Raw genomic sequence first — 230,686 nt, 5'->3', positions numbered from 1 at the left:
ACCGATATCAGCGGTCTGGAAAACCGGACTATTGTTCAGACGCGACTGGATGCAGTTGATGTCCCCTATCGCCATGACCGGGCGCGCCTGCGCAACGCGCTGGAGGAAGCCATTCAGGCAATGGGTTGATGGACCATAAGATAACAGTGACGCCAGGGCTGCCATCGTTATCTTAAAATCTTAAGGTTGTCTTAAATAAACAGTGGCACCATGGCAACTATCATACTCCCAGGATAGTTGTTATGTCGCTTTTGTCTCTACGCCGGCCGATCATGAGCCGGACGCTGTATCTGATTCTCTTTGCACTGTATATCGGGTTGCTGCTGAACCTCGCGTTCTATCGTCAGGTCTTCACGCTGTTGCCGGTCAACAGCCTGCATAACTGGTTGGTGTTCCTCAGCATGCCGGTGGTCGCGTTCAGCGTGATGAATATCCTCACGACACTGGCCTCTTTCCTTAAGCTCGACCGTCTGGTTATTAGCCTGTTCATTCTGCTCAGCGCTTCGGCACAGTATTTTATCTGGACCTTCGGAGTGGTGATTGACCGCGCCATGATCACCAACATTCTGGATACCACGCCGGCAGAAAGCTTTGCCCTGATGTCCGGCAAGATGGTCCTGACGCTTGGGTTGTCTGGCGTTCTGATGGTCGCGCTGGCCTGGTGGGTAAAAATTGCTAAACCGAAGGCGGTATGGCGCGGCATCCTGATGCGCCTGCTGAATATCGTCGTCTCTGCATTGCTGATTATGCTGGTCGCGGCACTGTTTTATAAAGATTACGCCTCGGTATTTCGCAATAACAAAGAGCTGGTGAAATCACTGAGCCCGTCGAACAGCATCGTGGCAATTAACTCGTGGTACTCCCACAACAAGATGGACAATCTGCCGCTGGTGAAAATTGGCGAAGATGCCACTCAGAAAGCAGAAATGCATCACGGGCCGCGCAAAAATTTAACCATTCTGGTGCTCGGCGAAACCTCACGGGCGCAGAACTTTTCCCTCGGCGGCTACGAACGCGAAACCAACCCACGCCTGAAACAAGACGATGTGGCCTACTTCGCCAACACCACCTCATGCGGTACTGCCACCGCAGTATCAGTACCCTGCATGTTCTCCAATATGCCGCGCGCCCATTATGATGAAGAACTGGCGCACCATCAGGAAGGCGTGCTGGATATCCTGCAACGTGCCGGCGTTCAGGTGCTGTGGAACGACAATGACGGCGGCTGTAAGGGCGCCTGCGACCGCGTACCGCATCAGAATGTCACCGATCTGAATCTGACCGGCCAGTGCATCGATGGCGAATGTTACGATGAAGTGCTGTTCCATAATCTGGAGAGCTACATCGATAATTTGCAACAGGACGGCATTATCGTGCTGCACACTATCGGCAGCCATGGTCCGACGTACTACAATCGCTATCCTGCTGAATTCAAGAAATTTACCCCAACCTGTGAGACCAACGAAATCCAGAGTTGTACCCAGCAGCAGTTGACCAATACTTACGACAACACCATCTTGTATGTCGATTATGTGGTGGATAAAGCCATCAAATTATTGCAGTCAAAGCAGGATAAATTCACCACCAGCCTGGTGTATCTCTCCGATCACGGCGAGTCACTCGGTGAAGATGGGGTCTATTTACACGGACTGCCGTGGTCTATCGCGCCGGAGACGCAAAAACATGTGCCGATGCTGATCTGGCTGTCCCCGGATTACCAGCAGCGCTATGGCGTCTCCAACCAGTGTCTGCAACAGAGAGCTAAAACAGATTCTTATTCTCAGGATAATCTGTTCTCCACCCTGCTCGGGCTGCTGGGGGTCAACACCCACGAGTACCGGGCAACTGACGATATTTTAACGCCATGCAGAAGCGAGGCCGGTTGATGAAAATCTTAGTCATTGAAGACGACGCACTCCTGTTACAAGGGTTGATTCTGGCGATGCAAAGCGAGGGGTACGTCTGCGATGGCGTAGCCACCGCCCATGAGGCCGCGCTGTCTCTTGCCAGCAACCACTACAGCCTGATCGTGCTGGATTTGGGTCTGCCGGATGAAGACGGCCTGCACTTCCTGGCGCGCATGCGTCGGGAAAAATTCACCCAGCCGGTACTGATCCTTACCGCCCGCGACACCGTCGACGATCGGATTAGCGGTCTCGATACCGGGGCAGATGACTATCTGGTGAAACCGTTCGCCCTGGAGGAGCTGAATGCCCGCATCCGCGCCCTGCTCCGCCGCCATAATAACCAGGGCGACAATGAGATGTCCGTCGGCGATCTGCGGCTGAACATCACCCGTCGCCAGGTCTGGTTGGGGGATAATGCGCTGGATCTGACACCGAAAGAGTATGCCCTGCTCTCACGCCTGATGATGAAAGCGGGTAGCCCGGTGCATCGCGAAATCCTCTACAACGATATCTACAGCTGGGACAACGAGCCGGCCACCAACACGCTGGAGGTGCATATCCATAACCTGCGCGATAAAGTCGGCAAGGCCCGTATTCGTACGGTCCGGGGATTTGGCTATATGCTGGTGAAGCAATCAGAGACGGAATAACGCCATGACACTGTTCAATAGTGAAAACTGGACGATGCGTCATCGCCTGCTGCTGACCATTGGCACCATTCTGGTGGTCTGCCAACTGATCAGCGTCTTCTGGCTGTGGCATGAAAGCAAAGAGCAGATCCAGTTGCTGGTGGCTAGCGCCATCGAAGGACATAACAACCAGAAACACGTTGAGCACGAAGTGCGCGAAGCGGTTGCCAGCTTACTGATCCCCAGCCTGCTGATCGTCGGCCTGGCGCTGTACATCAGCATGCTGGCGGTGAGAAAGATCACCCGTCCGCTGTCGACGCTGCAATGTGAACTCGAAAGCCGTACCCCGGACAACCTGCAGCCCATCACCTTGACGGAATCGGTACCGGAAGTGACGGCGGTGACGACGGCCATCAATCAGCTGGTGTCCCGACTAAACCTGACGCTCGACCGTGAACGGCTGTTCACCGCCGATGTCGCCCATGAGCTGCGCACGCCGTTAGCCGGTCTGCGCCTGCACCTGGAGCTGATGGCCAAGGCTCACAACGTCGAGGTGACGCCGCTGATCCAACGTCTGGACCTGATGACCAACAGCATCGCGCAGCTGTTGCAGCTGGCCCGTGTTGGTCAGTCGTTTTCCGCCGGTAGCTATCAGCGTGTTGCGCTGCGCGAAGATGTGATTGAACCGGTTCGTGATGAGCTGGAGACGATGCTCGAACAACGCCAGCAAACGCTGGAAGTCGTCTGCCTGTCTGAGAATGGCTGTGAGGACGTGATTGTCTCCGGCGACGCGACGTTACTGAGGGTGGCGCTGCGTAATCTGGTGGAAAATGCCCATCGCTACAGCCCGACAGAGTCGGTGGTCAGAATCTCAATTCAGGCGGGCGCCACGCCGGTTATCGCGGTGGAAGATCAGGGGCCGGGGATTGATGAAGCGAAAAGCGGTGAGCTGAGCAAAGCCTTTGTTCGCATGGACAGCCGCTATGGCGGAATTGGCCTGGGGTTAAGTATTGTGGCACGCATCGTCCAGCTACATGATGCCCAGTTCTTTTTACATAACCGCCAGCCGGGCCCTGGCGTACGAGGCTGGATTCTGTTTCCAGAAGTCTCACGTCAGAAGGTCAAAACCCACTGATGGAAAAAGGCGACCACCACGATAAACGCACAGGTGACGGCCAGGTATTCACGGAAGTTTGATTTTTGCATGACACTATCCTCAACAGTATGAGGATAGTGTCGCCTGGCAAGATTAAGCTGACATTAAGCCAGCCAGTAAATGCAGCACGAAAGGTAAAAAATCAACGCGCCGTCACACTGTGCTGCCGGTCCAGCGCGATGATTTCCGCAATCCAGGTTACGAAGCGGCAATAAACAGCTCGCGCAGCTGATGCAGCTGGTCACGAATCTGCGCCGCCTCTTCGAACTCGAGGTTCTGCGCGTGCTGCATCATCAACCCTTCCAGTTCGTGAATTTTCTGCTGCAGCGCTTTCGGCGTCAGCACCACTTCCGGGGTATCTGCCTCGACCGGCGAACGTGATTTGCCGCGCCCTTTGGCTTTGGTCTTAGCGATGTTGCTGCCCAGCGCCAGAATATCGACCACTTTTTTATTCAGCCCCTGCGGGGTAATACCGTGCTCTTCGTTATAGCGCTGCTGTTTCTCACGACGACGCTCCGTCTCGCTGATGGCTTTCGCCATTGAAGCGGTGATCTTGTCGCCATACAGAATCGCTTTACCGTTGATATTACGCGCCGCACGGCCAATGGTCTGAATCAACGAGCGTTCGGAACGCAGGAAACCTTCTTTGTCGGCATCGAGGATCGCCACCAGTGAGACTTCCGGCATATCCAGCCCTTCACGCAGCAGGTTGATCCCCACCAGCACGTCAAACTCGCCCAGCCGCAGGTCGCGGATGATTTCCATGCGCTCAACGGTGTCGATATCAGAGTGGAGGTAGCGCACGCGCTCGCCGTGCTCTTCGAGATACTCCGTCAGGTCTTCCGCCATGCGTTTGGTCAGGGTGGTCACCAGTACGCGTTCGTTGATGACCACGCGGGTGCGAATTTCTGACAGCAGGTCATCAACCTGGGTAGCCACCGGACGCACTTCGATAATGGGATCCAACAACCCGGTCGGACGGACCACCTGATCGACCACCTCATCGCCAGATTTTTCCAGCTCATACGGCCCCGGCGTTGCCGACACGTAGATAGTCTGCGGCGCCAGCGCCTCAAACTCTTCAAATTTCATCGGACGGTTATCCAGCGCGGAAGGCAGTCGGAAGCCGTACTCCACGAGGGTCTCTTTACGCGCCCGGTCCCCACGATACATGCCGCCGATTTGCGGGATGGTGACGTGGGATTCATCGATAACCAGCAAACCATCTGCCGGCAGATAATCGAACAGCGTCGGCGGTGGCTCGCCCGGACCACGCCCGGAGAGATAGCGCGAGTAGTTTTCGATGCCGGAGCAGTACCCCAGCTCGTTCATCATCTCGAGGTCAAACTGCGTGCGCTGCGACAGCCGCTGCTCTTCAAGCAGCTTATTGTTGTCCAGCAGCACTTTGCGCCTTTCCGCCAGCTCCACTTTGATCTCTTCCATCGCCTGCACAATACGCTCACGCGGTGTGACGTAGTGCGTTTTCGGGTAGATGGTAAAGCGCGGGATGGTGGATTCAACCTGGCCGGTGAGCGGGTCAAACAGCGACAGTCGTTCGACCTCTTCATCAAACAGTTCGATCCGCAACGCAACGTCGTCTGATTCCGCCGGGAAGACGTCAATTACTTCGCCGCGCACGCGGAAGGTACCGCGCTGGAAGGCCTGATCGTTGCGGGTATACTGCAGCTCCGCCAGCCGGCGCAAAATCGCGCGCTGGTCGATAAGCATCCCGGTAGTCAGGTGCAGCATCATCTTCAGGTAGAGGTCCGGATCGCCCAGGCCGTAGATGGCCGACACCGATGCCACCACCACCACATCGCGCCGCTCAAGCAGCGCCTTGGTCGCCGAGAGGCGCATCTGCTCGATATGTTCGTTCACCGACGCGTCTTTCTCAATGAAGGTGTCAGAGCTCGGCACATAGGCTTCAGGCTGATAATAATCGTAGTAGGAGACGAAATACTCCACCGCGTTGTCCGGGAAGAACTCTTTCATTTCACCGTAGAGCTGTGCCGCCAGCGTTTTGTTCGGCGCCAGCACCATTGTCGGACGCTGGAGATCGGCAATAACGTTAGCGATGGTGAAGGTCTTACCCGACCCGGTCACCCCCAGCAGGGTTTGATGCGCCAGGCCATCTTCCAGCCCTTCTTCCAGACGCCGAATGGCTTCCGGCTGGTCACCAGAGGGACGGAATGGGGAATGCAGCGTGAACGTTTTACTCATATCTCTGACCCTGAAGAAGGATGGTACGCCTGGTGGTATGCGGCAGGTGTTTAATTCTACCCTTCACGCCAGCTTTTGCCAACAAATAATACTGTACATAAAACCAGTGTCGCATTATTGTTTATACTTATCGTGGCGGGAAGATGACTCATTTTGGGGTGAAAGCTGACCATCTTGCAGAATAATCCGCCAGACAGTAGGGTTATCCCCAGAAAAATTTATCATTTAACATTTGTCAAGCAAGGTAATGAATCTTTTATGGCAGCAGGTGACACTTTCCTTACAGCCATTGCTTTTATTCAACTATTTGATATTTAATGATATTAAACAAAAGATGGGTTTCGCGCCAATTCAGCCGCAGGCCGCGTAATCTCTAGCTTACCGCAAGTTCTCTAACTCTAATACACAAGGTTATCCACAGGAATAGTGGATAAGTGTCTGCAGCCCAAGACCACTGCCACCCCGCCGAAATCGACCGGCCGTCAAAAACCAGCGCCTAAAAAAAATTATCGAATTATTTTTGATATTTATCAGCTAAAGACGCCTGCCTTTTTGTTGCTTTCTGCACCATTTTTCATGCGCTTTAGCACCGGGAAAGTGCAACCGTCTCGTTGACCCAGCGCCGTCATGGCCTGTGATACCTGTTCTGACAGAAAAAACCGGAACATCTTTTTCCTGGCAAGAGATTTGCAGAATCTTCATGTCGCTCACTATCCCCGAAAAGGAGAAAACGTCTATGTTGAGTCTACGCGCAGTCAATCAGTACTACGGAAGCCAGCACACACTATGGAATGTCGACCTTGAACTACGGTCCGGCGAGTGCACCTGTGTGATGGGACTTCAGGGAATGGGGAAAACCACGCTCATTAACTGTATCACCGGCCATCTCCCGGTCGCCAGCGGCAGCATGACCTGGCAAGAGATCGGTTCGCCGCCCTGCGATATCACGCCGCTCTCCGCGCAATCCCGGGCGATTATTGGCATCGGCTATGTGCCGCAGGACAAGCGGATTTTTTCACAGCTCAGCGTGGAAGATAATCTGCATATTGCGCTGGCTGCCGGCGGCAACCCCGGGGCGGTGGTGAAAGGTGAGATTTACGATTTATTCCCGGATTTGTACGGTCAGCGCCAGCATAAAGGCGCGATGCTGACCGAGGATGACCAGTACCAGTTGGCGCTGGCCAGAGCGCTGATTGTCCAGCCGCGACTGCTGATTCTCGATGAGCCGTCACGTGGCAGCGGCCATCACTTCATGCATAAACTGGGGGATTTGCTGGTGCGTCTGAACCGCGATATCGGCTTAACGGTGCTGCTCGCTGAACAGCACCTGCCGTTTATTCGTCGGGTGGCGGATCGTTTTTGTCTGCTACACCGTGGGCGTAACGTGGCGCAGGGCAGCGTTATTCAGCTGGATGAACCGCTGCTGGCGCAATGGATGACGCCTGATCCAGCACGTTAAGGTCAATATACTGTCCGAGGTCGTCGCGCTGCGCGGCGTCCGAAAGCCACGGAATCTCCCCCAAAAACGGCGTCGGCAGCAGGCGTTTCAGGGTCGCCAGATACTCGGTATGGCGCCTGCCCGGCGGCTGAATATCGTTGGCGATCCAGCCGACTAACGGCAGCCCCGCCTGGCGTACCGCCTGAGCGGTGAGCAGCGCATGGTTGATGCACCCCAGTTTGATGCCCACCACCAGAATAACCGGCAGGTGCTCATCGCGCACCCAGTCGGCAAAGGTCAGCGTAGGAGATAGCGGCGTGAACCAGCCGCCAGCACCTTCCACCAAGACCCACTCGGCAAGATTTTCCAGCTCGCGCAGACCGGCAGACAGCGCCCCGGCCGTAATCGGCCTCCCCTCGTCGGCGCTCACGATATGCGGTGACGTCGGTTCCTCGAAGGTCAGCGGGTTCACCTGGGCGTAGCTCAGCGCCACGGCGCTGTTGCGCTGCAACGCCAAAGCATCGTCATTGCGCAGCCCCTGCGCCGTCAGCTCGCTTCCGGACGCTACCGGCTTATAGCCCGCGCTTTTCAGCCCCGACAGCTTCGCCGCCTGCAATAACGCGCAGCTGGAGATGGTTTTCCCGACTTCAGTGTCGGTTCCGGTGACAAAAAAACGTTTAGTCACGTTCGATGACTCCTGTAAAAAGATGGTACGTCAGCGGGCACTGGCCCTGCTGTTGTGGCCATGCCAGCTGCAGTTGATGTAATTTTCCCCGGCTCAGCGGTGCGGTATGGCGCCCTTGATGCAGATGCGTGGCGCCGATCCCTTTCAACGAGCGCATCGCGCTCAGGGCATCGGCAAACGGCAGGCTGATCTCATGGACCTGCCCGACGGCCCGCCGCCCACCCAGTGCCTCGCGCACCGCCTGCTCGCTGAGAAAGCGATTGGCATGTGGGTGGTTATCGATGGCGCGCCAGGCCTGATTCAGCTCCGGCAAGGAGCCGGACAGCAACGTGGTAAATGCCACCTTGCCGCCGGGACGCACCACCCGGCACAGCTCGTCAATAGCGCCAACAAGGCTGTCGCACCACTGCACCGCCAGGTTGCTCCACGCCAGATCGACGCAGGCATCAGGCAGCGGCAGCGACTCGATATCGCCCTCCACGTAATGGTCGGCGCACTGGTCATGCCGCGCCTGGGCCAGCATTTCAGCCGAAAGATCCAGTGCGGTGACCTCGCTTCCCGCCTCGCGCCAGTAGCGGCTCATGCTGCCAGGACCGCAGCCGGCATCCAGCACCGCAGTAAAGACCCGACCATTGAGCTGGTTCAGCAGGCGCGCGGCGCTGATGCGCTGGAGCGCGTCGTGTTGCGAATAATGGCTGGCCGCCCGGCCAAAGGCTGCGGCAACCGCGTGTTTATTGACCCTCGCCATGCAGCACCTCCAGCAGTCGGCTGATATCAGTGTCGTCGTGCGCGGCGGTCAGCGTCAGGCGCAGGCGCGCGCTTCCCGCCGGTACCGTCGGCGGACGAATGGCCGTTGCCCAGCAGCCCTGTTCACGCAGACGCGCCGCCAACCGTAAGGCCCGGCCGTTGTCACCGACAATCAGCGGTTGAATCGCGCTGCGTGATGCGCTCAGCATCCCTGGGAATGTGGCCATGCCGTCGCGGAACTGCGCCACATGACGAGCCAGTTTTTCCCGCCGCTGCTGACCATCATCGCTGCGGATCACCGCCAGCGCGGCGCTCAGCGCCACTGCCTGAGCCGGCGGCATCGCGGTGCTGTAAATCAGGTGACGGGCAAACTGCAGCAGATAGTCTGCCAGCGCGTCGTCACACAACACCGCCGCGCCGCTGACGCCAAAAGCTTTACCGAAGGTCACCACCAGCAGCTCAGGGCGGACGTTCTGCACATGGCAACTGCCGCGCCCCTCCTCGCCCACCACGCCAATCCCGTGGGCATCATCCACCAGCAGCCAACCGTCCGCGGCCCGGGTAGCCTGAGCAATGGCGGCGAGCGGAGCGCTGTCGCCATCCATGCTGAATACCCCTTCCGTCACCACCAGCTGTTGTCCCGCCAGTGGCTTGTTCAGTAATTCGCTCAGTTGCTGCACGTCGTTGTGCGCAAAACGCCTGAGCGCTGCCGGACTCAGGCTGGCGGCTTCCAGCAGAGAAGCATGGCTCAGCCGGTCCGCCACCGTGCGGTCGTCCTTGCCGAGCAGCGCGGCAATCAGCGCCTGATTGGCGGCAAATCCGGAGATAAACAGCAGCGCGCGCGGATAGCCCAGCCACTCCGCCAGCGACGCTTCCAGCTGGCGATGCGCCTCGCTGTAGCCGCTGACATGGCCGGAGCCGCCGCTGCCAACACCGTAGCGCATCGCCCCTTGCTGCCAGGCGGCGATAATTTCCGGGTGTTGACTCAGCCCGAGATAATCATTGCTGGAGAAATTGAGCCAACGCTGGCCGTCGCGGGTAAGCCAGCGTCCGGCTCCCTGCTCCACCGGCTGACGGCGGCGAAAGGCATCGGCCTCCCGTCGTTCGCTCAGCGCCTGGTCAATACGTTGCTGCCAGCTCATAGCGCCGCCGCGTTGTAATATTCCTCAGTGTCCGGAGTACGTAATACCTGCTCGAGGCGCTGCTGCTGTTCGTTATCGCCTTCCAGAACCGCCGTCTGTTGCGGATTAAGTCCGAGCTTGCGGAACAGCTGCAGGTCTTTGTCCTCTTCCGGGTTTGGTGTGGTCAGCAGTTTGCAACCGTAGAAAATCGAGTTGGCGCCAGCCATAAAGCACATCGCCTGGGTCTGCTCGCTCATCTGCTCACGTCCAGCGGACAGTCGCACATAGGAGGATGGCATCATGATGCGCGCCACCGCGATGGTGCGAATAAAATCAAAGGCATCGACGTCGTCGTTATCGGCCAGCGGTGTCCCCTTAACCTTGACCAACATGTTGATAGGGACGCTCTCCGGCGGCGTTGGCAGGTTGGCCAGTTGCAACAGCAGCCCGGCGCGGTCTTTCTCCGTTTCGCCGAGGCCGACGATCCCGCCTGAACAGACCTTAATCCCGGCATCGCGCACTTTGTCGAGGGTATCCAGACGCTCCTGGTAGGTACGGGTGGTGATGATGTTGCCGTAGAATTCCGGCGAGGTATCCAGGTTGTGGTTGTAGTAGTCCAGACCGGCTCCCGCCAGACGCTGTGCCTGGTCATCGGTCAGGGTGCCGAGGGTCATACAGGACTCCAGCCCCATCGCCTTGACTCCTTTGACCATCTGCTCGAGATACGGCATATCGCGCTCGTGCGGGTTTTTCCACGCGGCCCCCATGCAAAAACGGGTTGAGCCGGCGTTTTTCGCCTGACGCGCTGATTCCAGCACCTGCTCCACTTCCATCAGGCGCTCAGATTCCAGCCCGGTTTTGTAGCGTGCGCTCTGCGGACAGTATTTGCAGTCTTCCGGGCAGGCGCCGGTTTTAATCGACAGCAGCGTACTGACCTGGACCTGGCGCGGGTCAAAGTGCTGGCGATGGATCTGCTGCGCTTCAAACAGCAGATCCAGGAATGGTTTATTAAATAACTCAGTAACTTGCGACATTGTCCAGCGTGCGTGGTGAGCCATTGGCCTCTCCAAAGGGTTTTGTTAATTGTCGGTTCGGTTTATACTCGTAAACCTAAATGTTTTCAGAATGGTTTACAAGTCGCTTATGACAACGGACGATCTCGCCTTCGATCGGCGCCACATCTGGCACCCCTATACCTCAATGACTTCCCCTTTGCCGGTTTATCCGGTGGTGGCTGCTCACGGCTGCGAGCTGTCCCTCGCCAGCGGTGAGCAGCTGGTTGATGGCATGTCGTCATGGTGGGCGGCGATCCACGGCTATAATCACCCGCGCCTGAACGCGGCGATGAAAACGCAGATTGACCAGATGTCACATGTGATGTTTGGCGGCATCACCCACCCTTCGGCAGTCGCACTGTGCCGTCAGCTGGTGGCGATGACCCCGGCATCGCTGGAGTGCGTGTTCCTCGCCGACTCCGGCTCGGTTGCGGTGGAAGTGGCAATGAAAATGGCCCTGCAGTACTGGCAGGCGAAAGGCCAGCCGCGCCAACGGTTTTTGACGTTCCGCAACGGCTACCACGGCGATACCTTTGGCGCAATGTCGGTCTGCGATCCGGACAACTCCATGCACAGCCTGTGGCAGGGCTATCTGCCGGATAACCTGTTTGCCCCGGCGCCCCAGAGCCGCTTTGACGGGGAATGGGATGAGCGGGATATGGTGGCATTTGCCCGACTGATGGCGGCCCATCGCGAAGAGATTGCCGCGGTGATCCTCGAACCGGTAGTCCAGGGGGCGGGCGGAATGCGGATGTACCACCCGCAGTGGCTGAAGCGCATTCGTCAGATGTGCGACCGTGAAGGCATCCTGCTGATTGCCGATGAGATCGCCACCGGATTTGGCCGTACCGGCAAGCTGTTTGCCTGCGAACACGCGGGAATTGCGGCGGATATTCTGTGTCTCGGTAAAGCGCTGACCGGCGGGACCATGACGCTATCGGCCACTCTGACCACCCGGGACGTTGCGGAGACCATCAGCAATGGTGAAGCAGGCTGCTTTATGCACGGCCCGACGTTTATGGGCAACCCGCTGGCCTGCGCGGTGGCCACTGAAAGCCTGAGCATCCTCCAGACCGGCGAGTGGCAGCAGCAGGTGGCGGCCATTGAAACACAGCTCAACGCCGAGCTGGCCCCGGCGCGGGAATCACCGCTGGTGGCCGATGTCCGGGTGCTGGGCGCCATCGGGGTGGTGGAGACGCGCCGCCCGGTCAACATGGCAGCGCTGCAACGGTTCTTTGTCGAACAAGGGGTGTGGATCCGCCCGTTTGGCCGCCTGATTTACCTGATGCCTCCGTACGTTATCGCCCCGCAGCAGTTGACGCGTCTGACCCAGGCGGTGAACGCCGCGGTGCGGGAAGAAATATTTTTTAGCGAATAAGCAGCGGAAAGTGACCGTCAACGGGACTACACTTCGTTGTTAATCAGTAGATTATCCCGGAGGAGACGGTATGAAATTAATCAGTCACGATCTGCAAGATGGCGGCAAACTGCCTCAACGCCATGTGTTTAACGGCATGGGCTACGAGGGCGGCAATCTGTCGCCGCATCTGGCGTGGGACGAGGTTCCCGCGGGTACCAAGAGTTTTGTGGTGACCTGTTTCGACCCGGACGCGCCAACCGGCTCCGGCTGGTGGCACTGGGTGGTGGTGAATCTGCCCGCCGGGACGCGCGAGCTGGCGCAGGGCGCCGGTTCCGCTCAGCCATCCCTACCTGCAGGTGCCCTTCAGACCCGCACCGATTTCGGCCTGCCGGGCTACGGCGGCGCGGCGCCGCCGAAGGGAGAAAGCCATCGCTATATCTTTACCGTACATGCGCTGGACGTAGAGACGCTGGATGTCGATGAAGGCGCCAGCGGCGCGATGGTTGGCTTTAACGTCCATTTCCATTCATTGGGCAGCGCATCCCTCACCGCCCTGTTTATCTGATACTCGTCATGTAGCCCCGGTAAGCGCTGTGCTACCGGGGAGTCACTCAGGTTGAAGATGATTGCCCTGGCTCCGGCGCAGGCAACGCCGCGCGGTTTTTGACTTTCGCATACCAGATAATCGTCAGCAGCCCCAACCAGACCAGACCGGCGATCAGCGCGATACGCGTCTCTTCGACCATGCCCAGCACCGCAATAACCATCCCCATAAACAGCAGCGTCAGCAGCGGTGCCACCGGCCAGAACGGCACCGGGAACTCAATCTGCTGACGCTCTTGTGCCGACAAACCGCGACGCATGGCGAAATGCGACAGCAGGATCATCAACCATACCCACACCGTGGCAAATGCCGCCAGGGAGGCAATCAGCACGAACACCTGCTCCGGCATCAGGTAGTTCAGCACCACCGCCGCCAGCAGCGCCACGCCCATCACCACCACCGTCATCCACGGCACGCCGTTGCTGGCGATGCGCAGGAAGCTTTTCGGCGCCATCCCCTCTTTGGCCATGCCGTACATCATGCGACCGGCGCCAAAGATATCGCTGTTAATCGCCGAAATACTGGCGCTGATGACGATGATATTCAGGATGGTTGCCGCCGCAGGGATCCCCAGGCCGCTAAAAATCAACACGAAAGGACTGCCCTGCTCACCGAAGCTGTTCCACGGGAAAATCGCCATCAGGATCGCCAGCGTACAGACGTAGAACAGCACGATACGCAGCGGGATGGTATTGATGGCCTGCGGGATCACCTTCTTCGGGTTCTGCGCTTCGGCGGCGGTGACGCCGATAATTTCAACGCCACCAAAGGCGAACATCACGATCCCCAGCGAGGCGATTATCCCCTGCCAGCCGTTCGGGGCAAAACCGCCGTGGCTCCACAGGTTTTCCAGTCCGGTCGCCGGGAAGCTGTTACCAAAGCCAAAGAAGATGATGCTGCCGCCCGCGACGATCATCGCGATAATCGCCACCACTTTCACCAGCGACAGCCAAAACTCCATTTCGCCGAAGATGCGCACGTGGCACAGGTTCATCGCGCCGATGAAGAAGATAATGCTCAGCACCCAAATCCAGCGCGGCACATCGGGGTACCAGAGCCCCATGTAGATACCAAACGCGGTGACGTCCGCCAGAGCGACGATCACCATCTCGAAGGTGTAGGTCCAGCCGGTAATAAACCCGGCCAGCGGCCCAAGATACTGCCGGGCATAGCTACCGAAGGAGCCGGAAACCGGCTGGCGTACCGCCATTTCCCCCAGCGCACGCATGACGATAAATACTGCCAGGCCGCCGATCAGATAGGCCAGCAGTACCGCCGGTCCCGCGGCTTTGATCGCGGCCGAAGAACCATAAAACAGCCCGGTCCCGATAGCGGAACCCAGCGCGATAAAACGAATATGTCGGGCATTCAGCCCGCGCAGCAGGTGTGGCTTTTGTGGCGATGGTTGTTGTTGCATATGCGAGTGTCCTGATAATTTTTGTATGACGACAAATATGCGTGTAGGACGGTCGGGGGGACGTTATCCCCCCGACACGGGTACAGAAATACGAAGGGTCAGATCTGACCAGGCAAGATGGCAGGAAGCAGTCGGGTCAGGTGGCGTGCCGCCAGCAGGGCGATAGCCTGTTCAATATCCGGCGCGAAGAAACGATCCTGGGTGTAATGCGAGACCCGTTCACGCAGCAGATGGCGGGCCTCTTCCAGCAGCGGGCTGCTGGCCAGGCCTTCGCGCATGTCCAGCCCCTGCACCGCGGCCAGCCACTCGACGGCCAGCACGCCGCGGGTGTTTTCAGCCATCGCCCACAGACGACGCCCGGCAGCCGGTGCCATAGAAACGTGATCCTCCTGGTTTGCCGAAGTCGGCAGGCTGTCAACACTGTGCGGATGCGACAACGCTTTGTTCTCGCTGGCCAGCGCTGCGGCGGTAACCTGGGCAATCATAAAGCCGGAGTTCACGCCGCCATTTTTGACGAGGAACGGCGGCAGCTGTGACATATGGCTGTCCATCATCAGCGCAATACGGCGCTCTGACAGCGAACCGATTTCAGCGATCGCCAGCGCAAGATTGTCCGCGGCCATCGCCACCGGCTCGGCGTGGAAGTTGCCGCCAGAGATAACCTCGTTCTCACTGGCAAAGACCAGCGGGTTATCGGAGACCGCGTTGGCTTCAACTAGCAGAACCTCGGCGGCCTGGCGAATCTGGGTCAGGCAGGCGCCCATCACCTGCGGCTGACAGCGCAGAGAGTACGGGTCCTGGACTTTCGTACAGTTATGGTGCGAGCGGGAAATTTCGCTGTCCTCGGTCAGCACGTGGCGATACAGTGCCGCTGCATCAATTTGCCCACGTTGGCCACGCGCATCGTGGATACGCGGGTCAAACGGACGACGGGAGCCCAGCGCGGCTTCGGTGGTTAACGCACCGCACACCACCGCCCCGGCAAACAGATCTTCCGCTTCAAACAGGCCACGAAGGGCAAACGCCGTTGACGCCTGAGTGCCGTTGAGCAACGCCAGCCCCTCTTTTGCTGCAAGGGTAATCGGTGCCAGGCCGACTTTTTCCAGCGCCTGACGAGCGGGCATCCACTCGCCGTCAACGCGTGCTTTGCCTTCGCCTAACAGGGTCAGCGACATGTGAGCCAGCGGCGCCAGGTCACCGGAAGCACCAACCGAGCCTTTCGCCGGGATCCACGGCGTAACGCCTTTGTTCACCAACTGAATCAAGGCCTGAATCACGCTCAGACGAATACCGGAGAAACCGCGGGAGAGGCTGTTGATCTTCAGCACCATAATCAGGCGCGCCATCTCATCATCCAGCGGTTCGCCAATCCCCGCCGCGTGGGACAACACCAGCGAGCGCTGCAGGTTTTCCAGGTCGTCCGTCGAAATCCGCGTTTGCGCCAGCAGGCCAAAGCCGGTGTTAATGCCGTAGGCCGTACGCCCTTCTGCCAGAATCGCGTTGACACAAGCGACGCTCTCATCAATGGCGGCAAACGCGCGTTCATCCAGGGTCAGCGTCAGCGGCTGGAGATACACCTCGCGCAGCTGCGCCAGACTCAGTTGACCAGGAATCAGTGTTAAGTTTTTCATTTCAGCGTTGCCCCTGCGTTGCTGCCACCATAGGAAGATTCAGACCTTGTTCTGCTGCACACTCAATCGCGATGTCATAACCGGCATCGGCATGGCGCATTACCCCGGTCGCCGGGTCGTTATGCAGCACACGGGCGATGCGCGCGGCGGCATCGTCGGTACCGTCACAGACGATAACCATCCCGGAGTGCTGTGAGAAGCCCATTCCTACGCCACCGCCGTGGTGCAGTGACACCCAGGTGGCGCCGCTGGCGGTATTCAACAGCGCATTCAGCAGCGGCCAGTCGGACACGGCGTCCGACCCGTCGCGCATCGATTCGGTTTCACGGTTCGGGCTGGCTACCGAGCCGGAGTCCAGGTGGTCACGACCAATAACAATCGGAGCGGAAACTTCACCACTGCGCACCATTTCGTTAAAGGCCAGCCCCAGTTTCTGCCGCCACTCCAGTCCCACCCAGCAAATACGCGCCGGCAGCCCCTGGAAACTGATGCGCTCACGCGCCATATCCAGCCAGTGGTGCAGATGCTGATCGTCGCTGATGATCTCTTTCACTTTGGCATCGGTTTTATAGATATCCTGCGGATCGCCGGAAAGCGCCACCCAACGGAACGGGCCGATGCCGCGGCAGAACAGCGGGCGAATATAGGCCGGGACGAAGCCTGGGAAATCGAAGGCGTTTGCCACGCCCATCTCCTGGGCCATCTGGCGAATGTTGTTGCCGTAGTCGAAGGTCGGGACGCCCATTTCATGGAAGGCCAGCATCGCCTGAACGTGGTCAGCCATCGCGCGTTTAGCCGCTTCAATGGTGCCCTGCGGATCGGAGACCGCTTTTTCCTGATACTCTTCCCAGCTCCAGCCCTTCGGCAGATAGCCGTGCAGCGGATCGTGGGCGCTGGTCTGGTCGGTGACCATATCCGGGCGCACGCCGCGTTTCACCATTTCCGGCACGATCTCGGCGGCGTTGCCGCACAGCGCGATGGAGATAGCCCGGCCTTCTGCGGTGTATTTCTTGATACGCGCCAGCGCATCATCCAGCGAGGTCGCCTGCTCGTCGACGTAGCGGGTACGCAGACGGAAATCAATGCGGCTCTGCTGGCATTCGATGTTCAGCGAGCAAGCCCCGGCGAGGGTCGCCGCCAGCGGCTGCGCGCCCCCCATGCCGCCCAGACCGGCGGTCAGTACCCAGCGCCCTTTGAGGCTGCCCTGATAATGCTGACGACCCGCTTCGACGAAGGTTTCATAGGTGCCCTGCACGATGCCCTGGCTGCCGATATAGATCCAGCTGCCGGCGGTCATCTGTCCGTACATCGCCAGACCTTTCGCGTCCAGTTCGTTGAAATGTTCCCAGGTGGCCCAGTGCGGTACCAGGTTGGAGTTGGCAATCAGCACGCGCGGTGAATTTTCATGGGTTTTAAAAACGCCAACCGGTTTGCCGGACTGCACCAGCAGTGTCTCATCGCTCTCCAGGTTTTTCAGCGCCTTCACGATAGCGTCATAGCATTCCCAGTTGCGCGCCGCGCGACCAATGCCGCCGTAGACCACCAGCTCATGCGGGTTCTCGGCAACATCGGGATCAAGGTTATTCATTAACATGCGCAGCGGTGCTTCGGTCAACCAGCTCCTGGCATTCAACGTTGTGCCTCGCGGTGCACGTACGTCTTGCTGGCGATATTTGCTTTGCGACATCGGGGGTTCTCCTGACAATGAACGTTGTTGATGTAGATACATATACTTGTCTATACAAGCGTGCGCAAGCCAGGATTTAACAGAAATGATACAATTTTGCTATATTGCGTCAGCAATCACGTTTTACTGACGCCGGGTATTATCAGGAGCCAAAATGACCCTGCAGCCGGTAACGACTGCCTGGGAACAGGAGACGGGCGTGGGAGACGATGTGGGTGGTAGACCAGGTGCGACGACGGATCAACAGGCAGGGATCGTGGGCATGGATATGCAGCAGCTCGCACTCTCGTGCGCTGGCCTGCACCGCTTCGACAATGTGCTCACCTTCAGTTAGCGGCGCAATCAGCGACAGGTAATCATGCGGGGTGGTCAGGGTATAGTCCTGATGGAGATACGCCGGGACTACCGCCGCGTTCACGCAGCGGTCCTCAATTTGCACCGGGATATCATTTTCGAAATGGACCATCAGCGAATGGAAAATCCGCGTCCCCTCGGCGACGTTCAGCGCCGCCGACTGAACCAGATCCGCCTCGGTCTCCTCCAGCAGCAGAACCTCGCAGCGGTGCTGATGGTGACGGGCGGCGATTTCGTCGGCGATGCTGCGGACTTCAAACAGCGCAGACTGCCCCTTCGGCTCCGCCACAAAAGTGCCCACCCCCTGCAAGCGGACCAGTAAACCTTCATCCGTGAGTTCACGCAGCGCCCGATTGATGGTCATACGGCTAAAGCCAAACTGCGCCACCAGTTCCGCCTCAGAGGGAATACGGTCATGAGGACGCCAGACGCCACGTTGGATCTTTTCGCTGATCGCCTGCTTAACCTTTTCATAGAACGGGGCAGGCGCGGTTCGAGGTTGTGGTGAAAACATAGCCTGGCTTTCCTTATTCGCAATGGGCGGCAAAACGATCACAATATACTGAATCGTCAGCGCCACCAATGGGCGATTTGCCATGCCAGCCTCGCCGCCGCGCGGGCGCCCTGGCTGTCGATGTCAAACTGCGGGTTAAATTCCACCAGATCCACCGCCTGTAGCTTCCCGCTGCGACACAGCGGTTCGACAATCCGCAGCAGCGTCGCCAGCGGCACGCCCAGCGCGGCAGGTGCCGACACCGCCGGCATCTCGCACGCCGGGAGCACGTCCAGGTCGATGGTCAGATAGAGTCTGTCGTAGCACGCAATATTGCGCGCGATTTCCGGCATCACACGTGATTCAAAGGCTTCCAGCACCTCGAGGTCTTCAATCACCTGCACCTGACGGCGCGCGGCTTCGTCCCACAGCGCCTGGGTGTTCGCCGCCCGGCTGACGCCTATGCAGGTATAGTGAAAACCACGCTGCTGCGCCTCACAGGCCAGCGCCAACTGGCGGAACGGCGTTCCCGAACTGGCCTGCTCGCTCACGCGCATATCCAGGTGCGCATCGAGGTTGATAATCCCGACTTTTTCGCCCGGAAAAGCATCCAGAACCCCGGCCCCATGAGCGAAGGCGGTTTCATGCCCGCCCCCCAGCACCAACGTGCGCTTACCTGCTTGCTGGCAGGCCGTCACCGCGTCGCGCAACGCCTGCTGGGCCGTCTCCAGCGCGTCACCCACAACGCTGATGGTCCCCATATCCACGCAACGCTCGTGACCGCGATGGCTGGCCATATTCGCCAGCGCCCGACGTAAAGCCTCCGGCCCTTGTTCCGCACCGGTGCGCCCGCGATTACGTCGCACTCCGGCATCGCAAGCGAATCCCAACAGCGCGATATCCCCTGCCAGCGCGGTGGGCGTAAAGGCTTCGGCGCGCACGATGGTCTGAAACAGACGCAGCGCATTAGCGGCTTCCGCGCTGTCGTCTCGTCCTTGCCAGATATCCGCAGGGGTTGGTTGCCATAACATCATTGTATCTCTCCTCGCACGACGCGATGCCAGAGCGGACTGCGCCCAGGTTCATACACCATCTCCACCGGATGTTCGGCGTCCCAGATAGCAAAGTTGGCGACAAACCCCTCAGCCAGCTGGCCGTGGCTGTTGTGCCGCCCCAGCGCCTGCGCCGCATGACGGGTCACCCCGGCCCACGCCTCTTCCGGCGTCAGGCCAAACTTCACGCAGGCCATATTCATCGCCAGATGCAGGCTGGCAAACGGGCTGGTACCCGGGTTGTAGTCGGTCGCCACCGCCATCGGGACCCGATACTGCCGCAGCAGTTCGACCGGCGGTTTACGGGTTTCATTAAGGAAGTAGAACGCGCCGGGCAGCAGCACCGCCACCGTCGCGCTGCGGCTCATCGCCGCGACGCCCTCTTCCGTCAGATACTCAATATGGTCGGCAGAGAGGCCACGATAGCGGCTCACCAGCTGCGCCCCGCCAAGGGAAGAAAGCTGCTCCACGTGACCGCGAACCGGAATACCGTGCGCCTGGGCAGCCTGGAAGACGCGTTCGGTTTGCTGCGGGCTGAAGCCGACGTTTTCACAGAACACGTCCACGCTTTCAAACAGCCCCTCTTGCCACAGCGTCGGCAGCAGAGTGTCGCACACCAGCGTAATGTAGTCGTCCGGGCGGTCTTTATATTCCGGCGGCGTGGCGTGAGCGGATAGCAGCGTTGGCGACAGCTCCAGCCCATTATTTTCGCCGAGCCGGCGCGCGACCCGCAGCATTTTGCGTTCGTTTTCCAGATCCAGCCCGTAGCCGGACTTAATTTCCAGCGTGGTCACCCCTTCGCGCAGCAGGCGATCCAGCCGCTGCTGGGCCAGCGCCAGTAGCTGTTCATCGCTGCTTTCGCGGGTGGCGCGCACCGTGGAGTTAATGCCGCCGCCGTTGGCGCTGATCGTCTGGTAAGAGACGCCGTTCAGCCGCTGCTCCCACTCCTGCGCCCTGCTGCCGCCGAAGACCAGGTGGGTATGGCAGTCAATCAGCCCCGGCGTCAGCAATCTGCCGCCCAGATCGATGCTCCGCCCTGCCGGGGCGTCATGTTCAGGCACAATGGCTTCAATCCGGCCATCACGCACCAACAGTACGTGGTGATCCCGCAAGCCGTAAGGTTGCGAGTCGTGAGGATTCAGGGTGGCGAGGCGGGCATTTCGCCAGATAACGCGTTCGGAAGTGGCTTCAGTCATACCGGTCAGCTTGTCATGGGTTGTATAGACATTTATTTTCATTCCGCGTGGAATGTCAATCAACGAGGGGGGAATTGTTATTTTTTTGTGACCAAACACGAGGGAAGCCCGGTGAATCTCAACGATTTACGCTAACTTTTTAACGCTGCGTCTTCCCGTTTCGCTTAACTTAGTATAAAAAGCAGGTTTTAAAGGACGTTATACGCGTAATTCATTCTTTATCGGTCTGACGCCGTCTGGATGTTTTTTGTATAATGCCTACCCAAATCATTCGGGTTGCTTTAAGGCGGAAATCAACACCTGCGCCGATAGAAAGGCAACCTGAAGAATGACAGGTCTTGTTAATTGATTCTTGCCCGGAGCAACATGAACACATTCTCAGTATCTCGCCTGACGCTGGCACTGGCCTTCGGCGTGACGTTGTCCGCCTGTAGTTCAACCCCTGCCGACCAACAGCCTTCGACGCAGGCTGCGCCGGGTACCGCCTCTCGCCCGGTATTAACCGCCGATGAAGCGAAAAACTTCACCCAGGCCAGCTATTTCCAGTCTCTGGATCCGAATGCGGCGGCGTGGACCCCATCGGCTATCAGCACACCGGCACAGCCTGACTTCGTAGTCGGCCCGGCAGGCGGCCAGGGCGTAACCCATACCACCATCCAGGCCGCGGTAGATGCCGCTATCGCACGCCACTCCGATCGTCGTCAGTATATTGCGATCCTGCCTGGCGAATACGCCGGCACCGTGTATGTTCCGGCAGCCCCTGGCGCGCTGACCCTGTACGGTACCGGCGAAAAACCGCTGGATGTGAAAATCAGCCAGGCTATTGATTCCGAGATGGACCTGAACACCTGGCGCCACCTGGTCAACCCGGCCGGTAAATATATGCCGGGCAAACCGGCGTGGTACATGTTTGACAGCTGCCAGAGCAAACGCGCGGCCACCGTGGGCGTGATGTGCTCAGCGGTATTCTGGTCACAGAACAACGGCCTGCAGTTGCAGAACCTGACCATCGCCAACAACCTGGGCGACAGCGTCGATGCCGGTACTCACCAGGCGGTTGCCCTGCGCAGCGACGGTGATCAGGTGCAGGTTAACAAGGTCAACATCCTCGGTCGTCAGAACACCTTCTTCGTCACCAACAGCGGCGTGCAGAACCGTCTGCAGAACGATCGTCAGACCCGCACGCTGGTGAGCAACAGCTACATTGAAGGCGATGTGGATATCGTGGCCGGCCGCGGCGCCGTGGTGTTTGATAACACCGAGTTCCGCGTCGTCAATTCCCGCACGCAGAAAGAAGCTTACGTCTTTGCGCCAGCAACCCTGAAGAGCGTCACCTATGGATTCCTCGCCGTCAACAGCCGCTTTACCGCTTCCGGTGACGGCGTGGCGCAGCTGGGTCGTTCTCTGGACGTCGACAGCAACACCAATGGTCAGGTTGTTATCCGCGACAGCGCGATCAACGAAGGCTTCAACGTCGCCAGGCCGTGGGCCGATGCGACAGTATCGAACCGCGCATTTAGCGGCAACACTGGTGCAGCCGACGAGAAAGGCGCTGTGCAGCGTAATCTCAACGACAACAGCTTCAACCGCATGTGGGAATACAACAACCGCGGCGTGGGCAGCGTGATTGTCGCCGAGCCAAAACAGTAAATCTTATCAAGGGGGAGCCTCTCCCCCTTTTTCTGCTATCCCGCTGTTCGCCCTCGACTGCACCTCAGGTCTGATAACAAAAAATATCTTTCGAATAAAAATCCCCGCAGCCGCGTTTACTCACTGTAAGAACACACCGCCCTTCGGTATGGCCCATTGCCGTATATGACATGCCGTCTGGCTACCTGCTTCGCCGCTTCTGGAGACGAAAAATGAACGCGCTCACCTCATCAATTCTGCCGACTTCACGCCGCTTAGTGGTGCCGGCACTGCTATGTTTGTTATATGCATCTCCGTCGTTTGCTATGGGTGATAACAGCAATGAAAGCAAAACCCCGGATTGCCCCAGCGGACAGGTTTACGACAGCGTCAGCAAAAAATGCGTACCGGAAAAAACCAGCAGTCTGAGTGACCAGGATAAAACCAACTACGCCTACCACCTGGCCAAAAAAGGGGAATATCAGGCGGCATTGAACCTGCTGGATTCGTTGAAAAACGGCAACACGGCAGAGGCCTGGAACTATCGCGGCTATGCCACCCGTAAGCTCGGACGCACGGATGAAGGGATTGGTTATTATCAGCGTTCGCTGGCGCTTGAGCCCAATTACGCGAAAGCACGCGAGTACCTGGGCGAAGCCTGGATGATAAAAGGCCGCCGGGATCTGGCGCAGGAACAGCTCAACGTCATTGCCGGTATTTGCGGTCAAAGCTGCGAAGAGTATCGCGATTTGCAGGCCGCCATAAACGGGCATCCGGAATCCTGAAGACCGTCGTGAGGGTAAGAAAATTACAACCAGCGAAGTTCGCTCACAGCTTGCTGCCCATCTGGCCCGTCTTTGGCGCTACGGGCTGATTCTGTCGCACAATCGCGATATTGCCGAAGAGCTGGTTCAGTCGACCTGCGTGCGCGCGCTCGAAAAGAGCGCGCAGTTTACGCCAGGCACCCGCATCGACCGATGGCTGTTCACCATTCTCCACTCAATCTGGATTTCCGAGCTGCGGGCGCGTCATGTCCGGATGGGACAAGGCTTCGCGGAAAGTGACCAGTTACTCGCCCCCGATGACCGCGAGATGAATGAAGATCGCCTCCAGTATCAGCAGCTTATGCGCCAGGTTAGCGCCCTTCCGGAAGCCCAGCGCAATGCCGTCTTTTTAGTTTATGTCGAAGGTTTTACCTACCAGGAGGCGGCCGACACGCTATCCATCCCCATCGGCACGGTGATGAGCCGGCTGGCGGCGGCGCGATTGACGCTCGTAAAATCGACAGCGGCCCCGACCTCATCCAGGGAGAAACGCTCATGAAATCATCCGTGTTTACCCCTCCCTATAGCGACGAAGCCATCGTCGCCTGGCTGGATGGCGAAATGAATGCCTCCGACGCCCGCCGGTTTGAGGCGGCCTTCAGAGACGATCGTCAGTTGGCTGCCCGCGCAGACGAATTAATGCGCAGCAATCGAAACTATCAGCAGGCGTTTGCCCCACTGCTCGAACAGGCTCCCGTGCCCAGGATGCAGGACCGGCTTAATACCTGGCTGGCCACGCTGCCTGAGTCGGAAAGTGCCATCCCCCCTCCGACCTTTAGCCGCCGTGCCATGATTGCCGCCTCGCTCACTTTTTTACTACTTGGCAGCGGCTTAGGGTATCTGGCCCAACCGGACACCGGCGAGCCTGACGAGAGCGAGAACATTCGCGATCTTGAAGCTCGTTACATGTCGCTCTACAGCGCGGAAACGCTGCTCGACATGGACAGTTCACCGGCAGTTATCCAGCGCGGCCTGGCGCGTACCGTCGAAGAGATCGGTCTCCCGCTCAACCAACGACAGCTCATACTCCCGGGCGCCGAGTTAAAAATGGTGCGCATGCTGCGCTACGAGCGCACGGCTATCGCACAGATTGCCTGGATTCATGCGGCATATGGTCCGATGGCATTGTGTATTTCACCGGCTGACTCACCGGGCAGTGGGAAGGTGATCAATGAACAACGGCATGGGATGAATCTCGCCTGGTGGTACGCCCGCGGATACCAGTTCGTGCTGATTGGCCGCAATCCTGTCGCGCAATTGCACGATGACGCGCGCGCATTGCGGAGCTTACTGGCATAACTATTTCGCCAGAAAGGTGGTTACGCTATCGACCGCTAATTATTTTTTATCCAGCGAAACTTTCGCTCTCACTCTGGCGAACTGATTAACAGAGTCACCTGACCATAACGCCCTGACATCGCTGGAGCTGATAATGAAACTGATAAAAAACGTTGCTCGTATCCTGACCCTGACCGCCGCGCTGGGCCTGTCCGCCACTGCGTTTAACGCAAGTGCGGCGCTGCCCGTCGGCGCCAAAGCCCCGACCTTTGAACTGCAAGGGGCGTTGGCCGGCAAGCCGATTACCTTCTCCCTGCAGCAGGCCCTGCAAAAAGGCCCGGTGGTGCTCTATTTCTTCCCGGCGGCATTTACTGCAGGCTGCACCATTGAGGCCCACGATTTTGCCGAAGCCACCGATGAGTTCAAAAAGATGGGTGCCACCGTCATTGGCGTGACCGCCGGGAACACTGACCAGGTGAGCGATTTCTCTAAACTTGAGTGCCGAGATAAGTTCGCCGTCGCCGCCGATCCGGGCGCCAAAGTGGCGGCGCAGTATCAAACGCTGATGGAGATGAAAGGCAAGACCGTCTCTGACCGGACATCGTACGTCATTGCGCCAGATAGCACGATTCTGCTCAGCTTTACCGATAGAAACCCGGACAGCCATATCGAGAAAACCCTGGCGGCGGTCAAACAGTACGACACCGCACATCCACAAGCTCACTAAGCCAGGAGGCCAGCCATGCTCACCGCCATGCTGGCCGCCTTTATTGGCGGCATCATACTCAACTTTATGCCCTGCGTTTTTCCGGTGATCTCCCTGAAAGCGCTCGGTCTTCTGCGTCACTCAGACAATGCTGCCAGCGCGCGGCGTGAAGGGCTGGCGTTTTTACTCGGCGTGATCGTCACCATGATGCTGCTGGCCGGTATTCTGCTGGCCGCACGCGCGGGTGGTGCGGCCGTCGGCTGGGGGTTCCAGCTGCAGTCGCCGCTGGTGATTGCCCTGCTTTCACTAGTGATCCTCACCGCGGCACTCAATCTGCTGGGGGTGTTCGAAGTCGGACTCTCGGCGCAGCGGGTCGGCGCGCTGGATATCGGTCGTGGCGCGTTTTTCCGCTCGGCGATGACCGGCGCTCTGGCTATCGTGGTCGCCACCCCCTGCGCTGCGCCGTTTATGGCCAGCGCGATTGGCTACGCGCTGGTACAGCCTCCGGCCACAGCGCTGGTCATTTTCTTCGCGTTGGCACTGGGGTTTTCCGCGCCGTTCACCCTGATCTCACTCTTTCCGGCCCTGGCATCATGGCTGCCACGTCCGGGGGCCTGGATGGACACCCTCAAACGCGCGCTGGCATTTCCGATGTTTGGCGCTTACGCCTGGTTGGTCTGGGTCCTTGCACAGCAGGCCGGTAGCAGTGCGCTGGCGACGCTGCTCGCGGTTTCCGTGGTATTGAGCTTCGCTGCCTGGCTGTACGGCATCGCCCAGCGTCGGCGCTTTCAAGGCAAAGGACACAGGAGCCTGTTCACCGTCACCGCCGTACTCGCCATCGCGGTCATTGCCCCACTGGCCGCGCTGATTCATCCCGGTTCAGCATCATCCGGCGCACAAACAGTGGCGGCCACTGATACCGCCGCGGAGAAATGGACGCCTCAGGCCGTCGCGGCGCAGCGCGGACACGGCAAGGCCATCTTTGTTAACTTCACTGCCTCCTGGTGCATCACCTGCCAGGTGAATGAAAAGACGTCGCTTTCAACTCAGGCGGTCAAAGATGCGCTTGCGAAAACCGGGACGCTGTATATGGTGGCAGATTCGACTAAATTTAATCCGGACGTCGATGATGCACTGAATCAGTTTGGTCAGGGCGGCCTGCCGCTGTACGTGGTCTACCCTGCCGACGGCGGACCGCCGAAAGTGCTGCCGCAGGTGCTAACGCCGGGCATTGTCGTGAACGCGCTGAACCAGGCCATCGGCAAAAAAGCGTAAACGCAACAAGGCGGATTATGGAAACAAATGATAGCGCGCGTGAAAGCTGGCCCGCGCTAATGGAGCAGGCGCAGGCGGGCGATCAGCACGCCTACACCCGGCTGTTAAAAGCGCTGGTGCCGGTGATTCGTTCGCAGGTTCGCAAGCGCATCGCCGATGGGGCATTGGTCGAGGATGTGATTCAGGATGTGCTGCTGACGGTGCATCGGGTGCGCCATACCTACGATCCGGCATTTCCTTTTCTGCCCTGGTTGATGGCTATTATCTCCGCCCGCGCCGTGGATGCGCTGCGCCGCCGCGGCCGCTATCAGCAATGGGAGATCCCCGAAGAGACGCTGCCGGAACCGGTAACCTCTCCGGATCTGCAAAAACGGGATAGCCGGGAGGAGCTGGCAGGCTATCTACGCCAGCTCCCCTCACGCCAAAGAGCCATTGTGGAACATGTCCATTTGCGTGAAATGAGCCTGACGGAAGCGGCCGCGCATAACAATCTGAGTGTCGCAGCAGTGAAATCACTGTTGCATCGGGCGCTGAAAAACCTGCGCCGTTTTGGAGCTCACCATGACCAATCATGACCTGTTAATTGAAAAACTGGGGCGCGATATGCGCCCGGTAAAACGACTGCCTTCAACCGGCTGGCGCGTGTTGCGCTGGCTGGCAGCGGCGCTGCCGTGCGCGGTTGCCGCCAGTTTTCTGGTACAGCGCAGCCCGACCGACTGGTCGCAGCCCGGCGCCCTGATGGCAGTGTTTCAGCTGCTGCTGGCCTTTATGCTCGGCACGCTGGCAATCCGCAGCGCCTTCACTCTTAGCATCGCCGGTCGCCGCACGCTAAGCTGGAAAGCACTGCTGCCGATTGGGTTGCTGTGGCTGGGGTTGAGCCTCAGCAGCATTCCGCATCCGTCGCTGCCGGTGGTGGAAAGCGACAGCGTAACCTGTTTTACCTTTTTACTGGTGGTCAGCCTGCCGATGATGGTGCTGATGATTGCCAGCCTGCGCCGCAGCCGATCGCTGCATCCGGTGCGTAGCCTGGCGACCGCCGGACTGGGGATCGCCTGCATGGCGGTCAGCCTGCTGGCGTTTTGTCATCCGGTGCATCTGCACGCGATGGATTTTGTGATGCACCTGGCGGCGATAGTGACGATTGTGGCGCTGACGGTGCTCGTGGGGAAACGCTGGGTCTCACTGACATAGCGCAATGGGTATGGGATCCTGGAGGTCATTGACTCCGCAATGTTTACTCGATCCCACCGCCGTGCGGGAAATCTTGTTGGCTACAATCTGACAGCGAGGGGGTTGGCGCATAAAGAAAATTGGCGGGAACGCAGGTGCGCATCCAGGACTGGCCACCAGGACGGTGGCCAGAGGGCAGGTCGAGACAGGGATGTCGAGTCCAGCCCGGTCCGCCAGATGAAGCCGGAGTGGAGCACACCGCGAAGCGGCAATTTTCAGCGCAATGCCGGGGGTCCTGGGGGGCGAGCGAAACGCCCCCCAGGCCGTTCACCCGCAACGGCGTTAAGAAAAGATGCCGGACCCATCGTGAACGGAACAGCCCACTGAAGGGTATTCTGTCAACCGCTTAATACGCGTTAACCACCACCCACATTGGGCCCTGACCAACCGCATAACGCCCTTTCTCTGTCAGCAGCCCCTGCTCACCGGCTATCTCATAGACCGCGATATGGTGCGATTTCTGCCCCGCGGCGATCAGATATTTACCGCTGTGATCGAGGTTGAAACCACGCGGTTGCGCTTCGGTCGGCTGGAAGCCTTCAATAGACAACACGCTGCCATCTTCGGACACGCTGAAGACGGTGATAATGCTGGCGGTACGGTCACAGGCATACAGATGACGGCCATCCGGGGTCAGATGAATGTCCGCCGCCCAGCGCACGTCGCTAAAGCTAGCAGGCATCATATCCAGCGTCTGAACACACTCAATCTTGCCGTGCGGATCTTTCAGCTCCCACACATCGACAGAGCTGTTCAGCTCATTCACGCAGTAGCCGTACTGTTGATTCGGGTGGAACACCATATGACGCGGGCCAGCGCCTTCAACGGTCGTGACTTCCGCCGGGTCTTGCGCGGCCAGGAACCCATCGTCGCTGAGGGTAAACAGGCAGATACGATCCTGCTTCAGTGCCGGAACCCACAGAGTGCGGTTATCCGGGGAGATATTGGCCGAATGGCACCCTTCCAGCCCTTCCACCACCGCAACCGTTTCACCCGGCAGGCCGTCAATCAGCGGCGTCACGCTCACGCAGCCGGCGTTGTAGGAGGCGCTGAAGATAAAACGCCCCTGATGATCGGTCGAAATATGCGTCGGGCTACCCGGCAGGGCCGCTTCGCCGGCAAAGGTCAGCGCACCGTTATCAGGCGCAATGCGGTAAGCCAGAACGCGAAACTCCGGACGCACGCCAACATAGAGATATTCTTTATTCGGGCTTACCACCATCGGCTGAACCTGGCCTGGGGCATCCACCACCTGTACAAGCTTCAGGTTACCCTCATGATCCAGACTCCAGACATGAATCTGCTGGCTTTCCGGGCTGGCGGTATAAACGGTTTGTTTCATGACTGCTCCTTTCCTTACTGCACATGGAAAACGTATACATTTTGTTCATCAGCGCATTCATCTGTCTGCTGAATGGATGCAATGTATATACCCTAAATAATTCGAGTTGCAAGAAGGCGGCTACGCAGGGAATCCCCAGGAGCTTACTGAAGTAAGTGACTGGGGTGAACGAGTACAGCCAACGCTCATGCAACTTGAAGTATTACGGGTATAACTCATTTAACGGTCGATGCTGAAAAATTTGCCCCTGAAGCAGAGCGGTGTACCATCATGGCCTGCTTACTTGTCACCATTAACCGGAAACCACACATGACTTCACGCGTGATTGCACTGGATTTAGACGGCACCCTACTCACCTCTCACAAAACTATCCTGCCCGCCTCACTAGAAGCGCTGGCGCGCGCCCGAGTCGCGGGGTACCAGGTGATCGTCGTCACAGGCCGACATCACGTTGCGATTCATCCTTTTTATCAGGCACTGGCTCTGGATACACCTGCAATTTGTTGTAATGGCACTTATTTGTATGATTATCATGCAAAAAAGGTTTTGCAGTCCGATCCGATGCCGGTAGACAAAGCCCTGAGCCTGACCGAAATGCTGGCGACCCACGATATCCATGGCCTGATGTACGTTGACGACGCCATGCTGTATGAACGCCCGACCGGACACGTGATTCGCACCACCAACTGGGCGCAGTCTCTGCCGGTCGAGCAGCGCCCGGTCTTCACTCAGGTTGATTCCCTGGCCCAGGCCGCGCGCGACGTGCAGGCCGTGTGGAAGTTTGCCCTGACCGACGAAGATATTCCGAAACTGCAGCAGTTCGCCCTGGAAGTCGGTAAAACCCTCGGTCTGGAGTGCGAATGGTCGTGGCACGATCAGGTGGATATCGCCCGCGCCGGCAACAGCAAAGGCAAGCGTCTGGCGCAATGGGTCACCGCCCAGGGGCTGTCGATGCAGGACGTCGTGGCCTTTGGCGACAACTATAATGACCTGAGCATGCTGGAAGCCGCCGGCACCGGAGTGGCGATGGGCAATGCGGTCGAAGAGGTAAAAACGCGCGCCAATGTGGTCATTGGCGACAACGAAAACAACAGTATTGCCGACTACATCAACCGCCACCTGCTGTAATCAGGCGGCAATCGACACGCTTTTAATTTGCGCATACAGAGATTGGCCTGGCGTAACGCCCAGGTCATCTCTGGCCCACGGGCTGATGCGCGCCCACAGCGTGCGGCCGCTGATATCGAGCTGAACTTCAATCTGCCCGTGGGCGTCGATGCACTGCACCACCCGTGCCGGCAAAATATTGCGAATGCTGGTCTGCTGCGGTTGTGCCAGCACCAGCGATACATCTGACGCCTGAATACGAATACGCGTCGCTTCACCAAGAGGCCGGTCAAGGTAGTTCACCCATATCCGCTGTTCGCCGAGGGCCAGCGCGGTCATCGCATAGTGTGGATGCTGGGCGGCCACCGCCACGTTGAGGATCGTGCTCTGCTGATCCGCCGGCAGCCAGGGGTGCATCACGCTGCTGCTCCACACCGTTTCCAGATCGCCAAACGCTTTTACGCTCCCGGCTTCCAGCACCAGCACGTTATCCGCCAGATGCTGAATCTCATCGAGCGAGTGGCTGACGTACAGCATCGGGATATGAATTTCACGGGCCAGTCGCTGGAGATAAGGCAGCAGTTCGCGCTTACGCGGAATATCCAGCGACGCCAGCGGCTCATCCAGCAGCAGCAGTTCCGGAGCGGTCAGTAACGCCCGGCCTATCGCCACCCGCTGCTTTTCCCCACCGGACAGGCTGCCCGGCAGGCGATCCAGTAGCGCTTCAATGCCGAGCAGCGCTACCAGCTTATCAAACTGACCGGCCATGCTTTTCGCCATGCCGTACTTCAGATTGCCGCGCACCTTGTAGTGCGGAAACAGCCGCGCATCCTGGAAGACATAGCCAACGCGTCGTTTTTCCGGTGCCAGGCAGATCCGTTTATCGGCATCATTCAGCACCCTGCCGTTAAGTACGATCCGTCCTTTCTGCGGCCGGGTCAGGCCGCTGATGGCGTTTATCAGCGAGGTTTTCCCCGCGCCGGAAACGCCAAAAATAGCGGTGATCCCGCTGGCGGGCAGCGTTTCATTGATGCTCAGGCAGTGCGTCCCCAGCGTCTGGGTAAAATTGAGTTCGAGCATGATTATTTCCCCGTCCGCGCCCGGCTGAGCCGCGCCAGCCATTCAGAGACCAGCAGCGAGATCAGCGCCAGGACGATAGAGATCAGGCACAGGCGCGCCGCGGCGCCTTCGCCGCCCGGCGTTTGGATCAAGGTGTACATCGCGGAAGGAATGGTCCGCGTCTCGCCGGGAATGTTGGAGACAAAAGTAATGGTGGCGCCAAATTCCCCTAGCGAACGAGCAAAGGCCAGCACGGTGCCAACAATAATGCCCGGCAGCGTCAGCGGTAGCGTAATAGTGAAAAAAACCCGCCAGCGTCCAGCGCCCAGGGTCCGCGCCGCCTGTTCCAACTTAACGTCCACCCCTTCCAGCGCCAGGCGAATGGCCCGCACCATCAGCGGAAACGACATCACCGCCGCCGCCAGCACAGCCCCGCGCCAGCTAAAGGCAAAGGTCAGACCGAACCAGTCATACAGCCAGCTGCCGATAAAACCGCGTCGTCCCATGGCAATCAACAACAGGTACCCCACCACCACCGGCGGCAGCACCAGCGGCAGGTGGATAATGCTGTCGAGCAGCGCCTTTCCAGGAAAGTTGCGCCGCACCAGCAGCCAGGAGATAAAGATCCCAAAAGGCAGACTTAACACCACCGCCAGGGATGAGACTTTCAGGCTCAACAGTACCGCCTGCCATTCGGGATCGCTTAAGAACATTAGCGGGTGGTGAATCCGTATTGTTTAAAGATGGCGGCCGCTTGTGGCCCTTTCAGGTAGTCATAAAAGCCGGTAACGGTCGCGTTTTTATGCCCGTCGACGATCGCCAGCGGATATTCAACTTTCTTGTGGGAATCTTCCGGGAACGTCCCGACCACTTTCACCCCTTTGCTCGCCACTGCGTCAGAACCGTAAACGATCCCCAACGGAGCTTCGTTACGTTCCACCAGCGCCAGCGCACCGCGTACGTCTTCAGCCGGTGCCAGTTTCGGGGACAGCGTCTCCCAGGCACCCAGTTTCTGCAGCGCTTCTTTGGCGTAGATACCTGCCGGGACGTGCTCCGGATCGCCAACCGCCAGGCGGCCGCCTTTCAGCAGGCTGGTCCAGTCGGTGCTGCTGTTGATGGTGATATCACCCTGCGCGCTGGCTTTTGGGGCCACTACCACCAGGCTGTTGCCCAGCAACGTTTCACGCGAGGCGGTATCAATCGCTTTTTTCTCAACCGCGTAATCCATCCATTTTTGGTCGGCAGAGATAAACAGGTCCGCAGGCGCGCCCGCTTCAATTTGCCGTGCCAGCGTCGATGAAGAGGCAAACGACGAGACAACATCGACGTTTTTCTCTTTCTTATAGGCCTTCGCAATGTCCTGCATCGCGTTCGTTAACGATGCCGCCGCAAACACCGTAATTTTCCCTTCTTCCGCCAGCGCATGACCAGCAACGGAGAGCGTTAACGTCGCTCCGGCAAACAAGCGTAACCATTGACGTGCCATCTGAAACTCCTTTATGTGCGTTATGTAGGAGCTAATATAGCGATAAGAATGGGGTTTTCCCAGCGCGAATTGGGAGTAGGTAGAGGAGGATCAAAGACAAGAGAAAAAGAGAGGAGAAAATGAAAACGCCCGGAAAACCGGGCGTTGGGAAATCAGTGGTTCTGCTGGCCGCGATCTTTGTGACCGACGCCGGAGAAGATGTTAAACACTTCGCCAAGGCCGTAAATCAGGCCCAGGATGATGGCCATCACCACCGGGACCATCACAACGGCAAAAACCAGACTTTTCAATAGCTCTAACATGGTTGGCTCCAGAAAGTACGAATGCTTTATTGTAACCGCTTCAGCGGGAAAAACACGCCCCATTTGTGCGGTGGCTGGCCGACAGCGATGACAGATGCACCTTGCAAGATGACCGCTATCGGTCACAATACTCTTTTTTGCCAGGATATCATTATGCAGGCCGAAATTCTTCTGACCCTCAAGTTACAGCAGCGCCTGTTCGCCGATCCTCGCCGTATCGCGCTGTTAAAACAAATCGATATCACCGGGTCTATCAGCCAGGGGGCCAAAAACGCCGGCATCAGCTATAAAAGCGCCTGGGATGCCATCAACGAGATGAATCAGCTCAGCGAACAGACGCTGGTCGATAGAGCCACCGGTGGCAAAGGCGGCGGCGGCGCGGTGCTGACGCGCTACGGCCAACGACTGATCCAGCTGTATGACCTGCTGGCGCAGATTCAGCAGAAAGCCTTCGACGTGCTGAGCGATGATGACGCCCTGCCCCTCGACAGCCTGCTGGCCGCTATCTCGCGCTTTTCATTGCAGACCAGCGCCCGTAATCAGTGGTTCGGCACCATTACCGGCCGCGACCACCAGCAGGTGCAGCAGCACGTCGAAGTGCTGCTTGCCGATCGCCAGACCCGCTTTAAAGTTGCGATTACCGCGCAAAGCGCAGAGCGCCTTGGCCTGGATGAAGGTCAGGAAGTGCTGGTACTGCTGAAGGCGCCCTGGGTGGGGATCACGTTGGATCCGGCGGTTGCCAGGGAGGCCGATAACCAGCTCGCCGGGAAAATCAGTCATATAGAATACGGCCCGGAGCAGTGTGAAGTCCTGATGGCGCTGCCGGACGGTCAGAGTTTGTGCGCGACCTTACCGCTGGAACAGACCCGAAAACTGGAAGAAGGTGCTGAGGCAATAGCATATTTTAACGCCGATCGAATCATTCTCGCCACGTTGTGTTGACGGGATTGACATCAGACCCGTGACGTCGTATCCCTGTGACAACTCGCTGCAAAAAATGGGATACACAATGTCATCATTGCAAATTTCGCAAGGCATATTTCGCCTGAGCGATACTAAAACGCTCGCTATCGAACACCTCAGCGTGAACGCGGGTGAAAGCTGGGCTTTCGTCGGCAGCAACGGCAGCGGGAAATCCGCGCTGGCCCGCGCGCTTTCCGGCGAGCTCACCCTGCTCTCCGGCCAGCGTGAAAGCCGTTTCTCCCGCATTACCCGCCTGTCGTTTGAGCAGCTACAGAAACTGGTCAGCGACGAATGGCAGCGCAACAATACCGATTTGCTCAGCCCTGGCGAAGAAGATACCGGCCGCACGACGCAGGAGATCATCCAGGAAGAGGTTAAAGATGCCGAGCGTTGCGCGCACCTTGCCGAGCTGTTTGGTATCTCCGGCCTGCTCCAGCGCCGCTTTAAATACCTCTCCACCGGGGAAACGCGGAAAACGCTGCTGTGCCAGGCCCTGATGGCGCAGCCCGATCTGCTGATCCTCGATGAACCCTTTGATGGCCTCGACGTTGCCTCCCGCCAGCAGCTTGCCGGGCTACTGGAAACGCTGAATGGCGAAGGGATCACCCTGGTGCTGGTGCTCAATCGCTTCGATGAAATTCCGTCGTTTGTTCAGTTTGCCGGCGTGCTGGCGGACTGCACCCTGACCGAAACCGGTGAAAAGCAGCGCCTGCTGCAACAGGCGCTGATTGCCCAGCTGGCGCACAGTGAACAACTGAATGGCATGACCCTGCCTGAGCCGGATGCCCCGGCCGCCCGTCACGCCCTGGATGCCGACACGCCGCTTATCGTACTGAAAGATGGCGTAGTATCGTATAACGATAGGCCGATCATCGACCATCTGAGCTGGACGGTTAACCCCGGCCAACACTGGCAGATCGTCGGCCCTAACGGCGCCGGCAAATCGACCCTGCTGAGCCTGGTCACCGGCGATCACCCGCAGGGCTATAGCAACGATCTCTCCCTGTTTGGTCGCCGCCGTGGCAGCGGTGAAACCATCTGGGATATTAAAAAGCATATTGGCTATGTCAGCAGCAGCCTGCATCTTGAGTACCGCGTCAGTACGACGGTGCGTAATGTGATTCTGTCGGGTTATTTTGACTCTATTGGCATTTACCAGGCGGTTTCAGATAAGCAGCACAAGCTGGTGCAGAACTGGCTGGATATTCTGGGTATCGATAAGCGCACTGCCGATGCGCCGTTCCATAGCCTTTCATGGGGACAGCAACGGCTGGCGCTGATCGTCCGGGCGCTGGTAAAACATCCAACGGTGTTGATTCTTGACGAGCCACTGCAGGGGCTGGATCCGCTCAACCGCCAGCTGGTGCGCCGTTTTGTTGATGTGCTGATTAGCGAAGGCGCTACCCAGTTGCTGTTTGTCTCCCACCACGCCGAAGATGCACCCGAGTGCATTACCCATCGTCTGGCATTTATCCGTAGTGGAGACGGTTACACTTACGAGGTCGGTCCACTCACCGATTAAGGCAATACCGGGGTCTGTGGGCCCCGCTCTATTTTCAGAAAAATATCTAAAAACCACCTCATTACACTGTTTTTAAATAAAAAAAATTCAAATATTGGTATTATGTATTTTAGTGTAAACGATTCCACCAATTTGGCCTGTGTCACACTTTTGACTTCTTTGGTATGCTATCTTCATCACACACGATAAGCCTATTGGAGCGAATCATGAAAGTACTGGTTACAGGTGGTAGCGGTTACATTGGAAGTCATACCTGCGTTCAGCTGCTACTGCAGGGACACGATGTGGTTATTCTCGACAATCTCTGCAACAGCAAGCGCAGCGTCCTGCCGATCATTGAGCGTCTTGGCGGGAAAACGGCCACCTTTGTCGAAGGCGATATTCGTAATGAAGCGCTGATGACCGAAATTCTGCACGATCACGCGATTGAAGCGGTTATCCACTTCGCGGGACTGAAAGCCGTCGGCGAATCCGTCGCGAAGCCGCTGGAATACTACGACAATAACGTCACCGGTACACTCAAATTAGTTTCCGCCATGCGCGCCGCTGGCGTAAAGAACTTCATCTTCAGCTCCTCCGCCACCGTCTACGGCGACCAGCCAAAGATCCCTTATGTCGAAAGTTTCCCGACCGGTACGCCGCAAAGCCCGTACGGCAAGAGCAAACTGATGGTCGAGCAAATTCTGACCGACCTGCAAAAAGCCCAGCCGGAGTGGAGCATTGCGCTGTTGCGTTATTTCAACCCGGTTGGCGCGCATCCGTCAGGCGACATGGGCGAAGACCCGCAGGGTATCCCGAACAACCTGATGCCGTATATCGCCCAGGTGGCGGTCGGTCGTCGCGACTCGCTGGCGGTCTTCGGCAATGATTATCCGACCCCAGATGGTACCGGCGTGCGTGACTATATCCACGTCATGGACCTGGCCGATGGTCACGTTGCCGCCATGGAAAAACTGGCGGATCGTGCAGGCGTACACATTTATAACCTCGGCGCAGGCGTCGGCAGCAGCGTCCTGGACGTGATCAATGCCTTCAGCAAAGCCTGCGGCAAATCTGTTAATTACCACTTCGCGCCGCGCCGCGATGGCGACCTCCCGGCCTACTGGGCGGATGCCGAAAAGGCCGACCGCGAGCTTAACTGGCGCGTTACGCGCAACCTTGACGAGATGGCGCAGGACACCTGGCACTGGCAGTCCCGTCATCCTCAGGGTTACCCAGACTAAGGAACCGTCATGAGCGTATTTAACCCCGTCGACCATCCGCATCGTCGTTATAACCCGTTAACCGGGCAGTGGATTCTGGTATCACCGCATCGCGCCAAGCGTCCCTGGCAAGGGGCTCAGGAAACGCCGGCCAGGCTGACCCTGCCAGCGCACGATCCGGATTGTTTCCTGTGCCCGGGGAATACCCGCGTCACTGGCGACACCAACCCGAATTACGCCGGTACCTACGTGTTTACCAATGACTTTGCGGCATTGATGACCGATACCCCCGATGCACCTGAAAGCGACGATCCGCTGATGCGTTGCCAGAGTGCTCGTGGCACCAGTCGGGTCATCTGCTTCTCGCCAGATCACAGCAAAACGCTGCCTGAGCTGAGCGTAGAGGCGCTGGAAGGCGTGGTTAAAACGTGGCAGGAACAGACCGCCGAGCTGGGTGAACGCTACCCGTGGGTGCAGGTGTTTGAAAATAAAGGCGCGGCGATGGGCTGCTCCAACCCGCACCCGCACGGCCAGGTCTGGGCGAACAGCTTCCTGCCAAATGAGGCCGAACGCGAAGATCGTCTGCAAAAAGCCTACTTCACTGAACAGGGTTCACCGATGCTGGTGGATTACGTGCAGCGTGAATTAGCCGACGGCAGCCGCACGGTGGTGGAAACTGAACACTGGCTGGCGGTGGTGCCTTACTGGGCCGCATGGCCATTCGAGACGCTGCTGCTGCCGAAAGCGCATGTGTTGCGTCTGACCGATTTAACCCCAGCGCAGCGTAGCGATCTTGCGCTGGCGTTGAAAAAGCTGACCAGCCGCTACGATAACCTGTTCCAGTGTTCATTCCCCTATTCCATGGGCTGGCACGGCGCGCCGTTTACTGGCGAAGACAACCATCACTGGCAGCTGCACGCTCACTTTTATCCGCCGCTGTTGCGCTCTGCGACGGTGCGCAAATTTATGGTCGGCTACGAAATGCTGGCCGAAACCCAGCGTGACCTGACGGCAGAACAAGCCGCCGGGAGCCTGCGGGCAGTCAGCGACGTCCATTTTCGCGAATCCGGAGAATAACAATGAGTCTGAAAGAAACCACCCAAGCCCTGTTTGCTGAAAAATTCGGCTACCCTGCCACCCACGTGATTCAGGCACCGGGTCGCGTTAACCTGATCGGCGAGCACACCGACTACAACGACGGCTTCGTGCTGCCCTGCGCCATTGATTACCAGACGGTGATCAGCTGTGCGCCGCGTACGGACCGTATCGTGCGGGTGATTGCGGCCGATTACGATAATCAGACCGACGAATTCTCCCTGGATAAGCCGATCGTCAGCCACGACAGCCAGCAGTGGTCAAACTACGTCCGCGGCGTCGTGAAACATCTGCAACAGCGAAACAACCAGTTCAATGGTGCGGATCTGGTCATCAGCGGCAACGTCCCACAAGGGGCGGGCTTAAGCTCCTCTGCGTCGCTGGAAGTAGCGGTCGGGACCGTGTTCCAGCAGTTGTACCATCTGCCGCTGGACGGCGCGCAAATCGCCCTCAACGGCCAGGAAGCAGAGAACCAGTTCGTGGGCTGTAACTGCGGCATCATGGATCAGCTGATCTCCGCGCTGGGTAAAAAAGATCACGCCCTACTGCTCGACTGCCGTACGTTAGGCACCAAAGCCGTCTCCATGCCGAAAGGCGTCGCGGTAGTGATCATCAACAGTAATTTTAAACGTACCCTGGTAGGTAGCGAATACAACACGCGCCGCGAACAGTGTGAAACCGGCGCGCGTTTCTTCCAGCAGCCGGCACTGCGTGACGTCACCCTTGCCGAATTCAATGCCGTCGCTAGTGAACTGGACCCGGTGGTGGCGAAACGCGTCCGCCACGTACTGACCGAAAACGCCCGGACGCTCGAAGCCGCTACCGCGCTGGAAAAAGGCGATCTGAAACGCATGGGCGAGCTGATGGCCGAATCGCATGCCTCAATGCGCGATGACTTTGAAATCACCGTGCCGCAAATTGACACCCTGGTTGACATCGTCAAAGCCACCATCGGTGATAAAGGTGGCGTACGCATGACCGGCGGCGGTTTTGGCGGTTGCATCGTGGCGCTGGTGCCGGAAGATCTGGTGGCCACCGTTCAGCAGGCCGTGGCGCAGCAGTATGAAGCCAAAACCGGTATTAAAGAGACCTTCTATGTGTGCAAACCATCCCAGGGGGCCGGCCAGTGCTAAACCAGACAACAGAACGGGCGCCCGACGGGCAGCCGTGGAATCTGATCGTCCTGCGTAATACCGGCGGGATGGTCGTTACCCTGATGGACTGGGGCGCTACGTTGCTCTCCGCCCAGGTGCCGTTGGCCGATGGCGAAGTCCGTGAAGCGCTGCTTGGTTGCGCGTCGCCGCAAGATTACACCCGCCAGGCGGCCTATCTTGGTGCCTCCGTGGGCCGCTATGCCAACCGTATCGCCAACAGCCGCTTTAGCCTCGATGGGCAGACCGTCAATCTGCTCCCCTCTAACGAGGCCGGTCATCAGCTGCACGGCGGGCCTGACGGCTTTGATAAACGTCGCTGGCAAATCGTCAGCGCCGATGAGCATCAGGTGCTGTTTGCCATAACGTCCGATGACGGAGACCAGGGGTTCCCGGGCAACCTGACGGCGACGGCGCACTATCGTCTTACGGAAGATAACCGCATTGCTATCGAGTATCGTGCCACGGTTGACAGGCCCTGCCCGGTCAACCTGACCAACCACGTCTACTTCAACCTCGACGGCGGGCAAACGGACGTTCGCAACCACCAGCTGCAAATTTTTGCCGACAGCTATCTGCCGGTTGAGAGCGACGGCATTCCGGGAGGCCCACTGCAGAATGTGACCCTGACCAGCTTTGATTTCCGCACGCCGAAAACGGTGGCGGACGATTTCCTGCGCGATGAAGATCAGCGCAAGGTGAAGGGCTACGATCACGCCTTCCTGCTGCAGGCGAAAGGCGATGCCCGCAACGCAGCGGCCCATGTCTGGTCACAGGATAAAAAGCTGCAGATGACGGTGTATACCTCCGCCCCGGCGCTGCAGTTTTATTCTGGCAACTACCTGGGCGGCACCCCGTCACGAACGGAGCAACCTTACGCTGACTGGCAAGGCCTGGCGCTGGAAAGTGAATTCCTGCCGGACTCGCCCAATCATCCGGAGTGGCCGCAACCCGACTGCGTATTACGCCCGGGCGAGGAGTACGTCAGCCTGACGGAATATCAGTTTATCGCCGGATAATCCCCCGCCCTCCTGTTGGAGGGCTTTTTTTCGCCCTTTCGTTGAAAAATACGCCACTTACAGACAAAAACATAACCGTCGATTTACAAGGATCTTACACTGAGCCACTATTTTCGCTATGGTTAGGGATAAGCATTGCCGAGACGCAAATCACGGCAATATAATGAGAATTGTTATCATTCAAACAAAGCTTGAGGAGTAAGTGTATGGCTGTAACTAAGCTGGTACTGGTTCGTCACGGCGAAAGCCAATGGAACAACGAAAACCGTTTCACCGGTTGGTACGATGTTGATCTGTCTGAGAAAGGCGTTGGTGAAGCAAAAGCCGCTGGTAAACTGCTGAAAGATGAAGGCTTCAGCTTCGATTTTGCTTACACCTCTGTGCTGAAACGTGCCATCCACACCCTGTGGAACGTGCTGGATGAACTGGATCAGGCCTGGCTGCCGGTTGAGAAGTCCTGGAAACTGAACGAACGTCACTACGGTGCGCTGCAGGGTCTGAACAAAGCAGAAACCGCAGAAAAATACGGTGACGAGCAGGTTAAACAGTGGCGTCGTGGCTTTGCCATCACCCCGCCAGAACTGACCAAAGACGATGAGCGTTTCCCGGGCCACGATCCGCGTTACGCGAAACTGACCGATAAAGAGCTGCCGGTCACTGAGAGCCTGGCACTGACCATCGAGCGCGTCGTGCCTTACTGGAACGAAACCATTCTGCCGCGTCTGAAAAGCGGTGAGCGCGTGATTATCGCCGCTCACGGTAACTCCCTGCGTGCCCTGGTGAAATACCTGGACAACATGGGCGAAGACGAAATCCTCGAACTGAACATCCCGACCGGCGTACCGCTGGTTTATGAGTTCGACGAAAACTTCAAACCGATCAAACACTACTATCTGGGTAACGCGGATGAAATCGCCGCTAAAGCTGCGGCAGTAGCAAACCAGGGTAAAGCGAAGTAATCGTCGCTGACCCCCATAAAAAAAGCGTGGATTCGTCCACGCTTTTTTATTTGCCCGCCGTCATTGCCGCCGGGCGATGGTAAGCCGTATTAACCGCGACGGGCTTTTACCGCTTCCGCCAGCTGGCGCAGGATAATATCGGTATCTTCCCAGCCAATACAGGCATCGGTAACGCTCTTGCCATAGGTCAGCGGCTCACCGCTTTCCAGGCTCTGGCTGCCTTCAACCAGGTGGCTTTCAATCATCACACCCATAATCGCCTGTTCGCCGTTGGCAATCTGCTGGCAAACGTCCGCACCCACTTCCATCTGCTTTTTAAACTGCTTGCTGGAGTTGGCATGGCTGAAATCGATCATAATCTGTGATGGCAGGCCAGCTTTTGCCAGCCCGACTTTCACTTCAGCCACATGCTTCGCGCTGTAGTTCGGCTCTTTACCGCCGCGCAGGATGATATGGCAATCGCTGTTCCCGCTGGTGTTCACAATCGCCGAGTGACCCCATTTGGTCACCGACAGGAAGCAGTGCGGCGCACCGGCGGCGTTGATGGCGTCGATAGCAACCTTAATGGTGCCGTCCGTGCCGTTTTTAAAACCAACCGGACAGGAGAGGCCTGAAGAGAGCTCACGATGCACCTGAGATTCGGTGGTACGCGCGCCGATGGCGCCCCAGCTCATCAGGTCGGCAACGTACTGCGGGGTGATCATATCGAGGAACTCACCCGCCGCAGGCAGGCCGCTGTCGTTAATCTCCAGCAGCAGCTTACGGGCAATACGCAGGCCGTCGTTGATGCGGAAGCTGTTATCCATATGCGGATCGTTAATCAGCCCTTTCCAGCCCACCGTGGTACGCGGCTTTTCAAAGTAGACGCGCATCACGACTTCCAGTTCGCCTTTTAGCTCTTCCCGAAGCGCCAGCAGGCGTTCCGCATACTCTTTCGCCGCGGCAGGATCGTGAATAGAACATGGGCCAATCACCACCAGCAAACGATCGTCATTGCCTTTCAGGATCTGATGGATCGCTTTGCGTGCGTGTGCCACGGTGTTAGCAGCATTTTCGGTAGCGGGGAATTTTTCCAGGAGCGCAACGGGAGGTAATAATTCGTTGATCTCTTTAATACGTAAATCGTCGTTCTGATAATTCATTTTATTTCCAGCGTTGCCATACTTAATCAATTGAGTGCAATGCTTTCAATCTAACTCGCCGCCAGAAAAGTGTAAACTGGATTTTACAGTCAGCACATTAATTCACTGATTAAATAGAAAAAAACAATACAAACAGTAATAATTAGCGAAAAACAAAGCGCATAATCAGTAATAAACACTACAAATAACGCGTGAATAAATATTATATGTCGTCTATTTTACGCCATCATACAATCATGCTTCCAGGTTCTCTGTTTTCACTATTTTATCGTGCCATACCGTTATGAAAACCCGGCGCACATCACCGATATACCCAAGCAACTTGAAGAATGAAGGGGATAATACGGGCTGATGGAATCGACGCATAATTACCGCTACTCTGTCAGCAGGTCGGATACTCATTGATAACATAATGACAGGATGCTTCGATGGCCCACGCTCATACCTCTTCGCAGACCACGGATAACGGTAACGAAAAACGTCTGCTTCAGGCTTTCATCGTCACCGCCGGCTTTATGATTATTGAAGCCATTGGCGGCGTCGTTTCTGGTTCTCTGGCGCTGCTGGCCGATGCTGGTCATATGCTGACCGATTCAGCCGCCCTACTGTTTGCGCTGCTGGCAGTACGCTTCGCCAGTCGCCCGCCCAACACCCGCCATACCTTCGGCTGGTTGCGCCTGACCACTCTGGCGGCTTTCGTTAACGCTATTGCGCTGGTCGTAATCACCATCCTGATTGTCTGGGAAGCGATTCAGCGTTTCAACCATCCGCAGCCGGTAGCGGGCACCGCCATGATGGTGATCGCCGTGGCCGGCTTGCTGGCAAATATCCTGGCATTCTGGATCCTCCATCGCGGTAGCGAGGAGCGAAATCTCAACGTGCGCGCCGCCGCATTACACGTCCTGGGAGACCTGCTGGGATCGGTCGGGGCAATCGTCGCCGCCATCGTGATTATCACCACCGGCTGGACGCCGATTGATCCGATCCTGTCGGTGCTGGTGTCATGTCTGGTGCTACGCAGCGCCTGGCGGCTGTTGCAGGAGAGTATGAATGAGCTGCTGGAAGGGGCGCCGCGCTCGCTGGATGTTGAGGGGCTGAAGCGGGATTTGCGCCGCTCCGTTGCGGAAGTCCGCGACGTCCATCATGTGCACGTGTGGCTGGTTGGCGAAAAAACGGTGATGACGCTGCATGTTCAGGTGGTTCCCCCGCACGATCACGACGCCTTGCTGAACCGCATTCAGGAATTTTTACATCACAAATATGCGATTGAACACGTGACCGTGCAGATGGAGTATCAGCCCTGCAGTGGCCCGGAATGCCGTCTCAACATGACGCATGCCGGGCATGAGCATCACCACCATCACTAACGGGAAAACGCGTGAGAACCTCGCTCACGCGCGCTGTTCATCCACATCCGGCTACCGTTGAGAGCAATGAAGGTCAGCAGCAGGTATTCCAGCGACATGGCATAGACGCCCTGAAGCGCAAAAATCACCACGCTGATGATGTTAATGATCACCCACAGTAGCCAGTTCTCGACATATTTACGGGTCATTAAAATCATTGCCGCAATCGACAGCACCATCATGCAGGAGTCCCAGAACGGGAAGGCATCCGGCTGTAGTTCCGGCATCGTGACCTGCAGCCCAAGCCCCTGCATCAGCGTGACCGCAATCCGCGTCAGGAATGCGAACACCGGGTTAATGAACACCGTCATCAAGCCAATGGCCACGACGCAGGCCGTCAGCCAGCCCAGCGCCTTAGGCAGAGGCAGCCAGCGAATCTGCAGCTCAGCTTCATGACTGCTGGTCTGACGGGACCAGGCATACCAGCCGTACACGTTGGCCGCGAAGAAAAACACCTGCAGCAGCAGGCTGGCATACAGCTGAATCTGGAAGAAAATAATGGCAAACAGGGTGACGTTGATCAGCCCGAAAGCATAGTTGCTGATCTTTTCCAGACTCGCCAGCCAGATACACAGCAGCCCGGCAACCGTACCGACCGCTTCAATCCATGATAAGTCGTATCCTCCGGCACCGATGGGTATGTGCACCAGGATGTTCTGTGTACTAAAAAAGTCCATATTTTCCCCGAACCGTATTGATGATGTGATAAACCCCTATCCCCGTAGTGTAGCGGCAAAATCCAACATTCTGTTAAGCGGAATTAATGCACCGGCGCGCAGCGTTTCATCTACATGGATTTCATGCTCTTTGCCCCCACGTTCCAGCCCTTCAGCAATAGCTTTCAGGCCGTTCATTGCCATCCACGGACAGTGAGCGCAGCTGCGACAGGTTGCCCCCTCGCCCGCGGTCGGCGCTTCCAGCAGCTCTTTATCCGGGACAGCCTGCTGCATTTTGTAGAAGATCCCACGATCGGTAGCCACAATGAGCTGGCGCTGTGGCAACGTTTTTGCGGCGTTAATCAACTGACTGGTCGAGCCTACCGCATCCGCCATATCCACGATCGACTGCGGTGACTCCGGGTGCACCAGAATAGCGGCATCGGGATACAGTGCTTTCATCCGCGTCAGCGCCTGGGTTTTAAACTCATCATGCACAATACAGGCGCCCTGCCAGCACAGCACGTCGGCGCCGGTCTGTTTTTGCACATAATTGCCGAGATGGCGGTCCGGCGCCCAAATAATTTTTTCGCCCAGACTATCAAGGTGTTCAATCAGTTCCACCGCAATGCTTGAGGTCACCACCCAATCGGCGCGTGCTTTGACCGCCGCAGAGGTATTGGCGTAGACCACGACGGTGCGGTCAGGGTGCGCATCGCAGAATGCAGAAAACTCCTCGATCGGACAGCCGAGATCCAGCGAGCACTCGGCGTGCAAGGTTGGCATCAGGATCGTTTTTTCCGGACTGAGGATTTTTGCCGTCTCACCCATAAAGCGCACCCCGGCGACCAACAGCGTTGATGCCTGGTGACGGGCACCGAACCGGGCCATTTCCAGTGAGTCAGAGATGCACCCGCCGGTTTCCTCTGCCAGTTGCTGAATTTCTGGGTCGGTATAGTAGTGGGCAACCATGACCGCATCACGTTCACGCAGCAGACGTTTAATCTTTTCACGATAAAAGTGCTTTTCGTCGCGGCTGAGTGGCAACGGTTTGGGCGGAAAAGGATAAATCGCCGTTTCAGGGTCAAACATTACGCTCATCTTGCAATCTCGTTTTACTGGCTTAACGAAAAAACCGTTAATATGCCCGAAGATGGCATAGCGACGGCTGTGGTGTTTTATATGCTAAACAAGATAACGGATTGTACAGAAAATGTCGTGTGGAATTTGCGGTCAGCCAGAGGCTACAGCAGGAGGATAAGCTTGTGACGGGAGAAAACGGCGCATAGCAAAAAGGCGCCTTTTTACATTGGTGGGTCGTGCAGGATGACTCGCTGTCGCTCGCCCTTCGGGCCGTCGCCGTAAACGGCTCCGTTGTCTCGCTACGCTTGACCCGAACCTGCGGCAGGTTCGAATCTTCAAATTCTGCACATAGCAAAAAGGCGCCTTTAGGGCGCCTTTTTACATTGGTGGGTCGTGCAGGATGACTCGCTGTCACTCGCCCTTCGGGCCGTCGCCGTAAACGGCTCCGTTGTCTCGCTACGCTTGACCCGAACCTGCGGCAGGTTCGAATCTTCAAATTCTGTACATAGCAAAAAGGCGCCTTTAGGGCGCCTTTTTACATTGGTGGGTCGTGCAGGATGACTCGCTGTCACTCGCCCTTCGGGCCGTCGCCGTAAACGGCTCCGTTGTCTCGCTACGCTTGACCCGAACCTGCGGCAGGTTCGAATCTTCAAATTCTGTACATAGCAAAAAGGCGCCTTTAGGGCGCCTTTTTACATTGGTGGGTCGTGCAGGATTCGAACCTGCGACCAATTGATTAAAAGTCAACTGCTCTACCAACTGAGCTAACGACCCCTTTCGGGTTTTGATGCTTTAATCATTCAGGATGGTGGGTCGTGCAGGATGACTCGCTTTCGCTCGCCCTACGGGCCGTTGCTGTGCAACGTTATCCTTCACGTTTAACATCAACCTTCGATGTTAAATTGGTGGGTCGTGCAGGATTCGAACCTGCGACCAATTGATTAAAAGTCAACTGCTCTACCAACTGAGCTAACGACCCGCTCGGGTACAACCTGAATTATTCTTCACTCGTCACCAATAAAATTGGTGGGTCGTGCAGGATTCGAACCTGCGACCAATTGATTAAAAGTCAACTGCTCTACCAACTGAGCTAACGACCCGAGTGGTGGGTGATGACGGGATCGAACCGCCGACCCCCTCCTTGTAAGGGAGGTGCTCTCCCAGCTGAGCTAATCACCCGATACTACGCTGGATACTGCTAATTAGTGGTGGGTCGTGCAGGATTCGAACCTGCGACCAATTGATTAAAAGTCAACTGCTCTACCAACTGAGCTAACGACCCACTTTTTTTGCCGCTTCAGGCTTGTTCGATATCCCTTGGCAACGGCGGCATATATTACTGATTTAAGAATTCAGCGCAACAAGTATTTCGATAAAAAACATCTGACTGCTTAGGATTCACGCGACAAGACCAGAAATAATGCGATTTCTGGTCATGCCATAATCATCCCAGCGCGTTAAGACGTTTCTGAGCTTGTTTTGCACCATCGGTGCCGGGAAATTTACTCACGACCTGCTGGTAGACGGCTTTTGCCTTCGCCGTATCCCCTTTGTCCTGCATGATCACGCCAACCTTAAACATCGCATCTGGCGCTTTAGGGGATTTCGGGTAATTTTTCACCACGGAAGCAAAATAGTACGCGGCATCGTCTTTTTTCCCCTTATTGTAATTCAACTGACCGAGCCAGTAGTTGGCGTTCGGCTGATATGTTGAATCCGGGTACTGTTTAACGAAAGTCTGAAATGCCGCCATCGCGTCATCCTGGCGCGAAGGATCCTTCACCAGCGCAATCGCCGCGTTGTAATCAGTATTTGCATCACCGCTCGACGCCGGAGCGCCTGAAGAGGCTGCTGGCGCCGCTGTAGCTGCTGCTGCGCCCTGATCACCCGCAGACGATGAGGTCTGGGCTGCTGCTGCACCGCCGCTACCAAGAGCGTCGATTTGTAGCAGGATTTGTTTCTGGCGTTCAACAACCTGATTCAACTGATACTGGCTTTCCTGAATCTGACCGCGCAGGGAATCAATATCATTTTGGTTATCGGAGAGCTGTTGTTGAAGTTGGGTTAAAAGCTGGCTGTGAGCGTTAGAAATACGCTCGAGCTGAGTGACGCGGTCTTCGACCGAGCCAGAGCCGACACTACTGATTGGCGCCTGAGCAAAAGCGGCCCAGGGGGCCGCTATGCCAACCAGTAACGACAGACTCAACAGATGATGTCTGAAGTTACTGCTCATGCAATTCTCTTAGTAAACCAGTACGGCGCGACGGTTTTTAGCGTAAGCCGCTTCGTCGTGACCCAGTACTGCAGGTTTTTCTTTACCGTAAGAAACGATGGAGATCTGGTCGGCGGAAACACCTTTGCCCTGCAGATACATCTTAACGGCGTTAGCACGACGCTCACCCAGAGCGATGTTGTATTCCGGAGTACCGCGCTCATCCGCGTGACCTTCAACAGTCACTTTGTAGGATGGGTTGCTACGCAGGAAGTTAGCGTGCGCATCCAGCATTGCAGCGAAGTCAGAACGGATATCGTACTTGTCCAGATCGAAGTAAACGATGTTGTTCTGCTGCAGCTGCTGCATTTGCAGACGAGCTTGCTCTTCGGAAGACATGTTGCCACCGTTAGCGTTAGCATCCATACCAGTGCCGGCACCCAACATGCCTTCACCGCTCTGGTCGTTGCTGGCATTCTTGTTAGAAGAACACGCCGCGATTGCCATAACCGGCAGAGCGATCATCAGCCCTTTCAGCACTTTGTTCAGTTGCATTTCTTTGATTCCTTTAATAATCAATTATTTATTATCACAGATACGGAGACCAGGCAGGGAATTTGACCTGTCCATCAGTCGCCGGAAGACGCGCTTTGAAACGCCCATCTGTAGAAACCAGATTCAGCACGGATCCCATCCCCTGAGAAGAGCTGTAGATTACCATAGTGCCGTTAGGTGCCAGACTTGGCGTTTCATCCAGGAACGTTGACGACAAAACTTGTACGCCACCCGCTACCAGATCTTGTTTGGCAATGTGCTGCTGACCGCTGGCCGAGCTCACCATTACCATAAATTTACCGTCGCTGCTGACATCCGCATCCTGGTTCTGAGAACCTTCCCAGGAGATACGCTGCGGAGTACCGCCGCCGACGCTGACTTTGTACACTTGCGGACGACCGGCCTGGTCAGATGTAAAGGCCAGGTTTTGGCTGTCCGGGAACCAGGTTGGTTCGGTGTTGTTGCTGCGACCGGTGGTTACCTGACGAATCTGACCAGAGCCCAGTTCCATCACATACAGCTGCAGGCTACCGGTTTTTGACAGCGCAAAGGCCAGTTTAGAGCCATCCGGCGAGAAGGCCGGTGCACCGTTATGCTGCGGGAAAGAGGCAATCTGACGTACCGCGCCGTTAGCCAGCGTCTGCACAACCAGCGCCGAACGACCGCTTTCGAAGGTGACGTAAGCCAGTTTAGAACCGTCCGGAGACCATGCCGGAGACATCAGCGGCTGTGGTGAACGGTGAACGGTGAACTGGTTGTAGCCATCGTAGTCAGAGACGCGCAGTTCGTACGGGAACTGGCCGCCGTTGGTCTGCACCACGTAAGCAATACGAGTACGGAACGCACCTTTAATAGAAGTCAGCTTCTCAAATACCGCGTCGCTGGCGGTGTGGGCCGCATAGCGCAGGTACTGTTTAGTGACCTTATAAGAGTTTTGCGCCAGAATCGTCCCCGGAGCACCACCGGTATCGACCAGCTGGTACGCAACGTTGTACGAACCATCCGGGTTACCCGTGACCTGACCAACCACGACCGCATCGATACCCAGCGCAGACCATGCCGCCGGCTGCACTTCTTGTGCCGTACCCGGTTGCTGAGGCAGACGCGAGCGATCCAGTGGGTTGAACTTACCGCTGTTACGCAGGTCAGCCGCCACGACACCGCCAATATCTTCAGGTGCAGCACCCGGCCCAGCCCACTGGAACGGCACAACGCCGATCGGGCGTGCCGAGTCCACCCCTTGGGTGATCTCGATACGTACTTCTGCGTGCAGCACTGCCGCCCACAGCATTAAAAAACCAAATGCTACTCGTAATGCCTGCTTCATCATATCTCCCTTATCCGGGCGGAAGGCCCACGATAATTTAGCAGAATGTTAACAAACTCAAATATACAAAACTACCAAAACCCAGTGACTACCATAGATTGTTTTGCCCCGCTTGCACGGGGAAAATCATTACAGTTTAAAGTCTAGTTTGGCATCTTTAATTTTCTCATAAACAGCCTGGCTAGGCGGCTTAGGAATTCGCGCCGTCTTCGCGGCTGTCACCGCAGCCTGACAAAGCGCTGGATCCCCACCTTCTTGTTGAACATCAAGCAGTTGACCATCAGATCCTAGCTTAATATGCAACACGCAAGACTTACCAGCATACAGGTCTGCACCATACAATTTGCTTTGAATAGCATTTCGAATTTGCGATGCATAAGCGCTGATATCAGCCCCAGAAGCCCCACCATTACTGCCCGATGTTCCTGCCGCATTGGCAGGTTGCCCCTGACCTTTTGCACTGCCGCCTTTCGGCGCATTCTTACCTGAACTCAGGTCACCCAGCAGGTCGTCGACGCCGTCAGCATCTTTGGCGGCAGCCGCTTTTTTCGCTGCTGCTGCTTTTGCAGCGGCGGCCTTAGCAGCTTTCTCTGCTTTATCCGCGGCGGCTTTTTCCGCTGCTGCGGCTTTGGCTGCTGCGGCTTTTTCTGCTTTTTCCGCGGCGGCTTTCTCAGAAGCGGCCTTTTGGGCAGCGGCTTTTTCAGCCGCAGCTTTCTCGGCCGCTGCCTGCTTAGCTGCTTCCTGCTGAGCTTGCTTTTCAGCCTGCTGCTGTGCTTTCTTCGCGGCATCGGCGGCGGCTTTCGCTGCTACAGCTTCCGCTTTCTTCTGAGCATCTGCAGCCGCTTTTGCCGCTTCGGCTTCAGCCTGTTTCTTCGCATCAGCAGCGGCTTTGGCTGCCGCAGCTTCCGCTACTTTCGCCTGAGCATCTGCTTTCGCCTTCGCGTCAGCCGCAGCTTTTGCTGCCGCTTCCTGCGCTTCTTTGGCCTGAGAATCTGCTTTGGCTTTCGCGGCAGCAGCCGCTTTCTCCGCCGCTTCTTCAGCCTGCTTCTGCTGTTCTTTTGCTTCTTTAGCGGCTTCCTGCGCCTGCAGACGATCCTGCTCAAGCTGCTTCAGACGATCTTGCTCTGCAGCCTGCTTTTCACGCAATTCTTCCGCCTGCTGCTGAGCCTGCTTTTCGCGCTGCTCAGCGGCACGACGCGAGCTGGCCTGCTGCTGCTGCTGACGGTTGTAGTTATTCACGACCGCACCAGGATCAACCATTACTGCATCAATGGAGGAGCCCCCACCGCCACCGGCTGAGGTATCCAGATGCTCATCGAACGAACTCCAGATCAGCAGCGCGATCAGAATGATGTGCAGCGCGACTGAAACTATGATCGCTCGTTTAAGCTTGTCGTTTTGTTCGGTTGCCTTTGACACTATCGGTTCCCAAAAACTGTTCGCCTGTTCCCGCTATTCTCGCTAGCAGCGAGCCAGTCACTCTCGCCGCCAACGGCCTCACGGGCGCACATATCTGAAGCGATTAAATAGGCTTGGTCATTAAGCCAACCGATTTAACCCCTGCGCTATGCAACAGGTTAAGCGCTTTAATAATTTCATCGTAAGGTACGTCTTTCGCACCGCCGATCAGGAACACCGTTTTCTCGTTCGCGTCGAGTCGGCGTTTCGCTTCAGCAATAACCTGCTCTGGCGGCAGCTGCGACAGCGTCTCCGGGCCCACTTTTACGCTGTACTGCCCGATGCCGGAAACCTCAACGATCACCGGCGGATCATCATTGCTTTTCACCGCTTGTGATTCCGTCGCATCCGGCAGGTCGACCTCTACGCTCTGCGTAATGATCGGCGCGGTCGCCATAAAAATCAGCAACAGCACCAGCAGGACATCCAGCAGCGGAACGATGTTGATCTCGGACTTCAGTTCGCGACGTCCGCGTCCACGTGCTCTGGCCATGGCTTACCCCTTATTGCTTTCGCTGCTGGTAAACGCCTGACGGTGCAGAATCGCGGTGAACTCTTCCATAAAGTTGTCGTAGTTCAGTTCAAGTTTGTTCACGCGCTGGTTCAAACGGTTATAGGCCATGACCGCCGGGATTGCCGCAAACAGGCCGATTGCCGTGGCGATCAGCGCTTCCGCGATGCCCGGTGCAACCATCTGCAGTGTCGCCTGTTTTACCGCACCGAGTGCAATAAAGGCGTGCATAATCCCCCAGACGGTACCGAACAGACCGATATACGGGCTGATCGAGCCGACGGTTCCGAGGAACGGAATATGCGTTTCCAGGGTTTCCAGTTCGCGGTTCATGGAGATACGCATCGCACGCGATGCCCCCTCAACCACGGCTTCAGGCGCATGGCTGTTTGCGCGATGCAAACGAGCGAACTCTTTGAAACCGCTGTAAAAAATTTGTTCAGACCCCACCAGATTATCGCGACGCCCCTGGCTTTCCTGATACAGGCGAGACAGCTCGATGCCCGACCAGAATTTGTCTTCAAAAGCTTCCGCTTCGCGGCTTGCCGTATTGAGGATACGCGTTCTCTGAATAATGATAGCCCAGGAAGCGATAGAAAAACCAATCAAAATCAACATGATAAGTTTAACCAGAAGGCTCGCCTTCAGGAACAAATCAAGGATATTCATGTCAGTCACTGCTTAAACTCCGCGACAATAGACTTGGGAAGCGCACGAGGCTTCATTAAGAGTGGATCAACGCACACAATGAGAACTTCAGCTTCATTCAAAACTGTATTCTCTGCGTTGACGATTCGCTGCGTGAAAACCAAAGAGGTGCCTCGCATTGAGGTGATTTCTGTCTGGATTTCGAGCATATCGTCGAGTCTGGCGGGCGCAAAATATTCCAGCGTCATTTTGCGAACCACGAAGGCAACTCGTTCAGCCAGCAGAACCTGCTGACTGAAGTGATGGTGGCGCAGCATCTCTGTGCGTGCTCTTTCATAAAAAGCGACGTAGCTGGCGTGGTAAACCACACCACCGGCATCGGTGTCTTCATAGTAGACACGTACCGGCCATCGAAACAGCGTTGTATTCACTTTACATCCCGGTAATGCAAAAAAAGAGTAGTGCTTTCAAACTTCGCTACTATACGCGCGGGGAACGTGGTTGGGAATGGGAGAAAGTAAACAGCGAGTAAATTTTTATGGGCTTATGCAAGCCCATGGGGATAACAGAGTTCTCTTATTCTCTTCTCTTTCAAAAGAAGAAGAAAAACAGCCCTGTAATGAGGACAATATCAGCGATAAGTGGACAAAAAATCCCTTTCCAGTGGACGGCTCGTGGGCTGAAACCCACACCGTGGATAACCCCGGCGCACACGGCCCACATCAGCAGGAACCCGTGCCAGATCTCCAGTGAACTGGTTTTCGCCGCGAAGCGCGACGGATCCCACATGATGCACCCTGCCAGCAGCAGCGCCATCAATAAGGAAAGCGCCCTTAACGGGCGCTTGTCCATTATCGCGTACATCAGTGCGATAACTTTACTCATCAATGTTCTTCTTTACCTGCTTTGGTCGCTTCAACGTGCTCAAGCGCTAACGCAGTAATCACGCCAAAAGCACAGGCAAGAAGCGTTCCCAAAATCCATGCGAAATACCACATTTATAGCTCCTTACCTTAGTACAGCGAGTGGGTGTTCTTTTCGATGTCTTCGCGAGTGATGCGGCCAAACATTTTCCAGTAACACCAGGTGGTGTACGCCAGAATAATCGGCACGAAGACAATCGCCGCGTAGGTCATCACGTTCAACGTCAGCTGGCTGGAGGTTGCATCCCACATGGTCAGACTAACGTTCATCATTGTGCTGGACGGCATGATGAACGGGAACATGGCAATCCCACAGGTCAGGATGATGCACGCCAGAGTCACGGAAGAGAAGACAAACGCCAGCGCACCTTTTTCCAGACGTGAAGTCACAATGGTCAGCAGCGGCAGAACTACACCCAGCGCCGGGATAATCCACAGTGCCGGTATGTTCTGGAAGTTAACCAGCCATGCACCAGCCTGACGAGCGACTTCTTTAGTCAGCGGGTTAGACGGCGCAGAATGATCGATAGCGGTGGTCACTACGTAACCATCGATACCGTAAACCACCCACACCCCTGCCAACAGGAAGCACACCAACGTAACCAGCGCCGCAACCTGTGAGGTGATGCGTGCACGCAGGTGCAGTTCACCCACGGTACGCATCTGCAGATAAGTCGCGCCCTGAGTCAGGATCATCGCCACGCTAACAATACCGGCCAGCAGACCAAACGGGTTCAGCAACTGGAAGAAGTTTCCGGTGTAGTACAGGCGCATATACTCGTCCATATGGAACGGTACACCCTGCAGCAGGTTACCGAATGCGACACCAATCACCAGCGGCGGTACAAAGCTACCGATGAAAATGCCCCAGTCCCACATGTTACGCCAGCGGGTATCTTCAATCTTCGAACGATAGTCAAAGCCTACCGGACGGAAGAACAAGGAAGCCAACACCAGGATCATCGCCACATAGAAGCCGGAGAACGCCGCAGCGTATACCGTCGGCCAGGCCGCAAACAGCGCGCCGCCCGCGGTGATCAGCCACACCTGGTTTCCGTCCCAGTGCGGGGCGATGGAGTTAATCATGATTCGACGCTCGGTGTCATTGCGACCGAGGAAGCGGGTGAGCATGCCCACCCCCATGTCGAAACCATCGGTGACGGCAAAACCAATCAACAGTATGCCGATCAGCAACCACCAGATTAAACGTAATACTTCATAATCGATCATTTCACGACTCCTGTCTTAGCGTGCCGGCTGAGTAGTCGTGGAAGACTGCTCAAAGTGGTAGCGACCAGTTTTCAGGCTGCTTGGTCCACGGCGTGCGAATTTGAACATCAGGTACAATTCAGCCACCAGGAACAGGGTGTACAGACCACAAATCAGCAGCATCGAGAAGAGCAGATCGCCCACGCTCAGCGACGAGTTTGCCACCGCAGTCGGCAACACTTCACCTATCGCCCACGGCTGACGGCCGTATTCCGCCACGAACCAACCGGATTCGATAGCAATCCATGGCAGTGGAATCGCATACAGCGCGATGCGCAGCAGCCATTTCTTCTCGCCAACCTGATTACGAAGTACCGTCCAGAAGGAAGCGGCAATGATCCCCAGCATCAGGATGCCGCAGGCAACCATGATACGGAATGCAAAGTACAGCGGCGCAACGCGTGGAATAGAGTCTTTGGTTGCCTGCTGGATTTGCGCTTCCGTCGCGTCGGCAACGTTCGGGGTATAGCGTTTCAGCAGCAGACCGTAGCCCAGATCTTTCTTCACGTGGTTGAACTGATCGCGAACCGCCTGATCGGTTGAGCCAGCACGTAACTCTTCCAGCAGACTGTAAGCTTTCATCCCGTTACGGATACGCTCTTCGTGCTGTGCCATCAGGTCCTTCAGACCGATAACCGGTTTATCAACCGAACGGGTGGCGATAATGCCCAGCGCGTAAGGGATCTGAATCGCGAAGTGGTTGGTTTGTGCATCCTGGTCAGGAATACCAAACAGGGTAAAGGCCGCCGGAGCCGGCTGCGTTTCCCATTCGGCTTCAATAGCTGCCAGTTTGGTTTTTTGCACGTCGCCCATTTCGTAACCGGATTCGTCACCGAGGACAATAACGGAGAGAATAGCGGCCATACCGAAGCTGGCTGCGATAGCAAAGGAGCGTTTAGCAAAGGCGAAGTCACGACCGCGCAGCATGTAGTAGGAGCTGATGCCCAGAATGAACATCGCGCCGCAGACATAACCGGAGGCTACCGTGTGAACAAATTTCACCTGGGCAACAGGGTTCAGGACCAGCTCGGAGAAGCTGACCATTTCCATGCGCATGGTTTCGAAGTTGAAGTCTGATGCGATCGGGTTTTGCATCCACCCGTTAGCGACGAGGATCCACAATGCCGACATGTTGGAGCCCAGCGCCACCAGCCAGGTTACCGCCATGTGCTGCACTTTACCCAGACGATCCCAGCCGAAGAAGAACAGGCCGACAAAGGTAGATTCCAGGAAGAAGGCCATCAGGCCCTCAATCGCCAGCGGCGCACCGAAGATATCGCCCACGTAATGAGAGTAATACGACCAGTTTGTCCCGAACTGGAACTCCATGGTCAAACCGGTTGCCACACCCAGCGCAAAGTTGATCCCAAACAACTTGCCCCAGAACTTGGTCATATCTTTATAAATCTGTTTGCCGGAAAGGACGTAAACCGTTTCCATAATGGCCAGCAGGAACGCCATACCGAGCGTCAGTGGCACAAAAAGGAAGTGGTACATCGCGGTCAAGGCAAACTGTAAGCGCGACAGTTCGACTATATCTAACATCATGACTCCTTGCTCATCGCATGAAGACTCCGAGAATGAACCCACCGCAGTAAGCTCATACGCATGCCCCAATACAAAATAACTTGCTTCCCGCTTCGTTACCGTTTCGTCACCAGATGAAACAGCTCCTCGCAAAGGTTACAAATACGTTAACGAAAAACCCAATTGATTCCCCAATATATTACGCCGCAATAACCTTACAATAAACAGGATTTTATTGAATCTGTTTTACATTTACGACAGTGATCAATATATAGCGAATTTGCCCGGTTTAGGCCAATTTGATTGGCGACAATTTAACGATTTTTTGGGATTTTTTCCAAGCTTTAAGTCTTGATATAAATCAATTTTTTCCATCCATGTTAATTATGTATCCCAACAAAGAATAATGGTGAATCTAATGTTAAATACATGTTTAAAACATGCCAACAATAGTTACCAAAAAGAGAGATATGAGAATTACAGGTAATACGTTTTAACGTTAAGGCGAATTCAGTGAAAAAAATGGTGATCTGAATAATGTTAGACGCCTCACAGTAATTTGCCTAATAGACGGCATCAATTAAGTCATCATTTTTATCTTTTACTTTTTCACCAAAAATAGTCACGAGGCTCATGCCCTCCCCTTCCTGGAAATAATCGTGCAATATTTATAAAAATAAGGTGTTAAATCAATACAATAGAAAAGGTTTTTTTGAGAGGAAGGATAAAAACGCCCCGGTGAAAGCCCGGTCACGATGGCTGATGCGGGGAAATGCAGGCAGAAAAAAGGCCACCTGACGGTGGCCAACCATGTCGAAATCGGACATTTAACTGCTCACGAAGAGCAGAGAGGGTTTACTTGATGATGGATTTCAGCGCTTCGCCGATATCAGCCAGGCTGCGCACGGTTTTCACACCCGCCGCTTCCAGCGCTGCGAATTTCTCATCCGCCGTACCTTTACCGCCAGCGATGATGGCGCCTGCGTGGCCCATACGCTTGCCTTTCGGCGCGGTAACGCCCGCGATGTAGCCGACAACCGGCTTAGTCACGTGCTCTTTAATGTAGGCTGCCGCTTCTTCTTCAGCGCTGCCGCCGATTTCACCGATCATTACGATCGCTTCAGTCTGCGGGTCTTCCTGGAACATCTTCAGGATATCGATGAAGTTAGAGCCTGGGATCGGGTCACCGCCGATACCGACACAGGTAGACTGGCCGAAGCCATAGTCGGTGGTCTGCTTAACCGCTTCATAGGTCAGCGTACCGGAACGGGAGACAATACCCACTTTACCCGGTTTGTGAATGTGGCCCGGCATGATACCGATTTTGCACTCGCCCGGGGTGATAACACCTGGGCAGTTCGGACCGATCATCCGCACGCCAGCTTCATCCAGCTTCACTTTCACCGTCAGCATATCCAGGGTCGGGATACCTTCGGTGATGGTGATAATCAGCTTAATGCCCGCGTCGATCGCTTCCAGAATGGAGTCTTTACAGAACGGAGCCGGAACGTAGATAACGGTCGCAGTTGCGCCGGTTGCTTCAACGGCTTCGCGCACGGTGTTGAACACCGGCAGGCCCAGATGTGTGGTGCCGCCTTTACCAGGCGTAACGCCGCCAACCATCTGAGTACCGTAAGCAATCGCTTGTTCAGAGTGGAATGAACCCTGGCTACCGGTGAAGCCCTGGCAGATAACCTTGGTATCTTTATTAATTAAAACTGACATTATTTCCCCTCCACTGCGGCAACAACCTGCTGTGCTGCGTCCGTCAGACTTTTCGCTGCAATAATATTCAGGCCGCTGTCAGCCAGTTTTCTCGCGCCCAGTTCGGCGTTGTTACCTTCCAGACGTACGACAACCGGAACGTTAACACCCACCTCTTCAACCGCGCCGATGATGCCATCAGCAATCAGGTCGCAGCGGACGATACCGCCGAAGATGTTAACCAGAACCGCTTTAACGTTGTCGTCAGAGAGGATGATTTTGAACGCTTCAGTGACGCGTTCTTTGGTTGCGCCGCCGCCAACGTCCAGGAAGTTAGCCGGTTCGCCGCCGTGCAGCTTAACGATGTCCATAGTACCCATCGCCAGGCCAGCACCGTTAACCATGCAGCCAATGTTGCCGTCCAGCGCAACGTAGTTCAGTTCCCACTGAGCCGCTTGTGCTTCACGCGGATCTTCCTGAGACTGGTCGCGCATTTCACGCAGATCCGGCTGGCGGAACAGCGCATTGCCATCAGCACCCAGTTTGCCATCGAGGCAGATCAGGTCGCCCTGCTTGGTGATAACCAGCGGGTTGATTTCGATCAGCGCCAGGTCGCGCTCAAGGAAAATGGTCGCCAGACCCATGAAGATCTTGGTGAACTGCTGAACCTGTTTACCTTCCAGACCCAGTTTGAACGCCAGTTCACGTCCCTGGTACGGCATCGGGCCGGCCAGCGGATCGATAGCAATTTTGTGGATCAGGTGCGGCGTTTCTTCCGCCACTTTTTCGATTTCCACACCACCTTCGGTGGAAGCCATGAACACTACGCGACGGGAGCTACGGTCAACAACAGCACCGAGATACAGCTCTTTCGCGATATCAGTCGCAGCTTCAACCAGGATCTGGTTAACCGGCTGACCGTGAGCATCTGTCTGGTAGGTCACCAGGCGTTTGCCCAGCCAATGCTCGGCAAAGGCGCGAATGTCTTCTTTACTGTTAACTACTTTCACACCGCCCGCTTTACCGCGGCCACCAGCGTGAACCTGACATTTCACTACCCACGGACCCGCACCGATTTTTGATGCAGCTTCTTCTGCTTCACGCGGAGTAGTACAGGCATAACCCACCGGCGCCGGTAAGCCATAGCGGGCAAACAGTTGTTTTGCCTGATATTCATGTAAGTTCATGTGTTCAGTCCATCCTTCAGGTAATCGTTATCATGTAGTCTGTAAAGCCCGCAGGCCCACAGCGCTGATGATGTTTTTATTGGCCCGGTGAGCTGAACGCTTCCAGGCCATTATCACTACACGTCCAGCAGCAGACGAGTCGGGTCTTCCAGCAGTTCTTTAATAGCAACCAGGAAGCCTACCGATTCACGTCCATCAATCAGACGGTGGTCGTAGGAGAGTGCCAGGTACATCATCGGCAGAATTTCTACCTTGCCATTGACCGCCATCGGGCGATCTTTAATGGCATGCATACCCAGAATGGCGCTCTGCGGTGGGTTGATGATTGGCGTGGACATCAGAGAACCGAAGACGCCACCGTTGGTAATAGTGAAATTACCGCCGATCAGGTCATCTACGGTCAGCTTGCCGTCACGGCCTTTCACTGCCAGCTCTTTAATATTCTTTTCGATGTCCGCCATGCCCAGCAGGTCAACATCACGCAGAACCGGTGTTACCAGGCCGCGCGGCGTGGACACTGCCATGCTGACGTCGAAATAGTTGTGGTAAACCACGTCATCGCCATCGATGGACGCGTTCACTTCCGGGTAGCGTTTCAGCGCTTCAACCACAGCTTTCACGTAGAAGGACATAAAGCCCAGACGGATACCGTGACGTTTTTCGAAGGCATCGCCGTACTGCTTACGCAGATCCATAATCGGCTTCATGTTGACTTCGTTGAAGGTCGTCAGCATGGCGGTAGAGTTTTTCGCTTCCAGCAGACGCTCGGCGACGCGTTTGCGCAGACGGGTCATCGGAACACGTTTTTCTGAACGGTGGCCCAGCTGTGCAACCGGAGCGGCCGCTGTGGCTGCCGGTGCTTTCGCTTCAGCTTTCGCCGGTGCCGCTGCCAGATGTTTCTCAACATCTTCACGGGTCAGACGGCCGCCAACACCGGTGCCTTTGATCGCGTTAGCATCGAGGCTGTGCTCAGCCAGCAGGCGACGGATCGCCGGGCTGAGGGCATCGTTGCTCTGCTCTTCCAGAGACGCCTGTTGACGCTGAGCCGGGGTGGACTCTTTCGCATCGGCTTTCGCGGCGGACTCTTTGCCCGCGCTGTTGCCTTCACGCAGGCGACCAAGGATCTGGCGAGAAAGCACGGTGGCGCCTTCATCTTCCAGTACTGCATCCAGAATGCCATCCGCTGAAGCCGGTACTTCCAGTACCACTTTGTCAGTTTCGATTTCTACCAGCACTTCATCACGCTGGACGCTATCGCCCGGTTTTTTATGCCAGGTCGCAACGGTCGCATCAGCGACGGACTCAGGCAGATCGGGAACCAGAATATCTACGCTACTCATTATGTATCCTTTAATTAATCGACGTTCAGCGCGTCATTGACCAGATCTTGTTGCTGTTTCTGGTGAACGGACATATACCCTACTGCCGGAGAGGCAGAGGCCGGGCGGCCTGCATAACGCAGAGAGGCCCCAAATGGAATCACTTCACGGAAGTGATGCTGGCTGCAGTACCACGCGCCCTGGTTGAGCGGTTCTTCCTGACACCAGACAAAGTCATGGACGTGAGCATAAGGCTTCAGCGCTTCCTGTACCGCCTGATGCGGGAACGGATAGAGCTGCTCTACGCGCACGATAGCGACATCTTTTTGGCCATTCTTCCGGCGTTGTTCCAGCAGGTCGTAGTAAACCTTACCAGAGCACAGCACAACACGCTTCACGCCTTTCGGGTCGAGATCGTCGATCTCACCGATAGCCGGCTGGAAGGTGCCATTAGCCAGTTCGTCGAGGCTGGAAACCGCCAGCGGGTGGCGCAGCAGAGATTTCGGCGACATCACCACCAACGGACGGCGCATACCGCGCAGCGCCTGACGACGCAGCATGTGGTAAACCTGAGCTGGGGTTGACGGTACGCAGACCTGCATGTTTTGTTCAGCACACAGCTGCAGATAACGTTCCAGACGCGCGGAGGAGTGCTCCGGACCCTGGCCTTCGTAACCATGCGGCAGCAGCATTACCAGACCGCACATACGGCCCCACTTCTGCTCACCGGAGCTGATGAACTGGTCGATAACGACCTGAGCGCCGTTGGCAAAGTCACCAAACTGCGCTTCCCAGATGGTCAGCGTGCGCGGTTCCGCAGTAGCGTAGCCGTATTCAAAAGCCAGCACCGCTTCTTCAGACAGCACGGAGTCCCAGACTTTGAAATGTTCCTGGCTGTTATGCACATGCTGCAGCGGGGTGTAGGTTGAACCGTTCACCTGGTTATGAATCACCGAGTGGCGGTGGAAGAAGGTGCCGCGACCGGAGTCTTCACCGGACAGACGGATAGGGATCCCTTCATCAACCAGCGTGGCGTAAGCCAGGTTTTCAGCAGCGCCCCAGTCGAACAGTTTCTCACCGGCAGCCATTGACTGGCGATCGCCATAAATCTTCGCCACGCGAGACTGCATTTCGATGCTGTCCGGCACGGTGCTGATGCGTTTGGCCAGCTCCTGCAGACGTTTCATCTCTACCTTGCTCGGGTAGCTCTCATCCCATTCGTGGTTGAGGTACGGCGACCAGGTAAAGGAGTGCAGATTCATCGGGCGCCACTCTTCAACCACGCATTCGCCAGCATCCAGCGCATCACGGTAGAGGTTAACCTGTTCGGTGGCATCTTCCAGCGTCGACACTTTATCCTGCTCAAGTTTGTCGGCGTAGATTTTGCGCGGCGTCGGATGTTTTTTAATTTTCTGATACATCAGCGGCTGGGTTGCACTCGGCTCATCGGCTTCGTTATGGCCGTGACGGCGGTAGCACACCAGGTCGATAAAGACATCGCGTTTAAAGGTATTACGGAAATCCAGTGCCAGGCGGGTAACGAAAGCGACCGCTTCCGGATCGTCCGCATTAACGTGGAAGATCGGAGCCTGAACCATTTTACCGATGTCGGTGCAGTATGGCGTGGAGCGCGCATCCAGCGGGTTCGAGGTGGTGAAGCCCACCTGGTTGTTGATAACAATGCGCACGGTACCGCCAACTTCATAACCACGCGCCTTGGACATGTTCAGGGTTTCCTGAACCACGCCCTGGCCGGTCACTGCGGCATCGCCGTGGATGGTAATCGGCAGCACTTTATTGCTGCTTGGTTCGTCGAGGCGATCCAGACGAGCGCGCACGGAACCGATAACCACCGGGCTAACGATTTCGAGGTGCGACGGGTTAAACGCCAGGGCAAGGTGCACCAGGCCACCTTCGGTCTCCATGTCGGAAGAGAAGCCCATGTGGTACTTCACGTCACCGGTGCCGAGGTGTTCTTTATGTTTGCCCGCGAATTCGTCAAACAGCTCCTGCGGGCGTTTACCCAGCACGTTGACCAGCACGTTCAGACGACCACGGTGGGCCATACCCAGAACCACTTCACGGGTACCGCTCTTGCCAGCGTGGCGAATCATCTCTTTGAGCATCGGGATCAGCGCATCGCCGCCTTCCAGCGAGAAACGTTTGGCACCCGGGAATTTTGCGCCGAGATAACGTTCCAGCCCTTCCGCTGCGGTCAGTTCAGTCAGGAAGCGTTTTTTCTCGTCGGCGGTAAAGCTGGCTTTCCCTGCTACTGACTCGATACGCTGCTGGATCCAGCGTTTTTCTTCAGTAGAGGTGATATGCATGTATTCTGCGCCGATTGCGCCGCAGTAGGTTTGCTTAAGCGCGGCGATCAGATCGCCCAGCTTCATCGTATCTTTACCGATGGCAAAAGAACCTACGTTATAGCTTTCCTGGAAATCGGCCTCAGTCAGATCGTGGTAGGCAGGATCGAGATCCGCTACTTTGTCTTGTTTCCACAGTCCCAGCGGATCGAGATTCGCATGCTGGTGACCACGGAAGCGATATGCGTTGATGAGCTGCAGGACTTTAACCTGCTTCACATTGGTATCAGGGTCGGAAATCGAAGAAGTGTAACGTGAGGCATCCTTCGCCAGTCGACGGAAATAATCACGCGTTTTCGAATGAAATTGATCCGGTTTGACTCCGGTGCCAGGTAACTGCTGGAACATAGAACGCCAGTTGGCGTCAACAGAGTCAGGATCGGTTAAGAAGTCTTCATAGAGCTGTTCTATCCAGCTCTGGTTCGAACCAGAGAGGTAAGAAGAGTCCAGCCAGGCTTTCATTGCGCCGTTCTGCATCGTGATCCCTTAAGCATTTATATGCTTATTTCGCCGTAGAAACTACCACGCACAATAATTGTGCGTGCCGGGGTTCACTTGTCGCGGACGAGTTGTGGTTCTATCCGCTAAGGAACCTTTAAAAACTGCCATTAATCTTCTGCGTTCAGGCTGCGGTTGCGTTGGCTGCCTTCGCTTACCCCGGTCACATAGTTCACTATGCTCCCGGGGATGCGCTCAGTTGCCGTCTTACCTCGCTCTGAACGCCTTGATCACTGGTACATATTTGGCGGTTTTTAAAGATTTCCTGCTACCTGTCTTCTCTCCCTTAGGGAAAGGGTCAGGATAAGGGGAGCTGCGCTCCCCTCTTACTACTTACGCACTGCGCTGCAGCAGCATCGACTTAATGTGGCCGATGGCGCGCGTCGGGTTCAGCCCCTTCGGACATACACTGACGCAGTTCATAATGCTGTGACAGCGGAATACGCTGAAAGCATCGCTCAACCCTTCCAGGCGGCTGTCGGTTTCGGTATCGCGGCTGTCAATCAGGAAACGATACGCTGCCAGCAGACCGGCCGGACCGATGAACTTGTCCGGGTTCCACCAGAACGACGGGCAAGACGTTGAACAACATGCGCACAGAATACACTCGTACAGGCCATCGAGCTTTTCACGCTGCTCTGGTTTCTGCAGATGTTCGCGAGCCGGAGGATTTTGCCCATTATTCAACAAGTAAGGCTTAATCTTCTCATATTGTGCATAGAATTGCCCCATGTCCACAACCAAATCGCGGATCACCGGTAAACCGGGCAGCGGACGGATGACAATCTTCTTACCCGGCTGATTCAGCGCGGAGATCGGCGTGATACATGCCAGACCGTTTTTGCCGTTCATGTTCAAACCGTCAGAGCCACAGACCCCTTCACGGCAGGAACGACGGAAAGAAAGAGACGGGTCTTTTTCTTTCAGCTGCATCAGGGCATCGAGCAGCATCATGTCACGACCTTCTTCCGCTTCCAGGGTGTAATCCTGCATATGCGGAGCATCGTCTACGTCCGGGTTATAACGATAAACTGAAAACTCGAGTTTCATATTCCTGTCTCCGCATTAATAAGTACGAATCTTCGGCGGGAATGCCGGACGCAGTTTCGGTTCCATGTTGACGCTACGACGCGTCATGGATTCCGACTCTGGCAGATACAGGGAATGGCACAGCCAGTTTTCGTCATCGCGCTCCGGGAAGTCGAAGCGGCTATGCGCGCCACGGCTCTCGGTACGGAAGTTTGCCGACACCGCAGTGGCGTAAGCGGTTTCCATCAGGTTATCCAGCTCCAGACACTCAACGCGCTGGGTATTAAACTCGCTGGATGTGTCATCCAGACGGGCGTTTTTCAGGCGCTCGCGGATTGCTTTCAGCTGCTCAAGGCCCTTCGCCATCGCATCCCCTTCACGGAATACCGAGAAGTTGTGCTGCATACATTCCTGCAGCGCTTTGCGGATTTCGACCGGGTCTTCGCCGTTACGGTTGCCGTTCCAGCGGTTCAGGCGTTCCAGAGATGCATCGATCTCTTCTTCCGTCGCGTCACGCAAAACGCCCTGCTCGGCGATAGATTCCTGCAGATGCAGACCCACCGCACGACCAAACACCACCAGGTCAAGCAGCGAGTTGCCGCCCAGACGGTTTGCACCGTGGACCGATACGCAGGCGATTTCACCGACCGCGAACAGACCCGGAATCACCACATCTTCACCCTGCTCGTTGACGGTCAACGCCTGGCCGCTCACTTTGGTCGGAATACCGCCCATCATATAGTGGCAGGTTGGGATAACCGGAATCGGCTCTTTCACCGGGTCAACGTGGGCGAAGGTGCGGGAGAGCTCAAGGATACCCGGCAGGCGGGATTCCAGAACTTCTTTACCCAGATGGTCAAGTTTCAGTTTCGCATGCGGGCCCCACGGACCATCGCAGCCACGACCTTCACGGATTTCGATCATGATGGAACGCGCCACCACGTCACGACCCGCCAGGTCTTTAGCATTCGGCGCATAACGCTCCATGAAGCGCTCGCCGTGTTTGTTCAGCAGATAGCCACCTTCACCACGGCAGCCTTCGGTGACCAGAACCCCAGCGCCGGCGATACCGGTCGGGTGGAACTGCCACATTTCCATATCCTGTACCGGAACGCCGGCACGGATAGCCATCCCAACGCCGTCACCGGTATTGATGTGGGCGTTGGTGGTGGATTGATAGATACGGCCAGCGCCGCCGGTCGCCAGGACCGTCGCACGGGCTTTGAAGTAAACCACTTCGCCGGTTTCAATACACAGCGCGGTACAGCCAACCACGGCACCATCGGCGTTTTTCACCAGGTCCAGGGCATACCACTCGGAGAAAATAGTGGTGTGGTTTTTCAGGTTCTGCTGGTACAGCGTGTGCAGCAGTGCGTGACCGGTACGGTCAGCCGCCGCCGCAGTACGTGCCGCCTGCTCGCCGCCGAAGTTCTTCGACTGGCCGCCAAACGGACGCTGATAAATGGTACCGTCATCAAGACGTGAGAACGGCAGGCCCATATGGTCCAGTTCAAGAATCGCTTCCGGACCGGTTTTGCACATATATTCGATGGCGTCCTGGTCGCCAATATAGTCCGACCCTTTCACGGTGTCGTACATGTGCCATTCCCAGTTATCTTCATGGGTATTACCGAGCGCCACGGTGATGCCACCCTGCGCGGAAACGGTATGGGAACGAGTCGGGAACACTTTGGAGAGCAGCGCACAGGTCTGGCCGCTCTGGGAAATTTGCAGTGCCGCGCGCATACCTGCGCCACCGGCACCAATCACAACTGCATCAAATTCTCTGACTGGCAATTTCATCACACACCCCACACCACAACAAATCCATAAAGAACGTAAGCCACCAGCGCCGCAACGATAACCAGTTGCAGAACTAAGCGCACAGCCAGTGGTTTAACGTAGTCCGTCAATACCTGCCACATCCCAATCCACGCGTGAATCAAAATGGAGATCAGAGCCAGCAGGGTGAAGACTTTAGTGAACGCGGAGGAGAAAAAGCCCGTCCAGACTTCCCATGTAATGTCACCTGAGATGGCAAAGAAGCCGACCATATAGATGATGTAAAGGGTCAGAACGATGGCGGTAGCACGGACCAGAATGAAGTCATGTACGCCGTTACGTCCCAGTGCAGAGGCGTTGCTTACCATACGAGGACTCCTGCGAGAAGTGAAAGCACGACAGTAATAACAAAAGAAATCTTAGCGGAGCGTGTCCCTACTTCGAGGGTTTCTTCCAGGTAACCAAAATCCATCATCAGGTGGCGGATGCCCACAACGGCGTGGTATGCCAGCGCGGTCAGAATGCCCCACATGATAAACTTCACAAAGAAGCTATCCATGATGGATGACGCCACGAGGAAACCTTCGGGAGAGGAAAGGCTGGTGCCCAGCAACCAAAGCAGAATTCCGACCGCCACGAAGGTGATCACACCGGAAACGCGATGGAGAATGGACGCTATCGCAGTGATTGGGAACCGGATCGTTTGCAGATCCAGATTGACAGGTCTTTGTTTTTTCACATTTCTTACCATGAATAACGCCCACATGCTGTTCTTATTGTTTCCTTCCTCCGGTCTGCTTGCGGGTCAGACAGCGTCCTTTCTATAACCTGTGGTCATGATTAAACCCTTAATTAAGAGCTAAAACGTGACCAGACAACGCTGGGTGGCTCGGGATTGCAGGGTGTTCCGGAGACCTGGCGGCAGTATAGGACGTTCACAAAATCATTACAATTAACCTACATATAGTTTGTCGGGTTTTGTCCCGAACAGTGATCAAGGTCACGATAACAACATTATTTTAAAATTTAATCACCTGATTTGACAAATATTAAACATTCTTGTTACAACCATTACCAGATAAATGCAATAATGCTCAAAAGTTATGGGGTCACTCTTTCACCTGAGAATAAGTTATGCAACAGTGTGTTGGTATTGACCGATGTAATCAGGACAGTTATTAGTGGTATACAGATTTTCAAATTCGGACTGCTAAAACGCTGATTTGCTGCTATTTCGTCGTAGACTGAAGACGTACCATCAAGCGCCTTTGCTCTGTACCCTGCCCATTTCGCTGACGCAGAGCTGTGTGCAACATAACAAACTGGTAACGTAAGCAGACGCGGGCCGAAGGCAAATCCACCCCAGGCAGTCTTAAGCAATAAAGGCGCTAAGGAGACCATAAATGTCTGATACTAAAGCAAAAATCACCCTAGGCGGTGATACTGCTATCGAACTAGATGTGCTAAAGGGCACGCTCGGTCAGGATGTAATTGATATTCGTAGTCTTGGTTCAAAAGGGGTTTTCACCTTTGACCCTGGTTTCACTTCAACCGCATCTTGTGAATCTAAAATCACTTTTATCGACGGTGATGAAGGTATCCTGCTCCACCGTGGTTTCCCGATCGATCAGTTAGCGACCGAGTCCAACTACCTCGAAGTGTGTTACATCCTGCTGAACGGTGAAAAACCGAGCCAGGAACAATACGAAGAATTCAAGACTATCGTTACCCGCCACACCATGATTCACGAGCAGATCACCCGTCTGTTCCACGCGTTCCGTCGCGATTCTCACCCGATGGCGGTGATGTGCGGTATTACCGGTGCGCTGGCCGCGTTCTATCACGACTCCCTGGATGTCAATAATCCACGCCACCGTGATATCGCCGCGTTCCGTCTGCTGTCTAAAATGCCGACAATGGCAGCCATGTGTTACAAATATTCAATCGGCCAGCCTTTCGTCTATCCGCGCAACGACCTCTCCTACGCGGGCAACTTCCTGAATATGATGTTCTCCACACCGTGTGAAACCTATGAGGTTAACCCGGTACTGGAACGCGCTATGGACCGTATTCTGATCCTGCACGCTGACCACGAACAGAACGCATCGACCTCTACCGTCCGTACCGCAGGCTCTTCTGGCGCGAACCCGTTCGCCTGTATCGCCGCGGGCATCGCTTCCCTGTGGGGACCGGCGCACGGTGGCGCGAACGAAGCTGCACTGAAGATGCTGGAAGAGATCAGTTCCGTTGAGCACATTCCGGAATTTGTCCGTCGCGCGAAAGACAAGAACGACTCTTTCCGCCTGATGGGCTTTGGCCACCGCGTGTACAAAAACTACGACCCGCGTGCCACCGTGATGCGTGAAACCTGCCACGAAGTGCTGAAAGAGCTGGGCACCAAAGACGATCTGCTGGAAGTGGCCATGGAGCTTGAGCATATTGCGCTCAACGACCCGTACTTCATCGAGAAGAAACTCTACCCGAACGTCGATTTCTACTCCGGTATCATCCTGAAAGCGATGGGCATTCCGTCCTCCATGTTTACCGTTATCTTCGCGATGGCGCGTACCGTGGGCTGGATTGCACACTGGAACGAAATGCACAGCGACGGTATGAAAATCGCGCGTCCGCGTCAGCTGTATACCGGCTACGAAAAACGCGATTTCAAATCCGACGTGGCCAAAGGCTAAGTCCGGATCGACCGATAAAAAAACGCGCCTCCGGGCGCGTTTTTTATTGGCAAAAAGTGCTTAATACTGACAGCTTGGGCACCAGTAAAATGGCCGTGACGACTGCATCGTCTTCTCAATGATGCCGCCGCAGCGCTCGCAGGCTTCCCCTTCCCGATGGAAAACCTTAAAGCGGAACAGCGCGCCATGATGCTTATTCTCATCTACCGTCCCGCGGGTACGATATGACAAGCGAGGAATATCCAGCAGCGCATGGGCCAACGCATCAAGTTGCTCATCATCAAGCTCTGATGCGTTATGCCGCCCGGTCAGCCCGACCTGCCAAAGAATTTCAACGCGTAGATAATTTCCCAGTCCGGCCAGAAAAGCCTGATCCAACAATAACCCGGCAAACTGTCGGCGACGAAAGGTGGTCGACAGTAAACGCGCTTTGACGGCGTCCGTCGTTAATCGCATATCCAGCACGTCAGGCCCTACCCGCAGTAAGAACGGATGCACCGCAAGCTGCGCGGGCGTCAGCAGAGCGATATCTGACGCGCTGTAGAGCAAAATCGCCTTCTCTGCGGTCTGCAGCCTGACCCGCAGCACCCGCTGAGTCACCGGCTGTTCCCCTGCCTCCACCACGCGCCAGACGCCGTACAGCTGATTGTGGCTGTACAGCGTTAACCCGCCGGAAAAGTGCGTCAGCAGGGCTTTTCCCCGGGTTTCTATGTGCGTCACCCGCTGGCCCACCAGCTGCGACTGAAAATCCTGTAACGCGGCAAAGGCAAACCACACGTCGGTCAGAGGTTCGCCTTTGATCGCCTTCTCCAGGCTATCCGCCGCCCGGCGGATCTCCGGACCTTCCGGCATCATCTTATCCTTCTGTTCTGGCGATTAGTGGGTTGCCCCACCGACCGCTTTCACGTCACCGTCCTGCTGTAGCGAGACGGCAATTGCCGTCTCCAGCGCTGCCCGTACCGTCCCGACCGCCATGCTCGCCTCACCGGGGTGGGCTGCCGCCTGTTCCGGCAGGTACGGAATATGGATAAAGCCACCTTTGGTTCCGGCTTTATCCTGTAGCGCATCCAGCAGGCCATACATCACATGGTTGCAGACGAACGTCCCCGCCGTTTGCGACACCGAAGCCGGGATCCCCTGCTCGCGCAGCGCCGCGACAATGGCTTTTACCGGCAGGCTACTGAAATACGCCGCTGGCCCACCCGCGACAATCGGCTCGTCGATGGGCTGCTGGCCTTTATTGTCCGGGATGCGCGCATCATCGACGTTGATCGCCACCCGTTCGACGGTAATGTCGACACGGCCACCTGCCTGCCCCACCGCGATTGTCAGCCGCGGTTGCTGCGCCTCTAACGCAGCATTCAACACCGCCAGCGCCTCGCCAAAGACGCAGGGCAGCTGCAACGCCACCACGCGCTCGCCGGCAATAGTGACGCCATCAAGTTGGCGAACCACTTCCCACGAAGGGTTAACGGCCTCGCCGCCAAACGGTTCAAATCCGGTAATTAATACGCCCGCCATCTCCCCTCCTTACAGGAACATCAGGAAATAAAGTAAGAATACGTTGACGATCAACAGCAGCGCGCCGGTCGGGATCTGCGCCTTAATGACCGCGTTTTTATCCGGCAGCTCCAGCAGGGCCGCTGGTACGATATTGAAGTTGGCCGCCATCGGCGTCATCAGGGTACCGCAGTAGCCAGAGAACATCCCGATTGCCGCCATCACCGCCGGGTTACCGCCGTGCTGGAGCACCAGAATCGGAATACCGATACCCGCCGTCACAATCGGGAACGCCGCAAAAGCATTGCCCATTACCATCGTCAACAGCGCCATGCCGAGGGTGTAGACCACCACGGCAATAAAGCGGCTATCCACCGCCAGATAGTGCTCGGTCAGCCAGGCGATGCTGCTGCCCACGCCGGCCGAAGTAAACAGCAATCCCAGTACCGCCAGGATCTGCGGCAGGATAAAGGCCCAGCCGACCGAATCGAGCAACCGACGAGCCTCCTGCAGCGGTTGAGTCACCCGTTCACGGGTCATGCGTATCGCCATGATCAGGCCAATCAGCGTGCCGGCGGTCATCGAGAACAGGGTAATCAGCGTGGCATGGTTGCCTGGGCCAAACACCCAGACCTGCCACGACGGCAGGTTATTAAACATCAGCACGCCGATCACCGTGACCACCGGAATGGCCAGCGCCGGATAAAATAAGCGGTTACCTAAACGAGATGCGCTGGCGCTGCGCTCCTCCTGAGTGCGCTGGTGATAGCTGCCCAACCGCACGCCGCCAAAGCCGGCAATCAGCGCCAGCACCACTACCGCCACGCCGACGGCGATATGAATGGTGCGCTTATCACCCGTCAGTTGGTATGTCCAGTCACCCAACAGGAACAGGACGCCATACAGCCCCCAGAACAGGCCGGTAGTCAGACGGCGAGGGTTGCTTTTGTCGCGCCAGGACATCACCGCGACTGCCAGCAGCACCAGTCCTGCCAGCCAGTAAAGCCAGGTTTGTTGAAAATTCATACCGCACCGCCTTTTGCCTGTCCGGCGTTAACCTTATCCAGCTCACGCTGAAGATGACGGTCGAGGCGCCACAGACGGGCGGAATGGATCAAAAAGGCGCAAATGGCGGTAGGGATCCCCCACAGTGCAATGTGCAATGGTTCGGTCTGGATGCCGCCGGATTCCAGCATAAAGTTGTGCATGAAGATAATCGCCCCGAAGGCGACAAAAATATCCTCACCGAAGAACAGGCCAACATTGTCTGTCGCCGCCGACATTGCCCGCAGGCGATAGCGCACGCTACCGGGCAGTGGGCCAAAGGTTTTTTCCGCCGCCCCTTCCGCCATCGGCGCCAGCAGCGGACGTACCATCTGCGGGTGGCCCCCCAGGCTGGTTAAGCCCAGCGCGGCGGTCGCTTCACGGACAAACAGATAAACGATCAGCAGGCGTCCAGCGGTAGCGCTGTGGATCTTCGCGATCCATGCCTGGGCGCGTTCTTTCAGACCGTGCCGTTCCAGCAGGCCAATAACCGCCAGCGGGAGCAACAGAATAAACGGCAGGTTGCGGGTGTTGAGAAACCCCTCCCCCAGCTTTTCCAGAATGGTAGCGATCGGCATATGTGCCGCCACACCAGTGACGATACCGGCGACAATGACCACGAGCACCGGATTAAAACGTAGAATAAACCCGACCACAATCACGGCAATGCCGATCAGTGGCCAGAGAGATATTACCTCTCCCATAATAACGTCCTGTTAGTTGTTGTATTGGTTGTGTTGTTAACGACTTAATAATTATTGTTTTATGCTGTTGTTTCCGCGCTGACCTGGATGTTGCGTCCGGCAAACGCGGCCCGTAAACGGCGTGCAAAATCCAGCGCGTGCGCACCATCGCCATGTAAACAAACGGTTTCTGCGATCACCGGCGCCCATTCCCCGGTGATGCTGCGCACCCGGTGGTGCTGGACCATATCCAGGGTCTGCGCCAGCGCCTGCTCTTCGCTGTCAATCAGCGCGCCGGGCTGCGAACGCGGCACCAGACTGCCATCAGCCTGATATCCACGGTCGGCAAACACCTCCTGCCGCGTGGCCAGCTTGTAGTGCTGGCCCGCGCGAATTAGCTCACTGCCCGCCAGCCCCACCAGGATCAGCGCTGGATCAAAATCGCGTACGGCTCTGGCAATCGCCTCGGCCAGCGGCACCTCTTTCGCCGCCTGGTTGTAGAGCATACCGTGCGGTTTGACGTGCTTCAGCTCACCGCCTTCAGCGCGAACGATCGCCGCCAGCGCGCCAATCTGATACAGCGTCTGGGCATAAACCGTTTCCGGCGGCAGCTGCATCGCCGTGCGGCCAAAGTTTTCCCGGTCGGGAAAACTGGGATGAGCACCAACGGCGACGCCGTTTTTCAACGCCTCACGGACACATTGATGCATCAGCAACGCATCGCCGGAGTGGAACCCGCAGGCGATATTGGCCGAGGAGACCAGCTGTAACAACGCGCTGTCGTTCGCGCAGCCCTCTCCCAGATCGGCATTCAAATCAATGATCATCGCTCAGCCTCCACGCCAGTTGTTCCAGATAACGCTGCTGATCGGCACGCGCTTTCAACGCCTCTTCCAGGGTGCAGGGGACAAAATGAATCGGCTGACCCAACGGAATTTGCGCCAGCTGGTACATATCGGCGTCGATAATGCAGGCGATACGCGGATAGCCCCCGGTGGTCTGCGCATCATTCATCAGCACGATCGGCTGACCGTTATGCGGAACCTGCACCACACCCGGCAGCAGGCCGTGTGAGAGCATCTCGCGATCGGTGGTACGTTTGAGCGGCTGGCCCTGAAGACGGTAGCCCATCCGGTTGCTTTGGGGGCTCAACTGCCAGGGCGAACGCCAGAACGAACCCTGAGACGCCGTATCAAACTCCTGGTATTCTGGCCCCGGTAACGCACGGATCCGGTTACTCAACGGCAGCTGTTTCACCCCGCGTGCCGCCTTGAACTGGCGGGAAGCTTTACCCAGCTTCAGCCGATCGCCATCCTGCAGGCGTCGCCCTTCGAGGCCGCCAATGCCCACTTTCAGGTCAGTACTGCGTGACCCCAGCACCACCGGCACATCGATGCCGCCAGCCACCGCCAGGTAGCTACGGATACCGTACTGCGGGGTTTTCAATACCAGATGCTGGCCAGCTTTTGCCGCCATTCGCCAGCCCACCCACACCGGTTTATCGTCGAGCAGCGCCTCACAGGCGGCACCGGTCAACGCAAACCAGCAGTCACGTTCGAACTGGATATCCACCTGGCCAAGCGTAATCTCGAGCGCAGCCATGTTGGGATCATTACCCACCAGCAGGTTGGCGGTCACCAGTGAGGGGGTATCCAGAGCGCCGCAGAGGCTGATCCCCGACTGTCGTTGTCCTTCGCGCCCACCGTCCTGTATTGACGAATACATGCCGGCGCGGATCATCTTCAACATACCCCCTCCTTTTGCGGTACAAAGCGGACTTTATCGCCGGAACGTAGCAGCACCGGCTCCTGTCGTCTGGGGTCAAACAGCGCCAACGGCGTGCGGCCCAGCAGCTGCCAGCCGCCAGGAGTGGCCAGAGGATAAACCCCGGTTTGCACGCCACCGATCCCCACAGATCCTGCCGGAACCAGCAGCCGCGGCTCCGCCCGACGCGGCGTCGCCAGCTGTTCAGGCAGTCCGCCCAAATAGGGGAATCCCGGCTGGAAGCCGAGGAACCACACCACGTATTCGACTGAGGAGTGCAGTTCAACCACCTGTTTCTCACTCAGTCCGCAGTGGCGCGCCACTTCTGCTAAATCTGGTCCGTCTTCGCCACCGTAGATCACCGGGATCGTCATCTCCCGGGACTCCGGCTCCAGCGCTTCGCTCTCTTCCCACCAGCGTTGCAACTGCTCAATCGCATCCCATGCCATCGTCTGCGGATGACGCAGGACGACGGTGATATTGTTCATCCCCGGAATCGCATCCAGTGCCTCTTCGTGATCCGCCAGTCTCTGGGCCAGGCGCCAGATGCGCTTTTGGCTCTCCAGCGTCACCGGAGGTTCAAGTTCGAGGACGACGGCGGTTTCGCCTAACATATAACAACGCGCTCGCTGCACTTTTTTCTCTCTCATCAGGCCGGGTTAGGGATATCAATAAAGGTCACATCCAGATCGCTGTTTTCCGTCAACCACTCGCTTAAGGCGCGAATACCGCCACGTTCGGTGGCATGGTGACCGGCGGCATAAAAATGCAGGGACTGCTCGCGGGCGGAGTGAATAGTTTGTTCTGACACTTCCCCGGTAATAAAGGCATCCACTCCGAAACGAGCAGCGCTATCAATAAACCCCTGGCCGCCGCCGGTGCACCAGGCAACACGCGCGACTTTATCCGGCCCGGTATCGCCGCACCACAGCGGTTTGCGCCCCAGGCGCGCCTCAATCCACGAAGCCAGCTCCAGCCCGGAAACCGGCATCGACAGCTCGCCCCACGGTACCAGCGGTTCTATTTCGCCCTTGATATTGATACCGAGAAGCTGTGCCAGCTGGGCGTTATTGCCCAGTTCCGGGTGGGCGTCCAGCGGCAGATGCCAGCTGTAGAGGTTGATATCGTTAGCCAGCAGCGTTTTCAGACGCTGGCGTTTCATGCCGCGAACGATCGGCGATTCGCCCTTCCAGAAGTAACCATGATGGACAATCACCGCATCCGCCTGCAGGCGCACGGCTTCATCCAGCAGCGCCTGGCTGGCGGTCACGCCGGTGACAATCTTTTGCACCGTTTCACGCCCCTCGACCTGCAGGCCGTTTGGCCCGTAGTCGCTGAATGTCGCGCTGTTAAGCTTTTCGTTAATCAGTTGTTCCAGTTCGCTATTTTTCATTGCCGCTCCATCAGGTCATCATCGTGTGCACAGGCATAACATAACGGGATCCACGGAGGTCGTCGATAGCACCTGCGCAACACGCGCTATGTTGACTTTTAGCGTAAACCCGCAATTTGTCTACCCACCCCACAACGCATTAGTGTATATTTATGCACTATTAAAGCATATTAAATAACCAGAAAGCCTGGTAAGCCATGAATATCACTACGAAATCGCTATTCATGCAGAAAGATCGACTTTCTTTTTTTGGCAGGAATTAAACGTTACATGAACAGACAATCATCGCAGCCGCGGGCAATTTATTACGTTGTCGCGCTGCAAATCTGGGAGTATTTCAGTTTCTATGGCATGCGGGCGCTGCTGATTTTATATCTCACCAATCAGCTCAAGTATGACGATAACCACGCCTACGCCCTGTTCAGCGCCTATTGCTCGCTGGTTTACGTCACGCCAATCCTCGGCGGTTTTTTGGCCGACAAGCTGCTCGGCAACCGGATGGCGGTGATGCTCGGTGCCCTGTTGATGGCGATCGGCCATCTGGTGCTGGGCGCCAGCGAAATTGCCCCGACCTTCCTTTACCTGTCGCTGGCAATCATCGTCTGCGGTTACGGTTTGTTTAAATCCAACGTCAGCTGCCTGCTGGGCGAACTGTATGAACCGACCGATCCGCGCCGCGATGGCGGCTTCTCGCTGATGTACGCCGCGGGCAATATCGGTTCGATCGTCGCCCCAATCGCCTGCGGTTACGTACAGGAAGAGTACAGCTGGGCCATGGGCTTCGCCCTCGCTGCCATCGGGATGATTGCCGGGCTGGTTATTTTCCTCTGCGGCGGTCGCCATTTCCGCCATACCGCCGGCGTCAATCGCGAAGCCCTGTGCGCGCGCCACTTTCTGCTGCCGAACTGGGGCTGGTTGCTGGTGCTGCTGGTCGCCGCGCCGCTGCTGATTACCGTTCTGTTCTGGAAAGAGTGGTCAGTCTATGCGCTGATTGTCGCCACCGTCATTGGTCTGCTGGTGCTGGCCCGCATTTATCGGCGGGCAGAAACGGCGAAACAACGCAGCGACCTGCGGCTGATTATCGTTCTGACTGGCTTCAGTCTGCTGTTCTGGGCCTTTGCACAGCAGGGTGGCAGCTCTATCAGCCTGTATATCGACCGCTTTGTTAACCGTCATGTGATGAGCTACGAAGTGCCGACGGCCATGTTCCAGTCGGTGAACGCCTTCGCGGTGATGCTCTGTGGAATGGTGCTGGCGTGGCTGGTGAAAGAGACGGTTAGCGGGAATCGCACCGTGCGGATCTGGGGTAAGTTTGCGCTCGGCCTCGGCCTGATGAGCGCCGGGTTCTGCATTCTGACCCTAAGCGCCCGCTGGTCAGCGACCTACGGCCAGTCATCGATGCCGTTAATGGTGCTGGGTCTGGCGGTGATGGGCTTTGCCGAACTGTTTATCGACCCGGTGGCGATGGCGCAAATCACCCGCATCGAGATCCCCGGCGTGACCGGCGTGCTGACCGGCATCTATATGCTGCTGTCCGGGGCCATCGCCAACTATCTGGCGGGAGTGATTGCTGACCAGACCGCCCAAGGGTCCTTTGATGAAGCCGGTGCGGCCGGTTACGCCATTGATGCCTACATTCATGTTTTCAGCCAGATAACCTGGGGCGCCTTAGCCTGCGTCGGCCTGGTGCTGGTTATCTGGCTGTACTCTGCCCTGCGCGTTAAGACTCGCGCGCTGGCGGTGGAGTAGACCCTTTGCTGGCGGCCTCCCAGGCTGCCAGCGTCTCCAGCCGCGCCTGCTTGTGATCGACCAACGGTCGCGGATACGCCAGCGTCACGCCTTGCTTATCGGCCCACAGCCACGGCTGATGCAGCGCTTTCTCCGGCACCTCCGCCAGCTCGGGCAGCCATTGACGAATAAACGCTCCCGCCTTATCAAACTTCTCCCCCTGCGTGGTGGGATTAAAAATTCGAAAATAGGGCGCGGCATCGGTGCCGGTCGACGCGGCCCATTGCCAGCCGCCGTTATTGGCCGCCAGGTCGCCATCAATAAGCTGATTGATAAAATAGCGTTCGCCCGCACGCCAGTCTATGCGCAGATCCTTCACCAGAAAACTGGCGACAATCATCCGCAGACGATTATGCATCCAGCCGGTGGCGTTGAGCTGGCGCATGGCGGCATCGACAATCGGAAAACCAGTCTGGCCATTTTGCCACGCCTGTAATCCCTGCTCATCATCACGCCACGCGACGTTATCGGTCCACGCAATAAACGGTCGCCCTTTGCATAGCCGTGGGTGGAACACCATTAAATGGCGGTAAAACTCACGCCAGATGAGCTCGTTCAGCCACACTGCCCCCGCTCCGCCGTCGAGCGCGGCAGGCTGCTCCACCAGCAGACGATGCAGGCACTGACGCGGAGAAAGTACGCCAACGGCCAGGCAGGGCGACAGCCGGCTGGTGCCCTCCAGGGCGGGGAAATCACGCTGCTGGTCATAATCGGCGACCTGCTGCTGGCAGAAGGTGCGTAGCCGGGCAATGGCTGTTTTTTCGTCGGCGGCAAACAGTTGTGTATCAAACTCCTGCTGCGGATAGCGAATCTCCGGCAGCGATGTTGCTTGCAGCGGCCCGTCGGGGCGGACCTTTGGCGCGGCAACGCATTCCGGCAGCGCCTCGCGTAGCCGGCGCAGGAAGGCATTTTTGTACGGCGTAAACACCTTGTACATTTCGCGATTGCCGGTTAACACGCTGCCGGGAGGCAGCAGCAGTGCATCGTCAAACCCCTGACACACCAGGCCGCTCAGCCTTTTTTCCACCAACGCATCGCGCTGGCGCTCATTAATTTCATACTGGTAGTTATAAAACAGGTGGCTCACCTGCCGCTGCGCGCAGTATTCCGCCAGCCGTTCGCCGCTGGCAGCGAAGTCGTCGGCCTCAATTACCTCGAGCGGAATACCGCGCTCGGCCAGTGCCAGCTGCAGACTTTGCAGATGCTGAGCGATAAATGCCGCCTGACGCGGCGCCATGCCGTGCTGGCGCCATTGTTCCGGCGTGGCGATAAACAGCGCCAGCACCGTCGCGTGGGGATCGCGACAGGCCGCAGCCAGCGCGAGGTTGTCATGGATACGTAAGTCCGCGCGAAACCAGACCAGATGAGTGGTCATAAAACTCCTGCAATCAGTGACGTCGTGTTAGTCCGATGCTTCCGGCCAGGGGTTAAAATAACGCTGCCCGGCAAGGTAAGTATCAGGAAATTCAGTCATATAGTGTTGCAGGAGGCGCACCGGCGCAAGCAGAGGCTGTCGGCCCAGGCGATAGTCATCGATCAAGGCGACCAGCTCCTGCTTTTGTGGCGCGCTCAAATGCTCACGGAAATAGCCCTGAACGTGCATCAGCACGTTAGTATGATTGCGACGGGTTGACGGGTGCGCCAGCAGGCTCACCAGACGCTCACGGTAGGCGACAAAAAAGGCTTCCAGCGACGGCCATTGTGCGATATCGGCAACAAACGGTCCAATTTTGCGGTATTCAGGCTGCGAATGAGCCAGCAGGATAAGTTTATAGCGACTGTGGAAGTCGATCAGCTTGCCGCGGGTCAGGCCCTCATGATGCAGCGTATCCAGTTCACGCAGGGTGTACAAACGGGTTTTATCATCGTCCTCTAACCAACTCTCACTCATTGCGGCTCCTTAGGGTTGCACGTCATAAGTGTAGATCAGAAGCGATAAAAAAAACCGCCGGAAAACCGGCGGTCGTGGTGTCTGGCGGAGACGATCAGTAAAAATCAGCGGCGGCTTTTTCGGCCTGGGCCATCCACACCGGCTGCTCGCTGGTTTTCGCCCAGACGCGGTGCAGCCAGCTGTAATAGCGGGCGCGGTCTTTCCAGAACAGCATCAGCGGAAATGCCGCTACGCCAGCCACAACGGCGAAGGCACGACGTAAAAAGATTACGTGAGCAGGATAATTTTTGTACAACGTCATAATTTCTCTCCCCTTTGTCAGGCCGGCAATCGACGCCGGTAAAGTCACAATGTCTTTCTGGCTAAAATAATACCGCTTTGCGTGTAATTTTACTACTCATCCGACCACTAAAAGCTAACGATTTAGCCTTTATTTACATTCATCCGGTAAATAAGTTACGAAACAGTTAAATTAATACTAACCATTGGTTAAATTGTGGTTTTTGCGATTTTTATATTTTTTTTACACCGCCGATTCTGATTTTTGCAAAATCTTTGCACCAAAATTCCTATCCTCCGGGTAAATCGTAAAGACACCCGGAGGTGGATTGTGAGTGCAGGCGTCATTGCTGGCGTTACGCTGGTATTCCTGTTGCTGGCTTATTTGGTCTACGCCTTGATAAATGCGGAGGCATTCTGATGGCCGCACAAGGATTTTTACTTATCGCCAGTTTTCTTTTACTGCTGATGGTACTGGCACGTCCCACAGGGACGCTGCTTGCCAGGATGATCAACGATACCCCGCTCCCGGGTCTTGCCGGTATTGAACGTGGAATATGGCGGATCTCGGGTATCGGCACCCAGGAGATGAACTGGTGCCAGTATCTGCTGGCCATTTTGCTGTTCAATGCGCTCGGGTTGCTGGTGCTGTTCGTCCTGTTGCTGTGCCAGGGGGCGCTGCCGTTCTACCCTCAGCATCTGCCCGGTCTCTCCTGGGATCTGGCGCTGAACACCGCGGTGAGCTTTATCAGCAACACCAACTGGCAGGCCTATGCCGGGGAAAGCACCATGAGCTACCTCAGCCAGATGGCCGGGCTGACGGTGCAGAACTTCCTCTCAGCGGCGACCGGCATTGCGGTGATTTTTGCCTTTACTCGCGCCTGGTCTCGCCAGCAGGTCACGACCCTGGGCAACGCCTGGGTCGATCTCACCCGCATCACCCTGTGGCTGCTGCTGCCGCTCTCCTTGCTGATCGCGGTGTTCTTTATTCAGCAGGGCGTGCCGCAAAACCTCCTGCCATATCAGGCTTTCACCTCGCTGGAGGGCCTGCATCAGTCGCTGCCTATGGGGCCGGTAGCCTCACAGGAAGCGATCAAAATGCTCGGCACCAACGGCGGCGGATTCTTTAACGCCAACTCCGCCCACCCGTTTGAGAACCCCACCGCGCTGAGCAATATGGTACAGATGCTGGCGATCTTCTTGATCCCCGCGGCACTGTGCTTTGCCTTCGGCGACGTGGTCGGCGATCGCCGCCAGGGACACGCGATTTTATGGGCCATGACCCTGATCTTTATCGCCTGCGTGGTGGTGGTGATGTGGGCGGAAACCCAGGGTAATCCACATCTGCTGACGCTGGGCGCGGACAGCAGCATCAACATGGAAGGCAAAGAGAGTCGCTTTGGCATCTTAACCAGCAGTCTGTTTGCGGTTATCACCACCGCCGCCTCCTGTGGCGCGGTGAACGCCATGCATGACTCGTTTACCGCCCTCGGCGGCATGGTCCCGATGTGGCTGATGCAGATCGGTGAAGTCGTCTTCGGCGGTGTCGGTTCCGGGCTGTACGGCATGCTGCTGTTTGTCATGCTGGCGGTGTTTATCGCCGGGCTGATGATCGGCCGTACGCCGGAATATCTCGGTAAGAAAATCGACGTGCGTGAGATGAAGATGATCGCTCTGGCGATTCTGGTAACCCCAACGCTGGTCCTGCTGGGCACCGCGCTGGCAATGATGACCGACGCCGGGCGCGCGGGGATGTTCAACCCCGGCCCTCACGGTTTCAGCGAAGTGCTGTACGCCGTGACCTCCGCCGCCAACAACAACGGTAGCGCTTTTGCCGGTCTCGGCGCGGCTACGCCGTTCTGGAACCTGCTGCTGGCATTTTGCATGCTGGTCGGTCGGTTTGGCGTCATCGTGCCGGTCATGGTTATCGCCGGCTCGCTGGTGACGAAAAAAATCCAGCCCACCGGCGCCGGTACCCTCGCCACTCACGATGTGCTGTTTGTCGGTCTGCTGATTGGCACCGTGCTGTTGGTCGGCGCTCTGACCTTTATTCCCGCACTGGCGCTTGGCCCGTTGGCGGAACACTTTTCCTTACTTTAAGTGATGCGGAGCAATCTGTTATGAGTCGCAAACAATTAGCCCTGCTGGAGCCGACGCTGGTGCGCCAGGCGCTGCTGGACGCGGTGAAAAAACTCAGCCCGATGGTTCAGTGGCGCAATCCGGTGATGTTCATCGTCTGGATCGGCAGCCTGATCACCACTCTGCTGGCGGTGGCGATGGCCAGCGGGCATCTCACCGGTAGCGCCGGGTTTACCGCCGCCGTGAGTATCTGGCTGTGGTTTACCGTGCTGTTCGCCAACTTCGCTGAAGCCATGGCCGAGGGTCGCAGTAAAGCCCAGGCCAACAGCCTCAAAGGGGTCAAAAAGACCGCCTTTGCCCGTAAGCTGCGTGCGCCTCAACATGACGCCCCCATCGACCATATTCCGGCCGACGATTTACGCAAAGGCGACATCGTGCTGGTGGAAGCCGGCGATATCATCCCGTGTGATGGCGAAGTGATTGAAGGCGGCGCCTCGGTGGACGAAAGTGCCATTACCGGCGAATCCGCACCGGTGATCCGCGAATCCGGCGGCGACTTCGCCTCGGTGACCGGCGGGACGCGCATTCTCTCTGACTGGCTGGTGATCCGCTGTAGCGTCAACCCCGGGGAAACCTTCCTTGACCGGATGATCGCCATGGTGGAAGGCGCGCAACGCCGTAAAACCCCCAACGAAATTGCGCTGACGATCCTGCTGATCGCCCTGACGCTGGTATTCCTGCTCGCCACCGCCACCATCTGGCCGTTCTCGGCCTGGAGCGGTAGCGCGGTCAGCGTCACGGTGCTGGTCGCCCTGCTCGTATGCCTGATCCCCACCACCATCGGCGGTCTGCTCTCCGCCATCGGTGTCGCCGGGATGAGCCGCATGCTGGGTGCCAACGTCATCGCCACCAGCGGGCGTGCGGTGGAGGCGGCGGGTGACGTTGACGTACTGCTGCTGGATAAAACCGGTACGATCACCCTAGGTAACCGCCAGGCCTCGGCTTTCCTGCCGGCCCAGGGGGTGGAAGAAAAAACCCTCGCCGATGCCGCCCAGCTCTCCTCGCTGGCGGATGAAACACCGGAAGGACGCAGCATCGTGGTGCTGGCGAAACAGCGCTTTAACCTGCGTGAACGGGATCTGCAGTCGCTGCACGCGACCTTTGTTCCCTTTACCGCCCAGACCCGCATGAGCGGCATTAATATCGATAGCCGCATGATCCGTAAAGGTTCCGTCGATGCCATTCGTCGTCACGTTGAAGCCAACGGCGGGCACTTTCCGGCCGATGTCGATAAGCAGGTGGAAGAGGTTGCCCGTCTGGGGGCGACGCCGCTGGTGGTGGCCGAAGGCGAACGCGTGCTGGGGGTCATTTCGCTGAAAGATATCGTCAAAGGCGGGATTAAAGAACGTTTTGCTCAGCTGCGTAAGATGGGCATCAAAACGGTGATGATCACCGGTGATAACCGCCTGACCGCCGCGGCGATTGCCGCCGAAGCGGGCGTCGATGATTTCCTTGCCGAAGCGACTCCGGAAGCCAAACTGGCGCTGATTCGCCAGTATCAGTCCGAAGGACGACTGGTAGCAATGACCGGCGACGGCACCAATGACGCCCCGGCGCTGGCGCAGGCGGATGTGGCGGTGGCGATGAACTCCGGTACCCAGGCGGCGAAAGAAGCCGGCAACATGGTGGACCTCGACTCGAACCCGACCAAGCTGATTGAAGTGGTCCATATCGGTAAGCAGATGCTGATGACCCGAGGTTCGTTAACCACCTTCAGTATCGCCAACGACGTGGCGAAGTATTTTGCCATTATTCCGGCCGCCTTTGCCGCGGTTTATCCGCAGCTCGCGATGCTGAACGTCATGCACCTGCACTCGCCGGCGTCGGCCATTCTGAGCGCGGTTATCTTTAACGCGCTGATTATCGTCTTCCTGATCCCGCTGGCGCTGAAGGGGGTGAGCTACCGCCCGCTGTCCGCTTCGGCCATGCTGCGACGCAACCTGTGGGTCTATGGCCTCGGCGGGTTGCTGGTGCCGTTTATCGGCATCAAAGCTATCGATCTGTTACTGACCCTGACCGGGCTGCTGTGAGGAAATGACCATGACATTGATTCGACCGGCACTTGTGCTATTTATTCTGTTAATGCTGATCACCGGCGGCGTCTATCCCCTGCTGACCACCGCGCTCGGGCAGTGGTGGTTCCCCCAGCAGGCTAACGGTTCGTTGATCCGTATCGCCGGTGAAGTGCGCGGCTCCAGCCTGATTGGCCAGAACTTTACCGATGCGGGCTATTTCCAGGGACGCCCGTCGGCGACCGCAGAGACGCCGGATAATCCGCTGGCCTCCGGCGGCAGTAACCTCGCCGCCAGCAACCCGGCGATGGATAAGGCTATCAGCGCGCGCGTTGCCGCGCTGCGTCAGGCCAATCCGGATGCGGACCCACGCGTTCCGGTAGAGCTGGTCACCGCGTCGGCGAGCGGGTTGGATAGTCATCTTACGCCACCAGCGGCGCTCTGGCAGGTGCCACGCATCGCCAAAGCTCGTGGCCTCAGCGCTGAACAGCTGACCCGGATGGTCAATGACGCAACCGAAAAACCGCTGGTCAGTTTTCTCGGTCAACCTGTGGTAAATATAGTGCAACTGAATATGGCACTGGATGCCCTGAAGGATAAGTAACATGAGTGACGAGCCGCTGCGCCCTGACCCGGACCGCCTGTTGCAACATACCGGCGAGCCGCATCGCGGCAAGCTAAAAGTGTTCTTTGGCGCCTGTGCCGGGGTCGGAAAAACCTGGGCCATGTTAGCCGAAGCGCAGCGGCTCCGCGCTCAGGGGCTGGATATTCTGATCGGCGTGGCGGAAACCCACGGGCGCAAAGAAACCGCGGCGATGCTCGAGGGGCTTAGCACCCTCCCCCAGCGCCGCCTTTCGCATCGTGGGCGCTACGTCCACGAGTTCGATCTCGACGCCGCGCTGGCACGCCGCCCGGCGCTGATCCTCGTGGATGAGCTGGCGCATAGCAACGCCCCAGGGTCACGCCATCCCAAGCGCTGGCAGGATGTCGAAGAGCTGCTTGATGCCGGGATCGACGTCTTTACCACGGTCAATGTCCAGCACCTGGAGAGCCTGAACGATGTCGTCAGCGGCATTACCGGCGTGCAGGTGCGCGAAACCGTCCCCGACCCCTTCTTTGACGCCGCCGACGACGTGGTGCTGGTCGACCTGCCTCCCGACGATCTCCGCCAGCGCCTGAATGAGGGCAAGGTCTATATTGGCGGCCAGGCCGAGCGGGCTATCGAAAACTTTTTCCGCAAAGGAAACCTGATCGCCCTGCGTGAGCTGGCGCTGCGGCGCACCGCCGACCGGGTGGATGAGCAGATGCGCGCCTGGCGCGACCACCAGGGCCAGGAGAAAGTCTGGCATACCCGCGATACCATTTTACTGTGCATCGGCCACAATACCGGCAGTGAAAAGCTGGTGCGCGCCGCCGCGCGTCTGGCCGCCCGACTCGGCAGCATCTGGCACGCGGTGTATGTCGAAACCCCCTCCCTGCACCGCCTGCCGGAAGCCAAACGCCGGTCTATCCTCGCGGCCCTGCGGCTCGCACAAGAGCTGGGAGCGGAAACGGCGACCCTCTCCGACCCGCATGAAGAAAAGGCGGTGCTGCACTACGCCCGGGAACATAACCTCGGCAAAATCGTCATCGGCCGTCAGGGCCAACGCCGCTGGTGGAACCGTACCGGGTTTGCCGACCGGCTTGCGCGCTATGCGCCAGACCTCGATCTGGTGGTCATCGCCCTCGATGAAAAAAGCGCTCCCCTGCCTGCACGAGCGAACGATACCCGAACCACTATGGAAAAGTGGCGCCTGCAGATCCAGGGCTGCTTTGTGGCTCTCGCGCTATGCGCAGTGATTACGTTGGTGGCAATGCAATGGCTGGTCGGTTTCGAAGCCGCCAACCTGGTGATGCTCTATCTGCTCGGCGTGGTGATCATCGCCCTGGTGTACGGGCGCTGGCCGTCGGTGCTGGCGACGGTGATTAACGTGGTCAGCTTCGACCTGTTCTTTGTCTCGCCACGCGGTACCCTCGCCGTCTCCGACGTGCAATATCTTCTGACCTTTGGGGTGATGCTGACCGTCGGCCTGCTGATTGGTAATCTCACCGCCGGCGTTCGCTATCAGGCGCGTGTCGCGCGCTACCGCGAGCAGCGCACCCGTCATCTGTATGAGATGTCAAAAGCGCTGGCGGTCGGGCGCAGCGAAGATGATATTGCCGCCACCAGCGAGCGCTTTATCGCCTCGACCTTTCAGGCCCGCGGCCAGCTACTGTTGCCCGACGGTAGCGGCAAACTGCATCCGCTGACCCAGCAGCCCGGCCTGACCTCGTGGGATGATGCCATCGCCCACTGGAGCTTCGATAAGGGCCAGCCGGCCGGGGCCGGTACCGACACGCTGCCCGGCGTTCCCTATCAAATTTTACCGCTGAAAAGCGCCTCCCGCACCTGGGGGCTGCTGGTGGTTGAGCCGGATAACCTGCGTCAGTTAATGATCCCCGAGCAACAGCGCCTGCTGGAGACCTTTACGCTGCTGGTCGCCAGCGCGCTGGAACGCCTGACGCTGACCGCCAGCGAGGAGCAGGCCCGGCTCAACAGCGAGCGGGAAAGCCTGCGTAACTCACTGCTGGCAGCCCTCTCCCATGATTTACGTACGCCGCTGACCGTGCTGTTCGGCCAGGCGGAGATTCTGACCCTCGACCTCGCCAGCGAGGGCTCGAAACATGCGCCCCAGGCCAATGAAATTCGCCAGCACGTGCTGAACACCACCCGGCTGGTGAACAATCTGCTGGATATGGCGCGTATCCAGTCCGGCGGCTTTAACCTCAATAAAGAGTGGCTGACCCTCGAAGAGGTAATTGGCAGTGCCTTACGGATGCTGGAGCCGGGCCTTGGCGGGCAACATATTCAGCTGGCGTTACCCGACCCGCTGCTGCTGGTTCACGTCGATGGCCCGCTGTTTGAACGGGTGCTGATCAACCTGCTGGAGAATGCCTGGAAATATGCCGGTTCCCAGGCGCAGATCGGCATCAGCGCGCAGGCCGATGAGAACCAACTACTGTTGAGCGTGTGGGATAACGGCCCCGGGATCCCGAGCGGCAAGGAACAGGCTATCTTTGATAAGTTCGCCCGCGGGCACAAGGAGTCGGCGATCCCGGGCGTTGGGCTGGGGCTGGCTATCTGCCGGGCAATCGTCGAAGTACACGGTGGAACCATCAGCGCCCACACGCGACCGGAAGGCGGCGCCTGCTTCCGTGTTACACTGCCGCGAGAAACGCCCCCGGAGCTGGATGAGTGGCATGGCGCTGCCTGACCCGACAGCGGTGACATTCTCCGGTACGAGTCCGTGTTTATCCTGGGCGTTTCAGGCGCAGTATCGCTTATCTGTCTGAACGGGAAGAACTGGTGATTAACGTACTCATTATCGAAGATGAACATGCCATCCGCCGCTTTCTGCGCACCGCGCTGGAAGCCGACGGCATGCGCGTATTTGAAGCCGATACCCTGCAACGGGGCCTGATTGAAGCCGCTACCCGCAAACCTGATTTAACGATCCTTGACCTTGGCCTGCCCGATGGCGACGGCAATGAATTTATCCGTGAAGTGCGCCAGTGGAGCCAGATGCCGATTCTGGTGCTGTCGGCCCGCACCGAGGAGCACGATAAAATCGCGGCGCTGGACGCTGGGGCCGATGACTATCTCAGTAAACCTTTTGGCATCGGTGAGCTGCAGGCCCGGCTGCGGGTGGCGTTGCGCCGCCACGCCGGGACACAGGCGGATGAGCCGGTGGTGCGTTTCGCGGATATCCAGGTCGATATCCCGGCCCGTCGAATTGTTCGCGGCGAGGAAGAGATTCACCTGACGCCCATTGAGTTTCGGCTGCTGACCGCCCTGCTGAGTAATCCCGGCAAAGTGCTCACCCAACGCCACCTGCTCAACCAGGTGTGGGGACCGAATGCGGTAGAACACAGCCACTATTTACGCATTTATATGGGGCACCTGCGGCAAAAGCTGGAGGTCGATCCGGCGCGTCCGCAGCATCTGCTGACCGAAACCGGCATCGGTTATCGCTTTATGCCGTAACCCGGTACAACAAAAAAGGGCTCCATGACGATCATGGAACCCTTTTATCACGATCTGCCGCTTAACCCATGCGCCAGATTGTCACCTGACTCAGGCGTTTTTCAGCACTTCGCTGACGATCTCAACCGCTTCTTTCTCGATCTGCTTGCGGTGGGCCTCGCCAAGGAAGCTCTCGCAGTAAATCTTATAGGCATCTTCCGTGCCTGACGGACGCGCGGCAAACCAGCCGTTGTCGGTCATCACTTTCAGACCACCAATTGAGGCGCCGTTGCCCGGTGCCGCAGTCAAGCGGGCGGTGATCGGGTCACCTGCCAGCTGGCTGGCGCTGACCATTTCCGGAGACAGTTTCGACAGCGCCGCTTTCTGTGCGGAGGTTGCCGATGCCTGCAGACGGTTGTAGCTCGGCGCGCCGAAGCGGGCAGCCAGTTCGTCATAGTGCTGCTGCGGGTTTTTACCGGTGACCGCGGTGATTTCAGCGGCCAGCAGGCACATGATGATCCCGTCTTTGTCGGTCGACCACGGCGTACCATCAAAGCGCAGGAACGATGCACCGGCGCTCTCTTCGCCGCCGAAGCCGAAGCTGCCGTCGAACAGACCGTCAACAAACCATTTGAAGCCAACCGGCACTTCCACCAGCTTGCGGCCCAGGTCGTTTACCACCCGGTCAATCATCGCGGAAGAGACCAGCGTTTTACCGACGGCCACATCCTGTCCCCACTGCGGACGGTGCTGGAACAGGTAGTTGATCGCCACTGCCAGGTAGTGGTTCGGGTTCATCAGGCCAGCCGGCGTCACGATACCGTGGCGGTCATAATCCGGATCGTTGGCAAAGGCCAGATCGAACTTATCGCGCAGTGCCAGCAGGCCCGCCATTGCGCACTCAGAGGAGCAGTCCATACGGATCGCGCCGTCTTTATCGAGGTGCATAAAGCGGAAAGTTTGATCGACGTGATCGTTAACGATGGTCAGATCAAGCTTGTAAAATTCAGCGATGCGTTTCCAGTATTCGATACCGGAACCGCCCAACGGGTCGACGCCGAGCTTCAGGCCAGCTTTCTGGATTGCCGCCATATCGACGATATCCGCCAGCCCTTCGATAAACGGCTGCACCAGGTCCTGCTCTTTCACATGACCCGATGCCAGCGCTGCGTCGAGAGAGATGCGTTTGACGCCCTGCAGGCCGGCAGCCAGCAGTTCGTTGGCACGATTCTCAACCACTTTGGTGACGTTGGTATCAGCCGGGCCGCCGTTTGGCGGGTTGTATTTGATGCCACCATCTTCCGGCGGGTTGTGGGACGGCGTAATCACGATGCCATCAGCCAGCGGGCCGCCTTTTTTATTGTGCACCAGAATAGCGTTGGAAATGGCCGGTGTCGGGGTGAAACCGTTGTTTTCCTGCACGATAACATCAACACCGTTCGCCGCCAGCACTTCCAGTACGGAAATAAAAGCAGGTTCAGAGAGCGCGTGGGTGTCTTTACCAACGTAGCATGGACCGGTGATACCGTTCTTCGCGCGATCTTCCGCAATCGCCTGAGCGATCGCCAGAATGTGCTGCTCATTGAAGTTATGGCGAGCCGCGCTACCGCGATGGCCTGAGGTCCCGAACTTCACTGCATGCTCTGCATTGCCCACTTCCGGCTTCAGTACATAGTACTGCGCGGTCAACTGAGCGACGTTAATCAAATCACTCTGTTGTGCAGGTTGCCCCGCACGCTTATCGATTGCCATTGCCTGATCCTTCTGATGCAAGGTGAATAAAACTAGATCGTGCCGCAGACTTTCTCAATTAATTCCGCAGGGAACTGCATCGACTGCATGATGTGTTCAATCATGCTGCATTTGCGGCCGGTATTGGTATTGGTGATGACCCACCACGGCGTACCCGGAACCTGTTTCGGCTTGGTCTGGTTGCCGCTTTTCAGCAGGATCCGTGAATCTTCGGCAAAGTAGACGCGGGTGCGTCCGTGCAGAGACTCGGTCGCCTCGGAAAACGCTTTATTATCCAGAGAATAGAGCGTCGTCAGGATCAACATAAAACGGTTAACCGCGCGTTTTTGTTCGGCGTACTCATCTGATAACAGCAGTTCGCGCATGGCGCGGACTTTATCTTTCGCCGGGTTCGCAGGTTTAACCTCAACGACAGGAGTCGCTGACGGTGCCGGAACCGCTTTCGCGATCGGTGCGGTAGTCTGGGAAGCGGCGGAAAATTTCAGCATGCGCCGTAAAATGTCGGATGCACTCTCACCAATATGCTGGGTGTGGCTGGCAATATAGCGATAGAGATCATCATCAACTTCAATTGTTTTCATCTTAATCCAGTGCGATATCTTATTCTGAATACAAGTTGTCAGGATTATAAGGACAAATCCTGACCGCGAATAGCGTCAAACCAGGATGGCGGTAAAACTCAGATAGCTCTGGGTCTTGCAGCCGGATGGCAGAATGTCCAACATAATACCCTAACCCGACGAAGCGAAAAAAAGAACTTTGCCATGAAATTAAATAGCCGCGCGCAATCTGCACAAAATCCGCACAATAATTCTCCTGTCATCCTCGTCCACGGTCTGTTCGGCAGTCTCGACAACCTCGGGATCCTCGCTCGCGATCTGGTCAGTGACCACGATGTTGTGCAGGTTGATATGCGCAATCATGGGCTTTCCCCACGTTCGCCAGAGATGACCTACGCGGCAATGGCGCAGGATCTGATCGATACACTGGACGATCGGCAGATTGAGAAAGCCACGTTTATTGGTCATTCGATGGGCGGCAAAGCAGTGATGGCGCTCAGCGCCGTGGCAGCCGAGCGCATTGATGGCCTGGTCGCTATCGATATTGCCCCTGTGGATTATCACGTACGGCGCCACGACGAAATTTTTGCCGCCATTAATGCCGTCACCACCGCCGCCTCGACCACCCGCCAGCAGGCAGCGGCCGTTATGCGTGAACATCTGCAGGAAGAAGGTGTGATTCAGTTCCTGCTGAAATCTTTCGTCGACGGCCAGTGGCGCTTTAACGTACCGGTGTTATGGGACCAGTACCCGCACATTGTGGGTTGGGAACCCATCCCGGCGTGGCCGCATCCGGCGCTGTTTATCCCAGGCGGGAATTCACCTTACGTCACCGATGCCTATCGTGACACCCTGCTCGCCCAGTTCCCGCAGGCGCGGGCCCATGTGATTGCCGGAGCCGGCCACTGGGTCCATGCCGAGAAACCGGAGGCCGTTTTACGCGCAATTCGCCGCTATCTGAGCACGCGACAGGCCTAACTGGCTAAAAACTGCCCGACCGCGCAGCAGAATGCCCGCGGTCGTTGGCGCAGCGGTTCGCCTGATGTATTATGGCGCGCTATCTGTGTCGGCTATAGCCCGACAACCTGTTTCCCCGAAGTCACTCAGAATCATGGCAAAAGAACAAACGGACCGTACGACATTAGATTTGTTCGCAACCGAGCGGCGCCCGGGAAGACCAAAGACCAATCCGCTTGCGCGCGATGAACAACTGCGCATCAACAAACGTAATCAGCTCAAGCGCGATAAAGTTCGCGGGCTGAAGCGTGTTGAGCTAAAACTCAACGCGGAGGCAGTAGACGCACTCAATGAGCTTGCGGAAGCACGCAATATGAACCGCAGCGATTTGATCGAAGAGATACTCATGACTCAGCTGGCAGCCCTGCATCGCCAGGATAAAGCCTGAAAATCCTCAAAAAAACGCTTTCATGTAGCAGAGTGTGCAGTCGGGCGTGATTGCTGTTTCCGCCCCCTCGCCTGTTCTGCTATGATTGCCGTTATCTGCGGGCATTACGCCACTACCACATTATTAAGTTTCAAGAGGTTATTTTACTCATGGCAATCATCGGCATCTTTTTTGGCAGCGACACGGGCAACACCGAGAATATTGCAAAAATGATTCAGAAGCAGCTTGGTAAAGATGTTGCTGATGTTCACGACATTGCCAAGAGCAGCAAAGAAGATCTGGAAGCCTACGACATTCTGCTGCTCGGCATTCCTACCTGGTACTACGGTGAAGCACAGTGTGATTGGGACGATTTCTTCCCGACGCTGGAAGAGGTCGACTTCAACGGTAAACTGGCTGCGCTGTTTGGCTGCGGCGACCAGGAAGACTATGCAGAATATTTCTGTGATGCATTAGGCACCATTCGCGACATTATCGAGCCGCGCGGCGCCACTATCGTGGGCCACTGGCCGACGGCGGGCTACCATTTTGAAGCCTCTAAAGGCCTGGCGGATGACGACCACTTCGTCGGTCTGGCTATCGATGAAGATCGCCAGCCTGAATTGACCAACGAACGTGTCTCGCAGTGGGTGAAGCAGGTTTCTGAAGAGCTGCATCTCGAAGAAATCAAAAACGCATAATGATCAAACGGCGTTACCTTATGGTTTCGCCGTTTTGATAGGTAAAAGCAATAAAACTAATAGCTACAAGTTTTTAACTTTTAACCACATATCTGTACAATGTCCTCTGATTCGATGAGGTCAGGTGACGCAGTTTGTAACTGGCACCTCGTTTTTAACAGCATACAAGGCACGATGCTTGCGGTTTTCATTTCAACATGGCAGTTCTATAATGAGACGCATTACATCGGGTGATTCTCTGTATTACTTCCGCTGATGGAAGTAGATCGATTAGCAACAGGACAGATTCCGCATGACTGACAACAATACCGCATTAAAGAAGGCTGGCCTGAAAGTCACACTTCCACGATTAAAAATCCTGGAAGTTTTGCAGGAACCGGATAACCATCACGTCAGTGCGGAAGACTTATACAAACGCCTGATCGACATGGGTGAAGAAATTGGTCTGGCTACCGTTTACCGCGTACTGAACCAGTTTGACGATGCAGGCATTGTTACCCGCCATAATTTCGAAGGCGGTAAATCTGTTTTCGAACTGACGCAGCAGCATCATCACGATCACCTTATCTGCCTTGATTGCGGCAAAGTGATCGAGTTCAGTGATGACTCTATTGAAGCGCGCCAGCGTGAAATCGCTACCCGTCACGGCATCCGTCTGACCAACCACAGCCTGTACCTGTACGGCCACTGTGCAGAAGGCGATTGCCGCGAAGATGAGCATGCACACGACGCGGTGGAAAAATAAGTTTCCCGCGTGCAAACAGTAAAAAGCCAACCTGACGGTTGGCTTTTTTTATGCACTGATTATGCGGAGTTGGCAGGAGGTTATCAGGGTTTGGTATTGTTGCTGCGGATCTCTTTCCAGATCTGGTCGCAACGCGCCTTCACCGCCTGATCGTTGCCGGTGCGGGTCGCCAGAATACACTGCTGGTAATCGAGGACTCGTACGCTTTCCTGGTTGGCGAACTGCTGATGCTGCTTATCTTCTTTCAGCACATCCAGCACGCTCTGGCAGGCCTGGACTTTGTCCGGGTTACCTTCCGCCGTATTAATGCAGGCGCTGTAGGCATCTTTCAGTTTTGTATCTTCTTTCGGCGCAGGAGACTGCGTACAGGCTACCAGCCCTGATGCCATTAGTGCGATGAGCAATAGTTTCTTCATCATTAACCTCTCAGAGTTGCGGCAGGTTCAGGCCTGCCGCGACGGCATCAGAAAATAGTGAACGGGGCAATAACCATGAATTTCACGTCACGCTCATCCTGGAAGATGTTGCCATAACCACCGCTCCAGCTCGGGATATCGGAGTGGTTGTCGTACTGCGTGAAGTGCAGTTTGAACAGCGTACCTTTGGCTCGCCCGTCCTGGACGGTATACATGGCATCCAGGCTGTAGGCAGACTCTTTCAGACGGGTATCCGCGTTGTAATAAGCGTCCGGCGTGGACATTCTGCCCGGCTTAGCATCCCATGCGTAAACGTATGATGCGCCAAACGCCCAGCCCGGCATGTTCCAGTTTTTCATGTCATACATCGCGCCGAAGAACACCGCTTTTTCACCGTTGGCGTTGAAGTCAGAGCGGTTATCCCACCACACATCAAGACGACCGTTGGACGACGCATAGGTTGGGGTCATACGCTGCAGGAAGTAACCCTGCTGACCGTCGGCTTTCACCCAGGTCCCTTCCAGGCGCAGGTCAAGCACATCAGCGACCTTGTAACCGAAGGTCAATGCCTGCAGCCAGGCGGTACCGTCGTAAATATCGTTGCTGCCGCCGTTGCTGACTTTGTCACGCGTACCGTAGAACTGGTAGCTGGTGTTTAACGGCGTACCGGCAATATCAAATTTGTAGCTGGCTTTGGCAAAATACTGGTCGATATAGCCTTCAGCCTGACCAAACGCCGCTTCCAGCACGAGGTCATTTTTAAAATCGTATTTGGCGCCCAGTGAGTGCAGATAATCGACTTTGGTTTTCTTGTCGTTCTGGTAGAACTCATCCATCTCGATGTGCCACGGCGCTTTATATTCGTTCGTCCACATGTAGGAGAAACTCAGCGCACCGGCGTCGCCGTAATCAAAATTGGCTCCGGCTTCAGCACCCTGGTAGGTACCCGGCATAAAGCTCCAGTGCGGAGCCAGCAGCGTTTGCCCGGTTGGCTGGATATAACCAGCACGCGCCCATACCGGGCCGTATTTAAATTTCGCCGCGGCCTTATACAGGCTGATCCCGCTCTTATCGCCAGAGTAATCTTCGTCATACGCTTTATTTCGTGAAGAGAAGGCAATTTCGTTCGGGTGTCCGCTTTCGCTGCTTTCCGCCATTTCGATGGCGGTAAAGGCCGCCACGTCGATACCGAACATATCGGCAGCATAACCAGACTGGAAGTCGAGGTTGGCGTTCCAGGTGGAGTGAGAAAGGTTGGTTTTGTACTTATCGCCGTCGGTCACATCTTTACGGTCACGCTCACGCTGCCAGTAATAGATACCGCCGGTTAATGTGGAATCATCAATAAATCCTGCTGCGCTGGCCTGCGGAACAACGATCCAGCTCGACATCGCGGTGACGGCGGCAATAGCCAACGCCAGCGTACTACGTTTGCCACTAAACGTACGCATGTGCATATCCTCTTTGACGTTTTAAAAGCGGTGCCAAGGGCAAACCGCGAAAAAATAAATAAGACTGCTAAAAAGTGGAGCGGTAAAAATCCGCATAACCACTATTGATAGACTATTTTTCGTGACGCGAATTATCAATCTCTTTCGCCGACCAAAGCTTAAGATTATGACAAAGCGCACATATTCTATTTCTTTTTGTTACAATATTAGCCGTCATACTTTTATCGCGGAAGTGCTTGCAAAATCAGGACAAAAAAGAAATGAAAGCGCTTACAACGCTTTTTCACGCCAACATCGCCAGCAGACCCGGAGGAAAATTCAGCCAGCTGCAAACAAGATTAATTCGCATCACGAAAATTACCGCCCCTGCTTGTTGGCGCATCGTTTCAGCGGGAATATTTGTCGTCCCCTCCTCCCGACGAAATTCAATGATCTACAGTTAATCTATTCATTGCCTTATAAAGTTATTGAAGCCATGCGTTTTGAGTTAACAACTTATTTTCAGGGGCGATTCTGGCTGCTGCTGGCGGTGTGCGCGGCATTAATAAGCTATTTCTTACTACCGCGAGGATTGGGGACTATTCAGCGCGCGTTGATTAGCTGGAACGTGCTGGCGTGGCTGTATTTGCTGTTTATGTGGTTGAGAATGCTGTTAACCAACGTCAGCGATATCCCACGTATCGCCAGAATACAAGACCAGAGCGCGACCCTGGTATTAACCCTGATGATACTGGCCTGTTCGGCCAGTATCATTACCATTCTCAGCGAGCTTTCCACCCTGAAGAACCTTACCGGTGGCACCCGGGTACTGCATCTGGTATTGACGGCAACCACTCTGATTGCCTCCTGGACTTTGTTACCAAGCTCTTTCGCCATGCATTACGCGCACCGACATTACCTGACCCTCAGCGATGAGGTCACGCCGATGATTTTCCCGGAAAAACCCGACGCGCCGGGTTATTGGGATTTTCTCTACTACTCCTTCACTATCGCCGTCGCCTCGCAAACCGCAGATGTCGCTACGGGGACCACCGACATGCGTAAAATAACCCTGCTCCAGTCGGTTATCTCATTCATATTTAATCTCATTATTCTGGGTCTATCGGTAAATGTCGGGGCCGGATTATTAAGTTAGCGACAGAAATGGCCGGCAGGATGCGCCAGACAACGCCTGAGCGACTGTTGTCAGCAAAGAGGTCGTGACAGGTGAGATAAAAAAAAACGCCGCTTAGCGCGGCGTTTTTGATGGCAATATGCGACGCAGATTTATGCGCCGATTTTCGCCCAGGTATCACGCAGGCCCACGGTGCGGTTAAACACCAGATGGGTAGCGGTAGCATAACGGCTATCGAGGCAGAAATAGCCTTCACGCTCGAACTGATAGGCTTTGCTGGCCTGTGCATCCGCCAGGCTCGGCTCCGCGAAGCCGTGCTTAATCACCAGTGACTCCGGGTTCATAACCGTCAGGAAATCGTCCTCTGCGCCCGGGTTCGGCACGCTGAACAGACGATCGTAAAGACGGATTTCAACCGGCAGCGCGTGTGCTGCACTCACCCAGTGAATTACGCCTTTCACCTTACGGCCATCGGCAGGATCTTTGCTCAGCGTATCGGCATCATAGGTACAGAAGATGGTGGTGATGGTACCTTCTGCATCCTTCTCTACGCGCTCGGCTTTGATCACGTAGGCATTGCGCAGGCGCACTTCTTTGCCCAGCACCAGACGCTTGTACTGCTTGTTGGCTTCTTCACGGAAGTCAGCGCGGTCAATCCAGATCTCGGCGCTGAACGGAACGTCGCGGCTGCCCATCTCCGGCTTGTTCGGATGATTCGGCATCGTCACCATTTCGCTACTGCCCTGCGGGTAGTTTTCGATAACCAGTTTAACCGGATCGATCACCGCCATCGCACGCGGAGCGTTTTCATTGAGGTCTTCGCGGATGCAGGATTCCAGCGACGCCATCTCAATGGTGTTGTCCTGCTTGGTCACGCCAATGCGCTTGCAGAACTCGCGGATGGACTCAGCGGTATAACCACGACGACGCAGACCAGAAATGGTCGGCATACGCGGATCATCCCAGCCTTCAACGTGTTTCTCGGTCACCAGCTGGTTCAGCTTACGCTTAGACATCACGGTGTATTCGAGATTCAGGCGCGAGAATTCATACTGACGCGGGTGAACCGGGATGCTGATGTTATCCAGCACCCAATCGTACAGGCGGCGGTTATCCTGGAACTCCAGAGTACACAGCGAGTGAGTAATGCCTTCCAGCGCATCGCTGATGCAGTGAGTAAAGTCGTACATCGGGTAGATGCACCACTTGCTGCCGGTCTGGTGGTGATCGGCGAATTTAATACGGTACAGCACCGGATCGCGCATCACGATAAACGGCGAAGCCATATCGATTTTCGCACGCAGGCAGGCTTTGCCCTCTTCAAAACCACCGGCACGCATTTTTTCAAACAGCGCCAGGTTCTCTTCGACGCTGCGATCGCGGTACGGGCTGTTTTTACCCGGCGCTTTCAGCGAACCGCGGTACTCGCGAATTTCATCCGCCGACAGTTCGTCTACATAGGCCAGGCCTTTGTTAATCAGCTCAACGGCATACTGGTGCAGTTGATCAAAATAATCAGACGAGTAGCAAACTTCCCCGGACCAGTGGAAACCTAACCACTGCACGTCGTTTTTAATCGACTCAACGTATTCGATATCTTCTTTCACCGGGTTGGTGTCATCGAAACGCAGATTGCATTGGCCTTGATAATCCTGAGCAATACCGAAGTTCAGGCAAATAGATTTTGCATGGCCAATGTGCAGATAACCGTTCGGTTCCGGTGGGAAACGCGTGTGAACGGTGGTGTGCTTACCAGTAGCCAGATCTTCATCAATGATCTGACGAATAAAGTTAGTCGGGCGGGCTTCTGCCTCACTCATCGTGGGTTCCTCAAAGCGTAAACAACGTATAACGGCACATGATCTTACAAGCAGGGCGTAGTGACAACTATTAGTTACGCAAAATCGCTATCTGAAGATGATTATGGGGTCATTTGCGGTAAAAAAAAGCGGCGGAGGTTTCCCCCCGCCGCTCAGGCATAAACTCTACTCAGGAGCCTTACTTGCCTTTAATCTCATACAGTGGCGTCTGGCCGGCGACAACCTTACCGGTCGCCAGAATCACCAGCGCGCTGTAGTCATCGCTGTTGCTGCAGACTACCGGGCTGATCATTGAGCGTGCATTGGCATTCAGGAAGTCGAGATCCATTTCCAGAATTGGCTGGCCGGCTTTGACTTCCGCCCCCTCTTCTACCAGACGTTTGAAGCCCTTGCCTTCCAGCGCGACGGTATCGATGCCCATATGGACCACAATTTCCGCGCCGTTTTCGGTTTCCAGACAGAACGCGTGGTTGGTATTGAAGATCTTAACCACAGTACCTGCTGCTGGTGCGACCACGGTTTTATCCGTCGGTTTCACCGCCACACCGTCGCCGACCGCTTTGCTGGCGAAGGCTTCATCAGGCACCTGCTCCAGCGCCACGATATCACCGGTAATTGGCGATACCAGCGCCTCGATGGTTTTGGCATTCGCCACGGCCTGCGGTTTTGCCGCCGCTGTCGCTGCGGGTGCACTTGCCGTGGCCGCTGCTGCTGCAACCGGACCGGTGCTCTTCATCGCGTTAGCAATTTTTTCGGCGACGAAGCCTACGATGATCTGGACGCTGGTTTTGTTCAGGCGAATCACGCCGGAAGCCCCCAGTTTTTTCGCCAGTGCTTCATTCACTAATGCGGAGTCTTTGACGTTCAGACGCAGGCGGGTGATACAGGCGTCGATACCGGTCAGGTTGTCAGAACCGCCGACGGCGGCAATGTACTGACGCGCCAGGCCTGCAACATCCTGCTCTTTATCTCCGCTCACATTCACATCCTGACCATCCGCTTCGCTGCCGGCAACCGCCAGTTCACGACCCGGGGTCATCAGGTTGAATTTAGTGATGGTGAAGCGGAACACCACGTAGTAAATCACGAAGAACACCAGACCCTGCGGGATCAGCATGTACCAGTGAGTTGCCAGCGGGTTACGGGTGGACAGGAACATATCCACCAGACCGGCGCTGAAGCCGAAACCGGCAATCCAGTGCATGCTCGCCGCGATAAATACGGAGATCCCCGTCAGTACGGCGTGGATGAAATACAGTACCGGCGCCACGAACATGAAGGAGAATTCCAGCGGTTCGGTGATACCGGTAAAGAAGGCAGCAAATGCGCCCGCCATCATAATACCCAGCACTTTCGCTTTATTCTCAGGACGTGCGCAGTGGTAAATGGCCAGCGCCGCCCCCGGCAGACCGAACATCATGATTGGGAAGAAGCCCGCCTGATAACGACCGGTGATACCGATTTCCGCTTTACCCGCAGCGATAGACTGTGCACCGCCGAGGAAGTTAGGAATATCGTTGATACCGGCAACGTCAAACCAGAATACGGAGTTCAGCGCGTGGTGCAGACCAACCGGGATCAGCAGACGGTTGAAGAACGCATAGATACCTGCGCCCGCAGAACCGAGTTTCTGAATGTGTTCACCGAAGTTGACCAGACCATCAAAAATGACCGGCCAGACGTACATCAGGATGAACGCGACGGCGATCATCACAAACGAGGTGAGGATCGGCACCAGACGTCGACCGCTGAAGAACGACAGCGCTTTCGGCAGCTCAACACCGCTGAACCGGTTGTACAGCTCGGCGGAGATGATACCGACAAGAATACCAACGAACTGGTTGCTGATTTTACCGAAAGCAGCAGGAACCTGGTCCGCAGGGATCTTTTGGATCATCGCGACCGCAGCAGGAGAACAAAGCGTGGTCAACACGAGGAAGCCCACAAAACCGGTCAGTGCCGCAGCACCATCTTTATCTTTGGACATACCGTAAGCCACACCAATGGCGAACAGTACGGACATGTTGTCGATGATGGCAGAACCGGACTTGATGAACAACGCCGCAAGAGCGTTGTCGCCACCCCAGCTAACCGGGTCAATCCAGTAACCGACACCCATTAAGATCGCTGCCGCTGGCAGCGTGGCGACCGGCACCATCAGTGCGCGACCAACCTTTTGTAAATAGCCTAGAATGCTCACTTTATTCCCCCTATTAGACCCCGTAAGGCTCGTGTAAAGCCATTTTTTTATTGTGTAACCAGGTCAGATTTTTAACTTACTGGTAAAGTGTGTTGAAAATTAATTCGTATCGCAAATTAATTACGTATTTTTTGTGACTATAATCACCAAATATCGTATTACCCCCTCCCGATGACTGGCTAACTTCGAAAACTTATTTTATCATTCAAAAAATCAACACGGATTGACCCCGGTCGGCGTAGAGACTGCAATACTCTTAATAGTATGCTGGCGCCAATCCGCCAGGTTCTAATTTAACTATAGAGGTGAAGAATGAGACTGATCCCCCTGGTAACCGCTGAACAAGTCGGCAAATGGGCCGCTCGCCATATCGTTAATCGCATCAATGCGTTCAAACCGACAGCAGACCGTCCGTTTGTCCTTGGTCTGCCTACCGGTGGCACCCCTCTGACCGCTTACAAAGCGCTGGTTGAGATGCACAAATCAGGCCAGGTCAGCTTCAAACATGTTGTCACCTTCAACATGGACGAATACGTTGGTCTGCCGAAAGAGCACCCGGAAAGCTATCATAGCTTCATGCATCGTAACTTCTTTGATCACGTTGATATTCCTGCGGAAAACATTAACCTTCTGAATGGCAACGCGCCAGATATCGATGCAGAATGCCGTCGTTATGAAGAAAAAATCCGCTCTTACGGCAAAATTAACCTGTTTATGGGCGGCGTGGGCAACGACGGACATATCGCGTTCAACGAACCAGCCTCTTCTCTGGCTTCCCGTACCCGCATTAAAACCCTGACCCATGACACCCGCGTGGCAAACTCCCGCTTCTTCGACGGCGACGTTGACCTGGTACCCAAATACGCCCTGACCGTTGGCGTCGGTACTCTGCTGGATGCCGAAGAAGTGATGATTCTGGTGCTGGGCCATCAGAAAGCGCTGGCGCTGCAGGCGGCAGTTGAAGGTAACGTCAACCATATGTGGACCATCACCTGTCTGCAGCTGCACCCGAAAGCGGTTGTGGTCTGCGACGAGCCGTCCACCATGGAGCTGAAAGTGAAGACGTTGAAATACTTCAATGAATTAGAAGCCGAAAACGTCAAAGGGCTGTAAGGTAGTCTGGTCCTGCGGCACGTCCGCGGGACATTTCATTTTTTTGATGCGCCCGCTCCCCTCGCGCTACCCAGGCCAGACCTGGAGACGCCAGCGGCAGGAGCGTGCGTGAACCGGGGGTCGTAATGTATGCATTAACCCAAGGCCGGATTTATACCGGTCATGAAATTTTGGATGACCATGCGATTGTTATCGCTGATGGCCTTATCGAACGTATCTGTTCACTGGCTGATTTACCGTCTGGGATTGAGCAACGCTCGGTCAATGGCGCCATTCTTGCCCCCGGTTTTATCGACGTCCAGCTGAATGGCTGCGGCGGCGTGCAGTTTAACGACAGCCCTGATGCGGTTACTGTCGACACGCTGGAAATCATGCAAAAAGCCAACGAACGTTCTGGCTGCACCAGCTATCTGCCAACGCTTATCACCTCCAGCGACGACCTGATGAAACAGGGCGTGCGCGTGATGCGTGAGTACCTGCAAAAACATCCGAACCAGGCGCTGGGCCTGCACCTCGAAGGCCCATGGCTGAACATGGTGAAGAAAGGCACGCACAACCCGGATTTTGTTCGCAAACCGGATGCGGCGCTGGTCGATTTCCTTTGTGAAAACGCCGATGTGATTACCAAGGTGACGCTTGCGCCCGAGCGCGTCGACAGCGAAGTGATTCGCCAACTGGTCGCGGCCGGGATCGTCGTTTCCGCCGGGCACTCCAACGCCACATTGAAAGAGGCAAAAGCAGGCTTCCGCGCGGGCATCACCTTCGCCACGCACCTGTATAATGCTATGCCGTATATTACCGGGCGTGAACCAGGCCTGGCGGGCGCAATTTTTGACGAGCCGGACGTTTACTGCGGTATTATCGTCGACGGCATGCACGTCGATTATGCTAACGTGCGGAATGCAAAACGCCTCAAAGGCGACAAGCTGTGTCTCGTTACCGATGCCACCGCCCCGGCGGGTGCAGAGATTGAGCAGTTCATTTTTGCTGGTAAAACAATATACTACCGGAATGGGCTGTGCGTGGATGAAAACGGTACCCTCAGCGGGTCTTCACTGACCATGATTGAAGGTGTCCGGAACCTCGTCGAACATTGCGGTATTGCACTGGACGAAGTGTTGCGGATGGCAACCCTCTACCCTGCACGCGCAATCGGCGTAGAACAGCAGCTCGGCAGCATCGCACCGGGTATGGTCGCTAACCTGACCGCCTTTACCCGCGATTATAAAATCATCAAGACCATCGTTAATGGTAACGAGGTCGTCACTGAGTAAGTAAAGTATGACAGCAGGCGGACATGCTCAAATTGGTAACGTTGATCTCGTAAAACAGCTGAACAGCGCGGCCGTATACCGGCTCATTGACCAGCACGGCCCTATCTCGCGCATTCAGATTGCGGAACAAAGCCAGCTTGCCCCTGCCAGCGTGACAAAAATCACGCGTCAACTGATTGAACGCGGACTGATCAAAGAAGTCGATCAGCAGGCCTCCACCGGAGGCCGCCGCGCCATATCTATTATTGCGGAAACCCGTAATTTCCACGCTATCGGGGTACGTCTTGGCCGCCATGACGCCACCCTGACCCTGTACGATCTGAGCAGTAAGACGCTGGAAGAAGAGCACTTCCCGCTGCCGGAGCGCACCCAGGAAACCCTGGAGCACGCCCTGCTCAACATCATTGCCGCCTTTATTGAACGCTGTCAGCGCAAAATCCGCGAGCTTATCGCCATCTCGGTGATTCTTCCCGGTCTGGTTGACCCGGAAAGCGGCGTGATTCGCTACATGCCGCATATTCCGGTCGAGAACTGGGGGCTAGTCGAAGCGCTGGAAAAACGCTTTAAAGTCACCTGCTTTGTAGGACACGACATTCGTAGTCTGGCACTTGCAGAACACTATTTTGGTGCAAGCCAGGACTGCGAAGACTCAATTCTGGTGCGCGTTCATCGCGGGACCGGCGCGGGAATTATCTCCAATGGCCGTATTTTTATCGGCCGTAACGGCAACGTTGGTGAAATCGGCCATATCCAGGTAGACCCGCTCGGCGAGCGCTGCCACTGCGGCAATTTCGGCTGTCTGGAAACCGTGGCGGCGAATGCTGCTATTGAGCACCGCGTACAGCACCTGCTCGAACAGGGTTACCAGAGCCGGCTGACCATCGATGACTGCTCGATCAAAACCATCTGCAAAGCCGCCAATAAGGGCGATGCGCTGGCTTGTGAAGTCGTCGAACACGTCGGTCGTCACCTCGGGAAAACCATCGCGATTGCGATTAACCTGTTTAACCCGCAAAAAGTGGTGATCGCCGGCGAGATTGTCGAAGCGGAGAAAGTGCTGCTACCTGCGATTGAAGGCTGCATTAATGCCCAGGCGTTGAAGGCGTTTCGCAAAAATCTGCCGGTAGTGCGGTCCACGCTGGACCACCGTTCTGCCATCGGCGCTTTTGCGCTGGTGAAACGCGCCATGCTCAACGGTATTCTGCTCCAGCGTTTGCTGGAAAGCTGATGCGGCTATATAGTTTCGCCTTTCTTTTAATGATGTCGGACAGTCGATGACCATTCAAAACGTAATCTGTGATATTGACGGCGTGCTGATGCACGACAACGTGGCCGTACCGGGCGCGGCTGAATTTATCAAACGTATCCTCGATAAAGGGATGCCGTTGGTGATGTTGACCAACTACCCTTCCCAGACCGGACAGGATCTGGCAAACCGTTTCGCCACCGCCGGGATCGATGTACCGGATAGCGCCTTTTACACCTCCGCGATGGCGACGGCGGACTTCCTGCGTCGTCAGGAAGGCAAGAAAGCCTACGTCGTCGGAGAAGGCGCGCTGATCCACGAACTGTATAAAGCCGGCTTCACCATTACCGACGTTAATCCGGACTTTGTTATTGTCGGTGAGACCCGCTCCTTTAACTGGGAGATGATGCATAAAGCCGCCTTCTTCGTCGCTAATGGCGCGCGTTTTATTGCTACCAACCCGGATACGCACGGGCGCGGTTTCTACCCGGCCTGCGGCGCGCTCTGTGCCGGTATTGAGAAAATATCCGGACGCAAACCTTTCTACGTGGGCAAACCGAGCCCGTGGATTATCCGCTCTGCGCTGAATAAAATGCAGGCGCACTCCGAGCAGACGGTCATCGTCGGCGATAACTTACGGACCGATATCCTGGCGGGCTTCCAGGCAGGCCTGGAGACAATCCTGGTGCTCTCCGGCGTCTCTACCCTCGACGATATCGACAGCCTGCCGTTCCGACCGTCGTGGATCTATCCTTCCGTCGCCGAAATTGATGTTTTCTGAATAAAACCACGTCTCAGGACGTGGTTTTTCATTTACGACTCACCAGGAAGCCCCACCATCTAATAAAAACGGCTTATTATTGAGAATTCATCAATAAACAAGCTCAAAAGATGTGCTTTTTTTACTATTCAACAATCGTCATTGCGTTTTTTGTTTTAGTGACCCTAAATCCCTTGCGCCCCTCTCTCCTTTGCGGCATTTTCTTATCCATGCACTAAGACATCGCAGTAAGACGACGTCTGCACAACATCACAACACGATAGGGTAATGGAGAAGGTTATGTGTTCAATTTTCGGCGTACTGGATATTAAAACTGACGCGGTCGAACTGCGTAAAAAGGCACTGGAACTTTCCCGCCTGATGCGCCACCGCGGTCCTGACTGGTCCGGTGTGTACGCCAGTGATAAAGCAATTCTGGTCCATGAGCGTCTGTCTATCGTTGACGTGAACGCCGGCGCCCAGCCGCTGTACAACCAACAAAAAACCCACGCCCTGGCGGTCAACGGTGAAATTTACAACCACCAGGCGCTGCGCGCAGAATATGGCGACCGCTACACCTTCCAGACCGGCTCTGACTGCGAAGTGATCCTCGCGCTGTATCAGGAGAAAGGCCCGGCATTCCTCGACGATCTGCAGGGGATGTTCGCCTTCGCCCTGTACGACAGTGAGCAGGACGCTTACCTGATTGGCCGCGACCATATCGGTATCATTCCGCTGTATATGGGCCACGACGAACACGGTAACTTCTACGTTGCTTCTGAAATGAAAGCGCTGGTGCCAGTTTGCCGCACCATTAAAGAGTTCCCGGCAGGTAGCTACCTGTGGAGCAAAGACGGTGAAATCCGTGAGTACTATCAGCGCGACTGGTTTGACTATGACGCGGTAAAAGACAACGTCACCGATAAAAACGAGCTGCGCCAGGCGCTGGAAGAATCCGTCAAAAGCCATCTGATGTCCGACGTCCCTTACGGTGTACTGCTGTCTGGCGGTCTGGATTCATCGGTGATTTCTGCTATTACCAAAAAATTTGCCGCGCGCCGGGTTGAAGATCAGGAACGCAGTGAAGCCTGGTGGCCGCAGCTGCACTCCTTCGCCGTCGGCCTGCAGGGATCACCGGACCTGAAAGCCGCGCAGGAAGTGGCAAATCATCTGGGGACCGTACACCACGAGATCCACTTCACCGTGCAGGAAGGCCTTGATGCCATTCGTGACGTTATCTACCACATCGAGACCTATGATGTGACCACCATCCGCGCTTCCACGCCGATGTATTTGATGTCGCGTAAAATCAAAGCCATGGGCATCAAAATGGTGCTGTCCGGCGAAGGTTCTGATGAAGTGTTCGGTGGTTATCTCTATTTCCACAAAGCCCCGAACGCCAAAGAATTGCATGAAGAGACCGTGCGTAAACTGCAGTCGCTGCATATGTTTGACTGCGCACGTGCCAACAAAGCAATGTCGGCCTGGGGTGTGGAAGCTCGCGTACCGTTCCTGGACAAACAGTTCCTTGATGTCGCGATGCGCATCAACCCACAGGATAAAATGTGCGGCAACGGCAAAATGGAAAAGCATATCCTGCGTGAATGCTTTGAATCCTACCTGCCGGCCAGCGTCGCCTGGCGCCAGAAAGAGCAGTTCTCTGACGGCGTAGGTTACAGCTGGATCGATACGCTGAAAGAAGTCGCGGCGAAACAGGTTACTGACCAGCAACTGGAAACCGCCAGCTTCCGTTTCCCGTACAACACGCCGTCATCAAAAGAGGCGTACCTGTACCGCGAAATCTTCGAAGAGCTGTTCCCGGTTCCTAGCGCCGCTGAATGCGTGCCTGGTGGTCCTTCCGTGGCCTGTTCTTCCGCCAAAGCGATTGAATGGGATGAGGCGTTCAAAACCATGAACGATCCATCAGGACGCGCCGTCGGCGTTCACCAGTCAGCGTACAAATAAGCGTTTTACTGCGACAACGGACCCTCAGGGGTCCGTTTTTTTTATGGTTTTTTTTCGCATAAAAAACGAGAAATAACTAATAATTGCCGATTATTGCATCACGCTGTTCGCAACCTAACCAAACAGTCACATTCCGGCGATTTTCCGTGAAAAAGGGGTTGACGCTCGCAGGCCCAATACGCATAATGCGCCCCGCAACGCCGATAAGGTAACGCGAAAAAAGATGGCTACGTAGCTCAGCTGGTTAGAGCACATCACTCATAATGATGGGGTCACAGGTTCGAATCCCGTCGTAGCCACCATCTTTTTTGCGGGAGTGGCGAAATTGGTAGACGCACCAGATTTAGGTTCTGGCGCCGCAAGGTGTGCGAGTTCAAGTCTCGCCTCCCGCACCATTCACCCAAAGCGTTGCACGGATGGGGTATCTCCTGGTTGTAAGATAGCCACAAGGCTACCGGCAATAAGTTTGTAGATACCTCTTCTGGAAGTACAAGATTTTCTGTTGGGGTATCGCCAAGCGGTAAGGCACCGGTTTTTGATACCGGCATTCCCTGGTTCGAATCCAGGTACCCCAGCCATATTTTTCGATATTTGCGGTTCACCGCGACGGTCATTGGGGTATCGCCAAGCGGTAAGGCACCGGTTTTTGATACCGGCATTCCCTGGTTCGAATCCAGGTACCCCAGCCATCGAAAAATATGATAGTATTTGGCTACGTAGCTCAGCTGGTTAGAGCACATCACTCATAATGATGGGGTCACAGGTTCGAATCCCGTCGTAGCCACCATATAAAGTATTTATTGATTAGGTTCGATAAATCTAAAAAAATTGTTGGGGTATCGCCAAGCGGTAAGGCTCTGGTTTCTGATACCAGCATTCCGAGGTTCGAATCCTCGTACCCCAGCCAATTTAAAAAGTCGTTCACACTGTGAGCGCACCCGTTGGGGTATCGCCAAGCGGTAAGGCTCTGGTTTCTGATACCAGCATTCCGAGGTTCGAATCCTCGTACCCCAGCCACTTATAGTAAAAAAGCTCGCTTCGGCGGGCTTTTTTGCTTTCTGCGGTCGGTCATTTTAGATAGCCCCCGACGGCGCACAACGCCAGCCGGGAGCCCGGGATTACAAACCTAACGCATACTTTAACGCCCGACGCTTAACGACGCCGGCGTGGGCCGCCGCTATTAGGCCGATATTACGCAACACCCGTACAGGTGGCAGATCGTTGCTGAAGCCGGCGTAAAACAGATCCATCCCCGACTGCATCATTAAATTATCCGCCCGACGTCGCGCCTGATAGCGCTCGAGCACGGATAACCCTGCCCATGTCTCGCCGTGGCTTTTCGCCTCAACCAGTACGTCCAGCAGCGCATCGACATCACGATAGCCCAGATTAACGCCCTGCCCTGCCAAAGGATGAATGGTATGCGCCGCATCACCCACCAGCGCCAGTCCCGGCTGAACATACTGCATCGCATGGCGACGGGTCAGTGGAAATGCCCCGGCGTTCAGCGGTGTCACCTGACCAAGCCGCGAAGGGAAATGACGCATAATCTCCTGCTGTAGCTGCGGCATACTCATGGCCTGCAGCTGGCGAATGCGCGCGGGCGTGTCGTACCACACCAGCGACGCCCAGTCGTCAAACAGCGGCAGAAAGGCCCGTGGCCCCGCTGGCGTAAACTGTTGCCAGGTGCTGTCTCCGGGGTCATTCGCGCACTGTACGCTGATGAGCATGCAGGATTGCCGATACTGCCACGCCTGGACGCCTATGCCGGCCAGCTGGCGTACCTGAGAATTTGCGCCATCCGCACCGATCACCAGTGCCGCAGCACACTCGCTGCCATCGTTCAGTCGCAACGTCGTGCCCGTAGGCTCGCGCTGCATCGCCTGCAACGCAGACCCTACCCGCAGCGTGACCTGCTGATGCACCTCCAGCGCCTGCCACAGGGCGAGCTGCAGCACGTTGTTTTCAACCATATAGCCCAGCTCGGGCAGCTTCAGCTCCGCGGCATCAAACGTCACATGCGCAGGTTCCCACTCCCAGGTCTCCAGACGACGATAGGCATGCACACGCATTGCGCGCATCGCCTCCCAGACGCCGAGGCTTTTGAGTAGCGCGACCGACGAGGCACCGATGGCCGAAATACGCACATCCGGCGGTGCTGAAGCGTCAAATGCCGGCGGTATCGACGGCTCAATGACCGTCACCGTAAACCCGTGTTGCGCCAGCCCCAACGCCAGAGCGCCGCCCACCATTCCGCCACCGACAATGGCGACATCTGTTGCATGAATTGTCATGGTGATTATCCTTAAACCAGAATCTGCTCAGTTTACCGGATTTTCCGTCACCTTGCGGTGATTACGCTCGTACTGGTCAGGGCGCGACCAAAGCATTACAATACCCGTCCTGCAATTCGGGCTTACTCGTCGTCTTTCAAATTGCAGACGTGTTGGCAGCACCCGCCGGCCTCAGTGAGAACGTTTTCTCTACTGCAGTGGCTTCCCGGACTTGCCGCCTTCCTGCAATTCGACATTCACAGAATAAAAGTATACGTACCCGTCATTTTGAATTTCTATCATTAAGCATGAGCAAGTCGATGACAAAAAAACTCCATATTAAAACCTGGGGCTGTCAGATGAACGAATACGATTCATCAAAGATGGCCGACCTGCTGGATGCCACGCACGGGTATCAACTGACCGAAGTGGCTGAAGAAGCGGATGTGCTGCTGCTCAATACCTGCTCAATTCGTGAGAAGGCACAGGAAAAAGTCTTCCACCAACTGGGACGCTGGAAGCTGATTAAGGCCAAACGCCCGGATGTCATCATCGGCATTGGCGGCTGCGTGGCGTCTCAGGAAGGTAAACTCATCCGCCAGCGCGCGCATTACGTCGATATTATTTTTGGCCCGCAGACTCTGCACCGTCTGCCGGAAATGATCGACACTATTCGCGGCATGCGCGATCATCGTAAGCCGATCATCGACGTCAGCTTCCCGGAAATCGAAAAATTCGACCGACTGCCGGAACCAAAAGCCGAAGGTCCGACGGCCTTTGTCTCCATCATGGAAGGCTGCAACAAATACTGCACTTACTGCGTGGTACCTTACACCCGCGGTGAGGAGGTCAGCCGCCCTTCTGACGATATCCTGTTTGAAATCGCCCAACTGGCGGCTCAGGGCGTCCGTGAGGTCAACCTGCTGGGCCAGAACGTTAACGCCTGGCGCGGTGAGAACTACGACGGGACCACCGGCAGCTTTGCCGACCTACTGCGTCTGGTGGCCGCGATCGACGGCATTGACCGTATCCGCTTTACCACCAGCCATCCGATCGAATTCACCGATGACATCATTGACGTCTATCGCGATACGCCAGAGCTGGTGAGCTTCCTGCACCTGCCGGTACAAAGCGGGTCTGACCGGGTACTGAATATGATGGGCCGTACGCACACGGTACTGGAATATAAAGCCATCATCCGCAAGCTGTACGAAGCCCGCCCGAACATCCAGATAAGTTCCGACTTTATCGTCGGCTTCCCGGGTGAAACCAACGATGATTTCGAAAAAACTATGAAGGTCATTGCTGACGTCAATATGGACGTCAGCTACAGCTTTATTTTCTCCGCGCGTCCGGGTACGCCGGCGGCCGATATGGTTGACGACGTGCCGGATGAGGTTAAAAAACAGCGTCTGCACATTCTTCAGGAACGCATCAACCAGCAGGCCATGGCCTGGAGCCGACGCATGCTCGGCACCACCCAGCGTATTCTGGTGGAAGGCACCTCGCGTAAGAGCATCATGGAGCTTTCCGGGCGCACCGAGAATAACCGCGTGGTCAACTTTGAAGGCTCCCCGGATATGGTTGGCAAGTTTGTCGATGTTGAAATCGTGGACGTCTACACCAATTCGCTACGCGGCAAAATTGTGCGTACTGAAGAGGAAATGGGGCTGCGTATCGTGGAATCTCCGGAATCCGTTATCGCCCGTACCCGCAAAGAAAACGATCTTGGCGTGAGCACTTACCAGCCGTGATCCGCAGAGGCCTGCCAAACCTGGCGGGCCTTGTTTTTCCTCTCCCTGGCCCAATATTTATCGCAATGCTTGCGCCATTTTTCCATGACGTGAATAATTTCCTTACAGGCCGAAGACGTTCGCCGTCCGGCAAAACGTGTAAAGAGGAACAGCTTGAACATAGAAACCCGTGAAATAACCCTGGAGCCAGCGGATAACGCACGCCTGTTGGGGCTGTGCGGCCCGTTTGATGACAACATCAAGCAACTGGAGCGCCGCCTGGGCATCGAAATTAATCGTCGTGACAATCACTTCAAACTGACCGGACGCATGATCTGCGTGAACGCAGCGGCCGATATTTTACGCAGCCTGTACGTCGATACCGCCCCTATGCGCGGCCAGATTCAGGATATTGAACCGGAGCAGATCCACCTGGCCATCAAAGAAGCCCGGGTGCTGGAGCAAAGCGCTGAGAGCGTGCCGGACTATGGCAAGGCCATCAATATCAAGACCAAACGTGGCGTCATCAAGCCACGTACGCCAAATCAGGCGCAGTACATCGCCAATATCCTCGACCATGATATTACCTTCGGCGTCGGCCCGGCCGGGACCGGGAAAACCTATCTGGCAGTGGCTGCGGCGGTCGACGCGCTTGAACGTCAGGATGTGCGTCGTATTCTGCTGACCCGCCCTGCCGTGGAAGCCGGGGAAAAACTGGGCTTCCTGCCCGGCGATCTGAGTCAGAAAGTCGATCCGTACCTGCGCCCGCTGTACGATGCGCTGTTCGAAATGCTTGGCTTCGAGAAAGTCGAAAAGCTGATTGAGCGCAACGTTATCGAAGTCGCCCCGCTGGCCTATATGCGCGGCCGTACGCTGAACGATGCCTTTATTATTCTCGATGAAAGCCAGAACACCACCATCGAACAGATGAAGATGTTCCTGACCCGTATCGGTTTTAACTCCAAAGCGGTGATCACCGGCGACGTCACGCAGATTGACCTGCCGCGCAGCACCAAATCCGGCCTGCGCCACGCCATTGAAGTGCTGGCCGAAGTCGATGAAATCAGCTTCAATTTCTTCCACAGCGAAGACGTGGTCCGCCATCCGGTGGTTGCCCGTATCGTCAATGCGTATGAAGCATGGGAAGAAGCCGATCAAAAACGTAGAGCAGAACTGGCCGCCGAGCGCAAACGCGAAGCCCAGGAACAGGAGCAAAAATGAGTCAGGTTATTCTCGATTTACAGCTGGCTTGCGAAGATAACGGCGGATTGCCGGATGAAGCCCGGTTCCAACACTGGGTCGATGCGGTGATCCCTCAGTTCCAGGAAGAATCAGAAGTGACGATTCGCCTGGTCGACGAAGCCGAAAGCCACGAGCTGAACCTGACCTATCGCGGCAAGGATAAACCCACTAACGTGCTCTCCTTCCCGTTTGAAGCACCGCCGGGGATCGAACTGCCGCTGCTGGGCGATCTGATCATCTGCCGTCAGGTAGTTGAACAGGAAGCCAAAGAGCAAGAGAAACCGCTGGAGGCGCACTGGGCACACATGGTTATCCACGGCAGTCTGCATCTGCTGGGCTATGACCATATCATTGATGAAGAAGCGGAAGAGATGGAAGCCCTCGAAACAGAGATAATGCTTGCTCTGGGCTATGAGGATCCGTACATTGCCGAGAAGGAATAGCCTGCCGCCGGTCTGACCGGCGAGCAGCACCCGTGCCGTCCGGCGCTGAGCATACGCGCGACGAGCGACATTTAACTAACATGAGAACCCACACGACGCCATGAGCGACGACAATTCACACAGTAGTGACACAGTAAACAGCAAAAAGGGATTCTTCTCCCTGTTACTCAGCCAGCTTTTTCACGGAGAACCCAAAAACCGTGATGAACTGCTGGAGCTGATCCGTGATTCCGGGCAAAACGACCTTATCGACGAAGATACGCGCGATATGCTCGAAGGGGTAATGGATATCGCCGACCAGCGCGTCCGCGATATCATGATCCCTCGCTCGCAGATGATTACCCTGAAACGCAACCAGACGCTGGACGAATGCCTCGATGTGATCATCGAGTCCGCCCACTCGCGTTTCCCGGTGATCAGCGAAGATAAAGATCACATTGAAGGGATTCTGATGGCCAAAGATTTGCTGCCGTTTATGCGCAGTGACTCTGAAGCGTTCAGCATGGAAAAAGTGTTACGCCCGGCGGTTGTCGTGCCTGAAAGCAAGCGGGTTGATCGCATGCTGAAGGAGTTTCGCTCCCAACGCTATCATATGGCTATCGTGATCGATGAGTTCGGTGGCGTCTCTGGTCTGGTGACCATTGAAGACATTCTCGAACTGATCGTTGGTGAAATCGAAGACGAATACGATGAAGAAGAAGACATCGATTTTCGTCAGCTGAGCCGCCACACCTGGACGGTGCGCGCTCTGGCTCCGATTGAAGACTTCAATAAAGCCTATGGTACCCATTTCAGCGATGAAGAAGTCGACACCATTGGTGGGCTGGTGATGCAGGCCTTTGGTCATCTGCCGGCACGTGGCGAGTCGGTTGACATTGATGGTTACCAATTCAAGGTCGCTATGGCCGACAGCCGACGTATCATCCAGGTTCATGTCAAACTTCCTGATGACGCACCGCAGCCGAAGCTGGAAGACTAATTACACGGGACGATTAGCCTAAATGGTATTTGCCTCTCTTATCGAACGCCAGCGCGTACGTTTGCTGCTGGCGCTATTATTCGGAGCCAGCGGAACGCTGGCTTTTTCTCCTTATGATATCTGGCCCGCGGCGATTGTCTCATTAATCGGTCTGCAGGGGCTGACTCTGAATCGTCGTCCGTTGCAAAGCGCTTCGATCGGCTTTTTCTGGGGTATGGGGCTATTCGGGTCCGGCATCAACTGGGTGTACGTCAGCATTGCGCAGTTTGGCGGTATGCCCGGCCCGGTCAACGTCTTCCTGGTGGTGCTGCTGGCGGCATATATGTCGCTGTATACCGGGCTGTTCGCCGGGCTGCTATCGCGCCTGTGGCCAAAAACCAACTGGCTACGCGTTGCGATTGCCGCACCGGTGGTCTGGCAGATTACCGAATTCCTGCGCGGCTGGGTATTGACCGGTTTCCCGTGGCTACAGTTTGGCTACAGCCAGATTGACGGTCCGCTGAAAGGGCTTGCGCCGGTGATGGGCGTAGAGGCCATTAACTTCCTGTTAATGGTGGTGAGCGGCCTGCTGGTACTGGCGCTGGTGCAGCGCAACCTGAAGCCGTTGATCGCCGCCGTGGTGCTGTTCGCGTTGCCCTTCCCGCTGCGCTATATCCAGTGGTATCAGTTGCTGCCGGAACGCGCAACCCAGGTCTCGTTAGTACAGGGGGATATTCCTCAGGCACTGAAATGGGATGAAAACCAGCTGGTCAATACGCTGAAAACCTACCTCGACCTGACGCAGCCGCATATGGGTTCGTCTCAGCTGATCGTCTGGCCGGAGTCAGCCATTCCGGATCTGGAAATTAACCAGCAGCATTTCCTTAGCATGATGGACGACCTGCTGCGCGCTAAAAACAGCTCGCTGATTACCGGTATTGTCGACGCCCGTCTGAATAAGCAAAATCGTTACGATACCTACAACACCATCATCACCCTCGGCAAAGACAACCCGTACAGCTACGACTCCAAAGACCGCTACAACAAGAATCACCTGGTGCCGTTTGGCGAGTTCGTACCGTTGGAGTCGATTCTGCGTCCACTGGCACCGTTCTTCGATCTGCCGATGTCCTCATTCAGCCGTGGCCCGTACGTCCAGCCGCAGCTGGTAGCGCATAACATGAAGCTGACGGCCGCAATCTGCTACGAGATTATTCTCGGCGAACAGGTGCGCGATAATTTCCGCCCGGACACCGACTACCTGCTGACCATTTCAAACGATGCCTGGTTTGGTAAGTCCATCGGCCCGTGGCAGCACTTCCAGATGGCACGTATGCGCGCCCTCGAGCTGGCTCGTCCCCTGCTGCGCAGCACCAATAACGGCATTACGGCGGTAATTGGGCCACGCGGTGAAATTCAGGACATGATCCCGCAGTTCACCCGCGCGGTTCTGACCACCAAGGTCACGCCGACCAGCGGTCTGACACCGTATGCGCGTACCGGCAACTGGCCACTGTGGGCGCTCACCGCGCTCCTCGGTTTTGGCGCCCTGATCATGAGCCTGCGTCAACGCCGCAGATAGGCATTCTTACCTGAAAGCGCAGTTCCCCGCTGTTAGCCCCGGTCGACGTTCGTCATCGGGGCAAATCTCTCCCTCGCCTTAATCTGGCACGCCCCTTGCTTAATAAACTCAGGTCACCACGCCATCGTGTACTGGTATAACCCGGTTGCACCAGCACGACACTGACCTGGCACTAACTTGGTGCAATGGACGATTTTTGCCTTTAAATGGTGCGGAGTAGTTCGCAAAAATAAACAATATAACAGCAAAATCTTTACATTAAGCCAAACTAAATGCTAACAAACACATACAAATGCTGCACACAAATATCGCAGCAATAATAACGCGCACACACATTCACAATGGGTATCAAAAGCGTCAGTGACGCTGCGGATAAGGAGTTGGATATGCAATTACGTAAACTGGCCACAGCAATGCTGGTCATGGGTATGACCGCCGGTCTGGCACACGCGGAAGAGGCGAAAACTGCCGATGCCAAACCTGCAGCCCCGGCCGCTGATGCCGGGCAACCGCCTGCGGAACAGCAGATCCCTACCCTTGAAAAAATCGCTAAAAACGATGTTATCGTCGTCGGTCACCGTGAATCATCGGTGCCGTTTTCTTACTACGATAACCAGCAGAAAGTGGTGGGTTACTCTCAGGATTATTCCAACGCCATCGTTGATGCCATTAAGAAAAAGCTGAACAAGCCAAATCTGGAAGTCAAACTGATCCCGATTACCTCGCAAAACCGTATTCCGCTGCTGCAAAACGGAACCTTCGATTTTGAGTGCGGCTCAACCACCAACAACCTGGAACGCCAGAAACAAGCGGCATTTACCAACAACATCTTCGTAGTCGGTACGCGCCTGCTGGTGAAAAAAGGCGGCCCGATTAAAGATTTCGCCGATCTGAAAGACAAAGCGGTCGTCGTCACGTCAGGCACCACCTCGGAAATTCTGCTGCATAAGCTGAATGACGAGAAAAAAATGAATATGCGTATTATCGGCGCGAAAGATCACGGTGACTCCTTCCGTACTCTGGAAAGCGGTCGTGCTGTGGCCTTTATGATGGATGATGCGCTGTTGGCTGGCGAGCGCGCGAAGGCGAAGAAACCGGGCAACTGGGAAATTCTCGGTACGCCGCAATCCCATGAAGCTTACGGCTGCATGCTGCGCAAAAACGACCCGGAATTCAAAAAACTGTTAGACGATACCATTGCGCAGGCGCAAACCTCAGGGGAAGCGGCGAAGTGGTTTGATACCTGGTTTAAAAATCCGATCCCACCAAAAGGGATGAACATCAACTTTGACCTCTCCGACGACATGAAGGCGCTGTTCAAATCACCGAATGACAAAGCTCTTAACTAATTAAAAAAACAGGGGCAAAGCGACTTGCCCTTCCGATTATTGTGACAGCACGGACAGACTATACGGTGGCTGGTCGTTCCCCAGCCGCCGCGAATACCGAAACAGGCTGAACAATAATCTTCGAGGGTAGCGATGCTACCCTTTTTTTTCCAGGAGTCATTTATGTCAATAGACTGGAACTGGGGAATATTCCTGCAACAGGCCCCGTTCGGCAACACCACCTATCTTGGCTGGCTATGGAGCGGATTTCAGGTCACTATCGCCTTGTCGATTAGCGCCTGGATCATCGCTTTCCTCGTCGGCTCGCTGTTCGGTATTTTACGTACCGTCCCCAACCGCTGGCTATCCAGCATCGGAACCTGCTACGTTGAACTGTTCCGTAACGTGCCGTTGATCGTCCAGTTCTTCACCTGGTATCTGGTCGTGCCTGAGCTCCTGCCGGAAAATCTCGGCATGTGGTTCAAGTCCGAACTGGATCCCAATATTCAGTTCTTTGTCTCTTCTATGTTGTGCCTGGGGCTGTTTACCGCCGCTCGCGTCTGTGAACAGGTTCGCGCCGCAATTCAGTCGCTGCCGCGCGGGCAGAAAAATGCCGGCCTGGCAATGGGCCTGACGCTGCCGCAGACCTATCGTTACGTCCTGCTGCCTAACGCCTACCGCGTTATCGTGCCGCCAATGACCTCCGAGATGATGAACCTGGTGAAGAACTCGGCCATCGCCTCGACTATCGGGCTTGCGGATATGGCGGCCCAGGCGGGTAAGCTGCTGGACTACTCCGCCCACGCGTGGGAATCCTTTACAGCAATTACCCTCGCCTACGTGCTGATTAACGCAGTGATTATGTTGGTGATGTATGTGGTTGAACGTAAGGTCCGCCTGCCGGGCAATTTGGGAGGCAAATAATCATGTACGATTTTGACTGGAGCTCTATCGTTCCCTCCATGCCCTACCTGCTGGCCGGGCTGGTTATTACCCTCAAAATCACCGTCACCGCGATTATTTTCGGTATCGTCTGGGGGACCCTGCTGGCGGTTATGCGTTTGTCGAGCTTCCTGCCGCTCTCCTGGTTCGCGAAAACCTACGTCAACGTGTTCCGTTCGATCCCGCTGGTCATGGTCCTGCTGTGGTTCTACCTGATCGTTCCCGGCTTCCTGCAGAACGTACTTGGCCTGTCGCCGAAGAGCGATATCCGGCTGATTTCCGCCATGGTGGCCTTCTCGATGTTTGAGGCGGCGTACTATTCGGAAATTATCCGCGCGGGTATCCAGAGCATCTCCCGCGGCCAGTCCAGCGCCGCGCTGGCGCTGGGTATGACCCACTGGCAATCCATGAAGCTGATTATTTTGCCGCAGGCGTTTCGCGCCATGGTGCCGTTGCTGCTGACGCAGGGGATAGTCCTGTTCCAGGATACCTCACTGGTCTACGTCCTGAGCCTGGCCGACTTCTTCCGTACCGCCTCCACCATCGGCGAGCGCGACGGAACGCAGGTCGAGATGATCCTGTTCGCAGGTGCCGTGTATTTTGTCATTAGTCTCAGCGCATCGCTGTTGGTCAGCTGGTTGAAGAAAAGGACTGTGTAATGATTACCCTGAAAAACGTTTCAAAATGGTATGGTCACTTTCAGGTGCTGACCGATTGCTCCACGGAAGTGAAGAAAGGTGAAGTGGTGGTGGTTTGCGGGCCGTCCGGCTCGGGTAAATCGACGCTGATTAAAACCGTCAACGGCCTCGAACCGATCCAACAGGGCGAGATCACCGTGGATGGCACCAAAGTGAACGATAAGAAAACCAACCTCGCCAAGCTGCGCTCCCGCGTCGGGATGGTGTTCCAGCACTTTGAGCTGTTTCCGCATCTGTCGATCATCGACAACCTGACTCTGGCGCAGGTCAAAGTGCTTAACCGCGACAAAGCGGCCTCGCGGACCAAAGGCCTGAAATTGCTGGAGCGTGTGGGCCTGTCCGCCCATGCTGATAAATTCCCGGCCCAGCTCTCCGGCGGCCAGCAGCAGCGCGTGGCGATCGCCCGTGCGCTGTGTATGGATCCGATCGCCATGCTGTTTGACGAACCAACCTCTGCGCTGGATCCGGAAATGATCAACGAAGTGCTGGATGTCATGGTCGAGCTGGCGAACGAAGGCATGACAATGATGGTGGTAACTCACGAAATGGGCTTTGCCCGCAAGGTGGCGAACCGGGTGATCTTCATGGATGAAGGTAAGATTGTTGAAGATTCAGACAAAGAGGCGTTCTTCGCCAATCCGCAGTCCGATCGCGCCAAAGACTTCCTCGCGAAAATCCTGCATTAATCTTCGAGCAATTACAGGCGCGCATCGCTCGGTGCGCGCCTGCTACCAGCTTAATCAGGGTTCAAAAGGACGGCGCTGGAACTGGTCATGGCCACATTTCGGGCAGCGTGGCAGCACATCCGGGGTATAGACCGCCAGATGATAATGGCAGTGTTCGCACACCAGATTCCCCAGCCCCACCACTTCGCCGCTATGGTAGACCCCATGATGATTTAGATCCTGAAACACCTCGCGCCATTCCAGCTGGGTTTTATCGGTAATATCCGCCAGCTCCTGCCACAAGCTCTCTTTGATTACCCGCATAAACACGCTATCTGTCAGCTCATCCTGACTCTCTTCGTAGCTGCGCGCGAACTCTTCCAGGTCACGTCTGACCGCTTTGGTCAGAGTCTCAATTTCGCGGTGCGTTAACTCACCCGACTCGCTAATTTTCGCCCGCGCCTGTTCCACCAGGGCGTCGATATCCCGCTCGCCATTGCGTAGCCGTTCACTGAGCGTCGACACCAGTTCACGGTAGAATTGAGCAACCTTGTTCATCATTTCGCCTCCGGTGTGGTTAACTTCTTCTAATGATAGACCTTATTTGTCATCTGCTTTGCCAGTTAGCCCACAGAGTCGCTAAATAGTCTGTGCCGCTTTTGCCGATGTTAATGTGCGAAAGGCTGTTTTGACGTGGGCGTTTGGGCTATGCTATGGCGATCTGATAACACATCCATTGGCTACACTTTGTAGCGGTTTGAAAACAGGACCACTGGCTGCCATGCAAGAGCAATACCGCCCGGAAGAGATAGAATCGAAAGTCCAGCTTCATTGGGACGATCATCGTACATTTGAAGTAACTGAAGACGAGAGCAAAGAGAAGTATTACTGCCTGTCGATGCTTCCTTATCCTTCTGGTCGACTACACATGGGCCACGTGCGTAACTATACCATCGGCGACGTGATTGCCCGCTACCAGCGTATGCTGGGCAAAAACGTACTGCAGCCAATCGGCTGGGATGCGTTTGGTCTGCCGGCTGAAGGCGCGGCGGTGAAAAACAACACCGCACCGGCACCGTGGACCTACGACAATATTGCCTACATGAAAAACCAGCTGAAAAAGCTGGGCTTCGGTTACGACTGGAGCCGTGAAGTAGCGACCTGTACCCCGGAATATTACCGCTGGGAACAGCAGTTCTTCACCGAGCTGTATAAAAAAGGTCTGGTGTACAAGAAGACCTCTGCGGTGAACTGGTGCCCGAACGACCAGACCGTGCTGGCCAACGAACAGGTTATCGACGGCTGCTGCTGGCGCTGCGATACCAAAGTTGAACGCAAAGAGATCCCGCAGTGGTTTATCAAAATCACCGCCTATGCGGATGAGCTGCTCAACGATCTGGATACTCTGGATCACTGGCCAGATACCGTAAAAACCATGCAGCGTAACTGGATCGGCCGTTCTGAAGGGGTAGAAATCTCCTTCAACGTTAACGACTATGCCGACAAGCTGACCGTCTACACCACTCGTCCGGACACCTTCATGGGTTGTACCTACCTGGCCGTTGCGGCAGGTCACCCGCTGGCGCAACAGGCGGCAGCGAGCAACCCGGAACTGGCGGCGTTTATCGAAGAGTGCCGTAACACCAAAGTCGCCGAAGCTGAAATGGCGACGATGGAGAAAAAAGGCGTCGATACCGGCTTTAAAGCCATTCACCCGCTGACCGGTGAAGCCATCCCGGTGTGGGCAGCCAACTTCGTCCTGATGGAGTACGGTACCGGTGCGGTCATGGCGGTTCCAGGCCACGACCAGCGTGACTACGAGTTTGCCAGCAAGTACGGCCTGAATATCAAGCCGGTTATCCTGGCAGCCGACGGTTCTGAACCGGACCTGTCCGAGCAGGCGCTGACCGAAAAAGGCGTCCTGTTTAACTCCGGTGAGTTCGATGGCCTGAGCTATGAAGCTGGTTTCAACGCTATCGCCGACAAACTGGCGGCAATGGGCGTTGGCGAGCGCAAAATTAACTACCGTCTGCGCGACTGGGGTGTATCCCGTCAGCGTTACTGGGGCGCACCGATTCCGATGGTGACCCTGGAAGATGGCACCGTGATGCCAACCCCAGCAGATCAGCTGCCGGTTATTCTGCCGGAAGATGTGGTTATGGACGGCATCACCAGCCCGATTAAGGCCGACCCGGAGTGGGCAAAAACCACCGTCAACGGTCAGCCTGCGCTGCGTGAAACCGACACCTTCGATACCTTTATGGAATCCTCCTGGTACTACGCGCGCTATACCTGCCCGCAGTACAACGACGGGATGCTGGATCCGAAAGCCGCCAACTACTGGCTGCCGGTTGATATCTATATCGGCGGGATCGAACACGCGATCATGCACCTGCTGTACTTCCGCTTCTTCCACAAACTGATGCGTGACGCAGGCATGGTGAACTCCGACGAGCCGGCAAAACAGCTGCTGTGTCAGGGGATGGTACTGGCTGACGCCTTCTATTACGTCGGCGAAAACGGCGAGCGCAACTGGGTCTCCCCGGTTGATGCGACCGTCGAGCGTGACGAGAAAGGCCGTATCGTGAAAGCGTTCGACCCACAGGGCCGCGAGCTGGTGTATACCGGCATGAGCAAAATGTCCAAGTCGAAGAATAACGGCATCGACCCGCAGGTCATGGTTGAGCGTTACGGCGCCGATACTGTGCGTCTGTTTATGATGTTCGCCTCACCGGCAGACATGACGCTCGAATGGCAAGAGTCCGGCGTTGAAGGGGCTAACCGCTTCCTGAAACGTGTCTGGAAACTGGCCTATGAACATGCCAACCAGGGTCCGACCGTTGCACTGGATGCGGCCAGCCTGAGCGAAGATCAGCAGGCGCTGCGTCGCGATGTCCATAAAACCATCGCTAAAGTAACCGATGATATCGGCCGTCGTCAGACCTTCAACACCGCGATCGCCGCGATCATGGAACTGATGAACAAACTGGCGAAAGCACCGCAGGAAAACGAACAGGATCGCGCGCTGATGCGTGAGGCTCTGTTGGCAGTCGTGCGCATGCTCAACCCGTTCACCCCACACGCTAGCTTCACACTGTGGCAGGAACTGGGCGGTGAAGGCGATATCGACAACGCGCCGTGGCCGGTAGCCGATGAGAGCGCCATGGTTGAAAACACCACGCTGGTGGTGGTTCAGGTCAATGGTAAAGTCCGTGGTAAAATTACCGTGCCTGTCGATGCAACCGAAGAGCAGGTTCGTGAACGTGCGGGTCAGGAACACCTGGTCGCGAAGTATCTCGATGGCGTAACCGTGCGTAAAGTGATCTACGTCCCGGGTAAACTGCTCAATCTGGTCGTTGGCTAAGCACAGGAGGAAGCGTGCGATATCTGGCAACATTGTTGGTATCTCTGGCGGTGTTAATCACCGCTGGTTGCGGCTGGCATCTGCGTAGTACCACGCAGGTTCCTACCGCGATGAAGAGCATGATCTTTCAGTCGAGCGATCCGAACGGTCCGTTAAGTCGTGCCGTACGTAATCAGCTACGCCTGAACGGCGTTGAGCTGATCGATGGCACCACGCTGCGTAAGGACATCCCTTCCCTGCGTCTGGATTCATCATCCATTCAGAAAGATACGGCCTCTATTTTCCAGGACGGTCGTACCGCTGAATACCAGATGGTGATGACGGTGCAGGCCAGTGTGCTGATCCCAGGACATGATATTTATCCGATCTCCACGAAGGTCTACCGTTCGTTCTTCGATAACCCGCAGGCGGCGTTAGCGAAAGATGCTGAGCAGGACATGATCATTCAGGAGATGTACGACAAAGCCGCTGAACAGCTGATTCGTAAGCTGCCAAGCGTCCATGTTGCTGATGTCGAAGCGACGAAAGAGGGAGAGACGACGGTCACGCCGTCTCCAACAACCTCAACGTCTGGCAATCGCGTCTCCACCACGCTGGGTAACTGATGATTCGGTTGTACCCAGAACAACTCCGCGCGCAGCTCTCTGAAGGGCTGCGCGCGGCTTATTTATTACTCGGCAGCGATCCATTGCTGCTGCAGGAAAGTCAGGACGCGATTCGCGAAGCCGCTGCCAGCCAGGGCTTTACCGAACACCATACCGCGACCATCGACGCCAGCACCGACTGGCCTGCCTTATTCTCACTCAGCCAGGCAATGAGCCTGTTCTCAAGCCGGCAAACGCTGCTGCTGGTGCTGCCGGAAAACGGCCCCAATGCGGCGATCAACGAACAGCTTGCCACCCTGGTGGGCATGCTGCATGACGATCTGCTGTTGATTGTGCGTGGGAACAAGCTGACCAAAGCCCAGGAGAATGCCGCCTGGGTAACGGCCCTCGCCAGCCGGGCGGTGCAGATCAGCTGTCAAACGCCCGAATACGCCCAGTTGCCACGCTGGCTGGCGGCGCGTGCCAAACAGCATCATTTGCAGCTTGATGATGCGGCCAGCCAGCTGCTGTGTTACTGCTACGAAGGCAACCTGCTGGCGCTGGCGCAAGCGCTGGAACGTCTCTCTCTGCTATGGCCAGATGGCAAGCTCACGCTGCCTCGCGTTGAGCAGGCGGTCAACGACGCCGCCCACTTTACCCCCTATCACTGGGTTGATGCGCTGCTGGCTGGCAAAAGCAAACGAGTACTGCATATCCTGCAACAGCTACGTCTGGAAGGCAGCGAGCCGGCAATTCTGCTGCGCACGCTCCAGCGTGAACTGTTATTGCTGGTCAACCTGAAACGCCAGTCGGCCTATACGCCACTGCGCAGCCTGTTTGATAAACATCGGGTGTGGCAAAACCGTCGCCAGCTGTTGAGCGATGCGCTTGCGCGCCTCAGTCAGGACCAGCTGCGCCAGGCCGTCACTCTGCTGGCCCGGGCGGAGATCACCTTTAAGCAGGATTACGGCAGCGACATCTGGCCGGAATTAGAAAGCCTTTCTTTGTTGCTCTGCCATAAAGCGCTGGCAGACGTGTTTATTGATGGTTGATATGAATCAGTTGCAGGCAATGTACGGCGGCACCTTCGATCCGGTGCATTATGGTCACCTTAAACCGGTTGAAATTCTGGCGAACCAGATCGGGCTGGGGAAAGTCATTATTGTGCCGAATAATGTCCCGCCGCATCGCCCACAGCCTGAGGCCAGCAGCGCCCAGCGTAAACAGATGCTGGAGCTGGCTATTGCCGATAAGCCCTTATTTGTCCTCGATGAACGTGAGCTTCAGCGCCAGACGCCGTCGTATACCGCGCTGACGCTGGCCGAGTGGCGACAGGAACAGGGGCCAGACCGACCGCTGGCGTTTATTATCGGCCAGGATTCGCTGCTCACCTTCCCGACCTGGCACAACTACGCCACCATTCTGGATAATGCCCATCTGATCGTGTGCCGTCGCCCGGGCTACCCGTTGGTGATGAAGCAGGAGGCGGATCAGCGCTGGCTGGATCAACATTTAACGCATGATGTAGAACAGCTGCACAACCGCCCTGCCGGTGCGATCTATCTGGCCGAGACTCCGTGGTTTGATATCTCCGCCACCCTTATTCGCCAACGCCTGGAGCGCGGTGAATCCTGCGACGACATGCTGCCGGCTGCGGTGCTGGACTATATCCATCAGCACAAGCTCTATTGCTAGACCTTCATTAATGCATCCCCAGCGCATCCGGGGATGCTTATACTCTTCTACTCACCCTCATTCGCATTGTCAGAAGGCCTGTATACCGTGAGATTATGGTTAGTTCGTCATGGCGAGACCGAGGCCAACGTTGCCGGCCTGTACAGCGGACACGCTCCTACCCCGTTAACCGCGCGCGGTCAGCACCAGGCGCAGACCCTCGGCAGCTTGCTGCAGGGCGTACCGTTCGATCGCGTATTTTGTAGCGCGCTGGAACGAACCCAGCATACGGCCGATCTGCTGCTCGGAAGCCGGGAGATCCCACGCCAGATCGTCCCCGATCTCAACGAAATGTTTTTTGGCGACTGGGAAATGCGCCACCACCGGGATTTACAGCACGAAGATGCGGAAAACTACGCCACGTGGTGCGCGGACTGGCAGCATGCGGCCCCGACTCACGGCGAGGACTTCCCGTCGTTTTCCCGGCGCATTGCCGCCTTCGCCGCACAACTGCCCCACTACGCCCATCTTGACCATCTGCTGATCGTCGGTCATAAAGGTGCCCTTAGCCTGCTAATGACCACCTTAATGAAGCTCCCCGCGCAGGCGATGTGGCATTTCCCAATCGAGCATGGGGCGTGGAGCGCGCTCGACCTGCACTCTGATTTTGTCACCCTGCGGGTACTAAATAGCCAGGCCGTCTGGGCGGGCGAAGAAGAATTCCGTGCAGACCATTGACAGGTCAGAGCAGACTGTTATTCTCCGCAGCCTGAACGCATCTGCTAAGCGATGTTTGCAGAAATTGTTTTACAAAAATGGCGATGCAATCGCGGGCGATGGATGGGATGATAGCCGCCTTCAGCGCCTGGCAGCCGACATTTATCCCGACTTTTAAGTAAGATCGGGTATACTGTCAGGCTCTTTACAATTATCACTCTTCACTCACCCAGGGGGAACTCTTGCAGGGTAAAGCACTCCAGGATTTTGTTATCGACAAAATTGATGACCTGAAAGGTCAGGACATCGTTGCCATTGACGTACATGGCAAATCCAGCATTACAGATTGCATGATTATTTGCACCGGCACGTCCACGCGCCATGTCATGTCTATTGCCGATCACGTGGTACAAGAATCCCGCGCTGCAGGTATGCTGCCGCTCGGCGTTGAAGGCGAAAGCGCCGCCGACTGGATTGTTGTCGACCTTGGCGACGTCATGGTTCACGTCATGCAGGAAGAGAGCCGTCATTTGTACGAGCTGGAAAAACTCTGGAGTTAATGCGTGAAGCTGCAGCTGGTGGCCGTTGGCACCAAAATGCCGGACTGGGTTCAGACCGGCTTTAGTGAATATTTGCGTCGTTTTCCGAAAGATATGCCGTTCGAGCTGCTGGAAATTCCCGCTGGCAAACGCGGTAAAAATGCCGATATCAAGCGCATCCTCGATAAAGAGGGGGAAATGATGCTGGCGGCCGCGGGAAAAAATCGTATCGTGACCCTGGATATTCCGGGCAAGCCATGGGATACCCCGCAGCTGGCACGCGAACTGGAACGCTGGAAACAGGATGGCCGCGATGTCAGTCTGTTGATCGGCGGTCCGGAGGGGCTCTCCCCAGCCTGCAAGGCCGCCGCGGAACAGAGTTGGTCGCTCTCCACGCTCACGTTGCCTCATCCACTGGTTCGTGTACTGGTCGCTGAGAGCCTGTATCGTGCGTGGAGCATTACCACCAACCACCCTTACCACCGTGAATAATGATGACCAGGGTAGACTAAGCAGCGAATGAAATTACAGAATTCTTTCCGCGACTATTCGGCTGAATCCTCGCTGTTTGTGCGCCGGGCGCTGGTCGCTTTTTTGGGGATTTTGCTGCTTACCGGCATACTGGTTGCCAACCTTTATAACGTGCAAATCGTGCGTTACACCGACTATCAAACACGCTCAAACGAAAACCGTATTAAGCTGGTCCCGATCCCGCCGAGCCGCGGTATTATCTATGACCGCAACGGTACCCCTCTGGCGCTGAACCGCACTATCTACCAACTGGAGATGATGCCGGAAAAAGTCGATAACGTGCAGCAAACGCTGGATGCTCTGCGCGATGTCATCGACCTGACCGATGACGATGTGGCCAACTTTAAGAAAGAGCGCGCACGTTCTCACCGCTTCACTTCTATTCCCGTTAAGGTCAACCTCAGCGAAGTCCAGGTGGCACGCTTTGCGGTTAACCAGTACCGTTTTCCCGGCGTGGAAGTCAAAGGCTACAAACGCCGCTACTATCCCTATAACTCCGCCCTGACCCACGTGATTGGCTACGTCTCCAAAATTAACGATAAAGACGTCGACCGCCTGGATAAAGAGGGCAAGCTGGCCAACTATGCGTCAACGCACGACATCGGCAAGCTGGGGATCGAACGCTATTATGAAGACGTGCTGCACGGTCAGACCGGGTATGAAGAGGTCGAGGTCAACAACCGTGGCCGCGTCATTCGTCAGCTTAAAGAGGTGCCGCCGCAGGCCGGGCGCGATATCTACCTGACCCTCGACCTTAAGCTACAACAGTATATTGAGACGCTGCTCGCCGGCAGCCGTGCTGCGGTGGTCGTTACCGACCCGCGCACCGGCAGCATCCTCGCGCTGGTCTCCACACCGAGCTACGACCCGAACCTGTTCGTTGACGGCATTTCCAGCAAAGACTACTCCGGGCTGCTGAACGACCCCAACACCCCGCTGGTCAACCGTGCGACGCAAGGGGTCTATCCGCCAGCATCGACGGTAAAACCTTACGTGGCGGTATCGGCACTTAGCGCTAACGTCATTACCCGCAATACCAGCCTGTTCGATCCAGGTTGGTGGCAGCTGCCGGGTTCTGACAAACGCTATCGCGACTGGAAAAAATGGGGCCACGGCCATCTGAACGTGACCAAAGCGCTCGAAGAGTCTGCGGATACCTACTTCTACCAGGTGGCCTACGACATGGGCATTGACCGTCTCTCGGAGTGGATGAGCAAATTCGGTTACGGCCACTACACCGGGATTGACCTGTCGGAAGAGCGCTCCGGGAATATGCCCACCCGTGAATGGAAGCTGAAACGCTTTAAGAAACCCTGGTACCAGGGCGACACCATTCCGGTCGGTATCGGTCAGGGCTACTGGACTGCCACCCCGATTCAGATGAACAAAGCGCTGATGATCCTGATTAACGACGGCGTGGTCAAAGTGCCACACCTGCTGCAGAGCACGGTCGAAGATGGCAAACAAGTGCCCTGGGTACAGCCGCACGAACCACCGGTCGGCGATATTCACTCCGGTTTTTGGGAAATCGCCAAGGACGGGATGTTTGGCGTGGCCAACCGTGGCAACGGTACTGCCCATAAATACTTCGCCAACGCACCTTATAAAATTGCCGCTAAATCCGGTACTGCGCAGGTCTTTGGCCTGAAAGCCAATGAAACCTATAATGCGCACAGAATCGCCGAACGTCTGCGTGACCATAAACTCATGACGGCGTTTGCCCCCTATAACAACCCCGAAGTTGCGGTTGCCATTATTCTTGAGAACGGCGGTGCAGGCCCAGCGGTCGGTACCATCATGCGCCAGATTCTCGACCACATAATGCTGGGTGACAACAACACAAACCTGCCGAGTGAAAGCCCGGCGGCGACGGCGGGCGAGGATCAATAATGACCGATAATCCGAACAAAAAATCGCTATGGGATAAAATCCATCTCGACCCCACCATGCTCCTTATTCTGCTGGCGCTGCTGACCTACAGCGCGCTGGTTATCTGGAGCGCCAGCGGTCAGGATATGGGCATGATGGAGCGTAAAATCGGCCAGATCGCCATGGGGATTGTTATCATGATCGTCATGGCACAAATCCCGCCGCGGGTGTATGAAGGCTGGGCGCCCTATCTCTATATCTTCTGTATTATCCTGCTGGTGGCGGTTGACGCCTTCGGCGCTATCTCCAAAGGGGCGCAGCGCTGGCTGGATCTCGGCATCGTCCGCTTTCAGCCCTCGGAAATAGCCAAAATCGCGGTGCCGTTGATGGTCGCGCGCTTTATCAACCGTGACGTCTGCCCGCCTTCGCTGAAAAACACCGCTATCGCGCTGGTGCTGATTTTCCTGCCGACGCTGCTGGTGGCCGCACAGCCTGACCTCGGAACCTCGATCCTGGTCGCCCTGTCGGGCCTGTTCGTGCTGTTCCTGTCCGGGCTGAGCTGGCGTCTGATTGGCGTGGCGGTGGTGCTGGTTGCGGCGTTCATCCCGATTTTATGGTTCTTCCTAATGCATGATTATCAGCGTCAGCGCGTGATGATGCTGCTCGACCCGGAAACCGATCCACTGGGCGCCGGTTATCACATCATCCAGTCGAAGATAGCGATCGGTTCTGGCGGGCTACGTGGCAAAGGCTGGCTGCACGGCACCCAGTCACAGCTGGAGTTTCTGCCAGAACGCCATACCGACTTTATCTTTGCGGTCCTGGCAGAAGAGCTTGGCCTGATTGGCGTACTGGTTCTGCTGGCGCTCTATATTCTGCTGATCATGCGTGGGCTGTGGATTGCCGCCCAGGCGCAAACCACCTTCGGTCGCGTCATGGCCGGTGGTTTAATGTTGATTTTATTCGTTTATGTCTTCGTAAATATTGGTATGGTGAGTGGTATTTTACCAGTGGTGGGGGTACCGTTGCCGCTGGTCAGCTACGGGGGCTCCGCCCTGATCGTATTGATGGCCGGGTTTGGTATCGTAATGTCGATCCACACCCACAGAAAAATGTTGTCGAAAAGCGTTTAAGGGGTTTGCGATGCGTAAGCAATGGCTGGGGATCTGCATAGCAGCAGGGCTGCTGGCGGCATGTTCGGGTGAAGACGTTCAACAGAAAACGGTCAGCACGCCACAGCCGCCGGTTTGTAATGGCCCAAGCGTGGAAATCAGCGGTGCCGATCCGCACTATGAAACGCCCAATGCCACGGCGAATCAGGATTACGAGCGCGATGGCAAAAGTTATAAAATCGTCCAGGATCCGTCTAACTTTACTCAGACCGGTCTGGCCGCCATTTATGACGCTGAACCCAACAGCAATCTGACCGCTTCTGGCGAGGCGTTCGATCCGACGCAGCTCACCGCCGCGCACCCTACGTTGCCGATCCCGAGCTACGTGCGGGTCACCAACACGGCCAACGGTCGGATGATCGTGGTGCGCATTAACGATCGTGGCCCGTACGGTAACGATCGCGTCATTTCGCTCTCACGCGCCTCCGCCGATCGACTGAACACCTCGAACAACACCAAAGTGCGTATCGATCCGATCATCGTCGCACCAGACGGCTCGCTCTCGGGCCCGGGCATGGCCTGTACTACCGTCGCCAAACAAACCTATGCATTACCTGCCCGTCCTGACCTGGACGGTGGCGGCGGCGCTGTCACAACCGACCCGGCAAACCAGGACAATGTGCGCGCCATCAGCAACTCCACGCTGAAACCGGAAGACAATATGGGTGCGCCGGTGAACAGCAGCGGCTTCCTTGGCGCGCCGACACCGCTGAACAACGGCGTACTGGAAAGCAGCGAACCGGCGGTGCAAACCGCACCGGTTACCGCACCAGGCTCTGTTCAGGGTAGCGTCACGCCAGCTCCCGCAGCCGCCGCAGCGGCGACGGCAACCACCGCAGCGGTCGCATCGACGGCCAGCGCCAGCGGCGACTTTGTCGTTCAGGTTGGTGCCGTCAGCGACCAGGCTCGCGCACAGCAATATCAGCAGCGCCTCAGCCAGCAGTTTTCCGTTCCTGGCCGCGTGATGCAAAACGGCGCAGTATGGCGCATTCAGCTAGGCCCGTTCGCCAGCAAAGCACAGGCCAGCACCGTACAACAGCGTCTGCAAAGCGAAGCCCAGCTGCAATCATTTATTACTCACGCCAACTAAACACGCGTGGCCGCTATCCAGATTGTTATGCGCATGAAAAAGTCATTAACAAAGTCATGCGCAATCTCGGATGAAGGCCCACAGAGCATTTGTTATAGTAAGGCACTTTTTTAAACTCGATCACGGATGCCGTTGTTCAGACCATGAAGACCTCTTTCACCGCACGTTTACTCGCTACGGCCCTCTCCGTTGCGGCGCTCTCCTCCGCTGCCCACGCCGATGACCTGAACCTCAAAACCATGATCCCAGGCGCACCGCAGATTGATGCAGAGTCCTGGGTCCTTATCGATTACAACTCAGGCAAAGTGCTGGCAGAGAATAATGCCGATGCCCGTCGTGACCCAGCCAGTCTGACCAAAATGATGACCAGCTACGTTATCGGCCAGGCCATGAAAGCGGGTAAATTTAAAGAGTCCGATCTGGTTACCGTCGGTAACGATGCGTGGGCGACCGGTAACCCGGTGTTTAAAGGTTCTTCGCTGATGTTCCTGAAGCCTGGCATGCAGGTCCCGGTATCTCAGCTGATCCGTGGTATCAACCTGCAGTCCGGTAACGACGCTTGCGTGGCGATGGCCGACTATGTTGCCGGCAGCCAGGATGCGTTTGTCAGCCTGATGAACAGCTACGTCAACGCACTGGGCCTGAAAAACAGCCACTTCCAGACCGTTCATGGTCTTGACGCTGAAGGCCAGTACAGCTCCGCGCGCGATATGGCGTTGATTGGTCAGGCACTGATCCGCGACGTGCCGAACGAATACACCATCTATAAAGAAAAAGAGTTCACCTTTAACGGTATCCGTCAGATGAACCGTAACGGTCTGCTGTGGGATAACAGCCTGAACGTTGACGGCATTAAAACGGGCCATACCGACAAAGCAGGCTACAACCTCGTGGCATCCGCTACCGAAGGCCAGATGCGCCTGATCTCCGCGGTGATGGGCGGTCGCACCTTTAAAGGTCGTGAATCTGAAAGCAAAAAGCTGCTGACCTGGGGCTTCCGCTTCTTTGAAACGGTTAACCCGCTGAAAGCTGGTAAAGAGTTCTCTTCCGAGCCAGCCTGGTTTGGCGACAGCGATCGTGCTTCACTGGGTGTTGATAAAGATGTTTATCTGACTATCCCTCGCGGACGCATGAAAGACCTGAAAGCCAGCTATGTTCTGAACAACACCGAACTGCACGCGCCGCTGCAGAAAAACCAGGTCGTCGGCACCATTAACTTCCAGCTGGATGGTAAAACCATCGATCAACGCCCGCTGGTGGTCCTGCAGGAAATTCCGGAAGGCAATTTCTTCGGCAAAATGATTGATTACATTAAGTTAATGTTCCACCACTGGTTTGGTTAAAAATCGAACACTTGAAAGTGTGATTTACATCCCCATATACTAATCATCAAAGTAACCTGATAACTCCCACCCACGTGGGAGTTATTATTTTTTGTCGTAACACCGGAGCTGACATGAAAACCAAACTTAACGAACTGCTTGAATTCCCTACTCCATTTACTTACAAAGTAATGGGGCAGGCGTTGCCTGAGCTGGTTGATCAGGTGGTGGAAGTGGTACAGCGCCATGCGCCTGGTGATTACTCTCCGCAAGTAAAACCGAGCAGCAAGGGGAACTACCACTCGGTCTCCATCACCATCAACGCTACCCATATCGAGCAGGTCGAAACCCTGTACGAAGAGCTGGGCAACATTGAAATCGTCCGGATGGTGCTGTAATCCATTCCCTGACCCGGCCCTGGTGCCGGGTCATCTCTCTCCCTCCCTGCTGTGATATACTCGCCTCCTTAAGTCACTTCTCTCTCTGCGGAGACGTTGTTTTGCAGCATAATAAAATCCTTATCCGTCAACTTGGCCTGCAACCTTATGAACCTGTCTCGCAGGCAATGCATGACTTTACCGACACCCGCGATGAAACCACTCTGGATGAAATCTGGCTGGTAGAACATCATCCGGTCTTTACCCAGGGCCAGGCAGGAAAAGCCGAACACGTTCTGGTGCCCGGTGATATCCCAGTGATTCAAAGCGACCGCGGCGGTCAGGTGACCTACCACGGGCCGGGACAACAGGTGATGTACGTGCTGTTGAATCTCAAGCGCCGCAAGCTTGGCGTACGCGAACTGGTGACGCTGCTGGAGCAAACCGTCGTGAACACCCTCGCTGAGTACGAGATTGCATCACATCCGCGCGCCGATGCCCCTGGCGTCTATGTCGGTGAACAAAAAATCTGTTCGCTCGGTTTACGCATCCGTAAGGGATGTTCATTCCATGGCCTGGCGCTAAATATCGCCATGGATCTGTCACCGTTCCAGCGCATCAACCCCTGCGGATATGCAGGCATGGAGATGGCGCAGATGCGTCAGTGGCGGCCCGATATCACGCCGACGATGGTGGCCCCACATCTGGTGACCAGTCTGCTGGCCTTGCTCGGCGATCCGCCACACGAGTTTGTCACCGCGTAATCATTTTTCTCTCTTTGCGCCCTTTGGGGCGCAATATCCTGCCATCATTTCTCGTTAAGTCATTATATTTGCAATTAAATGCCACTCACGACCGAGCGACTGACCGCTATACTTGCGCTATGCACGATCACAGGAACGACTGAGTGGACAATAACAAGCCTTCACCCGAATTACCCATATCGCAGGAGCGACATCACGACCGCCAGGTATTGCGCGTGTTGCGCAATGTGGATCTGAACCTGCTGACTATTTTTGAAGCGGTGTATGTTCATAAAGGTATTGTTAACGCCGCAAAAGTTCTGAATATCACCCCCTCGGCCATCAGCCAGTCGATTAACAAGCTCCGCACCCTCTTCCCCGATCCCCTGTTTATCCGTAAGGGACAGGGCGTTACGCCCACGGCTTACGCCACCCATCTTCACCAGTACATCAGTCAGGGGATGGAGTCGTTTCTGAGCGCGCTGGATTTAGCCGGTAGCGCCCATCAGCAACGCGTCATTACCGTGGCGACCTCGCCGAACATTGGGGCCTTGATCCTCCCCGATATCGCCAGGGTGCTGAAACAACGCTTTCCGCAGGTGTTGCTGCATAACGTCGCCATTACCGATGCCGCCAGCCAACTGAATCAACGCCAGGTTGATTTACTGATCGACAGCTTCGCCCACAGCGGTCAGCTTATCGCCCATCATCTGCTGTTTCAGGATCGATTGGTGATGTACTGCCGGGAAGGACATCCGGTTCTGCAGATGCCGTTGAGCGATGAGAACCTGCAGCGCTATGAGTTTGCGCTGATCCTGCCGGAAGGCCAGCGTTACCCCGCCATCCATCGCCAGCTGCAGGAGCATCTGGGGGATCGCCGTTGTGGTTTCAGCAGTTACAATCTGTTTACCCAGGCGGCCATGATCGGTCACAGCGATATGCTTGGCCTGATGCCGGAACGCATGTTTGCCATGATGTCGCAAACCTGGCCGCTTGTGGCGATCGACTACTCGCGCCTGCAGCAGGAACATATTGATGTCTCGCTGCATTACAACCGACTCAGCGCCCAGGAATCGTTGCTGAATGAGATTATCGAGACGGTCCGTCAGGCGTTCCGCCAGGAAAACCCGTGAGGGGAAGCAGAAAACAACAACTATTTTACAATTTGCCGAACGGGCAGGCTGCTTTCTGTCCCATATCGATGATATACTGCCTGTCCTTAATTCAAAAATAGTTGATAAATACAACATTTCCTTGAATTGATTCGCTTTCTTTCGTGACTCGCAACTGGAACACGCACGCTATGAGTAAACCCATTGTGATGGAACGCGGTGTTAAGTACCGCGACGCCGATAAAATGGCCCTTATCCCGGTGAAAAACGTGGCAACTGAGCGTGAAGCTCTGCTCAGAAAACCGGAATGGATGAAAATCAAACTTCCGGCTGACTCATCCCGTATCCAGGGTATCAAAGCAGCGATGCGTAAGAACGGCCTGCACTCCGTGTGCGAAGAAGCATCTTGCCCAAACCTGGCGGAATGCTTCAACCACGGCACCGCAACCTTTATGATCCTCGGCGCGATTTGCACCCGCCGTTGCCCGTTCTGCGACGTCGCCCACGGCCGTCCGGTTACACCGGATGCCAATGAACCGCAGAAACTGGCACAAACCATCGCCGACATGGCTCTGCGCTATGTCGTCGTGACCTCCGTTGACCGCGATGATCTGCGCGATGGTGGTGCTCAGCACTTTGCCGATTGCATCAGTGCAATTCGTGAGAAAAACCCGACGATCAAGATTGAGACTCTGGTCCCTGACTTCCGAGGCCGTATGGATCGTGCGTTGGATATCCTCACCGTGACGCCGCCAGACGTGTTTAACCACAACCTGGAAAACGTGCCGCGGCTGTATCGCCAGGTGCGTCCGGGCGCTGATTACAACTGGTCGCTGAAGCTGCTGGAGCGTTTTAAAGAAGCGCATCCGGAGATCCCAACCAAATCAGGTCTGATGGTGGGTCTTGGCGAAACCAACGAAGAGATCATCGAGGTCATGCGTGACCTGCGTCGTCATGGCGTCACCATGCTCACCCTGGGTCAGTACCTGCAGCCGAGCCGTCACCACCTGCCGGTTCAGCGTTACGTCAGCCCGGATGAGTTTGAAGAGATGAAAGCCGAAGCGCTGGCAATGGGCTTCACCCATGCGGCCTGTGGCCCGTTCGTGCGCTCTTCCTACCACGCCGACCTGCAAGCCAAAGGGATGGAAGTGAAGTAATCTTCACCACGTCCTTACCGCTGCGTGAAGCCTTTCGCGCAGCGGTCTGTCTTCCCCTTCCCGTTTACCGCCCCCCTGTAACACCTGGTTGCATTTTTGGCCTTCAGCCTTTCAACTTCACCAAAATACGGCCATAAAAAAGGCCACAGCGGTTTGCGCTGCAGCCTCTTCTGACGTTCAGGCTCATGCCTGACGGTTACACCTTCCCGTCGTCGGGGAACGCGCCTTTAATTACTCTTTATGAGAGAGTTTCTGTGCCGGAGCGTCTGCTTCCGCACTGGCTTTTTTCGCACTATCATCGTCATCATTCATGGCTTTTTTAAAGCCTTTGATAGCGGAACCCAGGTCTCCACCCAGCGTACGTAATTTTTTGGTACCAAACACTAAGATAATCAGTGCTGCGACAACCAGCAGTTTGGTAATACTAATCTCACCCATAGCTTACAACCTTCTTCTCTAATACACGCTGCGAATACGCCATCATACACGCGAACAATTAACGGCTATTTGACGCGCGGACACAATAGCAATCTGTAACAAGGTGAATCAAGCCTTGTTTAAAAAAACGTCACAATAATTGCGGTGGCGCAAAGCGGCGGTTCATTAAGACCGGCAAACGCTCGCGCACCTGGCGAAGCACCTCGACAGACAGCTCCGAGACAATCATCTGCGGTCGGTCCGTCGCCCCTGCGAGCGTCATCCCAAGCGGATCGACAATCCGGCTTTGGCCGATATTACGGGTGCCGCACTCTCCTGCAGCCACCAGGTAACAGGTCGTGTCCAGCGCCCTCGCCGCCAGTAGCGTAGCCCAGTGATGCTCTTTCATCGGCCCGCGCACCCACGCCGTCGGTAATACCAGCACGTCAGCCCCCTTCAGCGCCAACGCTAACGCCAGCTCAGGGAAGCGTAGATCGTAGCAAGTCATCAGGCCAACCCGCATCCCGTCGACCTCAATCAGCGGTGGGATCTGCTGTCCCGCATCGACAAGACGCGACTCCTGCATCGAGAAGGCATCATAGAGATGGAGCTTCTGGTACTGCGCAATGACGTTACCCTGGCGTATGGCCACCAGCGTGTTGGTTGCCCGTCCCTGGCCGGAAGGGACATGCACCGTCAGCACCGTGGTGAGCGCGTTATTGCGGCTCTCTTCACGTAGCAGCTGCAGAAAGCCACCATCGACCTCCTGCGCCGATTTGACCGACAAATCAGGGTCGCCGTCGTCACGAGCCAGTAATGCTTCCGGTAAAACCAGCAAGGATATTCCCTGCCCGGCCGCCTGCTTCATTAATTCAACGCAGGTGTGCGCATTGGTTTTCCAGTCCGGCGTGACGGCAAATTGTCCAGCAGCAGCCAACATCGTTGTCTCCCCTCAGGTATTTCGTAGCCAGCCACGCATTGTGCGCGCTACACTCGATCCTATATTAACTAATTAGCAGGGAATGAGTGTGTCACAACTACTTTTAGCCGTTTTTGTTGGCGGCGGCACCGGCAGCGTATTGCGCTGGTGGTTAGGTATGAAGTTCAATCCAATGCATCACGCCATTCCCATTGGTACGCTGACGGCGAACCTGCTGGGCGCGTTTATCATTGGCGCCGGGCTGGCATGGTTTAACCGCCTGACCGACGTTGACCCGATGTGGAAACTGCTGATCACCACCGGGTTCTGCGGCGGACTGACCACCTTTTCAACCTTCTCCGCAGAAGTCGTGTTCCTGCTGCAACAGGGCCGCTTCAGTTGGGCGCTGCTAAATATCGTGGTCAATCTGTTAGGCTCATTTGCCATGACCGCGGCGGCATTCTGGATCTTTTCCCACGCCAGTCGCTGACGACAGGCAAAAAAAAACCCGCTAAGAGCGGGTTTTTATATTCTACTGACGCAATGCTTAGATAGCGTTTACGTTTGCAGCAGAAGGGCCTTTGGCACCGTTAGTGATTTCGAACTCTACACGCTGACCTTCAGCCAGAGTTTTGAAACCGTTGGACTGGATTGCAGAGAAATGTACGAATACATCTTTGCTGCCATCTTCCGGAGTAATGAAACCGAATCCTTTGGACTCATTAAACCACTTAACGTTACCTTTAATCTTAGACATCAAAATTACCTTTATATGAAAAAAGACACTAATCTGTGTCGGACACCAGTACACCAATTGCGGTGCCTTTTGTCCAGCCTAACTTTGTTAAAAAGTGACAAAAGTCGCTATCTTTTTTAGGGGGCCGCGGCTTAGTTGTTGTTTTTGCACAAGAGAGACGGTTTATCTCTTTTATTGCTAAGTTATGCCAGAATCAGAACTGAAAACGGGCCCACGCGAAGAAAACGTTGCCGTTATTATAGGTGCCTGGAATATAGGTCATCTGGAAAGTGGCTGGACCATAACCGATTGACGCTAAAGGCAATATCACCGGAATCGGAATGTAGTTCCAGTTGTCTCGGGCCGTCACACCCAGCGTGTAGCCGAGGCCAAGATGAAAGTTATCGTCCGCCAACGGGCGCCAGGTTTTTTCCCAGCCGTAACCACCGATGGGCTCCCATTTGTTAAATGAGTCTTTAAACGCCATCAGATACAGGCCATGCCAGTTACCTTTATCATCCCAACGCGATACGCCAAACCCCGCCCCCCAGGGACGTTCGTTGTACTCATCGGTTTTTTCTTTGTCGTATGCAAAGCGGGCATGCCAGGTGATTGCGGGAACATACAGATCGTAGTGTTCAGGTTCCTGCCAGGTTTGCGCCACGTTGTTGCTTAAGGTGTTATACCCGTCGCTAATCGTCGAACTAAACGACGCATTCGCCGCGCGGCAAGAGAGCAAAACCCCTAGTAAGACGAGAAAAAACGGTACGACCTGACGTTGTTTCAACACTATTTATTACCAATTTCTATGCTAAAGCTCACAAAGATAACAAGTATAAACTTAATATTACCTTAACGAAATTAGGCAAATTCCTGTTTTTGCCCCACGCAAATCCCCGCATTCGTGTTTCCCATTTTGTGATGATCGCCTCCCCTTCGTTGATGAGCACCGGGTTCTCATCGATTTATTGATTTGCATCAGCATGTTTAGCCCATTTTTTCGGCACATTCGCTCACTTAATTTTTTCTTCAGTTTATTTATTAGCAGATTCTTTTGGTTAAGGGCTTAGGGGTAAATAATGCTTACGCTAGTTGAAATCCTCATTGGGATTGTGGTCATTGTGGGGGTGGCCCGCTATATCATCAAAGGGTACTCCGCCACCGGCGTGCTTTTTGTTGGCGGTCTGACATTGCTGATCGTCAGCGCGTTGATGGGACATAAGATTTTACCGGGTGAGACAAAAAGCACCGGTTATTCCGCAACGGACATTATCGAATACGTCAAAATCCTGCTGATGAGCCGCGGCGGCGATCTCGGCATGATGATCATGATGCTCTGCGGGTTTGCCACCTACATGACCCATATTGGCGCCAACGATATGGTGGTTAAGCTGGCCTCAAAACCGCTGCGCTACATTAACTCTCCCTATCTGCTGATGATTGCCGCCTACTTCGTGGCCTGCCTGATGTCTCTGGCCGTCTCATCGGCCACCGGCCTTGGCGTACTGCTGATGGCAACGCTGTTCCCGGTGATGGTTAACGTCGGGATCAGTCGTGGCGCCGCCGCCGCCATTTGCGCCTCTCCGGCCGCGATTATTCTCTCGCCGACCTCTGGCGACGTGGTGCTGGCCGCCAAAGCGGCGGAAATGCCGTTAATCGACTTCGCCTTTAAAACCACTCTGCCTATTTCCATCGTCGCGATTATCAGCATGGCCATTGCCCACTTCTTCTGGCAACGCTATCTGGATAAAAAAGAGAACGTCGTTCATGAAATGCTCGATGTGAATGAAATCACCACCACTGCGCCCTCCTTCTATGCTCTGCTGCCGTTTACGCCCATTATCGGCGTGCTGATTTTTGACGGTAAATGGGGTCCGGAGCTGCATATTATCGCCATTCTGGTGATCTGCATGCTGCTGGCAGCGGTGCTGGAATTCTTCCGCGGTTTCAACACCCAGAACGTCTTCGCGGGGCTGGAAGTCGCCTACCGTGGAATGGCCGATGCGTTTGCCGGCGTAGTCATGCTGTTAGTTGCCGCCGGGGTCTTCGCCCAAGGACTGAGCACCATCGGCTTTATTAACAGCCTGATTTCCATTGCCACCTCGTTTGGTTCGGCGAGCATTATTCTGATGCTGGTGCTGGTGATCCTCACCATGCTTGCAGCCATGACTACCGGCTCCGGTAACGCCCCGTTCTATGCCTTCGTAGAGATGATTCCAAAACTGGCCCACTCTTCCGGTATCAACCCGGCCTACCTGTCGATTCCGATGCTGCAGGCCTCCAACCTCGGCCGCACGATTTCACCGGTTTCAGGCGTCGTGGTCGCAGTGGCCGGCATGGCAAAAATATCACCGTTTGAAGTGGTGAAACGCACCTCAGTCCCGGTGATTGTCGGGCTGGTGGTGGTGATTATCGCCACCGAAGTGCTGGTCCCCGGCAGCGCCATGTAATAAACGCGAAAAGGCGCTAGCAGGCGCCTTTTTTGTGCTTTAATATTTTCCTGTAAATCATTGTCATCCACCATCAGGAATAAACATGTTCAGGAAGGATTTCGCCGCCCTTGCCCTCTTATTAATGGCAACCCAGGCCGGTGCTGAACCGCTCACCGCAACGCAATATGGCGATTTTGACCGCTACGTGCTGGCTTTGTCATGGCAAACGGGGTTCTGCCAGAGCATGCATGACCGCAACCGCAGCGAACCAGAAGAGTGCCGTTTGCAGCAGGATCTGCCCAACAAAGCTGATTTCTTAACGGTTCACGGTCTCTGGCCGGGGTTGCCGAAGTCCGTTGCGGCCCGTGGCGTTGACGAGCGACGCTGGATGCGTTTTGGTTGTGCCACTCGTCCGGTGCCCAATATGCCGGAAGTGAAAGGCGGCAAAAAATGTCAGGCCGCCGAGACCGGCTTGTCGCTGGAGATGGCGAACAAACTCAATAGCGTGATGCCCGCTGCAGGCGGCAACTCGTGCCTCGAACGTTATGAATATGCCAAACACGGCGTCTGTTTTGGTTTCGACCCCGATAGCTACTTCGGGACGATGGTGCGTCTTGATGAAGATGTGAAACGCAGTTCGCTGGGCGCTTTCCTGGTGAAACACTACGGGCAAAAGGTCAGCCGTGACGACTTCGATGCGACAGTCGCCCAGACCTACGGTAAGCAAAGCGTCAAAGCATTCAAGCTAACCTGCAACGGCAATCCGGCCTATCTGACCGAAATGCAAATCGCCATCAAAGCGACGGCCATCAACCAGCCGCTCTCTGCCGACGCGTTCCTGCCCCAGCCACATCCAGGGAATTGCGGCCAGCAGTTTATTATTGATAAAGCCGGTAACTGACCGCTGCACGGACAACATGAACGGAAAAATGTCAGCGTAACCTCACAGTGAACGTGAGTTAATGTGCGTTTAATCACTTCAAACTGCCGACAAGTCTCAGTATGATGGGAAGACATTAACCCTTGCCCTTTTCGGTGAGGGTTTTCTTTTACGGACAGGTTCCTGGATAACATGGAGTATGCGATGACCAGACCCGCAATCATCATTAATGAGCTCGATGCCGAACGCATCGACAAGCTGCTCGAGCAGCCGGCTTATGCCAATTCCCCGGTCGCCGACGCGCTGAACGACGAACTGGATCGCGCCCAAATGCTGTCGCCGGCGGCAATGCCGCACGATGTTGTCAGTATGAACAGCAAGGTCAGATTCCGTGATTTGAGCAGCGGTGAAGAGCGCGTGCGGACGTTGGTGTTTCCGTCGCAGGTCACCGATAGCGCGACTCAGCTTTCGGTGCTCGCCCCCGTCGGCGCGGCGTTGCTCGGGCTGAAAGTCGGCAGCGCCATTCACTGGGAATTACCAGGTGGCACCGCGGCACACCTTGAAGTACTTGAGCTACTGTACCAACCAGAAGCCGCCGGTGAGTTTCATCGTTAATTCCTCCGCTGCCTGAAGCATTACGCTTTATTCAGAGGATGCCCCGCATCCTCTTTCTGCCCTTCATTTCTGCCCCTCGCCTTACCCTTTCTGACGCCTGACAAAATTTTACGCCCCTTTGCGCCTACGCCGACAGTTTTGCGACCTGAATGACACTATAAGCTTGTATAATGTGTTGATATAGAAACAGTCGAACAAGGAGGAATGCATATGTATAACACTATCATTATGCCGGTTGATGTTTTTGAGATGGAGTTGAGCGACAAGGCCGTCCGCCACGCGGAATTTTTGGCCCAGCAGGACGGGATTATTCACCTGCTCCACGTATTACCCGGATCGTCCAGCTTCACGATGAGCCGTTTTACCGCCGATCTGCGTCGCTTTGAAGAGCATTTACAGCACGAGGCGGAGACCCGGCTGAAAACCATGGCCGGTCATTTCAGCATCGACCCGTCGCGGATAAAAATGCACGTCCGTTTTGGCAACGTACGCGATATGGTGAACGAACTCGCGAACGAAATTAAAGCCGATGTGGTGGTGATTGGTTCCCGCAATCCGTCAATCAGTACCCACCTGCTGGGCTCTAATGCCTCGAGCGTTATTCGCCACGCCCATATTCCAGTGATGGTAGTCAGATAAGCGTCACCGGGCGTACCAGAAAGAAAAGAGGCTACCCATGGGTAGCCTCTTTGATTTGCAGGTATAGTCTTACGCTTTTTTTATGCTGTTTTGGTGCGAATCAGATAATCAAAGGCGCTCAGGGATGCTTTCGCCCCTTCGCCCGCGGCGATAATAATCTGTTTGTACGGCACGGTGGTGCAGTCACCCGCGGCAAACACGCCTTTGACATTGGTTTCGCATTTCGCGTCGATGATAATTTCACCCATCCGATTGCGCTCAATGGTGCCTTCCAGCCAGGTGGTGTTCGGCAACAGCCCTATCTGCACGAAAATCCCCGCCAGCGCAATGTGGTGTTCATCGCCACTTACCCGATCGCGATACTGCAGGCCGGTCACTTTACTGCCGTCGCCGGTCACTTCAGTAGTCTGCGCGTTCAGAATGATATCGACATTTTTCAGGCTGCGGACTTTATCCTGCAGCACCTGGTCCGCTTTCATCTCCGGGGCGAACTCGAGCAGAGTAACGTGCTCAACCAGTCCGGCCAGATCGATAGCCGCTTCAACGCCGGAGTTACCACCGCCGATGACCGCCACACGCTTACCTTTAAACAGCGGGCCGTCGCAGTGCGGGCAATAGGTCACCCCTTTGGTACGATACTGGTCTTCACCCGGCACGTTCATGTTGCGCCATTTCGCTCCGGTGGCAATGATCACGCTACGCGCTTGCAGCACCGCGCCAGAGGCGGTTTCAACCTGATGCAGGCCGCCTTCAACCGCTGCCGGAATCAGTTTTGCCGCACTCTGAGAGTCAATCACATCGACGTTATAGTCGTTGACGTGGGCTTTTAACGCCCCGGCCAGCTTCTGCCCTTCCGTTTTCGGCACCGAGATATAGTTTTCTATATCGACGGTATCCAGCACCTGGCCGCCGAAACGTTCACCCATCAGACCGGTACGAATGCCTTTGCGTGCAGAGTAGACCGCCGCCGCCGCGCCTGACGGGCCAGAACCGACAATCAGCACATCATAGGCATCACGCTTATTCAGCTCTTCCGCCGCGCGTTTTTCCGCGCCGGTATCGACCTTCGCGACAATTTCCGCCAGCGTCATACGACCCTGACCAAATTCGTTACCGTTGAGGTACACCGCCGGCACGCCCATGACGTTGCGATCGGTTATCTCGTTCTGGAAGGTGCCGCCGTCAATCGCGGTATGCTTAATACGCGGGTTCAGCACCGCCATCAGGTTCAGCGCCTGCACTACGTCCGGGCAGTTGTGGCAGGAAAGCGAGTAGTAGGTTTCGAACTCGAAATCACCGTCCAGCGCGCTAATCTGCTCCAGCAGAGACTGGGTCTCTTTCGAAGGATGACCGCCGGTCCACAGCAGCGCCAGCACCAGAGAGGTGAACTCGTGTCCCAGCGGCGAACCAGCAAAACGCGGTCCCTGAAGCGAGCCAGGATTAGCGATCAGGAAAGAAGGCTTGCGGACAGGCAAGCTGTTGTCTTCTTTGAAGGTCACTTTTTCCGACAGTTCGGCGATTTCAACCAGCAGTTCTTTGATTTCCACCGATTTGGCGCTGTCATCCAGCGTGGCAATCAGTTCAACCGGCTTAGTCAGTTTCTCAAGGTAGGCCTTAAGCTGGGTTTTCATATTGGTGTCGAGCATGGTTCTTCCCTCTCTAAAAACGTCATCATGCAAGCTGCCTTATAAGACAACCTGAATGCGGCTTGCATCATGGTATTTGAAAAAACGGGCACAGCGATGCACCCGTTGAATAAAACGAATTTCCTTTAAATTTCCCGTCAGGGCAAGGCGGCTAGCCTGGGAATCCCCGGAGCTTACTCAAGTAAGTGACCGGGGTGACCAGGTGACGCCAACGCCGCCATGGCGTGAAAGACATGGAAATTTTAGATTTTGCCAACCAGGTCCAGAGATGGAGCCAGCGTCGCTTCGCCTTCTTTCCATTTCGCCGGGCACACTTCGCCTGGGTGAGAAGCAACGTACTGAGCCGCTTTGATTTTACGCAGCAGGTCAGAAGCGTCACGGCCGATACCTTCAGCGGTAACTTCGATGGCCTGGATGATACCCTGCGGGTCAACAACGAAGGTGGCACGGTCAGCCAGGCCTTCATCTTCACGCATGTTGTCGAAGTTACGGGTCAGGGCGCCAGTCGGGTCACCGATCATCGCATATTTGATTTTTGCGATGGTGTCAGAGCTGCTGTGCCATGCTTTGTGGGTGAAATGGGTGTCGGTAGAAACGGAATACACGTCTACGCCCAGTTTCTGCAGTTCTTCGTAATGGTCAGCAACGTCGCCCAGCTCGGTCGGACATACGAAGGTGAAGTCAGCCGGATAGAAGAAGAATACGCTCCAACGGCCTTCGGTGTCTTTCTCAGTGACTTCGATGAACTCACCGTTTTTGAATGCCTGGTTTTTAAAAGGTTTGATCTTAGTGTTAATCAAGGACATCTATACTTCCTCCGTGTTTTCGTTGAGGTCTAAGTTAACGAACTTTTCCTGATTCGACCAATGCGTTTGCATTATCAAATCAATAAGCGATATCTAACAACCGCAACAAGACAACTTTGTGAACCTGTCGCGACGAACGCCACTTTTCGCTACTTTTGCATCCCACAGCCCTGAACGTAAAAAGGCCACCTTATTCAGGCGGCCCCGTTACCTGAAATACCCGCGGGTAGGTTCAGTGCCAGACAAGCTGGCTATGCGTTGCGCTCTACATTAACCTTAATGTAACAGCAGGCCGATTACACCATCCGGAGATCCAAAGGGCAATCGGCCCATCAGCAGGTCTTACCTATAACTGTAATAGGCTGCACCATGCCTTCCCATTACGCATTGATTTAACAAGGAATAATTATGTTGAAGCGTCTGCTTTTTCTGAGCTTTTTACCCTTTTTTAGCCAGGCAGAAGATCTTCCGGCACCCGTAAAAGCGATAGAGAAACAGGGTATAACCATTATCAAACCCTTCGAGGCGCCAGGTGGTGTGAAAGGCTGGCTGGGGAAATACCAGGACATGGGCGTCGCCATCTATCTGACGCCAGACGGCAAACATGCCATTTCCGGCTATATGTACGATGAAAACGGCACCAATCTCAGTCAGCAGCTGTTCCAGAAAGAGCTCTACACCCCGGCAGGACAAGCCATGTGGAAAAAAATGGAAGCGGCTAACTGGTTGCTGGAAGGAAAAAAAGAGGCGCCGGTTACCCTGTATGTCTTTGCCGATCCTTTCTGCCCCTACTGCCTGCAATTCTGGCAACAGGCCCGCCCGTGGGTCGAGTCAGGTAAAGTTCAGATCCGTACCCTGTTAGTCGGCGTGATCAAACCAGAAAGCCAGGCAACCGCTGCCGCCATTCTGGCTACCGCTGACCCGGCAAAAACCTGGCATGATTACGAGCAATCCGGGGGAAAAGTGAAAATTGATATCTCCGGCAACCTTTCCTCGGACAAAATGAAGATCGTCAGCGAAAATCAACAGCTCATGGATCAACTCGGGGCCAACGCTACGCCAGCGATTTACTACATGAATAAAGAGAATATGTTGCAGCAGGTGGTCGGGTTACCTGAAGCCGATAAATTACCGGCTATCATGGGGGATAAATAGCCCGCGCTAAATATCATGTCCCGCCGGGCTCTTGCACTAAAAGAGCCTGGCTAAACAGTCACGAGTAATATACATTACTGCGATGATTCATCGCTAACACCATAACTTATTCACACCAACAATTATTAAAACAAATAAAATACGAATTATAAATAACACTCACCACGACTGAATATGGATATTAGCCATGGCGAACCTCTATGGACTGAAAAAATTCGATCTTAACCTGTTGGTTATTTTTGAATGCGTTTACCGGCACCTGAGCATCAGCCAGGCGGCGGAAACCTTGTTTATTACTCCCTCAGCGGTCAGCCAGTCACTGCAGAGGCTGCGAAATCAGCTCAACGACCCGCTGTTTATCCGCGCCGGCAAAGGGATAACGCCCACCAAAACTGCCGCCCGGCTGCATATCCTGCTTGAAAAAAACCTTAGCCAGCTCGAGCAGACGATCAATCTCGCCAGCGATACCGACCTAAGAAAACGCTTTGTTATTTATAGCCCACAGCTCGTTAATACCCCGGAGTCGTCACGGTTAATCAGCGCTCTGTACCAGCACCCGAACATGCAGGTCGAACACCACGACTTGCAGCTCGCGGCGGGTTCGGTTGAAACCTTGCTTTCACAGCGCAAAGCGGACCTGATTTTAAGTTTATCGCCGCACGAAAGCCCGGAGACCCTGTGCCAGCCCTTTCAGGAGGTTGAAATGGCGCTGGTGTGCCGCCAGCAGCATCCACGGGCGGCAGTAATGACCTCGGCGGAGGCGCTTCGTGAGGAAAGCTTCACCAGCTATCTCTCGAACGATCCTGGCGTAAAAACCTTCCATTCACAGATGAAAAAACTATTCCCGTCGCGCACCATTGCCTTTCGCAGCGACTCGTTAATGACGATTATCAACATGATAAACCACACGGACCTGATTGGGTTTATCCCTAAAACCATTTTCGATCAGCCGTCATTTAATTTTAATCTGCAAGCGCTGCCCATTCCGCTCCCGTCGATAATGATTTACCTTATTTACAGCCGCGCCAGAATGAATACGCTGCCCTTTTCTTCACTGCTAAAAAACAAACAGCGCGCAAATAATAAAATAACAACTAATAAAATCGTTAAATAAACAACAACCCTGATGCTGGAAATTATTTCCTGCAATAACAAGACATTCAATAAATGACTTAATCGTATTCAAGGGACGATCGCCGTGACATTAATAAAACATCCGCTACCAGAATCCGTTCTGCAGGCGACGCAACAACGTATTGACTGGATACTGGAAAACTTCCAGCGCGTCTGCGTCTCTTTTTCTGGCGGTAAAGATTCCACCACAATGCTGCACCTGACCGCCCTTCAGGCCCGGCGGACAGGGCGCAAAATCAGCGTGCTGTTTATCGACTGGGAGGCGCAGTTCTCCTGCACCATTACCCACTGCGAGGCGCTGCGCCATGAATATCGGGACGTCATTGAGCAATTTTATTGGGTCGCCCTGCCGTTAACCACCCAGAACTCTCTCAGTCAGTTTGCACCGGAGTGGCAATGCTGGGAGCCAGGAGCAAGCTGGGTTCGCCAGCCGCCGCCGCACGCCATCACTGACCCGCGCTATTTTTCGTTCTACTACCGGGGAATGAATTTTGAATCCTTTGTCCGTGAATTCGCCGACTGGTTTTCCCATAAGCGCCCGGCGGCAGTTTTAGTCGGGATCCGGGCGGATGAATCCCTTAACCGGTTTATGACTATCTCCTCGCGGCGCAAACAGCGCTTCGCCGATGACAAACCCTGGACCACCGCGGCGCCGGGTGGCCACGCGTGGTATGCCTACCCGCTGTATGACTGGAAAACCGCCGATATCTGGACCTGGTTTGCCAAAAGCGGACTGACCTACAACCCGCTGTACGATCTGATGTATCAGGCCGGCGTACCGATTCGCTACATGCGCATCTGCGAGCCTTTTGGCCCGGAGCAGCGCCAAGGGCTCTGGCTGTATCATGTCCTGGAACCCGAACGCTGGGCGGACATGTGCCAGCGGGTGAATGGTGCGCGCTGCGGGGGGGTCTACGCCGGTCAGGACAACCAGTTTTACGGGCATCGCAAGCTCGATAAGCCAGAGCACCATAGCTGGAAAAGCTACGCCCTGTTTTTACTCGACAGCATGCCGGAAAAAACCGCTGAACATTACCGCAATAAAATTGCCGTCTACCTGCACTGGTATCAGAAGCAGGGAATGCAGGATATTCCTGATTTCCAGAAGGCGGATATCGGCAGCAAGGACATCCCCTCGTGGCGGCGCATCTGTAAAGTCCTGCTGAATAACGATTACTGGTGCCGCATGCTCTCGTTCAGCCCCACCAAATCCCTCCACTACAAACGCTACCGTGAACGCATGAATCAAAAACGCAAACAATGGGGAATCCTATGCAACAACAAATAATGCATGACCTTGCCAGCTACCTGGACAACATCGAAGAGGATGAAAAAGTCGAGGCGCTGAACGCCTTTCGCCAATTGCTACACCAGTACAGTCCGTTCAAATCGCACCCGATAGACTGCGTGCTGTGGGTCAGCCTTGATAGCGTTTCCCCCAATGATTACAACCCCAACAACCTTGCACCGCCTGAAAAGCGTCTGCTGCTGACCTCGCTGCAATCGGACGGCTTTACTCAGCCGGTCGTGGTGATCAGGCACAATGAGGGTCACTTCACCATTGTGGACGGGTATCATCGTCACGCACTGGCCAAAAGCAAAAGCCCGCTAAAAAAACAGCTCAATGGTTACATCCCGGTCACCTGCCTGGAAAGCAACACCTCCCGACGCGATACTCTAATGGCCTCGACCATTCGCCATAATCGTGCCCGGGGCCGTCATCAGATCCATGCAATGTCAGACATCGTCCAGGAGTTGGCAAAACTCGGCTGGTCCGATGATAAAATCAGTCAGGAGCTGGGGATGGATGCAGATGAAGTGTTACGCCTGAAGCAAATTAACGGTCTGGTGGAACTGTTCGGCGACCGGCAATTTTCTCAGGCGTGGACCGTCAAATAACTACAGCTGGCACAGGCGTTCTGCGGCTGCCAGCAGGGTCGCCGGCTGTTTAGCAAAACACAGACGTATCAGCTTGTGTGGGAACGGATCGGCGCAGAATACCGACAACGGAATGGCCGCCACGCCCACGTCGGTCGTCAACCAGCGACAGAAGCTCACATCGTCGAGATCGGAAATAGCGCTGTAATCGGCCAGCAAGAAGTAGGTGCCCTCGCAGGGTAAAATCTCCAGACGACTGGCGCGCAGCGCTTCCACAAACAGGTCACGGCGTTCACCATAGAACGTCGGGAGCTGACGATAATGCTCAGGCTCATTACGCAGCATATCGGCGATCGCCAACTGGGCCGGCGTATTCACGGCAAAGGTCAGATACTGATGCACTTTGCGCAGCTCGGCGCTTATTGCCGCAGGCGCCACACAATAGCCCACTTTCCAGCCGGTCATGTGGAAGGTTTTACCGAATGACGACACCGCCACCGCCCGCTCGCGCAACTGAGGATGTGCCAGCACGCTGGCATGCCCGTCCGGCGCAAAACAGATATGCTCGTACACCTCGTCGCTGATCACATAGATCTCATGGTCAGCAATCGCCTGCCACAGCGCCGCGAAATCCTCACGCTGCCACACCGTCGCCGACGGGTTGTGCGGGGTATTGAGGATAACCAGGCGGGTACGCTCGCTCAACGCGGCGGCAAACTGTGACCAGTCCACGCGAAAATGTGGCGGCTGCAGGGCAATGCGTTTCAACACCCCGCCGGATAGCTCCACCGCCGGGGCGTAACTGTCGTAGCTGGGGTCAAAACAGATCACCTCGTCGCCGCGACGCACCAGCGCGGTGATCGCCGCATACAGCGCTTCGGTGGCTCCAGCCGTGACGGTAATATCGCTGTTCTCATCCGGACGATAGCCATACAGCTCTGCGGTTTTATCGGCAATCGCTTCACGCAGCGCCGGAACGCCGGTCATCGGCGCATACTGGTTAGCACCCTGCGCAACATGGTGCGCCAGGCGCTCCTGCAGGTAGCGCGGCCCGTCGAAATCCGGGAATCCCTGGGACAAATTAATCGCCTGATGCTGCTGCGCCAGGGCGCTCATCTGCGTAAAAATAGTGGTGCCCAGTGAAGGGAGTTTACTTTCAGGAATCAGTGGCTTATTGCTCATTATGTGATGACCAGTTGTAATGCTGTTGTTGAAGCCACTATAACACGATGTTAATATTTGGCAATCAAGACGCTTAGACGTCTAAATGCTAATGTTATATCGGTTACCGCCTGACGCCGCCCGCAGCACGGCGTGCCGCACACTCTGGAGAGACCATGATCCGCGCTATCGTGACTGACATAGAAGGCACCACCAGCGACATTTCTTTTGTCCATAACGTTCTGTTCCCGTATGCCCGCGAGCGGCTGGCAGGCTTTGTCACCGCCCAACAATACGCCGACCCGGTGAAGACGATCCTCGATAATCTGCGCGCAGAAATCAGCGATCCCACCGCCACCACCGCACAGCTTATCGAGACGCTGTTCGCCTTTATGGACCAGGACCGCAAATCGACGGCGCTGAAAGCACTGCAGGGTATTATCTGGCGCGAAGGCTATGCCAACGGCGACTTTACCGGCCATCTTTACCCGGACGTCCTGCCGGCCCTGGAGAAATGGAAGTCGCAGGGAATTGATTTATATGTATATTCCTCAGGCTCGGTCGCTGCGCAGAAATTGTTATTTGGCTATAGCGATGAAGGTGATATTACTCATTTGTTCAATGGCTATTTCGATACCCTGGTAGGGGCCAAGCGTGAAACGCAATCCTACCGTAATATTGCTGAACAGCTGGGGCTGCATCCGGCGAATATCCTGTTCCTCTCCGATATTCATCAGGAGCTGGATGCCGCAGAATCCGCCGGTTTTCGTACCATTCAGTTGGTGCGTGGCGACCGCGATCCTGCCAGCCACCATCCGCAGGTTCAGCGTTTTGACGACATTCACCCGGAGCAGATCCCCGCATGAGCGCATTAACGATTTATTCTGACCACGACGCCAGCACGCCGCTCTGGCATAGCGTGAATGGTGATGAAATCCAGCAGCAGCTTAACGCTAAAGGCGTTCGCTTCGAACGCTGGCAGGCCGACCGTGATTTAGGCGCCTCCCCGACTGCGGAAACGGTACTGGAAGCCTATCAGCACGCAATTGCCAGGCTGGTAGCGGAGAAAGGCTATCAGAGCTGGGACGTCATCAGCCTGCGCGCGGACAACCCGCAAAAAGAGGCGCTGCGCGCAAAGTTCCTCAACGAACACACCCACGGTGAAGATGAAGTCCGCTTCTTTGTGGAAGGTGCCGGGCTGTTCTGCCTGCATATCGGCAATGAAGTGTTTCAGGTGCTGTGTGAAAAGAACGATTTGATTTCCGTGCCGGCCGACACGCCGCACTGGTTTGATATGGGTTCAGAGCCTGACTTCACTGCGATCCGCATTTTTGATAACCCCGAAGGCTGGATAGCGCAGTTTACCGGCAATGATATTGCCGATGCCTACCCGCGCCTGGCGTAATCCCCTCACTTGTGAGATCCGGTGACGCTACCGAATCTCACAAGTATCAGGCGAGCTGCTGACGTCCCGGCGACGAGCCGTTCATCGTCACACAGACACGCCAACGATCAGCTGCCAGACGGAGCAAAAGCCCCGGCCGCCACCGCTTCAGGCGTCACCACGCCGCTGTCGAGCACCCAGCCATCAATCAGCGCTGCCGGGGTCACATCAAACGCCGGGTTATAAACCGGCGCATTCTCCGGCGCCCACTGCACTGCACCAAAGCTGCCGGCGACGCCGGTCACTTCCGCCGCCGCACGTTGCTCAATCGGAATTGCCTCGCCGTTAGGACAATGACGATCGAGAGTGGTCTGCGGCGCCGCTACGTAGAACGGTATACCGTGATACTTCGCCAGAACCGCCAGCGAATAGGTGCCGATCTTATTCGCCACATCCCCGTTGGCGGCAATCCGGTCGGCGCCGACCCACACCGCATCAACTTGCCCTTTCGCCATCAGGCTGGCAGCCATTGAATCGGTAATCAGCTGATACGGCACGCCCAGTTCACCCAGCTCCCAGGCGGTCAGTCGTCCCCCTTGTAACAACGGGCGCGTCTCATCGACCCAGACCATTTCAACCTGCCCGCGCTGATGGGCCAGGGCAATCACCCCCAGCGCCGTCCCGACCCCTGCGGTAGCCAGCCCGCCGGTATTGCAATGGGTCAGCAGACGGCTGCCTGGTTTCACCAAAGCGCAGCCGGTTTCGGCAATGCGGGCGCACAGTTGTTTGTCTTCGGCGATCAGCCGCAACGCTTCATCTTCCAGCGCCTGGATATAGTTGTCCTGCGCCAGTGCCAGCTTCATGCGGTCGAGATTGTTCATCAGGTTCACCGCCGTCGGGCGTGCCGCGCGTAATGTTTCCAGCGCCTGTCCGAGTTCAGCCTGGCTCAAGCCACGCCCGGCAAGCAGCGCCAGCAGCAGGCTGGCAGAAAGCCCGATCAGCGGCGCCCCACGCACCCGCAGCGCGTGGATATGGTCCACCAGCAACGAAACGTTATCCGCCGCCAGCCAGCGTTTTTCCTGCGGCAAGGCCTGCTGATCAAGAATAAAAAGCTGATTTTCGCTTACCCGCAGGCTGGTGGTCTGTAGTGTCTGCATATCGTTAAATCCCTGTTGCGTTGTTGTATCACATTGTGTCAGGATGAATTCCAGAAGTATAGACGTCTGAACGGCTTAATCAGAACTTTTGAGGATCGAGGCAATGTCGCAATACCATACCTTCACCCCCGGCGATGCCGTGGCTTACGCACAACAATTTGGCGGCATCGATAACCCGTCGGAGCTGGTGTCCGCGCAGGAAGTGGGGGACGGCAACCTCAACCTGGTCTTTAAGATTTACGATCTCCACGGCGTGAGCCGCATCGTGGTGAAACAGGCCCTGCCGTACGTTCGCTGCGTCGGCGAATCCTGGCCTCTGACCCTCGACCGCGCCCGCCTCGAAGCGCAGACGCTAGTGGAGCACTATCAGCACAGCCCGCAGCACACGGTGAAAATCCACCATTTCGATCCGGAACTGGCGGTCATGGTGATGGAAGATCTCTCCGATCACCAAATCTGGCGCGGCGAATTAATTCGTAACGTCGACTATCCGCAGGCCGCGGGCCAGCTGGGCGAATATCTTGCTCAGGTGCTGTTCCATACCAGCGATTTTTATCTGCATCCGCATGATAAAAAAGCGCAGGTCGCCCGGTTTACGAACCCGGAAATGTGCGAAATCACCGAGGATCTGTTCTTCAACGACCCGTACCAGATTCACGAGCGCAATAACTACCCGTCAGAGCTGGAGGCCGACGTTGCCGCCCTGCGCGACGACGCACAGCTCAAACTGGCGGTAGCGTCGCTGAAGCATCGCTTCTTCTCTCACGCCGAAGCCCTGCTGCACGGCGATATTCACAGCGGATCCATTTTTGTCGCCGAGGGTAGCTTTAAAGCCATCGACGCGGAATTCGGCTTTTTCGGCCCGATCGGCTTTGATATCGGCACCGCCATTGGCAACCTGCTCCTCAACTATTGCGGGCTGCCGGGACACCTGGGGATCCGTGATGCGGACGCGGCTCGCGAGCAACGTCTGCGTGATATTCAGGTGCTGTGGAACACTTTTGCCGAGCGCTTCCAGTCCCTGGCGACGGAGAAAACCCGCGACGCGGCCCTCTCCTGCCCCGGCTATGCCAGCCTGTTCCTGAAAAAAGTCTGGCATGATGCCATTGGCTTCTGCGGCAGCGAGTTGATTCGCCGTAGTGTCGGCCTCTCCCACGTGGCCGATATCGAGACCATCCAGGATCCGGCCATGCGCCATGACTGCCTGCGCCATGCCATAACCCTCGGTAAAGCGCTAATCGTCATTGCCGATCGCATTGAGAATGCCGACGATCTGATCGCCCGTATTCGTCAGTACGGCTGAGCCCAACAATACGTTCCCCGGCGGCACGCTGCTTGCCGGGGCGACCGTTCAGCCCCTATCCCAGATACTCGATCACCGACAGCCCACCGTTATAATCGGTGCTGTAAATAATCCCCTCAGCATCCACGAACACATCGCAGGACTGAATCACCTGCGGACGGCCCGGGCGCGTATCCATCATTGTCGCCGGCGCGGCAGGCACCAGCGCACCGGTCTCCACCGGTCGATAAGGGTCCGAGATATCATAGGCCCGCACGCCAGCGTTCTGGTACGTGGCGAAAATCAGCGTTGAACTGACAAAGCTGCCGGGGCGGTTTTCATGCAGGTTATGCGGGCCAAAATGGGCCCCTTTCGCCACATAGTCCACCTCGCTCGGCTGCGGGAAGGTGGAAATACTCACCGGGTTGGCCGGCTCGCGGATATCAAACAACCAAATCAGCTTCTCGCCATCCTGCTGGTTATCCAACACCGCCTCATCCAGTACCACCAGCAGATCGCGGTCCGGCAGCGGCAGCGCCGTATGGGTCCCACCGCCAAACGGCGGGCTCCAGTTGCGGTGGCTAATCAGTTTCGGCTGAGTGCGGTCCTTCACGTCCAGCAGCGTCAGGCCGCCGTCGCGCCAACTACCGTAAGCGGTATCCCCGGCGATAATGGCGTGATGCAGCGCGTAGCGTTTGCCTTCAGGCCAGTCCGCCGTCTCCCCCGCCGCCTGATGCATCCCCGGCAGCCACCAGCGCCCGGCCACTTCCGGCTTACGCGGATCCGCCATGTCGATAGTCAGGAAGATGTAGTCGCTAAATCCGTCGATCAGCGCGGAAACATAGGCCCAACGGCCACCAACGTACCAGATCCGGTGGATACCGATCCCATCGAGCGACAGAAAACCAATTTCGCGCGGCTTATCAGGATGGGAAATATCAAACACCCGCAGCCCGGCGCTCCAGCCGCGATCCTGCACATCGCTCACCGTCTCCCCCACCGAGCGGGTGTAATACACCTTCTCGTCGGCAAAGCGGGTGTCAGCAAACAGATCGCGGGCGTTGATCACCAGCAGAAGATCATCATGGGCCTGCAAATGGACGTTCCAGGTTCCCGGCGGCGCGGCAATGTAGTTCACCGTCTGCGGATGGCACGGATCGCGCACATCCACCACCGAAAAACCCTGTGACACCATATGGCCGATATACGCAAAACCACGGTGTACCATCAGTTGGACGCCGTCCGGGCGTCCCCCCTGATCGCTATGCCCAATCAGCCGCATATTGCGGCTGTAGTCGGGGCGCGGGAGTGCCGTCGCCATACCTGCTCCTTATTTGTGTTTCGCTTCCAGCGTGGCGAACCATGGGGCGATAAAATCTTCGGTCTGACCCCAGCCCGGAATAATTTTGCCCAGCGAGGCGACGTTAACCGCACCTGGCTGCGCTGCCAGCAGCGCCTGCGGAATAGCCGCCGCTTTAAAGTCATAGGTCGCAGGGGTCGGTTCGCCGGCAATTTTGTTGGCAATAAGCCGGACGTTTGTCGCCCCGATAAGCTTCGGATCCACCGCGACGCTGACCTTCCATGGGCTGCCGGCTTCACGCATTAGCTGCAGATCCTGGTTCGAAATGTCGATGCTGTAGAGTTTGATTTCGGTGCGGCCGTTCTCTTTCAGCGCCTTATAGGCCCCCTGGCTAAACGCATCCCAGGTGCCCCAGATAGCATCGATTTTGCCTTTTGGGTACTTGGCTAAAATGGCGCCGACTTTATTGGCGGTATCACCCTGCACGTCGGAAGAGACCGCGCCGATCGACTCCAGCTCTTTAATCCCCGGGTTTTGCTTGAGCAGGGTCTGGTAAGCGGTCTGACGGCGTTCCATCGGCGGGAAGCCGGCCACCCACAGTTTGATAATGTTGGCTTTGCCGTTGAAATCTTTCACCAGTTGGCCAAAGGAGAGATCGGTCAGTGAAGCATCATCCTGCTGGGTCACGGTCACGCCCGGGATCTCACCGCTGACGGCGGTATCGAACACGGCCACTTTGATACCGGCGTCCACCGCCTTTTTCACCAGCGCGGTGGAGTACGGATCGCGTCCCTGGGAGAGAATAATGCCGTCGTATTTCTGGCTAATCGCCTGATTAACAAAGTCCTGGAATTTGGCGTCGTCGCCGTTGCTGAGGAAGGTGCTCATTTTAAAACCGAGCTTTTTGCCCTCCTGAATCGCCCCGGAGACAAACTGAGTAGTGTTATCGTCAGAGCCAAGGTTGCGAATGACTGCGATACGAATCGGCCCTTCATGCCCGGCAATGGCCGCCGGGACCGGCGTCGGGGTTTCAGCAAAGGCCGCCGCAGAGTGGAACAACCCCAATGCGATGAGTGAATACGTTATCTTTTTCATGGTGTTTACCCTGTCATTTTTATGTGCGGCGCTGAAAGTAGGTCAGTGCGAGCGCGCCAGCCAGCACCAGCCCTTTAATAATGTCCATCGCGTAATACGGCACCGACAGCATCACCAGGCCGTTGGAAAGCACGCCAAGAATCACCGCCCCCACCAGCGTGCCCAGCGCGTTCGGTTTGCCAGAACCCGCCAGTGAAAAGCCGATCCACGCCGCCGCCACCGCATCCATCAGATAACCGCTGCCGGCGTTCACCTGCGAAGAGCCGATACGCGACGCCAGTAAAATGCCGCCCAGCCCGGCCAGTAAAGAGGCAATCACGTAGGCCGCCACTTTGTAGCGGGTAATGCGCAGGCCGGAGAGGCGCGCGGCCTCAGGGTTGCCGCCGATGGCGTACATTCTGCGTCCGTGGGTGGTGAAAGAGAGCGCCAGTTGGGCAATCACGGTCACCACCAGCATGACAATCACAATCGTCGGGACCTGCCCCAGCGCGCCAAAGGCCGCCGGAATGGTCCCTTCCGCCATATCGCCGCTCGGCAACACCATGTTCTCGGTGATCGAGCCGCCGTAGCTGTAGGTCATCGCCACGCCCTGGATCACAAACAGGCTGGCAAGGGTGGCGAGCATGTCGGGAATACGCAGGATGACGATTAAAAAGGCGTTAAACAGCCCCACCAGCGTACAGAGCGCGAGGGTGACCACAATCGCTTCCGTGGTACCGAAGCCGTGCCAGACAAACAGAGAAATCACCAGCGCATTGGCCAAAGAGGCGGTCGATCCCACCGACAGGTCAAAACCGCCGATGGTCAGCGAAATGGACACGCCGATGGCAATCACCGTCACAATGGCGATGGAGCGCAAAATGTTGATGATGTTGAACGGGTCGAGGAAGTTGTCCGACGCGAGGCCAAACACCGCAATCAGCAGCACCACGGTCAGCAACATGCCCCACTTATAAAGAAAATCAAAAAACCGCTGACGGCCCGATACCGTCGCGTTCACTGCCAGGGCCTTACTCACGCTGCTGCTCCTCCGGTGGAGTAATAAAGAAGTGTCTCTTCGCGGGCTTCAGCGCCCGGTATTTCTGCCACGATACGCCCGTCCCACAACACGCAAATACGGTCGCACAACCCCACCAGCTCTGAGAATTCACCCGAGGCGTAGATCACCCCTTTTCCCTCTCGCGCCAGCCCGTCGATCAGGCTGAACAGGTCGGTTTTTGCTTTCACATCGACGCCTTTGGTCGGCTCATCGAAGATCAGGACGTTAGCGTTGCCACGCAACCATTTGCCGATCGCCACCTTCTGCTGATTCCCGCCGGAGAGGCGACGCAGGGTCTGGGCCGGGCCGGTAGTGCGGATTCCCACGCGGGCGATTACCTCCTCCGCCCAGCGCCACGCCTGGCGATGCCCGAACAGGCTCCAGCGCGAAAAGCTGCGATCGGCGCTGACCGCAAGGTTCATGCCGATCGGTTCATCGATAAAAATACCCTCTTTGCGCCGCTCTTCCGGCACCAGCGCCAGCCCGCGCATCACCGAATCCGCCGGGTCACGCGGCCGCCACGGCTGGCTGTTCAGCTCGCCGTGGTTCAAACGACTTTTACTGGCGCCAAACAGCGCTTTGCACAGTTCAGTTTTCCCGGCCCCGGCTAAGCCCGCGATACCAAGGATTTCGCCCTTGCGCAGACGCAGCGAAATATCCTGCAGCAACCCCTCGTCGTGCAGCCCCTCGACCTGCAGCAGAATCTCTTCGCTGTGGGGCTGACGCGGCGGCGGGAAAATATCCTGCAGCTCGTGGCCAAGCATCTTCTCGACGATTTGCTCCCCGCTGAGATCCGCCATCGGGCCGCTTTCAATCAGCTTGCCGTCGCGCAGAACCGTCAGGGTGTCGCAGATCGCTTTCAGTTCGTGAATACGGTGTGAGATAAACACCACCCCAATCCCCTGCTGTTGCAGGCGACGCACTACCGTGAACAAGCGCTCACTTTCATGCTGGTCCAGCGGAGCGGTAGGTTCATCAAGAATCAAAAAGCGGCAATGATGCGACAACGCGCGGGCCAGCAGGATTTGCTGCTTCTCCGCCAGGGTGCAGCTCTCGATAGTGCGGCGCACGTCAAGGCTGATATCCAGCTGAGCCAGCGCTTCACGCGCCTGCTCGCGCACCCGACGCCAGCGAAAACGCAGTCCCGGCTCCGCCAGGCGATCCAGCATGATGTTTTCCGCAATGGTCAGGCCCGGCACCAGCGCCACATCCACTTCTTGTTGCACCAGATGAATGCCCAGCAGCTTCGCATCCCGTGGGGAACGAATGCTCACCGGTTGGTTATTGATAACAATCTCACCTTCATAATGGGCGTGCGTACCGCACAGTACCGCCATCAGCGTCGATTTCCCCGCGCCGTTGGCGCCGGTCAACGCATGCACCGACCCGCCCCGCAGGGTGAAGGCGACCTGACTGAGCGCCCTGAAGCCGGAAAAGGCCAGGTTAATGCTGTTCATCTCCAGACGATTCACTGCCGTCCCCCGCAACCTTTGTCATTAATCTTCTGATTTAACGAATTTTTCACAGCTGCCCTTGACTGACAACTGCGTAAAAGGCATAAGATAAAACGAAATAATATTAGCCATCCGGATGTCCAGACATAACATCAGGTTAGCAAAACGAAATAAGGACAGCGTTCATGAGCAACAGCGATATCCGTGTGGTACCCGGCCCGGCCAACTATTTTTCCCATCCCGGTAGCCTCGCCCGGCTGCATGATTTTTTCAGCGACGAGCAGCTCTCCCGGGCCATCTGGATCTACGGCGAACGCGCCATTGCCGGCGCGGAACCCTTCCTGCCGGCGGCATTTCACGCCGAAGGGGCCAGGAAGGTGCTGTTTAAAGGGCACTGTAGCGAAAGTGACGTCGCGCGACTGGTCGATGACGCCGGCGATGACCGTAGCGTGGTGATTGGCATCGGCGGCGGTGCGTTGCTGGATACGGTCAAAGCGCTGGCCCGGCGCTTAGGCCTGCTGGTGGTCGCCATCCCGACTATCGCCGCCACCTGCGCCGCCTGGACCCCGCTGTCGGTGTGGTACAACGATGCCGGCCAGGCGTTGCAGTTTGAAATCTTCGACGATGCCAACTTTCTGGTGCTGGTGGAGCCGGAGATTATTCTCAACGCCCCGGCGGAGTATCTGCTGGCAGGCATCGGGGATACCCTGGCGAAATGGTACGAAGCGGTGGTCCTCGCGCCAAAACCGGAAACCCTGCCGCTGACCGTGCGCCTTGGGATTAACGCCGCGCTGGCGATCCGTGATGTGCTGCTGGAAAACAGCGAAACCGCCCTGGCAGACCAGCAGCACGCTGAACTATCGCAGGCGTTTCGCGATGTGATCGATGCCATCATCGCCGGCGGCGGGATGGTCGGCGGTTTAGGCGAGCGTTATACCCGTGTCGCCGCCGCGCACGCGGTACATAACGGTCTGACCGTACTGCCGCAGACCGAGAAGTTCCTCCACGGTACCAAAGTCGCTTACGGCATACTGGTGCAGAGCGCCCTGCTGGATCAGGACGAGGTTCTGGCCCAGTTGGTGAATGCTTACCGTCGCTTCAACCTGCCGACGACTCTGGCGGAGCTGGACGTGGATATCCATAACCGGGGCGAGCTGGACAAGGTGATTGCACATACCCTGCGCCCGGTGGAGTCGATTCACTTCCTGCCGGTGGAGCTCACGCCACAGCGGCTGGCTGCGGCCTTTGAGAAAGTGGAAAACTTCCGCCGACAGGTACATTGACGAAGCGCGTTCTCGCTCTATACCTAATGATGGTTCTCCCACTCATTGTACGAGGTCATCATGCAGATCGATTTAACGGGTAAAAAGGCGTTGGTCACCGGAGCCAGTCGCGGCATCGGTCGTGTGATTGCATTGTCACTGGCACAGGCGGGTGCCGATGTAGTGATTACTTATGAGAAGTCCGCCGGGAAAGCGCAGGACGTTGCCGACGAAATCGTCGCCCTTGGCCGCCAGGGCGCGGCGATTCAGGCCGACAGCGCCAACGCCCAGGCAATTCAGCAGGCCGTTGCCCAGACGGTGGCCACCCTTGGCGGGCTGGATATTCTGGTGAACAACGCCGGGATCGCACGCGGTGGCCCGCTGGAGTCGCTATCGCTGGAAGATATTGATGCGCTGATCAACGTCAATATTCGTGGCGTCGTCGTCGCGACTCAGGCGGCGCTGGCGCATCTGCCCGATGGCGGACGGATTATCAACATTGGCAGCTGCCTCGCTAACCGCGTGGCCTCGCCGGGGATTGCGGTCTACGCCATGACCAAGTCCGCCCTCAATTCGCTGACCCGCGGCCTTGCACGTGACCTTGGCCCGCGCGGCATTACCGTTAACCTCGTACACCCTGGCCCAACCGACAGCGATATGAACCCGGCCGACGGTGAGCAGGCCGAGTCACAGCGTCAGCTGATTGCGTTAGGGAAGTATGGCCAGGCGGAAGATGTGGCTGCCGCGGTAACCTTTCTGGCCAGCCCGGCCGCCGGACAAATTTCCGGCACCGGTCTGGATGTCGATGGGGGGCTTAATGCCTGAGAGGGTGGCTTAGCAACACTTCGCCCCCCCTTTGCCACCATAGCGGGCATCCTGGCGCTCGCGGAAAAACTCTTCATAGGTCATCGGCGTCTGCTCGGGATGAGTCTGGCGAATATGCTCGACATAATTATCGTAATCGGGCACGCCAATCATCATTTTCGCCGCCTGGCCCAGGTACTTCCCGGCTTTTGAAAGCGTATCAAACATAGTGGTCTCTCTTAACCGCCCCTTTCCGCGAACGGAAAGGGGCAACATCTTAATGTGCGCTCTTGGTCTGGGTGGCCAGCGTTTGCGCATTGGCAGGTAATGGCTCGTAAGGCGTCTCTTTCGCCGTCGGTTTGTTCTCTTTTAATGCCGCCAGCGCGGTTTTGATCGAGAACAGCGCCAACACCAGCACGACCACCATAAAGAAGATGGTGAGGCCGGCGTCCAGACGGTTGTTAAACACCAACTGTGCCAGCTGCGATTCGGTGTACTGCGGCGGAATATTGCCGCTATCAATCATCGCCTGGAACTTATTGGCAATCGCCAGGAAGCCCACTTTAGTGTCGGTGCTAAACGACTTCTGCCAGCCGGCGGTCAGGGTACAGATCAACAGCCAGCTCGTCGGCAACAGTGCCACCCACGCATAGCGCTCGCGCTTCATCTTGAACAGTACCACTGCGCACAGCATCAACGCCATCCCCGCCAGCATCTGGTTGGCGATACCAAACAGCGGCCACAGGGTGTTTATACCGCCTAATGGGTCAACTACCCCCTGGTGCAGGAAGTAGCCCCAGGCCAACACGCATAGCCCGGTCGCCAGCAGGTTCGCCGGCAGCGAGTTGGTTTTCTTCAGCCCCGGGCTGATTACCCCCAGTAAGTCCTGCAGCATAAAGCGCGCCGCACGTGTCCCGGCGTCGACCGCGGTCAGGATAAACAGCGCTTCAAACAGAATCGCGAAGTGATACCAGAAGGCAACATCCATCAACCCGCCCAGCGAGCCGTGCAGGATATAGGCCATCCCCACCGCCAGCGTCGGCGCACCACCTGCGCGCGAGATAATTGACTGCTCACCTACCTCGCTGGCTATCTGGCGCAGCGTATCCGGGGTAATGCTAAAGCCCCAGCTGCTGACCACCTGGGCAGCGGACGCCACCACATCGGTGGTCCCCGCCGGTGCCAGCACCGCCATCGGGCTGTTCATGGCGAAGTAGACGCCCGGGTCGATAATACAGGCCGCCACCAGCGCCATGATGGCGACGAAGGATTCCATCAGCATACCGCCGTAGCCGATAAAACAAGCCTGGCCTTCGTTGGCCAGCATTTTCGGTGTGGTACCGGAGGAGATCAGGGCGTGGAAGCCGGATACCGCACCGCAGGCGATGGTGATAAACAGGAACGGGAACATGCTGCCGGACCACACCGGACCAGTGCCATCAATAAATTTGGTGAGGGCAGGCATGGTCAGGGTCGGGCGCATGATCAGAATCCCGATCGCCAGCCCGACAATGGTGCCGATTTTCAGGAAGGTAGAGAGGTAATCGCGCGGAGCCAGCAGCAGCCACACTGGAAGCACGGCGGCAATAAAGCCATAGCCCACCAGAATCCAGGTCAACTGGACGCCGGTGTAATCAAACCACGGCGCCCAGGTCGGGCTTTCCGCGACCCATCCGCCAGAGACAATCGCGAACACCAGCATCACCAGGCCAATCACCGACACTTCGCCAATGCGTCCCGGACGCAGGTAGCGAATGTAGACCCCCATAAAAATCGCCAGCGGAATGGTGAAGGCGACGGTATAGGTGCCCCACGGGCTGTGGGTCAGCGCTTTCACGACGATCATCGCCAGTACCGCGAGGATGATCACCATGATCATAAAGCAGGCCACCAGCGCCAGTACCCCGGCGGTCGGTCCCATCTCTTCTTTCACCAGTTCCCCAAGGGAACGGCCGTCACGGCGGGTGGAGACAAACAGCACCATAAAGTCCTGTACTGCACCGGCCAGCACCACCCCGGCGAGGATCCAGATCATCCCCGGCAGGTAGCCCATCTGCGCCGCCAGCACCGGCCCCACCAGCGGCCCGGCCCCGGCAATCGCCGCAAAATGGTGACCGAACAGCACTTTCTTATCGGTCGGGACATAGTCGAGACCGTCGTTATGTCGCACCGCGGGCGTCATGCGCGTGGGGTCAACCGCCAGCACGTTTTTGGCGATGTAGAGGCCATAGAAACGATAGGCGATCAGATAAATGCAGACTGCCGCGACGACAATCCATAGCGCATTAATCTGTTCACCTCGGTTTAAGGCAATGTAGCCAAGAGCAAAGGCTCCGATGACGGAGAGCAATGCCCAGAAGAAGTATTTCCCTGAATTATTCATCGTAGCGTTCCACCGGTAGAGTAATCAGAATGTTACATTTTGTTTCTAGAACACAACCCGGAGTTTAACAACGTTGAAACCATACAGATGTCGTGCAGAGACAAGGATTTATCTCACATTGCTAGCGAGATCACTTCTGGCAGGAAAAAGAATGTAAACGGGGAGGATAATCTGCAACTGCATCATGGTTGATTCCCGGAGGCGGCGCTTAACGCGCCTTGTCCGGGCTATCGTTTCTCAGACAACTGTAACCGCGTAGCCACCAGGGAATTAACCCAGTACGGCGGTGCCCAACCGGCAGGTACAGCAGCGGCGACCGCGCTCGTCGAACACCGCAATTTCCCAGCTCTGGCTCTGCCGCCCGAGATGCAGCGGACGGCATTCGCCGCGCACGCGACCGCTGGACACCGCCCGATGGTGGGTGGCATTCAGCTCGGTGCCGACCACGCACTGGCCCTCTTCGGTCATCAGCCAGCCGGCCATTGACCCGAGCGTCTCCGCCAGCGCGGCGGACGCGCCGCCGTGCAGCAGACCAAACGGCTGATGGGTGCGGGCATCCACCGGCATCTCCGCCTCAATCAGTCCGTCTTCCAGGCGGGTATAGACAATCCCCAGATGCGCCACCATCGTATTTTCGCTGGTCGCATTCAGCGCTTCCAGGGTCAGTTGACGTTTCCAGGCCATTTACGCCCCCAACGTCGAGCCGCCGTCGACCACGATATCCTGCAACGTGATATGGCTGGCGTGAGCGGAGGCAAGGAACAGGATGGTGCTGGCAATCTCCTGCGGGCGGGCAATTTTGCCCAGCGGGATCCCGAGCTTAAACTGCTCACCAAACCCGCGAATACGGCTCTGCTCGGCATCATCGCTGACCCACAGCGTGCGTTGCATATCGGTATCGGTAGAGCCAGGAGAAACCAGATTACAACGGACGCCGGATCCCGCCAGCTCCAGGCCAACGGTCAGCGCCAGGCTTTTCAACGCCGCCTTTGAGGCGCCGTAGGCGCTCATTCCGATGCGCGGCGTATGCGCTGCATCGGAAGCCACGGTGACAATCGCCCCGCCCTGCTGACGACGGAACTGCGCCATCGTCTGCTGGAACAGGTTAAACGCCCCGCCGACGTTGACCGCAAAGGTCTGCTGCCACGCTTCCTGGCTCAGCTCGTCGGTGGCCCCCATGCGCAAAATGCCCGCCGCATTGACCAGCACATCGAGCCGGGCGATCCCCGCCAGCAATCGTCCGCACACCTCGGCCACCTGCTGCGCATTCGCAACATCCAGCGTCTGGGTGGCAAACGGGTAGTCCTGCCCCTCAAACGCAAGATCAAAGCCGGTGACGTTGGCGCCGGCCTCGGTAAATGCCAGCGCCGTGGCGTAGCCGATGCCCTTACCGGCGCCGGTTACCCACACGGTCTGTCCCTGAAAATCCAGCGCGGCCATTATTTCACCTCACGGCTAAGCAGCGCCCACCAGGCATCAAGGGTCGGTTTTTTCGCCAGCATCACGAAGTCGATATCGCCGTGCACTTTACGCCAGCGCGCGGCCAGCGCCATCATGCGCACCGAATCCAGCCCGTAGTCGATCAGGTTTTCATCATCCATCGGTTCATCGGACTCATCCAGCAACGGCAGAATCAGCGCCCGCAGCGCCGCTTTTGACGTCGGCAGCGGCAGCAGCTCTTCGGTCATCAGCACCCGACCACAGCGACCGGCGACATACTTCAGCGACATCAGATGCTCTTCACGGCTGAAGTCAGCCAGCGCATCGGCAACGAAGAACGGTTTAATATCCCGCATAAAGGCGTCGGTGGCGGTAGTCATACAGCCGATATGGGCATAGACGCCGGTAATGATCAGCTGGTCGCGGCCGCTCTCTTTTAAGATTGCCTCCAGCGGCGAGCGATGAAACGCACTGTAGCGCCACTTCACCAGCACGGTGTCGTCTTCATCCGGCGCCAGCGCCGCAATCACCTGCTGCTGCTCCGGTGAGCGGGTCAGACCCGGTCCCCACATATCATTGAGCAGCGCGCGATCTTCATCGCTCTGGTCTTTCGGCTGAGCGGTGTAGAACACCGGAATATCGTTCTGTTTGCAGAAGTCACGCAGGGCGGCAATATTGGCGACCACTTTCGCCATCATGGCGCTGTCTTCGCCCCAGAAATTGAGGAAATACTCCTGCATATCGTGGATCAACAGCGCGGCGCGGGACGGCTCAAAGCGCCAGTCCACTTTGTTTACCGGGATATCGTTCGCTTCCGGCAATGCGTAAGCCTGTAATTTAGGGATGGCCATTCTGTCTTCTCCTTCAGCCCGGCTTGCGTTCGGCCAGTTGCTGACGTAATTGTTTTTTATCGACTTTGCCCACCGGCGTCAGCGGCAGCGCATCGACGCACTCCACGCGATCCGGAAGTTTAAATTCTGCGACCCCCTGCTCACGCAGGAAGCGGCGCACCGCCACCGCGCGCAGCGGGGATTTGACCACCAGCCAGGCGCAGCTTTTCTCGCCCAGCAGGTTATCTTCCATGCTGACCAACGCGGCATGGATCACCTCCGGGTGGCGCAGCAGCAGGTTTTCCACCTCTTCTGCCGCGATCTTTTCGCCACCGCGGTTGATCTGATCTTTTTCACGTCCCTGCACGGTGATGTATCCGTCCTCATCGATCGAGATCAGATCCCCGGAGCAGTAAAAACCGTCCGCATCAAAGGCATCAGCATTGTGCTGCGGGCTTTTGTAATATCCGCGGAAAGTGTACGGACCGCGGGTCATCAGACGGCCTACTTCACCACGCGGCAGCGGGTTACCCTCAGCATCCGCCACCCAGACTTCATCGTCCGGGCACATCGGGCAGCCCTGGGTATTGATGATGCGCTCCTGGCTGTCGTTGAGACGGGTGTAGTTCACCAGCCCTTCCGCCATGCCGAAAACCTGCTGCAGCAGGCAACCAATTTCGGTCTGGATCCGCGCCGCCAGCGTCGCTGACAGGCGCGCACCGCCGACCTGCAGCAGCTCCAGCGAACGCAGTTGCTGGTTGCCGGCCCCTTCGCGGATCGCCTGTAACCACAGGCTGACCGCCGGTGGCACCAGCGACGCCACGTTGATCTGATGCTGTTCAATCAGCGGGAAGCACAGCGTGGCGCTGGGATCGTTGGCCAGGATCACCTGACCGCCGGCGAGAAACACCCCGAGGGAACCCGGCGAGCTCATCGCGTAGTTATGAGCGGCGGGCAACGCATTCAGGTAGCGCGTCCCGGCGCTGATGCCGCAAATTTCGTTGCTGCGGCGGATGCTGTAGTCGTAGTCGTTATGGGTGCGCGGGATCAGCTTGGGCGTGCCGGTGCTGCCGCCGGAGAGCTGGAAAAAAGCCACTTCATCGGCAGGGGTGGGGTTGGCAATAAAGTTATCCGCCGGCTGGGCGATCGCCGCCGCCAGATCGTATTCGCCGCGATCGTTACGTAGCAGAACCACCCGCACCGATGCATGTTGATCCACAAAGCCATTCAGGAACTGATCGTCGGCAAACAGGGTATGCTCGCGATCGGCAATCAGCAGCGCAGGCTCGATCTGCGTGGCATAGGCATTAAGTTCACTGCGTTGATGGCTGAACAACGCATTCACCGGAGCCACCCCGATGCGCAGCAGTGCAAACAGCGTAATGTAGAACTCGGCGACGTTGCCGAGCTGCACCAGCGCGGTTTCGCCACGCTTCAACCCCATACGCTGGAGCGATGAGGCCAGATTATCTACCTGTTGATTAAATTGGCGATAACTGTAGCGGGTATCACCGTCGATAATCGCGATAGCGTCGTTATTGGCGTGACGGGTAATCAAATTGGTGAGCGGCAGATCCTGCCAGTAACCTTTTTCGCGATAGCGGGCGGCAAAGCTCTCCGGCCAGCGGGTAAATTCAATCATCATCGCCTCTTAATTCAAGCCGAACACGTTCAGCATGGTCGTCAGTTTGACGCCCGTTTCGCGCCACTCACCCAGCGGGGAAGAGGCCGGTACAATCCCTGCGCCGGCAAACAGACGCAGCGTGCGCTGGTGCAGACGGGCACAGCGAATCGTCACCACCCACTCGCCGTTACCTTCATCATCACACCAGCCGACGATGCCGCCGAACAGCTGACGGTCGAACGGCTCCAGTTCGCCAATCAGGCGTTTTGCCACCTGGTGCGGGAAACCGCTAAGGGCCGGCGTCGGGTGTAACAGGCAGGCCAGCGACATCGCGTTTTCCTGTGCCAGCGCTGTGCCTTCAATAGGCGTCGCCAGATGCCACAGGGTTGGAGTGTTGACCAGCTGTGGCGAATCAGGCAACGACAGCTCGCGGCAGCGCGGTGCCAGCACCGATTTCATCGCCTGGGTCACCAGCTCGTGCTCATGGCGATCTTTTCCTGATGCCAGCAGTTTGTTGCCGGCTTCACGATCCAGCACATCATCCGGCTGACGGCGGGCCGATCCGGCCAGCGGCAGAGAGCTGAAATGCTCGCCCTCTTTACGCAGCAGCAGCTCCGGGCTGGCGCCCAGCAGCACGCCGCCATCTGATAACGGCACGTGGAAGTTAAAGCTGGCAGGGTTTTGCGCGATCAGGCGCTCAAGCAGCGCGCCGCTGTCGACGCGATCGCGGGTGGTAATATCAATCAGGCGCGACAGGACGACCTTGTCAACTTCCGGCGTGGCGGTCAGCGCAGCAGCGCGTTCGACCATCGCCATAAAGGTATCCTGCTGTGGAATTTCCTGACGTTCCACTACATCCATCGGCGCCTGAACCGACGCGTAGCGTGCAGACTGCTGCCTGGCGGTACGGGAGAAGTTTTCCCAACGCTCGGGGATAAACAGCTCGGACGGCTGATGGGTATCAAACGGAATGGCGCCGACCATCACCGGTTTACGGATCCCGGCGGCCTTCGCCTCCCTGAACGCAGCCGCCATCTTCTGCTGGAAAGCGCCATCGAGTGACGCGCCATCCGCAGCAGAGTGGGTAAAACGGCTAAAACATCCCGCGGTACTGAAACTGCGGTACGGCGACATAAAGAAGAAGCTTTCCGCTGACAGGGTCATTTTTTGTTCCCGCACATCCTCGGCCAGTGACGTTTCCATATCATCCTCCAAAAACGATAAAGATATTACGAATAATTATCATTTATATTTTGGTTGGCTAACCTAAAAGGTATTGCCTGGCATGTCAACCATACAAACAGCATGTTGTGCTACTTAGACTTGCATCCGCACGGTACAAAGTTGAAAATGAGACGCATTTATTTCAACCTAATCAGGATGCGAATTCGTGAATTTGTCCACTTTTTGCCGCCGTACCTTACTGGCCTGCGGGCTGACCATTTTAGGAATGTCCTCAGTGCTGGCCGCCGACTGGCCGCGCCAGATAACCGATAGTCACGGCGTGCATACGCTGGAAAGCAAACCTCTGCGGATCGTCTCCACCAGCGTGACCCTCACCGGTTCCCTGCTGGCCATCGATGCGCCGGTTGTCGCCAGCGGCGCCACCACGCCAAACAATCGCGTAGCTGACGACCAGGGCTTCCTGCGCCAGTGGAGCAGCGTCGCCAAAGCGCGCAAGCTGACGCGTCTGTATATCGGCGAACCCAGCGCCGAAGCAGTAGCGTCACAGATGCCGGACCTGATCCTGATTAGCGCCACCGGCGGCGATTCTGCGCTGGCGCTGTATGACCAGCTGTCGACCATCGCCCCGACGCTTATCATTAACTACGATGATAAAAGCTGGCAGGCGCTGCTGACCGATCTCGGACAGATCACCGGTCAGGAGAAGCAGGCCGCCGAGCGGATTGCTGAATTTGATAAGCAACTCGCCACCCTGAAGCAACAGATGAAACTGCCGCCGCAGCCGGTAAGCGCGCTGGTTTATACCGCCGCCGCCCATACTGCCAACCTGTGGACACCGGCGTCCGCCCAGGGCCAGATGCTTGAACAACTGGGCTTCACCCTCGCCACCCTGCCTGAGGGGTTGCATGCCAGCCAGAGTCAGGGGAAACGCCACGACATCGTTCAACTGGGCGGTGAGAATTTAGCGGCGGGCCTCAACGGCCAGAGCCTGTTCCTGTTTGCCGGTGATGAGAAAGATGCCGGGGCGATTTACAGCAATCCGCTGCTGGCGCACCTGCCGGCGGTAGAGAACAAGCGAGTTTATCCACTCGGCATCGAAACCTTCCGTCTCGATTACTACAGCGCCATGCTGGTGCTGCAGCGTCTCTCTTCTCTGTTCGGCTAATCGCCCTTCCCGGCTGGCGCAACGCGTAGCCGGGATATTTCCATCGACTTAACTTTCGCTGACCGCTTCCGGGCGCTGGAACCGACGCAGTTCGTTCAGCAGTCCCATCAAGATCACGCCGACAATCACTAGCGCCCAACCGCTGGCGCTCGCCGAGGCCATCGGAGTCATGATCGCCCCCAGTCCGCCCAGCAAAGCCGCGCCAATGGCGTCGCCGGTGACGTTCTGCGCGGTCCACAGACCGTTAATACGGCCGAGCATCGCTTCCGGCGTCTGGGTCTGAATCAGGGTGTACTGCAGCAGTGAACTGATGGCGCTCAGCCAGCCGAACAACGCCAGACACAACGCCCCCAGCGCCCAGACCGGCATCACGCTGAACAGCGCAATCGCAACGAATGAGCCGACCGTGGTCATCAGCATCAACGCGCCCGGTCGGGCGGTTTGCGCCAGCTGACCGCTGGTCAACGCCCCGAGCGCGGCCCCCAGCGGGATCGCCGCATACAGAAAGCCAATCTGCGACGCTGACATCTGCCAGCCGTCGGCCAGTGCCGGATACAACACCCGCACCGCGCTTGCCATCGTCAACAGGCCGCCGAGCAGAGCAATCCCGCCGATCAGCGGGCTATTGAAGAGGAATTTCAGCCCCGCCAGCAGCGACTTCAGCGGATGCTCTCGCGGCTGCGGCGGTGGGGGCAGCAGCGGCAGGCGCAGCAGGGTCAAGGTGGTAATAAAGGTGCCCGCCGCCGCGAGGCCATAGTTCCAGGCCACGCCGCCGGTCGCCAGCAGCAAACCGCCGATCATCGGCGAAATCACCGAGCCCAGGCGTACCGTCAGCATGGTGATCGCCCCGGCCTGCATCAGGTTTTCGCGCCCGACCAGCGCTGGCGTGGCCGCCAGCAGCGCCGTGACGCCGAGCGAAGCAAAGAAACCATCCCAGATGCCCAGCAGATAAATCGCAATCAGCGACGGTTCAGGCAGTAGCGCGTTGAGACACAGCCCGACAAACCCGATACCGCAGGTGCCGCGCGCTAGCAAAATCAATCGTTTACGCTCGTAGCGATCCGCCAGTACCCCACCCACCATCAGGCCGACAAACATCGAGCAGCCGGTCAACGTGACCGACAGCCCCACCTGCCAGGTCGAGTGGGTCATCATCTGGATTTGTACCGGGATCGCCACGCCGAGCAGGCCCAGCGATAAGATTGAGATAAAGCGGGCAATAAAGACGGCGCGAAACGCCGGGTGGGTCTTCAGCAGGCTGAGGTTCAGCAGCCGGGATTGTCGGTTCATTACAGCGCCTTGTTATTATTTTCCATCTACGCGCGATCCTTCAGGCTGCGTCTTTGTTGGCTGCACTTTTTTAACCCGGTAATACGGTTAGCGTTACTTCCAGGCAGGCGTGCGTGTGGCGCCGCGATGCATTCTGATTGATTTTGCGTATACAATTCTTGTTCTTGTGGGCGGCCATGCTAACATAACCGAATAGAATCGATAACGATAATTACTATCATTATCATATCAGGGATGTGAATTATGTCGTTTCCTGTGACCAGGGTGCGCGCCGTTGCCGTGCCTGGTCTGTTACTCGTCTTAGCCGTTGCTATCGCCCTCAGTCTGCTCGTCGGGGCCAAACCGCTTCCATTGCACGTCGTTGTGGATGCCCTTTCGGGTACCTGCCGCACCGCCGACTGTACCATCGTACTCGATGCCCGGCTGCCACGAACCCTCGCGGGGCTGCTGGCAGGTGCCGCGCTGGGCCTGGCAGGTTCACTGATGCAAACCCTAACCCGCAACCCGCTGGCCGACCCCGGCATACTCGGCGTCAACTCTGGCGCCAGCTTCGCCATCGTGCTGGGTGCGGCGCTGTTTGGTATCCACTCTCCGCAAGAACAGCTACTGATGTCGTTTTGCGGCGCGTTTGGCGCTTCGCTGCTGGTGGCCTTTACCGGTAGCCAGGGAGGCGGCCAGCTCAGCCCGGTACGCCTGACGCTGGCCGGCGTGGCGCTGGCGGCCGTGCTGGAAGGGCTGTCCAACGGTATTGCCTTGCTCAACCCTGAAGTTTATGACCAGTTGCGCTTCTGGCAGGCCGGTTCGCTGGATATCCGTACCCTGCAAACGCTGAAAATCGTCCTGCTTCCGGTGCTAATCGCCGCTGCCGTCACCCTACTGTTAAGCCGGGCGCTGAACAGCCTGAGCCTTGGCAACGATACCGCCACCGCGCTCGGTAGCCGGGTCGCTCGCACCCAGTTTATCGGCCTGCTGGCCATAACCGTACTTTGCGGCAGCGCCACCGCGGTGGTTGGCCCCATCGCCTTTATCGGCCTGATGATGCCGCATATGTCACGCTGGCTGGTGGGCGCGGACCATCGCTGGTCGCTGCCGGTTACCTTACTGGCTACCCCTGCCCTGCTGCTGTTTGCCGATGTCCTCGGTCGTCTGCTGGTCCCCGGTGAACTCCGGGTATCGGTAGTCAGCGCCTTTATCGGTGCGCCGGTGCTGATCTGGCTGGTGCGCCGCCAGTCTCGCGGAGGTGTCATGTGAAAACGCCTTCCCGCCGTCTGCTGCTCAGTTGCCTGATTCTGCTTGCCGCCAGCCTGACCGTCTCACTTTTGGGACTCGGCAGCGGTCTGGTGCCGCTCAGCGTCAATCAGGTGGTTTCCGCCCTGCTAGGTGATGCGCCGCGCAATATCACCATGGTGGTGACCGAATGGCGCCTGCCGCGGGTGCTGATGGCGCTGCTTATCGGCGCAGCCCTTGGTGTCAGCGGCGCTATTTTTCAGTCACTGATGCGCAACCCCCTCGGCAGCCCGGACGTGATGGGCTTCAATACCGGCGCCTGGAGCGGCGTGCTGGTAGCGATGGTGATGTTCGGTCAGAACCTGACGGCTATAGCCCTGGCGGCGATGGTTGGCGGCGTGCTGACGGCGCTGGTGGTCTGGCTGCTGGCGTGGCGCAACGGCATTGAAACATTTCGTCTGATTATTATCGGCATTGGCGTACGCGCGATGCTGGTCGCCTTCAATACCTGGCTACTGCTGCGCGCCTCACTGGAAACCGCCCTTTCTGCCGGGCTGTGGAATGCCGGTTCGCTCAATGGGCTGACCTGGGGAAAAACCTGGCCTTCAGCACCGCTGATTCTGCTGATGCTGGTATGTGCGGCGCTGCTCGTGCGCCGGATGCGCCTGCTGGAGATGGGCGACGATACCGCCTGCGCGCTCGGCGTCCGGGTTGAACGTTCGCGTCTGCTGATGATGTTGGTGGGAGTGGTGCTCACCGCCGCCGCCACCGCGCTGGCCGGGCCGATTTCGTTTATCGCACTGGTGGCGCCGCATATCGCCCGCCGCCTGAGCGGCACCGCGCGCTGGGGATTAACCCAATCGGCGCTCTGCGGCGCGCTGCTGCTGGCGCTGGCGGATTACAGCGCCCAACGTCTGTTTATGCCCTATCAATTACCGGTGGGCGTCGTGACCGTCAGTCTCGGCGGCATTTATCTCATCGCGCTGTTAATTCAGGAGTCCCGCAAAAAATGACCGCTGAAACGACCCGTTTGCGTGGCGACCAGCTCACCCTGGCGTACGGCAAAAAGATCATCGCCGAATCGCTGAACGTCACCATTCCTGATGGCCATTTCACCGCGATTATTGGCCCCAACGGCTGCGGTAAATCCACGCTGCTGCGTACCCTGAGCCGCCTGATGACCCCGGTCAGCGGACATGTTTATCTCGATGGCGAGCAGATCCAACGTTATGCCAGTAAAGAGGTGGCGAAACGCATCGGCCTGTTGGCGCAGAACGCCACCACCCCTGGCGATATTTCGGTGCAGGAGCTGGTCGCCCGCGGTCGCTATCCGCATCAGCCGATGTTTACCCGCTGGCGCAAAGAGGATGATGACGCGGTCAACAAGGCAATGAAGGCCACCGGCATCACCGACCTGGCGCAGCAGAGCGTCGATACGTTGTCCGGGGGACAGCGACAGCGGGCATGGATTGCAATGGTGCTGGCGCAGGAAACCGCCATTATGCTGCTGGATGAGCCTACCACCTGGCTGGACATCAGCCATCAGATCGATCTGCTGGAGCTGCTGAGCGAGCTGAATCGCGAGAAGGGATATACCCTGGCGGCGGTGCTGCACGATCTCAATCAGGCCTGCCGCTACGCAACCCATTTAATTGCACTACGCGACGGAAAAATTGTCGCCGAGGGGGCACCGAAAGAGATTGTCACCGCCGAGTTGATCGAACAGATTTACGGCCTGCGCTGCACGATCATCGACGACCCGGTGGCCCATACCCCGCTGGTCGTGCCGCTGGGACGGCGTTAAACACCTCGTTTTTCCACCGCACTCGGCAATAAAAAACCCCGGTCGCGTTGCGCTTACCGGGGCTACGGTTCAGTGACAGCATAGGGATGCAGTAGCCCGGATAAGGCGCTGGCGCCGCTATCCGGGAACAGACTCAGGATTACCCCAGAATCTCCCGCACTACCGGGCCAATCGATTCGAAGGCCTGCGGCGAGATAATCTCCACGTGGGCGCAGTTCTGGCTAAAGACCTCCAGCTCTCCCACCCAGGGCCCCCACACCACCTGCGGATCCATCCCTTCCTGACGGGTTTTCTCCGCGACAAACAGCGTGGCCTTGCCGTCGAATTTCGCGCTGTGCGCGGTGGTCAGCAGACGTACCGCATCGGCATAGTTGCCCTCGATCACGCTGAACAACTCGCCGGAGGCCTGCCCCTGCTGGGCGGCAAGGAAGGCTTCACGCTCGCGATCGATCTCCGCCAGCACTTCCGGATCCAGACCGTTGGCCTCCTTTTCCGCCCAGTTCTGCGTCTCCGGCGGCCAGGTATCCAGCAGACCGAGGAAGGCTACCGCTTCGCCGCGCTGGCGTAACCGAGCGGCGATGCCCTGCGCCAGGGTTCCCCCGAGGGAATAACCGAAGAGGTAATATGGCCCGTGCGGCTGCTGTGCCAGCAGCGTCTGCAGATGCTGCTCGCAGACCTCATCCAGGCTGGCCGCGCTCATCATCGGCCCTTCCGGTCGCGGCGACTGAATGCCGGTAATCGACCAGCGTGGGCTGAGATAGCGGGCCAGCACGCTGAACTGCCAGGCGAAGCCCGACGCCGGATGGAAACAGAACAGCGTCGGCCCGTCGCTCACCCGCAACGGCAGAATTGCGTCAAAGCCCAGGCGCTGGGCCTGTTCATCGCTGAGATCGGAGGCCAGCAACGCGCTCAGTTTCCCTACCGTCGACGCCACCATTACCTGCCCCGGCGTGACCTGACGGTCCAGTTCACGGCCGAGCTGTGCCGCCAGGCGCATTGCCAGCAGCGAATGGCCGCCAAGGGCAAAGAAGTCGGCTTCAATATCGTCGACCTCGCAGCCCAGCAACTGGCTGAACGCCTGGGCAACCGTGGTTTCAATCCCCGGCTCCGGCGGACGACCGCGCTGTTCATTGCCGAGCGTCGGCAGCGGCAGCGCTTTACGATCCAGCTTGCCGTTAGCGCTCAGCGGCAGTTCCGCCAACTGAATCAACACCACCGGCACCATATGCGGCGGCAGTTGCTCAGCCAGACGCGCTTTCAGCCCTGCGGTATCTAACGGCAGCACGGACTCTGACACCAGATATCCCACCAGTTGACGGGCATCCCCCCCGGTCGCCGCCGCCTGATTAAAGACGCAGGCATTCGCCACCGCCTGAGCAACATCCGGCAGCGCAGACATCACCCGATCGATTTCACCCAGCTCAATACGCTGGCCGCGAATTTTCAGCTGATCGTCGCTGCGCCCGAGATACTCCACCGCGCCGTTCTCCAGCCAGCGAGCTACGTCACCGGTCCGGTACATCCGTTCGCCGGCAGCATACGGGTCAGCAATAAAGCGCGAGGCGGTCAGATCCGGACGCCCCAGATACCCTTGCGCCAGCTGAATACCGGTCAGATATAAATCACCCGCCACGCCCGGCGGAACCGGACGCATGCTGGCATCAAGAATGCGCAGCCCGGTGTTCCACACCGGCCAGCCAATAGGAACGCTGTTGCCGGTAACCGCCGCCAGCTCCGCGCCACAGGCCGGATACCAGCTCACATCCACCGCCGCTTCCGTTGGGCCATACAGATTGTGTAACGGTGCGCCGGTCAACGCTTCCCACTCGCGGCACAGCCCGGTCGGCAGCGCTTCGCCGCTGCAGAAGACGCGCTTGAGCGTGCGGCAGGTCGCCACATTGTCATCATCCAGCGAGGACACAAACGCGGCCAGCATCGACGGTACGAAGTGAGTCGTGGTCACCCCGTAACGGGCAAAGAACTGCTGCATCGCCAGCGGATCGCGGTGCGCTTCAGGCTCCGCCATCACCAGCCGCGCGCCGGTAATAAACGGCCACCAGAACTCCCAGACCGACACATCGAAGCTGCATGGCGTCTTTTGCGCCACCACATCGTCGGCACTGAGCGGATAGTGATTCTGCATCCACAGCAAGCGGTTGACGATCGCAGTTTGCCCCACCATCACCCCTTTCGGGCGCCCGGTGGAACCGGAGGTAAAGATGATATAGGCGGTGTGTTCAGCCTGCGACAGCGCCAGCGGCGCGGCATCGCCCGCCGGCAGCGGCTGCTGATAGCACAGGCTTTCAAGGCCCGGAATATCGCTAAAGCGCGCCAGCTGATCCTCGGCGGTAATCAGCAAGGTTGGACGCGCGTCTTCCAGCATCATGCGCAGACGGTCATCCGGATAGCCGGTATCCAGCGGTAGCCAGGCCGCACCGGCCTCGACGATACCGTGCAGTGCGAGGGTCAGGAACACCGAGCGCGGCAGCGCCACCGCCACGCTATCACCCGGTTTCACACCGCGTTCGCGCAGCAATTGCGCCAGCGCCACCACCTGTTGACGCATTTCGCGGTAGCTGAACTGCCAGTGGGCATCCGCCAGCGCCGGGGCATCGGGGGTTTTCTCCGCCTGTGCCGCGACCAGCGCGCTCAGCGTGGTCACCGGGAGCGCGACGCCGGTGTTATTGACCTGCGCCAGCTGTTCCGTTTCGTCGCGTGACAGCATATCGGCTTCGCCGCAGCGCAGCGCCGGATCGGCAGCAAACTGGGCCAGCAGCGCAGACAGGCGCGCCACGTGGTTGCGCAGCGTCGCTTCGTCATAGCGGGCTTTATTGGCCAGTACTTCCAGCGACAAGCCGCCGGACTCATCCGGGAACAGCGCCAGCTCGAGGTCATTCACCGGGCCGGTCGCCAGGGTGTGGGTCACGGCCTCAACGCCATCAATATCCAGAATGTAATCAAAGACTTTAACGTTGAGTACCGGGCCAAACAGCGGCTCATCGCCGGCGGCTTTGCCGCTATCACGGACAATCTGCTCAGCGTCATAGCGCTGGTGGCGACGCATTTTTTTCAGCTGCGCGGACAGGCGCAGCGCCAGATCGGCGAGGGTTTCCTGAGCGTCGATATGCACCGCTAGCGGCAGCACGTTAAGCACTGGTCCGCTTGCCGTCAGCGCCGCGGATCCCATACGCCGCATAAAGATAAACCCGGCGGCATAATCCATCCGACTGCATAAGCGACCGAGCCACAGGGTCGTCAGCGCCAACGCCAGATCGGCACGTTGGCACTGCGGCAGGCTGGTCGCCAGACGACTGAACAGACCGGCGTCGACATCCAGCTTTAACCGCCAGATGTCGGTACTGGTCGCACGTCCTGCCAGCGGCGCAGACGAGAGCGAGGCCGGAGACGGCAGCGCTTTTCGCTGCTCCATCCAGAACTGTTTATCCCGCAGCCAGGCGTCGCTGCCGTAATAGTGTTGATACTCTTCCACCACCTCGGCGAAAGGCGTAAAGGGGGATGCAGGGGTCTCTTCCCCACGCTGCCAGGCGCGGTAAATTGCGGCGATCTGGCGGGTAATAGCTGGAAAACTGAAGCCATCAACCAGTAAATGATGGTAACGCTGATACCAGTACCAGCAATCATCCGCCACCCGCATCAGCTGGTGACAAACCAGAGGATTGCCGCCATCGACCCGCAGGTTCTGTCCAAGGTCGGCCTGCATTAGCGCCAGCGCGGCGGCATGGGGATCGTGCGCATCGCGCAGATCGTGAGAGTCCGGTTCAGCAAAAGTTCGGCGCTCATCGACCCATTGCCAGGCTTCGCCGTTATCTTCGCAAAACCGCATGCTGAGGGTATCGGCCTGCGCCAGACCGCTGACAATAGCGCGTCCCAGCAGCGCCGGGTCAAGGTTGCCGCGCAGTTCAACATAGTGGGCCACGCTCCATACGCCGGGCAGCGTAGAGAGTCGCTCCGCCATCCAGATCCCAGGCTGTGCCGCCACCAACGGTAAACGAGTGGTCATCTTCGACTCCTTAACGTGCATGGTGTGCAGGGGTGAGGGTTGTCCAGTTCGCAGTCAGCCAGGCATGACATGCCTCTGAGGGCTGCGGCGGGCAAACCACCGTCCAGCCTTGCGGCAGAGCGCAGTGGTGCGGCCACAGGCTGTACTGCTGCTGTTCGTTGCGCAGAATATAAAACTGCCCTTGCGGATTATCGAAGGGGTTGCTGAATTGCATACCAAACTCCTGTCTTTACTCGCCATCCTTTACGTTACTTAGGCGCAGGCTGCCGCCATAACGCCGTCGCAATGATGTTGAGTCTGAAGCGCGCTTTGTCAGTGGTCGTGGCTCAACGGCTGCCATAGCTGGATTAATCCCGCCGTCAGCCCGCCACGCCAGCAAAGAGCATCGTGCCCGCCGTCAACCTGACGCCAGAAAATCGTCTGCTGTGTGTGTTGTAATTGCGATAAAAGCGCCTGGTTGGCGCGAAAAATCAGCGGCTCACGCTCACCGGCTTCCAGCCAGATTCGCAGCCCCTGCGGATGAAGTTCCCCCCGGCTCAGGCGCTCAATCAGCAGGCCCGTTCCGGCGCCGCCGCGATGCGGCCACCAGTAAGAGCCAGACTGACTCAGGACGCAACCAAAGCGTTCCGGCCAGTACAGCGCGGCAAACATCGCCGCCAGGCCGCCAAAGCTCTGCCCGGCGACCACGGTACGATCGGCGCGATCGCTGAAGGGGGCGATGTGGCGCACCAGGGGTAACAGTTCTTGCTGTACCGCCAGCCAAAATTCCGCATTGCAGGGCAGTTCCCGGCCACGATGTTCGTTATCAATGACATCAATCAGCAGGTAGACCGCCTGAGGCAGTTTTTCCGCCTGCGTCAGCTCAGACAGCGCCGGCCAAACCGGCATGCTTTCGGCCCAGAACTGGCCGTCCAGCAGCACCGCCAGCGGGCGTTCTTCGGGCGCGTCATCGCCGGTTGTGTAAATCCATATTCGCCGGGTGTTGCCCAGCCTGACGCTGCGCCACTCAATGCATACCGGCGCAGACGCGCGGGTACTGCGCGGCGACCAGCCCGGTTGTTCCGGCGCCTGCGGCAGCTCCAGCGCCGACACCGCATGACCGCGCCCGCCCTTCCAGCTTTGGGGGTTTAACGGGTCGGCAATCGCACGCGGTAGCAGTTTGCGCCAGCCTTCACGCAGCAGCATGCGGTCCGGGCCGCCACCGTTGAAAATCTCGGGAGCAAAGTCGTCTTCACGATCGGAGGGAATAAAACAGTAGCTGCCGCGCCAGGTCGGCGACAGGGTCGTTTGCCAGCACCAGGCATCGGTGCCAGGCACCCGCGTTAGGGTTTGCGGTACGGCATTTTGATGATGGTCGGTCACGCCGGTGATATAAATCCACACTCGCCGGGTCGACGAGGTCTCTTCACAACCCGCCGGATCCCGCCACCAGAATGTCACTAAACAGCGGTCATCACGGGCCTCGGACTGTGGTCCGGAGAGCGTCTGCCACCATTCATCACTTCCTGTTATTAACATCCCGTCATTAACCCTATGTTTAACGTGATTTTTCTCAACAAACGTAATTTTTATTGATAATATTATTGATAACTATTTGCATTTGCAATAGCGTATTACCGCCCTTTGGGAGACTCACTTCTAATTACACAGGTCAGAGAAGGTCGTTTGGTTAGCGACGGAATGCCAGGACCCTCTACTGACGACATTTTTTGCTGCCTCCCCTCCCGGTGGGATGGGACTTCAGGGGAAGGCGGCAACGAAAAGCAGGACGTAAAATGAATAACAAAATCAAATCATTGGCCTTACTGGTCAATCTGGGAATTTACGGTGCGGCCTTCCCGCTGTGTGCGGAAGAGACCCTCGATAGCCAAAAAACGGCCACCGAAGAAACCATGGTGGTGACTGCCGCCGAACAAAACCTGCAGGCGCCTGGCGTCTCGACCATCACCGCCGATGAAATTCGTAAACGTCCACCGGCCCGCGATGTTTCAGAAATTATCCGTACCATGCCGGGCGTCAACCTGACCGGTAACTCCACCAGCGGCCAGCGCGGTAACAACCGTCAGATCGATATTCGCGGCATGGGCCCGGAAAACACCCTGATTCTGATTGATGGCAAACCGGTCACCAGCCGTAACTCCGTGCGCCTGGGCTGGCGCGGTGAGCGCGACACCCGCGGCGACACCGGTTGGGTTCCACCAGAAATGATCGAGCGCATCGAGGTCATTCGTGGCCCGGCCGCCGCCCGCTACGGTAACGGCGCGGCAGGTGGCGTGGTCAACATCATCACCAAAAAAGGCGGCGATGAGTGGCACGGTTCATGGAATACCTACATGAACGCCCCGGAGCACAAAGATGAAGGCTCCACCAAGCGTACCAACTTTAGCCTCAGCGGCCCGCTGGGCGGCGATTTCAGCTTCCGCCTGTTAGGCAACCTGGACAAAACCCAGGCTGATGCCTGGGATATCAACCAGGGTCATCAGTCCGAGCGTACTGGCATTTATTCCAATACCCTGCCCGCCGGGCGCGAAGGGGTTCAAAACAAGAATATCGACGGTGTCGTGCGCTGGGATTTCGCGCCGATGCAATCACTGGAATTTGAAGCGGGATACAGCCGCCAGGGCAACCTCTACTCCGGTGATACACAAAACACCAACACCAACGATCTGGTGAAAGAAAACTACGGTAAAGAGACCAACCGTATCTACCGCAATACCTACTCGATGACCTGGAACGGTGCCTGGGATAACGGTATTACCACCAGCAACTGGGCGCAGTACGAACATACCCGCAACTCACGTAAAGGCGAAGGCCTGGCCGGGGGAACCGAGGGGATCTTCAGCAGCAATCAGTTCTCTGATATCGACCTGTCCGACGTGATGCTGCACAGCGAAATCAGCATTCCGTTCGATCTGTTAGTGAATCAGAACCTGACGCTGGGTACCGAATGGAACCAGCAGCGCATGAAGGATAAGGCATCAAACACCCAAACCTTTATGGGCGGTACCATCCCAGGCTATGACAGCACTGGTCGCAGCCCGTACTCAAAAGCCGAGATTTTCTCCCTGTTTGCTGAAGACAACATGGAGTTAACCGACACCACCATGTTAACCCCGGCGTTGCGTTTCGATCATCACAGCATTGTCGGCAATAACTGGAGTCCTTCTCTGAACCTGTCCCAGGGCCTTTGGGATGACTTCACGCTGAAAATGGGCATCGCCCGCGCCTACAAAGCGCCAAGCCTGTATCAGACCAACCCGAACTACATTCTCTACAGCCGCGGTCAGGGTTGCTATGCGAGCCAGGCCGGTTGTTACCTGCAGGGTAATGAAGACCTGAAAGCAGAAACCAGCATCAACAAAGAAGTTGGCCTCGAGTTTAAACGCGATGGCTGGCTGGCGGGCGTCACCTGGTTCCGCAACGACTACCGTAACAAGATTGAAGCGGGCTATTCGCCGGTTTACACCAACGGTAGCGGCACCGATCTCTACAAATGGGAAAACGTCCCTAAAGCGGTTGTTGAAGGCCTGGAAGGAACGCTGAACGTACCGGTTACTGAAACGGTGAACTGGACCAACAACATCACCTATATGCTGCAGAGTAAGAATAAAACCACCGGCGATCGTCTGTCGATTATTCCGGAATATACGCTGAACTCCACCCTGAGCTGGCAGATTCAGGAAGACGTTTCCGTCCAGTCGACCTTCACCTGGTACGGCAAGCAGCAGCCGAAGAAATATAACTACAAAGGTCAGCCGGTCACCGGCAGCGAGAAAAACGAGGTTAGCCCGTATAGCATCCTCGGCCTGAGCGCGACCTGGGACGTCACCAAATACGTCAGCCTGACCGGCGGTGTGGATAACGTCTTTGACAAGCGTCACTGGCGTGCCGGTAATGCCCAGACCACCGGCGGTGCGACCGGCTATATGTACGGCGCAGGGGCTGAGACCTTCAACGAACCGGGTCGTACCTGGTACATGAGCGTCAATACCCACTTCTGATTGTTCTCCTGATCTCCCCCGCCCTCTTCTCATGGAGGGCGGAGGGAGGAATCTGTTAACATCCCTCGATGCACATCCAACACACGATAATCCAGCTTGCCGGCCATTCGCTTCATCGGGTTGATTTCGATCCGGCGACGTTTCAGGCTACCGATCTCCTGTGGCTCCCTCATCATGCCCGGCTCGCTAACGGTGCGCGTAAACGGCAGACCGAACATCTTGCCGGCCGCATCGCCGCAGTTTACGCCCTACGGGAAGTGGGGGTAAAAGCGATCCCCGGAATTGGCGAGCAGCGCCAGCCACTGTGGCCGGCGCCATGGTACGGCAGCATCAGCCACTGCGGACATAGCGCGCTGGCGGTGGTCTCTGAGCGTCCGGTCGGCGTGGATATTGAGCAACTGTTCTGCCCGTCTTTGGCGTCGGAACTGGAAAGCAGCATTATCACCCCGGCGGAACGCGCGGTGCTAAACGCAAGCGGGCTGTCCTTTGAACTGGCCCTGACCCTGGCGTTTTCAGCGAAGGAGAGCGGGTTTAAGGCGAGTCATCCGGACACACAAGCCGGAACCGGTTTTAGCGACTTTCAGTTGGTACATATAAAGGAAGGACGTTTGCTACTTCGGTTATCTACCGAGGAGTGTTGGCTGTCATGGATGATGGAGGATGAGTACGTCATTACGCTATGCACGTCGTAAAAACGAAACCCGCACGGTTTTCCGTACGGGTAAGTCATCCAACGTGGCGATAAAATCAGCGCATCTGCTTTGCTAGCTCAGCAATGGACGCTGCATCAAAACCGTGGTGTTTGCGCAGCCAGCCGCGATCTGCCGCTGCAGCATACTCGCCGTCCGGAATTCCAAGGCGCTTAAGCGTCATACCTGCTCCGGCTTCTGCCAGCACCTCTGCCACCAGGCCGCCCAAACCACCGTTGACGTTATGTTCTTCCACGGTAATCACTGCTTTGCAAGGCTTCAATGCAGCCAGCAGCGCGGCGGTATCACAAGGACGGATTGACGGGATGCTCACCACTTTAGCCTCAATCCCCGCATCGGCCAGAATCTGCGCGGCATCGACGATTTCATGAACCGTAGAACCGGTTGCTACCAGCGCAATATCTTCGCCTTCGCGCAAGGTCACCACGGCCCCCGGCACGAACTGATAATCTTCATCATGTAACTCCGGCAATGCTTTGCCGTCGAGACGAATATAAACCGGTCCTTGATACCCAATAGCGTAATCAATAATCTGCCGACATTCTCGCGGTGAAGAAGGTGCAAAAATTTGAATATTGCCGAAACCGCGCATCACTGCCAGATCGTCAATCGCATGATGAGTACTCACCAGAGGGCCGTAGCTGGCACCAGCATTAAGACCAAACAATTTGACGTTGGTGTTGTTATAGCAAACGTCGACTTTAATTTGCTCATTAGCGCGAGAGATCAAGAACGGCGCTGCGTTACAGGTCACCGCCACTTTTCCGCCCAGTGCCAGCCCTGCGGCCATTCCAACCATGCTCTGCTCGGCGATACCCACGTTAACCAGGCGACCTGGAAATTGTTTAATAAACGGGGCAATTTTCGCGGTTGACGTTGAGTCAGCGACCACAGGCACCAGATCGACACCACGCTCAACAGCATCAATAAACGCCTGAACCATCACGGTCGCCAGATGTTCTGCATTACTCATCTTTCAGTTCCTCCAGTGCCAGTGCAATTTCTTCGCCTTTCGGTACCCGGTGGTGCCACTCCGGACGCCCCTGGATAAAGGAAATACCAGCACCTTTCGTCGTGTTGGCAATAATAACGTTCGGTTTACCTTCTTGTTTCAGCGCTTCCAGGGTCGCAACCACCGACGCCATATCGTTCCCCTGGCATTCGGTTACTGCCATACCAAAGGCTTTCCATTTCTCAGCCAGCGGATCGGTATTCATTATTTCGCGAGTCGGGCCTGCCAGCTGCAGGTTGTTTTTGTCATTAATAATGACCAGGTTATCAAGCCCATAGTGAGCAGCAGCCAGCGCCGCTTCCCAGTTACTGCCTTCAGCCAGTTCACCATCACCGGTAATTAAAAAGATGCGGCGGGAGCTGTTACTTTTCTTCGCCGCCAGCGCCAGCCCTACGGCGACAGGCAAACCGTGCCCCAGCGCTCCGGTGTTCAGCTCAATACCAGGGGTTTTCTGACGGACCGGGTGGCCCGGAAGATGTGAATTCGCGTGCTGGTAGGTCTCCAGCCACTCAACAGGAAAGAAACCGGCTTCGGCCAGCACACAGTAATAGCAGCCCACCGCGTGACCTTTCGACTGGATATAGATATCGCGCTGGTCATCAGCCAGACGGTCCGGCGCAACGTTCATAATACGGAAATAGAGCGCGGTGAGCAGTTCCACCTGCGACAGGTCGGCGCCGGTATGTCCGCCGGCCGGGCTGTTGGCATTAAGCCTGACAATGTGACGACGCACTGCGCGAGCTTTACGCTCTAGTGCCTGAACATCATAGCTATAGGGATTCATTTAATACCTCTGAATTTATTTTCAACTTGGAATATTTATTCCGTCAGGGACTAAAAAAACCAGACATCCCCAGCCAACGCATCGCAACTCTTCCGCCGCAGCATCATACTCAGGAACATTCTGCCTCCTTACCACCAGGCAGATCTGCGCCTGGGTACTTTTCAGTTGATCCGAAAGTCGATTGAATATATATTCATTATCGATTCTTTATTCAATTATGCTATCACTGTTTTGTTTTTGTCCATAGCTGATTTTGAGGATTGGCGAAAGTTAGATATCCATCACACTTAAATGTCTTCTCTTTTCGCGTATGATAATGAGCTCTAACATAATGGCTGCACGTAAATGATTTTCGGGGAAATATATGGCTAAGCAGGATGAACAACGGCTATTAGTTAAGATTGCCACGCTTTACTATCTTGAAGGACGCAAGCAGTCCGACATTGCTCAACTTCTCTCGCTTTCTCAGTCATTTGTCTCCCGAGCGATTACCCGTTGTCAAAAAGAAGGCGTTGTAAAAATTAGCGTTGTTCAGCCATCAAATATTTTCCTTAATCTCGAAAAAGGTCTTGAGGATCGCTACGGAATTAAGCAAGCCATCGTGGTCGATACCGAAGAGGACGCCAGCGATCACACGATCAAGCGCGCCATCGGCTCTGCGGCGGCCCACTATCTGGAAACGCGATTACGCCCGAAAGATCTGATCGGCGTCTCCTCGTGGAGCTCAACCATCCGCGCGATGGTGGATGAAGTGCACGCGCAAAATCTTAAAGCCAGCGGCGTTATTCAATTGCTGGGCGGCGTAGGCCCCAACGGTAACGTGCAGGCGACTATCCTCACCCAAACACTGGCGCAACATCTTAACTGCGAGGCCTGGCTGCTCCCTTCCCAGAGCATTGAAGGTTCTATCGAGGAGAAAAATCGTCTCGTCGCCAGTAAAGATGTCGCCGATGTCATCGCTCGTTTCGACGAAGTGGACATTGCTATCGTCGGGATTGGTATTCTTGAGCCTTCGCAACTGCTGAAAACGTCAGGGAACTACTACCACGAAGATATGCTTCAGGTGCTGGCTGAACGTGGTGCAGTCGGGGACATATGCCTGCACTACTACGATAAAAATGGCCAGGCCGTGTTAAGCGACGATGAAGATCCTGTTATCGGCATGGCCCTTGAGAAGGTGAAGAAGTGCCCTAACGTGGTTGCCCTTGCCGGTGGTAGCGATAAGGTTGCGGCTATCAAAGGCGCGTTATCAGGTGGTTATATCGATGTCCTGGTCACCGACTACCCCACTGCACGACTGCTTATCGCCGGCTAATTTTTCACTCTGCCACTTTACCGCATCCTTTACGCTTTCTAATGAGCGTAAAGGAACTGCAAATAAATATTTATTTTTCAAAAAGATAATCACACACCCCAACGCTCTCTTCTATCTCTCCTCGCATGCTTCACCGATCGGATAAGTGTGATTGCCAGCACAATTGATGACTTTGCCTGTAGCCCGACGGGAAGTTTCTGGCTAAGGTATCAAATAAATAATCACTATCGAATATATATTCAGTGATTAAAAAAGTGAAAACGAATTGTCACATCATGGCCTGCTAAGACGCATTGCGATAAAGAGGACTATCTTGCTTACCCTCTCAGCGCCAGGACGAAGTGTGACTCAGGAGACGACCTAATGCAGGTAACATGTAAAGAGTTCATTATTGCCCTGGACGAAGGCACCACTAACGCCAAAGCTGTCGTGCTCGATAGCCGTGGTCACGTCGTGGCAAAATTCTCTCAGCCGCTGGCCATTCAAACGCCGCGAGATGGTTGGGTAGAGCAGTCGGGCGAAGGTCTGGTTGAGGCCTCGCTTGACGTTATCGCTAAAGCTGTTGAGCACGTGGGTGCAGAAAACATCGCCGCATTAGCCATCAGTAACCAGCGAGAAACCGCCATCGGCTGGTACCGTCAGAGCGGCAAACCGATTAACGCCGCCATCACCTGGCAGTGTACGCGCAGCGCGACGTTTTGCGATGAACTGCGCCGCAACAACAAAGAACAACAGATCAAAACCACCACCGGTTTGCCGATTGCGCCCCTGTTCTCTGCCTCAAAAATGCGCTGGTTACTGGAATCCGTTCCTGATGGCCGCATGCAGGCAGAACGTGGAGAGATCTGCCTTGGCACTATCGACAGCTGGCTGCTGTGGAATTTAACCCAAGGCGAAGCCTTCTATTGCGATCACTCCAATGCCGCACGTACCCAGTTGCTGAATCTGCAAACCGGGCAGTGGGATAACGAGATGCTGGCGCTGTTCCAGATCCCGAGCGCCGCACTGCCGGAGATTAAACCTTCCAGCGGATTATTTGGTTACACCCGCGGACTTAACACCATTCCCGATGGTATTCCGGTGATGGCGATGGTCGGCGATTCCCACGCTGCACTTTTCGGCCATGCTCTTGGCGAACCGGGCTGTGTGAAAGCCACATACGGTACGGGGTCATCGGTGATGGCGCCGGTAAAATCCGCACAGTGCGACATCGGCGCGCTGGCCACCACCATCGCCTGGCACGACGGCGACAGCATCACCTACGGACTGGAAGGTAATATTCCGCATACCGGCGATGCCGTTGCGTGGATGGCTGATAGCACCGGCCTGAGTGAACTATCCGATGCCGAACTGGCTCACGAACTCAATACGCTTCCCGCCTCCGTGGAATCTACGCTGGGCGTCTATTTTGTGCCAGCCTTAACCGGCCTGGGCGCACCGTGGTGGGACGACAGCGCCCGTGGCGTTATTTGTGGCCTGAGCCGCGGCGTCAAACGAGCCCATCTGATCCGTGCCGCTCTGGAGTCTATCACCTATCAAATCGCCGACGTGGTCGTCGCCATGCGCCAACAGGATGACTTTCAGCTGACGGCATTAATGGTCGACGGCGGCCCGACGAAAAACGACTGGCTGATGCAGTATCAGGCCGATCTGCTGGGCTGCCCGGTAATGCGCAGTGACATTGCTGAACTTTCAGCGATCGGCGCAGCCTTGCTCGCCCGAAAAGCCCTAAATCCAGGTTCCGTGACCGACCTGAAAGCGTTCTTAACCGAACATAGCGAATTCATCCCCGACATGGCCCGCCACCAACGCTTGCAGAAAAGATGGCAGGAGTGGCGCCATGCAGTGAACAGAACATTATGGAAACCGGCAACGTCCGCCTGATACCCACCAGGGAATCTCGTGTGTGACGACCCTTAATCACTAACAGAAGGAGACTTCCGGCCCATAAATTTGATTTTCTGGCCTTACGTTGTTTCACCGTACCCGACAATAACAACCAAGAGAGATAATTGTCATGAAATTACGTTTAACGCTTTTAACTGCAGCGACCCTGACCGCCTTTTCTTTTGCCACCCATGCTGCAGAAAAAGGCACCATTATGATCATGGTAAACTCATTGGATAACCCGTATTACGCCTCTGAAGCCAAGGGGGCCAGCGAGAAAGCAAAAGAACTGGGATATCAGACCACCATTCTATCCCATGGCGAAGATGTAAAAAAACAGAATGAGCTAATTGATACCGCCATCGGCAAAAAGGTTCAGGGCATTATTCTGGATAATGCTGATTCTACCGCTAGCGTCGCTGCCATTGAGAAAGCCAAAAAAGCGGGCATTCCCGTCGTATTAATCAACCGCGAAATCCCTGTCGATGATGTTGCACTTGAGCAAATTACACATAATAACTTCCAGGCGGGTTCGGAAGTCGCCAACGTATTTGTAGAGAAGATGGCGGAGAAAGGAAAATATGCCGAACTGACCTGTAACCTTGCAGATAATAACTGTGTTACCCGTTCTAAATCCTTCCATCAGGTCATCGATCAGTACCCGGATATGGTGAGCGTTGCAAAACAAGATGCTAAAGGGACATTAATCGACGGCAAACGCATCATGGACAGCATTCTGCAAGCGCATCCTGACGTAAAAGGTGTGATTTGCGGTAACGGCCCTGTCGCCCTCGGTGTGATTGCCGCGTTGAAAGCCGCAAATCGCACTGATGTTGTGGTTGTCGGTATCGACGGTAGCAACGATGAGCGCGATGCGGTGAAAGCCGGAACGCTGCAGGCAACCGTCATGCTTCAGGCTCAGGCTATCGCCGCTCAGGGCGTTACCGACCTCGATAACTACCTGCAAAAAGGGGAAAAACCGGCGAAGCAGCGCGTGATGTTCCGCGGCATTCTGATCACACAAGACAATGCAGACAAAGTTCAGGACTTCAATATCAAGTCCTGAGTTCGGGTTGTTGCGCCCCTGTGGGGGCGCACAGGAGAGTATTATGTATAAAAAAACCTGGCTGGCACTGGCTGTTCTTGCGCTCGGAGGCTGTCGTATTGTCTCTCAGCAGGAGCTGGCCGATCTGAAATCCCCGCCCAATCCGCACATGGCTAATATCGACCAGACCTGGCAAGACCAGGTGGTTCCTCAGGTCGTTGCTAAGGCTCGTCCCGTTGCTGAATTAATGACCGCCCTACGTTCGGCGAAAGATATCGATAGTGCCTGTAAAAATTTAGGCTATCGCTCGCAGGATGAAAACCCCTGCATTTTTTACGTGAAAGTTGAAGGCAATATCACCAAAATCGATTCCACTTCCCGTAGTGGAAAAATGACAATTCACGATGCCAGTGGCAGCAATGTCGTCGTACAGATTGGTCCAACCCTGCGCGGTACGCTGTTACGTGATGGGTATCAGGGAGCCAGTTATCAGGACTTTAACGACCAGGTTCTTTTTGGCGAATATGGCCGTGCAATTAACGAACATGCGGTAAAAATGATCGCCGCCGCGCAAGTTAAAATGGGCGATGCGACGCAAGTCTATGGCGTATTCTCAGCCTGGGATATTCCGCAATCCATCCCTGATATTACGCCGGCGAAGATTGTTCGTTTGGGAGGACAATAATATGCAACAGCAAGAACTCGTCACTCCCCAACCAGTCGAATCTGAAGTTATTATCGAAACCCGCGAATTATCTCGTGTTTATCCGGGCGTGATCGCCTTAGATAATGTGAACTACCGGGTCTATCGGAATAAAGTTAACGTTCTGATCGGTGAAAATGGTGCGGGTAAATCCACCATGATGAAAATGCTTGCTGGTGTTGAAACGCCCTCATCGGGTCAAATTATCCTTGATGGGGAGCAGGTCACACTTGGCTCGACCCATCAGGCAGAAAAAAATGGCATTAGCATTATTTTTCAGGAATTAAACTTATTCCCTAACATGAACGTCATGGATAATATTTTCATGGCTAACGAATTTTTTCAGAAAGGCAAAATCAACGAAAAATTCCAATACGCGCTAGCCAAAAAATTACTGGAAAGGCTGGAACTTGATGTCGACCCTTACACTCAACTTGGTGAACTAGGCATCGGCCACCAACAGATGGTCGAAATTGCGCGCGCACTCTCTAAAGATACGCGTGTATTAATTATGGATGAACCTACTTCTGCACTCAGTCAGTCGGAAGTCAAAATCCTGTTTAACGTTATTGAACAACTCAAACGCCGCGGCGTTACCATTATTTATATATCTCATCGTCTGGAAGAACTGATGGAAATTGGCGATCACATTACCATTTTCCGCGATGGCCGCTTTATCAGTGAACGACAGGTTAACGATGCCAGTATTCCTTGGATTATCGAACAGATGGTCGGCGATAAGAAAAAGCATTTCGACTACCAGCCCGCACCAAAGGGTGAAGCCGTTCTTGCCGTCGACGGTCTGACGGCCCTACACCCTAGCGGAGGCTACAAGCTGAATGACGTGACCTTTACCTTAAGTAAGGGAGAAGTCATTGGTATTTATGGTTTGCTCGGCGCAGGACGAACGGAGCTGTTTAAAGGACTTGTTGGGCTCATGCCTTGCCAGAATGGCAGCGTTCAGCTTAATGGCGAAAATATTGAAAAATCCCCCTTTCAGGCACGCTTAAAAAAAGGACTAGCACTCGTTCCTGAAGACCGACAGGGCGAAGGCGTGGTGCAGATGATGTCGATTCAATCGAACATGACCTTATCTGATTTTAGTTTGCAGGGTTTTCGTCGGGCGTGGAAATGGCTGAATCCGCAGAAAGAAATTACCTGCGTCAAAGAGATGATTCGTGAACTGGCTATCAAGGTTAGCGACCCCGACCTGCCAATTACCTCCTTAAGCGGTGGTAACCAACAAAAAGTAGTGCTTGGCAAAGCATTAATGACGAAGCCTGAGGTCGTTTTTCTTGATGAACCGACCCGCGGTATCGATGTCGGCGCTAAAACCGACGTTTACCACCTGATCGGCAAAATGGCCCACCAGGGTCTGGCAGTGATGTTCTCTTCATCTGAACTGGATGAAGTCATGGCGCTCGCTGACCGAATTCTGGTGATGGCCGATGGCCGTATTACCGCCGATTTACCGCGTCATGCCGTTACCCGCGAAAAATTAATCGCGGCTTCAACACCTCAAGATTAATCAGGCTGGAATCCATCATGAACCAGAAATATATGATTTATATGTACCTGCTGAAGGCCAGAACGTTCATCGCTCTGCTGCTGGTTATCGCATTCTTCAGCGTGATGGTACCGAATTTCCTGACCACCTCTAACCTGCTGATTATGACTCAGCACGTGGCGATTACCGGCCTGTTGGCCATCGGCATGACGCTGGTTATCCTCACCGGGGGGATCGACCTCTCCGTCGGCGCCGTCGCCGGGATCTGCGGAATGGTCGCGGGAGCGCTATTAACTAACGGCCTGCCGTTATGGAATGGCAGCGTTATTTTCTTCAATGTGCCTGAAGTCATTCTGTGCGTTGCCCTCTTCGGGGTGATCGTCGGTTTCATTAATGGTGCCGTGATCACCCGTTTCGGCGTTGCGCCCTTCATCTGCACGCTGGGCATGATGTATGTCGCCAGAGGCTCTGCCCTGCTGTTTAACGACGGTAGCACCTATCCCAACCTTAACGGCATGGAGGCGCTTGGCAACACCGGTTTTGCGACGCTGGGTTCCGGAACGTTGATGGGGATATACCTGCCAATCTGGCTGATGATTGCCTTCCTGCTGCTGGGCTACTGGCTGACCACCAAAACGCCTCTGGGCCGCTATATCTACGCGATTGGCGGTAATGAATCCGCTGCTCGTCTGGCCGGCGTTCCTATTGTTAAAGCTAAAGTGTTTGTTTATGCCTTCTCCGGTTTGTGTTCCGCGTTCGTCGGCTTAATCGTCGCCTCGCAACTGCAAACTGCCCACCCGATGACCGGCAATATGTTCGAAATGGACGCCATCGGCGCCACCGTACTCGGCGGAACCGCACTGGCAGGAGGCCGTGGCCGGGTTACCGGATCGATCATCGGCGCCTTCGTTATCGTCTTCCTTGCTGATGGCATGGTGATGATGGGGGTCAGCGATTTCTGGCAAATGGTCATTAAGGGCGTGGTTATTGTCACCGCCGTCGTCGTCGACCAGTTCCAGCAAAAACTACAGAACAAAGTCATCCTGATGCGCCGCCATGATGAAAAACTGGCAGCGGCCGGGGCCACCAGTTAATAAGGTTTTTATTACCCCGCCGAACCCACTTACGTTCGGCCTACATGAGGGAAAAAACATGCAAAGAAATTTCCACAACAAAACGGTTGTTATCACCGGCGCATGCCGCGGAATTGGTGCCGGCATTGCTGAGCGCTTTGCGCGTGATGGCGCCAATCTGGTGATGGTCTCTAATGCCGAACGCGTCCATGAGACGGCGGAAGTACTGCGTCAGCGCTACCAGGCCGACATCCTGTCATTGCAAGTTGATGTGACCGATGAGGCGCAGGTGCAGTCACTGTATGAACAGGCCGCGGGGCGTTTCGGTACTATTGATGTCTCAATCCAGAACGCAGGCGTCATCACCATCGATTATTACGATCGCATGCCAAAAACCGACTTCGAGAAAGTGCTGGCCGTAAATACCACCGGCGTCTGGCTGTGCTGCCGTGAAGCCGCTAAATACATGGTGAAACAAAACCATGGCAGCCTGATTAACACCTCTTCCGGCCAGGGCCGTCAGGGATTTATCTACACGCCACATTATGCCGCCAGCAAAATGGGCGTCATCGGTATTACCCAAAGCCTGGCGCATGAGCTGGCACCATGGAATATCACCGTTAACGCCTTCTGTCCAGGCATCATTGAAAGTGAGATGTGGGATTACAACGACCGCGTATGGGGAGAAGTCCTCAGCACCGAGCAAAAACGTTATGGCAAAGGTGAACTCATGGCGGAGTGGGTCGAAGGTATTCCGATGAAACGCGCCGGTAAACCGGAGGATGTCGCTGGTCTGGTGGCATTCCTGGCGTCAGATGATGCCCGCTATCTCACCGGACAGACCATCAATATTGATGGCGGCCTGATTATGTCGTAAACCGCTAGCCTGTCGCTCCCGGGTTGCGGCTAACACCTTACCCGGGCTACACGCCGCTTCAGAAAACCCTCATTGCCTGATGCGCCACAAGATATTTATTCAGAGAGTAATGACTATGATTGCGAAAGATTTTGCCCAGCAACTGTTTAATCTGCAGGACCGCGTAGCCTTTGTAACGGGCGCAGGTAGCGGCATCGGTCAAATGATTGCCTACGGACTCGCCAGCGCGGGTGCTCGGGTAGTCTGCTTTGATCTCCGCGAAGATGGCGGCCTTGCTGAAACGGTTAACAATATCGAGGCTATTGGTGGACAGGCCTGTTTTTATACCGGAGATGTACGCCAGCTGAGCGAGTTACGTAAGGGTGTCGAGTTGGCTAAAAATCGCTTTGGCCGCCTTGATGTCGCCGTCAACGCAGCAGGTATCGCTAACGCCAACCCGGCACTGGAGATGGAAACCGAACAATGGCAGCGGGTCATTGATATTAACCTGACTGGCGTGTGGAACTCTTGCAAGGCAGAAGCCGAACTGATGCAGGAATTCGGCGGTGGGTCGATCATTAATATCGCCTCTATGTCCGGCATTATCGTTAACCGAGGTCTGGATCAGGCTCATTATAACTGTTCCAAAGCTGGCGTGATTCACCTGTCAAAAAGCCTCGCCATGGAATGGGTCGGTAAAGGGATCCGCGTTAACTCCATCAGCCCGGGATACACCGCTACGCCGATGAACACCCGCCCTGAGATGGTCCATCAGACCCGTGAATTTGAAAGCCAGACGCCAATTCAGCGTATGGCGAAAGTCGAAGAGATGGCAGGACCGGCGCTGTTCCTCGCAAGCGATGCCGCATCATTTTGCACCGGCGTTGATCTGGTGGTTGATGGCGGTTTTGTCTGCTGGTAAGCCTTCTGCAAATACCACGATGCAGGACGTGTCATTACCGTATTATGCAGGATGGCGGCGCTATTGCTGTTAACCGGTCTATTTTCTTTTGCCGTCCATCCTGCGCCTTCATCAGTTAAAAAAGGTGCCTGAAGGTTCCTTACCCAGCCTGCGGATAGGCGGGGATCGCTCCCCGCATACCGGCTACTTCTTCGTTTCGTAAGCGAGAACCGCCTTAAACTCCATATGACGTTCTTTAATACTTAACTCACACAGCGAGTCGCGCACCATTAACGTCAATCCCAGTGCTGTCAGACATAACACCATGATTGCCACCAGGGCATACTTTGTCAGCATCTCGTTGCCTCCATGCGAAGAAGAGGCTACTATCCAACGTGCTAGGGTTGGATTGTGAGCCTCAGGTTGATGGGAACATCTCCTGGGGCTTCGTCTTTCTGAATCCTCGCCTAAGCCTGAACTCAGAAAGCCTCAGGCACCCGCCGTCATCATACGCTTCCCTGCGCATACCACTGGCTATTTAACCAGCTAAAATCATTTTTAAGAAAACGTTCAGACGGCCTACATCCCCGGGAAGGTCACGCTGTTTCCCGGCGCTTCGCGATGCAGATGGATAAAGTTCAGATGGCGCTCGTACTGATCGAGAATATCGGTGATCACCTGCTCTTTGCTGTAGTCCATCAGGTCATTGCCCTGGCTCCCTTCCAGCAGGAAGGTCTCCAGACGATAGTAAGTCGACTTCCCGCTACGCGCCCGGTAGGTAAAACCGGGAATGGAATACTGCTGCGGCCAGATCTGATAGACAAAGTTCTGCTCGTCACCCATATGAACCAGCAGGTCGAGGTGGCCCAGGTTGCCCCCCTCTTTCGGCGGCAGGCTTTTCAGCTCGACGTAAGCGCCGCGTAGCTTAAGCTCCTGCGCCACCTCTTCCATTGCCGGGAAACAGACCGTCTCCATCATCTGGCGGGTATAGCGCGTACCGGGGTAGTTCATCAGCCGCGACAGGCGCTTCTTCCAGCTCAGACGATCCTGCCCCCCCAGCGGGCGCGGGGCGGTATCACGATTGGCACTCTCGCGGCGATAGTCTTCGACCTTCAGTGACTTATACAACCCCGCCATCACGAAAAAGATCACGAAACTGAACGGCAGTCCCATAATTACCGTGGCGTTTTGCAGGGCTGAGATGCCGTTGGTCATTAGCATTCCGAGGGTCAGCAAACCAATCACTACTGACCAGAAAATCCGTAACCAGTTGGGCGCATCGCTGTTGATATCCTTCAGCTTCGAGGTGAAATTACCCAGCACTAACGCCCCGGAATCGGCGGAGGTGACATAAAACAGCAGGCCGGTGATTGTCGCCACCGAGGCGCTAAAGGTAAACGCCGGATACTGCGCCAGCAGGTTATAGAAGCCACGCTCCGGATGGGCGACCGCCTCTGCGGCAAAGGCCGCATTGCCATGGATAATTTCATACAGCGCGCTGTTGCCAAACACCGACAACCACAGCAGCGTAAAGGTGAACGGAATAATCAACGTTCCCAATACGAACTGACGAATGGTGCGCCCGCGCGAAATACGCGCCAGGAACAACCCGACAAACGGCGACCATGCCACCCACCACGCCCAGAAGAACAGAGTCCAGTTGTTCATCCACTCCACCGGGCGGTCAAAGGCGAAACTGTTCAGCGTCATGCCCATAAAGCGATTCACATAGTCGCCGACGTTAAGCACCAGCGCATTGAGCAGAAACTCGGTATCCCCCATAAACAGGATGAACAGAATCAGCCCCAGCGCCAGTATCACATTCAGCTCGGAAAGAATACGAATGCCTTTATCGACCCCGGAGGTCACAGAAATGGTGGCAATAATTACCGACAGCACGATAAGCGCCGCTTTCGCACCCAACGAATCCGGAATATCGAACAGCACGTTGAGGCCGTAATTAAGCTGCACAACGCCAATCCCGAGAGTGGTGGCGATACCAAAAATCGTCCCAATAACCGCGGCAATATCCACGCTGTGGCCAATGGGACCATCAATCTTTTTGCCGAAGATAGGATAGAGCGCAGAACGGATGGTAAGCGGCAAATTATAACGATAGCTAAAGTATCCCAGCGCCATCCCCATCAGGGCGTACATCGACCAGCCGGTCAGCCCGTAGTGAAACAGCGTCCACACCATCGCCTGGCGCGCCGCCTCCATGGTCTGCCCCGCCCCTTCCGGCGGCTGCATATACTGGGTCACCGGTTCGGCAACAGAGAAGAACATCAGGTCAATACCGATCCCGGCGGCAAACAGCATTGCCGCCCAGCTCAGCACGCTAAACTCCGGTTTCGAGTGCTCCGGCCCGAGCTTCACCGACCCGAAGCGCGAGCAAGCTATGCACACCACAAACACGATATACAGCGTCGCGGCCAGCAGATAGTACCAGCCAAAAGTCTTTGAAACCCAGTTTAGGGTACGGCCAATCCAGGCCGCGGAAAAATCGCTGAAGAAGAGAGTCATCAGGGAAAACAACAAAATCAGTCCCGCGGAAGTATAAAAAACCACCGGATTGACTTTGTCCTTTTCTCTGCTCGGCGAAAGGTCTGTCATCCATTCTCCTTACTGTTTTTGCAACTATTAGAATCAAAATCCGCAACAATTAAGACACACTTTATATTGAACGTCCAATCAAAAACCGCTTTAATATATAAACAAAGCTGATGAATAGAGTCTGAAATATGCCCAAACTGGGGATGCAACCGATACGGCAGCGGCAGCTGATTGACGCCACGCTGGCCGCCATTAATGAAGTGGGAATGCACGATGCCACCATCGTGCAGATTGCCCGACGGGCTGGGGTATCGACCGGCATCATCAGCCACTATTTCAAGGATAAGAACGGGCTGCTGGAAGCGACGATGCGTGATATCACCGGCCAGCTGCGCGAGGCGGTACTGAGCCGCCTGCACGCCCTGCCCACAGCCTCCCCGCAGGAGCGGTTGCGCGCCATCGTGGCGGGCAACTTCGATGACAGCCAGATAAGCAACGCGGCGATGAAAGCCTGGCTCGCCTTTTGGGCCAGCAGCATGCATCAACCGATGCTCTATCGCCTGCAGCAGGTCTGCAGCCGGCGTCTGCTGTCGAACATTGTCTATGAGTTTCAGCGCGCCCTGCCGCGCGAAGCGGCGCAGGAGGCCGGTTACGGTCTCGCCGCGCTGATCGACGGACTGTGGCTACGCGCGGCGCTAAGCGGTAAGCCACTGGATAAAGCCCGCGCCGAAACGCTCGCCGAGCACTTCATCAGCCAATATTTGCCAGCGACTTCTCACTAACGGAGGACCCATGTCCCGAATGGCCGAACAACAGCTTTATATCCACGGTGGTTATGTTTCCGCCACCAGCGGTAAAACCTTCGAGACCATCAACCCCGCCAGCGGGGAAGTGTTGGCTATCGTCCAGGCCGCCGGTCGCGAAGACGTCGACCGGGCGGTAAAAAGCGCCCAGAAAGGGCAAAAAATCTGGGCGGCAATGAGCGCCATGGAACGCTCGCGCATTCTGCGCAACGCGGTCGATATTCTGCGCCAGCGCAATGACGAACTGGCGCGTCTGGAAACCCTCGACACCGGCAAACCGCTGAGCGAAACCGCCGCCGTTGATATCGCCACCGGCGCTGACGTGCTGGAGTACTACGCGGGCCTGATCCCAGCGCTGGAAGGCAGCCAAATCCCACTGCGCGAGAGTTCATTCGTCTATACCCGACGGGAACCGCTGGGCGTAGTCGCCGGGATCGGCGCCTGGAACTACCCGATCCAGATAGCCTTATGGAAATCGGCCCCGGCGCTGGCCGCCGGTAACGCCATGATCTTTAAACCGAGCGAGGTCACCCCGCTCAGCGCCCTGAAGCTGGCAGAAATCTACCGCGAAGCGGGCCTGCCGGAAGGGGTGTTTAATGTGCTGCCAGGGATCGGTGCCGAAACCGGGCAGTACCTCACCGAACACCCGGATATCGCCAAAATCTCCTTTACCGGCGGCATCGCCAGCGGAAAAAAAGTGATGGCTAACTCCGCCGCCTCCTCCCTGAAGGAAGTGACCATGGAGCTGGGTGGCAAATCTCCGCTGATCGTCTGCGAAGACGCCAACCTCGACCTCGCCGCCGACATCTCGATGATGGCCAACTTCTACAGTTCAGGTCAGGTCTGCACCAACGGCACCCGCGTGTTTATTCCGACGCGCTTTAAAGCGGCGTTTGAAGAGAAAATCCTCACCCGCGTGGCGCGCATCCGCCCCGGCGATCTGTTTGCGGAAAGCACCAACTTCGGGCCGCTGGTGAGTTTCCCGCACCGCGAAAACGTGCTGCGCTACATTGAGAGCGGCAAACAAGAAGGCGCACGCCTGCTGTGCGGCGGCGATGTCCTGAAAGGGGCTGCGTTCGACCAGGGCGCGTGGGTCGCCCCGACCGTGTTTACCGACTGTCATGATCGGATGACCATCGTGCGGGAAGAGATCTTCGGCCCGGTGATGTCGATTCTGACCTACGACGATGAGGCCGACGTGATTCGCCGCGCCAACGCCACCGAATACGGCCTCGCCGCCGGTGTCGTCACCCCGGATCTCAACCGCGCCCACCGCATCATCCACCAGTTGGAAGCGGGTATTTGTTGGATCAACAGCTGGGGCGAATCCCCGGCGGAGATGCCGGTCGGCGGCTATAAGCACTCCGGCATTGGTCGTGAAAACGGTGTCCAGACTCTGCAGAACTACACCCAGGTAAAATCCATCCAGGTTGAGATGGGTCAGTTTCAATCCGTATTTTAACCAGGAGGTCATTTTTGCAATTTGACTACATCATTATTGGTGCCGGTTCCGCCGGCAACGTACTGGCGACACGACTGACGGAAGATCCCGACACCACCGTCCTGCTACTGGAAGCCGGTGGTCCGGATTATCGTTTTGACTTCCGCACCCAGATGCCCGCCGCACTGGCCTTTCCGTTACAGGGCCGGCGCTATAACTGGGCCTACGAGACCGAGCCAGAACCGCATATGAACAACCGCCGCATGGAATGCGGACGCGGAAAAGGCCTCGGCGGATCCTCGTTGATTAACGGCATGTGCTATATCCGTGGTAACGCCATGGACCTCGACAACTGGGCCGCCGCGCCGGGACTGGCGCAGTGGAGCTACCTCGACTGCCTGCCCTATTATCGCAAAGCGGAAACCCGCGATATCGGCGCCAATGACTATCACGGCGGCGATGGCCCGGTGAGCGTCGCCACGCCAAAGCAGGACAACAATCCGCTGTTCCACGCGATGGTGGAAGCCGGCGTGCAGGCCGGTTATCCGCGCACCGATGACCTTAACGGCTATCAGCAGGAGGGCTTTGGACCGATGGATCGCACCGTGACGCCCCAGGGACGTCGCGCCAGCACCGCGCGCGGCTACCTCGACCAGGCCCGCGGACGCCCCAATTTGACCATCCGCATCCACGCGCTGACCGATCATATTATTTTCGCCGGCAAGCGCGCCGTTGGCGTCGAGTGGCTGGAAGGCGACAGCACCGCGCCATCAACAGCCACCGCCAATAAAGAAGTGCTGCTCTGCGCAGGCGCCATCGCCTCACCGCAGATCCTGCAACGCTCCGGTGTCGGTAACCCGGAGCTGCTGCGTCAGTTCGATATTCCGTTGGTTCACGCCCTGCCCGGCGTCGGCGAAAACCTGCAGGATCATCTGGAAATGTATCTCCAGTACGAATGCAAAGAGCCGGTGTCGCTCTACCCGGCGCTACAGTGGTGGAATCAGCCGAAAATCGGCGCTGAATGGCTATTCGGAGGGACCGGCGTCGGCGCCAGCAACCAGTTTGAAGCGGGTGGGTTTATTCGCAGCCGGGATGAGTTCGCCTGGCCGAATATTCAGTATCACTTCCTGCCGGTGGCGATTAACTACAACGGTTCCAACGCGGTGAAGGAACACGGTTTCCAGTGCCACGTGGGGTCCATGCGTTCTCCAAGCCGCGGCCACGTTCGGCTCAAATCGCGCGACCCGCATGATCATCCGGCCATTCTGTTTAACTATATGTCCAGCGAACAGGACTGGCAGGAGTTCCGCGATGCGATCCGCATTACCCGCGACATCATGAACCAACCGGCGATGGATAAATACCGCGGTCGGGAGATAAGCCCGGGCCTGGACTGTCAGAGCGATGCTGAACTGGATGAGTTCGTGCGTAACCACGCGGAGACCGCCTTCCACCCCTGCGGCACCTGCAAAATGGGCTACGACGAGATGGCGGTGGTCGATAGTGAAGGCCGGGTGCACGGGCTGGAAGGCCTGCGCGTGGTCGACGCCTCGATAATGCCGCAGATTATTACCGGCAATCTTAACGCCACCACTATCATGATTGGCGAAAAAATGGCCGATGCCATTCGTGGTCGTCAGCCGCTGCCAAAAAGTACGGCGACCTATTATGTCGCTAATGGCGCACCGGTTCGGCGCTGAGCATGGCAACGGTGTCGACGTCACGTTGAGCGCTGCTGAACCGTGCTGATATGCATGCCGGGCGCCTTGCCCGGCAATGCCAGAAAATCACGCGTGGTCGCGACACGCTTCCAGCCGTTTCCGCTGCCTTCCATTGTCATCAAAATTATCTGCGGCCAGCCACCTGCGCAGCACCGCATCCCGCGCCGGCCATTCGCTATCGATAATCGATAGCTGATCGCTGTCGCGGGTGCGCCCTTTACGCACCATCTTTTGTCGCAGGCACCCTTCCCAGGTGAATCCCAGACGTTCCGCCGCCCGCCGCGACGCAACATTCATCGAATCGCATTTCCACTCCAGCCGGCGATAGCCCTGCTCGAAGGCGTGTTGCAGCAACAACCACACCGCTTCCGTTCCCAGCGGGGTATTTTTCATCTGCCGCGACCAGGTAACATGGCCGATTTCAACCGTCCCCATCCCGCGGTCGATAGCCATATAGCTGACCAGCCCCAGCGCTCGCCCGCTATGTCGGTCGATAACCGCATACGGTACCAGCGCGTCATCGTTCACTTTCCCGGCGACCCAGTGGGCGGTAGCCTCGAGGCTCTCCGGCCGTGTGCTGGCAAGCCAGGTCCAGTCGCTCTCGTCGCCCTGCGCGTAGGCCACAAACAGATCGGCGGCATGGCGGCGCACGTCCAGCGGCTCCAGCTGACAAAAACGCCCGCCCAATGGCAGACGCTTAAGGAGGTTGGCACCTTGCCAGTCGGCAACCCTGTCGTTCACCCACTGACCATACTGATTGATTTCCGGCATGACCTTACCCCATTGATTGGTAACTAAATAGTTATATCAACTTGCGATGTAGCCGGAAACTGCACCGTCATTTTTTTCATTTATAACTCAAGCGTATTGATTATTCCTTTTACGCATAAGCTTATCGGTATTTTGACTTTACGACGGCAGTGAAGCGGCCTAACGTAGCGAAGCATAAATAATCAAAACAACATTTTTCAGGGATTGCTCATGACCAAAAAACTGCTGCCTTTACTGGTACTGACCGCGCTCTCCGCTGCCGTCCATGCCGCTACACCGCCAACTACCCTGGTCGTTGCCCAGGGACTCGACGATATTGTCAGCCTCGACCCGGCGGAAGCCAATGAGCTGTCCAGTATTCAGACGGTACCGAGCCTCTATCAGCGCCTGGTTCAACCGGACCGCGATAACCCTGAAAAAATCACCCCGATTCTGGCGGAAAGCTGGCAGGCAGATCCGGCAGCCAAAACGCTGACCATCAAGCTCAAGCCTGACGCTAAATTTGCCTCCGGCAACTCGCTGCGCCCGGAAGATATTATTTTCTCTTACACCCGCGCGGTGACGCTGAATAAATCTCCGGCCTTTATCCTCAACGTCCTCGGCTGGCAGCCGGATAACATCGCCAGCCAGTTGAAAAAGGTGGATGACCACACCCTGGAGCTGCACTGGACCGCCGACGTCAGCCCGGCGGTTGCGCTGAATATTCTCTCCACACCGATCGCCTCCATCGTTGATGAAAAACTGGTGGCGCCGAACGTCAAAGATAACGACTTCGGCAACAGCTGGCTGAAAATGCACTCCGCGGGCAGCGGCGCGTTCAAAATGCGCGTCTATCAACCGCATCAGGCCATCGTGCTGGAAGCCAACGACAGCTCGCCGACCGGTGCTCCGAAGCTGAAAAACGTGATTATTAAGAACGTCCCCGACCCGGCGTCTCGTCGCCTGTTGATTCAACAAGGCGATGCTGACGTCGCCCGCGATCTCGGGGCCGATCAGATAGCCGCTCTGCAAGGCAAACCGGGCGTCACGGTGCTGAGCATTCCGTCCGCCGAACAGAACTACCTGGCGTTCAACACCGGCAACAGCGCTAATCCGCTGCTGAAAAACCCGGCCCTGTGGGAAGCGGCACGCTGGCTGGTGGACTACGACGGCATCACCAAAGATCTGCTCAAGGGCCAGTATTTTGTCCATCAGAGCTTCCTGCCGGTCGGTCTGCCGGGCGCGCTGGACAACAATCCGTTTAAATTTGACCCTGAGAAAGCCAAAGCAATCCTCGCCAAAGCCGGGATCAAAGATGCCCACTTCACCCTTGATGTTGAAAACAAACCACCGTTCATCACCATCGCCCAGTCGATGCAGGCCAGCTTTGCCCAGGGCGGCGTGAAGATCGATCTGCTACCGGCAGCCGGTAGCCAGGTATATGCCCGGGTGCGCGCGAAGCAGCACCAGGCGGCGATTCGTCTGTGGATCCCCGACTACTTCGACGCCCACTCTAACGCCAGCGCCTTCGCATGGAATGATGGTAAATCCAGCACCGTCGCCGGACTGAACGGCTGGCAGATCCCGCAGTTGAACAAAGAGACCCAGGCCGCGGTGGCCGAAGCGGACCCGGCAAAACGCCTCGATCTGTATAAAAAAATGCAGGAAGAGTTGCAGCGCAGCTCACCTTACGTCTTCGTTGATCAAGGGAAAACCCAGATCGTGGTCCGCGATAACGTCAAAGGTTATCAGCAGGGCCTGAACGCCGACATGGTCTGGTATGACCGGGTAACCAAGTAACCCAGGTAGCCCGGACAGGCGCTACGCTGACCGGGCTATAACAACCGATCGCACCAGCTGATAACACTGCATTTTTACCGACGGAATAACCATGTCTGCTGTTTTACCTACCAGAGCAGAGCGGCGCAGCGCGCGCCCTCTGCTCGCGCTATTTCAGGGGCTGTTCACCCTGGCGCTGACCCTGCTCGGTCTGCTGCTGGTAACCTTTGCACTCTCGGCGCTATCGCCAGTTGACCGGGTGCTGCAAATTGTTGGCGATCATGCCAGCCAGTCCACCTACGATCAGGTTCGCCACCAGCTCGGGCTGGATCGCGCCCTGCCGGTGCAGTTCTGGCATTACCTGGTCAATCTGGCCCACGGCGATCTGGGCATTGCCAGCTCCACCGGTCAGCCGGTGCTGCAGGATCTGCTTGCCACCTTCCCCGCGACTCTCGAACTGGCCACGCTGGCGTTGATCGTTGGCGCGTTGCTGGGGGTTATCTCCGGCGTACTGTGCGCACGCTACGTGGGGTCGCCATGGGATCTGGCGGTACGCACCTTTACCCTGATCGGCAACTCGGTGCCCATTTTCTGGCTCGGCCTGCTGATGCTGGCGCTGTTCTACGCCAAACTGCAGTGGACGCCAGGTCCCGGTCGAATGGACGATATTTATCAATATACCGTCGAGCCCCGGACCGGCTTCGTGCTGATCGACACCTGGCTCTCCGGCGATAAAGCGGCGTTCAAAAACGCCATCGGCCATCTGCTGCTGCCGGTGCTGCTGCTGGGATACTATTCGCTGGCCAGCATTACCCGCCTGACCCGCTCCGCCTGCCTGAGCGAGATGAACAAAGAGTATATCCTGCTGGCCCGCGCCAAAGGCGCCAGCGAGATGGTGATTCTGCTGCGCCACGTGCTGCCGAACATCCGTGGCACCCTGCTGACGGTGATCGCGCTGGCCTGGACCTCGATGCTCGAAGGAGCGGTCCTGACCGAAACCGTCTTCTCCTGGCCGGGAATTGGCCGCTACCTGACCACCGCGTTGTTTGCCGGCGATACCACCGCCATCATGGGCGGTACGCTGCTGATTGGCGCGAGTTTTGTCTTCATTAATAACCTCACCGACCTGCTGGTCCGGTTGACCGACCCGAGGGTACGCTGATGCCGGCCTATCTGTTTTTGCGTCGCCTGCGTCGCTCCCCCGCCGCCTTTTGCGGGCTGGTGATTATCACCTTGCTGCTGCTGGTGGCGCTGTTCGCCCCCTGGCTGGCGCCGCTCGACCCTAACTGGCAGGATGCCGCCGCGCGGTTGCAGGGGCCGGGTGCCCAGCACTGGCTCGGCACCGACAGCTATGGCCGCGACCTGCTCTCACGTCTGATTTACGGCGCGCGTCCGGCGCTGGGGCTGGTGGCGCTGGTCACCCTTATCACCCTGCCCGTTGGCCTGCTGGTGGGAATTTTGTCCGGCTATTACGGCGGCTGGCTGGAGCGTATTTTGATGCGCTTCACCGACGTGGTGATGTCAATGCCGCGCCTGATCCTCGCCTTTGCCTTTGTTGCCATGCTCGGGCCAGGGCTGGTCAACGGCGCGCTGGCGCTGGCCCTCACCACCTGGCCGGCCTATGCCCGCCAGGCACGAAGCGAAATACAGCGCCTGCGCCACAGTGATTATCTGGCCGCCGCCGAAATGATGGGGATCCGCGGCTGGCGTTTGCTGGTCGGCCATATTCTGCCGCTGTGCCTGCCTTCTGCTATCGTGCGGCTGGCGCTGGACCTGGCGGGAATTATTCTCGCCGCCGCCGGGCTGGGCTTCCTTGGCCTCGGCGCGCGTCCGCCGATGGCGGAATGGGGGGCGATGATTGCCGACGGCATGCAGGTCATTTTCGATCAGTGGTGGATTGCCGCCGCCCCAGGCGCGGTGATCCTGATCGCCAGCCTGGCATTTAACCTGCTGGGCGACGGCCTGCGCGATGTTCTGGAGCCACAACATGACTGATACCCGACTCTCCGTTAGCGGGCTGTGCATCGACTACCCTGCCGCCCGGGTGGTGAATAACGTCAACTTTACCCTTGGCAACGAACGGCTGGCGCTGGTGGGCGAGTCCGGTTCGGGCAAATCCATGACCGCCCGCGCTCTGATGGGGCTGGTACGCAAACCAGGGATGGTCAGCGCAGAAACGTTGAACGTGCTGGGGCACGACCTTCTGACCCTCAACGACCGCAGCTGGCGGGCGTTGCGCGGCAACGATATCGCCATGATTTTGCAGGACCCGCGCTATGCGTTGAACCCGGTACAAAGCATTCAGGCACAGCTGGAAGAAGCGTTAACGCTGCATCAGCGTCTGAACCGCCACGCCCGGCTGGAGGCGGTAAAAGCCGCCATAAATGCCGTCGGCCTCGATCTCCCGGTGCTCAGCCGTTATCCCGGCGAGCTCTCCGGCGGGATGGGACAGCGGGTGATGATCGCCATCGCGCTGCTTAACAACCCGAAAGTGCTGATTGCTGACGAGCCCACCTCGGCGCTCGACTCCCGGCTGCGTAACCAGATACTCGAGCTGCTGGTGGAACAGTGTGAGCAGCGGCAAATGGCGATGCTGTTGATTAGCCACGATCTGCCGCTGGTGGCGGAACATTGCCACCGGGTGCTGGTGATGTATCAGGGTATGCAGGTAGATGAGATGCCGGCGCGGGAACTGCCACAGGCGAGCCATCCCTATACCCGCACGCTCTGGACCTGCCGTCCCGATGCCGGCACCTATGGCCAGATGTTGCCGACGCTCGACAGAACCCTGGATTTTACGGAGGCGGCACATGGCAGTCGTTAATCTCGATGCATTGCAGGTCAATTTTGCCGATAAAACGGCAGTTTCTGCCGCCACTTTCAGCGTTGAGGCGGGGGAAACCTTCAGCCTGATCGGCGCCTCCGGCTGCGGGAAGTCAACTATTTTACGGGTGCTCGCCGGTCTTCAGCGCGAGTGGCATGGCCGCGTCGAGCTCTTCGATAAGGCCATCACACCTGGGGTGCGTTTTCAGGGGGCGTTGCGGCGCAACGTGCAGATGGTGTTTCAGGATCCTTACGCGTCGCTGCATCCCAATCATACTCTGTGGCGCACCCTGGCAGAGCCGCTGAAAATTCATGGTATCGACGAGATTACGCAACGGGTAACCACCGCGCTGGAACAGGTAGGGCTGCCGGCGGATGCCGTCCAACGCTATCCTCACCAACTCTCCGGCGGCCAGCGTCAGCGCGTGGCGATTGCCCGCGCCCTGCTGCTGCGCCCGCAGATCCTGCTGCTGGATGAGCCGACCTCGGCGCTGGATATGTCAGTGCAGGCGGAGATCCTCAATCTGCTGAACCGGCTGAAACAGGAGCATGGAATGACCTATCTGCTGGTCAGCCACGATGCCGATGTGATTGCCCATATGTCAGACCGGGCGGCCTTTATGGCGCAAGGGGTAATTCAGCGCTTCTTCGACCGCGAAGCGCTGGTGAACGGTGAACATCGGATGGGATAAGGTTTTTCCGGATAAGACGTCGATGCCTTATCCGGGAATCATAGCGCGCGGGCGTTACTTCGCCAGGCTGGCAAAGCGGCTGAAGACGCTGTCGAAAATCGCCAGCCCTTTCGCCACCTGCTCGGCGCTGATGGTGCACGGCGGCACTACGTGGATGCGGTTTTCCACCACAAACGCCAGCAGGCCAGCCTCGGTTAACGCCCCTTTAATCGCCGCCATATCCGCCGCGGTTAACGCCGTTTTCTGCTCACGATTGCTGACCAGTTCCAGCGCCTGGAACAGGCCACGACCGCGCACGTTACCGATAATTGCGTGTTTCTCCGCCAGCGCTTCCAGACCCGGACGCAGCACCTCATTGCCGATGGTCGCCGCGTTCTCCACTACCTTCTCTTCTTTCATCGCGTCAATGGTGGCGACAATCGCCGCCATCGCCAGCGGGTGGCCGGAATAGGTCAGTCCCCCGGCAAAGAAATGGTCGTCAAAGTAGCGGGCGATAGGATCGCTGATCAGCACCCCGCCGGCTGGCACATACCCGGCGTTAACCCCTTTGGCGAAGGTCACCAGATCCGGCACGATACCGTCCTGTTCAAAGGCAAACCAGCTACCGGTACGCCCAAATCCGGCCATGACTTCATCGAGGATCAGCACGATGCCGAACTCATCGGCCAGCGCTCGCACGCCCTGCATATAACCATCAGGTGGCACCAGGATCCCGGCGGTCCCCGGAATCGACTCCAGCAGAATCGCGGCGATGGCGGTCGGGCCTTCACACTCGATCATTCTGCGCAGATGGGCCAGCGCACGCTGACACTCTTCCTCTTCCGTCAGCGCGTTAAATTCGCTGCGATAGAGGTACGGGTTAAAGAAGTGCACGTGTCCGCGTGAATATTCGTTCGGTACGCGACGCCAGTCGCCGGTGGCGGCAATCGCGCTACCGGTATTACCGTGGTAGGAGCGGTAGGCCGACAGCACTTTATCGCGCCCGGTGTACAGTCGCGCCATGCGGATAGCGTTCTCGTTAGCATCCGCCCCGGCGTTGGTGAAAAACACCTTGCTGAAGCCTTCCGGCGCCAGTTCAACGATGCGTTTTGCCGCTTCGCCACGCGCCAGGTTGGCGGTAGCTGGCGCAATGGTCACCAGCTCATCCATCTGCGCTTTCATGGCCGCCAGCACGCGAGGATGCTGATAGCCGATGTTGACGTTCACCAGCTGGCTGCTGAAATCAAGGTAGGTATTGCCGTCGTAGTCCCACAGTTCACACCCTTTAGCCCCGGCAATCACCAGCGGATTGACGTTGCCCTGTATCGACCACGAATGAAAGACATAAGCACGATCCAGTTGGCGTACTTCATCGTTGCTTACCGTAACATCGTTCTGTAATGCCAGCTTCATACCCTGCCCTCTCTCATGTCGTTGTTGTTGGATTCATCATTGGCTGCATAGCGGGAAAACGGATAGAGCCAGTGCGAGGAAAATGATGTGACACCGTGTCACATCGCCACAGCGCGTCTGGCTCTGTGCCCGTCAGGAAGGCTTTTTTATAGTGGGTCGACAACCTGCACAGGAGCATGAAATGACAACGAGCAAAGTGGTGTTTATTACCGGGGCAACCTCGGGATTTGGGGAGGCAGCAGCACAGGTCTTTGCCGAGGCAGGCTGGTCATTGGTCCTCAGCGGACGTCGTTTTGAGCGACTGAAGACATTACAGGATAAGCTCGCCGCGCAAGTCCCGGTGCATATTATCGAACTTGACGTCCGCGACAGCGACGCGGTGGCGGCAGCGGTGGCGGCCCTTCCCGCTGAGTTTGCCGATGTGACTACGCTTATCAATAACGCCGGGCTGGCGCTATCGCCGCTGCCGGCGCAGAAGGTCGATCTGGAAGACTGGAAAACGATGATCGACACCAACGTCACCGGGCTGGTGAACGTTACTCACGCGCTGCTGCCGACGCTGATTAACCACGGCGCGGGCGCCAGCATCATCAATATCGGCTCTATCGCCGGCCAGTGGCCCTATCCGGGCAGCCACGTGTATGGCGCCAGCAAAGCCTTTGTGAAGCAGTTTAGCTACAACCTGCGCTGCGACCTGCTCGGGACCGGGGTGCGCGTCACCGACCTGGCTCCGGGCATTGCCGAAACGGAATTTACCCTGGTGCGCACCAAAGGCGACCAGGCGGCGTCGGATAACCTGTATCGCGGCACCACCCCGCTTAGCGCGATGGATATTGCCGAACAGATGTTTTACATCGCCACCCTACCGGATCATATGAATATCAACCGCGTTGAGGTGATGCCGGTGCGTCAGGCCTGGCAGCCGTTTGCCATTGACCGCGATTAACACCGGTTCTATACCCTAAATAATTCGAGTTGCTTGTAGGCGGCAAGGCCGTAAATCCCCAGGAGCTTACACAGGTAAGTGACTGGGGTGAACGAGTGCAGCCAACACCCAGGCAACGTGAAGTATGACAGGTATACACATAAAAACGCCGCCTCCAGGGCGGCATTCTTATTAGCGGCTGCTTTGCAAAAACTGTCTGACGCGTTCGGAGTCCGGGTTGGTGAAAAACTTCTCCGGAGGCGCTTTCTCAATCAGCAATCCTTTTTCAAGAAACACCACTTCATCTGACACCTGACGGGCGAAATCCATTTCGTGGGTCACCACCACCATGGTGTACCCCTCTGCCGCCAGCGCCTTCATGACTCCCAGCACCTCATTGACCAACTCGGGGTCCAGCGCCGACGTCGGTTCATCAAACAGGATCACCTCCGGCGACATCGCCAGCGAACGGGCAATTGCCACGCGCTGTTTCTGGCCACCGGACAGGGTAATCGGCCAGGCATCGGCTTTGTGCGCCATCCCCACCTTTTCCAACTGCTGCAGGGCAATGGCATTGGCTTCATCGCGCTTCATGCCTTTGACACGCAGCAGCGCTTCGCTGACATTCTGCTGCACGCTCAGGTGCGGCCACAGATTAAAGCTCTGGAACACCATCCCCACCCGCTCGCGAATCTTCGACAGCTGACGGTGGGACATGGCCTTACCGTTTTGTTCGTCAATTCCCAGACGCTGGCCGCCGATATGGATCTCGCCGCGATCCGGCTGCTCCAGCCAGTTCATACAGCGCAGAAGCGTCGATTTACCGGAGCCAGACGAGCCTAAAATACTCACCACCGACCCCTTTTCAACCGTCAGGTTGATATCGCGCAGCACTTCGACATTATCAAACTGCTTGGAGACGTTTTTAATACTCACAGCCGTTGTATCAGGCATGACTCATTCCTCTTTTGGCTCCCAGAGCGCTCAGTCGTTTAATCAGTAGCTCCAGCACAATGCTGACGGCCCAGTACAGCGCAATGGCGACAATAAACGCGTTAAACGGGATGAAATAGGTTGCCTGGACGCTGTTGGCCGCGGCGGTAATCTCCTGAACGGTGATAATGCTCAGAAAAGCAGTATCCTTCAGGCAAATAATCAACTGGTTACCCAGTAGCGGTAAGGCTGATGAGACGATATTCGGCAAAATAATCCGCCGAAAAATTTGATAACGCGAAAACCCTTGGGCAACGGCGGCTTCGATATAGCCCCCGGAAAATACCCGGCGCTGGCTGCGCAATATTTCAAAGAAATAGGCGCCATGGTAGATAATTAACGCAATTAATCCGGCGGTCCATGCTTCCATACTGATCCCAACTTCCGGTAATCCGTAATAGAGCAAATAGGCCAGAATCAGAAAAGGAATGGCCCGCATTAAGCTGACAAAGCCAACAATTAACCGGTTGAGGGCCTTTTTCTGATATTCGGTTAAATAGCACAAGACGATTCCGGCGATAAATCCAACGACTGCTGCGGTAATAAAAAGCTCAAGAGTAGCGAGCAATCCTGCGATAAAGCTGTCGCGCACTGACCAGATAACGGCCCACTGATTCATAAATCCTCCTATGATTATCGCGCCAGGCGTTTGGCTTTACGTTCCGCGATACTTTGCAATTTCAGCAGCGTACCGATAAGCACAACGTACAGCAGACCCGCCGCAAGGATTGGCGACAAGGGTTCGTAAGTGACGGATGAAATCCGGTTGGTCACGCGGGTCAAATCGACCACGCCGATCACCGCGATCGCCGGGCTGCCTTTAATCAGGAAAGACATTTCGTTGACCAGTGCTGGCAGGCTCTCGATCCACATCTGCGGCAGCATGATGTAACGGAAATAGGTCCAGCGCCCCATCCCAACGGACTCTGCCGCCTCGCGCTGTTCACGGGGGAAGGTGCGGAAGGCGTTACGCCAGATTTCCGCGTTAAACGCCGATGTGTTGAGGGTCAGCGCGACGATAGCCGCCGTGTTTTTGTCGAGGTTGATCCCCACGGTGGGCAGCGAGAGAAACAGAAACAGCACCAGCGTCACCAGCGGCGTGGCGCGGGCCAGGCTGATATACACCACCAGCAGCTGATCGATAACCGGCAGGCGCAACATCCGCACCAGCGCAATCAGCAAACCAATCACTACGCCAAAAGTAATCGCAATAGCCGAAATCCAGAGGGTCGTCCATGCGCCTTCAATCAGTAACTGCCAGGAAATTGCGTCCATAGAGCCCTCCTTCGCATTAACACGCGGCGGTTACCCGCCGCAACTTGTCAGAAACCAGCCAGCTTATGGAACTGTTCCGGGTTGGTAATCGGCTCTGTCGGGAGGTCATCGTAGGTTTCGCCAAACCATTTTTTCTGCAACTCGGCGAGCTTGCCGGTTTCGCGCATATGGTTCATAAATTTGGTCATATAGGCCAACAGCTGCGGTGAGTTTTTCGGAATCGGCCAGGCCATATAGCCAGGACCCGACACCGGTAGCCCCTTGGCGAAGACCTTCGGTTTGGCTTTAGCCAGGTCGTTAACCGAAATAACCACGTTAATCACGTAATCGAGGCGTTTGTTAGCCAGATCGGCGTAGGCTTCCGGGTAGGAAGGGTACTCCACCACCGGCCCCAGCTTACCGCCGCCTTTCTCCAGCATCGCTTTCAGCTCCGGCAGACGCGCCAGCAGCGCACTACCCGCCTGAACCCCCACTTTTTTACCGCTGAGGTCAGCAATAGTATTCAGTGAGTTATCGCCGGCACGTTTAACAAAATAGTGCTGGGCAGACGCCCACGGTGGGGTGAAATCAAACACTTTCAGACGGTCATCGGTTATAACCGCACCGGTTAACGCCATATCGTACTGGCCGGTTGACACCGCCGCTAATAATCCGGTCCACGGTAAAATACTTTGCTCAACATGGAATTTTGCATATTTGCGCAATTCATCTAGCATATCTTTGTTGAAGCCGTCAGCCTGGCCGTTATTCATAAAGTTAAAAGGCGCGTAATCATCTTCCGTCGCGACTTTCAGGGTGCCGGATTTTTCAATTTCCGGAAGATCTGCGGCGACTGCGTGATAAGAAAAGGCCATTGCCATAACGGCGCCAAGACACATTGAACCTAATGATTTTTTCATCAATCCACCCCTAAATTAATTCGCCAGACGTGTTCATTCCCGAACATGAAAAGGTTTTGCAAAATATGTGCCGACAGACGTTCCGGTCCACGGCTGATGAATACATTTTTACTGTAGGGACGGTTTTAAATTTCTCGATAGAGCCAGATTCACTGCGGGGATGTGTCAGTCATTTTCAGGGTGGTATGGAATTTGCTCCAGTTCTTGCAGCACGCGTTTGCGTAAGGAGCTGAGCATGATCCGACACCTGTTACACGTAGATTTCGACCCGCACCGCGGTTTGCAGGAGCAGGTGCGCGAGACGCTGATTAACGCCATTCTGGGCGGGATTTTTTCCGCCGATACCCCGCTCCCTTCCTGCCGCCAGTTGGCCAGCCAGCTACGGGTATCGCGCAATACCACGGCGCTGGTGTTTGAAAGCCTGGTGAACGAAGGCTACCTCATCAGCCGCCCGCGCAGCGGGTATTATCTGCATCCGGATTACCAGCATTCCCCTGCCGCCACCGTGGAAACTGCACCGCAACGCGAGAGTTCTGCACCACGATGGGGCGCGCGGCTGCAAATCACCCCCAGCCAACAGGAGTCGATTCTCAAACCAGCGGGCTGGATGAACTACCGCTATCCGTTTATCTACGGTCAACCAGATACCCGCCAGTTCCCGCTAGCGACCTGGCGTTCGGCGGCCAACTGGCTGCACGGCGGCGTGCGCGACCCGGCATGGGTGGTGGACCATATCGACCAGGATGTACCGATGCTGATTGAGCAGATCCGCACCCGGGTGTTGCCAAAACGCGGCATTGTGGCGGCGCCGGATGAGATCCTGATCACCCTCGGTTCGCAGAATGCGCTGTACCTGCTGACCCGCCTGCTGATGTCAGCGAAGACCCGCGTGGGCGTGGAGAACCCCTGCTTTCGCGAGGCCATCAACACCTTCCTACTCGCCGATACCGATATTGTGCCTCACCCGGTGGATGAACAGGGCATTGTCCTTAACGACGCCCCCTGCGATTACTACTACGTTACCCCGGGCCACCAGGTGCCGACCGGCGTGGCGATGAGCAAGGCGCGACGCAGCCAGCTGCTGGAGCACGCCACGCGCCACGACGCGGTGATTATTGAGGATGATTACGACTCGGAAAGTAACTTTATGCTCAACCCGCTCCCGGCGCTGAAGGCCAGCGACCGTAGCGGCAGAGTGGTGTACGTCAGCAGCCTGTCAAAAGCGCTGTCGCCGGGCCTGCGTTTAGGCTTTATGGTTGCCGACCCGGACCTGATTGACGAAGCGCGAGCGCTACGCCGGTTGATGTATCGCCATCCGCCAACCAATATTCAGTATCAGATGGCCCATTTCCTCGCCCAGGGCCATTACGAAACGCATCTGCGACGCTACCATTACGACTCCGCCCAGCGCTGGGATCGCCTGCATAATGCCCTGCAACACTATCTGCCAGAGTGCCAAATTATTGCCGGCAGCGAACATGCCAACGCCTTCTGGCTGGCGACCCCGGAGCAGATCAACACCCAGCAGTTGACCTGGCGCGCCGCCCACGCAGGCGTACTAATTGAACCCGGCGCGCGGCATTTTCTCAGCGATGCGCCACCGGGTAACTTCTTCCGCATGGGGTTCCACGCCATTAACCCCGACGCTATCGAACAAGGGGTCGACGTGCTGCGCGGGCAGCTGGCGCAGATGGGTTAACGGCAGCCACAGAACGTCTCCCGGAGTCGGCGCGTTGCGCCTGTCCGGGCGACCAGACCGCCTACACCGCTTGCGCGTACTGCAACATAACCTGCAGCAGCACGTTCGCCCCGGCGGTAACATGCTCCGGTGAGGCATACTCGATTTCGTTGTGGCTGATACCATCCTTACAGGGGATAAAAATCATCCCGGTGGGCGCCAGATAGCTCATATACACCGCATCATGCCCGGCCCCGGAGACAATCTCCCGCGCCGGATACCCCAGACGCTGCGCGGCCCCGGCAATCGCCGCCTGACACTCAGGGTGGAACGGCGCCGCCGGATAGTGGCTGACCTCTTTCAGCGCTACCGTCAGCCCGCTCTCCTGCTCGACGCGATCGATAAACGCCCGCAGCAGGCGATCCATCTCATCCACCAGCACATCGCTGAGATTGCGCATATCAATGGAAAACGCCACCTCACCCGGCACCACGTTGCGGCTGTTCGGATGGACCTGCACCATCCCCACCGTGCCGCGCCCCTCGGTGCTACGCCCGGCAATCGCCACCACTTCCTGCATTATGCGGGTCGCCACCTGCAATGCATCCTGGCGCAGACGCATCGGCGTCGGTCCGGCGTGGGAAGCCTGGCCGGTCACCACGCAGTCATACCAGCGGATCCCCAACACGCCCTGCACGATACCGATAATTTTCTCTTCATCTTCCAGAATCGGTCCCTGTTCGATATGCGCTTCGAAGTAGGCGCCAATCGGATGATCGCCCGGCGTCTGGCTGCCGATATAGCCGATACGCGCCAGCTCTTCGCCGACGGTTTTGCCTTCGGTATCTTGCGCCGCGTAGATCGTCTCCAGCGGGAAGACCCCGGCAAATACCCCGGAGCCCATCATCACCGGCACAAAGCGTGACCCTTCTTCGTTGGTCCAGAACACCACTTCAATCGGCGCCTCGGTTTCGATCTCCAGATCGTTCAGGGTGCGCACCACCTCCAGCGCCGCCAGCACGCCGTAGTTGCCGTCAAATTTACCGCCGGTTGGCTGGGTATCGATGTGGCTGCCGGACACCACCGGCGGCAACGCCGGGTTACGCCCTTCCCGGCGCATAAACACGTTACCGATTTTATCCACGGTGACGCTCATCCCGGCCGCTTGCGCCCAGCCAATTACCAAATCCCGCCCCTGGCGGTCGAGGTCGGTCAGGGTCAGACGACAGCAGCCGCCCTTCGGCGTGGCGCCGATTTGCGCCAGCGTCATCAGGGAATCCCACAGACGTTCGCCATTGATACGGCAGGCGGCGGTCTCGGTTACGGGAGTAAAAAGGACATCACTGCTCATATTGCTCTCCTTTCATCAATGCGCTGGCCAGCGCGACCAGCAGACGATCGCTGCCGCGCGGCCCTAAAAGTGAGATGCCCAGCGGCAGACCGCCGACCTGAGCGACCGGCAGCGTCACCTGCGGGCGCCGGGTCATCACCGAAATTAACAACAAATCGTGGGAAAGACGGCGCACCGCTTCGATCTCTTCCGCCTGCGCCGTCAGCAGCGGCGCTCCGTCGGGAACGGTCGGCATCAGCAGTACCGCATCACCGAGCTGTTGGTCCCACCAGGCGCTAAAACGTTCGCGCTGCTGGCAGGCGGCTTCAAACTGCGCGCTGGTCACCGCTTTGCCCCAGAAAAAGCGTTCACGCACGTCCGGCCCCAGCTGCAGGCCATAGCGCTCAATGGTCTCGCCCTGCGACTGCCACGCCTCGTAGCCCTGAATCTGGCGAAAGGCGAGATAAATCGCGTCCACTTCCGGCAGCGGCGCGCTCAGCGCGGAAACCGGCCCGAACTCACGGCCGATTCGTTGACGCACCGGCTGCAGCGCCTGCAGGCTGCGCAGCGGCAGGCGGGAAAACAGGCCATCGTGGCTAGCCAGCTGCACATTCGCGATATCCGCAGACGCCTCGCCCAGCAGACAGTCCGCCACGGCGGAAAAAACCGTTGCTGAACGGGCAAAGAAACCGCAGGTATCCATAGTGGCGCATAGCGGTTGGCAGCCGTCGAGGGAGAGACGACCGTGGGTTGGACGCAGGCCGTACAATCCGCAGTAGCTGGCCGGCGTGCGCACCGACCCGCCGGTATCGGTACCGAGAGCAAAATCGCAGGCGTCATTCGACACCGCCGACGCCGACCCCGACGACGATCCGCCGGGAATATGATTTGGTGCCGCGCCGTTGCGCGGCGTGCCGTAATGCACATTGTGCCCGCTCATGGAGTACGCCAGCTCGCTGGTGTGGGTTTTGCCGATAAAGCGCGCGCCGTTGTCCAGCAACGTCTGCACCACCGGCGCGGTGCGGTTTTTTATTCCGGACAGCGCCAGCAGATGCGGATTACCGCCGCCGGTCGGGTAGCCCGCCACATCGAACAAATCTTTGACCGCAAAGGTCATTCCGCTCAGCGGCCCGCTTAACGCATGGACCACCGGATGCGCCGGATAGGGCATAAAGGCGCGAAGCTCATGCTGCATAGTGGTTTCCTCTGTGCTTCAGGCGTACAGCGCCTGGTGTTCAACGGATGGGCTCAGCGCCCGCCAGCGATGGCAGCTCACTACGTGGCGCGGCCCGACCTGTTCGGTAGCAGGCTGGCTCTGCGTACAGGCCGGCTGCGCGTGCGGACAGCGTTCGGCAAAGGCGCAGCCGGGCGGCAGATGCGAGAGATCCGGCGGCGCGCCGGGAATGCAATGCAGCTCATCGCCCTTCTTTAGCCCCTCTTTCGGACGGCTGCCCAACAGCACCTGGGTATAAGGGTGGCGAGGACGATATAAAATGTCCTCTATCGACGCCTCCTCGACGATGCGCCCGGCATACATCACCGCCACCCGGTCGGCGATCTCCACCGCCGCACCGATGTCGTGAGTCACAAAGATAATCGACAGATCGCGTTGCTTTTGCTGCTCGCGCAGCAGGATCAGGATCTGGATTTGCACCGTGGCATCCAGCGCAGTAGTCGGTTCATCCGCCAGCAGCAGTTGCGGATTACAGGAGAGAGCGAGGGCAATCATCGCCCGCTGGCGCATACCGCCGGACATCTCGTGCGGATAGGCATCCAGCCGCCGCTCTGGGCTGGGGATGCGCACCTGACGTAGCGCCTCCAATGCCCGTTCCCGCGCCGCCTGACGCGACAGCCCTTCATGGCGGCGCAGGCCTTCAACAATTTGCTGTCCGACGGTATAGACCGGGTCGAACGCCAGCAGCGGCTCCTGGAAAATCATCGCACAGCGCGCACCACGGTAGCGTCGCAGCTGCGAGGCGCTCATGGTCAGCACCTCTTCGCCCCCCACCCGCATCGTGCCGGAAAGGTTGCTGCTTTTCGGCGGATGCAGACGCATCAGGGCACGCAGGGTCACGCTTTTCCCGGACCCGGACTCGCCAATCAGCGCCATGACTTCGCCTTTTAGCACATCGAAAGAGACACCGTTGACCGCGTTGACCGTCTGACCGTCGCGGCGAAACTCGACCCGCAGATCGCGGATGTGGACATAAGCGTCATGCGACATGGCTCACCTCCTGAATAGCAATATTCTGATGCCAGGACGAGGCGGGCTGCGCCATCAGGCAGGCGCTTTGATGCCCCTCGGCAATGTTTTCAAGCTTCGGCTTCACCTGCGAGCACACCGCTCTGGCATGCGGACAGCGGGTATGGAAGCGGCAGCCGGAGGGCGGGGAAATCGGGCTCGGCGGATCGCCGTTCAATGGCGAGGTCAGAGTGCGGTGCTGCGGATCCATCGACGGCATCGAGCTTAATAATGCGCGGGTATAGGGGTGGGCCGAGGCGGTAAACAGCTGTTCCGCGGGGCCAATCTCCACCACTTCACCGAGATACATCACCAGGATGCGATCCGACAGCCAGCGCACCACGTGCAGGTCGTGGCTGATAAACACATAGGTGAGTTCCAGGGTGCGTTTTAACTCCTGCAGCAGTTGCAGCACCTGGGCTTCCACCGATTTATCCAACGCCGAGACCGCTTCATCGAGGATCACCAGCCGGGGTTTCATTGCCAGCGCGCGGGCGATATTGACGCGCTGACGCTGGCCGCCGGAGAGCGCATGGGGATAACGGTGAGCAAAACGCCCTGGTTCAAGACCAACATGCGCCAGCAGATAGCGGGCATATTCGCTGGCCTCTTTGGCACTGACGCCATGCACCCGCTGGCCGAAGGCAATGCTCTCTTCCATAGTCATGCGAGGATTCAGCGAGGCGTAGCTATCCTGAAACACCATCTGCACCTGGCGGCGATAGGCTTTCATCGGCAGGCGCGATGAGCCTACCTCCAGACCATCAAAGATCAGCTCGCCGCTGTCCTGCTTAAGCAGCTGCATCAGCAGGCGCGCGGTGGTCGATTTACCGCAGCCCGACTCCCCTACCACGCCGAGGGTTTCGCCTTTGAGCACCGTAAAACTGACGTCGTCCACCGCCTGCACCAAGTCGCGGCCTTTGCCGCCGCCGGCGGGAAAGTGCTTGAGCAGATTATTGACCTTCAGCAGCGGCTGGGCCGGTCCACCAAGGTCGGTATTGATAAAGGGTTGCATCGCTTACTCCTTAATCGCCATTGCCGCACGCAGGCGGTCCGCGAGGATATTGAACGAAATGGAGGTAATAAAGATCATCAGGCCAGGCAGTGCCGCCACCCACGGCTGGGTGTAGATCGCCGTGCGCAGGGTGTTCAGCATCAAGCCCCACTCCGGCTCTGGCGGACGCACCCCGAGGCCGAGAAACGACAGCCCGGAGGCGAGGATCATGCACACCGAAATCAGCCCGGTGGAGAAGACGAAAATCGGCCCCAATACGTTGCCCAGCACCTGAACGCGAATAATGGTAAACGCGCTGGCGCCGGTGGCCCGGGCGGCCTCGATATAGTCCATATGCCGTACCTGGGCGGTGACGCTCTCGGCGATGCGTGCCACCTGTGGGACAAACACCAGCGTCAGCGACAGCAGCGCGTTACCGATACCCGCTCCCAGCGCCCCGGAGAGCGCTATCGCCAGCAGCACTGAAGGGAAAGCGTAGAAAACGTCGACGGTGCGCATAATCAGGGTGTTGGTTTTCCCGCCCGCATAGCCGGCGATAATGCCGATCGCCCCGCCGATAAAGAAGGCGAAGACCACTGGCACAATACCCATAAACAGCGACAGACGGATGCCGAGGATCAACCTTGAGAGCATATCGCGCCCGAGTTCGTCAGACCCCAACGGGAAACCATCGGTGCCGATCGGCTTGAGGCGTAAAAACATCGATGTCTGATACGGGTCCTTTACGATCAGCCACGGGCCAAACAGCGCCAACGCCAACAGGATCAGGATAATGGCCCCGACGAAGACGCCGCCGGGGTCGCGCAGCAAACGGCGCATCACGCCGCGCCAGTAGCCTTGTCTGGCGGGGGTAACCGACGTCACAGCCATGCTTTTTGGGGTCACAGTATCCACCATCGTCAGCTCCTCTTAATGCGCGGGTCGAGACTGGTTTGCAGCATATCCACCAGTAGGTTGAGCACCACGAAGAACAGCGCCAGCACCCAGATGGTGCCCTGCAACAGCGGCAGGTCGCGCTGGAAAATGGCGGTATTGAGCAGCAGGCCGGTGCCGGGCCAGGAGAAGACCGTCTCCACCAGAATCGAGCCGCCCATCAGATAACCCACCTGCAACCCCATCACCGCCAGTGCGGTCGGGGCGGCATTTTTCACCACGTGCAGAAAGATCCGTGACTCGTTAAGCCCGCGGGCGCGCAGGCCGACGATAAACTCCTGGCTGAGAATGTCCGCCACCTGCGAACGCACGGTGCGGGCGATGATCCCGGTGGGGATCACCGACAGCGTGATCGCCGGTAGCAGCATGAACTGCAGGTGCTCCCAGTCCCACTGCCAGCCCACTTCGCCAATCGGCCCGCCGCCGGTCGCCGGTAACAGCGCGAACTTAACGCTAAAGACGATAACCAGCAGCATCCCCAGCCAGTAGTGCGGCACGCTGACGCCAAACACCGACAGCACCGAAGCCAGACGGTCAATAATGCTGTTGCGGAAGTAACCGGCGACAAAGCCAAACAGGCTGCCCAGCACAAAGCCGATCACCGTCGCCAGCAGCGCCAGACGCAGCGAGTAGCCAACGGCGGTCATCACTTCGCCGATCACCGGCCGACCGGTCGCCACCGACATCCCCAGGTCACCGTGTAGCGCCCGCCACAGCCAGTGAACAAATTGCAGCGGCAGCGGTTTATCAAAGCCGTAGGCCTGCATTAAGGTCTGACGCAGGGCTTCGGACGCATCCGGCGGCATCACCGAGACCAGCGGATCTCCCGGCGCTATCTGCACCAACATAAAACAGATCACCGCCACCCCAAGCATGGTGGGGATGGCCAGTAGGATGCGATATAGCAGCGTATTGATCATCGGTAGCTCCCGTTGCGATTACTCTTTCTTGCTCACCAGACTGAGGTCGATAAACCAGCTTTGCGGCTGTACCACGCCGGTGACCGCCGGAGATATCGCCCGCGGCCCAACGTCGTGGGCGACGAACAGGAACGGCACCTGATCGACCACTGCGGCGTGCAGTTCACCGGCGGCTTTGTCCATCTCCGCCGGGGTAAAGGCGTGCTTCACGGCGGTGGCCAGCTTTTCGGTTTCCGGGGTGGAGAAATAGCCCCAGTTGGTGGCGACCGGCGGGAAGGCTTTGGCGGTAGAGAAGCGGATCAGGCCAAAGTAGGGATCGTTGACCGCGGCGCTGACGTTGATCGCATCGATCCCTTTCGCCGAGGGATCTTTCGCCCCGAGACGCCAGTTGGTGAACAGGGTGTTCCACTCGTTCACTTTGATATCGACGTTAAAGAAGCAGCTTTTCAGGCTCTGCTGGATGTATTCGTTCATCGGCAGCGGCTGCATCTGCCCGGATCCGGAAGCCGAGGTTGCCACCGTAACGTGCAGCGGTTTGCTGGCGCTGAATCCGGCTTCGGTCATCAGCTTGCGGGCGGTTTCCGGGTCATATTTAATCTGGAAGGTTGGCTTGCCATGCCACGGACTATCGGCTTCATAGACGCCGGTGGCTTCGGTCATGTAGCCGCCAAGGTAGCTTTTCAGCTCGGCGCGGTTCAGGCACAGGTTAGCGGCCTTGCGCACCCGAATATCTTTCCACGGAGAGCCTTCTTCAAAGGAGAACTGCCACGGCCACAGGTGTGGCTGGGTATTGGCGTAGATTTTAAAGCCCTGGGCTTTAATCTGGTCCACCGCATCCGGGGCCGGCGCTTCGATCCAGTCAACCTGTTTAGAGAGCAGCGCAGCGGTGCGGGCGTTGGCTTCCGGCAGCGGGATCAGCACCACTTTATCCACTCTTGGGATGCGATCTTTATTCCAGTAGTCGGGGTTTTTATCGAGGATCAGCTGCTGGCGGGGAACCAATTTTTCCATTTTGAACGGGCCGCTGCCCACCGCATGGGCGGCAAACTCGGTCCAGGCCAGCTTGCTGCGCGCGGCGGTATCGCCGGTGCTGGCCGGCACCGCGTCATACAGTTTCTGCCAGGCGGTGGGTGAGACAATAAACAGGTTGGTAATATTGTACGGCAGCAGCGCATCCGGTTCCGAGGTGGTCAGCGCGACGGTGTGGTCATCAATTTTTTCCGCTCCGGTGAGGGTCGGCATGCGCGACAGCGTATTGCCAATCTGGCCTGGGGCATATTGCGGCGCAGCTTTGTTCAGTACCTTATCGACGTTCCAGACAATGGCATCAGGATTGACCTCGGTGCCATCATGAAACTTCACGCCCGGGCGCAGGGTAAAGATCCAGCGGCTCTGATTTTGCGGGTCAACGTGCCACTCCGTCGCCAGGCCGGGTACCAGGCCACTCGGCTTCTCACCTTGTGACAGATCCCACTCCACGAGGGCATCGTAAAGCGGAATCCCGGTAAAGCGGTTTCCTTCATAGCCCTGATCGGGCTGGCCGAGGGTCAGGGGAATATCGGCCGCGGTCATGGCGATCCGCAGCGTCGAGGCGTGGGCGGGTAACGCGGCAGACAGCGCCAGTGCCCCGCTGACCGCAACGGCGAGACGGCATTTGCGTAAGCATAATTTTTTCATCAGCATCACATTGTCCCTGTTAAATAAATATTCGTTATTTAACAGGCAAGATGCATACCAGATCTGAATTGCCGTGAAATAAGTGGAAAATAATGGATAAAATAAGGATGCCTTATATTATCCCAATGATTTATCTGAAAAAAATAAACCTGACTTATCTTTTTGCACCGCCAGCGGGAATTCTGTTGCAGAATTGCACCAGCCGGTTTTCCTGCAGCCGATATCATCACGGCGCGTGACTTTATATAAAATAAATTCATAATCTGTATCCTGTTATTAATTCAGGACTGGATATATACCCAAAATAATTCGAGTTGCTTGTAGGCGGCAAGGCCGTAAATCCCCAGGAGCTTACACAGGTAAATGACTGAGGTGAACGGGTGTAGCCAACACCCAAGCAACTTGAAGTATGACGGGTATACTGCCGGCTATTGCCGATCTTAAGGACCCGATGACCGTGCGCTTCTCTACCCTTCTGCCGTTGCTGCTTGTCTCTCTGCCCGCCGTTGCCAGCGGGAAATGTACCCTCACCGATCCCACGCTGACGCTACAAAGCTATACCGTTAATCCACAGAGCGAGCGTATCGTGATGTACTGGAAAAAAGCGGATGGCGAGGCCTTTGGCTCACTGCGCGCGCTGCTGGCGGATAGCCCTCAGGCCGATCGTATCCAGATGGCAATGAACGGCGGCATTTACGATAAGGCCTACGCCCCGCTGGGGCTGTATATCGAAAAAGGGGTACAGAAGATTCCGCTCAACCGCGCCTCCGGCGGCGGCAACTTTTTTATCCGTCCCGGCGGGGTGTTTTATCTTCAGGGGCAAAAAGCAGGGATCGCCAGCCTCGATAAATTTAAGCCCTCACCGGCGATCGCCTACGCCGTGCAGTCCGGCCCGATGCTAATTGAAAACGGTAAGATCAACTGGCGGCTAAAGCCTTCCGCCAGTTCGCGCAAGCTGCGCAACGGCGTCGGAATTAACCGCCAGGGAGAAGTGGTGTTTATGCTGAGCGAGCGCGAAACCAATTTCTATGATTTTGCCTGCTATGCGCAGTCCACCCTCAACGTGCGCCAGATGCTCTATCTCGACGGCACTATCTCAAAGATGTACCAGAAAGGCGGCAGCATACCGTGGCAGTACCACCCGTTCGTCACCCTGATCGCAGTAGAGCGTAAGTAACTCAGCCTGTACCACCAGACCATAGCCCGGCCCAGCATAGCGCAGGCCGGGCTAATCCTGGTGGCACCGCCTACATCCGCCGATGGCCCCACTCGCGCAGGCGCTGGAACAGCACGAACAGTGACGGGATGAACACGATGCCAATCACCGTCGCTACCAGCATACCGCTGAAAACGGTGGTGCCGATAATGCGTCGGCTCTGGGCCCCGGCGCCGGTGGCGAGCATCATCGGGATAATCCCGATGATAAACGACACCGCCGTCATCAACACCGCGCGAAAGCGCCGGGTGGCCCCTTCGCGGGCGGCGTCGACCACCGACATCCCCTCTTCTCGCCTGGCCCGCGCAAACTCAACGATCAGAATCGCATTTTTGGCGGCCAGGGCGATGAGCAATATCAGCCCGATCTGCACATACACATCATTGGCGTACCCTGCCAGCCACAGCCACAGCAGCGCCCCGCCGATAGCAAACAGCACCGACAGCATGACGCTGGCCGGCAGCGTCCAGCTCTCATACTGCGCCACGAGGAACAGCCACGCCATCGCCACCGCCGCCAGCACGATCCACACCGCCTGGTTCCCGGTTTGCTGCTCCTGCCACGAGATCCCGCTCCACGCGTAGTCATACCCCTGGGGCAGATGGGCCTGTAAAATCTGCTCCATTGCGTTCATCGCCGTGCGGCTGCTGACGCCCTCACTCGCCGAACCGCTGACGGATACCGACGGGAACTGGTTATATTGCTGGATGAACGGTGCACCTACGGTCGGCGTGATCGTCACCAGATTGCTCAGCCGAATACGCTCGCCGCTGTTGCTGCGCACAAACAGCTCGCCGATCTGCGACGCGCGCTCGCGCCATTGCATCTCGTTTTGTATCACCACATGGTACACCCGGTTGTTGATACTGAAATCGCCAACGCGGGTACCGCCAAATGCCGTTTGCAGGCTGTTGAAGACCCGCGATACCGGCACATCCAACCGCGCCGCCTGGTCACGGTCAACGTTGAGCGTCAGCTGCGGTACATTGCTGCTCCAGGTGGTGAACACCCGGCTCAGTTGCGGGTGCTGGTTCGCCTTCTGCAGCACCTGACGGGTCACCTGTTCCAGCTCCGCCGGAGACTGCCCGTCCTCGGCCAGAATACGTAAATTAAAGCCGGATGCGGTCCCCAACCCCGGCAGCGTCGGCGGCGCAAAAGTCATGATCGTCGCTTCCGGCAAGCCCAGCAGCTGGCCCTGCAGCTTGTCCATCACCGTCTCCAGCGGCGGCCGCCGATCCCACGCTTTCAGCATCACCGAAATAAACCCGCCATTGGACGCGCTGGTGCCGTTAAGGATATTAAAACCTGAAACCTGAATCACATCCTCGACCGCCGGGTTCGCCAGCAGCAGCTCGCGCGCCTGGGTCATCACCGCTTCCGTGCGCTCCAGCGACGCGGCTTCCGGCAGCTGCACGCTGGCAAAGAAGTAACCCTGATCCTCTTGCGGCAAAAATCCCTTCGGCATATGCATAAAGCTGAACACCACCACCGCGGCGGCGGCCACCGTCGCCATCAGCGCCAGCCACGGGCGACGATTCATCCGCCCGATCAGCGCGCCATAGCCATCGCGGACCTTATCAAGGCCACGATTAAACCCGCGCCAGACCGCCGCCGGCTGAGCGGGGCGCGGGCGCAACAGCAGCGCGCACAGCGCCGGCGTCAGAGTTAACGCCACCACGCTCGATACCGTTACCGCCGTCGACAGGGTGACGGCAAATTGCCGGTACAGTTCACCAACAATGCCCGGCAGCAGCGCCACCGGCACAAACACCGCCAGCAGGACCAGGGTGGTGGCCACCACCGGCCCGGCGATCTGCCGCAGCGCCTGCGCCGTCGCCTCTTGACGAGCGACCCCTTCGGTCATCTTCGTCTCTACGCTTTCGACCACCACAATGGCGTCATCCACCACCATGGTCAGGGCCAGAATAATGGCGAATAAGCTCAGGGTATTGGCGCTGTAGCCCAACAGATAAAGCACGGCAAAACTGCCAATCAGCGACACCGGGATCGCCAAAGTAACGATCAACGTGGCCCGCCAGCTCTGCAGGAACAGCGAGACGACCACCACGACCGCCAGCAGGGTCAGGGCCAGCGAGACGCCAATCTCTTTGATCGTCGCCGCCACAAAACGGGTGGTATCAAACTTCACCTCCCAGGTCATATCGGCCGGGAAACGGCTGTGCAGGCGCGTTAACTCGGCGCGGACCGCCGCCGCGACCTGCAAGGCATTCGCCGTCGGCGTCGGGTAAATACCAAGATAGGCAGAGTCTTTGCCGTTCAGCTGCGCCCCGGAGCTGTAGCTGCGCGCCCCCAACTCGATGGTCGCCACGTCGCTAAGGCGCACCAGTTGCCCCAGTTCACCACTGCGAATAATAATCTGGCTAAAACTTTGCGCATCGTTCAGCCGACCGATGCCGTTGATGGTCAGCGTTTGCTGCTGACCATTGAACACCGGCGGCGTCCCGACCTGGCCGGCGGCCCCCTGCACGTTCTGTTCGCGTAGCGCCTGGGCGATATCATCAGTGGTCACGTTTAGGGCATTCATGCGGTCCGGCCGCAACCAGATCCGCATGCTGTAGTCGCGGGCGCCGAACATCTGCACTTCGCCAACGCCGGGCAGACGAGCCAGCGCTTCCCGCACCTGGGTGCTGGCATAGTTGCTGACGAACAGCGGCGAGAGGGTTTCCAGCGGTGAGTAGAGGCTCACGCCCATCAGCAGGTTACTCGCCCGCTTACGCACCTGCACCCCGTTCTGCTGCGCGTCGGCAGGCAGCTGCGCCAGCGCCTGGGAGACGCGGTTTTGCACGTCAATCGCTGCCAGGTCGGCATCGGTGCCGGCGGCAAAGGTCAGGCTCAGGCTGTAGTTGCCCTCATCGGAACTGGTGGATTCCATATACAACATATGGTCCACGCCGTTGAGCTGGGTTTCCAGCGGCGCGGCGATGGCCTCCGCCACATCCGCCGCGCTGGCGCCAGGCCAGCTTGCGCTGACATTCACCACCGGCGGCGTAATTTGTGGATATTGCTCAACCGGAATCACCTTCAGCGCCACCGCGCCAACAAACGTCAGCAGCAGCGCGATCACCATCGCAAAACGAGGACGGCGAATAAAAAACGTTAGCATCCTTTTACCTTCCCTGGTTCAACAGCTGAACGCTGGCGCCGTCACGCAGGCGCTGAGCACCTTCCGTCACCACACGCTCGCCGGCGTTCAACCCTTTGGTGACGACAAACTGCTGTCCCTGCTGTCCGTCGAGCGTTAAACGACGCTGGGCGACGGTGCCGTTATCCGCTACCACCCAGCTAAAGAATCCCTGCGCATCCTGCTGGACGGCCGCCACCGGCACCATCAGGCTCTCCTGCGGCTGACGCGGGCTGAAAATCACCGACACGCTGCCGCCCGGCAGCAGGCGATGTTGCGGATTCGCGAACTCCGCCCGCAGCACCACGCTAGCGGTGCGGCTATCGATCCGGTTATCAACGGAGGTCAGCACCCCCTCCTCACGCTTTCCCTCGGGGGCAATCTGCGCGACCCACGCCTGCTTCAGCGCGCTGATATCGGCATGCTGCCCGGCTTTGCTATAAAACGCCGCTTCATCTAAGGCGAAAGAGACGCGAACCGGGTCAAGCTGCACGATATCGACCAGCGTGCCGCTGCCCGGCCCCACCAGGCTGCCAACATGAAAGCGGCTGTAGCCGATGCGCCCGCTTACCGGGGAGTCGATTCGGGTGTAATCGAGGGTGATTTGCTGCGTCGTCACGCGGGCTTTGGCCTGTTCAACGACGGCGGCGGCAACATCACGCTGCATCCGGGCGTTATCGACATCGTTACGGCTGATAGAGTGGTTATTTTTCAGTTGCTGATAGCGGTTCAGCAGCTGCTGGGCCTGGCGTAATGACGCCTGGGCGCTTTTCAGCTCGGCGTTGGCCAGCGCCAGCGCGGCACGCGGCTGGGCGTCATCGAGGGTAAACAGCCGGTCGCCCTGCTTGACGTACTGCCCATCCTGGAAGTGACGCTGCACAATACTGCCTTCGGTACGCGCACGGATTTCTACGTCATGAATTGCTTCGATACGGCCGGGGATCTGGCGCTCAGCCGCATATGACTGGCGTTCGACGGTGGTCGCACGGACCGGCGTTGCGGGGGCTGCAGTCGCCGTTAAGGCACAACCGGCCAGGCCAACGGTCACCAGGACCAGGCGCATGATTTTTCTCATTGCGATTCCTTGCGGATGGTGCAGCGCCCTCCCCGGATGGCGAGGGCGCTGGCGGGTCAGACGGTTTTACGTAACGGACGGGTCAGGCGCTTCTCAACTTCCACCACCAGGAACATCCCCAGACCAATGACCAGGGTGATCAGCCAGTAGCGCAGCGGCAGCGACTCGGTGCCAAACATGGTCTGCATAAACGGCAGGTAGATAATCGCCAGCTGCAGAAGCAGCAGCACGCCGCTGACCATCCAGATCCCTTTGTTGCGCAGGAGGCCGATATTCAACGAGAAGCTCTCGCTGCTGCGGCAGTTAATCATGTACAGCCACTGGGCGGTGACCAGCATCTGCAGCAGCACGGTACGGATAAACTCCGGGCTATGGCCGCGTGGCGCAAGCCAGGCTTCAAGAATAAAGGCGGCAACGGCAATCATGGTGCCAACGAAGGCCACGCGCCAGACGGCGAAGGCATCCATCACATGCTGACCGGTTTTACGCGGCGGGCGGTGCATCACATTGCGCTCTGCGGCTTCAAACGCCAGGCCGAAGGAGAGCGTGGCGGAGGTCGCCATGTTCATCCACAGAATCAATACCGGCGTCAGCGGAATAATGTTCCCCGCCAGCAGGGCAATGATAATCAGCAACCCCTGAGCCAGGTTGGTGGGCATAATAAACAGGATCGTTTTCTTCAGGTTGTCGTAGACCCGACGCCCCTCTTTGACCGAACTGGCGATGGTGGCGAAGTTATCGTCCGTCAACACCATGTCGGCAGCCTCTTTGGTCACTTCGGTCCCTTTGATGCCCATCGCAATACCGACGTCGGCCTGGCGCAGCGCCGGGGCATCGTTGACGCCGTCACCGGTCATCCCGACCACTTCGCCGCTGTCCTGCAGCGCTTTCACCAAGCGCAGTTTATGCTCCGGGCTGGTGCGGGCAAAAATATCGTACTCCACCGCCGCTTTTGCCAGCTCGCGGTCATCCATATGCTCCAGCTGATAGCCGGTCATCGCCTGGCTGCTGTTGGTGATCCCCAGCATCTGGCCAATGCTCATCGCCGTCTGCGGGTGATCGCCGGTAATCATCTTCACGCGGATCCCTGCGGTCTGGCAGGCATGGATAGCATCAATGGCCTCCGGGCGCGGCGGATCCATCATCCCGGCAATACCGAGGAATACCAGTCCCTCGCGCAGGTCATCATGGGTCAGAGTGGTGCTGCCAGCTGCAGCCGGTTTACACGCGGCGGCAACCATGCGCAGCCCCTGGCTGGCGAAACGGGATATCTCATTCTCCCAGTACTGCAGCTCGAACGGCTCGACGCCCTGCTTGGTCATCTGCTGGCGGCACATCGCAAAGATAACGTCCGGCGCGCCGGTGATTAACACCCGCTCTTCCTGGTCGATTTTCTGGTGCGTCGCCATGTACTTGTACTGTGAGTCGAACGGAATTTTGGCCACCAGCTGCGTTGCCACCGCCGGCAGTCCGGCTTTCGCCGCCAGCACTTTTAACGCCCCTTCGGTAGGCCCGCCGGTGATCCCCCACAGGCCGCGCGCATCCTGCATCAGCTGGCTGTCGTTGCACAGGTCGATGGTGCGCAGATACGTATCCAGGACGCTACCCGCTTTAATCTGTACCGGCTCGTTGCTGCCCTCGAGATAGATATTGCCCTGTGGCTCGTAGCTGTTACCTTCCACCCGATAGCAGCAGTCGGCGGTGATAATCGCTTTCACCGTCATTTCGTTCATTGTCAGGGTGCCGGTTTTATCCGAGCAGACCACGGTCATCGCCCCCAGGGTTTCGACCGTTGGCAGCTTACGGATAATGGCGTGTTTACGCGCCATGGCCTGAACGCCCAGCGAGAGGATAATAGATATAATGGCCGGTAATCCTTCCGGTACGGCGGCCACCGCAAGGCTAATCAGCGACAGCAGCAGCTCGCCCATCGGGATATCGCGCAGCGCCAGGCTGAAGACAAACAGGGCGGCCATCATCGCGAGAATAATGACGAAAATCGCTTTACCCAGCTTATCCATCTGCACCAGCAGCGGCGTACGGTGCTTCTCAATGCCCGCCATCATCTGGTTGATGTGCCCAAGTTCGGTATCCTGCCCGGTCTCGGTCACAACGCCAACGCCGCCGCCGGCGCTGATAGTGGTGCCAGAAAAGAGCATGTTGGTACGGTCGCCAAGCGGCAGCTCCCCTTGCAGCGCGGCAGTGGTTTTATCCACCACCGTCGATTCGCCGGTGAGAATGGCTTCTTCCACCCGCAGGTTGTGAGTTTCGATAAGGCGCATGTCCGCCGGCACGCGGTCGCCCGCCCGCAGAATGACGATATCGCCTGGCACCAGCTCGCGTGTCGGCAGGGTTTCGTGCTTGCCGTTACGCTGCACACGCGCGTTGCTCGACAGCATGTTACGAATGCCCTGCAGCGATTTTTCGGCGTTGCTCTCCTGAACATGGCCAATCAGCGCATTGATCACCGTAACCCCGAGGATCACCAGGGTATCCACCCAGTGCCCCATCGCGGCCGTCAGCACGGCGGCGGCCAGCAGGACAAAGATCAGAACGTCGTTAAAATGGGCGAGGAAACGCAGCCAGGCCGGCTTGCTTTTCTTTTCAGGTAAGGCGTTAGGGCCAAAAGATTTCAGGCGCTCAGCCGCGTCAGCGCTACACAGGCCCTCAGCGCAGCTTTTTTTCTCGATCAGCACCTCGTCAACGCTCTGCTGGTACGCCTGTCGAGGCGTACCAGCACCGCCGGGTGTTGTATTATTAGCGTTCATCATTTTGGTCAAAATAAGTTTTCCTTTTAAATTCCGTGATTCGGAAAGCCTGAAATCATTTCTGGCCAATGAATAAATACATCGCAAACGAACACGAACTAACGTGGTTTAGTGCGATATTTAAACTCTCGCAAATTTAAAAAACTATGATAAGTTAATTCTTCACAGCAAATATCGCAGAGTAATATTAAACCATCATCAAACGAGGTTAACATGTTTGGAATCTACCGCGGACGCCGCCTGGCACTGTACATCCTGCTAGCCATCATTATCGCCACCCTGGTGGGATATAGCACCTATACTTTTGTAAAACTGATATCCGGATAATGACATTAACTGACATTTTAATGCTATTAATTTAATTACAAATAACACTCAATTTATTAACGAAGGGGTGAGAATAAATAATATAAGAGCTACGATGAACAACGTAGAATAATAACGAGGGAAAGCATATTGCGTTAACCGTTTTTTTCCCGGACAATATGTTTTTTAACTGATGATTAACAAAATAATGAAGCATCCGCTTGAAACGCTCCTGTCTGCCGCCGGTATTTTATTGCTGGCCCTGCTCTCATGTTTACTGCTGCCAGCGCCCTCACTCGGGCTGACGCTGGCACAAAAGCTGGTCGATACCTTCCATCTGATGGATCTCAACCAGTTTTACACCCTGCTTTTTTGCCTGTGGTTCCTGATGCTGGGGACGATCGAGTATGTGGCGTTACGTTGGATCTGGCGTCGCTGGTTTTCGCTGGATCGCTAAGCCGGTAAAATCACGCATCCCGGCCACCAGCGCCTCGCACCAGGCGGCGTAGTCATGACCGCTGGAAGAAGGATGGAAGCTGACCCGATAGCCTTTTTCACGCAGCGCCTGCTCAAACGCGCGGGTATGACAGAATACCCCGCCGTTAGCCCCAGAGCTTTCAAAGCGGCCCGCCTGCAACCAGAAACGCACCGGGTAGCGCGGCGACTGCTGATACTGGCGCGTTAACCAACAGGCCTCTTCATCTTTTGGCGCCCACCAGTAAGCTCCTGACAGGCTGAGGACATGGGCAAACTGGCGCGGATAGCGCAGCGCCACCCAGGATGCCGCCAGCCCGCCGTAGTTCGAGCCCGCCACCACAGTTTTTTGCCGCGTGAGGTTCAGCCCCTGCTGGCGTAACCACGGCAGCAGTTCGTGGGCCATAAAGTCCGCAAAGAAGGGATTCGGCAGCAACTCTTTCATCCGTCGCGCCTGATCGAGGCTATCGATAAACACCACGTTCACCGGCGGCACCATATGGTGGGCAATCAGATTGTCCAGCACGTTAGCAAAGCGATATTCATCCTGATAGGTTTTGCCATCAAGCAGCAGCAGCGTCCAGCGCGCGGGTTGCGGCAGGCGTGGCCGATAGATCCGCACTTCCCGGGTATTTTGCAGAAAATCACTGCGGAGGTGGTGGCGGGTCAGGGTGCCATAGCGCAGCGGTTGCGCCATCCGGCGTGGAGTACAGTAGCGTGCCGGATCCAGCGCCAGCAAAGAATGGCGGCCCCAGCGATCGCTGGCGTGGTTGACCGTGTGTGGATTGAGCGGATCGGCCTGAGCGCTGATGAAAATCGCTCGCCGTAGCTCATCCCCTACCCCGTCAACCCGCGGCACATCCGGCGCCAGCTGATACTGCATCAGCGTATCGGCCGGGACAACATAGCTGCGAAACCAGACGTCAGAACCGCCAAGCCGGAATAGCGGCTCGTGCTCTCCTGCGGGCGATCCCAGCAGGAAGACATTGTTCTGCGCCCCGCGCCACAGGAAAGTGACCCGCTTGTACTCTGCATCGACCGGCTCCACCATCGGCGTGCCTTCAAGCTCACGCTCGTGCCAGAAAGACGCCGTACAACCGCCCGCCGCCAGGGTCTGCTTCAGCGCCTGCAAACGCGGGCTGATGGGATCCTGAGTCTGGCTTTTGCTCAGCGTGGTAGTCTCTTTCATCCGCCAGCAAAAACGCCAGCGGGCCCCTTCCTGGCCGTGGAAAACCAACGCCGAAGGACGATTCACTGGCAGGGAAAACAGCAACAACTGTTCACCGTCCGGTGGTCCGTCGGTCAGCAAGGTACGCAAGCGACGGTTATGTTCATCCAGTAACCGGGCGTCGGTCACCCCGTAAATCGTCGCCGTGACGTAGTTCACACCCAACGTCGGCAGATCAAAACAGACCTCACCGCTGGCATCGAATTTTCCCTGCAACTCCCCCTGCAGAGAGGGGGACTCGCCGTCGATCGCCGCCGCAGGCAGAGCACTCTCCCCTACCTGCAGACCACTCCATGCCCTCTTCATCGCCCGGTTTATCCTTGTCAGAATTTACCAGTAACGCTAATGCAAATGGTAATGATTTGCAATAACACGCAAAGCGATGACAAGTCCGTTGACGCTCCGCCGGTTACCCGGCGGCGGGCTTTTAGTGGGCGCTGTTGTGGTTATCTTTGCGGTAGGCACCCGGCGGTTGATGGAACGTGCGGGTGAAAATGCGGGTAAACGTCTGCTGCGAATCAAAGCCGTATTTCAGGCAGATATCATAGACCCGCTGATCGGTGTCACGCAGGTCACGCGCCGCCATCCGCAGTTTTCGCTCGCGGATATAGCGCCCCAGACTCTCCCCTTTGTACTGTAAAAAGAGACGTTGCAGATGCCATTTCGAATAGCCGGAGTGGCGAGCAATATCGTCAATACGCAGCGGTTGATGCAAATTATCATCGATCCAGCCGACAATCGTCTCAATGACCTGAGCGGAAATAGTCATCAGTTCTCTCCCCCGTTGAAGCACACTGGCAATTACCGCCACCAGCGATGAAATGATTGTGTGTGATCGGCAACCCAAACCGGTTCGCCCTGCATCGGCGTTAACAGCCGCCATGGTCGGTCTTTACTCGCCTCAGCCAGCTTGATGTACGGGTCGTCCCAGCTGTGTTTTGCCAGCACAAAGCGCCCCGCGTGTCCCGGCAATACCGCCCGAGCGCGCAGATCGTCGGCGGCCTGCGCCGTTTCGTCAGGCATCATATGAATGTATTTCCAGTCCTGGTCGTACTGACCGTTCTCCAGAATCGCCAGATCCACGGCACCAAACTGTTCGCCGATGGCTTTAAAGTGCGGGCCGTAGCCGCTGTCGCCGCTGTAGTAAATCTTTTGCTGCGGGGTGACGAACATAAAGCTGGCCCACAACGTCTGATTGCGTTTCAGCCCACGCCCGGAGAAATGACGCGCTGGCAGCACGTGGACCGTCAGTTCATCACTGACCGGTACTGCTTCATTCCAGTCAGCCTCGCTGATTTTCGCGCCGTCCATTCCCCAGTAACGCAGATGTGAGC

General features: G+C 56.6%; 210 protein-coding genes, 12 tRNA genes, 3 other RNA genes and 1 pseudogene (2 of these 226 running past the window's edge). 114 read left to right on the top strand and 112 right to left on the bottom strand.

Annotation, left to right across the window (positions count from 1 at the left end; genetic code table 11):
- From yvcK to pmrB, 4 genes are all read left to right on the top strand, one after another.
- Window positions 1–129, top strand: the 3' portion of a protein-coding gene (gene yvcK, locus ACMYSO_RS21540; protein ID WP_434667682.1) for a uridine diphosphate-N-acetylglucosamine-binding protein YvcK. It extends 777 nt beyond the left edge of the window; the window shows 129 of its 906 coding nt (coding positions 778–906); its start codon lies off the left edge, out of view; it ends in the stop codon at window positions 127–129.
- A gap of 113 nt (window positions 130–242) precedes the next feature.
- Window positions 243–1,886 (top strand): phosphoethanolamine transferase EptA, encoded by a 1,644-nt coding sequence (gene eptA, locus ACMYSO_RS21535; protein ID WP_434667679.1) that lies wholly within the window; start codon window positions 243–245, stop codon window positions 1,884–1,886.
- Window positions 1,886–2,557 (top strand): two-component system response regulator PmrA, encoded by a 672-nt coding sequence (gene pmrA, locus ACMYSO_RS21530; protein ID WP_174508433.1) that lies wholly within the window; start codon window positions 1,886–1,888, stop codon window positions 2,555–2,557. Before eptA ends, pmrA begins: the two co-directional genes overlap by 1 nt.
- A gap of 4 nt (window positions 2,558–2,561) precedes the next feature.
- Window positions 2,562–3,671 carry a two-component system sensor histidine kinase PmrB gene (gene pmrB, locus ACMYSO_RS21525; protein WP_434667676.1) on the top strand — a complete coding sequence of 370 codons (1,110 nt, stop codon included), beginning with the start codon at window positions 2,562–2,564 and terminating at the stop codon, window positions 3,669–3,671.
- Window positions 3,672–3,890: 219 nt separating this feature from the next.
- On the opposite strand, the gene uvrB is transcribed toward pmrB, so the two are convergent.
- A complete protein-coding gene (gene uvrB, locus ACMYSO_RS21520; protein WP_434585843.1) occupies window positions 3,891–5,912 on the bottom strand; it encodes an excinuclease ABC subunit UvrB in 2,022 nt (673 codons plus the stop codon).
- 736 nt (window positions 5,913–6,648) lie between these two features.
- Between uvrB and ACMYSO_RS21515 the strand changes: the two genes are divergently transcribed.
- Window positions 6,649–7,371 carry an ABC transporter ATP-binding protein gene (locus ACMYSO_RS21515; protein WP_434585844.1) on the top strand — a complete coding sequence of 241 codons (723 nt, stop codon included), beginning with the start codon at window positions 6,649–6,651 and terminating at the stop codon, window positions 7,369–7,371.
- Here the strand turns inward: ACMYSO_RS21515 and bioD are convergent.
- From bioD to bioB, 4 genes are read right to left on the bottom strand one after another with little or no spacing between them, the layout of a single operon-like run.
- The gene (bioD, locus tag ACMYSO_RS21510; RefSeq protein ID WP_434667674.1) at window positions 7,313–8,035 is read right to left on the bottom strand and encodes a dethiobiotin synthase; all 723 of its coding nucleotides are present in this window, start codon (window positions 8,033–8,035) and stop codon (window positions 7,313–7,315) included. The two genes, ACMYSO_RS21515 and bioD, sit on opposite strands and share 59 nt — an antisense overlap.
- Window positions 8,028–8,783: a malonyl-ACP O-methyltransferase BioC gene (gene bioC, locus ACMYSO_RS21505; protein ID WP_434667671.1), complete on the bottom strand. Its 756-nt coding sequence runs from the start codon at window positions 8,781–8,783 to the stop codon at window positions 8,028–8,030. Before bioC ends, bioD begins: the two co-directional genes overlap by 8 nt.
- Window positions 8,767–9,924, bottom strand: a complete 1,158-nt coding sequence (bioF, locus tag ACMYSO_RS21500) for an 8-amino-7-oxononanoate synthase (RefSeq protein ID WP_434667668.1) — start codon at window positions 9,922–9,924, stop codon at window positions 8,767–8,769. The genes bioC and bioF overlap by 17 nt, the downstream gene beginning before the upstream one ends.
- Window positions 9,921–10,961, bottom strand: coding sequence for a biotin synthase BioB (gene bioB / locus ACMYSO_RS21495; protein ID WP_434667666.1), 1,041 nt, complete (start codon window positions 10,959–10,961; stop codon window positions 9,921–9,923). Before bioB ends, bioF begins: the two co-directional genes overlap by 4 nt.
- Window positions 10,962–11,046: 85 nt before the next feature.
- Here bioB and bioA point away from each other — a divergent pair, with 85 nt between their 5' ends.
- Window positions 11,047–12,336: an adenosylmethionine--8-amino-7-oxononanoate transaminase gene (gene bioA, locus ACMYSO_RS21490; protein ID WP_434667664.1), complete on the top strand. Its 1,290-nt coding sequence runs from the start codon at window positions 11,047–11,049 to the stop codon at window positions 12,334–12,336.
- A 70-nt stretch (window positions 12,337–12,406) separates the two neighbouring features.
- A complete protein-coding gene (locus ACMYSO_RS21485; RefSeq protein WP_434667662.1) occupies window positions 12,407–12,883 on the top strand; it encodes a kinase inhibitor in 477 nt (158 codons plus the stop codon).
- Window positions 12,884–12,929: 46 nt separating this feature from the next.
- Here the strand turns inward: ACMYSO_RS21485 and ACMYSO_RS21480 are convergent, their stop codons facing one another.
- The 6 genes from ACMYSO_RS21480 to hutI all read right to left on the bottom strand — a co-directional run bounded on the left by ACMYSO_RS21480 (window position 12,930) and on the right by hutI (window position 20,794).
- Window positions 12,930–14,339: an amino acid permease gene (locus ACMYSO_RS21480; protein ID WP_434667660.1), complete on the bottom strand. Its 1,410-nt coding sequence runs from the start codon at window positions 14,337–14,339 to the stop codon at window positions 12,930–12,932.
- 98 nt (window positions 14,340–14,437) lie between these two features.
- Window positions 14,438–15,970, bottom strand: a complete 1,533-nt coding sequence (hutH, locus tag ACMYSO_RS21475; protein ID WP_123756032.1) for a histidine ammonia-lyase — start codon at window positions 15,968–15,970, stop codon at window positions 14,438–14,440.
- Window position 15,971: 1 nt separating this feature from the next.
- Window positions 15,972–17,657, bottom strand: coding sequence for a urocanate hydratase (hutU, locus tag ACMYSO_RS21470; RefSeq protein WP_123756031.1), 1,686 nt, complete (start codon window positions 17,655–17,657; stop codon window positions 15,972–15,974).
- A gap of 142 nt (window positions 17,658–17,799) precedes the next feature.
- Window positions 17,800–18,525, bottom strand: coding sequence for a histidine utilization repressor (locus ACMYSO_RS21465; RefSeq protein WP_434585853.1), 726 nt, complete (start codon window positions 18,523–18,525; stop codon window positions 17,800–17,802).
- 56 nt (window positions 18,526–18,581) lie between these two features.
- Window positions 18,582–19,538 (bottom strand): formimidoylglutamase, encoded by a 957-nt coding sequence (gene hutG, locus ACMYSO_RS21460; RefSeq protein WP_434667656.1) that lies wholly within the window; start codon window positions 19,536–19,538, stop codon window positions 18,582–18,584.
- Entirely contained in the window at window positions 19,535–20,794 is a 1,260-nt protein-coding gene (gene hutI, locus ACMYSO_RS21455; protein WP_434667653.1) for an imidazolonepropionase, read from the bottom strand. Before hutI ends, hutG begins: the two co-directional genes overlap by 4 nt.
- 324 nt (window positions 20,795–21,118) lie before the next feature.
- Between hutI and ACMYSO_RS21450 the strand changes: the two genes are divergently transcribed.
- The 8 genes from ACMYSO_RS21450 to ACMYSO_RS21415 all read left to right on the top strand — a co-directional run bounded on the left by ACMYSO_RS21450 (window position 21,119) and on the right by ACMYSO_RS21415 (window position 27,655).
- On the top strand, window positions 21,119–22,402 hold the full coding sequence (locus tag ACMYSO_RS21450; RefSeq protein ID WP_434667651.1) for a putative acyl-CoA thioester hydrolase: 1,284 nt from the start codon (window positions 21,119–21,121) through the stop codon (window positions 22,400–22,402).
- Window positions 22,403–22,614: 212 nt separating this feature from the next.
- Window positions 22,615–23,166 (top strand): tetratricopeptide repeat protein, encoded by a 552-nt coding sequence (locus tag ACMYSO_RS21445; protein ID WP_434667649.1) that lies wholly within the window; start codon window positions 22,615–22,617, stop codon window positions 23,164–23,166.
- Window positions 23,167–23,188: 22 nt separating this feature from the next.
- Window positions 23,189–23,704: a sigma-70 family RNA polymerase sigma factor gene (locus tag ACMYSO_RS21440; RefSeq protein ID WP_434587017.1), complete on the top strand. Its 516-nt coding sequence runs from the start codon at window positions 23,189–23,191 to the stop codon at window positions 23,702–23,704.
- Window positions 23,701–24,504: an anti-sigma factor family protein gene (locus ACMYSO_RS21435; protein WP_434667647.1), complete on the top strand. Its 804-nt coding sequence runs from the start codon at window positions 23,701–23,703 to the stop codon at window positions 24,502–24,504. Before ACMYSO_RS21440 ends, ACMYSO_RS21435 begins: the two co-directional genes overlap by 4 nt.
- Window positions 24,505–24,637: 133 nt before the next feature.
- Window positions 24,638–25,210 carry a peroxiredoxin gene (locus ACMYSO_RS21430; protein ID WP_434667645.1) on the top strand — a complete coding sequence of 191 codons (573 nt, stop codon included), beginning with the start codon at window positions 24,638–24,640 and terminating at the stop codon, window positions 25,208–25,210.
- A 15-nt stretch (window positions 25,211–25,225) separates the two neighbouring features.
- The gene (locus ACMYSO_RS21425; protein WP_434667642.1) at window positions 25,226–26,464 is read left to right on the top strand and encodes a protein-disulfide reductase DsbD family protein; all 1,239 of its coding nucleotides are present in this window, start codon (window positions 25,226–25,228) and stop codon (window positions 26,462–26,464) included.
- Window positions 26,465–26,481: 17 nt separating this feature from the next.
- Window positions 26,482–27,039, top strand: coding sequence for a sigma-70 family RNA polymerase sigma factor (locus tag ACMYSO_RS21420; protein ID WP_434667640.1), 558 nt, complete (start codon window positions 26,482–26,484; stop codon window positions 27,037–27,039).
- Entirely contained in the window at window positions 27,026–27,655 is a 630-nt protein-coding gene (locus tag ACMYSO_RS21415; protein ID WP_434667637.1) for an NrsF family protein, read from the top strand. The genes ACMYSO_RS21420 and ACMYSO_RS21415 overlap by 14 nt, the downstream gene beginning before the upstream one ends.
- A 385-nt stretch (window positions 27,656–28,040) precedes the next feature.
- On the opposite strand, the gene pgl is transcribed toward ACMYSO_RS21415, so the two are convergent.
- Entirely contained in the window at window positions 28,041–29,036 is a 996-nt protein-coding gene (gene pgl / locus ACMYSO_RS21410; RefSeq protein ID WP_434667634.1) for a 6-phosphogluconolactonase, read from the bottom strand.
- A gap of 309 nt (window positions 29,037–29,345) precedes the next feature.
- Between pgl and ACMYSO_RS21405 the strand changes: the two genes are divergently transcribed.
- Entirely contained in the window at window positions 29,346–30,164 is an 819-nt protein-coding gene (locus tag ACMYSO_RS21405) for a pyridoxal phosphatase (RefSeq protein WP_434667632.1), read from the top strand.
- On the opposite strand, the gene modC is transcribed toward ACMYSO_RS21405, so the two are convergent.
- The 4 genes from modC to ACMYSO_RS21385 form a co-directional block, all read right to left on the bottom strand.
- Complete coding sequence (gene modC, locus ACMYSO_RS21400) at window positions 30,165–31,223, bottom strand: molybdenum ABC transporter ATP-binding protein ModC (protein WP_434667630.1); 1,059 nt, start codon at window positions 31,221–31,223, stop codon at window positions 30,165–30,167.
- 2 nt (window positions 31,224–31,225) lie between these two features.
- On the bottom strand, window positions 31,226–31,915 hold the full coding sequence (gene modB / locus ACMYSO_RS21395; protein ID WP_123756021.1) for a molybdate ABC transporter permease subunit: 690 nt from the start codon (window positions 31,913–31,915) through the stop codon (window positions 31,226–31,228).
- Window positions 31,915–32,688 carry a molybdate ABC transporter substrate-binding protein gene (modA, locus tag ACMYSO_RS21390; RefSeq protein WP_434667628.1) on the bottom strand — a complete coding sequence of 258 codons (774 nt, stop codon included), beginning with the start codon at window positions 32,686–32,688 and terminating at the stop codon, window positions 31,915–31,917. The genes modB and modA overlap by 1 nt, the downstream gene beginning before the upstream one ends.
- 152 nt (window positions 32,689–32,840) lie before the next feature.
- On the bottom strand, window positions 32,841–32,990 hold the full coding sequence (locus tag ACMYSO_RS21385) for an AcrZ family multidrug efflux pump-associated protein (RefSeq protein WP_123756019.1): 150 nt from the start codon (window positions 32,988–32,990) through the stop codon (window positions 32,841–32,843).
- Between the two features lie 153 nt (window positions 32,991–33,143).
- Between ACMYSO_RS21385 and modE the strand changes: the two genes are divergently transcribed.
- The 7 genes from modE (at window position 33,144) to gpmA (ending at window position 40,901) form a co-directional block, all read left to right on the top strand.
- Entirely contained in the window at window positions 33,144–33,932 is a 789-nt protein-coding gene (modE, locus tag ACMYSO_RS21380) for a molybdenum-dependent transcriptional regulator (RefSeq protein ID WP_434585867.1), read from the top strand.
- Window positions 33,933–33,999: 67 nt separating this feature from the next.
- Complete coding sequence (modF, locus tag ACMYSO_RS21375) at window positions 34,000–35,475, top strand: molybdate ABC transporter ATP-binding protein ModF (RefSeq protein ID WP_434667625.1); 1,476 nt, start codon at window positions 34,000–34,002, stop codon at window positions 35,473–35,475.
- 206 nt (window positions 35,476–35,681) lie between these two features.
- Window positions 35,682–36,698: a UDP-glucose 4-epimerase GalE gene (gene galE / locus ACMYSO_RS21370; protein ID WP_434585869.1), complete on the top strand. Its 1,017-nt coding sequence runs from the start codon at window positions 35,682–35,684 to the stop codon at window positions 36,696–36,698.
- Between the two features lie 9 nt (window positions 36,699–36,707).
- Window positions 36,708–37,754: a galactose-1-phosphate uridylyltransferase gene (gene galT, locus ACMYSO_RS21365; RefSeq protein ID WP_434667622.1), complete on the top strand. Its 1,047-nt coding sequence runs from the start codon at window positions 36,708–36,710 to the stop codon at window positions 37,752–37,754.
- A gap of 2 nt (window positions 37,755–37,756) precedes the next feature.
- Window positions 37,757–38,905: a galactokinase gene (gene galK, locus ACMYSO_RS21360; RefSeq protein WP_123756014.1), complete on the top strand. Its 1,149-nt coding sequence runs from the start codon at window positions 37,757–37,759 to the stop codon at window positions 38,903–38,905.
- Window positions 38,899–39,942, top strand: a complete 1,044-nt coding sequence (galM, locus tag ACMYSO_RS21355; protein ID WP_434667618.1) for a galactose-1-epimerase — start codon at window positions 38,899–38,901, stop codon at window positions 39,940–39,942. Before galK ends, galM begins: the two co-directional genes overlap by 7 nt.
- Before the next feature lie 206 nt (window positions 39,943–40,148).
- The gene (gene gpmA, locus ACMYSO_RS21350; protein ID WP_123756012.1) at window positions 40,149–40,901 is read left to right on the top strand and encodes a 2,3-diphosphoglycerate-dependent phosphoglycerate mutase; all 753 of its coding nucleotides are present in this window, start codon (window positions 40,149–40,151) and stop codon (window positions 40,899–40,901) included.
- Window positions 40,902–40,990: 89 nt separating this feature from the next.
- On the opposite strand, the gene aroG is transcribed toward gpmA, so the two are convergent.
- Window positions 40,991–42,043, bottom strand: coding sequence for a 3-deoxy-7-phosphoheptulonate synthase AroG (gene aroG / locus ACMYSO_RS21345; RefSeq protein ID WP_434585873.1), 1,053 nt, complete (start codon window positions 42,041–42,043; stop codon window positions 40,991–40,993).
- A gap of 428 nt (window positions 42,044–42,471) precedes the next feature.
- Here aroG and zitB point away from each other — a divergent pair, with 428 nt between their 5' ends.
- The gene (gene zitB, locus ACMYSO_RS21340; protein WP_434585874.1) at window positions 42,472–43,410 is read left to right on the top strand and encodes a CDF family zinc transporter ZitB; all 939 of its coding nucleotides are present in this window, start codon (window positions 42,472–42,474) and stop codon (window positions 43,408–43,410) included.
- On the opposite strand, the gene pnuC is transcribed toward zitB, so the two are convergent.
- The 29 genes from pnuC to sdhC form a co-directional block, all read right to left on the bottom strand.
- On the bottom strand, window positions 43,407–44,126 hold the full coding sequence (pnuC, locus tag ACMYSO_RS21335) for a nicotinamide riboside transporter PnuC (RefSeq protein WP_434667613.1): 720 nt from the start codon (window positions 44,124–44,126) through the stop codon (window positions 43,407–43,409). The two genes, zitB and pnuC, sit on opposite strands and share 4 nt — an antisense overlap.
- Window positions 44,127–44,162: 36 nt before the next feature.
- Window positions 44,163–45,206 (bottom strand): quinolinate synthase NadA, encoded by a 1,044-nt coding sequence (gene nadA, locus ACMYSO_RS21330; protein WP_123756008.1) that lies wholly within the window; start codon window positions 45,204–45,206, stop codon window positions 44,163–44,165.
- A 209-nt stretch (window positions 45,207–45,415) separates the two neighbouring features.
- Window positions 45,416–45,550: non-coding RNA, RtT sRNA (locus ACMYSO_RS21325), on the bottom strand.
- 22 nt (window positions 45,551–45,572) lie between these two features.
- A non-coding RNA gene (locus ACMYSO_RS21320) (RtT sRNA) lies at window positions 45,573–45,698 on the bottom strand.
- 31 nt (window positions 45,699–45,729) lie between these two features.
- Window positions 45,730–45,855: non-coding RNA, RtT sRNA (locus ACMYSO_RS21315), on the bottom strand.
- Window positions 45,856–45,886: 31 nt separating this feature from the next.
- Window positions 45,887–45,962: transfer RNA gene (locus tag ACMYSO_RS21310), tRNA-Lys, on the bottom strand.
- 129 nt (window positions 45,963–46,091) lie between these two features.
- Window positions 46,092–46,167, bottom strand: a tRNA-Lys gene (locus ACMYSO_RS21305).
- A gap of 45 nt (window positions 46,168–46,212) precedes the next feature.
- Window positions 46,213–46,288 (bottom strand) — tRNA-Lys (locus tag ACMYSO_RS21300).
- A gap of 3 nt (window positions 46,289–46,291) precedes the next feature.
- A tRNA-Val gene (locus ACMYSO_RS21295) sits at window positions 46,292–46,367 on the bottom strand.
- A gap of 27 nt (window positions 46,368–46,394) precedes the next feature.
- Window positions 46,395–46,470, bottom strand: a tRNA-Lys gene (locus tag ACMYSO_RS21290).
- 162 nt (window positions 46,471–46,632) lie between these two features.
- Window positions 46,633–47,421, bottom strand: a complete 789-nt coding sequence (gene cpoB / locus ACMYSO_RS21285) for a cell division protein CpoB (protein ID WP_434667611.1) — start codon at window positions 47,419–47,421, stop codon at window positions 46,633–46,635.
- Window positions 47,422–47,430: 9 nt separating this feature from the next.
- A complete protein-coding gene (pal, locus tag ACMYSO_RS21280; protein WP_004859700.1) occupies window positions 47,431–47,955 on the bottom strand; it encodes a peptidoglycan-associated lipoprotein Pal in 525 nt (174 codons plus the stop codon).
- 34 nt (window positions 47,956–47,989) lie between these two features.
- Window positions 47,990–49,282, bottom strand: coding sequence for a Tol-Pal system beta propeller repeat protein TolB (gene tolB, locus ACMYSO_RS21275; protein ID WP_434670855.1), 1,293 nt, complete (start codon window positions 49,280–49,282; stop codon window positions 47,990–47,992).
- 129 nt (window positions 49,283–49,411) lie between these two features.
- Complete coding sequence (gene tolA, locus ACMYSO_RS21270; protein WP_434667608.1) at window positions 49,412–50,701, bottom strand: cell envelope integrity protein TolA; 1,290 nt, start codon at window positions 50,699–50,701, stop codon at window positions 49,412–49,414.
- 103 nt (window positions 50,702–50,804) lie between these two features.
- A complete protein-coding gene (gene tolR / locus ACMYSO_RS21265; RefSeq protein ID WP_434585878.1) occupies window positions 50,805–51,233 on the bottom strand; it encodes a colicin uptake protein TolR in 429 nt (142 codons plus the stop codon).
- A gap of 3 nt (window positions 51,234–51,236) precedes the next feature.
- Window positions 51,237–51,929, bottom strand: coding sequence for a Tol-Pal system protein TolQ (gene tolQ / locus ACMYSO_RS21260; RefSeq protein WP_123756003.1), 693 nt, complete (start codon window positions 51,927–51,929; stop codon window positions 51,237–51,239).
- On the bottom strand, window positions 51,926–52,330 hold the full coding sequence (gene ybgC / locus ACMYSO_RS21255; protein WP_004859689.1) for a tol-pal system-associated acyl-CoA thioesterase: 405 nt from the start codon (window positions 52,328–52,330) through the stop codon (window positions 51,926–51,928). Before ybgC ends, tolQ begins: the two co-directional genes overlap by 4 nt.
- Window positions 52,331–52,490: 160 nt before the next feature.
- Window positions 52,491–52,784 carry a cyd operon protein YbgE gene (gene ybgE / locus ACMYSO_RS21250; RefSeq protein WP_434667607.1) on the bottom strand — a complete coding sequence of 98 codons (294 nt, stop codon included), beginning with the start codon at window positions 52,782–52,784 and terminating at the stop codon, window positions 52,491–52,493.
- Window positions 52,784–52,897, bottom strand: a complete 114-nt coding sequence (gene cydX / locus ACMYSO_RS21245) for a cytochrome bd-I oxidase subunit CydX (protein ID WP_004100325.1) — start codon at window positions 52,895–52,897, stop codon at window positions 52,784–52,786. Before cydX ends, ybgE begins: the two co-directional genes overlap by 1 nt.
- Window positions 52,898–52,912: 15 nt before the next feature.
- Window positions 52,913–54,052 carry a cytochrome d ubiquinol oxidase subunit II gene (gene cydB / locus ACMYSO_RS21240; protein WP_434667605.1) on the bottom strand — a complete coding sequence of 380 codons (1,140 nt, stop codon included), beginning with the start codon at window positions 54,050–54,052 and terminating at the stop codon, window positions 52,913–52,915.
- A 15-nt stretch (window positions 54,053–54,067) separates the two neighbouring features.
- On the bottom strand, window positions 54,068–55,636 hold the full coding sequence (gene cydA / locus ACMYSO_RS21235; protein WP_434587019.1) for a cytochrome ubiquinol oxidase subunit I: 1,569 nt from the start codon (window positions 55,634–55,636) through the stop codon (window positions 54,068–54,070).
- A gap of 837 nt (window positions 55,637–56,473) precedes the next feature.
- Window positions 56,474–57,343, bottom strand: coding sequence for a succinate--CoA ligase subunit alpha (sucD, locus tag ACMYSO_RS21230; protein ID WP_434585881.1), 870 nt, complete (start codon window positions 57,341–57,343; stop codon window positions 56,474–56,476).
- Complete coding sequence (gene sucC, locus ACMYSO_RS21225) at window positions 57,343–58,509, bottom strand: ADP-forming succinate--CoA ligase subunit beta (RefSeq protein WP_434585882.1); 1,167 nt, start codon at window positions 58,507–58,509, stop codon at window positions 57,343–57,345. Before sucC ends, sucD begins: the two co-directional genes overlap by 1 nt.
- Window positions 58,510–58,625: 116 nt before the next feature.
- Window positions 58,626–59,849, bottom strand: a complete 1,224-nt coding sequence (gene odhB, locus ACMYSO_RS21220; RefSeq protein ID WP_174508408.1) for a 2-oxoglutarate dehydrogenase complex dihydrolipoyllysine-residue succinyltransferase — start codon at window positions 59,847–59,849, stop codon at window positions 58,626–58,628.
- A 14-nt stretch (window positions 59,850–59,863) separates the two neighbouring features.
- Window positions 59,864–62,671 (bottom strand): 2-oxoglutarate dehydrogenase E1 component, encoded by a 2,808-nt coding sequence (sucA, locus tag ACMYSO_RS21215; RefSeq protein ID WP_434667602.1) that lies wholly within the window; start codon window positions 62,669–62,671, stop codon window positions 59,864–59,866.
- Between the two features lie 354 nt (window positions 62,672–63,025).
- Entirely contained in the window at window positions 63,026–63,742 is a 717-nt protein-coding gene (sdhB, locus tag ACMYSO_RS21210) for a succinate dehydrogenase iron-sulfur subunit SdhB (protein ID WP_123755995.1), read from the bottom strand.
- A gap of 15 nt (window positions 63,743–63,757) precedes the next feature.
- Window positions 63,758–65,524, bottom strand: a complete 1,767-nt coding sequence (gene sdhA, locus ACMYSO_RS21205; RefSeq protein ID WP_123755994.1) for a succinate dehydrogenase flavoprotein subunit — start codon at window positions 65,522–65,524, stop codon at window positions 63,758–63,760.
- Complete coding sequence (gene sdhD, locus ACMYSO_RS21200; protein ID WP_123755993.1) at window positions 65,524–65,871, bottom strand: succinate dehydrogenase membrane anchor subunit; 348 nt, start codon at window positions 65,869–65,871, stop codon at window positions 65,524–65,526. Before sdhD ends, sdhA begins: the two co-directional genes overlap by 1 nt.
- A complete protein-coding gene (gene sdhC / locus ACMYSO_RS21195) occupies window positions 65,865–66,269 on the bottom strand; it encodes a succinate dehydrogenase cytochrome b556 subunit (protein WP_165905667.1) in 405 nt (134 codons plus the stop codon). Before sdhC ends, sdhD begins: the two co-directional genes overlap by 7 nt.
- 324 nt (window positions 66,270–66,593) lie before the next feature.
- On the opposite strand from sdhC, the gene ACMYSO_RS21190 reads away from it, so the two are divergent.
- Window positions 66,594–66,725, top strand: a complete 132-nt coding sequence (locus tag ACMYSO_RS21190) for a hypothetical protein (RefSeq protein WP_419144718.1) — start codon at window positions 66,594–66,596, stop codon at window positions 66,723–66,725.
- A 181-nt stretch (window positions 66,726–66,906) separates the two neighbouring features.
- A complete protein-coding gene (locus tag ACMYSO_RS21185; RefSeq protein WP_434585885.1) occupies window positions 66,907–68,193 on the top strand; it encodes a citrate synthase in 1,287 nt (428 codons plus the stop codon).
- A gap of 60 nt (window positions 68,194–68,253) precedes the next feature.
- Here ACMYSO_RS21185 and nei read toward each other — a convergent pair whose 3' ends face one another.
- From nei to ACMYSO_RS21145, 8 genes are read right to left on the bottom strand one after another with little or no spacing between them, the layout of a single operon-like run.
- Window positions 68,254–69,045, bottom strand: a complete 792-nt coding sequence (nei, locus tag ACMYSO_RS21180; protein ID WP_434670854.1) for an endonuclease VIII — start codon at window positions 69,043–69,045, stop codon at window positions 68,254–68,256.
- A 24-nt stretch (window positions 69,046–69,069) separates the two neighbouring features.
- Complete coding sequence (gene pcp / locus ACMYSO_RS21175) at window positions 69,070–69,714, bottom strand: pyroglutamyl-peptidase I (RefSeq protein WP_434667599.1); 645 nt, start codon at window positions 69,712–69,714, stop codon at window positions 69,070–69,072.
- Window positions 69,715–69,723: 9 nt separating this feature from the next.
- Window positions 69,724–70,719, bottom strand: coding sequence for a DUF979 domain-containing protein (locus ACMYSO_RS21170; RefSeq protein ID WP_434667596.1), 996 nt, complete (start codon window positions 70,717–70,719; stop codon window positions 69,724–69,726).
- On the bottom strand, window positions 70,716–71,441 hold the full coding sequence (locus ACMYSO_RS21165; protein ID WP_434667593.1) for a DUF969 domain-containing protein: 726 nt from the start codon (window positions 71,439–71,441) through the stop codon (window positions 70,716–70,718). The genes ACMYSO_RS21170 and ACMYSO_RS21165 overlap by 4 nt, the downstream gene beginning before the upstream one ends.
- A 59-nt stretch (window positions 71,442–71,500) precedes the next feature.
- Window positions 71,501–72,247 (bottom strand): 5-oxoprolinase subunit PxpA, encoded by a 747-nt coding sequence (pxpA, locus tag ACMYSO_RS21160; RefSeq protein WP_434667590.1) that lies wholly within the window; start codon window positions 72,245–72,247, stop codon window positions 71,501–71,503.
- A complete protein-coding gene (pxpC, locus tag ACMYSO_RS21155; protein ID WP_434667587.1) occupies window positions 72,237–73,169 on the bottom strand; it encodes a 5-oxoprolinase subunit PxpC in 933 nt (310 codons plus the stop codon). The genes pxpA and pxpC overlap by 11 nt, the downstream gene beginning before the upstream one ends.
- A complete protein-coding gene (pxpB, locus tag ACMYSO_RS21150) occupies window positions 73,163–73,819 on the bottom strand; it encodes a 5-oxoprolinase subunit PxpB (RefSeq protein WP_123756235.1) in 657 nt (218 codons plus the stop codon). The genes pxpC and pxpB overlap by 7 nt, the downstream gene beginning before the upstream one ends.
- 14 nt (window positions 73,820–73,833) lie before the next feature.
- Window positions 73,834–74,577, bottom strand: a complete 744-nt coding sequence (locus ACMYSO_RS21145) for a type 2 GTP cyclohydrolase I (RefSeq protein ID WP_434667583.1) — start codon at window positions 74,575–74,577, stop codon at window positions 73,834–73,836.
- A 270-nt stretch (window positions 74,578–74,847) separates the two neighbouring features.
- Here ACMYSO_RS21145 and dtpD point away from each other — a divergent pair, with 270 nt between their 5' ends.
- Window positions 74,848–76,326: a dipeptide permease DtpD gene (gene dtpD, locus ACMYSO_RS21140; protein WP_434667581.1), complete on the top strand. Its 1,479-nt coding sequence runs from the start codon at window positions 74,848–74,850 to the stop codon at window positions 76,324–76,326.
- Here dtpD and phrB read toward each other — a convergent pair.
- From phrB to ACMYSO_RS21125, 3 genes and pseudogenes are all read right to left on the bottom strand, one after another.
- Window positions 76,298–77,740, bottom strand: a complete 1,443-nt coding sequence (gene phrB, locus ACMYSO_RS21135) for a deoxyribodipyrimidine photo-lyase (protein WP_434667578.1) — start codon at window positions 77,738–77,740, stop codon at window positions 76,298–76,300. The genes dtpD and phrB overlap by 29 nt on opposite strands.
- Window positions 77,741–77,767: 27 nt before the next feature.
- A pseudogene (locus ACMYSO_RS21130) lies at window positions 77,768–78,220 on the bottom strand (YbgA family protein); the annotation flags it as partial.
- A gap of 130 nt (window positions 78,221–78,350) precedes the next feature.
- Complete coding sequence (locus ACMYSO_RS21125) at window positions 78,351–78,557, bottom strand: DUF2517 family protein (protein WP_123755978.1); 207 nt, start codon at window positions 78,555–78,557, stop codon at window positions 78,351–78,353.
- Between the two features lie 309 nt (window positions 78,558–78,866).
- On the opposite strand from ACMYSO_RS21125, the gene kdpF reads away from it, so the two are divergent.
- The 6 genes from kdpF to kdpE all read left to right on the top strand — a co-directional run bounded on the left by kdpF (window position 78,867) and on the right by kdpE (window position 86,749).
- Window positions 78,867–78,956, top strand: coding sequence for a K(+)-transporting ATPase subunit F (kdpF, locus tag ACMYSO_RS21120; RefSeq protein ID WP_123755977.1), 90 nt, complete (start codon window positions 78,867–78,869; stop codon window positions 78,954–78,956).
- Window positions 78,956–80,635, top strand: coding sequence for a potassium-transporting ATPase subunit KdpA (gene kdpA, locus ACMYSO_RS21115; RefSeq protein ID WP_434667575.1), 1,680 nt, complete (start codon window positions 78,956–78,958; stop codon window positions 80,633–80,635). The genes kdpF and kdpA overlap by 1 nt, the downstream gene beginning before the upstream one ends.
- A 20-nt stretch (window positions 80,636–80,655) precedes the next feature.
- Entirely contained in the window at window positions 80,656–82,704 is a 2,049-nt protein-coding gene (kdpB, locus tag ACMYSO_RS21110; protein WP_434667572.1) for a potassium-transporting ATPase subunit KdpB, read from the top strand.
- Between the two features lie 10 nt (window positions 82,705–82,714).
- Window positions 82,715–83,290 carry a potassium-transporting ATPase subunit KdpC gene (kdpC, locus tag ACMYSO_RS21105; protein WP_434667569.1) on the top strand — a complete coding sequence of 192 codons (576 nt, stop codon included), beginning with the start codon at window positions 82,715–82,717 and terminating at the stop codon, window positions 83,288–83,290.
- Between the two features lies 1 nt (window position 83,291).
- On the top strand, window positions 83,292–85,979 hold the full coding sequence (gene kdpD / locus ACMYSO_RS21100; protein ID WP_434667566.1) for a two-component system sensor histidine kinase KdpD: 2,688 nt from the start codon (window positions 83,292–83,294) through the stop codon (window positions 85,977–85,979).
- Between the two features lie 92 nt (window positions 85,980–86,071).
- Window positions 86,072–86,749 (top strand): two-component system response regulator KdpE, encoded by a 678-nt coding sequence (gene kdpE / locus ACMYSO_RS21095; RefSeq protein WP_434667563.1) that lies wholly within the window; start codon window positions 86,072–86,074, stop codon window positions 86,747–86,749.
- Between the two features lie 90 nt (window positions 86,750–86,839).
- Here the strand turns inward: kdpE and pgm are convergent, their stop codons facing one another.
- Both pgm and seqA read right to left on the bottom strand, forming a co-directional pair.
- Window positions 86,840–88,480 carry a phosphoglucomutase (alpha-D-glucose-1,6-bisphosphate-dependent) gene (gene pgm, locus ACMYSO_RS21090; RefSeq protein WP_434585899.1) on the bottom strand — a complete coding sequence of 547 codons (1,641 nt, stop codon included), beginning with the start codon at window positions 88,478–88,480 and terminating at the stop codon, window positions 86,840–86,842.
- A 32-nt stretch (window positions 88,481–88,512) separates the two neighbouring features.
- Window positions 88,513–89,061, bottom strand: a complete 549-nt coding sequence (gene seqA, locus ACMYSO_RS21085) for a replication initiation negative regulator SeqA (protein WP_434585900.1) — start codon at window positions 89,059–89,061, stop codon at window positions 88,513–88,515.
- A gap of 183 nt (window positions 89,062–89,244) precedes the next feature.
- On the opposite strand from seqA, the gene ybfF reads away from it, so the two are divergent.
- The 4 genes from ybfF to fur all read left to right on the top strand — a co-directional run bounded on the left by ybfF (window position 89,245) and on the right by fur (window position 91,870).
- Window positions 89,245–90,018: an esterase gene (ybfF, locus tag ACMYSO_RS21080; protein ID WP_434667560.1), complete on the top strand. Its 774-nt coding sequence runs from the start codon at window positions 89,245–89,247 to the stop codon at window positions 90,016–90,018.
- Between the two features lie 133 nt (window positions 90,019–90,151).
- Window positions 90,152–90,445, top strand: coding sequence for a LexA regulated protein (gene ybfE / locus ACMYSO_RS21075; protein ID WP_174508396.1), 294 nt, complete (start codon window positions 90,152–90,154; stop codon window positions 90,443–90,445).
- Between the two features lie 149 nt (window positions 90,446–90,594).
- Window positions 90,595–91,125: a flavodoxin FldA gene (gene fldA / locus ACMYSO_RS21070; protein WP_174508395.1), complete on the top strand. Its 531-nt coding sequence runs from the start codon at window positions 90,595–90,597 to the stop codon at window positions 91,123–91,125.
- A gap of 292 nt (window positions 91,126–91,417) precedes the next feature.
- Window positions 91,418–91,870 carry a ferric iron uptake transcriptional regulator gene (gene fur / locus ACMYSO_RS21065; protein WP_123755968.1) on the top strand — a complete coding sequence of 151 codons (453 nt, stop codon included), beginning with the start codon at window positions 91,418–91,420 and terminating at the stop codon, window positions 91,868–91,870.
- 83 nt (window positions 91,871–91,953) lie between these two features.
- Here fur and chiQ read toward each other — a convergent pair whose 3' ends face one another.
- Window positions 91,954–92,286, bottom strand: coding sequence for a ChiQ/YbfN family lipoprotein (gene chiQ, locus ACMYSO_RS21060; RefSeq protein WP_434587021.1), 333 nt, complete (start codon window positions 92,284–92,286; stop codon window positions 91,954–91,956).
- A 47-nt stretch (window positions 92,287–92,333) separates the two neighbouring features.
- Window positions 92,334–93,737, bottom strand: a complete 1,404-nt coding sequence (gene chiP, locus ACMYSO_RS21055; protein ID WP_434667556.1) for a chitoporin ChiP — start codon at window positions 93,735–93,737, stop codon at window positions 92,334–92,336.
- Window positions 93,738–94,212: 475 nt separating this feature from the next.
- Between chiP and ACMYSO_RS21050 the strand changes: the two genes are divergently transcribed.
- Entirely contained in the window at window positions 94,213–94,872 is a 660-nt protein-coding gene (locus tag ACMYSO_RS21050; protein ID WP_434667553.1) for a DUF1345 domain-containing protein, read from the top strand.
- Between the two features lie 131 nt (window positions 94,873–95,003).
- Here the strand turns inward: ACMYSO_RS21050 and glnS are convergent, their stop codons facing one another.
- The gene (gene glnS / locus ACMYSO_RS21045) at window positions 95,004–96,671 is read right to left on the bottom strand and encodes a glutamine--tRNA ligase (RefSeq protein WP_434585905.1); all 1,668 of its coding nucleotides are present in this window, start codon (window positions 96,669–96,671) and stop codon (window positions 95,004–95,006) included.
- A gap of 178 nt (window positions 96,672–96,849) precedes the next feature.
- Window positions 96,850–98,871, bottom strand: coding sequence for an N-acetylglucosamine-specific PTS transporter subunit IIBC (gene nagE, locus ACMYSO_RS21040; protein ID WP_434667550.1), 2,022 nt, complete (start codon window positions 98,869–98,871; stop codon window positions 96,850–96,852).
- A 312-nt stretch (window positions 98,872–99,183) separates the two neighbouring features.
- Here nagE and nagB point away from each other — a divergent pair, with 312 nt between their 5' ends.
- From nagB to ACMYSO_RS20980, 12 genes are all read left to right on the top strand, one after another.
- Window positions 99,184–99,984 carry a glucosamine-6-phosphate deaminase gene (nagB, locus tag ACMYSO_RS21035; RefSeq protein WP_123755961.1) on the top strand — a complete coding sequence of 267 codons (801 nt, stop codon included), beginning with the start codon at window positions 99,184–99,186 and terminating at the stop codon, window positions 99,982–99,984.
- A 125-nt stretch (window positions 99,985–100,109) separates the two neighbouring features.
- Window positions 100,110–101,258, top strand: coding sequence for an N-acetylglucosamine-6-phosphate deacetylase (gene nagA / locus ACMYSO_RS21030; RefSeq protein WP_434585907.1), 1,149 nt, complete (start codon window positions 100,110–100,112; stop codon window positions 101,256–101,258).
- Between the two features lie 7 nt (window positions 101,259–101,265).
- Window positions 101,266–102,486, top strand: a complete 1,221-nt coding sequence (gene nagC, locus ACMYSO_RS21025) for a DNA-binding transcriptional regulator NagC (protein ID WP_434585908.1) — start codon at window positions 101,266–101,268, stop codon at window positions 102,484–102,486.
- Between the two features lie 46 nt (window positions 102,487–102,532).
- Window positions 102,533–103,285: an HAD-IIA family hydrolase gene (locus ACMYSO_RS21020; RefSeq protein ID WP_123755958.1), complete on the top strand. Its 753-nt coding sequence runs from the start codon at window positions 102,533–102,535 to the stop codon at window positions 103,283–103,285.
- 279 nt (window positions 103,286–103,564) lie between these two features.
- Window positions 103,565–105,229: an asparagine synthase B gene (gene asnB / locus ACMYSO_RS21015; RefSeq protein ID WP_123755957.1), complete on the top strand. Its 1,665-nt coding sequence runs from the start codon at window positions 103,565–103,567 to the stop codon at window positions 105,227–105,229.
- A gap of 225 nt (window positions 105,230–105,454) precedes the next feature.
- Window positions 105,455–105,531 (top strand) — tRNA-Met (locus tag ACMYSO_RS21010).
- Between the two features lie 8 nt (window positions 105,532–105,539).
- A tRNA-Leu gene (locus ACMYSO_RS21005) sits at window positions 105,540–105,624 on the top strand.
- 108 nt (window positions 105,625–105,732) lie between these two features.
- A tRNA-Gln gene (locus tag ACMYSO_RS21000) sits at window positions 105,733–105,807 on the top strand.
- A gap of 36 nt (window positions 105,808–105,843) precedes the next feature.
- Window positions 105,844–105,918, top strand: a tRNA-Gln gene (locus tag ACMYSO_RS20995).
- Between the two features lie 21 nt (window positions 105,919–105,939).
- Window positions 105,940–106,016 (top strand) — tRNA-Met (locus tag ACMYSO_RS20990).
- 45 nt (window positions 106,017–106,061) lie between these two features.
- A tRNA-Gln gene (locus tag ACMYSO_RS20985) sits at window positions 106,062–106,136 on the top strand.
- A 35-nt stretch (window positions 106,137–106,171) separates the two neighbouring features.
- A tRNA-Gln gene (locus ACMYSO_RS20980) sits at window positions 106,172–106,246 on the top strand.
- A 101-nt stretch (window positions 106,247–106,347) separates the two neighbouring features.
- Here ACMYSO_RS20980 and ubiF read toward each other — a convergent pair.
- A complete protein-coding gene (gene ubiF, locus ACMYSO_RS20975) occupies window positions 106,348–107,523 on the bottom strand; it encodes a 3-demethoxyubiquinol 3-hydroxylase (RefSeq protein ID WP_434667547.1) in 1,176 nt (391 codons plus the stop codon).
- Between the two features lie 299 nt (window positions 107,524–107,822).
- Between ubiF and miaB the strand changes: the two genes are divergently transcribed.
- Entirely contained in the window at window positions 107,823–109,256 is a 1,434-nt protein-coding gene (gene miaB / locus ACMYSO_RS20970) for a tRNA (N6-isopentenyl adenosine(37)-C2)-methylthiotransferase MiaB (protein ID WP_434667544.1), read from the top strand.
- On the opposite strand, the gene ACMYSO_RS20965 is transcribed toward miaB, so the two are convergent.
- Window positions 109,244–109,417, bottom strand: coding sequence for a hypothetical protein (locus tag ACMYSO_RS20965; RefSeq protein WP_434667541.1), 174 nt, complete (start codon window positions 109,415–109,417; stop codon window positions 109,244–109,246). The two genes, miaB and ACMYSO_RS20965, sit on opposite strands and share 13 nt — an antisense overlap.
- On the opposite strand from ACMYSO_RS20965, the gene ACMYSO_RS20960 reads away from it, so the two are divergent.
- The 8 genes from ACMYSO_RS20960 (at window position 109,410) to ACMYSO_RS20925 (ending at window position 117,114) form a co-directional block, all read left to right on the top strand.
- Window positions 109,410–110,456 carry a PhoH family protein gene (locus ACMYSO_RS20960; protein WP_434585911.1) on the top strand — a complete coding sequence of 349 codons (1,047 nt, stop codon included), beginning with the start codon at window positions 109,410–109,412 and terminating at the stop codon, window positions 110,454–110,456. The two genes, ACMYSO_RS20965 and ACMYSO_RS20960, sit on opposite strands and share 8 nt — an antisense overlap.
- Window positions 110,453–110,920 carry an rRNA maturation RNase YbeY gene (gene ybeY / locus ACMYSO_RS20955; protein WP_434585912.1) on the top strand — a complete coding sequence of 156 codons (468 nt, stop codon included), beginning with the start codon at window positions 110,453–110,455 and terminating at the stop codon, window positions 110,918–110,920. Before ACMYSO_RS20960 ends, ybeY begins: the two co-directional genes overlap by 4 nt.
- 100 nt (window positions 110,921–111,020) lie before the next feature.
- Window positions 111,021–111,899 carry a CNNM family magnesium/cobalt transport protein CorC gene (corC, locus tag ACMYSO_RS20950; RefSeq protein ID WP_123755952.1) on the top strand — a complete coding sequence of 293 codons (879 nt, stop codon included), beginning with the start codon at window positions 111,021–111,023 and terminating at the stop codon, window positions 111,897–111,899.
- Between the two features lie 22 nt (window positions 111,900–111,921).
- The gene (gene lnt / locus ACMYSO_RS20945) at window positions 111,922–113,460 is read left to right on the top strand and encodes an apolipoprotein N-acyltransferase (RefSeq protein WP_434667538.1); all 1,539 of its coding nucleotides are present in this window, start codon (window positions 111,922–111,924) and stop codon (window positions 113,458–113,460) included.
- A gap of 386 nt (window positions 113,461–113,846) precedes the next feature.
- On the top strand, window positions 113,847–114,809 hold the full coding sequence (locus tag ACMYSO_RS20940; protein ID WP_434667536.1) for an amino acid ABC transporter substrate-binding protein: 963 nt from the start codon (window positions 113,847–113,849) through the stop codon (window positions 114,807–114,809).
- 162 nt (window positions 114,810–114,971) lie between these two features.
- Complete coding sequence (locus ACMYSO_RS20935) at window positions 114,972–115,712, top strand: amino acid ABC transporter permease (protein WP_434667533.1); 741 nt, start codon at window positions 114,972–114,974, stop codon at window positions 115,710–115,712.
- Between the two features lie 2 nt (window positions 115,713–115,714).
- Window positions 115,715–116,389, top strand: coding sequence for a glutamate/aspartate ABC transporter permease GltK (gltK, locus tag ACMYSO_RS20930; RefSeq protein ID WP_434667530.1), 675 nt, complete (start codon window positions 115,715–115,717; stop codon window positions 116,387–116,389).
- Window positions 116,389–117,114, top strand: a complete 726-nt coding sequence (locus tag ACMYSO_RS20925; protein ID WP_123755948.1) for an amino acid ABC transporter ATP-binding protein — start codon at window positions 116,389–116,391, stop codon at window positions 117,112–117,114. The genes gltK and ACMYSO_RS20925 overlap by 1 nt, the downstream gene beginning before the upstream one ends.
- Before the next feature lie 54 nt (window positions 117,115–117,168).
- On the opposite strand, the gene ACMYSO_RS20920 is transcribed toward ACMYSO_RS20925, so the two are convergent.
- Window positions 117,169–117,654 (bottom strand): zinc ribbon-containing protein, encoded by a 486-nt coding sequence (locus ACMYSO_RS20920; RefSeq protein ID WP_174508387.1) that lies wholly within the window; start codon window positions 117,652–117,654, stop codon window positions 117,169–117,171.
- Window positions 117,655–117,874: 220 nt separating this feature from the next.
- On the opposite strand from ACMYSO_RS20920, the gene leuS reads away from it, so the two are divergent.
- The 15 genes from leuS to lipA all read left to right on the top strand — a co-directional run bounded on the left by leuS (window position 117,875) and on the right by lipA (window position 133,344).
- Complete coding sequence (leuS, locus tag ACMYSO_RS20915; protein ID WP_434667527.1) at window positions 117,875–120,457, top strand: leucine--tRNA ligase; 2,583 nt, start codon at window positions 117,875–117,877, stop codon at window positions 120,455–120,457.
- 14 nt (window positions 120,458–120,471) lie between these two features.
- Window positions 120,472–121,062, top strand: a complete 591-nt coding sequence (gene lptE / locus ACMYSO_RS20910; RefSeq protein ID WP_434667524.1) for an LPS assembly lipoprotein LptE — start codon at window positions 120,472–120,474, stop codon at window positions 121,060–121,062.
- The gene (gene holA / locus ACMYSO_RS20905; RefSeq protein WP_434667521.1) at window positions 121,062–122,093 is read left to right on the top strand and encodes a DNA polymerase III subunit delta; all 1,032 of its coding nucleotides are present in this window, start codon (window positions 121,062–121,064) and stop codon (window positions 122,091–122,093) included. Before lptE ends, holA begins: the two co-directional genes overlap by 1 nt.
- Window positions 122,086–122,736: a nicotinate-nucleotide adenylyltransferase gene (gene nadD, locus ACMYSO_RS20900; protein WP_434667518.1), complete on the top strand. Its 651-nt coding sequence runs from the start codon at window positions 122,086–122,088 to the stop codon at window positions 122,734–122,736. The genes holA and nadD overlap by 8 nt, the downstream gene beginning before the upstream one ends.
- Window positions 122,737–122,823: 87 nt before the next feature.
- Window positions 122,824–123,453 (top strand): adenosylcobalamin/alpha-ribazole phosphatase, encoded by a 630-nt coding sequence (locus ACMYSO_RS20895; RefSeq protein ID WP_434667515.1) that lies wholly within the window; start codon window positions 122,824–122,826, stop codon window positions 123,451–123,453.
- A gap of 221 nt (window positions 123,454–123,674) precedes the next feature.
- Window positions 123,675–123,992 (top strand): ribosome silencing factor, encoded by a 318-nt coding sequence (gene rsfS, locus ACMYSO_RS20890; RefSeq protein WP_123755943.1) that lies wholly within the window; start codon window positions 123,675–123,677, stop codon window positions 123,990–123,992.
- 3 nt (window positions 123,993–123,995) lie between these two features.
- On the top strand, window positions 123,996–124,463 hold the full coding sequence (gene rlmH, locus ACMYSO_RS20885) for a 23S rRNA (pseudouridine(1915)-N(3))-methyltransferase RlmH (protein ID WP_015584895.1): 468 nt from the start codon (window positions 123,996–123,998) through the stop codon (window positions 124,461–124,463).
- Window positions 124,464–124,490: 27 nt separating this feature from the next.
- Entirely contained in the window at window positions 124,491–126,392 is a 1,902-nt protein-coding gene (gene mrdA / locus ACMYSO_RS20880) for a peptidoglycan DD-transpeptidase MrdA (protein ID WP_123755942.1), read from the top strand.
- Window positions 126,392–127,504 (top strand): peptidoglycan glycosyltransferase MrdB, encoded by a 1,113-nt coding sequence (gene mrdB, locus ACMYSO_RS20875; RefSeq protein ID WP_123755941.1) that lies wholly within the window; start codon window positions 126,392–126,394, stop codon window positions 127,502–127,504. The genes mrdA and mrdB overlap by 1 nt, the downstream gene beginning before the upstream one ends.
- A gap of 10 nt (window positions 127,505–127,514) precedes the next feature.
- The gene (gene rlpA, locus ACMYSO_RS20870; RefSeq protein ID WP_123755940.1) at window positions 127,515–128,633 is read left to right on the top strand and encodes an endolytic peptidoglycan transglycosylase RlpA; all 1,119 of its coding nucleotides are present in this window, start codon (window positions 127,515–127,517) and stop codon (window positions 128,631–128,633) included.
- A 143-nt stretch (window positions 128,634–128,776) separates the two neighbouring features.
- Window positions 128,777–129,976, top strand: coding sequence for a D-alanyl-D-alanine carboxypeptidase DacA (gene dacA, locus ACMYSO_RS20865; protein ID WP_123755939.1), 1,200 nt, complete (start codon window positions 128,777–128,779; stop codon window positions 129,974–129,976).
- A 113-nt stretch (window positions 129,977–130,089) separates the two neighbouring features.
- A complete protein-coding gene (gene ybeD, locus ACMYSO_RS20860; RefSeq protein WP_041144576.1) occupies window positions 130,090–130,353 on the top strand; it encodes a DUF493 family protein YbeD in 264 nt (87 codons plus the stop codon).
- 101 nt (window positions 130,354–130,454) lie between these two features.
- Window positions 130,455–131,096, top strand: a complete 642-nt coding sequence (lipB, locus tag ACMYSO_RS20855) for a lipoyl(octanoyl) transferase LipB (protein ID WP_434585925.1) — start codon at window positions 130,455–130,457, stop codon at window positions 131,094–131,096.
- A 176-nt stretch (window positions 131,097–131,272) separates the two neighbouring features.
- Window positions 131,273–132,208, top strand: a complete 936-nt coding sequence (locus tag ACMYSO_RS20850; RefSeq protein WP_434670853.1) for a YbeF family transcriptional regulator — start codon at window positions 131,273–131,275, stop codon at window positions 132,206–132,208.
- A 170-nt stretch (window positions 132,209–132,378) separates the two neighbouring features.
- Window positions 132,379–133,344: a lipoyl synthase gene (lipA, locus tag ACMYSO_RS20845; RefSeq protein WP_123755935.1), complete on the top strand. Its 966-nt coding sequence runs from the start codon at window positions 132,379–132,381 to the stop codon at window positions 133,342–133,344.
- Between the two features lie 231 nt (window positions 133,345–133,575).
- On the opposite strand, the gene tatE is transcribed toward lipA, so the two are convergent.
- Both tatE and ACMYSO_RS20835 read right to left on the bottom strand, forming a co-directional pair.
- Window positions 133,576–133,782 (bottom strand): twin-arginine translocase subunit TatE, encoded by a 207-nt coding sequence (tatE, locus tag ACMYSO_RS20840; RefSeq protein ID WP_434667511.1) that lies wholly within the window; start codon window positions 133,780–133,782, stop codon window positions 133,576–133,578.
- A gap of 130 nt (window positions 133,783–133,912) precedes the next feature.
- Complete coding sequence (locus ACMYSO_RS20835) at window positions 133,913–134,701, bottom strand: deaminated glutathione amidase (RefSeq protein ID WP_434667510.1); 789 nt, start codon at window positions 134,699–134,701, stop codon at window positions 133,913–133,915.
- Between the two features lie 82 nt (window positions 134,702–134,783).
- Between ACMYSO_RS20835 and crcB the strand changes: the two genes are divergently transcribed.
- On the top strand, window positions 134,784–135,170 hold the full coding sequence (gene crcB, locus ACMYSO_RS20830; protein WP_434585928.1) for a fluoride efflux transporter CrcB: 387 nt from the start codon (window positions 134,784–134,786) through the stop codon (window positions 135,168–135,170).
- 57 nt (window positions 135,171–135,227) lie between these two features.
- On the opposite strand, the gene cspE is transcribed toward crcB, so the two are convergent.
- The gene (gene cspE / locus ACMYSO_RS20825) at window positions 135,228–135,437 is read right to left on the bottom strand and encodes a transcription antiterminator/RNA stability regulator CspE (RefSeq protein WP_004859511.1); all 210 of its coding nucleotides are present in this window, start codon (window positions 135,435–135,437) and stop codon (window positions 135,228–135,230) included.
- A 193-nt stretch (window positions 135,438–135,630) separates the two neighbouring features.
- Entirely contained in the window at window positions 135,631–136,206 is a 576-nt protein-coding gene (gene pagP, locus ACMYSO_RS20820) for a lipid IV(A) palmitoyltransferase PagP (protein ID WP_434667507.1), read from the bottom strand.
- Between the two features lie 289 nt (window positions 136,207–136,495).
- Here pagP and dcuC point away from each other — a divergent pair, with 289 nt between their 5' ends.
- The 4 genes from dcuC (at window position 136,496) to uspG (ending at window position 139,982) form a co-directional block, all read left to right on the top strand.
- The gene (gene dcuC, locus ACMYSO_RS20815) at window positions 136,496–137,866 is read left to right on the top strand and encodes an anaerobic C4-dicarboxylate transporter DcuC (RefSeq protein WP_434585930.1); all 1,371 of its coding nucleotides are present in this window, start codon (window positions 136,496–136,498) and stop codon (window positions 137,864–137,866) included.
- An 85-nt stretch (window positions 137,867–137,951) separates the two neighbouring features.
- The gene (gene rna / locus ACMYSO_RS20810) at window positions 137,952–138,749 is read left to right on the top strand and encodes a ribonuclease I (RefSeq protein ID WP_434667504.1); all 798 of its coding nucleotides are present in this window, start codon (window positions 137,952–137,954) and stop codon (window positions 138,747–138,749) included.
- Window positions 138,750–138,932: 183 nt separating this feature from the next.
- Complete coding sequence (gene rnk / locus ACMYSO_RS20805; protein ID WP_434667501.1) at window positions 138,933–139,343, top strand: nucleoside diphosphate kinase regulator; 411 nt, start codon at window positions 138,933–138,935, stop codon at window positions 139,341–139,343.
- A gap of 210 nt (window positions 139,344–139,553) precedes the next feature.
- On the top strand, window positions 139,554–139,982 hold the full coding sequence (gene uspG, locus ACMYSO_RS20800; protein ID WP_123755928.1) for a universal stress protein UspG: 429 nt from the start codon (window positions 139,554–139,556) through the stop codon (window positions 139,980–139,982).
- Between the two features lie 80 nt (window positions 139,983–140,062).
- On the opposite strand, the gene ahpF is transcribed toward uspG, so the two are convergent.
- Both ahpF and ahpC read right to left on the bottom strand, forming a co-directional pair.
- Entirely contained in the window at window positions 140,063–141,628 is a 1,566-nt protein-coding gene (ahpF, locus tag ACMYSO_RS20795) for an alkyl hydroperoxide reductase subunit F (protein ID WP_434585933.1), read from the bottom strand.
- Between the two features lie 242 nt (window positions 141,629–141,870).
- Window positions 141,871–142,434: an alkyl hydroperoxide reductase subunit C gene (gene ahpC / locus ACMYSO_RS20790; protein ID WP_004859485.1), complete on the bottom strand. Its 564-nt coding sequence runs from the start codon at window positions 142,432–142,434 to the stop codon at window positions 141,871–141,873.
- Between the two features lie 408 nt (window positions 142,435–142,842).
- Here ahpC and dsbG point away from each other — a divergent pair, with 408 nt between their 5' ends.
- From dsbG to ACMYSO_RS20770, 4 genes are all read left to right on the top strand, one after another.
- Window positions 142,843–143,589, top strand: coding sequence for a thiol:disulfide interchange protein DsbG (dsbG, locus tag ACMYSO_RS20785; protein WP_434667498.1), 747 nt, complete (start codon window positions 142,843–142,845; stop codon window positions 143,587–143,589).
- 187 nt (window positions 143,590–143,776) lie between these two features.
- Window positions 143,777–144,703, top strand: a complete 927-nt coding sequence (gene citR, locus ACMYSO_RS20780) for a DNA-binding transcriptional repressor CitR (protein ID WP_434667496.1) — start codon at window positions 143,777–143,779, stop codon at window positions 144,701–144,703.
- A gap of 84 nt (window positions 144,704–144,787) precedes the next feature.
- Entirely contained in the window at window positions 144,788–146,011 is a 1,224-nt protein-coding gene (locus ACMYSO_RS20775) for a phosphoadenosine phosphosulfate reductase (RefSeq protein ID WP_434667493.1), read from the top strand.
- Window positions 145,996–146,622 (top strand): IbrB-like domain-containing protein, encoded by a 627-nt coding sequence (locus tag ACMYSO_RS20770; RefSeq protein ID WP_434667490.1) that lies wholly within the window; start codon window positions 145,996–145,998, stop codon window positions 146,620–146,622. The genes ACMYSO_RS20775 and ACMYSO_RS20770 overlap by 16 nt, the downstream gene beginning before the upstream one ends.
- On the opposite strand, the gene ACMYSO_RS20765 is transcribed toward ACMYSO_RS20770, so the two are convergent.
- A complete protein-coding gene (locus ACMYSO_RS20765) occupies window positions 146,623–147,768 on the bottom strand; it encodes a pyridoxal phosphate-dependent aminotransferase (protein WP_434670852.1) in 1,146 nt (381 codons plus the stop codon).
- A 170-nt stretch (window positions 147,769–147,938) separates the two neighbouring features.
- Here ACMYSO_RS20765 and mtnC point away from each other — a divergent pair, with 170 nt between their 5' ends.
- Window positions 147,939–148,628 carry an acireductone synthase gene (gene mtnC / locus ACMYSO_RS20760; protein WP_434667487.1) on the top strand — a complete coding sequence of 230 codons (690 nt, stop codon included), beginning with the start codon at window positions 147,939–147,941 and terminating at the stop codon, window positions 148,626–148,628.
- On the top strand, window positions 148,625–149,167 hold the full coding sequence (locus tag ACMYSO_RS20755; protein ID WP_434585939.1) for a 1,2-dihydroxy-3-keto-5-methylthiopentene dioxygenase: 543 nt from the start codon (window positions 148,625–148,627) through the stop codon (window positions 149,165–149,167). The genes mtnC and ACMYSO_RS20755 overlap by 4 nt, the downstream gene beginning before the upstream one ends.
- 107 nt (window positions 149,168–149,274) lie before the next feature.
- Here ACMYSO_RS20755 and mtnA read toward each other — a convergent pair whose 3' ends face one another.
- Window positions 149,275–150,303, bottom strand: coding sequence for an S-methyl-5-thioribose-1-phosphate isomerase (mtnA, locus tag ACMYSO_RS20750; RefSeq protein ID WP_434667484.1), 1,029 nt, complete (start codon window positions 150,301–150,303; stop codon window positions 149,275–149,277).
- 103 nt (window positions 150,304–150,406) lie between these two features.
- Here mtnA and mtnK point away from each other — a divergent pair, with 103 nt between their 5' ends.
- Window positions 150,407–151,606 carry an S-methyl-5-thioribose kinase gene (mtnK, locus tag ACMYSO_RS20745; RefSeq protein WP_434667481.1) on the top strand — a complete coding sequence of 400 codons (1,200 nt, stop codon included), beginning with the start codon at window positions 150,407–150,409 and terminating at the stop codon, window positions 151,604–151,606.
- A gap of 55 nt (window positions 151,607–151,661) precedes the next feature.
- Here the strand turns inward: mtnK and ACMYSO_RS20740 are convergent, their stop codons facing one another.
- Genes ACMYSO_RS20740 through ACMYSO_RS20725 form a run of 4 tightly spaced genes read right to left on the bottom strand, consistent with a single transcriptional unit; the run spans window position 151,662 to window position 156,476 of the window.
- Window positions 151,662–152,906, bottom strand: a complete 1,245-nt coding sequence (locus tag ACMYSO_RS20740; RefSeq protein WP_434667478.1) for an LVIVD repeat-containing protein — start codon at window positions 152,904–152,906, stop codon at window positions 151,662–151,664.
- 9 nt (window positions 152,907–152,915) lie between these two features.
- Window positions 152,916–153,980 (bottom strand): sugar ABC transporter substrate-binding protein, encoded by a 1,065-nt coding sequence (locus ACMYSO_RS20735; protein WP_434667475.1) that lies wholly within the window; start codon window positions 153,978–153,980, stop codon window positions 152,916–152,918.
- 19 nt (window positions 153,981–153,999) lie between these two features.
- Complete coding sequence (locus ACMYSO_RS20730; RefSeq protein WP_434667472.1) at window positions 154,000–154,998, bottom strand: ABC transporter permease; 999 nt, start codon at window positions 154,996–154,998, stop codon at window positions 154,000–154,002.
- Window positions 154,995–156,476, bottom strand: coding sequence for a sugar ABC transporter ATP-binding protein (locus ACMYSO_RS20725; RefSeq protein WP_434667469.1), 1,482 nt, complete (start codon window positions 156,474–156,476; stop codon window positions 154,995–154,997). Before ACMYSO_RS20725 ends, ACMYSO_RS20730 begins: the two co-directional genes overlap by 4 nt.
- Before the next feature lie 182 nt (window positions 156,477–156,658).
- On the opposite strand from ACMYSO_RS20725, the gene ACMYSO_RS20720 reads away from it, so the two are divergent.
- Window positions 156,659–157,756 (top strand): oxidoreductase, encoded by a 1,098-nt coding sequence (locus tag ACMYSO_RS20720; protein ID WP_434667466.1) that lies wholly within the window; start codon window positions 156,659–156,661, stop codon window positions 157,754–157,756.
- A gap of 60 nt (window positions 157,757–157,816) precedes the next feature.
- The gene (locus ACMYSO_RS20715) at window positions 157,817–158,560 is read left to right on the top strand and encodes a 3-oxoacyl-ACP reductase family protein (RefSeq protein WP_434667463.1); all 744 of its coding nucleotides are present in this window, start codon (window positions 157,817–157,819) and stop codon (window positions 158,558–158,560) included.
- A 9-nt stretch (window positions 158,561–158,569) separates the two neighbouring features.
- On the opposite strand, the gene ACMYSO_RS20710 is transcribed toward ACMYSO_RS20715, so the two are convergent.
- The 7 genes from ACMYSO_RS20710 to entC form a co-directional block, all read right to left on the bottom strand.
- Complete coding sequence (locus tag ACMYSO_RS20710; RefSeq protein ID WP_032688939.1) at window positions 158,570–158,767, bottom strand: YbdD/YjiX family protein; 198 nt, start codon at window positions 158,765–158,767, stop codon at window positions 158,570–158,572.
- Between the two features lie 49 nt (window positions 158,768–158,816).
- Window positions 158,817–160,922 carry a pyruvate/proton symporter CstA gene (cstA, locus tag ACMYSO_RS20705; RefSeq protein WP_434667460.1) on the bottom strand — a complete coding sequence of 702 codons (2,106 nt, stop codon included), beginning with the start codon at window positions 160,920–160,922 and terminating at the stop codon, window positions 158,817–158,819.
- A gap of 270 nt (window positions 160,923–161,192) precedes the next feature.
- Window positions 161,193–161,606 carry a proofreading thioesterase EntH gene (entH, locus tag ACMYSO_RS20700; RefSeq protein WP_434585948.1) on the bottom strand — a complete coding sequence of 138 codons (414 nt, stop codon included), beginning with the start codon at window positions 161,604–161,606 and terminating at the stop codon, window positions 161,193–161,195.
- Entirely contained in the window at window positions 161,607–162,362 is a 756-nt protein-coding gene (entA, locus tag ACMYSO_RS20695) for a 2,3-dihydro-2,3-dihydroxybenzoate dehydrogenase EntA (protein ID WP_434667457.1), read from the bottom strand.
- On the bottom strand, window positions 162,362–163,213 hold the full coding sequence (locus tag ACMYSO_RS20690; RefSeq protein ID WP_434667454.1) for an isochorismatase family protein: 852 nt from the start codon (window positions 163,211–163,213) through the stop codon (window positions 162,362–162,364). The genes entA and ACMYSO_RS20690 overlap by 1 nt, the downstream gene beginning before the upstream one ends.
- Window positions 163,214–163,226: 13 nt before the next feature.
- On the bottom strand, window positions 163,227–164,834 hold the full coding sequence (gene entE / locus ACMYSO_RS20685; RefSeq protein WP_434670851.1) for a (2,3-dihydroxybenzoyl)adenylate synthase EntE: 1,608 nt from the start codon (window positions 164,832–164,834) through the stop codon (window positions 163,227–163,229).
- Between the two features lie 9 nt (window positions 164,835–164,843).
- Window positions 164,844–166,019 (bottom strand): isochorismate synthase EntC, encoded by a 1,176-nt coding sequence (entC, locus tag ACMYSO_RS20680; RefSeq protein ID WP_434667451.1) that lies wholly within the window; start codon window positions 166,017–166,019, stop codon window positions 164,844–164,846.
- 247 nt (window positions 166,020–166,266) lie between these two features.
- Between entC and fepB the strand changes: the two genes are divergently transcribed.
- Window positions 166,267–167,166, top strand: a complete 900-nt coding sequence (gene fepB, locus ACMYSO_RS20675) for a Fe2+-enterobactin ABC transporter substrate-binding protein (protein ID WP_434587026.1) — start codon at window positions 166,267–166,269, stop codon at window positions 167,164–167,166.
- A gap of 48 nt (window positions 167,167–167,214) precedes the next feature.
- Here the strand turns inward: fepB and entS are convergent, their stop codons facing one another.
- On the bottom strand, window positions 167,215–168,456 hold the full coding sequence (gene entS / locus ACMYSO_RS20670; protein ID WP_434667449.1) for an enterobactin transporter EntS: 1,242 nt from the start codon (window positions 168,454–168,456) through the stop codon (window positions 167,215–167,217).
- A 243-nt stretch (window positions 168,457–168,699) separates the two neighbouring features.
- Between entS and fepD the strand changes: the two genes are divergently transcribed.
- The 3 genes from fepD to fepC are packed head-to-tail and all read left to right on the top strand — an operon-like array spanning window position 168,700 to window position 171,487.
- Window positions 168,700–169,707: a Fe(3+)-siderophore ABC transporter permease gene (fepD, locus tag ACMYSO_RS20665; RefSeq protein WP_434667446.1), complete on the top strand. Its 1,008-nt coding sequence runs from the start codon at window positions 168,700–168,702 to the stop codon at window positions 169,705–169,707.
- On the top strand, window positions 169,704–170,696 hold the full coding sequence (fepG, locus tag ACMYSO_RS20660; protein WP_434667443.1) for an iron-enterobactin ABC transporter permease: 993 nt from the start codon (window positions 169,704–169,706) through the stop codon (window positions 170,694–170,696). Before fepD ends, fepG begins: the two co-directional genes overlap by 4 nt.
- On the top strand, window positions 170,693–171,487 hold the full coding sequence (fepC, locus tag ACMYSO_RS20655) for an iron-enterobactin ABC transporter ATP-binding protein (RefSeq protein ID WP_434585955.1): 795 nt from the start codon (window positions 170,693–170,695) through the stop codon (window positions 171,485–171,487). The genes fepG and fepC overlap by 4 nt, the downstream gene beginning before the upstream one ends.
- A gap of 139 nt (window positions 171,488–171,626) precedes the next feature.
- Here the strand turns inward: fepC and entF are convergent, their stop codons facing one another.
- The 3 genes from entF to fes form a co-directional block, all read right to left on the bottom strand.
- Window positions 171,627–175,508: an enterobactin non-ribosomal peptide synthetase EntF gene (gene entF / locus ACMYSO_RS20650; RefSeq protein ID WP_434667440.1), complete on the bottom strand. Its 3,882-nt coding sequence runs from the start codon at window positions 175,506–175,508 to the stop codon at window positions 171,627–171,629.
- A gap of 10 nt (window positions 175,509–175,518) precedes the next feature.
- A complete protein-coding gene (locus ACMYSO_RS20645; RefSeq protein WP_434667437.1) occupies window positions 175,519–175,722 on the bottom strand; it encodes an MbtH family protein in 204 nt (67 codons plus the stop codon).
- Between the two features lie 98 nt (window positions 175,723–175,820).
- Window positions 175,821–177,026, bottom strand: a complete 1,206-nt coding sequence (gene fes, locus ACMYSO_RS20640; protein WP_434667434.1) for an enterochelin esterase — start codon at window positions 177,024–177,026, stop codon at window positions 175,821–175,823.
- 257 nt (window positions 177,027–177,283) lie between these two features.
- Here fes and fepA point away from each other — a divergent pair, with 257 nt between their 5' ends.
- Both fepA and entD read left to right on the top strand, forming a co-directional pair.
- Window positions 177,284–179,509: a siderophore enterobactin receptor FepA gene (gene fepA / locus ACMYSO_RS20635; protein ID WP_434667431.1), complete on the top strand. Its 2,226-nt coding sequence runs from the start codon at window positions 177,284–177,286 to the stop codon at window positions 179,507–179,509.
- A 68-nt stretch (window positions 179,510–179,577) separates the two neighbouring features.
- Window positions 179,578–180,201, top strand: coding sequence for an enterobactin synthase subunit EntD (entD, locus tag ACMYSO_RS20630; protein ID WP_434667428.1), 624 nt, complete (start codon window positions 179,578–179,580; stop codon window positions 180,199–180,201).
- 55 nt (window positions 180,202–180,256) lie between these two features.
- On the opposite strand, the gene ACMYSO_RS20625 is transcribed toward entD, so the two are convergent.
- Window positions 180,257–181,192, bottom strand: coding sequence for a transketolase family protein (locus ACMYSO_RS20625; RefSeq protein WP_434667425.1), 936 nt, complete (start codon window positions 181,190–181,192; stop codon window positions 180,257–180,259).
- The gene (locus ACMYSO_RS20620; RefSeq protein ID WP_123755894.1) at window positions 181,185–182,015 is read right to left on the bottom strand and encodes a transketolase; all 831 of its coding nucleotides are present in this window, start codon (window positions 182,013–182,015) and stop codon (window positions 181,185–181,187) included. The genes ACMYSO_RS20625 and ACMYSO_RS20620 overlap by 8 nt, the downstream gene beginning before the upstream one ends.
- A 364-nt stretch (window positions 182,016–182,379) precedes the next feature.
- On the opposite strand from ACMYSO_RS20620, the gene ACMYSO_RS20615 reads away from it, so the two are divergent.
- The 8 genes from ACMYSO_RS20615 to ACMYSO_RS20580 all read left to right on the top strand — a co-directional run bounded on the left by ACMYSO_RS20615 (window position 182,380) and on the right by ACMYSO_RS20580 (window position 191,323).
- Window positions 182,380–183,330: a sugar-binding transcriptional regulator gene (locus tag ACMYSO_RS20615; protein ID WP_434667422.1), complete on the top strand. Its 951-nt coding sequence runs from the start codon at window positions 182,380–182,382 to the stop codon at window positions 183,328–183,330.
- Between the two features lie 363 nt (window positions 183,331–183,693).
- The gene (locus ACMYSO_RS20610; RefSeq protein ID WP_434667419.1) at window positions 183,694–185,214 is read left to right on the top strand and encodes an FGGY family carbohydrate kinase; all 1,521 of its coding nucleotides are present in this window, start codon (window positions 183,694–183,696) and stop codon (window positions 185,212–185,214) included.
- A gap of 133 nt (window positions 185,215–185,347) precedes the next feature.
- Window positions 185,348–186,283 (top strand): D-ribose ABC transporter substrate-binding protein, encoded by a 936-nt coding sequence (locus ACMYSO_RS20605; RefSeq protein ID WP_434667416.1) that lies wholly within the window; start codon window positions 185,348–185,350, stop codon window positions 186,281–186,283.
- Window positions 186,284–186,326: 43 nt separating this feature from the next.
- Window positions 186,327–186,947 carry a DUF2291 family protein gene (locus ACMYSO_RS20600; RefSeq protein ID WP_434667413.1) on the top strand — a complete coding sequence of 207 codons (621 nt, stop codon included), beginning with the start codon at window positions 186,327–186,329 and terminating at the stop codon, window positions 186,945–186,947.
- A 1-nt stretch (window position 186,948) separates the two neighbouring features.
- Window positions 186,949–188,493 (top strand): sugar ABC transporter ATP-binding protein, encoded by a 1,545-nt coding sequence (locus tag ACMYSO_RS20595; protein WP_434667410.1) that lies wholly within the window; start codon window positions 186,949–186,951, stop codon window positions 188,491–188,493.
- A gap of 17 nt (window positions 188,494–188,510) precedes the next feature.
- The gene (locus tag ACMYSO_RS20590) at window positions 188,511–189,566 is read left to right on the top strand and encodes an ABC transporter permease (RefSeq protein ID WP_434585967.1); all 1,056 of its coding nucleotides are present in this window, start codon (window positions 188,511–188,513) and stop codon (window positions 189,564–189,566) included.
- A gap of 58 nt (window positions 189,567–189,624) precedes the next feature.
- Window positions 189,625–190,422 (top strand): SDR family oxidoreductase, encoded by a 798-nt coding sequence (locus ACMYSO_RS20585; protein ID WP_123755887.1) that lies wholly within the window; start codon window positions 189,625–189,627, stop codon window positions 190,420–190,422.
- 115 nt (window positions 190,423–190,537) lie between these two features.
- Window positions 190,538–191,323 (top strand): SDR family oxidoreductase, encoded by a 786-nt coding sequence (locus ACMYSO_RS20580; protein ID WP_434667406.1) that lies wholly within the window; start codon window positions 190,538–190,540, stop codon window positions 191,321–191,323.
- 183 nt (window positions 191,324–191,506) lie between these two features.
- Here ACMYSO_RS20580 and ACMYSO_RS20575 read toward each other — a convergent pair whose 3' ends face one another.
- The gene (locus tag ACMYSO_RS20575; RefSeq protein WP_049267697.1) at window positions 191,507–191,659 is read right to left on the bottom strand and encodes a Hok/Gef family protein; all 153 of its coding nucleotides are present in this window, start codon (window positions 191,657–191,659) and stop codon (window positions 191,507–191,509) included.
- A 222-nt stretch (window positions 191,660–191,881) separates the two neighbouring features.
- A complete protein-coding gene (locus tag ACMYSO_RS20570; protein WP_434667403.1) occupies window positions 191,882–193,915 on the bottom strand; it encodes a choline transporter in 2,034 nt (677 codons plus the stop codon).
- A 128-nt stretch (window positions 193,916–194,043) separates the two neighbouring features.
- Here ACMYSO_RS20570 and betI point away from each other — a divergent pair, with 128 nt between their 5' ends.
- Genes betI through betA form a run of 3 tightly spaced genes read left to right on the top strand, consistent with a single transcriptional unit; the run spans window position 194,044 to window position 197,799 of the window.
- Window positions 194,044–194,637, top strand: coding sequence for a transcriptional regulator BetI (gene betI / locus ACMYSO_RS20565; protein ID WP_434667400.1), 594 nt, complete (start codon window positions 194,044–194,046; stop codon window positions 194,635–194,637).
- A gap of 10 nt (window positions 194,638–194,647) precedes the next feature.
- Complete coding sequence (betB, locus tag ACMYSO_RS20560) at window positions 194,648–196,120, top strand: betaine-aldehyde dehydrogenase (RefSeq protein ID WP_434667398.1); 1,473 nt, start codon at window positions 194,648–194,650, stop codon at window positions 196,118–196,120.
- 14 nt (window positions 196,121–196,134) lie between these two features.
- Window positions 196,135–197,799, top strand: a complete 1,665-nt coding sequence (betA, locus tag ACMYSO_RS20555; RefSeq protein WP_434667395.1) for a choline dehydrogenase — start codon at window positions 196,135–196,137, stop codon at window positions 197,797–197,799.
- 87 nt (window positions 197,800–197,886) lie between these two features.
- Here the strand turns inward: betA and ACMYSO_RS20550 are convergent, their stop codons facing one another.
- Window positions 197,887–198,591 (bottom strand): GNAT family N-acetyltransferase, encoded by a 705-nt coding sequence (locus ACMYSO_RS20550; protein ID WP_434667393.1) that lies wholly within the window; start codon window positions 198,589–198,591, stop codon window positions 197,887–197,889.
- 210 nt (window positions 198,592–198,801) lie between these two features.
- On the opposite strand from ACMYSO_RS20550, the gene ACMYSO_RS20545 reads away from it, so the two are divergent.
- The 5 genes from ACMYSO_RS20545 to ACMYSO_RS20525 all read left to right on the top strand — a co-directional run bounded on the left by ACMYSO_RS20545 (window position 198,802) and on the right by ACMYSO_RS20525 (window position 203,864).
- The gene (locus ACMYSO_RS20545) at window positions 198,802–200,370 is read left to right on the top strand and encodes an ABC transporter substrate-binding protein (protein WP_434667391.1); all 1,569 of its coding nucleotides are present in this window, start codon (window positions 198,802–198,804) and stop codon (window positions 200,368–200,370) included.
- A 91-nt stretch (window positions 200,371–200,461) separates the two neighbouring features.
- Window positions 200,462–201,511: an ABC transporter permease gene (locus ACMYSO_RS20540; protein ID WP_434667389.1), complete on the top strand. Its 1,050-nt coding sequence runs from the start codon at window positions 200,462–200,464 to the stop codon at window positions 201,509–201,511.
- Complete coding sequence (locus ACMYSO_RS20535; protein ID WP_434667386.1) at window positions 201,511–202,344, top strand: ABC transporter permease; 834 nt, start codon at window positions 201,511–201,513, stop codon at window positions 202,342–202,344. Before ACMYSO_RS20540 ends, ACMYSO_RS20535 begins: the two co-directional genes overlap by 1 nt.
- Window positions 202,337–203,173, top strand: coding sequence for an ABC transporter ATP-binding protein (locus tag ACMYSO_RS20530; protein WP_434667384.1), 837 nt, complete (start codon window positions 202,337–202,339; stop codon window positions 203,171–203,173). The genes ACMYSO_RS20535 and ACMYSO_RS20530 overlap by 8 nt, the downstream gene beginning before the upstream one ends.
- Window positions 203,160–203,864: an ABC transporter ATP-binding protein gene (locus ACMYSO_RS20525; RefSeq protein WP_434667382.1), complete on the top strand. Its 705-nt coding sequence runs from the start codon at window positions 203,160–203,162 to the stop codon at window positions 203,862–203,864. The genes ACMYSO_RS20530 and ACMYSO_RS20525 overlap by 14 nt, the downstream gene beginning before the upstream one ends.
- Before the next feature lie 54 nt (window positions 203,865–203,918).
- On the opposite strand, the gene ACMYSO_RS20520 is transcribed toward ACMYSO_RS20525, so the two are convergent.
- Window positions 203,919–205,256, bottom strand: a complete 1,338-nt coding sequence (locus ACMYSO_RS20520) for an aspartate aminotransferase family protein (protein WP_434585981.1) — start codon at window positions 205,254–205,256, stop codon at window positions 203,919–203,921.
- Window positions 205,257–205,437: 181 nt separating this feature from the next.
- Here ACMYSO_RS20520 and ACMYSO_RS20515 point away from each other — a divergent pair, with 181 nt between their 5' ends.
- Entirely contained in the window at window positions 205,438–206,202 is a 765-nt protein-coding gene (locus ACMYSO_RS20515) for an SDR family NAD(P)-dependent oxidoreductase (RefSeq protein ID WP_174508347.1), read from the top strand.
- A 171-nt stretch (window positions 206,203–206,373) separates the two neighbouring features.
- Here ACMYSO_RS20515 and ACMYSO_RS20510 read toward each other — a convergent pair whose 3' ends face one another.
- Genes ACMYSO_RS20510 through ACMYSO_RS20495 form a run of 4 tightly spaced genes read right to left on the bottom strand, consistent with a single transcriptional unit; the run spans window position 206,374 to window position 209,348 of the window.
- The gene (locus tag ACMYSO_RS20510; RefSeq protein WP_434667379.1) at window positions 206,374–207,135 is read right to left on the bottom strand and encodes an amino acid ABC transporter ATP-binding protein; all 762 of its coding nucleotides are present in this window, start codon (window positions 207,133–207,135) and stop codon (window positions 206,374–206,376) included.
- On the bottom strand, window positions 207,128–207,793 hold the full coding sequence (locus ACMYSO_RS20505; RefSeq protein ID WP_434667376.1) for an amino acid ABC transporter permease: 666 nt from the start codon (window positions 207,791–207,793) through the stop codon (window positions 207,128–207,130). Before ACMYSO_RS20505 ends, ACMYSO_RS20510 begins: the two co-directional genes overlap by 8 nt.
- Before the next feature lie 14 nt (window positions 207,794–207,807).
- On the bottom strand, window positions 207,808–208,449 hold the full coding sequence (locus ACMYSO_RS20500) for an amino acid ABC transporter permease (RefSeq protein WP_434667373.1): 642 nt from the start codon (window positions 208,447–208,449) through the stop codon (window positions 207,808–207,810).
- A 47-nt stretch (window positions 208,450–208,496) separates the two neighbouring features.
- Window positions 208,497–209,348: a transporter substrate-binding domain-containing protein gene (locus ACMYSO_RS20495; protein ID WP_123755871.1), complete on the bottom strand. Its 852-nt coding sequence runs from the start codon at window positions 209,346–209,348 to the stop codon at window positions 208,497–208,499.
- 235 nt (window positions 209,349–209,583) lie between these two features.
- Between ACMYSO_RS20495 and ACMYSO_RS20490 the strand changes: the two genes are divergently transcribed.
- Entirely contained in the window at window positions 209,584–211,047 is a 1,464-nt protein-coding gene (locus ACMYSO_RS20490) for a PLP-dependent aminotransferase family protein (protein ID WP_434667370.1), read from the top strand.
- Between the two features lie 61 nt (window positions 211,048–211,108).
- Here the strand turns inward: ACMYSO_RS20490 and ACMYSO_RS20485 are convergent, their stop codons facing one another.
- The 7 genes from ACMYSO_RS20485 to ACMYSO_RS20455 are packed head-to-tail and all read right to left on the bottom strand — an operon-like array spanning window position 211,109 to window position 219,149.
- Window positions 211,109–212,377 (bottom strand): Zn-dependent hydrolase, encoded by a 1,269-nt coding sequence (locus ACMYSO_RS20485; RefSeq protein WP_434667368.1) that lies wholly within the window; start codon window positions 212,375–212,377, stop codon window positions 211,109–211,111.
- Window positions 212,367–213,551 (bottom strand): amidase, encoded by a 1,185-nt coding sequence (locus ACMYSO_RS20480; protein ID WP_434667365.1) that lies wholly within the window; start codon window positions 213,549–213,551, stop codon window positions 212,367–212,369. Before ACMYSO_RS20480 ends, ACMYSO_RS20485 begins: the two co-directional genes overlap by 11 nt.
- An 18-nt stretch (window positions 213,552–213,569) precedes the next feature.
- The gene (locus ACMYSO_RS20475; RefSeq protein WP_434667362.1) at window positions 213,570–214,580 is read right to left on the bottom strand and encodes an ABC transporter ATP-binding protein; all 1,011 of its coding nucleotides are present in this window, start codon (window positions 214,578–214,580) and stop codon (window positions 213,570–213,572) included.
- Window positions 214,570–215,613 (bottom strand): ABC transporter ATP-binding protein, encoded by a 1,044-nt coding sequence (locus ACMYSO_RS20470; protein ID WP_434667359.1) that lies wholly within the window; start codon window positions 215,611–215,613, stop codon window positions 214,570–214,572. The genes ACMYSO_RS20475 and ACMYSO_RS20470 overlap by 11 nt, the downstream gene beginning before the upstream one ends.
- 3 nt (window positions 215,614–215,616) lie before the next feature.
- Entirely contained in the window at window positions 215,617–216,510 is an 894-nt protein-coding gene (locus tag ACMYSO_RS20465; protein ID WP_434667356.1) for an ABC transporter permease, read from the bottom strand.
- A 2-nt stretch (window positions 216,511–216,512) separates the two neighbouring features.
- Window positions 216,513–217,466 (bottom strand): ABC transporter permease, encoded by a 954-nt coding sequence (locus ACMYSO_RS20460; protein ID WP_123755864.1) that lies wholly within the window; start codon window positions 217,464–217,466, stop codon window positions 216,513–216,515.
- Between the two features lie 18 nt (window positions 217,467–217,484).
- Entirely contained in the window at window positions 217,485–219,149 is a 1,665-nt protein-coding gene (locus tag ACMYSO_RS20455; RefSeq protein ID WP_434667353.1) for an ABC transporter substrate-binding protein, read from the bottom strand.
- Between the two features lie 445 nt (window positions 219,150–219,594).
- Between ACMYSO_RS20455 and ACMYSO_RS20450 the strand changes: the two genes are divergently transcribed.
- Window positions 219,595–220,320 (top strand): phosphodiester glycosidase family protein, encoded by a 726-nt coding sequence (locus tag ACMYSO_RS20450; protein WP_434670850.1) that lies wholly within the window; start codon window positions 219,595–219,597, stop codon window positions 220,318–220,320.
- A 70-nt stretch (window positions 220,321–220,390) separates the two neighbouring features.
- Here ACMYSO_RS20450 and ACMYSO_RS20445 read toward each other — a convergent pair whose 3' ends face one another.
- From ACMYSO_RS20445 to ACMYSO_RS20435, 3 genes are read right to left on the bottom strand one after another with little or no spacing between them, the layout of a single operon-like run.
- Window positions 220,391–223,483, bottom strand: coding sequence for an efflux RND transporter permease subunit (locus ACMYSO_RS20445; RefSeq protein ID WP_434667350.1), 3,093 nt, complete (start codon window positions 223,481–223,483; stop codon window positions 220,391–220,393).
- A 4-nt stretch (window positions 223,484–223,487) separates the two neighbouring features.
- Window positions 223,488–224,576 (bottom strand): efflux RND transporter periplasmic adaptor subunit, encoded by a 1,089-nt coding sequence (locus ACMYSO_RS20440; protein WP_434667347.1) that lies wholly within the window; start codon window positions 224,574–224,576, stop codon window positions 223,488–223,490.
- Between the two features lie 56 nt (window positions 224,577–224,632).
- Window positions 224,633–227,356 carry a cation-transporting P-type ATPase gene (locus tag ACMYSO_RS20435; protein ID WP_434667344.1) on the bottom strand — a complete coding sequence of 908 codons (2,724 nt, stop codon included), beginning with the start codon at window positions 227,354–227,356 and terminating at the stop codon, window positions 224,633–224,635.
- A gap of 502 nt (window positions 227,357–227,858) precedes the next feature.
- On the opposite strand from ACMYSO_RS20435, the gene ACMYSO_RS20430 reads away from it, so the two are divergent.
- Window positions 227,859–228,107: a DUF1158 domain-containing protein gene (locus tag ACMYSO_RS20430; protein ID WP_434667341.1), complete on the top strand. Its 249-nt coding sequence runs from the start codon at window positions 227,859–227,861 to the stop codon at window positions 228,105–228,107.
- Here ACMYSO_RS20430 and ACMYSO_RS20425 read toward each other — a convergent pair.
- From ACMYSO_RS20425 to ACMYSO_RS20415, 3 genes are all read right to left on the bottom strand, one after another.
- The gene (locus ACMYSO_RS20425) at window positions 228,066–229,658 is read right to left on the bottom strand and encodes an alpha/beta hydrolase (protein WP_434667338.1); all 1,593 of its coding nucleotides are present in this window, start codon (window positions 229,656–229,658) and stop codon (window positions 228,066–228,068) included. The genes ACMYSO_RS20430 and ACMYSO_RS20425 overlap by 42 nt on opposite strands.
- Window positions 229,659–229,779: 121 nt before the next feature.
- The gene (locus tag ACMYSO_RS20420; protein WP_123755857.1) at window positions 229,780–230,121 is read right to left on the bottom strand and encodes a RamA family antibiotic efflux transcriptional regulator; all 342 of its coding nucleotides are present in this window, start codon (window positions 230,119–230,121) and stop codon (window positions 229,780–229,782) included.
- 32 nt (window positions 230,122–230,153) lie between these two features.
- A protein-coding gene (locus ACMYSO_RS20415; RefSeq protein WP_434667335.1) for an MBL fold metallo-hydrolase crosses the window boundary here: on the bottom strand, window positions 230,154–230,686 show its end. It continues 568 nt past the right edge of the window; the window shows 533 of its 1,101 coding nt (coding positions 569–1,101); its start codon lies beyond the right edge, outside the window; its stop codon occupies window positions 230,154–230,156.

Origin of the sequence: Klebsiella sp. B345, from assembly GCF_051131735.1 — a bacterium.
Taxonomy (GTDB): domain Bacteria; phylum Pseudomonadota; class Gammaproteobacteria; order Enterobacterales; family Enterobacteriaceae; genus Klebsiella.
The sequence above is the reverse complement of the archived record's forward strand: the minus strand, read 5'-3'. Positions and strand labels throughout refer to the sequence as shown.

Coding starts and splice junctions, on each gene's coding strand:
- eptA (WP_434667679.1), top strand. CDS start 243: ATGTCGCTTTTGTCTCTACGCCGGCCGATCATGAGCCGGACGCTGTAT.
- pmrA (WP_174508433.1), top strand. CDS start 1,886: ATGAAAATCTTAGTCATTGAAGACGACGCACTCCTGTTACAAGGGTTG.
- pmrB (WP_434667676.1), top strand. CDS start 2,562: ATGACACTGTTCAATAGTGAAAACTGGACGATGCGTCATCGCCTGCTG.
- uvrB (WP_434585843.1), bottom strand. CDS start 5,912: ATGAGTAAAACGTTCACGCTGCATTCCCCATTCCGTCCCTCTGGTGAC.
- ACMYSO_RS21515 (WP_434585844.1), top strand. CDS start 6,649: ATGTTGAGTCTACGCGCAGTCAATCAGTACTACGGAAGCCAGCACACA.
- bioC (WP_434667671.1), bottom strand. CDS start 8,783: ATGGCGAGGGTCAATAAACACGCGGTTGCCGCAGCCTTTGGCCGGGCG.
- bioF (WP_434667668.1), bottom strand. CDS start 9,924: ATGAGCTGGCAGCAACGTATTGACCAGGCGCTGAGCGAACGACGGGAG.
- bioB (WP_434667666.1), bottom strand. CDS start 10,961: ATGGCTCACCACGCACGCTGGACAATGTCGCAAGTTACTGAGTTATTT.
- bioA (WP_434667664.1), top strand. CDS start 11,047: ATGACAACGGACGATCTCGCCTTCGATCGGCGCCACATCTGGCACCCC.
- ACMYSO_RS21485 (WP_434667662.1), top strand. CDS start 12,407: ATGAAATTAATCAGTCACGATCTGCAAGATGGCGGCAAACTGCCTCAA.
- ACMYSO_RS21480 (WP_434667660.1), bottom strand. CDS start 14,339: ATGCAACAACAACCATCGCCACAAAAGCCACACCTGCTGCGCGGGCTG.
- hutH (WP_123756032.1), bottom strand. CDS start 15,970: ATGAAAAACTTAACACTGATTCCTGGTCAACTGAGTCTGGCGCAGCTG.
- hutU (WP_123756031.1), bottom strand. CDS start 17,657: ATGTCGCAAAGCAAATATCGCCAGCAAGACGTACGTGCACCGCGAGGC.
- ACMYSO_RS21465 (WP_434585853.1), bottom strand. CDS start 18,525: ATGTTTTCACCACAACCTCGAACCGCGCCTGCCCCGTTCTATGAAAAG.
- hutG (WP_434667656.1), bottom strand. CDS start 19,538: ATGATGTTATGGCAACCAACCCCTGCGGATATCTGGCAAGGACGAGAC.
- hutI (WP_434667653.1), bottom strand. CDS start 20,794: ATGAAAATAAATGTCTATACAACCCATGACAAGCTGACCGGTATGACT.
- ACMYSO_RS21450 (WP_434667651.1), top strand. CDS start 21,119: ATGAACACATTCTCAGTATCTCGCCTGACGCTGGCACTGGCCTTCGGC.
- ACMYSO_RS21445 (WP_434667649.1), top strand. CDS start 22,615: ATGAACGCGCTCACCTCATCAATTCTGCCGACTTCACGCCGCTTAGTG.
- ACMYSO_RS21435 (WP_434667647.1), top strand. CDS start 23,701: ATGAAATCATCCGTGTTTACCCCTCCCTATAGCGACGAAGCCATCGTC.
- ACMYSO_RS21430 (WP_434667645.1), top strand. CDS start 24,638: ATGAAACTGATAAAAAACGTTGCTCGTATCCTGACCCTGACCGCCGCG.
- ACMYSO_RS21425 (WP_434667642.1), top strand. CDS start 25,226: ATGCTCACCGCCATGCTGGCCGCCTTTATTGGCGGCATCATACTCAAC.
- ACMYSO_RS21420 (WP_434667640.1), top strand. CDS start 26,482: ATGGAAACAAATGATAGCGCGCGTGAAAGCTGGCCCGCGCTAATGGAG.
- ACMYSO_RS21415 (WP_434667637.1), top strand. CDS start 27,026: ATGACCAATCATGACCTGTTAATTGAAAAACTGGGGCGCGATATGCGC.
- pgl (WP_434667634.1), bottom strand. CDS start 29,036: ATGAAACAAACCGTTTATACCGCCAGCCCGGAAAGCCAGCAGATTCAT.
- ACMYSO_RS21405 (WP_434667632.1), top strand. CDS start 29,346: ATGACTTCACGCGTGATTGCACTGGATTTAGACGGCACCCTACTCACC.
- modC (WP_434667630.1), bottom strand. CDS start 31,223: ATGCTCGAACTCAATTTTACCCAGACGCTGGGGACGCACTGCCTGAGC.
- modB (WP_123756021.1), bottom strand. CDS start 31,915: ATGTTCTTAAGCGATCCCGAATGGCAGGCGGTACTGTTGAGCCTGAAA.
- modA (WP_434667628.1), bottom strand. CDS start 32,688: ATGGCACGTCAATGGTTACGCTTGTTTGCCGGAGCGACGTTAACGCTC.
- ACMYSO_RS21385 (WP_123756019.1), bottom strand. CDS start 32,990: ATGTTAGAGCTATTGAAAAGTCTGGTTTTTGCCGTTGTGATGGTCCCG.
- modE (WP_434585867.1), top strand. CDS start 33,144: ATGCAGGCCGAAATTCTTCTGACCCTCAAGTTACAGCAGCGCCTGTTC.
- modF (WP_434667625.1), top strand. CDS start 34,000: ATGTCATCATTGCAAATTTCGCAAGGCATATTTCGCCTGAGCGATACT.
- galE (WP_434585869.1), top strand. CDS start 35,682: ATGAAAGTACTGGTTACAGGTGGTAGCGGTTACATTGGAAGTCATACC.
- galT (WP_434667622.1), top strand. CDS start 36,708: ATGAGCGTATTTAACCCCGTCGACCATCCGCATCGTCGTTATAACCCG.
- galK (WP_123756014.1), top strand. CDS start 37,757: ATGAGTCTGAAAGAAACCACCCAAGCCCTGTTTGCTGAAAAATTCGGC.
- gpmA (WP_123756012.1), top strand. CDS start 40,149: ATGGCTGTAACTAAGCTGGTACTGGTTCGTCACGGCGAAAGCCAATGG.
- aroG (WP_434585873.1), bottom strand. CDS start 42,043: ATGAATTATCAGAACGACGATTTACGTATTAAAGAGATCAACGAATTA.
- zitB (WP_434585874.1), top strand. CDS start 42,472: ATGGCCCACGCTCATACCTCTTCGCAGACCACGGATAACGGTAACGAA.
- pnuC (WP_434667613.1), bottom strand. CDS start 44,126: ATGGACTTTTTTAGTACACAGAACATCCTGGTGCACATACCCATCGGT.
- nadA (WP_123756008.1), bottom strand. CDS start 45,206: ATGAGCGTAATGTTTGACCCTGAAACGGCGATTTATCCTTTTCCGCCC.
- cpoB (WP_434667611.1), bottom strand. CDS start 47,421: ATGAGCAGTAACTTCAGACATCATCTGTTGAGTCTGTCGTTACTGGTT.
- pal (WP_004859700.1), bottom strand. CDS start 47,955: ATGCAACTGAACAAAGTGCTGAAAGGGCTGATGATCGCTCTGCCGGTT.
- tolB (WP_434670855.1), bottom strand. CDS start 49,282: ATGAAGCAGGCATTACGAGTAGCATTTGGTTTTTTAATGCTGTGGGCG.
- tolR (WP_434585878.1), bottom strand. CDS start 51,233: ATGGCCAGAGCACGTGGACGCGGACGTCGCGAACTGAAGTCCGAGATC.
- ybgE (WP_434667607.1), bottom strand. CDS start 52,784: ATGAGTAAAGTTATCGCACTGATGTACGCGATAATGGACAAGCGCCCG.
- cydX (WP_004100325.1), bottom strand. CDS start 52,897: ATGTGGTATTTCGCATGGATTTTGGGAACGCTTCTTGCCTGTGCTTTT.
- cydB (WP_434667605.1), bottom strand. CDS start 54,052: ATGATCGATTATGAAGTATTACGTTTAATCTGGTGGTTGCTGATCGGC.
- cydA (WP_434587019.1), bottom strand. CDS start 55,636: ATGTTAGATATAGTCGAACTGTCGCGCTTACAGTTTGCCTTGACCGCG.
- sucD (WP_434585881.1), bottom strand. CDS start 57,343: ATGTCAGTTTTAATTAATAAAGATACCAAGGTTATCTGCCAGGGCTTC.
- sucC (WP_434585882.1), bottom strand. CDS start 58,509: ATGAACTTACATGAATATCAGGCAAAACAACTGTTTGCCCGCTATGGC.
- odhB (WP_174508408.1), bottom strand. CDS start 59,849: ATGAGTAGCGTAGATATTCTGGTTCCCGATCTGCCTGAGTCCGTCGCT.
- sucA (WP_434667602.1), bottom strand. CDS start 62,671: ATGCAGAACGGCGCAATGAAAGCCTGGCTGGACTCTTCTTACCTCTCT.
- sdhB (WP_123755995.1), bottom strand. CDS start 63,742: ATGAAACTCGAGTTTTCAGTTTATCGTTATAACCCGGACGTAGACGAT.
- sdhA (WP_123755994.1), bottom strand. CDS start 65,524: ATGAAATTGCCAGTCAGAGAATTTGATGCAGTTGTGATTGGTGCCGGT.
- sdhD (WP_123755993.1), bottom strand. CDS start 65,871: ATGGTAAGCAACGCCTCTGCACTGGGACGTAACGGCGTACATGACTTC.
- sdhC (WP_165905667.1), bottom strand. CDS start 66,269: ATGTGGGCGTTATTCATGGTAAGAAATGTGAAAAAACAAAGACCTGTC.
- ACMYSO_RS21190 (WP_419144718.1), top strand. CDS start 66,594: ATGCTCAAAAGTTATGGGGTCACTCTTTCACCTGAGAATAAGTTATGC.
- ACMYSO_RS21185 (WP_434585885.1), top strand. CDS start 66,907: ATGTCTGATACTAAAGCAAAAATCACCCTAGGCGGTGATACTGCTATC.
- nei (WP_434670854.1), bottom strand. CDS start 69,045: ATGCCGGAAGGTCCGGAGATCCGCCGGGCGGCGGATAGCCTGGAGAAG.
- pcp (WP_434667599.1), bottom strand. CDS start 69,714: ATGGCGGGCGTATTAATTACCGGATTTGAACCGTTTGGCGGCGAGGCC.
- ACMYSO_RS21170 (WP_434667596.1), bottom strand. CDS start 70,719: ATGAATTTTCAACAAACCTGGCTTTACTGGCTGGCAGGACTGGTGCTG.
- ACMYSO_RS21165 (WP_434667593.1), bottom strand. CDS start 71,441: ATGGGAGAGGTAATATCTCTCTGGCCACTGATCGGCATTGCCGTGATT.
- pxpA (WP_434667590.1), bottom strand. CDS start 72,247: ATGATCATTGATTTGAATGCCGATCTGGGAGAGGGCTGCGCGAACGAC.
- pxpC (WP_434667587.1), bottom strand. CDS start 73,169: ATGTTGAAGATGATCCGCGCCGGCATGTATTCGTCAATACAGGACGGT.
- ACMYSO_RS21145 (WP_434667583.1), bottom strand. CDS start 74,577: ATGAAAAATAGCGAACTGGAACAACTGATTAACGAAAAGCTTAACAGC.
- dtpD (WP_434667581.1), top strand. CDS start 74,848: ATGAACAGACAATCATCGCAGCCGCGGGCAATTTATTACGTTGTCGCG.
- phrB (WP_434667578.1), bottom strand. CDS start 77,740: ATGACCACTCATCTGGTCTGGTTTCGCGCGGACTTACGTATCCATGAC.
- ACMYSO_RS21125 (WP_123755978.1), bottom strand. CDS start 78,557: ATGACGTTGTACAAAAATTATCCTGCTCACGTAATCTTTTTACGTCGT.
- kdpA (WP_434667575.1), top strand. CDS start 78,956: ATGGCCGCACAAGGATTTTTACTTATCGCCAGTTTTCTTTTACTGCTG.
- kdpB (WP_434667572.1), top strand. CDS start 80,656: ATGAGTCGCAAACAATTAGCCCTGCTGGAGCCGACGCTGGTGCGCCAG.
- kdpC (WP_434667569.1), top strand. CDS start 82,715: ATGACATTGATTCGACCGGCACTTGTGCTATTTATTCTGTTAATGCTG.
- kdpD (WP_434667566.1), top strand. CDS start 83,292: ATGAGTGACGAGCCGCTGCGCCCTGACCCGGACCGCCTGTTGCAACAT.
- pgm (WP_434585899.1), bottom strand. CDS start 88,480: ATGGCAATCGATAAGCGTGCGGGGCAACCTGCACAACAGAGTGATTTG.
- seqA (WP_434585900.1), bottom strand. CDS start 89,061: ATGAAAACAATTGAAGTTGATGATGATCTCTATCGCTATATTGCCAGC.
- ybfF (WP_434667560.1), top strand. CDS start 89,245: ATGAAATTAAATAGCCGCGCGCAATCTGCACAAAATCCGCACAATAAT.
- ybfE (WP_174508396.1), top strand. CDS start 90,152: ATGGCAAAAGAACAAACGGACCGTACGACATTAGATTTGTTCGCAACC.
- fldA (WP_174508395.1), top strand. CDS start 90,595: ATGGCAATCATCGGCATCTTTTTTGGCAGCGACACGGGCAACACCGAG.
- fur (WP_123755968.1), top strand. CDS start 91,418: ATGACTGACAACAATACCGCATTAAAGAAGGCTGGCCTGAAAGTCACA.
- chiQ (WP_434587021.1), bottom strand. CDS start 92,286: ATGAAGAAACTATTGCTCATCGCACTAATGGCATCAGGGCTGGTAGCC.
- chiP (WP_434667556.1), bottom strand. CDS start 93,737: ATGCGTACGTTTAGTGGCAAACGTAGTACGCTGGCGTTGGCTATTGCC.
- ACMYSO_RS21050 (WP_434667553.1), top strand. CDS start 94,213: ATGCGTTTTGAGTTAACAACTTATTTTCAGGGGCGATTCTGGCTGCTG.
- glnS (WP_434585905.1), bottom strand. CDS start 96,671: ATGAGTGAGGCAGAAGCCCGCCCGACTAACTTTATTCGTCAGATCATT.
- nagB (WP_123755961.1), top strand. CDS start 99,184: ATGAGACTGATCCCCCTGGTAACCGCTGAACAAGTCGGCAAATGGGCC.
- nagA (WP_434585907.1), top strand. CDS start 100,110: ATGTATGCATTAACCCAAGGCCGGATTTATACCGGTCATGAAATTTTG.
- nagC (WP_434585908.1), top strand. CDS start 101,266: ATGACAGCAGGCGGACATGCTCAAATTGGTAACGTTGATCTCGTAAAA.
- ACMYSO_RS21020 (WP_123755958.1), top strand. CDS start 102,533: ATGACCATTCAAAACGTAATCTGTGATATTGACGGCGTGCTGATGCAC.
- asnB (WP_123755957.1), top strand. CDS start 103,565: ATGTGTTCAATTTTCGGCGTACTGGATATTAAAACTGACGCGGTCGAA.
- ubiF (WP_434667547.1), bottom strand. CDS start 107,523: ATGACAATTCATGCAACAGATGTCGCCATTGTCGGTGGCGGAATGGTG.
- miaB (WP_434667544.1), top strand. CDS start 107,823: ATGACAAAAAAACTCCATATTAAAACCTGGGGCTGTCAGATGAACGAA.
- ACMYSO_RS20965 (WP_434667541.1), bottom strand. CDS start 109,417: ATGTTCAAGCTGTTCCTCTTTACACGTTTTGCCGGACGGCGAACGTCT.
- ybeY (WP_434585912.1), top strand. CDS start 110,453: ATGAGTCAGGTTATTCTCGATTTACAGCTGGCTTGCGAAGATAACGGC.
- corC (WP_123755952.1), top strand. CDS start 111,021: ATGAGCGACGACAATTCACACAGTAGTGACACAGTAAACAGCAAAAAG.
- lnt (WP_434667538.1), top strand. CDS start 111,922: ATGGTATTTGCCTCTCTTATCGAACGCCAGCGCGTACGTTTGCTGCTG.
- ACMYSO_RS20940 (WP_434667536.1), top strand. CDS start 113,847: ATGCAATTACGTAAACTGGCCACAGCAATGCTGGTCATGGGTATGACC.
- ACMYSO_RS20935 (WP_434667533.1), top strand. CDS start 114,972: ATGTCAATAGACTGGAACTGGGGAATATTCCTGCAACAGGCCCCGTTC.
- gltK (WP_434667530.1), top strand. CDS start 115,715: ATGTACGATTTTGACTGGAGCTCTATCGTTCCCTCCATGCCCTACCTG.
- ACMYSO_RS20925 (WP_123755948.1), top strand. CDS start 116,389: ATGATTACCCTGAAAAACGTTTCAAAATGGTATGGTCACTTTCAGGTG.
- ACMYSO_RS20920 (WP_174508387.1), bottom strand. CDS start 117,654: ATGATGAACAAGGTTGCTCAATTCTACCGTGAACTGGTGTCGACGCTC.
- leuS (WP_434667527.1), top strand. CDS start 117,875: ATGCAAGAGCAATACCGCCCGGAAGAGATAGAATCGAAAGTCCAGCTT.
- holA (WP_434667521.1), top strand. CDS start 121,062: ATGATTCGGTTGTACCCAGAACAACTCCGCGCGCAGCTCTCTGAAGGG.
- nadD (WP_434667518.1), top strand. CDS start 122,086: ATGGTTGATATGAATCAGTTGCAGGCAATGTACGGCGGCACCTTCGAT.
- mrdA (WP_123755942.1), top strand. CDS start 124,491: ATGAAATTACAGAATTCTTTCCGCGACTATTCGGCTGAATCCTCGCTG.
- mrdB (WP_123755941.1), top strand. CDS start 126,392: ATGACCGATAATCCGAACAAAAAATCGCTATGGGATAAAATCCATCTC.
- rlpA (WP_123755940.1), top strand. CDS start 127,515: ATGCGTAAGCAATGGCTGGGGATCTGCATAGCAGCAGGGCTGCTGGCG.
- dacA (WP_123755939.1), top strand. CDS start 128,777: ATGAAGACCTCTTTCACCGCACGTTTACTCGCTACGGCCCTCTCCGTT.
- ybeD (WP_041144576.1), top strand. CDS start 130,090: ATGAAAACCAAACTTAACGAACTGCTTGAATTCCCTACTCCATTTACT.
- lipA (WP_123755935.1), top strand. CDS start 132,379: ATGAGTAAACCCATTGTGATGGAACGCGGTGTTAAGTACCGCGACGCC.
- tatE (WP_434667511.1), bottom strand. CDS start 133,782: ATGGGTGAGATTAGTATTACCAAACTGCTGGTTGTCGCAGCACTGATT.
- ACMYSO_RS20835 (WP_434667510.1), bottom strand. CDS start 134,701: ATGTTGGCTGCTGCTGGACAATTTGCCGTCACGCCGGACTGGAAAACC.
- crcB (WP_434585928.1), top strand. CDS start 134,784: ATGAGTGTGTCACAACTACTTTTAGCCGTTTTTGTTGGCGGCGGCACC.
- cspE (WP_004859511.1), bottom strand. CDS start 135,437: ATGTCTAAGATTAAAGGTAACGTTAAGTGGTTTAATGAGTCCAAAGGA.
- dcuC (WP_434585930.1), top strand. CDS start 136,496: ATGCTTACGCTAGTTGAAATCCTCATTGGGATTGTGGTCATTGTGGGG.
- rna (WP_434667504.1), top strand. CDS start 137,952: ATGTTCAGGAAGGATTTCGCCGCCCTTGCCCTCTTATTAATGGCAACC.
- rnk (WP_434667501.1), top strand. CDS start 138,933: ATGACCAGACCCGCAATCATCATTAATGAGCTCGATGCCGAACGCATC.
- uspG (WP_123755928.1), top strand. CDS start 139,554: ATGTATAACACTATCATTATGCCGGTTGATGTTTTTGAGATGGAGTTG.
- ahpF (WP_434585933.1), bottom strand. CDS start 141,628: ATGCTCGACACCAATATGAAAACCCAGCTTAAGGCCTACCTTGAGAAA.
- ahpC (WP_004859485.1), bottom strand. CDS start 142,434: ATGTCCTTGATTAACACTAAGATCAAACCTTTTAAAAACCAGGCATTC.
- dsbG (WP_434667498.1), top strand. CDS start 142,843: ATGTTGAAGCGTCTGCTTTTTCTGAGCTTTTTACCCTTTTTTAGCCAG.
- citR (WP_434667496.1), top strand. CDS start 143,777: ATGGCGAACCTCTATGGACTGAAAAAATTCGATCTTAACCTGTTGGTT.
- ACMYSO_RS20770 (WP_434667490.1), top strand. CDS start 145,996: ATGCAACAACAAATAATGCATGACCTTGCCAGCTACCTGGACAACATC.
- mtnC (WP_434667487.1), top strand. CDS start 147,939: ATGATCCGCGCTATCGTGACTGACATAGAAGGCACCACCAGCGACATT.
- ACMYSO_RS20755 (WP_434585939.1), top strand. CDS start 148,625: ATGAGCGCATTAACGATTTATTCTGACCACGACGCCAGCACGCCGCTC.
- mtnA (WP_434667484.1), bottom strand. CDS start 150,303: ATGCAGACACTACAGACCACCAGCCTGCGGGTAAGCGAAAATCAGCTT.
- mtnK (WP_434667481.1), top strand. CDS start 150,407: ATGTCGCAATACCATACCTTCACCCCCGGCGATGCCGTGGCTTACGCA.
- ACMYSO_RS20740 (WP_434667478.1), bottom strand. CDS start 152,906: ATGGCGACGGCACTCCCGCGCCCCGACTACAGCCGCAATATGCGGCTG.
- ACMYSO_RS20735 (WP_434667475.1), bottom strand. CDS start 153,980: ATGAAAAAGATAACGTATTCACTCATCGCATTGGGGTTGTTCCACTCT.
- ACMYSO_RS20725 (WP_434667469.1), bottom strand. CDS start 156,476: ATGAACAGCATTAACCTGGCCTTTTCCGGCTTCAGGGCGCTCAGTCAG.
- ACMYSO_RS20720 (WP_434667466.1), top strand. CDS start 156,659: ATGAGCAACAGCGATATCCGTGTGGTACCCGGCCCGGCCAACTATTTT.
- ACMYSO_RS20715 (WP_434667463.1), top strand. CDS start 157,817: ATGCAGATCGATTTAACGGGTAAAAAGGCGTTGGTCACCGGAGCCAGT.
- ACMYSO_RS20710 (WP_032688939.1), bottom strand. CDS start 158,767: ATGTTTGATACGCTTTCAAAAGCCGGGAAGTACCTGGGCCAGGCGGCG.
- cstA (WP_434667460.1), bottom strand. CDS start 160,922: ATGAATAATTCAGGGAAATACTTCTTCTGGGCATTGCTCTCCGTCATC.
- entH (WP_434585948.1), bottom strand. CDS start 161,606: ATGGCCTGGAAACGTCAACTGACCCTGGAAGCGCTGAATGCGACCAGC.
- entA (WP_434667457.1), bottom strand. CDS start 162,362: ATGGCCGCGCTGGATTTTCAGGGACAGACCGTGTGGGTAACCGGCGCC.
- ACMYSO_RS20690 (WP_434667454.1), bottom strand. CDS start 163,213: ATGGCCATCCCTAAATTACAGGCTTACGCATTGCCGGAAGCGAACGAT.
- entE (WP_434670851.1), bottom strand. CDS start 164,834: ATGATTGAATTTACCCGCTGGCCGGAGAGCTTTGCCGCCCGCTATCGC.
- entC (WP_434667451.1), bottom strand. CDS start 166,019: ATGGAAACGTCACTGGCCGAGGATGTGCGGGAACAAAAAATGACCCTG.
- fepB (WP_434587026.1), top strand. CDS start 166,267: ATGTCCTCAGTGCTGGCCGCCGACTGGCCGCGCCAGATAACCGATAGT.
- entS (WP_434667449.1), bottom strand. CDS start 168,456: ATGAACCGACAATCCCGGCTGCTGAACCTCAGCCTGCTGAAGACCCAC.
- fepD (WP_434667446.1), top strand. CDS start 168,700: ATGTCGTTTCCTGTGACCAGGGTGCGCGCCGTTGCCGTGCCTGGTCTG.
- fepC (WP_434585955.1), top strand. CDS start 170,693: ATGACCGCTGAAACGACCCGTTTGCGTGGCGACCAGCTCACCCTGGCG.
- entF (WP_434667440.1), bottom strand. CDS start 175,508: ATGACCACTCGTTTACCGTTGGTGGCGGCACAGCCTGGGATCTGGATG.
- ACMYSO_RS20645 (WP_434667437.1), bottom strand. CDS start 175,722: ATGCAATTCAGCAACCCCTTCGATAATCCGCAAGGGCAGTTTTATATT.
- fes (WP_434667434.1), bottom strand. CDS start 177,026: ATGTTAATAACAGGAAGTGATGAATGGTGGCAGACGCTCTCCGGACCA.
- fepA (WP_434667431.1), top strand. CDS start 177,284: ATGAATAACAAAATCAAATCATTGGCCTTACTGGTCAATCTGGGAATT.
- entD (WP_434667428.1), top strand. CDS start 179,578: ATGCACATCCAACACACGATAATCCAGCTTGCCGGCCATTCGCTTCAT.
- ACMYSO_RS20625 (WP_434667425.1), bottom strand. CDS start 181,192: ATGAGTAATGCAGAACATCTGGCGACCGTGATGGTTCAGGCGTTTATT.
- ACMYSO_RS20620 (WP_123755894.1), bottom strand. CDS start 182,015: ATGAATCCCTATAGCTATGATGTTCAGGCACTAGAGCGTAAAGCTCGC.
- ACMYSO_RS20615 (WP_434667422.1), top strand. CDS start 182,380: ATGGCTAAGCAGGATGAACAACGGCTATTAGTTAAGATTGCCACGCTT.
- ACMYSO_RS20610 (WP_434667419.1), top strand. CDS start 183,694: ATGCAGGTAACATGTAAAGAGTTCATTATTGCCCTGGACGAAGGCACC.
- ACMYSO_RS20605 (WP_434667416.1), top strand. CDS start 185,348: ATGAAATTACGTTTAACGCTTTTAACTGCAGCGACCCTGACCGCCTTT.
- ACMYSO_RS20600 (WP_434667413.1), top strand. CDS start 186,327: ATGTATAAAAAAACCTGGCTGGCACTGGCTGTTCTTGCGCTCGGAGGC.
- ACMYSO_RS20595 (WP_434667410.1), top strand. CDS start 186,949: ATGCAACAGCAAGAACTCGTCACTCCCCAACCAGTCGAATCTGAAGTT.
- ACMYSO_RS20590 (WP_434585967.1), top strand. CDS start 188,511: ATGAACCAGAAATATATGATTTATATGTACCTGCTGAAGGCCAGAACG.
- ACMYSO_RS20585 (WP_123755887.1), top strand. CDS start 189,625: ATGCAAAGAAATTTCCACAACAAAACGGTTGTTATCACCGGCGCATGC.
- ACMYSO_RS20580 (WP_434667406.1), top strand. CDS start 190,538: ATGATTGCGAAAGATTTTGCCCAGCAACTGTTTAATCTGCAGGACCGC.
- ACMYSO_RS20575 (WP_049267697.1), bottom strand. CDS start 191,659: ATGCTGACAAAGTATGCCCTGGTGGCAATCATGGTGTTATGTCTGACA.
- ACMYSO_RS20570 (WP_434667403.1), bottom strand. CDS start 193,915: ATGACAGACCTTTCGCCGAGCAGAGAAAAGGACAAAGTCAATCCGGTG.
- betI (WP_434667400.1), top strand. CDS start 194,044: ATGCCCAAACTGGGGATGCAACCGATACGGCAGCGGCAGCTGATTGAC.
- betB (WP_434667398.1), top strand. CDS start 194,648: ATGTCCCGAATGGCCGAACAACAGCTTTATATCCACGGTGGTTATGTT.
- ACMYSO_RS20550 (WP_434667393.1), bottom strand. CDS start 198,591: ATGCCGGAAATCAATCAGTATGGTCAGTGGGTGAACGACAGGGTTGCC.
- ACMYSO_RS20545 (WP_434667391.1), top strand. CDS start 198,802: ATGACCAAAAAACTGCTGCCTTTACTGGTACTGACCGCGCTCTCCGCT.
- ACMYSO_RS20540 (WP_434667389.1), top strand. CDS start 200,462: ATGTCTGCTGTTTTACCTACCAGAGCAGAGCGGCGCAGCGCGCGCCCT.
- ACMYSO_RS20535 (WP_434667386.1), top strand. CDS start 201,511: ATGCCGGCCTATCTGTTTTTGCGTCGCCTGCGTCGCTCCCCCGCCGCC.
- ACMYSO_RS20530 (WP_434667384.1), top strand. CDS start 202,337: ATGACTGATACCCGACTCTCCGTTAGCGGGCTGTGCATCGACTACCCT.
- ACMYSO_RS20525 (WP_434667382.1), top strand. CDS start 203,160: ATGGCAGTCGTTAATCTCGATGCATTGCAGGTCAATTTTGCCGATAAA.
- ACMYSO_RS20520 (WP_434585981.1), bottom strand. CDS start 205,256: ATGAAGCTGGCATTACAGAACGATGTTACGGTAAGCAACGATGAAGTA.
- ACMYSO_RS20515 (WP_174508347.1), top strand. CDS start 205,438: ATGACAACGAGCAAAGTGGTGTTTATTACCGGGGCAACCTCGGGATTT.
- ACMYSO_RS20510 (WP_434667379.1), bottom strand. CDS start 207,135: ATGCCTGATACAACGGCTGTGAGTATTAAAAACGTCTCCAAGCAGTTT.
- ACMYSO_RS20505 (WP_434667376.1), bottom strand. CDS start 207,793: ATGAATCAGTGGGCCGTTATCTGGTCAGTGCGCGACAGCTTTATCGCA.
- ACMYSO_RS20500 (WP_434667373.1), bottom strand. CDS start 208,449: ATGGACGCAATTTCCTGGCAGTTACTGATTGAAGGCGCATGGACGACC.
- ACMYSO_RS20495 (WP_123755871.1), bottom strand. CDS start 209,348: ATGAAAAAATCATTAGGTTCAATGTGTCTTGGCGCCGTTATGGCAATG.
- ACMYSO_RS20490 (WP_434667370.1), top strand. CDS start 209,584: ATGATCCGACACCTGTTACACGTAGATTTCGACCCGCACCGCGGTTTG.
- ACMYSO_RS20485 (WP_434667368.1), bottom strand. CDS start 212,377: ATGAGCAGTGATGTCCTTTTTACTCCCGTAACCGAGACCGCCGCCTGC.
- ACMYSO_RS20480 (WP_434667365.1), bottom strand. CDS start 213,551: ATGCAGCATGAGCTTCGCGCCTTTATGCCCTATCCGGCGCATCCGGTG.
- ACMYSO_RS20475 (WP_434667362.1), bottom strand. CDS start 214,580: ATGTCGCATGACGCTTATGTCCACATCCGCGATCTGCGGGTCGAGTTT.
- ACMYSO_RS20470 (WP_434667359.1), bottom strand. CDS start 215,613: ATGCAACCCTTTATCAATACCGACCTTGGTGGACCGGCCCAGCCGCTG.
- ACMYSO_RS20465 (WP_434667356.1), bottom strand. CDS start 216,510: ATGGTGGATACTGTGACCCCAAAAAGCATGGCTGTGACGTCGGTTACC.
- ACMYSO_RS20460 (WP_123755864.1), bottom strand. CDS start 217,466: ATGATCAATACGCTGCTATATCGCATCCTACTGGCCATCCCCACCATG.
- ACMYSO_RS20455 (WP_434667353.1), bottom strand. CDS start 219,149: ATGCTGATGAAAAAATTATGCTTACGCAAATGCCGTCTCGCCGTTGCG.
- ACMYSO_RS20450 (WP_434670850.1), top strand. CDS start 219,595: ATGACCGTGCGCTTCTCTACCCTTCTGCCGTTGCTGCTTGTCTCTCTG.
- ACMYSO_RS20445 (WP_434667350.1), bottom strand. CDS start 223,483: ATGCTAACGTTTTTTATTCGCCGTCCTCGTTTTGCGATGGTGATCGCG.
- ACMYSO_RS20440 (WP_434667347.1), bottom strand. CDS start 224,576: ATGAGAAAAATCATGCGCCTGGTCCTGGTGACCGTTGGCCTGGCCGGT.
- ACMYSO_RS20430 (WP_434667341.1), top strand. CDS start 227,859: ATGAAGCATCCGCTTGAAACGCTCCTGTCTGCCGCCGGTATTTTATTG.
- ACMYSO_RS20425 (WP_434667338.1), bottom strand. CDS start 229,658: ATGAAGAGGGCATGGAGTGGTCTGCAGGTAGGGGAGAGTGCTCTGCCT.
- ACMYSO_RS20420 (WP_123755857.1), bottom strand. CDS start 230,121: ATGACTATTTCCGCTCAGGTCATTGAGACGATTGTCGGCTGGATCGAT.